The following is a 230,686-nucleotide window of genomic DNA, read 5'->3' on the forward strand; positions in this document are numbered from 1 at the left end:
GTGATGCAGGAGCCGTTCGCGGGCGTGTTCCCCATCGTGGACCTGGCGCGGCAGCTGCGGGAGCTGGCGCCGGACGTCGTCTACGTGCACCAGTTGGCGAGCTTGACGGCGCAGCGCGCGCTGCTGGAACAGCCCGCGCCGGTGGTGCGCTTCTTCCACGACCACCGGCTGTTCTGCCTGCGCGAGCACAAGTACACGGTGCTCGGGAAGGAGACGTGCACCAGGACGGTGGGCGCGGCCTGCTACCCGTGCCTCGGCTTCCTGGGGCGCTCCGAGGCCTGGCCCGGGGTGAAGCTGGCCTCGCTGCGGGGGCTGAGGGCGGAGCAGGCGCTGGCCCAACGCCATCACGCGTTCGTGGTGGGCTCGCGGTACATGGCCGAGCACGTGGTGGCGCATGGCTTCGAGCGCGAGCGGATGCACGTCCTTCCGCTGTACGCACAGAGCTCGCCCTCGCTATCGCCGCCCGTGGAGCGTGAGCCAGACCTGTTCCTCTTCGCCGGGCAACTGACGGCGGGCAAGGGCCTGGACGTGCTGCTTCAGGCCCTGGCGCGCACCACGCGGCCCTGCCGGCTGGCGGTCGTGGGGAAGGGGCGGCAGGAAGCGGAGCTGCGCGCGATGGTGGACGGGCTGGGGCTCTCGGGGCGGGTGAGCTTCCTGGGCCCGATGGCGCCCGAGGCCCTGTCCGCGCTGTATCGGCGCGCGGCGTGCGTGGTCTTCCCGAGCCGCGCCCCGGAGACGTTCGGCCTGGTGGGCGTCGAGGCGATGGCGCATGGCACGCCCGTCATCGCCAGCCTCGTGGGCGGCGTGGGCGAGTGGCTGACGGAGGAAACGGGACTGGGCGTGAGGCCCAATGATCCACGGGAACTCGCGGCGGCGATGGACTGGATGATGGCCGCTCCTGACCGGCGCGGAAGGCTCGGAGAGAACGCGCTGAGGGCCTACCAGGAGCGCTTCACCCCCGAGCGGCACGTGACACGGCTGCTGGCGCTGCTGGAGTCCGTGGCGCGCACGGGACGGAGGGCGGCATGATGAACGGACGCTTCACGTTGAGGGGCTCGGCCGAGGTGGAGGCGCGCATCGCCCGGGTGGTGGGCGAGGCCGGGAACGTCGTCGATTGGCACGTCCCGAGGAGCGCGCTGCGGACGCTGGCCCTCATGGGGGGCTACGGGCGCGGCGAGGGCGGCGTGGACCGGCGGGATGGAGCCGAGCGGCCCCACAACAACCTCGACTTCCTCCTGGTGCTGGAGCGGGCGCCACGCGCGGAGCTGAAGGCGGAGCTGGATGCCGCGCTGGAGCCGCTGCGCGAGCGGCATGGCCTGGGTCTGGACCTGGGTGTCATCACGGTGCGGGCCTTGCGGAGGTCCCCGTGCCTGGTGATGTGGTACGACATGCGGTTCGGCCACAAGACGGTGGCGGGCGATGCGTCGTTCCTGCCAGGGCTGAAGCACTTCACGCGCGACGCCATCCTCCCGGACGACGTGCGGAACCTGGCGGTGAACCGGGGGACGCTGCTCATCATCAACGAGGCGCTGCGGGACCAGGGCGCGCTGGACGGGGAGGCGCGGCGCACCATCCTCCGGCACACCGCGAAGGCCATCATCGGCTACGGCGACGCGCTGCTGTACTTCCTGGGGGCGTACGACTGGAGCTACGTGGAGAAGCGGCGGCGGATGGCGGGGCGGCACGACGTGCCGGTCGGCTTCCGCCAGCTGTACGACGCGGCGAGCGCCTTCCGCCTGGAGCCGGATGACACGCGCTTCGCCGGACGCGAGCTGGGGCCCTGGATGGACGAGGTGCGGACGCGGCTCGCGGACGTGCACCTCGTGTGCGAGGCCGCGCGGCTGTCGGTGCCAGGGCTGACGTGGGACGGGTACGTCGAGCGGACGCTGCGGCACTCCGTGGGAGAGGGCGGCTTGCGGCCAGGGGTGTGGCTGCGGCGGGCCCGGAACGCGGTGCGGTTCCGGCCAGAGGCCTCGCCGGAGCTGGGGCTCCGGGCCCGGCTGGGATTGAGGCTCGGTGGGCCGCGCGGAGTGCTGGCGGCGGCGTTTCCGTTCGTGGCGTTCGGCGTGGGAGGGGCCGAAGGCGCCGGGTTCGCCCGGACGGTCCTGGGAGCAGCGAGCGCCTCGCCAGCGGACCTGCGGCGCGCCTACCTGCGGTTCTGGAGCGAGTCCGGAGACCCCAACTTCGCGCACGTGGCGCGGAAGCTCGGCCTCGTCTTGGGAGCGGGCTCATGAAGCGCAAGGTCAGCGTCATCATGCGCTCGAAGGACTCGGCCTGGGTCATCGGACAGGCGCTCTCGGGCCTGTGCTCGCAGGCGCGCCGGGACTTCGAGCTCCTCGTGGTGGACTCGGGCTCCCGGGACGCGACGCTGGACATCGTCTCCCGCTTCCCGGCACGGCTCATCCGCATCGAGGCGAAGGCGTACTTTCCAGGCGCGGTGCTCAACAGGGCCATCCGTGAGGCCACGGGAGACCTCGTCGTCTTCCAGAACTCCGACGTGGTGCCGTTGACGCCCGAGGCGCTGGACCGGCTGCTGGCGCCCATCGAGCGCGGCGAGGCGGACGCGACGTTCGCCCGGCAACTGCCGCGGCCGGAGGCGCACACGTGGGTGCGGCGGGATTACGCGGTGGCGTTTCCGGAGAGGGGAGAGGCGCCGCCCTGGATGACGTACTCCCTGCCGTTCGCGGCGATGACGCGCGAGGCATGGCTGAAGCACCCGTTCTACGAGGACGCGTGGGGCTCCGAGGACACGGAGTGGGGGCACTGGGCGCGCAATCACGGGCTGCGGGTGCGCTACGTGCCGGACGCGTTGGTGATGCACTCGCACAACTACACGCTCAAGCAGTTGTACGGGCGCCGCTTCATCGAGGGCGAGGCGGACGCCTTCATCCTGGGGGACCGCGCGTCGTTCATGGGGCTGGCCCGCAGGGTTGGTGTGTCATGGGCTCGGGATGCCGCCGTGCACCTCCAGGCGCGTGACGCCGAGGGCCTGGTGCTCTCCCTCCCGCGGCGGCTCGTGTACCACTGGGCCTGGTGGAAGGGACACCAGTGGGGGGAGAAGCGCCTGCGGAGTGGGAACACGGACCCGAGCATCGGTCAGCAGGTGGTGCTGCGGAGGCAGTGAGCCTTCACCGCACCGTGGTGGCCGCCGCGCGCCGCAGGAGTTGTTCGAGGCAGCGGACGTAGGCATCGAGGGAGGCGTGCCGCCTCACGATGTCGAGCGCGCGTTGGACGAGCGCCTCCTGCGCCGCCTCATCCCGGTGGAGGGCCGCGAGCGTCCCGGCGAAGGCCTCGCCCGTGCAGGCCTTCACCAGCAGGGACGCATCGTGCTGTTCAAGGAAGTCGCGAGCGCCGCCGCTGGGGGAGGCCGCCACCGGCACGCCGCACGCCATCGCCTCCAGGTAGGTAAGGCCCTGTCCCTCGTGCTCCAGCTTCGAGGCGAACAGGAGCGCGTCCGCGTCCCGGTACAGCGCGGGCAACTGCTCGCGGGGCAGCTTGCCGGCCCAGGTCACACGCCCGTCCACCCGCAGCGCCCGTGCCCGCTGACGCAAGGCCGAAAGGTACGCAGGCTCGTCCGCCGCACCCGCCAGCGTGAGGGTGGCCCGCAGGCCGCGCTTCTCCAGCTCCGCCAACGTGTCGATGGCCACGTCGGGGGCCTTGCTCGGATGGAGCCGGCCGACGAAGAGCAATCGGGGCTCCGGGCGCATGGGCCGGAAGGGCCGCGCGGTGAAACACGAGAGGTCCACGCCCTGCGGCTGCACCACGCCGGAGCCCAGAGGCACGCCGGCCGCGTGCGCCGTGCGCCGGACCGCGTCCGAGAGCCACGCGACCGCGGCGGGCTCGATGCCTCTCCACGTCCGCGAAGGCACCAGGAACTCGTCGAGCAGGCCCCCCAGCCGGGCCCTGGGCCGCGCGTCCCGCCCCGTGCTGAACGCCACCGGCCAGTCGTCGTTCACCGTGACGACCGCGGGCACGCCGGCCTCCTGGAGCGCCCGCAGCGGCGCGAGCCCCAGCCTTCGTTGGCTCATGACCAGCACCGCATCCGGCCTTCCGTGGACGCGCAGGTAGCGGCGCACCGCCGCGGCGTTCAGTGCGCCGGCCACGACGTGACGAAGGCGATCTCGACCCGCGGGCCGGCCGAAGCGACGTGCCAGGCACAGCGTCCGCAGCACGCGTCCGGCCTCCGAGCCATCGCCGGTGGTGAGAACCTCCACCGCGTGGCCTCGCCGCTCCAGCGTCTCCACCACGTCCCGCGCGAGGAGCTCGTAGCCGCCGAGGACGTCAGGGGGATACAGGTTGGTGAGGACGGTGACCTTCACGCGCTGGCGCTTCCTCCGCTCGGGTGCGGGCGCCACTTTGCAGGGCGCATGCCGCCGCGCGACGTGCGCCTCCTCGCTTGAGACAACTGGCGGCAGCTCGCATGTCTCGCTTTGAGACGTCTCTGAATGGGCCCGGTTGGAGCTGAGGCCGGTGTGTCTGGTCCGCGAATTGCGTGAGGCCTGCGCCCATGATTGTCGTGGAGCGTCCGGCGCAGCGCGTGGTGCACGTCCTTCGCAAATACAATCCGAGGGAGTGGGGCGGGACGGAGACGCACGTCGTGGAGGTCACACGGCGGCTGGCGCGATGGGGCTGGGGCCCCGAGGTACACGCACCCGTTGGTCCTTCGGAGCCGGATGGCTTGCTGGGCCCCGGGGTGCCACTGGTGCGCTTCAAGGCCTTCAATCCCTTCATCGGCCCGGCCGAGAAGCGCAAGGCGCTGGTCGCCAACGCGGGCAACCTGATCACCTTCGATGAGCCCCTCCGGCTCGCGCGCGACCGGGGCCTCGCCCTGGCGCACCTGCACACGGCCGGGCGCATTGGTGGCGCCGTACGGACCGCCATGCGCCTCACGGGGCGCCCGTATGTCCTTTCGGTGCACGGCCCCCTGCTGGCGCGGAAGGAGCAGCTGGCTCAGGACACGGCACGGCGGCTCTCGGGCGGCATCGACGTGGGCCAGCCCATCGGAATGCTGCTCGGCGCCCGGCGCGTCCTCCACGACGCCGCGCGTGTCATCACCTTCAACGAGGAGGAGCGGCGCGCCCTGGCCGAGGTGGTGGGGGAGCGGGTGGTGCGGCTCGACCAGGGCGTCGATCTGGAGCGGCTGGCCTCCGGGAGGGCGGACCGCGCGCGCAAGCGTTGGCCACAATTCGCCGACGCACCCCTCGTCACGTTGTTGGGGCGCATCACCCCGCAGAAGAACCAACTGCTGGCCATCCGCGCCTTCGCCGCCGGAGCATCCGAGGACCACCACCTCGTCCTCGCGGGCGCGGTGGTGGACGCCGCCTACCAGGAGCAGTTGACGCGCGAGCTCCAGGCGCTGGGCCTCGGGTCGCGCGTGCACCTGCTGGGCAATCTGGACGCGGGAGCAGAAGTCCCGGACCTGCTGGCGATCACCCGGTTGGCGCTGATGCCGTCGGTGCATGAGGCCTTCGGGCTGGTGGTGCTGGAGGCGTGGGCGGCCGGCCGTCCGGCGATGCTCGCGGTGCATTCAGGACTGGCGGACCTCGCCAGCGCCATTGGCGATGCGGGACTGAGCGTACCGACGCTGGAGGTGCGGGACTGGGCCGCGGCGCTGCATCAGGCGCTCGCCCATCCAGAGCGGCTGGAGGTGGCGGCGCGCGCGGGCGCGGAGCTGGTGCGGCGGCGCTTCAGCTGGGATGCGGTGGCGCGAAAGCTCGAGGCCCTCTACCAGGCCGTCCTCGAAGAGGGAGGGCGGCGATGATGAACGGGACCCCGGTGCGGCGGACGCTCCGTCGCTTGCAGCGGATGGCATTGGAGCGGCGGGCCCACGCGTTCGACGCGGACGCACTCCAGCGTCCGGCGATGGTGTTCGCGCCGCACCCGGATGACGAGACGCTGGGCTGCGGGGGCACCATCCTCCAGAAGCGGCGCGTGGGGGCGGCAGTGCGCATCGTCTGTCTGACGGATGGAGCCGGTTCGCATCCGTCCCTGCTCCCGGGCGACGAGCTGAAGGCGGTGCGGGCGCGGGAGGTGAGGGGTGCGGCGCAGGTCCTGGATGTGGAGGAGAAGGACGTCTTCCTGCTGGGCTTTCCCGACCGCGAGCTGCACGCATGCCGCGAGGAGGCGGTGGCGCGGGTGGCGGAGCTGCTGTGGCGGCATCGGCCGGAGCAGCTCTTCGTCCCGTACGCCCGGGGCGAGCACCCGGACCACGTGAGCACGAACCTCATCGTGCGCGAGGCGGTGGCGAGGGTGGGGCTGCCGGTGACGTTGTTCGAGTACGCGGTGTGGGCCTGGCGGCACTGGCCCATGGTGGGCTTCGGCGGGACCCGGCGGCCGTTGTTGTCGGTGGCGGCGTCCACGCGGATGGGGCTGTGGATGGCCAGGGAGTTCCGGACGAAGGTCCTCATCCGGGACGTGCTGGCACGGAAGCGCACGGCGCTGGCGCGGCACGCCTCGCAGATGGAGCGTCGAGACGCGGAGCCGCGCTGGCACACGTTGGAGGACGTCGACGGGGGCGAATTCCTCGCGTGCTTCTTCGAGGACTACGAGCTCTACCGCCGCATCGACATCGCGGCGCGCTGATGGAGACGAAGTCCCTCATCTTCCTGAGCCTGTGCACGGTGGCGATTCCGGCGGGGATCGCCGCCGTGGGGAGGTCTCCGTGGCTGAGGCACCTCTGCGCGGGCCTGCTCATCTGGGGCACGACCCACTACTCGGCGCGGACCATCAACTTCTTCAGCCGCGAGTGGTATCGCGGCACCACCCGGGGTTTTGAGTTCTGCTGGCTCGACTTCCTGTGGATCTTCCTGCTCGCGGACGAGCTGCGGAAGCGCAAGCCGGGACAGCGGCTCGGGGTGCCCCATGCGTTCGTGAGCATGGTCGTCTTCATCGCCTACAACGCGGTGAACATCCTGCTCTCCGAGCCCCAGTTGTTCGGCCTGTTCGAGCTGTCGAAGATGGTCCGCGGCCTCATGGTGTACGTGACGGTGGCGTACTACGTGAAGAACGAGCAGGACCTGCGCCGCATCGTCACGGCGCTGGCCATCACGGTCATCTACGAGTGGTTCTGGGTCATCCACTCCCGCGTCGTGCTGGGGCACGCGCGGGCGGATGGGACGCTGTTCCACCCGAACACGCTCTCGATGTTCAACCTCATCGCCGTCCCGGTGCTGCTGGCGGTGGCGCTCTCGGATGTGGGGCCCCGCCTCCAGCGCCTGTGCGGCGTGGCCACCTTCCTGGGCTCCTTCTCGGTGCTGTGCACCGTGTCGCGAGCGGGGCTCGTCTCGCTCGGGCTGCTCCTGGTGGGGGTGGCCCTGACGTGCGGAGCGCTGAAGCCCACCCCGAAGATGCTCGCGATATCGTTCGCGCTGGTCCTCGCGGCCATCCCCGTGGGGCTCAAGCTGGCGCCGTCCTTCCAGGTCCGCTTCGAGTCAGAGGGCGGCCTGTCCAAGGAGTTCGGAGGCAGGGAGTACGAAGGGCGCGGAACGTACGTCTATCTCGCGCGGCTGATGCAAGAGGACCACTTCTTCGGCGTCGGCCTGAACAACTGGTCCTACTGGGTGTCGAACACGTACGGCAGGATGATTGGTTACGGCTATCTCCCCTACACGGGCACCGACGAGGCGCCGCCGGACGGTCCCATCCCGGCGGGTTCAAACGTGGACGCGGCGCAGGCGCCTCCGGCGCACAGCCTGTATCAGATTACGCTGGGTGAGACAGGCTGGCCCGGAGTCATCCTGTTCGCAGTGGTCTGGCTGCGCTGGTTCACGATGGGCGCCAGCTTCTTCTTCAGCCGTTCGTCCGCGTTCCGCTCACGCTTTGGGATTGGCGTCTGCTTCGGACTGCTGGGCGCCTTCGTCCAGAGCCTCTCCGAGTGGGAGTACCGGCAGACACCGCTCCTCTTCCTGCTGCACATCCTGCTCGGAGCGCTCGCGGCCGTGTACCCGGCCCGCCCGTCCGTGATGGCCAGGCGGGCCACAGCGACGTGACACCGCTAGGGAGCGGGGCAGGTGGGAGGACCAGGCGGTGTGTACGAGCAGGACTCTGTATAAGATTCGAGGTAGTCCCCAAGTGTGTCACATTCTCCTCCCCCACACACGAGTTCAGTCACACCGCACGGTTTCCAACCCCCCTCGGAACATATGTCGTAGATGAAACACATCGAGCTGCAGTGCCTGAAGGTGCCGCAGGTAATGCCCGCCGTATCGCGCGAGCAGCTCTCCTGCCGGGATCCGCTGCGCGCCGCGCGGCACGTTCCGTTGAGACATGCGTAAGACGTGTAGGAGCACGTCTGGCTACCCGTTTCACCGCAGGTGCCACTGAAGCCACCGCACGCACCGCAGCTTTCCTCGTAGTCACACTGCTGGCCGTTCGTGTCGAGCTGGCAGTCCTGCGTTTGGCTGGAGGTGGAGCCAGCACATGTCCCACTGCTGGTGCAGGTGTAGGTCGTGATCTGGCGCGACTGCTGCCCCGATTGGTCACAGACATAATCACCAGTACATGAACTCCAGTTGCCAGCGTTGGCGGGGCCGCAAGTGGTGCCAACGGATTTGTTGCTCCATTGGGACACCGAGAGGCTGGGATTGCACTCCTGGCACGCGGAGCTGGGGTGGGGCGCTCCCGCGGAGTAATACACCCCTGCAATCCAGCACGCGCTCTGGCACTGCCCTGCCGGATTGCACAGTTGCCCCGAGCCGCACGAAGTGCCCGTCGCCACCGGCGGGTGGTTGCAGCTTCCCGCTGCATTGCACACGTCCTGGGTGCACGCGTTGTTGTCGCTCGCGCACGCCGTGCCCGAGCCCTTGAAGCCGTCCGCGGGACAGCTCGCGCCCGTCCCGGTGCAGAACTCCGCCACATCGCAGGTGCCCGCGGAGGCCCGGCACTCCGTCGTGGCCGGCTTGAAGCTCCAACTGGTCGTCGACACGCTCGGGTTGCACACCTGACACGCCCCGCTCGGGTTTGTCGCGCCCGCTGCGTGGTAGGTCCCCGCGATCAAGCACCCACTCGCGCACATCCCCGTCGCGGTGCAGATCTGCCCCGGGCCGCAAGCGGTGCCAGCCGGCTTGAGCGGGTAGGTGCATGCCCCGTTGGAGTACGTGCCCGGAGAGCCATGGCACGCGTCCGGAGGCGTCGTGCACGCCACCACGCCGGCACAGCTTCCGGTGCCGCTGCACACGTCATTGATGGTTCCCGCGTTGCCATCATCACAGGCGGTGCCTGCGGCTTTGGGCGCATAGCTGCACGTCCCGCCATTACAGGTACCTGCGGCCTGGTAGCACTGGCCGGGAGGAGTGGAGCAGCTCACCGGCGTGCCCGCGCATCCGCCGGCCCCATTGCACGTCTCACCCAGGGTGCACGCATCCTCATCATCGCACTGGGCCCCAGCCGCCTTGTAGGCATAGGAGCAGGAGCCGTCGGAGCAGGAGCCCGCGCTCTGGTAGCACTGTCCGGGAGGCGCCTCGCAGGCGACGGCAGTGCCGGAGCAGGTGCCCGTGCTGCTACAGACATCATTCCCCGTGCAGGCGTTGCCGTCGTTACAGCTGACGCCCGCCGGGAGAAGCGGGTAGGTACAGGTGCCGCCATTGGAGCAAACGCCCGCCGAGGAGTGGCACTGACTCGGGGCGGTATTGCACGTGACCGTCTCGCAGGTGCCAAGCAGCTCCGCGGTGTTGATCCTCGCGGTCTGGCCCACGACAACTTGCTCTCCTCCGAGCACCAGGACCTTGGAGGTGGCGCTCAACAGGACGGCGGCGTGGAGCCGGCGGGGAGCGCGCAGCGAGACACTGGCGGACCAGGAGTTCGTCTCCGGGTGGTAGAGCTCCGTGGTGTCCAGCGGGGAGGACGTCTCACCACCCGCGACGAGCACGTCGCCGGAGGGCATCAGCGTCGCGGTGTGGAGCGTCCGGGGCGCGGCCAGTTGCGCGACGGTCCAGCTATTCGTCGCCGGGTCATAGACTTCAGACGTGTTGAGAGGGCCTGTGGCATTCCTGCCACCGGAGACAAGCACCTTGCCGGAGGGCAGCAGCGTCGCCGTGTGGTCGTAGCGAGGCGTGGCCATGGGGGCGACCGGAGTCCAGCCTGAGGTCGGGTTGTTGGGGTCGTACACCTCCGCCGTCTCGAAGATGCGCCAGCCCCGTCCGCCGACGACGAGGAGCTTTCCAGAGGAAAGCAACGTCGCCGTATGCCGCCTGCGCTCGTCGTTCATCGAGGAGGGCAGAACGGACCAGCCCCCCGCCGGGTCATACACATCCACGCGAGCAAAAGAGCCACTGTTGTCGCCGCCACCGACGACGAGCACCTTGCCGGAGGGCAGCAGCGTCGCGGTGCTATAGGCGCGGGCCATGGAGGTGGCACCTGCCTGAGTCCAGAGGCCGGTCTGCGGCGAATACAGCAGCGAGGTGGCGGTGTAGCCCGACCCCGTTTGGATCTCTCCGCCAGCGACGAGCACCTCGCCCGAGGACAGCAGGGTGGCGGTATGCCCCTCGCGTCCGAAGGGCATGGCGCCCGTGGAGAGCCACGTGCCCGGGCTCGGATCATAGACTTCCGCCGAGGCCAGGAACTCACCGTCCCAGCCGCCCACGACGAGCACCTTGCCGGAGTCGAGCACGGTGGCCGTGGGGAGCCTACGGCGCAGGCTCATGGCGCCTGTTTCCTGCCAACCCGTGACGAGGGCCGCCTGGGACTTCGCGGTGGCGGTTGGTGCAGGACTCGCGGGTTTTGAGTTGCAACTCAAAACAACCAGCGCAAGCACGCTGAGCAGGATAGCAGAAAGTCTGGCTTTGGGCATGAGCCGTCTTAGAGCCCGGAATATACCAGACAGGCAATAGGGCTCATGTCTTGACGCTCACCGCCATCGCGGCGGACCAGACAGACAGCGTCTGGTCCGCCCCTGGGTCGAAGTTGCCCGCCGCGCGCCTGGCGTTCAACTCAGCGGCGCTAACCGCACGTAATGCCTACGCAGACACACATTCCCTCATCGCAAGTCCAGTCGTTGGTCGGGGACGGGCACCGATTCCCGCAGCCACCGCAGTTGTTCCTGTCATTGCTTGTGCTGATGCACGCGCCATTGCAAATCGCCCAATTGGGAGCTGGGGCGCCAGTGCACGCCTGTGTCTGGGTGCTGCTGCTCGGAGCGCACTGGCAGGTCGTTGCGTTGGGGGTGTAGTTCGTCACGGACCTCGACTGTGTTCCTCCCTGTCCGCAGGGATTGCCACCGCTGCACGTGCTCCATGCGCCGTAGGTCGTCCCCGGGCACGTCGGCGGCACGGGGTTGTCCGGGCACGCCTGCGTCTCGGTGGTGGTGCTCCCCACGCACTGGCAGGTCGCGGTGTTGAGGCTGGAGGTCGTCACCGTCCGGGACTGCGTCCTCCCGATCCCGCAGCCATTGCCGCCACTGCATGCGCTCCACGCCCCGTAGGTTGTCCCCGAGCACGTCGGCGGGTTGGTCGTCCGCGAGCACGACTGCGTCTCCGTGCTGGTGCTCGAGGCGCACGACCCGCCTGAGCAGGAGTAGGACGTCTTGGTCCTCGACTGGGTGCCCGTGGAGTCACAGGCATTGTCGAAGCCGCCGCAGGCGCTCCAATTCGAGTAGCTGGGCGAGGGGCAGGATTGAGGCGGGCACGAGGCCGTCTCGGTATAGGAGCTGGCGACACAGCTGCCCGTGCCACAGTTGAAGCTGTAGGTGGTCACCGTGCGGGACTGGCTGGCGCTGCCACAGCTGTTGTTGCACCCGCTCCACGCCCCATAGCTCGTGGCCGGGCAGTTGGTGTTGACGGACCTGGAGCAGGACTCCGAATACGTGCTGTTGCTGCCGGAGTTGCACGCGCCCCCTGAGCAGGAGACGGAGCTCTCGGTGCAGGAGCGGGTGCCCGTGGTGTCACAGTAGTCACTGAAGCCACCACAGGAGCCACAGCTGGTGGAGGAGCTGCACTCGACGCCGTCGGTGTCGCGCAAGCACGCCTGGGTTCCAGCGCCAGAGCTCGACGCGCTACAGGCACCGCCCGCGCAGGTGTAGTTCGTCACGGTGCAGGACTGCGTGCCTCCCTCATCGCAGGTGTCGCTGAAGCCGGTGCAGGCGCCACAGTTGCTGTAGGTCGTGTTGCACGCGGTCCCCGTGGTGCCGCGGGTGCACGCCTGCGTCTCGTTCGAGTTGGTGCTGGCACACGTGCCCGTGCTGGTGCAGGCATACGAGGTGACGCTGCGCGCCTGGGTCCCCGTCTCATCGCACGTGTCGCTGAAGCCGCCACAGCTGCCCCAGTTGCCGTAGGAGGGGGAGCCACAGGAGGTGCCAGCCGGCTTGAGCGGGTAGGTGCAGGCTCCGTTGGAATAGGTCCCCGGAGAGCCATGGCACGCGTCCGGAGGCGTCGTGCACGCCACCACGCCGGCACAGCTTCCGGTGCCGTTGCACACGTCGTTGATGGTGCCCGCGTTGCCATCATCACAGGCAGTGCCCGCCGCCTTGGGTGCATAGCTGCACGTCCCGCCATTGCAGGTCCCTGCGGCCTGGTAGCACTGTCCGGGAGGAGTGGTGCAGCTCACCGGCGTGCCCGCGCATCCGCCAGCCCCGTTGCACGTCTCACCCAGGGTGCACGCGTCGCCGTCGTTACACTGGGTCCCGGCGGCCTTGTAGGCATAGGAGCAGGAGCCGTCGGAGCAGGTGCCCGCGCTCTGGTAGCACTGTCCTGGCGAGGCCTCGCAGGCGATGGCGGTGCCGGAGCAGGTGCCCGTGCTGCTACAGACGTCGTTCCCCGTGCAGGCGTTGCCGTCATTACAGCTGACGCCCGCCGGGAGAAGTGGGTAGGTACAGGTGCCGCCGTTGGAGCAGACCCCCGCCGAGGAGTGACACTGGCTCGGCGCGGTGTTGCAGACGACCGTCTCGCAGGTACCGAGGAGCTCCGCGGTGTTGAGCTTCACGGTCTGGCCCGAGACAACGCTCTCCCCGCCCAGCACGAGGACCTTGGAGGTGGCGCTCAACACGACCGCGGCGTGGAGCCGGCGGGGAGCGCGCAGCGAGACACTGGCGGACCAGGAGTTCGTCTCCGGGTCGTAAAGCTCCGTCGTGTCCAGCGGAGAAGACGTCTCGCCGCCTGCGACGAGCACCATGCCGGAGGGCATCAGCGTCGCGGTGTGGAGCGTCCGGGGCGTGGCCATCTGCGCGGTGGTCCAGGTGTTCGTCGCCGGGTCATAGATTTCGGACGTGTTGAGGGGACCCGTTTCATTCCTGCCACCGGAGACAAGCACCTTGCCGGAGGGCAGCAGCGTCGCCGTGTGGTCATAGCGGTGAGTGGCCATGGAGGCGACCGGAGTCCAGCCCGAGGTCGGATTGCTCGGGTCGTACACCTCCGCCGTTGCGAAGATGCGCCAGCCCCGTCCACCGACGACCAGGAGCTTTCCGGAGGGCAGCAGCGTCGCGGTGTGGCGCCTGCGCTCGTCGTTCAGCGAGGAGGGCAGAACGGACCAGCCTCCGGTCGGGTCATACACATCCACCCGTGCGAAAGAGCCACTGTTGTCGCCACCACCCACGACGAGCACCTTTCCGGAGGGCAGTCGTGTCGCGGTGCTGTAGGCGCGAGCCAGGGATGTAGCGCCTGCCTGCGTCCAGAGGCCTGTCTGCGGCGAATACAGCAGCGCCGACGTGGTGTAACCCGACCCGGCTTGAATCTCCCCGCCAACGACGAGCACCTCACCCGAGGGCAGCAGGGTGGCGGTGTGCCCCTCGCGTCCAAAGGGCATGGTCCCCGTGGAGAGCCACGTGCCGGAGCCCGGGTCATAGAGCTCCGCGGAGGCGTGGAATTCGTTGGACCAGCCGCCCACGACGAGCACCTTGCCGGAGTCGAGCACGGTGGCCGTCGGGAACCTGCGGGACAGGCTCATCGAGCCTGTCTCCTGCCATCCCAGGACGAGGGCCGCCTGGGATGTAGCGGTCTTGGCCGGCGCGGGACTCGCGGGCTTTGAGTTGCAACTCAAACTACCCAGCGCGAGCGCGCTGAGCAGGAGAAGGGAGAGTCTGGCTTTGTGCATGAGACGCGTCTTAGAGCCTGGAATACATCCAGTAAGCAACAAAGCTCACGTTTTGACGCATCTCGCCTCGGATCCGAGAAGACAGACACCGCTCCGCTGATGGGTCTATTTCGCCCTCGGGTCGAGTTTGCCCGCTTCTCCGATCAGCCCTCCGAAAGGGTGAGCGACCCCGGCATCTGTCCTCCGCCGTTGTTGATCTGGAAGACGCTGAGCTTGGACACGCGCTCCGCCACCACGTCGGGGACGTTGTTTGTCTCCGGCGTCAGCAGCAGGGCCATGGCCTCTTCAGGGGTCGCCGCGTTGGCGACATCCATCACCCAGGGCTCCGGCGTATTGCCCGCGTATCCGGGGCGGCCCTGCTCGATGGCCGTCAGCCAGTCCTTGGCGAGCTGCTGGACCTGCTGTGCCTCCGCGTAGGTGAAGGACACGGACGCGGTGGTGCCGCTCCCTGTCGTGGTCGGGTAGATGTCCTGGAGCCCGTTCGCGGTGCCGGAGGCCAGGTCCGGCAGCGTGGCCGCATAGGTGTACGTGGATGGATCCTCGGGGTCCTTCCACTCACCGCTGACCGTGAAGGTGACGGGCCCCTTGGTGCCCGTGTACTGGAACTCCGTCGGGCCACCGGCGTCGTAGGTCGTGGCGACGTACACGTTGCTGTCGATCACGGCCGCGCCCAGGTCGATGGCGAAGGTGACCTCCCGCGTGAGCGTGTCGGAGGCGATCTGCACCGTCGCCGCGTTCGACGTGCCGTTCGCCGGGTCGTTCTTTGGCAGCTCGCCCGTGGCGAGGAAGCGGTTGTAGGCCGCCTGTCCCGCCGGCGTGGAGATGTCGAAGTCCACCTGACGCGTGCTCAACTGCCCCTCCACGCGCCGCGTGTCCGTCGCGCCGAACGCGACACCGAACACCGCCAGCTTTCCCTCGAGCGTGCGCGACACCGCCTCCGTGGGACCGGCGGTGACCCGGACGGTCTTGTCGTCCAGCCGGGTGACGGCGAGGGACATGCCGCTGGCCTTCTCCGTGCTCATCCCCCCGATGGCGCCGAAGATGCCGGAGATGTTCTTGAACACCACCTCCATGCCCGTGCCCACGAAGGACTCGCCCGTGAGCGTCACGGTGGCGCCCACCGGCAGGTTCTGGGGCAGGGACGGGTTGAGCTGCTGGGCCGCCTGTTCCGGAGAGGTGATGCCCGCCGCGGCCGCCGTCGGCAGCGTCACCTGGTAGCTGCCACGCACCCCCGCCTGGGCGGTACCGGTGACGGTGACGTGCGTCGTGTCCGCTTCGAGCTCTCCCTTCACGCCGACCTCGGCCTCCACGCTGAAGGTCGTCATCGACGTGTCCCGGCTGAAGCTCGCCCCCACCTCGGTGTACCCGGCCACCGTCATGGAGAAGATGCCTGTCTCCAGCTTCACCCCCGCCTCGAGACTCGCGCTCCCGGAGATGCCATTGGGGCCCAGCATCACCGAGCCACTGGCGGAGAAATCCCTGCCAGCAGTCGGCTTCGAGAGAATCGGCTTGTCGGTGGGGGAGGGCGGGGCCTCCGGCACGTTCAGCGGGTTTCGCTTCGCGGCCCCCGGCGTGCTCCCGCTGAAGCTGTCGGTGAACGCGCCACCCCAGGACGACGTACCGCCCGACGGCTGCCGCGGACCGGCCGGAGCCTGCTGTGGTGCGCTCACGGCTCCGCTGCTCGACGACTTCACGGTGTTGATGAACGGCTGAAAGCTCCGAATCGGCCACTGCATGTGGACTTCCCCCTCTGAGACAGTCAGAGGGTTGTCGCTCGGACCGCCACAGCGGACGAATTAAGCCGGGTTAAATCCTCCGGGCCGTCCCGGCCGTCTTCTGGACAGCGGGAGCTGATCAGGGCAGATGTAGGTGTAGCCATGACATCCCGTTCGCCCTCTGCGCGTGTCTCCACCGTCCGGACCCAGAAGACGAAGACGAAGCAGCCCTCCGCCGGCGCCCGGCGCGCCGTGGGAAAGTCTTCCGGCTCGGGCTGGGGCCGCTGGGTGCTCGGCGGGTGGCTGCTGCTCGCCCTCTGGCTCGGCGTGGAGTTCGCGCGGATGCCCGACGTGAGCGCGCTGCGGTCGCAGAACCCGCGCACCACCGCGCTCATGGCCCAGCGAGCCGAGGAGGCGCTGGAGGCGGGCACGAAGCCTCGTGTGCGCCAGTCCTGGGTCTCGCTCGGAGCGGTGGCCCCGCATGCCGTGGACGCCGTGCTGATCTCCGAGGACGCGCGCTTCTACCGGCACGAGGGTGTGGACTGGACCGAGGTGGAGAACGCCTTCGAGCAGTCGGTGCGCGAGGCGCGCCTGGGACGCGGCGCCTCCACCCTCACGCAGCAGTTGGCGAAGAACCTCTACCTCTCCACGGACCGCAGCCTGCTGCGCAAGGGCAAGGAGCTGCTGATTGCCCGCCAGTTGGAATCCCACCTGTCCAAGCAGCGCATCCTCGCGCTGTACCTGAACGTCGTGGAGTGGGGTGAGGGCGTCTACGGCATCGACGCGGCGGCGCGCGAGCACTTCGGCGTCCCGGCCCGGGCGCTCAGCGTGGCGCAGGGCGCGATGCTCGCGGCCATGCTGCCCGCCCCCCGCCGCTGGCTGCCGGCGCAGCGGCCCGAGACCCTGCGCACCCGGACTGGCGTCATCATCGTCAGGTTGGAGCGCGAGGGGCGCATCAGCGCGGCGCAAGCCCGCGAGGCCCAGGCCGAGCTGTCACGCTTCTTCGGAGTGCCGCCCGCGCCCGCTTTGGTGGCCGAGGCCAGCTGAAGAACTTTTCGCGGGGCCGTGCGTGGAAGGTGCCACATCCTTCCCGTCGAGGTTCCCGTGCGTGCTCTCCGCCCGCTGTTCTGCTGCATTGCCTTCGTCCTGTCCGCCACTCCCGCCTTCGCGCAGTACAACAAGGCCGCGGGTGAGAACGCTCCCATGGAGAGCGTTCGCAAGGTGGTGACCCTCAAGGACGGCACCCAGGAGACGCGCGAAGAGGTGCGCCCCGCGGCACGCGACGGCTTTGGCAACGCGAAAGGCAACCAGAACGACCTCGCGGTGGATGGCGCCTTCGAAGGCCAGACGGTGGCGGTGCTCCAGTTCTACACGCAGGACTTCGACTTCTCGCTGCCCAAGGCCGCGCTGAAGGAGAAGGGCTTCTCCGTGTACCGCTGGGTCAACGCCGCGCCCAGCCCCAAGGAGCTGCGCAAGGGGCTCCAGAAGGCGTGTCAGTTGTGGATCATCTCCGACTCGACGCCGCGCCTGACGCCCGAGCACGTGAAGGTCATCAAGGAGTACTTCGACGCGGGCCACGGCGTGTACATCTGGGGCGACAACGAACCCTACTACGCGGACGCCAACGTGGTGGGCCAGGCGCTGCTGGGCACGGTCATGGAGGGCAACATCATCGGCGACCAGACGGTCGGCCTGCGCAAGGACGGGGCGGGCCCGGGGCTGCTGCGCCGGCACCTGCTCACCACCGGCCTGGAGTACCTCTACGAGGGCATCACCATCGCCACCATCCAGCCGAGCCAGAATCTCACGCCGCTGCTTCATGGCTCGGCGGGCAACCTGGTGGCGGCCTTCTATGACCACGGCGGCAAGCGGGCCATCTTCGACGGTGGCTTCACGCGCCTCTACAACAAGTGGGACACGGCGGGCACCGCGCGCTACGTGAAGAACGCAGCGGCCTGGCTGACCAACGTGGAGCGCTTCGGTGACGCCGTGGTGCGCGCGGACCTGCGCACCCCCCCGACAACGCGCGAGGCGAATGGGAACTGAGCGGCGGTTCCCGAAGCAACCCTTTCATCCTCACCGCGACAATGGAGCCGGCCCGCCGGTGGAACGCATTAGCAAGAGGCGGGATCCTGAACGGAGCCTCTGGATGCAACCGGCGATTCACAATTTGAAGAGCGTATGGAAGGTCCTGCCCATGGGGCTGCTGGCCGCGTGGATGGGCTGTGGCGGGGAGCCGCTCGAGGAGCCCCTGGCCTCGCGGCAGGATGCGCTCGTGGATGGGTACAACCTCGTCGTCACGGGCGTGAGCCCGACCACGGTGTCCCCGCTTGGCGCTGTCACCTTCAGCGCGACCATCCAGAACGCGGGGAACGTCGCGACGCCTGCGGGCATCGTCCACGGCCTCTCCTTCTGGGTGGACGGCACGCAGGTGTCGTGGTCGGACACGCACACGGGCTCCCTCGCGCCGGGAGCCAGCGTCACGCTCACCGCCAACTCTGGCCCCTCCGGAACGAAGGTCTGGACCGCGCCGGCCACGGCGGGGGCCCACACGCTCCTGGCGCATGTGGATGACATCAACCGTCTACCGGCGGAGACCAATGAGAGCGACAACAAATACAGTGTCCCGCTGAGCGTCACGCCCGCCGCGACCTGCTCGGACCGGGTGCGCAACGGCACCGAGACGGGAGTCGACTGCGGGCCGGACTGTGGCCCGTGTGAGTGGCCGTTCACCGCGGTGCCGCGCACCACGCTCCGGAGCTCGGCGAAGCGGGTGTACGCGCACTGGCACTACTACCCGGTGTCGATGGACAACACCAACCCGACGTCCAACGACTACTACGAGCGCAGCTACATCGCGGTGAACGGCGAGGGCGGAATCCACGCGGGCTACGGAGGCATGATGCGGGAGCGGCCGCTCCCGAGACTGCCCCGCACGGAGACGGACTGGCGGCTTCGCGACGCGAAGGACGAAATCGAGCTCGCGGCGAGGATTGGCATCGACGGCTTCTATCTGAACCTGTGGACCGACAGCGACGTGAACAACGGCGCGGTGTGGACGCGGGCGAAGACGATTGCCGACGCGGCCTCGCAGGCCGGCAACTTCGACATCATCCCCAACTTCGACATGACGATCCTGAGCACGGGGAGCCAGGCAGGGGACCAGGACCGGATGATTCGCATCCTGGACCAGCTGAAGGGCTACGCGGCGCTCCTGCGGCGGCCGGATGGGAAGTATGTCGTTGGCCTGTTCAACCCCGCGGCGCAGGGCCGGACGGCGGCGTTCTACGCCACCGTGAAGCAGCGCGCGTCGACGGAGCTGGGCATGAGTCTGTACCTGGTGCCCGTCTTCCTGGGCACGGGGAGCACGGCGCTCTTCGAGGAGTACAGGAACGTGGGCGATGCCTACGCGGGGTGGGGGACGGCCGTCCCGGTGACGACAACGTCAGGGTACTCCGGGAGCCTGAAGACGAAGGCGGCCGGATACGGCAAGTCGTGGATCCACCCGATGAGCAGCCAGGACTACCGGCCCAAGGACAAGGCCTTCTGGGAGGCGCGCAACTCACTGACGCTCCGCTCCATCTGGGAGAATGTGATTGCGGACGGCCTGGACGAGGTCCAGATCGTCACCTGGAACGACCAGCACGAGCACCACAACATCCGGCCGTCGACGGGCAAGCAGTGGCCCGCGTACGACATGACCGCGTATTACATCCAGTGGTTCAAGACGGGCACGCGGCCGACCATCGAGCGCGACGTGCTGTATTACAACCACCGCATCCAGAATGCGTCCCTCGTGCCCATGACCCAGACGTCCACGAACCTCGCGGTGTGCAGGGCAGGGTGCCCGGCGACGAATGACGTGGAGCTGGTGGGCTTCCTCAAGTCGGCGGGCCGGCTCGAAATCACGCAGGGCACGACGACCTACGGCGAGGACAAGACGGCGGGTGGCGTGCAGGCCATCCGGACGGCGTTGGCGGTGGGGACGCCGACCTTCCGGCTGAAGCGCTCGGGGGCCACCGTGGTGCAATTCCAGAGCATGCACCCCATCGTGGGCTCCATCGCGTACCAGGACCTGCTGTACCGCGCCGGAAGCTCATCCCGCGCGGCGCTCCCGTCCTGCGCGACCTCCTGTGCCAACGGTGAGGCCCGCTGCCGGCTGTGCCCCGGCGAGCCGATGTGGCTGAAGCGCTGAAAACCACCCTCGGAAGCGGTCAGCGGGCAGGGAAGGCGCGCAGGAACTGCGCGTCCTTCCAATCCCAGACGCGCATGGGCTCCTTGTCCACGTTCACCGGCGAGGAGTTCCAGTTGTGGACGTCATAGGAATTGGAGGCCCGCCAGTGGATGAACACGCTGAACACGGCCGTCACGACGAGCGCGCCCGCGAGGACGCGGTGCCGTGAGGGCGCCTCCAGGACCGTCTGCACGGGGAACGCGAGGAAGTAGACGAGGTACGGCAGCACGTCGGTGAAGAAGCGCGGGCCAATGGAGTGCCCGGCCCACCAGATGAAGAAGGAGGAGATGGCCGCCCAGTGCAGGACCAGGATGAGGGCGAAGGCGACCTCGTAGGGCTCCAGGCTCCGGCGGCGCCACCGCTGGACGAAGCCCACGACGCCCAGCACCAGGAACGGTGAGAAGGTGAAGAGGCCTCGCGAGGGACTGACGAGGTTGGCGGCCAGGGCCATGAAGAACGGGCCGGCGAATGGATCCACCGAGTGCCGGTAATAGGGCGAGAACACCGATCCATAGACAGACAGGTGGTACGCGCAAAAGGGAATCGCCACGACCGCCGCGCCCGCGAAGTAGGCCGGCAACTGGCGGCGGAAGCGCAGGGCCATGAACCCGGTGACCACCAGGACGCTGAGCGAGTGCGTGGGTCGGCACGCGTAGGCGGCCGCCACCCAGAAGCCCAGCGGGAACGCGGTGCGCGCGGTCTGCTCGGGCCGCGCCATCAACAGCATGACGCAGGCGATGGCGAGGAGCCCGGGCCCGTGCTGCCAGAGCACCCGGCTCGCGGTGGAGTACGCCGTGGTGCCCAATCCGAAGAGCAGGACGCTGACAAGCGCCGCCCCCGGGGACACGCGCCTGCGCAGGGTGACGAGGAGCACCGCCGCGGCGGCGCAGACATAGAACGACGCGATGAGCTGCTCGGTGCGGGCGAAGGAGCCCAGGTACTCCCGGCCGGTGTGCCGGAACAGCGTCCGCCAGGCCAGCGCGTCGGCGCCGAACGTCCCCAGGCGGGGCAGCACCGGCTCCATCAGGGAGATGAGTCCCTCGGCGGCTGCCAGGAGCGGGAGCGCGGAGACCACCACTCCCATCGGGTACACGTAGTACGTGTGGCCGCCGGCCTCGTTGCGTGCATAGGCGGTGCCTGGAAAGAACGAGTGCCGGAACTCGTCCAGGTCGGTGTTGCCCTCATGGAGGATGCTGGCCGCGGAGGGGATGGACCACAGCGAGTCCGTCTGCAGCCGTGCCTCGCTCACGGTGTAGATGCCGAACAGGGCCAGACACATCAGCCAGAGCGCGAGCGTGGAGGACGCGAAGCCACCGCGCGAGGAGAGGGATGGGGTCGGCACGGCGGGGTTTCTAGCGAATCCGGCGGAAGAACCCCAGACATCTACGGCTGAGGGCGTGACATGAACAGGCTCAGGCCGAGCCGTGGGGCCAGGAACCGCGCCACGAGCTGTCCCTTGATGCTGTTGCCCGCCGCGTCGAGCAGCGGGGCGAAGGTGCCCAGCCCGCCCTTTCCCGGCGCGACCGCGACGATGCCGCCGCCAATGCCGCTCTTGCCCGGGATCCCCACGTCGTAGAGCCAGTCCCCGGAGGTCTCATACAGCCCCGCCGTGGCCATCACCGCGAGCGTGTGATGACAGGTCTCCTCGTCGACGACTCGCTCACCGGTGAGCGGATGGACGCCGCCGTCCGCCAGCGTTGCTCCCATCACCGCGAGCTCCCGGGCGGTCACCGCCAATGAGCACTGGCGGGTGTAGAGCTCCGTCGTCACGAGCGGATCCGCCTCCAGGAGGCCCAGCCCGTGCAGCAGGAAGGCGAGCCCCTGGTTGCGTTGGTGGGTCTCCCTCGCGGAGGCATACACCTCCTCGTCGAGCACGAGCCGGTGTCCGGCGAAGCGCGACAAGCCCTCATGGATGAACCGCCACCGGGCCTCGGGGCTGCTGCCTGGAACGAGCCCCGTGGTCGCCAGGGCTCCCGGGTTCACCATGGGGTTGGTGCGTCCGTCCGGGCTCAGGTCGATGGCCATGGCTGAGTTGAACGGCAGGCCCGTGCCATTGACCCCCAGCTTGCGGCGGGCCACCTGGGGCCCCAGGGCCTGACAGACGAGGGCGAAGAGGAACGGCTTGGAGACGCTCATGATGGAGAAGGGGTGGTCCACGTCCCCGGCCCCATGGCTGCCGCCGTCGATGCCCACCACGCACGCGCCGAAGAGCCGGGGATCCACCCTTGCCAGCGCCGGGTAGACCTGCGAGCACTGCCCCTCCATGTTCCCCTGGTGGCGTTGGTAGGCCTCATCCACCCACGCGCGGACCCGCTCCTCGGCGGGGAGTTGCCCGGTGGAGATGAAAGGGGGCTCGCCTGTCGTGTCCATGATGGGTGTCAATTTGGCCCGGCATGACCTTGGATGACGGCATGTGGATGCCGGGCGCTGGAGGCCTTGGAAGGGTGCTGGCATAGTGGCCGGCCACGATGAATGAGGAGACGTCGATGCAGCCGGTGCAGGTGAAGACTCGCCAGGAGCGACTTCTGGGCGCCATCCAACTCTCGACGATGGAGGGGGTGGAGATAGGGCCGCTCGCCAACCCGATCGTCACGCGGGCCGCCGGGCGGATTCTCTACGCCGACCATGCGAGCACCGAGGTGCTCCGGCGCAAGTACGCGGGGCACGGTTGGGATACCGCGACCATCGTGGACGTCGACGTGGACCTCTCATCGAGCCCCCTGTCCGCCGCGCTGGGCGAGCGGCGGGTGGACTTCGTGATCGCGAGCCACGTCATCGAGCATGTGCCGGACCCCGTGAGCTGGCTGGAGGACCTGCGCAAGGCACTGCGTCCCGGCGGAATCATCTCGCTGGCCATCCCGGACAAGCGCTTCTGCTTCGATGCGAAGCGCCCGGTCAGCACCCCCGGGGAACTGGTGGACGGCTTCCTGTCGCGCCGCACCGCACCCACCGTGAAGCAGGTCTTCGACTTCTGGGCCTACTACTGCCAGGTGGACGCGCACGCCATGTGGAGCGGCGCCATCACCGCGGAACAACTCCCGTGCTCCGGCACGCTCCAGAACGCGCTGCAGAAGTCCCAGGAGGCGGTGGCGGCCACCGGCTACACGGACGTGCACTGTTGGGTCTTCACCCCGCATTCCTTCCTGGAGGCCGCGGCCACCCTGGCGGAGCTGGGCATGTTCCCATTCCAGATCGCGGACTTCGCGTCGACCTCGCCAGGAGAGGTGGAGTTCTTCGTCAGCCTGAGGCGCATCGAGGGCAGGGAGAGCGAGCAGGAGCGGGCCAATCGCGTGCGCTCGTTGCGCGCCGCGGCGCTCGAAGCGGCGTCAGCGCCTGGCCCCTCGCGGCCCCAGCCCCCGGAGTCGCCAGCTCCCAGTCCTCCGGAATGGGCGGAGGCCACGCTCCGGCTCGGCCGGCCGCTCTACCGCACCCTGGCGCAGGCGTTGCCTGGAGTGCGCACGCTTCGGGAGCGGCTGAGGCCCTGGCTCTAGTCCCTCCGCCTGTTTGTTTCAGGGGATGTTTCAAGGGTATGTTTCAACCGAAGCCGCCGGTTGAGACATCCCCTCCATGTACAATCTCGACGAATCACTCTGGCCCCTGGTCATTGTCCAGCGCAGCGACACCACGACGGACAGTGAAATGGAAAGCATCCTCCGGAGCCTTTCCAAGCTCATCAACAGGCGTGAGCCCTATGTCCTGGTGATTGATTTCTCGCGGTCCCGCCCGCTGACACATACCCAGCGGATGATGCTGTCGGAGCATCAAGCCGAGACAGCCGACCTGGCTCGCGAGTACTGCAAGGGGTTCTTCGTGGTGATCAACTCCACCACCGCGAGGCTGGCGAGGGCCGTCACCAGCTTCGTCCGTCCTGGTTCGGATCAACACGAAGAGGTCGCGTCGTTGGCCGAGGCGCTCGAGCGCGCCGCGCTCCGCTTCGAGCAGGCCGGAGTGCCGAGGGGCGCGTTGATCGCCCGCGCCCAGGCACGCCGGTAGAGGCGCGGCTACAGCCGTTCCTCAGCCCCTGCGCGCCGCATTGATCTTCGCGATGTCGATCTTCTTCATCTCCATCATCGCGGAGAACACCCGCTTGCGCGTGGCGGGATCCGGATCGCTCATGCCGTCCGTCAGGGCGGCAGGGGTGATCTGCCACGAGAGGCCCCACTTGTCCTTGCACCACCCGCACTGACTTTCCTGCCCGCCGTTGCCGACGATGGCATTCCAGTAGCGGTCCGTCTCCTCCTGGTCCCTCGTGCTGACCTGGAAAGAGAAGGCCTCACTGTGCTTGAAGGCGGGGCCGCCATTGAGGCCGAGGCACGGAAGGCCCAGCACGGTGAACTCCACCGTGAGGACATCTCCCTCCTTGCCATCCGGGAAGTCGCCCGGAGCACGGTGCGTGGCGCCGACGGAGCTGCCGGGGAAGGTGCGGGCGTAGAAGGCAGCCGCTTCCGCAGCATCGCGTTCGTACCAGAGACAGATGACGGTCTTGTTCACGGCGGTCGTCACGATTGCGCTCCTTGGGCTCACTCGCCCTTGCGTCCTACAACACCAAACGTGGCCCCCGCGGGGTCCGTTGCGACGACAATCCACTCGCCGCCGGGCACCTCGTGCGGGCCTTGCAGCACCTTACCGCCGTTGGCGGTGATGGCGCGCTGTGCCTCGGTGACAGAGGAAACGCCGAAGTAGAACAGCCAGGTGCCACTGGGGCCGGGGTTCGCGGCGGGCTTCTGCATGATGGCGCCAAGCCGGACGCCGTCGTGGTCGATGAAGCAGTAGTCGCCCATCGGGCCCATGGGCATCACGTCGTTGAACTGGAAGTGGAAGTGCTTCGCGTAGAACGCCTTGGCGCGCGTGAGATCGGGGCTCACCAGCTCGTTCCAGCGGATGTGCTGCGACTTCTTCGCGTCGAAGACATCGCTCTTCGCCTCGGGTTTGCCGGGCGGCGGAATCGGCGCCATCACGTAGAAGGGCGTGCCCATCGGGTCGGCGACCATCGCGATCGTACCGACGGGAAGATCCATGCGTGGCATCAGCACCCTGGCCCCATCGGCCACCATGGCCCGAAGGGACGCATCGACATCGGCCACGTGCAGGTAGCCGAGCCAGCAAGGCTGTGCCCCGTGCCGCACCATGTCCTGCGAAAGGCGCAGCACGCCGCCGGCGGAGCCACCGTCGCCGCGCATGATCATGCGGTAGTCCATTCCGCCCGGTATGGGCTCGGGCGGGGCGGCGATCTTCCATCCAACGACGGCGCCATAGAAGCTGGCGGCGGCGCTGGGATCATGGGTCATCAGCTCGTACCAGATGAAGCTTCCAGTGCTCATCGTGTCATTCCCCCCAGTGAGAGGCTGGATGTGAAGGGTCCGCACGCCCGCGTCGAGCGTGACTTTCATTCACTGCATTCTTTTCCACGGAACCGCGCCTTCTTGATGCGGCGCGGCAGGCCTGACCCCCGCTGACAGGACAGAAGAAACATTTCCTCTCGATGGGCGAGAATTAGGGAAATCATGCGAACCACTGCCCATCCCCACCGTCCCCTCCACGTTGGATCCACTGGCAACCGCGTTCAGAAGGCCGAGGAGCGCCTGAAGTCGGCCGGTTACCTCAAGGGCCCCGCGGACGACCGCTTCGACGCCAAGACAGCGAAGGCGGTGGCCGCCTACAAGCGCGACAACGGCTGGGATGGGAATCCGAAGGGGGTTGTCGGCGAGCGGATGGACCAATCGCTGAAGCGCGTCAGCGCCACCGCCACCCCTGGCACGGAAGGCACCACGACCGCCGAGGCCAGCGCGGCCGGCGGCAGCGACAGCAAGGGCAAGACGCCGTCGCAGCTCCGGGGCGCGACCTACAACGTCGAGCGCGACCGCAACCCCCAGGACGTGAAGAAGTGGCTGGGCGACTTCGCCAAGAAGAACAAGCTCGACTTCGTCCAGCTCCAGGAGATCAACGGCTATCACAAGGCCCTGGAGAACATCCCCGGCTACCACCTGGTGACCTTCCCTGGGGCCAAGGACCATGGCGAGACGGGCATCCTCGTGAAGGACAGCCTGCTCCAGGGGCAGAAGACCTCCATCCAGGGTGAGGGTGGAGGCTGGACCACCGTGCGCGGCGGCCACGCTCCGCCGCGGGCGGCCACGGCGGTCAAGCTCGCGGGCTGGCTGCAGGTGGTCTCCGCGCACCAGCCGCCGTCGGTCGACTGGAAGGGCGGCGAGCCTGTCGGGCCGAAGAACCGCGTGAGCACCTACAAGTCGCTCTCCGAGAAGCTGCTCGGCTTCGCGCAGCGGAAGATCGCGAAGAACCCTGATGAGGGCCTGCTCATCGGCGGCGACTGGAACGAGCCGGCGTCGACGAAGGGGAAGTGGTCGCCCGGCTGGATCGCGCAGCAGGCGGGCATGAAGCTCCACGGCGGCGTGGAGAGCCACGGCCACGGCAAGATCGACTATGCGATGTCCTACGGGGCCAAGGTCACGAACGTGAGGGCCGGCCCGACCGGCGGCTCGGATCACAACATCGTCATGTACACGGTGAGCCGCCCGAAGGGGAAGGGCTGATACGCGATTGTCTTGTCCCGGCCTGGGTCTGCACGTCCACCTGAAGAGGCCTGATTGTCAGACCCGGTTTGGAGTTGAGGAGCGAAAGGCTCATTTCCATCTATGCTCCTTTCAGGAGGTGACTCTCCTCCACTGGTGACCTCCAGGAAGGGCACACATGTCTCAGGCCGCGAAGCCGCTTGAGGGCCGGCGAACTCCCATCACATTGAAGGATGACGCGTACCAATTCCCCCTCTACCAGGATTGGGAGAATGTCTTCTGGTACGGCGAGTACTGGTACTTCAACTTCAAGGATCCCATCTCAGGCTGGTCGGGCATCATCGGCTTCACGGTCTTCAACCCGAAGGATGTGGGATTCCTGGGGGCCAGCGCCCTGCTGGTGACGCTCTTCGGACCCCGGGGCCAGGTCCTCTACGAGATGGACTTCCATCCCCTGGGTGAATTCTGGGCCTCCACCCGGGAAGCCAATGTCACCATCGGCCAGAACGTCGTGCGTCCCTTGGATGAAGCTCGCTACGCCGTGCAACTCGCCACCCGGGATGGTCGCGTGTCGCTAGACCTCGTCTTCGAGCGTGCGGACGAGTCCTTCTGGTTCACCCATGACATTCGCGGAGAGCAGCCCTGGGAGGTCAACTCCTGGCTGGTGTACATGCCGAGCGCCCGCGTCCAGGGTACGCTCACCGTGGACGGCCAGACCTCAACGTTTACGAACGGGCTTGGCTACCACGATCACTCTTGGGGCATCTGGAAGATCCCCTCGCGCATGTGGGCTTGGGCCATGTTCGCCAACCCCGGCAAGGAATTGAACTGCGACCTGGGCTACAAGACAGGCTTTGCCGAGAGCGAGGGCTACTTCCGCTACAAGGATCTGCGCCTCCATTTCCGCACCGAGGGCCTGACCTGGACGTGGGAGGACTGGAAGCGCTGGGAGTCCTTGTGGCAGTACCCAGGCCGTGCCCGGGCCGTCGGCATGGATGAGACCGGCCGATACCGCCTGGACGTGACGTGGACGGTGGAGAGCAACGCCGCCATCTGGAAGTCTCCCATCCTCATCTTCGAGCAGTCCTCCCGCTTCGAGGGCACGCTCTCCACCCTCGATCCCGACGGCAACGGGGACTGGACTGTGATCACCACCTTCGCGGAGCAGGGCCACAGCGAATGGGTGATCCCCTGGAACAGCGCCTTCTGATTCAGCCAAACAGCCTGCCATCCCACGGCAACCCCATCTGGAAGCGCCGCAGATCGTGCTCGCGCCAGGGAGCGAGCACCTCGGGCATTCCCATCTCGAAGATGCGGCAGGGCGTGGCCGGGTTGCCGCTGGCTTGGAGGATGGCGTTGACTGAGCGCCGGGCGGCCTCGTTGGCGGCCTCCATGCAGGCCAGGTCCGTGTTCGTCTGCACATAATCCGAGGCCAGGAACAGGTTGGGAATGGCGGTGGCGGCCTCCGGGCGCTTGTTCCAGCTGTCCGGGCGATTGATGAACAACGGCTCCAGGTTGATGTCCCGGCGAGGCATGCCCAGCGGCGGAACGACGACGTCCGTGTCGAGGAACCAGGAGTGCAGCATCTCATCGCGGAGCAGGGTCTGACCGCCCACGTTCAGGCTCTGCTTCAGCTCGCGCCAGACCTCGTCAGCGATCTCCTGCTTCGAGCATTCATTCGCCAGCTTCTTGACGAAGGTGCCATCCGCGGTCCAGTCGGAGATGTCCACGGAGAGGATGCCGCGCACGCGTCCGTCCCCGTAGCCGCCCAGGTTCACGTTCTGCCAGAATTGCGGCTGGGAGATGGAGGTGATGGCCCAGGCAGAGTCCACATAGAGCACGTGCCCATGCACCACGGGCACGTCCTCGTATAGGTAGAACTGGATGCCATTCATCCACCGGACGCTCTGCGACAGCCTCTTGAGCTCGCCGAGTTCCGGGGCCGCCTCCACCATGGACGTGGTGAGCAGCGGCGCGAAGCGCTCGATGGGGAGCGCAGCGACGTACCAGTCCGCCTCCAGTCGGGCGGTGACCTTCTCGGGTGCCGCCGCGTCCGCCACGTCCACGCCGGTGATTCGCCCGTCCTCGCAGTGGATGCGCTTCACCAGGCGCTTCTCCTGATAGCGGACGCCCTGCTGCTGCAGGTAGCTGAGCCACGGATAGATCCACATGGAATTGGTGGGGCCGCACAGCACGCGGTCCGTGCCCACACCCGGGGACACCACGTTGGACATCAGGTGCACCTGCACCTGGCCAATGGTGCGCGCGCTGGCCTCCTGCGCCTGTGCTGCCACCAGCGAGCGGGACATGCCGCTCGCCAGGAACTTCTGGTACGCCGGTGAGCGGTTCGCCGCGTCCACGAACGTCCACCAGCTCACCTGCTCCAACTCAGCCAGCCGGCGCTCCTTGCTGCTGGTCATGACCTGCCAGAGCTTGCCCATATAGAAACTCACGTCCTGGGGCGTGAGTCCGGTGTCGTTGTGCGTGAGGTCATGGAAGATCGTCTCCCAATCCCCCAGCGAGTCCGGGAAGTGGCTGGGAATGACAGTGGGCCGCGGGCCGGCCTGGGCCAGCGCCACCCGGCTGGTGGCCACCAGGTTGTCGAAGCACCCCTCGGGGTTCTCCTGATAGGGGATGCGCTTCATGGTGTCCGGCAGGTGCCGGTAGAAGCCGGGAAAGAAGCGGAAGCCATGCTCGCCCGGCAGCGCCGCCCGGCCATGGCGCCCCGAGTCCGGCACGGGCACCGAGCGCGCCTTGCCGCCAGGGATGCTCTTCAATTCGACCACCTCTACGTCAAAGCCGCGCTCCACCAACTCGTGCGCAGCGCTCAGCCCACCCACGCCGCCGCCCAACACCAGGACCCGTCGGTTCTTCATTCCTGCTCCTCCGCAGGGCGGCCGGAGCAGGAATGCCTCCGGGCGCCTCGGTGAAAGGGTTTGAATCATGACATGCTTCTGATGGCGAGCGCGCTACGATGAGTGCCAGCGCCGCAGTCCCTTGGGAAGGATTCGCGCATGGCTTCTTCGAAAAGGCAGAAGACCCACGGTGGGGCACACCGGCGAGCCGCGGTTGCGCGGGCTCCGGACACGACGCCTGGCGCGGCGTCGGACCCCACTTCGGTGCTGGAGGATGACGCCTACCACTTCCGCTTCTACCGGGGGCGGCCCCACCTCTTCTTCTATACAGAGTGGTGGTACTTCGCCTTCTCGGACCCCTCGGGCTGGGCCGGCATCAGCGCGCTGGCTGTCTTCAACCCGGAGAACCAGTGGCGCCTGGGGCGCTGCGGCATTACCACGGTCCTCTTCCCGCCCGACGGCGGCGCCCCCGTGACGCAGATGAGCTACCTGGGGGTGGACCAGTTCTCCGCCTCCAACGATCGCGCGAACGTGAACCTGGGGGAGAGCACCCTGCGGGTGGACTCGGACGGAACCTATGTCCTGCGGACGCGGGACTCGCGAGGCCAGCCGCAACTGGACCTGGCATACCGGCCCGCGGAGGCGCCTCGGATGATGGCGGACGAGGTGACGGGCTACGCGCCGTGGGAAACGGCGAGCTGGCTGGTAGCTATGCCAAGCGCCCGGGTGGAGGGCACCGTCAATACGGGGCAGCAGCAACTCCGGCTCGCCGGGGTCGCCGGATACCATGATCATGACTGGGGCTTGTGGGAGGTGACGCGGCGCACGTGGCGCTGGGCCCAGTTCTCCTCGCCCGACCGGCAGCTCACCTGTGTCATCGGCGTGGACGCGGCCTTCTGGTACTCCACTGGCTGGTTCCGGTTCGGAGCGCTCCAATTCCCGCTCCCTGGAGAGTTGCTGCGTTACGAACCGTGCGAGTGGGCCACCTGGAATCGCTTCTGGCGCTACCCGACCCGCGTGCGGGTGACGGCAGCGGACGCCTCGGGCCAATACCAGTTGGAAATGGAGTGGCAGGTCACGGCGACGGCCGCGCTCTGGAAGTCCCCGGTGCCCCTCTTCGAGCAGCGGGCCCGCTTCACGGGAGCGCTCCGCCGCAAGGATCCTGGCGCGCCCGGTGGCTGGCGTGAAGTGACGAGCTTCTGCGAGCTGGGGCTCGCCGAGTACACGGACACCTATCTGTAACCCGCGCTGGACTACTTGCGGGTGAGCCGCTCCACGCCATCCCAGTCGGCGGGCACTCCTTCGTGCAGGAAGCGCCGGCAGCGCTCCGCGAAGAGCGCCGCCGCCACATCCTCGGGGCAGAGCTCCAGGCACTGCTCCAGGAGCGCCAGCGCGCCAGCGAAGTCCCGCGCGACGTAGCGCTCCTGGGCCTGACGGAAGGTGCCCAGGGTGCGCTCCTTGGCGGCACGCGTCCCCGGTGGGTCCGCGTCGAACACCTCGTACAGTGTGACAGGCCGCTGTTTGCCCACCACGCGCACGGGCTCGATGCGCCGGATGGAGTAGCGCGAGGGCTCCTCGAGCCGTTCATACGTGAACTCGGTGATGAGCAGCACCGCGCCGTAGACCTTGGTCAACCCCTCCACGCGGCTGGCCAGATTGACGGCATCTCCGATGACGCCGCACTTGAGGCGGTTGCGGCCGCCAATGGTTCCCAGCATCACCGTGCCGGTGTTGATGCCAATCCCCGTGCGCACCGGTTTCAGCCCTTGCCGCTGGCGCTCCTCGTTGTATCGCTCCAGCGCCCGGTGCATGGCGATGGCCCCCTGGACGGCGCTGTCCGCCGAGCCGTCGAAGAGCGCCATCACCCCGTCCCCGTTGTAGCTGTCGATGAAGCCCCCCGCCTCGATGAGTGGAGGCTCGATGTAGCCGATGTACTGGTTGATGAACGCCAGCGCATCGGATGCGGGCAGGGCCTCCATGAGGGGGGTGAAGCCCCGGATGTCCGAGAAGAAGATGGAGATCTCCTTCTGCACGTAGTCCCCCAGCCTCACGTCGACGATGTTGCGCCGGTTGAGGCTGCGGAGGAACTGGTGTGGCACGAAGCGGCTGTGCGCGGTGGTGAGCTGCACCTGCGCCTCCAGCGAGTGCTCCAGATCCAGGTAGAGCATTGCGTTGCGCAGGGAGACGCCGGCCTGGCTGGCGAGCATCTGCACCGTCTCCAGGCGGTTGGGCGTAAAGGCGCCGGTGGTGAGAGGGTTCTCCAGGTAGATGATGCCCTCCGTTTTCCCCTGGTGGACGATGGGCGCGCACAGCACGGAGCGCGGTCGGGCGGAAGCCACATAGGGATCGCTGGCGAAGCGCACGTCCTGGGTGGCGTCCTTGAGCACCAGCGGCTCACCCGAGTGGAAGCAGTAGTGGATGATCATCGCGGGCAGGGGTTCGGTGCCATCCAGGGGCCGCGGCTGGCGCACGAAGGACTCCTGCCCGCCAAGGGCTGTCTCCGCCGCCAGCATGAGCACGCCCTCGCGCTCCAGGAGCAGGGCTCCCCGCCCGGCCCCCGCGCACTCCAGGATGAGGCGGATCAACTGCTGGACGAGCTCACCCAGGACGAGCTTGCCGGACAGCGCCTGGGTGGCCCGGAGGATCCACTGCAAATCCAGCGCTTCCACCGAGGTGCTGCCGGCGCTGGAGAGGATGTCCGTGTCGACGCCGCGGGCGCCCTTGGTCCCGAGCATGAGCAGGTCCGGGTGACGCTGCTGGAGCAGGGCGCAGCGGGCGGTGGCGCCCCAGCTCTCGTAGAGCCGATGCGCCTGGGTCAGATAGGTGGTCGCCGCCTCCTGCAGCCCGCGCTCGAACAGGTGCTGGGCCAGCAGTTCATGGGCAAGCGCCTCATCCTGGATGCAGCCGCCGGATTGGGCCAGGGCGATGGCCTGGATGTACTCGCGCTCCACCTCTTCAGCGGGACGCTGCCGCAGGCGCCCAAGCTCCGCGTCGAGCAGGTGGAGCTTGTGAGCGTAGTTGGCGGGCGCGTGCCGCGCCCACTTCACGAAGTGCTTGCGGATGAGCTCCACCTTGCGCAAGGCCTGGCGGCGATCCGAAGCGGGCTGCTGGAGTGCGAGCGCCAGCAGGGAGAGCGCCTGGTAGAAGGCATAGAGGGGCTGTACCGACTGGCCCACCATGGCCTCCGCGTACCGCTCGCACGCGGCCATGTGCTCGAGACAGCCCTTGGGATCCCCAGCGAAAAAGCGCCCCATCCCCTGAAAGCCGTAGGCGTAGCAGAGCGCATTGTTGTCACCCGCATGGCGCCAGCGCTTGATGATCTGCTGCTCGTCCATGTCTCCCTCGGGCGGGGCACGGCCTGCCACCGGGAGCTGGAGCGTGTCCAACAGGTGGCGCAGATGGAGCATCACTCCCTGCCCCTTTTCCTGTTTCTGCCGGTAGACGGTGGTGTACGAGCGATCCACGCGTTCACGCAGCAGGTCGAGCGGCTCGCCAGTGACCAATGCGTGGATGGACGCCCAGAAGTGGCAGTAGGAGAAATACTCGAGATCTCCCGTCTCCAATCCCATCTGGGCGGCGTTCAGCAGCTCCGGTACGGTCGGAGCCATGGCCTCCTTCCAGTGACGGATGAAGACGCTGAAGAGCATGACCAGCGTGGCCGTCTGCTCGCGGGCGCGGAAGCGCTCCAGCAGCTCCATGCCCAGCCTGCCGAAGGCATAGCCCCCGTCATAGTCGCCGAGCACCGAGCAGAGGATGAGTCCATAGAGGACGAAGGCGTAGGAGGACAGGCCGGTGTTCCCCCACCGGATGGACAGCTGCACCATGCGGAAGGTGATGAGGGGAAAGAGGTCCGGCAGGGAGAAATAGGCAGCGGAGCCGATCAGCCGGAGGATGCGCATGGCGGCCAGACGATCCTCGTCCTTCATCTCGGGCAGGGCGCGCAGGGACTCGGGGGAGTGGTCTCGCAGCATCCACTTGGTGCGCCCCAGCGCGAGCACTACATCCGCCTTGCTGGGACGGGCCGGGAGGCGCTCACCCAGCATTCGCAGCGCCTTCAGTCCCAGCTCGATGCACCGGCTCCACAGCATTTGACTGCTGCAGCGGTAGAGCTTGAGCTCGAGCACCCGCACCCGCTGGCGATCGCTCCGGGAGCGCTTGAGCAGCAGATCCGCCAGACGCTCCATCTCCTCGTAGCGGCCATCCAGATAGGCCGTCTCGGCGGCCTCCAGGTTCAGGCTGAAGGCGAGCGTGTGATGGGTCTCCCATGCGTCGCCGGGGAGCAAGGCAAGGCCCGTCTCCAGCAGCCGCGCGGCGGGGCCATGGGCGCTGGAGCGCTTCGCCTTGCGGCCCGCGCGCAGGTTCATCTCCGCCAGTTCGTAGCGCTCGGCCTCCGTGGTGATCAGCCCGAGCGCGGCGTTGAGGTGGCTGACGATGTCGAAGAGGTGCTCGTCCTCCTGCGCGCCCGCGCCGCGCAGCAGCAGCCGGCCGATGCGCTGGTGCAGGGCGGGCCGCTCCTCCTCGGGGATGGAGTGGTAGGCGGCCTGCTGCACGCGGTCATGGACGAAGCAATAGCCAATGGCCGGAACATCCGCGGTGCCATCGGCGCGCACGAACTCCGAGTACTTGTAGGCCTCATCCAACGGGAGGACGAGTTCCGCCCGGAGGGGCTCTTCCAGGCTGGCGGCCACCTCGGAGGGGGATTGTTCCGAAGCCAGAGCCAGCGTGCGCAGATCGAACCGGGCGCCAATGCAGGCAGCCAGCTGCAGCACGCGCCGGCTGCCCTCTACCAGCGTGGTCAGTCGCGCCGAGAGCAGCGCCCCGACGTTGTCAGTGATGTCCTCTCCCCGGATGGCCTCCAGATTCCAATCCCAGGCACCCTCGCGCGAGTGGAAGCTCAGCAGGCGCTTGCGGTGCAGCGTGGTGAGGAACTGTCCGATGAAGAATGGATTGCCGCCTGTCTTGGCCAGCACGATTTCCGCCAATGGATGGGCCCGCTCCGGGGACACGTGCAGGGTGTCCGCCACCAGCTCCGCCACATGCTCCAGCGCCAGCGGGCCAAGAGCGATGGAAGACATGGACGCCCCCTGGCGGCGCAGCTCGGAGAGCGTGTCCGTGAAGGGGTGTGCCGCGTCTACCTCATTGTCACGGTAGGCGCAGATGACAAGGAGGTGGGACAGGCTGGGGTCCGTCAGCAGCAGCCGCAGCAGCCTTAGCGAGGCGCTGTCGGCCCAGTGGAGATCATCCAGGAAGAGGGCCAGGGGATGCTCCGCGGTGGCCAGCACCCGGACGAACTGACGGACGACGTGGTTGAAGCGGATCTCCGACTCGTTGGGCCCCAGCTCCACGGCCGGGGGCTGCGGGCCGATCAGCAGCTCCACCTCGGGAACGACCTCGATGACCACCTGTGCATCGGGAGCCAGCGCGTTCAGCAGCCGCTCCTTCCAGGCGGCCACCCGGTCCGGGCTCTCGCTGAGCAGGCGCTGGGTGAGCTCCCGGAAGCATTGGAGGAAGGCGCTGTAGGGGAGATCCCGACGGAACTGATCGAACTTGCCAGAGACGAAGTAGCCCCGCCGGCTGGCAATGGGACGGTTGACCTCGCCGACGAGCACGGATTTGCCGATGCCCGCGTAGCCGGAGATGAGCAGGGCCTCCTTCTCCCCGGCGGCCACGCGCTCGAAGGCCTGCATCAGGGTGGTGACCTGCTCCTGACGCCCGTAGAGCCGCTGCGGGATGCGGAACTGCTGTGACACATCGCTGGCGTCCAGGGAGAAATCGGGCAGCTGCTCGCCGAGCTCGAGCGCGGCGAGGCATCGCTCCAGGTGCGCCTTCACCCCCAATGCTGTCTGGTATCGATGCTCCGCCATCTTCTCCAGCAGCTTCATGACCAGGCGGGAGAGTGCCGGGGGAATGGAGGCCTGGAGTTCGTGCGGCGGCGTGGGCTGCCGGGCGATGTGGCAGTGCACCAGCTCCAGCGGATCCTCGGCCTCGAAAGGGGTTCGCCCGGTAAGCAGTTCGTAGAAGGTGGCGCCCAGGGAGTAGAGATCGCTCCGGTGGTCGATGCTCCGGTTCATGCGGCCCGTCTGCTCGGGCGACATATACGCCAGCGTGCCCTCCAGCCATTCCGGGCCGCGGCTGCTGGTGGACTCGCGGGACAGGCGCGAAGCGATGCCGAAGCCACTGAGGCGCAGGTCCAGCGTGCCGGGCTTGATGAGGATATTGGAGGGCTTGAGATCCTTGTGCACCACGCCAGCCGCATGGACATGGGCCAGGGCCTCGGTGATGCGGATGGCCATCCGGCAGAAGCTCACCAGCTCCAATGTGTGGCGCGAGGAGTGCGCCAGGGACTGGCCCCCGAAGTCCTCCATCACCAGGGCGAGGTTGCCGGCGGACTCCTCGAGCGCGAGCACGCGGATGATGCCGGGCAGGTCCAGCAGGCTGCACATCTCGTACTCGTGCTTGAGACAGGCGATGTCCCGCAGGAGAGGGCGGGTACGGGAGGGCACCTTCAACACCACCGAGCGCTCATCCTCCAGGCGCACGGCACGAAAGGTGGCGAAGCGCTGGCCCAGATGCAGCCGCTCGTTGAGCTGATAGCCCGTCAACAGGTTCATGAGTCCATGCTCCGCCAGGTCGGCAGGGCTTGAGCATGCCTCAGGTGGTCACGTTTGGCTCCTGTGAAAGGACTCACACCGCCCCTGTGAGGCTGCTCACAGGCCAGAAATATTGCAAGGATTACAAGTCTTTCAGTTCCCCTGCACATGAGGACGCACCCGTGTCCTACTCAGAGCTGCTTGCCCGGATTCCCCTCTTCGGCAATCTCCCTCGCGAAGAACTGGAGTTGCTTTCGCCTCTGCTTCGCTCTCGGCGCTACCCCCGTGGAGAGGTCATCTTCCACCAAGGCGACGTGGGGACCGCCCTCTACATCGTCCGCAGGGGCCAGGTCGCCATCCGCCTCAGCTCATCGGATGGGAAGGAAGTCATCCTCGCGCTGCTTGACCGCGGCGACTTCTTCGGAGAGCTGGCGCTGCTGGACGGCTCTCCGCGCTCCACGGACGCGGTTGCTCGGGAGGAGGCTGACGTGCTGTGCCTCCAGCGAGAGGACTTCCAGCGCTTCCTTGCCACGCGTCCCCAGGTCTCCCTGGCTCTGCTCACCACCCTGAGCCGGCTGGTGCGCCGCGTCACCCAGCTCGTTCACGACGCCACCTTCCTCGACGCGCGCACGCGTCTGGTGCGCGTGCTGCTCGACCTGGCGCAGCACCAGGGCCGCCCCGGGAGTGATGGCGTCGTCATTGTCATTGCCCAGAAGCTCACCCAGACGGAGCTGGCCAATCTGTGTGGCCTCACCCGGGAGAGCACCAACAGATGGCTGCGCTTCCTCATGCGCGAGGGGTTGCTGTCATACGAGGGTGGACAGATCACCCTCGTCCGTCCCGAGCAGCTCCGCCGCGAGGTGGCGTGATGCTCTGCGCCCGCGGCCTCGCACGTCTGTCTTCATCCTGTGCGGCCGCGAGCGTGACGAAACCCGGAATGTGAGAGTCATCACGCCTTGGCTGTGCGTGCGCGCACAGCGACGAAGGAGTGCCCGAGGCAATCTTGCTTTCACCAGGCGGCCGAAGGCGGCCCCTGGTCAACGCAGGCACACTCACATCCGAAAGGCAGTCCCATGTTCCAGAACGACCACGTCGCCAAGGCGCAGAACCACTCCTCGCTCACCGTCGGGGCCTCCAGCTCCAAGCCACGCAACGCCTTCCAGCCGGTCACCGCCACCACGTTCAACGTCACCAACAACACCGGTGGGGCGCTCGGCAACCAGTACATCCTGGTCTTCCTCACGCCGCTGATGAACAGCGCCAACTACGTGTACGCCGCCTGGCAGCAGCTCAACCCTGGCGAGGGGGCGACCCAGCCCTTCGTCCTGAACCAGAACATCACCGCCTCGGTGACCAGCCCGAACGGGACCACCTCGGCCCAGGTGAGCATCTCGCCGGGCTACCTCTCCCAGGCCACCAATCCGCGCGGGCTGTCGCCCGTGCTGGGCGCGCCCCAGCAGTCCAGTTCCGTGACGCCGCAGCAGTCTGGCGTGCAGAACTTCACCAACCCGTTCATCCCGCTCACCTCGAACTGGTACGTCAACGGCAACCTCGTCGTCAGCTCGTCCACGCAGCTCACCGGGGGCGCCTTCTCCGCCTTCGAGCTGCAGACGACCCTCTACTGGGCGATTGGCAACACCTCGACGGGTGCCAACTACACGCTCAATCAGATCACCCCGCTGCAGTCCTACTCGCTGCCTGCGGGCACCGCCGCGGTCAACGTCAGCGTGACCTACAACTCGACCACCGGGCTGTACGGCTTCGACTTCGGGGCCCCGTAGGGCCGTCGTCTCTCCAGATCTTCAAACAAGGAACCCAGACATGCACGGCTCTTCTCTTCCTGCACGGTGCTTCGCCGCGACGGTGCCCACCTTCGCCATCCTGGCGGCCCTCACCATGCTCGCTCCCGCGTCTGTGCTCGCGCAGGGGCTGCCCTTCAGTCCCGACTGCCGCACCCACCAGCAGGTTCCGGTCAATCCGCCCAGCGATGCCCTGCTGTTGACCAAGCAGCCCGTGCCGCATCCCAACGGTACGGCGACGGTGCACGACCTGATCAACCTGATCAACTACGTCATTCCGGCCGGCGCCAACTCGTGCGTCGTGGCAGCCCCACCCGCGGATGGGGATTACTGCTTCAGCGCCCGGAATGACAACACCATCCTCAGCGTGGGGATCGCCGCGATCCGCAACCCGGGCGGTCTCACGGCCTGCCAGGTGGCCGCGGACGCGCCACCGAAGCAGAGCCCACCCAGGTCAGGTGTCTCTCCTGTGTCCCCGGCGCCTGGCAGTCCCCCGCCTGCTCCGGAGGGACCGGCGAAAGGCAAGCTCCCCGAGGGGAAGTGAGACAGCAATAGAAAGCGTGGTAGATGCCGACGATGTCGCTGAGTGAAGACCCGAGGCCCTGGAGAGGATCGCGCCGTGGCGGTGCTCCTTCTCCAGGGCCTTCGTGCGGTTCAGCGTGGAGTTTCCGGCATTGCTGCTGGTCCTGCTCGCGTGGGTCGCGGTCGTCCGCGCCAGCTCAGCGCTGAAAGAGGGGGCGGAAGAGCGTGGACTCGCGCAGGGAGGCCGCCAGCGCGGCGATGTCGTCCGACTGACCGTCCACCTCTGCTTCGTCGAAGGTCTCCTTCATGCGGGCCATCACCTCCGCGTGGCCGCGGGAATGGAGCAGCTCACGGAAGACGATGAGGGCGGACTCGTCCAGTGGCACCCCGAGCGAGTCGCGCGTCCGGCCTCCGCCTTCCGCCGGCTGCGTCAGCGCGGTGACCCACTTCATGATCAGGTCCACCGGATCCCGGTCCGGGTATCGCTGACGCACGAGCTGCTGGATGTGCTCGCCACGTTCGACGTTCAAGAGGAGCGCGAGGAAGTAGCGGTGCTCCGGGGCCTTCACCTGTCCTCGCCGGTCGATGAGCAGCGCCTGGCGCATGTACTCCTTGAACACCGGACGGAGCTCCTCCGCCAGCGCGCCATGCGTGCGCACCGCCACGTCCCAGTACGGGTCCAGCGCCTCCAGCTTCTTGTGCAGCTGGAGCAGCCGCTCGAAGACGAGGAAGCACGTCATGAGGTCCGAGCGCTCGATGAGCCCGGAGATGAGCCGCGTGCGCTCTGGTGGGTTCAGCTCCGCCAGCAGTGACAGGGACTGGAGCACCTTGTGGGTGTGCGCGTCCTCGACGCCCGGGTAGTAGGCCAGGTGGGGCTTCTTGTACGAGTACTGGTAGCCCCCTTCCGGCGAGTGCAGCGTGCGCACCACGCACGTCACCGAGGGCCGCTCCAGGTGGAAGAGGGAATGGATGTACCGGTCCCCTCCGAGGATGCGGTGGATGTCGCCCGTGCGCAGCCCCGTCACGGACAAGAGCTCCATGTCACCGAGCGCGAGGCGGCTGTTCACCTTGTGCCGCTCGTGCCAGCGGTAGTGCCCGTGGATGCTGCTGCCCTGGAGCACCTGGAAGGCACCACAGAAGCCGTGCTGGTGGATGTCGGTGGTGCCGTCCACCCAGTAGTACAGGTCGATGAGCAGGCGCGAGTCGGAGAACACCGTCAGCGCGGGCTGTCCGAAGCCCGGCCGCGTGGTGAGCTGCTTCGGAAAGTCGCGCGTCCCGTAGAGCCACTCCAGCGGCTCCAGCGTCTTGAACGCCTGGTGCGGGGCCATCTCCCGCAGCACCTCCGCCGCGATGTCGGGGAAGGCCTCCTCGCTGTGCTGGACCTTCAGCCACCGCTCCTGAAGGAGCCTCCCCATGTCCTGGAAGATGCGCATGCGATTCCCCGCTCACCGGATGGTCCACACCGCATACGGATCGAGGTGGCGATCCTGGCTCGATTTCCTTTCAAAAAAGGTCCCATCGCTTTCGGACGTCCGGAGCGTGTATAGGCTTCCGCCCGCATGACGCTCCTCACGACGAAGCTGTGTGTCATTGGCGGCGGCCCCACCGCGGTGGCCGCGCTCTTCGAGGCCCGGGCGCGTGGCATTCCCGCCCTGGCCCTGGAGGCCGGCGCCACCCCGCTGGCCTCGCTGCATGCCCATATCGAGGGCCTCGTCTACCTGTCGCCCGCCATGCATTGGGAGGTGGGCGGCCTGCCGCTGGACTGCCGCGACGCGCTGGAGTGCGGGCGCGAGGACGTGCTGCATTACTACGCACGCGTCATCCAGATGGGACGCCTGGACATCCGCTGCCGCCACCGCTGCGTGGGCCTGCGCCCCGACGCGGACGGCGTGACGGTGGAGGTGGAGACGCCCGAGGGCCGCATCGAGGTGCGCGCCGAGGAGGTGCTCGTCACCGCCTGGTACGAGCGGCGGCCCCTGCCTCCGGACGCGGTGGAGCCCGGCTCGCGCGTGGAGGTGCGGGAGGGGCTGCGCTCCGCGGCGGAGGTGGCCGGCCGGCGCGTGGCGGTGCTGGGGGGTGGCATCTCCGGCTTCGAGCAGGCCGGGGCGCTGATGATGGCGGGCCAGCCGGTGACGCTGCTGATGCGCGGCGAGTCGCGGGGCCTTCACCGGCTGCCGCACTTCGCACGGCTGGTGGAGGCCACGGGCTCGCGGCTGGTGCCGAACGCCAGCGCGGTGCGCGTGACCCGCGAAGGCGTCACGTACCACCAGGACGGCGAGGCGCGTCACCTGCCATGCGATGTGCTGGTGGCCGCATGCGGCGCGCGCCTGTCACCGCACGTGCTGGCGCTGCTCACACGCGCGGGCGTGCTGACGGAGGACGAGGTGCGTGGGCTGAGGGAGTCCGTCAGCCTGGAGGAGGCGAAGCACGAGCACCCGCATCACTCCCCGGCGGAGCAGGAGCGACTGGCAGTGGAGTCCCGGCCGGACCTGTGGCCGCTCGTCTTCGAGGGCCGCCGACGTGTGCGGCTGGCCGGAGGGCCCCTGCACGTGGGGGCCTCCAACGCGGGCGTGATGGTGTCCATCGCCACCGCCGTGTTCGCGGTGCGCGCGATGGCGGGCGCGCCGGTGCCCTCGGGCATGACGCCGCCGCTGGCGCGGACGCTGCTCAACCTGGAGTCCCTCATCCAGGTGCTGCGCAAGGACGTGCCGCCCGAGCGCGTCGAGTCGCTGCGCCCGCTGGCGGTGGGCTCCTGGAGCCGCGCGTGGGTGCACCCACATCTCCTGGAGAGTCCCACCGCTCGGAGCGTGGAGCGCGCCACGGGGCTGGATCCGACCCGCTTCCTGCTGCCCCCCGGCCTCGGCGCCAGCGACATGGAGCGGGAGCTGCTCGGGCTCGCGGACGGAACCTCCAGCATCGGGGAGATCGCCGACGCCAACGAGATGACGGATCCCGCGGAGCGCGCGAAGCTCGTCGCCACCTTCCGCAAGCTGTGGACGCGCAACGTGCTGACGTGGCTGCCTCCGCTGGACGCGGATCGCTGATAAGTGATTGGAGCAACGACCAGGAATTCGAGGGGGCTTCGTATTTCGTTTCGACCGCGCAATTCCGTGCGGCCTTACATCCAGGAACGAAACCATGAAGAAGACCACCAAGAAGCTGACGCTGTCGAAGGACACCCTGCGCGCGCTGAACGAGACCCAGCTGAAGCAGGTTGCCGGTGGCATCCCCCCCTCCGTCTACGATTGCGAGGGCACGGATCCGACCGAGGCCACCGTTTGCTACACGAACGCGGCCTGCCAGACGCAGGAAGCCTTCGGCTGCTGCTTCTGATGCGGCTCGCGCCGTGTGCTCGGAGGTGAGGTTCGCTTCCGAGGCATGGTGAGAGGCTTTGCCCCGGGCCGGTGTTCGCCGGCCCGGGGCGTTTCCCGCACCTGGTTCCCGGTTCCGAGGTCCGTCGCGATGTCCCAGCCCCGCCGCCGCGCTCCCGAGGGGCAGCGCACGCCTCCCGCCCCGTCCCTGATGGAACCGGCGGACTTCTTCGTCCTGCGCACTCCACTCCTGCCTTTCGACGCAGTGGAGCACTGGAGCTCGCGGCTCACCGCGCCGCACGCCACCGGGGAGCTCGCGAAGGCCCTGGACGCGGATCGCGCGCTGTTGCGCACTCGGCTGCGCGAATACGTGGAGCGGCCGGAGGTGCGCGAGGCCCTCTTCGTCGCGTCGCCCTCGCTGGAGGAGGGGCTGCCGCTCTGGTTCCAGTCGCCGGACAGCGAGTATGGCCTCAAGGTGGAGCGGGCCCTGGTGCGCTACTTCCTGCGCATGGCGGGGCGCTGCACGCCCTTCGGCCTCTTCGCGTCGTGCTCCGTGGGGCATCTGGGAGCGAGCACGCACCTGTCGGTGGCGGACGCGCGCGAGTGCCACCGCGACACGCGTCTGGACATGGACTACCTCACGCGGCTGGTGGGCGCGCTGGTGCGCCATCCCGCCCTGCACGAGGTGCTCCGCTACCGCCCCAATGGCAGCCTGTACCGCGCGGCCGGTCGGCTTCGCTACGTGGAGACCCGGCACACAGGAGCGGTGCGCCGGCACCACCTGTCCTCCGTGCGTCCGGATGCGTACCTGGAGGCGGTGCTGGAGTGCGCGCGCGCAGGCGCCCGGCCAGAGCAGTTGGTTCGGACATTGGTGGCGCTGGACGCGGAGGTGGATGCCCACGAGGCCGCCGAGTATGTGCGCACGCTCGTGGACAACGACCTGTTGGTGCCGGAGCTGGCCGTGCCCGTCACCGGGCCGGAGCCGCTCCCGTACCTGGTGGAGCGGCTGCGCGCGCTGGCGCAAGACGCGGGCACGGGTGAGGCCGCGCGGGTGGCGCAGGACGCGGCCACGTGCCTGGAAGACGTTGGAGGTCTCCTGTCGAGACTGGATGCGGAAGGTCCAGGTCAATCGAAGGAGGCCTACCTCGCCATCGCCACGCGGCTGGAGGCGCTCCCCGTGAAGGTGGAGCTGCCGCGCCTCTTCCAGGTGGACCTCTACCGTCCGGCGCCCGGGGCCACCCTGGGCCCGGAGGTGCTGGCGGAGGTGAATCGCGCGGTGGAGCTCGTCCAGCGCATGGGGCCTCCAATGGGCCGCTCGCCGCTGAGCACGTTCTGCGAGGCCTTCACCCGCCGCTACGAGGGCCGCGAGGTGCCGCTGCTGGAGGCGCTCGACGAGGAGTCCGGCGTGGGCTTCCAGGTGTCCAGCGCGCCCGCCGCGGATGGCGCACCGCTGTTGCGCGGACTGGCCTTCCCCGCGGCGACGGAAGCAGGCGGGACGTTCGGCCCGCGTGAGCTGCACCTGATGCGCCGGCTGACCGCGAGCGCGGGCGCACGCGTGCTGACGATGGGCGAGGAGGACCTGAAGGCGCTGTCCTCGGAGAAGGCCGCGCCGCCGCCGGACGCCCTCTCCGTGGGCTTCAGCGTGCTGGCCGACTCGGACGAGGCCTTCACGCGCGGGGACTTCTCGCTGGTGCTGCGCGGCGCGGGAGGGCCCTCCGGTGCCAACACCCTGGGCCGCTTCTGTCATGGGGATGAGGCGCTGCGCGACGCGGTGGAGCGGCACCTGCGCGCCGAGGAGGCGCTCCGCCCGGATGCCGTCTTCGCGGAGGTGGTGCACCTGCCGGAAGGGCGCATCGGCAACGTGCTGCTGCGGCCTCAACTGCGCGGGCACGAGATTCCCTTCCTGGGGGCCTCCGGCGCGCCCGACGCGCAGCGGATTCCCGTGGAGGACCTGCGGGTGTCGGTGGTGGATGGGCGCGTGGTGCTGCGCTCGAAGCGGCTGGGCCGCGAGGTGCTGCCCCGGCTCACCACCGCGCACAATTTCTCCCGGGGCCTGGGCGTCTACCGCTTCCTGTGCATGCTCCAGCACGAGGGGCGCGCGGTGGGCCTGTCGTGGAGCTGGGGCGCGCTGGAGGGGCTGGACTTCCTTCCGAGGGTGGTGTCCGGCCGGGTGGTGCTGTCCCTCGCGAGGTGGCGGCTGGGACCGGACGTGCTGAAGCCGCTGAGCGCGGCGCGCGGTGAGGAGTGCTTCCGCGCCGTGCAAGCGCTTCGCGAGCGGCTGGGCCTGCCGCGCCACGTGGCGCTGGTGAATGGCGACAACGTGCTGCCGCTGGATCTGGACAACGTCCTGTGCGTGGAGACGTTCGCGTCGCTGGTGAAGGACAGCGCCCGCGCCGTCCTGCGCGAGCAGCTCGTCGGACCGGACGCGCTGTGCGCCCAAGGCCCGGAGGGACGCTTCGTCCATGAGCTGTTCCTCCCCATGGTGCGGCGCCAGGAGCCCACGGCCTCCGTGCCTGTCCCGCGCCGTGGCTCCTCCGCCAGTGCCACACGGCACTTCGCGCCGGGTTCGGAGTGGCTCTACGCGAAGCTGTACGCGGGCACCGCTGGCGCGGATGACGTGCTGTGCGACGCGGTGGCGCCGCTGGTGGAGCGGCTCGTCCGCGAGGGCGCGGTGGACCGCTGGTTCTTCATCCGCTTCGAGGATCCGGACTGGCACGTGCGCCTGCGGCTGCACGGGGATCCGGCCCGCCTGCACCGCGACGCACTGCCCGCGCTGTCCGCCGCGGTGGCGCCGCTGGCTCGGGACGGTGTCGTGTGGAAGGTGCAGCTCGACACGTACGAGCGGGAGCTGGAGCGCTACGGCGGCCCGGAGGGCATGGCCCTGGCCGAGGAGCTGTTCCACGCGGACAGCGACGCGGTGCTGAAGCTGATGGCGCTGCTGGACGGTGACGCGGGCGCCGAGGCCCGGTGGCAGCTCACCCTGCGGGGCATGGACCTGCTGCTGAACGACCTGGGGCTGGACCTCCGCGCGAAGCTGACGGTGGCCGAGCGCTCCCGCGACTACTTCGGGCGGGAGTTCCGCATGGACACGGCCTTCACGCACCAGCTCGGTGCCCGCTACCGCCAGTCCCGCGCCGCACTGGAGGCGGCCTGGACTCCGGACGCGGAAGTAAGCCCGCTGCTCGTCGAGGGGCTCGCCGTGCTGCGCGAGCGCTCGGAGCGGCTTGTCCCCGTGCGGCGTCGCCTGGAGGAGGACTCCCGCGAGGGCCGGCTTGGCGTGGCCCTGTCCGCGCTGGCCGGTACCCACCTGCACATGCACGCCAACCGGATGCTGCGCTCGGCGGCGCGCGCGCAGGAGCTGGTGCTCTACGACTTCCTCGCCCGGACGTATCAGTCCCAGCTCGCGCGTGCCCGCGTGAAGGAGCCTCGCCCATGATGGCCCATTCCATCCGTCCTCCTCAGGAGTCTCCCCGGTGGTGGCCGCTGCTCACCGGCTCGCTGGCGGACCAGGCCGCGGAGACGGTGCGCGCCATCACCACCGAGCTGCACAAGCCCTTCATCCACAAGGGCTCGCGCATCGCGGAGCGTCTGGCGAGCCAGGCGCTGCTGCACGGCTACCTGTCGCGCGTGTGGCCCGGGGGAGATGATCCGGAGCACGCGGCGCGCTTCCTGGACGGGGCCCTGGAGGAGGTGGGCCGCCGGGGGATGCGCCCGGCGCTGCATGGTGGCTTCGTCCAGGTGTCGTGGGTGATGCACCACCTGGGCGCGCACCTTCTGCCGGATCAGTTGGGCTCGGAGGAAGACCCGCTGGAGGACGTGGAGGCGGCGCTGGAGGACCTCCTGGGCGTCGAGCGTTGGGTACAGCATTACGATCTCATCGCCGGGCTGGTGGGGCTGGGCGTCTTCGCGCTGGAGCGGCTGCCGGGGGCCCGGGCGCGCCGCTGTCTGGAGCGCGTCGTCCACCACCTGCTGGCCGTGTCGGAGCTGGGGCCTCAAGGTCGCGCGTGGCGGACCCCTCCGGAGCTCATCCCCACGACGACGCGCAAGAAGCAGCATGACGGCGGCTACAACCTGGGCGTGGCCCACGGCAACCCGGGCGCGGTGGGCCTGCTCGCGGCCGCCTGGGCGCACGGCATCGACCGGGCGCGGGTGGGGCCCGCGCTGGAGGAGGCGGTGCGGTGGTTGCTCGCGCAGCGGCAGCCCGCGAGCTCGCTGTCCGCCTTCGCCTACTACGCGGACAACGAGGTGCGGCGCTCCCAGGTGTCGCGGGGCGCTTGGTGCTACGGGGATCCAGGGGTGGCCGCGACACTGTTGATGGCCGCGCGGGCGGTGGGCAACGCGGAGTGGGAGCGGGTGGCGGTGGAGACGGGGCTGCGCGCGGTGCGCCGGCCCGAGGAAACGCGCGAGGTGATGGACGGCGGGCTGTGCCACGGCGAGGCCGGGCTGGCGCACCTGTTCCACCGCATGTACCGGCTGACAGGAGAGGAGGCCTTCGGCCGCGAGGCGCGTGAGTGCTTCGCGCGGCTCCTGGCGCGGCGCGTGCCCGGCGAGGGCGTCGGTGGCTATGTCGTGTGGTTTCCCCGCGAGACCTACCCGGACCATGTGGAGGACAACGCCAGCTTCCTGACGGGCTCGGTGGGCATCGCGCTCGCGCTGCTGGCGGCCATCAGCGACGAGGAGCCTGCGTGGGATCGGATGCTGCTCGCGTCCTTCCGCCCGCCGCTGGAGCCGGGACATGGCCGCTGAGCAGGAGGACATGCTCTTCCGGCGCGAGGCCCTGGAGCGCCATGCGCGCGGGGCCGCCGCGGCGCCGGTGCGACTGGAGCACCCGGGCTGGGTGCGCTGGCTGCCGCTGCCCTTGGGGATCGCGCTCGCGGGCCTGGGGCTCTTCGCGACGCGCGTGCCGGTGGCCCGTGTCGTGAGCGTCCCCGGTGTGGTGGAGGTGCTGTCCCAGGGCGCTCCAGCCGAGGGCGAAACGCGGACGCGGCTGTTCTTCTCAGTGCCCGACCTGGACCCGGGCGCGGTGCGTCCGGGGCTGCGCGTGCGGGCACGGATGGCACAGGGCCCGCGCGACTACGAGGTGGAGTGGGTGGACACGGGGCCACGAGGTCCGGAGGCGTTCGACGGGGTGCTCGGAAGGCTGGCGCCGGGCGTGCTCGTCCGGGCGCATGAGGTCTCGTCCGCGAGTGGCGACGCGCCGGGCACCCCGGGCACGGTCGAGGTGCAGGTGGGCACGGAGTCATTGGCGGCCGCACTGTGGGCGCAGGCGCGCGGCGGGCGGAGGTGAGCCATGGGGGCGTGGCGTGAGCTGAAGCGGCGGTGGCGCCGGGTGCCGTTCCTCCAGCAGTTCACCGCGGCGGACTGCGGCCCCACGTGCCTGGCCATGGTGCTCGCGTACCATGGCGCACCGGCGCGGCCAGCGGAGGTGCGCGGGACGGTGGGAGCGGGGCGCGGCGGCGCGCACGCGCTGGCGCTGGTGGAGGCGGCGAAGCGCTTCGGCCTGGACGCGCGCGGGGTGAGCCTGGGCATGGACGAGCTGCCCGCGCTGGACCGCGGCTCCATCCTCCACTGGGAGTTCAACCACTACGTCGTCTTCGACGGGCTGTGGCGGGGTGGGGTGGCGGTGGTGGATCCGGCGCTGGGGCGGCGGCGGCTGTCCTGGGACGAGGTCCGCGATGCCTTCACCGGCGTGGCGCTGATCTTCGAACCCACACCCGCGCTTCGGGAAGGCCAGCTGCGGCCGGCCCTGCTGCGCCGCCTGCCAGCGCTGCTGCGCGGGCACGCAGGCCACTGGACGCGCATCTTCGCGGTGTCGCTGGTGCTCCAGATGTTGTCCCTGGTGCTGCCCTTCCTCACGGGCATGGCGGTGGACCGGGTGGTGCCGCGTCAGGACACGAACCTGCTGGCGGCGCTGGGCGTGGGCGTGGGGCTGGTGCTGGTGTGCCACGTCCTGGCCACGTCGCTGCGCTCGGCCCTGCTGGTGCGGCTGCGCATGGCGCTGGATGTGGGCATGGCGGGCCAGCTGGTGCGGCACCTAGTGTCGCTGCCGTATGCCTTCCTCCAGCAGCGCTCGTCGGGCGACCTGATGATGCGCATCAACAGCCTGGCCATCATCCGCGAGGCGCTGGGCGCGGCCACGCTGGCGGTGATGCTGGACGGGCTGCTCATCGTCTCCTCGGTGGGGATGCTGGCGGGCCTGAGCCAGCCGCTGCTCCTGGCGGTAGGGGGCGTGGCGGCGGCGCAGGTGCTGGTGCTGCTGCTGACACGGCGTCAGCGCGAGGAGCTGCTGGCCAACGAGATGCACGCGCAGGCGAAGTCCCAGGACTTCACGGTGGAGATGCTGTCCGGCATGGAGGTGCTGAAGTCCTCGGGCGCGCAGGGACAGGCGGTGGGGCACTGGGAGGAGCTCTACATGCGGCAGCTCAATGCCTCCGCGCGCAAGCGCTATTACCAGGGCGTGGTGGATGCATTGGCGGCGGGGATCCAGGTGGGCGCGCCCTCCGTGTTGCTGGGCACGGGGCTGTGGCAGGTGCTTCGCGGCGAGCTGACGCTGGGGGCGATGCTGACGGCACAGGCACTGGCGCTGGGCGCGCTGGCTCCGCTGGCGTCGCTGGTCGCGGTGGGTGGGCAGTTGCAGCTCGCGGGCAGCTACCTGGAGCGCATCGACGACCTGCTGGAGACGCCCGCGGAGCAGGACGCGCGGACGGTGCGGCCCGCACCGAAGCTGGCGGGTGGCATCACCGTGGAGGGCGTCCGCTTCCGCTACGGCTCGCTGGAGTCACCGTCCCTGCACGACGTGTCGCTGAGGATCGCCCCGGGGCAGTGGGCGGCCATCGTCGGCCCCTCCGGCGGAGGCAAGTCCACGCTGGCGCGCGTGCTCTTGGGGTTGTACCGGCCGGAGTCAGGGCGGGTGCTCTTCGACGGGATGGACCTGACGGAGCTGGAGAGCGACTCGGTGCGCCAGCAGCTGGGCATCGTGGTGCAGGACACGCGGCTGTTCAACGCGTCGGTGCGCAGCAACATCGCCTTCGCGGATCCATCCATCCCGCTGGCGGCCGTGGTGGACGCGGCGACGCGCGCGGGCATCCACGAGGACATCCTCGCGCTGCCGCTGGGTTACGACACGCCGCTGGGGGACCAGGGGGCCAGCCTGTCCGGAGGCCAGCGGCAGCGGCTGGCCCTGGCGCGCGCGCTGGTGCGCCGGCCCTCGGTGCTGCTCCTGGACGAAGCGACGAGCGCGCTGGACGCCGTCACCGAGCGGCGCGTGCAGCAGGCGCTTCAATCCCTCTCATGCACCCGCGTCACCATCGCCCACCGGCTGAGCACCGTGGCCGGCGCGGACATCATCTTCGTCATGGAGAAGGGCCGCATCGTGGAGCAGGGCACGCACGCGGAGTTGCTCGCGCGAGGTGGAGCCTACGCGCGGCTCGTTCAGGCCCAGCTCGAGATGCCCTCACGTCCCAAGGCCCTCGCGAGCTGATAAACATGGCCGGGGAGAACCGATGAAAGGCGATGATGGAATGAAGATGAAGACCTCCTTCCGACGCTACGGAACGCTGTCCTTGCTGGTGGGCGGGTTGCTTCTGACGGCCTGCGAAAAGGACGAGGCGAAGCCCGAGCCCGTTCCGGATGCGGGTTCTGGAGTGCTGAATCCGGGGGACAGCGGGGAAGGGGAGCTGACGGAGGCGGAGCCGCTGAGCCGCCACGAACTGGCCACGCAGGCCGGACACTTCTACCGGCTCTCCTGCCACGCGGACACCCTGCCTGGCTGCGAGGTACGGCGGCTCGATCCGAGCACGCTGGAGCCCCTCCCGCCCGTCACCTACAAGGCCTACGCCGATTCGACCATTACCTGGCGTGCGGCAGTGGATGAGACCGTCGTCGTGGACGTGCGCGCGTCCATCAACTCGTCGGTCAAGTTCGGCCGGTACACCCTCGACTTCACCGAGACCGAGGACACCGAGGGCGACGCGCTGGAGAACGCCGTCTCCAAGGCGGTCCCGTCGGAGTTCAGCGGCGTCCTGAACGCCCCGTTCCCGGATGACGTGGATGTCTTCCGGTTCTCCCTTCCAAAGGGACACATCCTGTCGGTGCGCTGCTACGGGCCGAACTTCGGCCCCCAGTCGGAGATGGTGAGGGCGGATGGCACCGTGCTCAATACGTACTCCTATGCGGGCCCCAGGGACGGGGAGTCCGCGCTGTCCGGTGAGAACGACACCGGAGAGGATCTCTACGTGCGTGTCTTCTCCAGGGCAGGGCAGGGAGGAGGGGCGGTGGAGGGCTATCAGTGCACGGCGGCGGACAGCGGGGTGGACGATCATCCGGATGCGCCGCCAGAGGCCACGGTCGTGACGGTGCCCTCAACGACCGAGGTGGTCTTCTGGCCCGTGGGCGACGTGGACGTGCTCGCGGTGGACCTCGTGGAAGGTCACAAGTACCGGCTGTCATCGCTGGGGATCGCCCCCTTCTATGCCGCCACGACGGTGCTCGATGCCCAGGGTGCCATCGTCGCGAAGGACCTCGAGAGTGACTACCTGCCGGGCACGGAGTTCACGGCGCCTGCCACCGCGCGATATTTCCTCTCGCTTCGGCGCGTCAGGGGGGCCGGCGTCTATAAGTTCCTCTTCCCCACGTCCTTCACGTACAGCATCGCCGAGATCGCGCCGTAGCCGTTGAGCGGATGCAACACCGGCGAAGGGTCGCTTGACAGCATCACGACACGCGGGAAGGGTGAGCGCCCCCGGCGCTCCCTCCCGTCCCTGGCGCCCCTCGACTGAAAGGTCCCGCGTGTCCGCCTTCTCCGCCGCCCACCTCGCCACCCTGGGGTTGCTGTTGTTCTCCGCGCCCCCAGCCCGCGCCCAGGCGACCGAGCCCGAAAAGTCCCCGGAGCCCCCCAGCGTCCAGCTCTCCGAGGAAGGCTACGTCTTCTCCACCGCCGACAAGGCCTTCGTGCTGAAGGTCCGCGGACAGCTCCAGGGGGACGGCCGCTTCTACGTGGCGGACTCGGACCGGAGCGGCACCAACACGTTCCTCATCCGGCGCCTGCGCCCCTTCCTGGACGGGACGCTGTTCGGCTTCGTGGACTTCCGGCTGATGCCGGACTTCGGCGTCAATCAGCCGCTCATCCAGGACGCGTACATCGACCTGCGCCCCGTCGAGTGGCTCCGCCTGCGCGCGGGCCGCTTCAAGACGCCCTTCGGGCTGGAGCTGCTCCAGGCCAACACGGACGTCCCCTTTATCGAGCGCTCGCTCACCTTCGGCCTGGTCCCCATCCGTGACGCGGGCCTGCAACTGCACGGAGACATCGCCGGGGGGCGCCTCAGCTATGCGTTCGCGGTGGTGAACGGCGATCCCGACGGCGCCAGCATCGACGTCAACACGGACGACAGCTTCGACCTGGTGGCCCGCGTCTTCGCCCAGCCCTTCAAGGGCGACACGGGCTCCGCGCTCCAGGGCCTGGGTCTGGGCGTCGCCGTCACCCGGGGCCTCCAGTTCGGCACGCCCTCCGCCAACACCGCCAGCACCGGACTGGGGCCGCAGCGCAGCACCGGCCAGGAGATCATCTTCAGCTTCCTGAACAACGGGACCACCGGGCCGACCGTCATCGCGGACGGAGAGCACGTGCGTCTGTCGCCCCAGGGCCACTTCTACTGGGGCCCGGTGGGGCTCCTGGCGGAGTACGTCCTGTCGTCCCAGGAGGTGAGCGTGGGTGACCAGCGCGCGCGCCTGCGCCACCACGCGTGGCAGGCGTATGCGTCCTATGTGCTGGGCGGGGACGCGTCCTTCACGGGCCCCAAGCCGCACCGCCCCTTCGACCCCAAGACGGGCAAGGGCGGCGCGCTGGAGATCTCCGTGCGCTACCAGGGCCTGGACATGGACGACGACGCGTTCCCCGTGTTCGCGGACCCGACCCGCTCCGTGAGCCAGGCCCGGGGCTTCGGCGTCGCCACCCTCTTCGCCTTCAACCGGCGCGTGCGCGTCGCATTGAACTTCCACCACACGGACTACGTGGGCGGAGCCCTGGACGGCGACCGGGAAGCCGAGAACGTCGTGCTGTCCCGGTTCCAGGTCGCGTTCTGACAGCGGTTCACCGCGCCGCGTGCAGGTTTCGCTCCGCGGTGCGAACGAGCTGGGTGACGCGCTTGTGGAGCCACAGGCCAAAGGGCTGCACGCGCTCGCGCTTCATGGGCCTGGGGAGCTTCTCCATGCCCTCGTCGAACGGGATGATGGCCAGCTCTCCCGTGGCGGAGCCCACGCGGGGATCGAACGCGAAGGACCTGGAGGTGTGCCACCCTCCGTGGAACACCATCAGGTCCTCCAGGTCCGTGTTGCCGGTGGCTTCGACGAGGTCATCCATCGCGTAGAGGTCCTCCGCCACCTCCAGGCAGCTCCAGCCACCGCCGGTGACGTTGCCGCACAGGAACATGGGCAGCCCCTGGTCGGCACCGCTGCCGACAATCCAGGTGATGGAGCCATACACGCGCAGGAAGTAGTCCCAACTGGACTCACGCTTCTTCGGCCTGCCTGGCTTCGCCGTCCTCCAACGACCGATGCGCGCCTTGTGCATCCGCTTGAAGAAGGACACATCCTCCTCGGCCGTGGCGATGCGCTTCTTCTCTTTCGCGGCGTCGAGCTGCTCCGCGACGAAGTGTCCCGTGAGAAAGCGCGCGTGCAGGTCCTTCAGCATCGCGATGGCCACGTCGACGGCCTCGAAGGCGTCCTGGGGCTTCGGGAAGGAGGGCCCCTTGGGCAGGGGCGCACGCCTGGGCGCGCTGGGCGCTGGCTTGGGCTCCGGATTGGAGAACCTGGCATCGGTGAGCTCGATGTTTTGGAGCACGAAGCCCGCCTTCTCCTTGGCGCGAACGCGCTGCTCGGCCCGGGCAAGGGCGGCTTCACGGCTCGCGAGGGTCGTCTGCCCTGAGTAGTCCTCGAAGACATGCTCGCCGTCCACGAGGACCTCCCAGTACTTGTCCGGAGCCCGGTGGTACTGGCGGCGCGTCACGAGTTTCTTCGTCGCGTTCCACGGCGCGCCGTCCTTGAAGCCCAGCTTGCGGTAGCGCGCCAGCAGGGCTTCGACGCGGGAGGTCTCGATGCGGGAGACGAGGTGCGCGCCGTTCAGCGTCCCGCGGCGGACGAGCGACTGCGCGCCACGCACCTCGACATCGACGTGGAGCAGGGTGCTGAGCCGGTACAGGGTGTGCCGCCGCTCGACGGGCCCAAGCCCCTTGAAGACGTTCGGGTCCTCCTTGTCGAGCGTGCCCTCGCTCCAGACACGCAGGGCACCTCCCTTGTTGTAGAGCCAGACCTCGTCCTTCGTATCGAGCTGGGGATCCGAGTACCAGATGGGCTCCCCATCGTTGAGCTTCTGCAACCGCTTCCAGTCGGGCATGGAGCCTTGTCTCACGCCCGCTCGGAACGCGTAAACCCGAAGGACACCCGCCTCAGGAAGAGGATGTTCCCGGGGGCATCCTTCTCCGGACCCCGGCAGTTCGCGTTGCTGGTGATGATGATCAGGTCCTGTGCCCGCTGCGACTTCAGGTCACGGCAGAGACCCACGTACTCGTAATTGCTCCAGTCCTCCTCGTGCCACGTCCCGCTCGCGTCGTTCCAGAGCGCGAGCACCTTCACCGGCTCCTTGGACTCGGTGATGTTCTTGAACCACCCGTTGTGGAAGAGCAGGGAGCGCGTGTTCGGGTCGCTGAACGTGAAGTGCTCGTAGTGGTTGGACAGGTTCTTCAGCTCGTCGTGGAGCTCTTCCTTGTGCTCGGGCGCGCCGGCCAGGTCTCCGTTGAGCGCGTGGGGTTTCACCTTCTCCTTGAGCTGGTCCCACTTCGCGAAGGACTCCGCCTTGGTGTCGATGGGCGCCTGGTTCCAGAGCACCTTCGCGAACTCCGGCCACGTCTTCTCCAGCGCCGCCACCACGACGTTCGGGCCGTGCTTCTTGGCCAGGTATTGGAAGAACAGGTAGGCGCCGTAGTCACATCTCATTCTGGATGGCCCTGTCGATGAGGATGGCCTGATCGCGTTGGGTCGCGACGGCGTACTCGAACCAGACCTTCACCTTCGCGTAGGACGGCGAAACAGAGTGCCACTTCTCGGAGGCGGGCTTGCAGGCGGGCCGCTTCATGCTGCTCAGCCTGGCGTCGGGCAGGGGCGTGTTGAGCCAGCTGCCCGGGTCATCCGGACGCAGCATGTACATCCCGAGCGCCTCCTGCATCGGCGCGAGAGGTCGTCGAAGCGCGCGTGAAGGTCGTCGAGCGGGGTGACGTCGAAGCCCGCTTCGACCCGGGCCTTGTACTGGAGGGGCAGCCGGGGATCGCTGAACTCGGCGTACACCCGTTAGGCCAGCAGCTCTTCGTCGTTGATGAGGCCCGCCTCATGCGCGGACGCCAGGACCTCGTCGCTCGACGGGCGGGACGCGTCGTCCGGCATCACGACCACCGTCAGGGTCGTGCTCACCGACCCCACCTTGGCCGTGATGACCGAGCCACCGGGGGCCACACCCGTCACCCGGCCATCGTTCACCGTCGCGTACGAGGGCAACTGGGAGGACCAGGTCACCTGGACGTTCCTGAGAACATGGCCGCTGTCATCAACGGCCTGGGCGGCCAGGGTCAGCGATTCACCCACCAGGAGCGTCGCCCCGTTCGGTGAGAGGGTGAGCGCGGCGACCTCGTCGCTGTCGTCATCCTCTCCAGGCGTCGGGTCGGGTTCGGTGGAACCGCAGGCGAGAACGAACGTGAGCAGGCACAACGCGAGCCGGCGGGCTCCATGAAACACAGGTATTGCAAAGCCTCGAAGTGTCGGGCCGCGGGGTGCAGGCTGCGACAAACATTTATCGCCATGACTCCAGGTGGAGTTTTTCCAAAGCCAATGAATGCCTGTCGTTGGATGGGAAGCCACGGTTGCCTGACAGGCAACAACGGGCTGAGCCGCGATTGCCAGTATTCCAAGCTTGACGGGAGATGCGGTGGTCCGCTACGGAGGCGCGCTCCTTACTCCAAGGGAAAACATCATGAAGAAGCAGACACTCATCGCGGGGTTGGCGGTCGCGGCGCTGGGGCTCGGGACCACGGCCTGGGCCGGCTTCAAGTTCACTTCGACCGTGAACGTCCTCCCCACGGCCCAGATGGCGTTTGGCTCGCTCGGCAGTGCCCGCAACTCGGGCGACACCCGGCAGCTCATCGGTGTCTCGACGATGACCACGCTGGGCGGCGAGACCATGACCGCCTTCGCGGAGGACGCCTCCGGCAACTACGTCGCCTGCAACTCCAGCCGGGCCAGCTTCATCGCGGCGGCGCGCGCGGTGAAGAGTGACTCGTACGTCTACTTCATGTGGGATGCGTCCGGCGAGTGCACGCAGCTCATGGTCGACACCGCCTCGTACTTCGATCCGAAGGCGCCGTAAGGCCTTCGCGCCCATGAGGACCTCCCGCCTGTGGCCCTTCGTGGGCATCGCCATCCTCTCTGGAGGCGCCGGCTTCGGCGCCGCTGCCTGGCTGAGGCCCTCGGAGGGACACGCCGTGCGGTCCGACGCGCTGACGCGCCAGGAAGCCCGGCTGGAGGAGGCCCTGCGGAAGCTCGAGGCATGTCAGCCCGCCGCGGAGCCGCCGCACCTGCGCGCGGCGGTTTCCGTGGACACCGCCGGGTTGCGCGAGGACATCCGTCAGATCCTCAAGGAGGAGCTGCGCGCCGCCACCTCCGCGCCAACGCCCGCCACGCCAGAACCCCGGCCCCCTGAACCGACCCCGCGGAGCGTGGCTGCCTTCAGTCAGGGGCGGGAGCTGGTGGAGAACGCGGTGGCCGCCGGGCGGTGGAGCGACTCGCAGCGCCAGCAGTTGCGCGCGCTGCTGTCCCAGCTCACCCTCGAACAGCACCAGGAACTCACTCGCACGCTCATCGTCAACATCAACAGCGGCAAGGTGAAGGTCGACCTCGTCGGCGCGCCGTTCTGAGCCGACGCGAGGAGAGGCTCAACGTTCGTCGTCCGGACGCTCCGTCTCCAGCGGATGGAGCGTCACCACCTGGTGGCCGTCCTCCGGCTCGGTGCGTGCCTTCTCCAGCTCCTCGGGTTTCTGGGGCGCCCGCTCGGAGAACCCGTCGTTCTCCAGGTGCCGCTGGCGCTGCTCACTGGTCTCGCCGTAGCCCTCCAGCTTCTTGCCCGCCATGGTCGTCCTCCCATGCGAAAGGTGAACCTCAAGCCTTGGGATGACGTCCCATGGGCGCAAGCGGTGGTCTGCCCGTGCGGCCGCACGCTCCATGAGCGGGCCTCCAGCACCCGGGGCTCCAGTGGGCGCTCACTCCTCCAGCGTTCCCACGGAAGAGGCAGCGCCGTCGCGCTCGCGCTGGGCCTCCAGGTAGGCGGAGAAGCCCGCCTTGGACTGGATGCGGAACACCGGTAGCCGGGGCAGCACGTTGTCCGCGAAGGCGTATTGCTCGCAGACGAGGCTCGCGCGCAGGGCGCCTTCCGGGCCTCCGGTGAAGGGCTGGACCTCGTGCTGGAGGTTGCCCCGGAAGTGGACCAGCAGACCCGGCCGGGGCCGCACCTCGCCCTGGAGCTGGTTGTCTCGCAAGAGCCGCAGCGCGCCTCCCCGCGCGCCCCGTGGCACGCGCAGGTACAGGACGCTCACGTGTTCGGGCGTCGCGTCCGGGACGCCGCTCGGCTCCTGCAAGGTCGCGTCGATGTGCCGTCCCACCGGCGTGCCGGCGTCCAGCAAGAGCAGGTTCAGGTAGAACGCATTGGGGCGCGGGCGCGTGTCCCGGCCTCCGAACCAGCGCTGCGTCCACGGCAGGAGCCCGCGCGCGCTGTCGTCGTCGAGGATGCGGCGCAGGTAGACGGACAGGAAGGGGAAGCGGGCCTCCAGCGTCGCGCGGCCCTCGCGGGTGAAGATGAACGCGAAGCCCCGGCTCGCGCGGAACGTCCCCATCAATGGGCTGCGCGCGACGAAGCGGGAGCCGAGCAGGGCATCCCCCAGGGCCTCCAGTTCGGCGCGGGGCAGGGCGTCGCGGTGGGTGACGTACTCGGGCACGGTCAGCCGTAGGTCCAGGTCAACGCTTCCAGCTTCGCGACGAACTCCTCGCGAGTCCCCGCGGAGATGACCGGCTCCCCCGGCTTCAGGCTGGGCCACCCCATCTCGGGCATCCACATCCCCGTGCTCCGCATGGACTCCTGGTACCGGCGGGCATTGGCGGCCTCGTCGAGGACCAGCGGCTCCAACCGCCACTGTCCCTCGTTCACCGAAATGACGGCGGTCGGAGTGCCGTTCCCCAGCGTCAAGGGAAGTCGCTGCTCCGCGCCGGGAGCCCGCAGCCACTGGAGGACCATCGCGCGATTGGGGCCGAGGAAAGGTGCCAGGAAGTGCCTCCTTCCGCGCGATTCTTACACGGAAGCCTGCCTCGCGCTGAGCTTCGTCTTGCCCAGCATGTGCAGCAGCGCCTTCTCCGAGCAGTGCATGCCTTCGCCCGAATCCGCCGCCAGCTCATCCACCGACTTGAAGTAGCGGTCGACCACCTGGCCCCGCTCGAAGAGGACGAGCACGGACGGGTAGATGTATGACGCCTTCGCCACCGCGGGTGTGTTGCCCAACTGCTCGGAGGCCTCGCGCACCGCGGCCACCATGCTCTTCTTGAGCACGGTCTTCTTCACCGGGCCGCCGTCGCCGTCCTCCTTCACGCGCTCGCGGGCCCTCGCCAGCGCGCAGGCACAGATGAGCGTGCCCGCCCAGGTGCGGAAGTCCTTCGCGCTGTAGCCCGGACCCATCACCTGCTGGATGTACTCGTTGATGTGCCGGCGCCGCACGTCCACCACCGCGCCGTCGTCCAGCACGAACTTGAAGACGTCGCGCCCGGGCACCTTCAACAACTGCCGCACGAGCGTCGCCACGCGCCGGTCCTTCAGCTCGCGGTGCTGCCGCACGCCGGACTTGCCCGGGTAGTCGAACACCACCGTGTCGCCGTGCACCTTCACGTGCCGCGACCGCAGCGTGGCCAGCCCGAAGCTGCCGTGCTCCTCCGCGTAGCGCTCGCTGCCCGGGCGGATGAAGCAGGTGCCCAGGATGCGCAGCATCCCCGCGAGCACCCGATCCCGGCCCAGCCCCCGCTTGCGCAAGTCCTTGCTCACCTGGCGCCGCATCTTCGGCAGCGCCTGCGCGAAGCCCACGATGCGCTGGTACTTCGCATCCCGCTGCTTCTGCGTGTGCGCCTCGCTGTAGCGGTACTGCCAGCGGCCCGCCCCGTCCCGCCCCACGGCTTGAAGGCGCGCGGAGCCCCTGGGCGAGATGGCCACGTCCGTCCAGGCGGGCGGCAGCCGCAGTGCGTCGATCCGCTCCCGCTCCGCTGGCGACACCGCCCGGCCCCGGGCGTCCACGTAGCGGAAGCCTCGCTTCATCGTCCCCAGCCGCCGGTGGCCGTCCTGCCGCAGCCGCTCCAACTGGGTCATCCCCCGTCGGCTCGCGGGGGGGACGCGCTCGGATTCTGAGACGGTGGCATGGGAGGGCATCGCCTCCCTGTAGTGCGCAGCCCACGCCGGGGCGGCAATCCGGTTGCCCCTTGGCGGCACGGACAGCAGGCAACCGGAAAAGCCCGGGTGGCATTTTCGGATAGGGGTGCAGTCGTTTAGAGTTCGTTGCGACTCCCACCTCCAATTTTATTCCCGAGGCATGACGACCTTCCTCGCCGCCCTGCTGGCGTTCCCGACCGCGATCTTCACCATCCTCCTGGGTGTGGTGCTGGCGTACTGGCTGTGCGTGATCATCGGCGCGGCTGGCATCGACATGCTGGATGGCGACGTGGACATCGAGGGCGGCGCCAAGGCGGTGAGCGGCGCGTTCGAGGGCGGCGCCAAGGCCACCTCGGGGTTGTTGGAGGGGGGCGCGAAGGCCGTCGGAGGCCATGACGTCGGCGGCCACGCGGGGCACTCGCACCTGCACGACGCGGAGGCCGCCACCGGCCTGCTCGCGATGCTGGGCTTCGGGGGCATCCCCGTCACCGTGTCGGTGAGCCTGGTGGTGTTCCTCTCCTGGTCGCTGTCGCTGCTGGGCGGACAGGCCACGCACTCGGCGCTCTCCATGCTGCCCTCGTGGCTCGTGAGCACGGTCCTGGGCCTCGTCTGCGCGACGGTGGGCACGGTGGTGGGCGGGCTCGCGGTGCGGCCCCTGCGCCCCATCTTCATCGCCAAGAAGGCCCCGGGCCGCGAGGCGCTGATGGGCCGCGTGTGCACCATCTCCAGCGGCAGCGTGACCGCGAAGGACGGCCACGCCACCTTCGACGATGGGGCCGCGGGCCTCATCCTGAATGTCTTCTGTGACAAGCCCAATGAGCTCAAGCGCGGCCAGCCGGCGTTGATCCTCGGCTACGACGCGGAGCGGGGCGTGTACGAGGTGGAGCCGGTGGACTGGCTCCTCCCCCAGGAAATGGAGCAGCTGCGTGATCCGCTGAAGGCAGCGGCCGTCGCGCGAGCCCGCTCACAGCGATGAACATTGGCGTCCTCCGGGCTCCTCCGGACGGGCGCGACAATCGGCACCGGGTGGCTTTCGCGGGGGACCCCGAGTGCTTGGAACAAGGCCCGCCCAACGGACTTCACAGGATAGGCCATGGATCCCATCAGCCTGGCAGCAATCATCGGCGGCGGCGTCATCATCCTCTTCGGCATCTTCGTCAGCGTGGCCAAGTTCTACCGCCAGGTGGATCAGGGCAAGGTGCTCATCGTCAACACCATGAAGGTCGAGCCCACGGTCACCTTCACCGGCGCCGTGGTGCTGCCCATCGTCCACCGCGCGGAGGTGATGGACATCTCGCTGAAGACGGTTGAAATCGACCGCCGCGGCAAGGAAGGCCTCATCTGCCAGGACAACATCCGCGCGGACATCAAGGTCACCTTCTTCGTGCGCGTGAACAAGACGCGTGAGGACGTGCTCAAGGTGGCCCAGTCCATCGGCTGCGCGCGCGCCTCGGATCAGGAGACGCTGGAGAACCTCTTCGAGGCCAAGTTCTCCGAGGCCCTCAAGACGGTCGGCAAGTCCTTCAACTTCGAGCAGCTCTACACCAAGCGCGACGAGATCAAGGACAAGGTCGTCGAGACCATCGGCCGCGACCTGAACGGCTACATGCTGGAGGACTGCGCCATCGACTTCCTCGAGCAGACCCCGGTGGAGATGCTCGACAAGGACAACATCCTGGACGCCCAGGGCATCCGGAAGATCACCCAGCTCACCACCGAGCAGAACGTCTTCACCAACGAGCTGCGCCAGTCCGAGCGCATGGCTGTCACGAAGCGCAACGTGGAGGCCGACGAGGCCATCTTCGCCCTCGAGCGTCAGCGCGAGGAGGCGGCCGCCAAGCAGCGCCGCGAGATCGACAGCATCCAGGCGCGTGAGACGGCCGAGGCCGACCGCGTGAAGAGCGAGGAGTTCGCCAAGGCGCAGCTGGCGCGCATCAAGGCGGAAGAAGAGATCGCCATCAACGAGGAGAACAAGCAGCGCCAGGTGCAGGTGGCCCAGAAGAACCGCGAGCGCGTGGTGGGCGTGGAGTCCGAGCGCGTGGAGAAGGACCGCGCCCTGGAGGCCATCAACCGCGAGCGTGAGACGGAGCTGCAGCGCATCGCGAAGGAGAAGGCGCTGGAGTCGGAGAAGAAGGCCATCGCCGACGTCGTCCGCGCCCGCATCGCGGTGGAGAAGACCGTCGCCCAGGAAGAGGAGAACATCAAGGACCTGCGCGTGACCTCGGATGCCAAGCGCACCAAGGACGCGATCATCATCACCGCCCAGGCGCACGCCGAAGAGGCGTCCGTGAAGGACATCCAGGCCGCGGAAGCGAGCGCGAAGATCTCCGTGTTCCTCGCCAAGGAGAAGCTGACCCTGGCCGAGGCCGACCTGGAGGCCGCGGACAAGCAGGCCAAGGCGAAGATGCGGCTGGCCGAGGGCATCCAGGCCGAGTCCGCCGCGGCGGGCCTCGCCAACGTGCGCGTGCGTGAAGCGGACGCGGTCGCCACGGAGAAGCTGGGCATGGCGCAGGTGCGCGTGAAGGAGGCCGAGGCCTCCGTCATCGAGAAGCAGGGCCAGGCGCAGGCCTCCGCGGTGCGCGAGAAGCTGCTCGCCGAGGCCGCTGGCGCGGAGCAGAAGGGCCTGGCCCACGCCCGCGTGCAGGAGGCCGAGGCCACCGCCATCCACAAGCGCGGCGAGGCGGAGGCGTTCGCCACGCGCGAGAAGCAGCTGGCCGAGGCCGCCGCCATCCAGGAGAAGCTGATGGCCGAGGCCCGGGGCCTGTCGGAGAAGGCCGCCGCGATGAAGGCCCTGGACGGCGTGGGCCGCGAGCACGAGGAGTACCGCCTGCGCCTCCAGAAGGAGCGCGACGTGGAGCTGGCCGCCATCAACGTCCGCAAGGAGATTGCCCAGGCCCAGGCCACGGTCCTGGCCCAGGCCTTCACCAACGCGAAGTTCCAGATCGTCGGCGGCGACGGGAAGTTCTTCGAGAACTTCGTCAAGGCCGTGTCCTTCGGAAGCTCGGTGGACGGCGCGCTGGACCACGGCGAGTCGCTGAAGAAGGCGCTCGGTGGCTACCTCAACGGTGAGAAGGACCTGCCGGCGGACCTGAAGGAGATCCTCTCCAAGCCGGGCCTCAGCAACGACGCGCAGAACCTGGCCGTCGCGGCGCTGCTCAACCGGATGTCGGTGAGCCCCACGGAGACCACCGCCGCCGGCATCAAGGCGCTGGTGCAGTCGGAAGCCGCGGCCCTCGCGCAGAAGCAGCAGGGCTGAAAGCCTCCCGCCAATCGCAACTCCCTTCTCGGTGAACATCCATGGCAACTGACAGCACCAAGACCCCGGGCGCCCAGGCGCCCGGGGGCGAGGCGACGCTGGAGGGCGGCAGCTACGAGGTCATCCGTGCGCGCCTCCTCTCCCAGGCGGACGCGCTGGCGACCCAGGCGAACGACCTCAACGCCCGGCGCAAGGCGCTGTTCGGCGGCACGGAGCTCACCGTCATCGGCAATGAGCGGGTGCGCACGGAGAACAACTGCGTCCCCCGCGACATCGTCAGCGTCGGGAAGTACCTCCTCTTCGGCTACAACGTCTTCATCGGCCTGAAGAAGGAGACGAACGTCTCGGACGTCTTCTCGCTGCACCGCTTCGAGAAGACGGCCGAGGGGTTCGACCTGTCCGCCGTGCCTCCCACGGAGGCCGGCGGCTTCCTCGCGGACCCCCGGTTCGTGAAGGACTTCAGCGAGCTGTACAAGTACTACAAGGACGCGAAGCTCCTGCAGCTGCGGCGGCGGGACTCGCGCCTGCTCGCGGTGTTCCAGACGGACCAGTCCGCGCGCGACCTCAAGGTCTTCCGCTTCAACGTGGACGTGGAGGGCCGCGCCACCTACGTGGACAACCAGGGTGAGCGCGACCACGTCTACCCGCCGTCCCACGACTTCGAGTGGACGGTGGCCACGCGCGAGCAGTACGTGCTGGGCCAGCACCCGCACGTCAACGTGCTGGATCAGGTCTTCGTGGAGACGGTGAAGGGCGACCTCACCGTGAAGGTGGAGGACAACACCACCACCGGCCTGGGCATCTACAGCGAGCCGGTGGACGACCCGGACCAGTCGCTGGATGACGCGGAGTTCGCCTGGACGCAGGTGGGTGGGCTCATCCTCCTGCGCATCCTCCCGTTCCGGGAGAAGGCGCACCGCTACCTCGTCTTCAACTCGCGCACCCAGCACGTGGTGCGCATCGACGCCATCGGCCAGTCCTGCGTGCGCCTGCCGGAGGACCAGGGCATCGTCTTCCCGGGCGGCTACTACCTCCAGACGGGCGACTACAAGGTCTTCGACGGCGCGTCTGAAGGGATGGAGTTCCACCAGGCGGTGCGCTCGCCCAACGGGGAGGACGTGCTCTACGTCTTCCACCGCAGGGATGAGGGCAGCTACGTGCTCTTCCCGTACAACCTGGTGCGCAAGGAGGTGCAGACGCCGCTCGTGTCCAACGGCATGAGCCTCTTCGCGGACGGCGGGCTGGTGGTGTTCCGCGCCACGTCGCAGGAGCCCACGCGCGTCCACCCCATGCAGGTGTGGCAGACGCCGTTCGTCTCAGACGAGCACGCGGCGCAGCTGCCCCCCGCGCCGGGCTACCTGGGCAAGGTGGGCAACGCGGAGCTGGTGCGCGGCATCAGCGACGCGCTGACGCTGCCGCGCGTGGCGAAGACGGACAAGCCCACGCGCCGCACCTACGAGGACCTGGTCAACGCGGCCACGCGGGCCCTGGACGCCTACTACTGGCTGTCCCACGCGGAGGTGGGGCTCCAGGAGCCCATCGAGCTCTTGCGCCGCACCTCCGAGCTCATCATCGATGAGTTCGAGAAGGTCCTCGCGATGCGCAAGCGCGCGGAGGAGTCGCTCGCGCAGGCGCTCCAGACGCAGGAGACGCTCCTGCTCAACGCGCAGCCGGAGGGGCTCACCGACGCGGAAGGGTTCATGCGCGCCCTGGCGGACCTGCGCCGGCACCGCGGGCACCTGATTACCTTGAAGGATGTCCGCTACATGGACCTGGGGCGCGTGGACGCCCTGGAGCAGGCGGTGGTGGCCGCGTCCGACGCGGTGAGCACCGCGTGCGTGGACTTCCTCCAGAAGGGCGAAGCGCTCCAGCCCCTGGCCTCGCGGCTGGACGGGCTCCTGGAGCGGCTGGAGCCGCTGACGACGACGGCGGAGCTGGCCCCGCTGGCCGAGGACGTGGATCGCACCGCCCAGGGCCTGGAGGTGCTGGGTGAGGTGGTGGGCGGGCTCCAGGTGGGTGACCCTCTGGCCCGCGCCAGGATCCTCGAGGGCATCTCCGAGCTGTTCAGCCGCCTGAACCGCGTCCGCGCGGGGCTCCAGGCGAAGCGCAAGGAGCTGTCCGGCAAGGAGAAGCGCGCGGAGTTCGGCGCGCAGTTCAAGCTGCTGGGCCAGAGCATCGAGAACGCGCTGTCGCAGGCGGACTCGCCGGAGAAGTGCGACGAGGCGCTCTCCAAGCTCACCGTGCTGCTGGAGGAGCTGGAGGGCCGCTTCGGCGAGTTCGACGAGTTCCTGGGGCAGATCACCCAGAAGCGCGAGGAGCTGCTGGAGGCCTTCGGCGCGCGCAAGCAGGCGCTGGTGGACGAGCGTCAGCGCCGGGCCTCGGGCCTCTTCGGCGCGGCGGAGCGCATCCTCCAGGGTGTGCAGCGCCGGGCGAAGTCGTTCAAGGCGGACGACGAGCTCAACGCCTACTTCGCGTCCGACGCGATGATCCTCAAGCTGCGGCAGCTGTCCGAACAGCTGCTGGCGCTCCAGGACAGCGTGCGCGCGGACGAAGTCCTGTCGCGGGTGAAGTCCGCGAAGCAGGACGCCCTGCGCGCCCTGCGCGACAAGCAGGACCTGTTCGAGGGCGGCGAGGGCCTCATCAAGCTGGGGCCCTATCGCTTCCACGTGAACACGCAGCCGCTGGAGCTGACGCTCGTCCCGCGCGACGGCGCGCTGTACCTCCAGCTCACCGGCTCCGACTACACCCAGAAGGTGGAGGACCCGGAGCTGCTGAAGTACCGCGAGCTCTGGGATCAGCACCTGGTCTCCGAGACGCGCGACGTCTACCGCGCGGAGTACCTGGCCGCGGGCCTGCTGATGGACGCGGAGGAGGGGAAGGGCGGCCTCACGCTCGCGGCGCTGTACGAGGCCGGCGCGCAGGGGCAGCTCCTGGAGCGCGTGCGCGCGTACGCGGCGGAGCGCTTCGACGAGGGCTACGAGCGCGGCGTGCACGACGCGGACGCGACGGCGCTCCTGGAGAAGCTGCTCGCGCTGCACCAGGGCGCGGGCCTCTTGCGCTTCGCCCCGGTGCCTCGCGCCTGGGCCGCGCTGTACTGGGCGTTCGACCCGGACGACGCGCTGCGCGGCGTGTTCCACCGGCGCGCGCGCAGCCTCGCGCGGCTGCGGCAGGCGTTCGACATCGGCTCGGACCTGGTGGCGCTGGGGGATGAGCTGGGCGAGCGCGTGCTCGCGTTCCTCCAGGGCCACGGCCTCACGGCCTCGCCCGCGGAGGGCCGGCAGGCGGGCCGCTACCTCGTGGAGGAGCTGGCGGTGGACCGCCCCCGCTTCACCACCAGCCGCGAGGCCCTGGCGCTGAAGGACGCCTTCCTCGCGCACCTGGACCGCCACGGCTCGCGCACCGCGTTCGACGACGACCTGCGCGACCTGGAGAAGAACCTGCCGGAGCGCCTGCGCATCGCCCGCGCCTGGGTGGACGCGTTCCTGGCCCGTCGTGAAGGCGGCCCGGGCGAGGCGGCCCACGTCGCGCTGGAGACGGCGGTGGTGCTGCTCACCGAGCGCAAGCTGGACCGCGAGACGGCGGGCGCCCTCACCGCCACGGAGGCCACGGGCCTGCTGGGCAGCCACCCGCGCGTCCAGGACCGCAAGCTGGCCCTGCGCCTGGACGAGTTCCTGGCGCGGCTGGGCGAGTTCCGCCAGGTGCGCGTGCCCGCGTACGTGGCCTACCGCGCTTACCTGCGTGACCTGCTGGACCGCGAGCGGCGCAAGCTGCGGCTGGAGGAGCTGACGCCCAAGGTGCTCACGAGCTTCGTGCGCAACCGGCTCATCGACGAGGTGTACCTGCCGCTCATCGGCGCGAACCTGGCCAAGCAGCTGGGCGCGGCGGGCGAGGGCAAGCGCACGGACCGCATGGGCATGCTGCTGCTCATGTCGCCGCCGGGCTACGGCAAGACGACGCTGATGGAGTACGTGGCCAGCCGCCTGGGCCTCACCTTCGTGAAGGTGAACGGGCCGGCGCTGGGCCACTCCGTGAAGTCGTTGGACCCGTCGGAGGCGCCCAACGCCACCGCGCGGCAGGAGGTGGAGCGCATCAACCTGTCCTTCGAGATGGGCAACAACGTGATGCTCTACCTCGACGATATCCAGCACACGGACCCGGAGCTGCTCCAGAAGTTCATCTCCCTGTGCGACGGCCAGCGCCGCGTGGAGGGTGTCTGGAATGGCCAGACGCGCACGTATGACCTGCGCGGCAAGAAGTTCTGCGTGGTGATGGCGGGCAACCCGTACACGGAGACGGGCGAGCGCTTCCGCATCCCGGACATGCTCGCCAACCGCGCGGACACCTACAACCTGGGTGACATCCTGGACGGCAAGGAGGAGCTGTTCGCGCTCAGCTACCTGGAGAACGCGCTCACCTCCAACCCGGTGCTCGCGCCGCTGGCCACGCGCGATCCGCAGGACGTGCACCGCCTCATCCGGATGGCCAAGGGCGAGGACGTCCCCTCCGGAGAGCTGAAGCACGGCTACGCGGCGGCGGAGCTCCAGGAGATCATCGCCGTCTTCCAGCGGCTGTTCCGCGTGCAGCAGGTGCTGCTCAAGGTCAATCTCCAGTACATCGCGTCCGCCGCGCAGGACGAGCGCTTCCGCACGGAGCCGCCGTTCAAGCTGCAGGGCAGCTACCGCAACATGGGCAAGCTGGCGGAGAAGGTCGTCTCCGCGATGACGGACGACGAGCTGGAGCGCCGCATCGACGACCACTACCAGGGCGAATCCCAGACGCTCACCACCGCGGCCGAGCAGAACCTGCTCAAGCTCCAGGAGATGCGCGGGCGTCTGACGCCGGAGAAGGCGAAGCGCTGGGAGGAGATCAAGCAGGGCTTCGCCCGCGTGAAGCGCATGGGGGGCAAGGAGGACGACCCCGTGGCGCGCGTCACCGGGCAGCTGGGCGCCATCGAGGAACAGCTGGGCTCCGTGCGTGACGCGGTGGTCCAGGCCGCCGCGCAGGCGAACGTCTCCAGCGAGGACACGCCCGTGGCCCCGCACCTGGAGGCCCTGCGCGAGGCCGTGCTGGAGGTGGCCCGCGTCAGCCGCGAGGCCGCCCAGAGGCCGCCCGCCCCGGTGCAGGTGTCCCTCCCGGCGATGCCCCAGGCCGCTCCGGTGGCCCAGGCGCCGGCCACGGACCTGGCCCCGTACCTCAAGCACCTGGCGCAGCTGCTCAAGGCCCTCACCGAGCGCGTGGCCGCCCATGCGGAGGACGCGCCCACGCTGCGCAACGCCCCCATGCCCCAGGCGCCCGCGCCGGACTTCGGCCCGTACATGGCACAGCTCTCCAAGGCCATCACGGCCCTGGCGGACCGGCCCGTGTCGGTGTCCCTGCCTTCCCAGGCGGAGTCGCTCCAGCGCGCCGCGAATGGTCCGTCCCCGGCGGAGCTGAGCCGTCAGATCGAGCTGGTGGAGGGCGCGCTGCTGCCGCTGGAGCGCGCCGCCCGCCGCAACGTGCAGGGCGAAGGGGAGGGCATCAAGGCGCTCCAGGTCTGGCAGGGGGTCACGGAAGCCCTGGAGCTGCTGCGCGGCATGCTGCGGCGTTAATCCGGTTTGCATGTCTGGCATTTGCCTTTAAAGGGGTTGGCGCGGTTCCAACCCCTGGAGGTCAATGCCATGCAAATCTTCAAGCCGGCTGTTTCCCTGGGTGCGCTCGCCGTGGTCATGGCGTGTGGTGGTGGAGCGGAAGAGGCGGGGGCGCTCGTCACCCAGAAATCCGCGCTGGTGACGGGGACATCCCAGGGCTGCACCTTCAGCGTGTCGTACGTGCAGCGCGTCCAGGTTCCCCCCATCTTCGACATCAAGCTCACGCGCGAGGCGGGTGCGACCTGCCCCTGGAGCGCGAGCACCGTGACGGTCGGGTACTCCAACGCCAATCCGCCTTCCATGGTGTCGCTGGCCGCCAACGACCTGGGCGTGGCCGTGGGCTACACGTACCGGACGGGCGGCATCTCGCCCCAGGCGGTGGCCATCAAGCACGTCGCGCCGGACACGCTGGCCATCGTCCGCTCCGCGGGCCTGATGCCGACCGCGCCGGGGACGTACATCTGGGCCGCGGACCTGGGCATCGGGCCGGATGGCACGACGCTTGTCGCCACCGGCACCAAGAACGTCCCCATCTCCGGCGAGACGGGCTCCGGGGACCACTACGTGGCGGTCTTCCCGGACTTCTTCACCAGCACCCTGGCCCCCACCGTCGTCGCGTATTGAATTGCTTTTCAACCCCCAACCCTGGAGTGCAATGCCATGCTGGACATCAAGTCTGTTGTTTCACTTTGCGCGGTCGCGGGCCTCACGGCATGTGGTGCGGGCGTGGAGGGCGAGGACGGCCTCACCACGCAGGAGTCCGCGCTGGTGACGTCCCAGGGCTGCACGTTCACGGTGTCGTACGCGGCGCAGCCGGGCACGCTGCCCCCTGTCTATGACGTCATCGTCTCGCGCGCGGCGGACACGACCTGCGCGTACGGCGCGGGCAGCGTCGTGGTGGGGACCTCCACGGGCACCGCGCCCTCGCTGTCACTGGCGGCCAACGACCTGGGCGTGGCGGTGAGCTATACGTACAAGACGAGTGTCAGCGGCAGCTCGCCCCAGTCCCTGGGCATCCGGCACGTGGCGCCGGACACGCTGAGCATCGTCCGGTACGCGGGGCTGTCTGTGTACCTGGGCCGGGGCTCCATCTACTCGGGCAGCCTGTCCATCGCCTCCGACGGGACGACGCTGACCGTCTACGGCACGAAGAACGGCACCATCTACGGCCAGACGGGCACGGGCAACACCTACCTGGCCAGCTACCCGGACTTCTTCACCAGCACCACGGCCCCGTCCATCATGACGTTCTGATGCCGTGACGGACGGGGCGGCGAAGGGGCGCGCCTACTTCTGGGGCGCGAACTGCTCCGCCCCGTCCACGGTGTCGTCGTCCAGCACCTTCTCCACGGAGTCCACCAACTGCTGGCCGTCACTGGCGGTGACGCGCAGCTGGAAGCGGCCCTCGCCCACGCCGGAGTCGGTGACGAAGTAGTTGTAGCTCTCGCGCTCCAGCGTCTTCCAATCCCCGTCGCGCTTCCACTCCAGCTTCTTGATGGGCAGCCGGTGGTTGCGCACCTGGATGGCCGTCCACCAGGGATTGCTGCCGTCCTTGAAGTGGTACTTCACCGGGCCGGACACGTCGCAGGACACCGGCGTCCAGGTGATGTCCACCCGGCCGTCCTTCGCCTCCGCCACCTTGTCGAAGGCCTCGCGCGACAGGTCCAGGTGGCCCTTATCGCAGTCCGGGCACTGGTCCACGATGCGCACGCGCACGTTGCCCTTGGGCCCCACGATGTCCACGCACTGGCCGCAGGCGGCGCTGTTGTCGTACTGCTCGCGGTTCATCGCGGCCACCATCAGGTCGCCGCCCGGGTCGTAGCTGCAATTGCCGGCCCCGGTGGCGTCGTAGAAGGTCGCAATCCCTTTCTGCTCGGAGCCCAGGGCCACGCCTCCGCCCGAGGCGGAGTCCCCACATGCCCCACAGGCAAGCGAGGCCAGGGCCAACACCAACGCATTTTGCAACGAAGCGGGTCGGTTCATACCGCGCAGTATACACGCGTCGCTCTGCGTCAAGGACAGACAGGACTCCGTGTATTGGTTCCGTCAGACAGGCTTGTTAGCGTCCGGGCCTTCCCCCTCCCCAAAATCGGAAAGGAATTCCCGTGATGAACAAGCTGACGTCCGTGGTGTGTCTTGGCTCCGCCCTCATGTTGTCCGCCTGTGGTGCTCCGGAGCAGGAGGACGGCGCGGAGCTCGCGCAGCAGTCCCAGGCCTTCATCTGGCCCTCCACGGCGTCGTCGCAGGGGTGCTCCTTCACCCTCAACGCGACGCAGATCACCACCGCGCCGCCCAGCTGGAACATCACGCTGACGCGCAATGGCAACGCGTCGGGCTCCGTGTGTGTCCCTATACGGCGGGGGAGTCCGTGGTGATCGGCACCTCCTATGGGTATGAGCCCAAGCTGGAGATGCGGGGCAACGCCTCGGGCCTGGTGCCGGCGTTCGTCTTCAAGGGCACCTACAGCGGCTCGTCGCCCACCCGGCTGGGCCTCAAGCACGTGGACCCGGCGACCCTGGCGGTGGTGCGCCACGCGGACCTCCAGGCGGACTACCCCTACGGGCTGATCACCACCGGCAACCCGTCCATCTACACCGACGGCACGACGGTGAACGTGGTGGGCAACATGTCCGGCACCATCAACGGCGTGAGCGGCATCCACTACAGCGCGACGTTCTCCAACTTCTTCACCAGCACGTCGGCGCCGTACTTCTACGCGTTCAACTGAAGCGCCCGGGCCCTGAAAAAGCCCTGCCCGCCACCGGTGCATCCCCGGTGGCGGGCAGAGCCCCCCTTGCTGCGCGTTCCCCGTTGCGTCGTGCTGGGTGCTGCCTTCAGCGGCCGCTGGCGGACGCGGTCGTCAGCGCGCGCGCCTGGCCGATGAGCCGGACGAACTCGGTGCGGTCGGAGTCGCCGGCCACGGCGCCCTCCGCCAGCTTCTGCGTGGTGGCCAGGCTCCAGCCCTCCGCGGCGGGCGCGGCGCGGAGGATGTCCGCGGTGGCGACCACGGCGACGGCGAAGCGGAAGTCATTGGACGCGGCGTCCATGGACGGCTTCAGGTTGGCGCGGGTGAGCGGGAAGGACTGCTCCTTCGCCTCCGTGCCGTTGGGCGCCTTGGCGCGGATGCGCACGGTGGCCAGGTCCTGCGCCTCGCCGGTGAGCTCCACCTCGTAGAGCGCCGTCACGGTGTGGCCCGCGCCAATCTCGCCCGCGTCCACCTTGTCGTCCCGGAAGTCCTTGTCCGCGATGTCGCGGTTCTCGTAGCCCATCAGGCGGTAGCGGCTGACGGCCTTGGGGTTGAACTCCACCTGGAACTTCACGTCCTTCGCGATGACCTCCAGCGTGCCGGTCAGCTGCGTCTCGAAGACCTTGCGCGCCTCCTTCATGCTGTCCACGTAGAAGCTGTTGCCGTTGCCCTTGTCGGCCAACTGCTCCATCAGCGAGTCGTGGTAGTTGCCCATGCCGAAGCCCACCGTGGTGAGCGTGACGCCCTCGGCCACGTACTTCTCGATGCTGGCCAGCATGGCCTTGGGGGAGAGGTTGGGGCCGATGTTGGCGTCGCCGTCCGTGAGCACCACCACGCGGGACACCACGCCGCCCGCCGCCTTCTTCACCGCGTGCTTGTAGGCCGTCTCCATGCCGGAGCCCATGGCCGTGCCGCCGCCCGCGACCAGCGTGTCCAGCGCCGCGTGGATCTTCTTCACGTCCGTGGCGGGCGTGGGGGCCAGCACGTCCCGCGTGGAGCCCGCGTAGGTGACGAGCGCCACGGTGTCGTTCTCATTGAGGTTCTTCACCGCGACCTTGATGGACTCGATGGCCAGCGGCAGCTTGTCCGACGAAGCCATGGAGCCGCTGGTGTCCACCAGGAACACCAGGTGCGCGGGCTTGCGCTGCGACCTGGAGACGACCTTGCCCTGCACGCCCACGCGCACGAACTGGCGGCGCGCGTTGAAGGGCGAGGGCGCACCCTCCAGGTGCACCGTGAAGGCGCCTTCCTCCGGCGGCGTGTAGCGGTACTTGAAGTAGTTGACGAACTCCTCCACGCGCACAGCGTTGGTGGGCGGCAGCTGGCCGTTCTGCAGGTAGCGCCGGGCCATGGAGTAGGAGGCCGTGTCCACGTCCGCCGCGAAGGTGGACAGGTTGTCCTTCGCCGTCTCGGTGAAGGCGTGGGCCTTGTAGGTCTCGAAGACGTTGCCACCCTCGGCGACGCCCTTGTCGGCGTCCATCTCCAGCTTGCGCTTCTCCACGGGCTGCTGGACCGGCGCCGGGGCGCCACCCAGGGCACCCGTCGCGGCGCCCATGGGCATGGCGGCCTTCGCCGGCGGGGCGCGCCGCATCGCCGCTTCCGGCGGGGGGGCCGCCAGGGCCTCGGGCTCGCTCATCTCGACGGCCATCATGGCGTCGGCGGAGACGTCACCGCGCTTCTTGGCGGCCGGGGCCGCGGCCGGGGTGGACGGCGGCGGAGGCGCCATCCGGGCCGTGGAGTCCTCATCCTTGGGGGCACTCCGGGTGGTCGCCATGGCCTGGGGCTTGAGCTCGGCGTGCGCCGACATGTTGCCCTGCGCCGGCTCCCTGGAGGAGCACGCGCCCACGAGGCTGGCGCAGAGGAGGGCACCACTGACGAAGGACACGCGGCGCTTGGAGAAGAAAGGGGACATGGACGGCTCCGGGACGGCGGGAGGAAGTCAGCGTGCCCCTGGAAACGACCGACCTCCGGAATGGGTTTATCCGGTGAATTTTTCCCGGGTCCGGACGTGGGCCGCGCTTGCGTGGGGGGACCCCATTTGCGACGGTCCCCGGCCATGGAGACGACACGACCGTTCCGGATTCTGGGCATCCAGCAGATCGCCATCGGGGGGCTCGACAAGGGCGCCCTGCGCAAGCTGTGGGTGGACACGCTGGGCCTGACGGCCCACGGCACCTACCGCAGCGAGAAGGAGAACGTGGACGAGGACATCGTCGTGGCGGGCGCGGGCCCCTTCAAGGTGGAGGTGGACTTGATGCAGCCCGTCAATCCCGACGGCCGCCCCAAGGTCCACGACCCGGCGCTCAACCACGTGGGCCTGTGGGTGGACGACCTGGCGGTGGCCGTCAAGTGGCTGGAGGGGCAGGGCATGCGCTTCACGCCCGGCGGCATCCGCAAGGGCGCGGCGGGCTTCGACGTGTGCTTCATCCACCCGAAGGCCAGCGATCAGTTCCCGCTGAGCGGCGAGGGCGTGCTGATTGAACTGGTGCAGGCCCCGCCGGAGATCATCCGCGCCTTCGAGCAGGCCGCAGCCAGCGCGGCGCACTGAGCAGCCACTGTCCGGCGCGCGCGAAGCCCTTCTTCACCGCGCGCTCCACCGGATCCCACGCGACGCACAGCACGAACGTGCACGCGATGAGCAGCGCGAGCAGGCCCGCGTACTTCAGCCACCCGCTGGAGTCGCCCCACAGCTTCTGGAACGAGAAGACGCCGAAGACGCGGTAGTACAGCAGCATCTCGTGGAAGAAGTAGGCGGACAGTGACGCGGTGCCGAACACCTCCAGGAAGCGCCGCGCGCGGGAAGGCTTCGCGTCCGGCGCCATCCGTCCCTCCACCCACAACAGCACGAGCAGCACCGCGCAGACCCACATGAAGCGGGTGGCGGAGTTGGACGGGTTGGTGACGAAGAAGCGGTGCGGCGGGTAGAGGTTGTTGAGCACGCCCGGCATCAACGTGCCCAGGAGCCCCAGCGCGATGAGGAAGCCCAGGGCCCGCGCCAGGCCCTTGCGGCCCCACGCCCCCGCGATGCAGCCCGCGAAGGCGCCCAGCCACGCGAAGCCCACCCACGGCACCAGCGGGAAGGGGGCCCAGTTGGACTTGCGCAGGAACGACGCCCAGGGCTCGCCCGCGGAGTCGCTGAAGGGCGCCAGCGCGAACGCCACCATCGCCAGGACGAACGCGGTGCCCGCGAGCACGCGCGGACGCGGGGCCAGCAGCGCGGCCATGGGCAGGGTGAGCAGCAGGCACAGCCCCACGCAGTGGAGGATGTCCAGGCGCAAGAGCCACACGGGCTCGGAGCGGATGGGGAACCACACCCAGTTGACGAGCGCGGCGACAGCGAACACCTCCGTGATGCGGCGCAGGTTGCGGCGCACGCGCTCGTTCAGCACGCCCGAGGCGGCGCTGCGCACCATGAGCAGGGCCAGCGCGAACCCGGCGGAGAAGATGAACGCGGGGGCCACCAGCCCGTCGACCTTGAGCAGCCGTCCGGTCCACACGCTCTTGCGCAGCTCGGGGGTGAGCAGCACGAGCGCATGGGTCTGGATCATGAAGAGGACGGAGAGGCCGCGCAGCCAGTCGATGGCGCGCACGCGCTCGCGGGAGGCGGGGACGGCGGAGGGCAGGGTGCTCACGGGGGGCGCTACCCTACGTCGGTCCCGCGGGCGGATGCACGCGCCCGCGGGACCGGCGACTGCTTGGACTACCAGCTGACGGCGTCGAGGTAGACCGTGCCCTTCCACGTGCCCGTCGTCTGGAACTCCACGCCCAGCTGGTACAGCGGGGTGGTGGAGCCGGAGGGCAGCTTCACGGTGATGGCGTTCCACGCGCCGGCCATGAGGTTGCCCACGGGAATCCAGTTGCCCGTCCAGCGCCAGTTCGCGGAGGCGCCTTCCAGGGTGTAGGGCTGGACGCCGGTGATCTTGCTTCCGGTGGGCAGCCACAGCCGGAACGTCACCGTCTTGCCAGACGGCACGGCCGCGTTGGACACGGCCACCGTGGCGTTGCCGGACGTGCCGTTGAAGGGCACGGCCAGCGAACGGATGCCCGCGTAGGCCCTGGCCGTGGTGCTGCTTACGGGCGACAGCGCGGCGCCGCTGGCGGTCCAGCCCTGCGTGCTGGACTCGAAGCCATACTTCGACGGGTCGGTCGCGGTGCCCGCGTCGGAGGAACCGGTGCCGCCGTCGGTGCCGGCGTCCGGACGCGTGCCGCCGTCCACGCCGCCGTCGGTGCCACCATCGGGGCGCGTGCCGCCGTCGGAGGTGCCCGCGTCGACCGGCGGGGTGCCGGCGTCCACGGTGCCGCCATCGGTGGATCCGCCGCCGCCCGGGGGCGGAAGCGTGGTGCCGGTCGCGGGCAGGGTGAGTCCGCCCGCGTTGAGGAACGTGGCCGCGCGCTGCTTCAGGTACGGCTGGCCGTCGGTGCCCTGGTCGTTCTGGTAGGAGCTCTGGCCGCCCGCGCCCGCGCCGTACAGCAGGGCGACGACGCCCACGTTGGCGAACTTGCGCCGGTGCGCATCACCACTCGAGCCGAAGAAGTACTCGGTGCGGTTGTCCTTGTAGCCCTGGCGCGGCCCGCCGCCGTTGTTGATGTTGAGGTGGTTGGAGTTGCCCAGCGGGATCTGCCACAGCATCCAGCGCTTGCCGCTGGTCTGGTTCCAGAGGCGCAGCCACTCCGCGTAGCGGTTGTACGAGCGCGACGTGAGGGACGCGGAATCGCTCATGTCCCACGTGTGGTCCGCGCCCTGCGTGAGCCGGTAGAAGTCCGCGTCGCGGTCCAGCGGGTCGCCCACGAGCACGTCGTAGGTGGCGCCGGTGACGTTGGTGCCCAGGCCCAGCGGCTTGAGGAAGTTGACGACCTTGTCCACCTCCGGCTGGAGCGGATCCGTGAGCGAGTTGAACGCGATGTCCTTGCCGCTGGCCCACGCGGAGATGTGCAGGCCCAGCACGACGTTGTTCGCGCCCACGGCCTTGCGCAGTTGGAGGAACGCCAGGCTCCATCCGGCGACGGTGTTGGGCAGACCCGCGAGCTCCGGCATCCCCGAGGAGGCGATGGCCGCGGGGGCGTTGGGGTTGGAGGCCGTCTGGAACTGCATGAAGCCGACCGCGTCCGGTTCCACATGGAGGATGACCGGGCTTCCGAAGGCCTTAGCGCGCTGGAGGAGCAGCTTCACGTCCTCGAAGTAGCTGCGCATGGTGGAGGCGTTCTTCAGCTTCGCGAGCGTCTCCTGCTCGCCGCCGCCCGGCTCACCGAAGAGCTGGTAGTAGGTGACGACGGGGACGTAGCCCTGCGCCTTCGTCTCCGTGAAGAAGCTGGCCGCCCAGCTGCCGTCGCGGGCGCCGTAGCCCCAGTTGTCCGCCCAGCCCTTGGTGAAGTAGCGGTAGCGGGCGTCCCAGGGGACGTTGCTGTCCCGCATCCAGTTCTGGCCGGCCTCCTCGAAGAGGCCCACCATCAAGCGATTCTGGAAGGCCGGGGGCACGGGGCCCTGCACACCCGTGGCGGCCTGGGCGGACAGCGCCCCGAGACACGTCAGCGTCAGCAGCGCCGCGAAAGCGCGTCGAATGGTGTTGGTCATGGAGGCGCTAGTACGCTCCGGCGCCCTCAGTCCTTCCGGTTCGAGCCCGCGCTGCCCCCTGGCCGTCCGCTCACCGGACACGCCGCCGGGGGCTCCTCAAGCCGCTACGCCACCGAGCTTCGGGCCATGGTGTCCTCGATGCGCCGCAGGCACGCGGTCAGGTGCCTCGCCATGGTCTCGACGTTCGGCGGTTCGATCATCGTCTGGTGGTTGCCGGGCACGGGCAGGACCTCCAGCCCGTGCCGCACGAGCCCCTGCCACGGCTGTTCCGGGTGCAGCGGGTGGGGCGGCACGTGGACCTGGGCCTTCAGGTACGTGGCCGCGCCCTCGTAGGGCACTGGCTCGTAGCTGAAGAGGGCGCGCATGTGGGCCTTCCACACGTCCAGGAAGATCTCCAGGTCGCGCAGCGAATACGAGTCCGGCACGGTCGCGCCCTCGCGAGCCTGGCGCAGCACCTCCTTCATCTGCTCATGCGGAGGAAGGGAGCGCAGGCGCTGGGCCAGCGCCGGTGTGTCATCGCCGAACATGGCCGCGAGCAGCGCGGCGTCGTCCTCGAACCGCGTGGGCATCTGGCCGGGGCCCGGCGTGTCGAGGAAGACGAGCAGCGCCGGAGGAACGCCCAGCGCGAGCATGCGCTGGGCCATCTCGTAGACGATGGTGCCGCCCATGGAGAGGCCTACGAGGTAGTAGGGCCCCTGGGGCTGCCACTGGAGCATGGCGCCCAGGTGATGTGCCGCGAGCACTTCGATGCTGCCCAGCGGTGGGCACTCACCGTTCACGCCGGGAGCCTGGAAGCCATACACCGTGCGGTCGGGACCGAGCGCCCGCACGAGGTCCTGGTAGCAGAACACCGTGCCGCCCACCGGGTGCATGCACCACAGCGGCGGAAGGTCGGAGCGCCCATCCTGGAGCCGTACGATGCCTTCAGGAAGCGTGGGGCCCTGGGAGGACGCCGGTGCATCGGGCGTGAGCTTCGCCTGGATCCACTGCGCGAGCGCCGCGACCGTTGGACTCTGGAAGAGGACCTGAAGCGGGACCTTGAACGGGAAGTGCTCCGACAGCTTGGACACGAGCTGTGCCGCGAGCAGCGAATGGCCGCCCAGGTCGAAGAAGCTCGCGGTGACGCTGATGACCGTGCGGCCCAGGACCTCCGCCCAGATGCTCGCGATCTGTTGTTCCAGCGGCGTGCGAGGCAACACGCCGGCCTCGTCCGTCTCCGTGGCATCGGAAGGGCGGGGCAATGCGCGGCGGTCCACCTTGCCGTTCGAGTTGAGCGGCAGCGCGTCCATCAGCACGAACGCGGAGGGGACCATGTGGCTGGGGAGCGAACCCTGGGCATGGGCACGCAGGTCGCTGGCCGTCACCGAGTCGCGGAAGGTGACGTAGGCGACCAGCCGCTTGTCACCGGGAGAGTCCTCGCGCACGAGCACCAGCACTTCGCGCACGGCCGGGTGCTGGCGCAGGACGGCTTCGATTTCACCGGGTTCGATGCGGAAGCCGCGTACCTTGACCTGGTGGTCGCGGCGTCCCACGAAGTCGAAGGCACCGTCGTGGCGCTGACGGACCAGGTCTCCGGTGCGGTAGAGGCGGGCACCTGGAGTGTTCGCGAAGGGATGGGGGATGAACGCGGTGGCGGTGAGGTCGGGCCGCTCCCAGTAGCCCCAGGCGAGGCCGTCGCCGCCGACGAACAGCTCACCGACGATGCCCGGCGCCACCGGGTGCAGGTGCGCGTCCAGCACGTAGGCCGTGCTGTTGGAGAGGGGCTTGCCAATGGGCACCGTGCCCGTGACGGGCTCCGTGACGAGGTGCCACGTGCTGAACGTGGTGTTCTCCGTGGGTCCGTAGACGTGCACCAGCCTGCGAGGCCCACCGTGCTCAAGCAACCGGTTCACGCAGGCCGGGTCCGAGGCCTCGCCACCGAAGAGGAGCGTGGACAGGCCATTGAAGGCCGTGGGCTCCGTCCGGGTGACGTGGTTGAAGAGGGCCGTGGTGAGGAACAGGGCGGTGATGCGTTCGTCCCGCAGACCCCGGGCCAGCGTCGCGGGTTCGATGATGTCTTCCTTGGAGAACAGGACGAGCGTGGCGCCATTGAGCAGCGCGCCCCACACCTCGAAGGTCGAGGCATCGAAGGACACCGTCGCCGCCTGGGCCACGCGGTCGTCCGGACCGAAGGGGATGTAGTCCGGATCCATCACCAGCCGCATCACGGCCTGATGCGGAACGCACACGCCCTTGGGCCGGCCCGTGGAGCCGGACGTGTAGATGACGTACGCGGGCTCCAAGGGATGGAAGCGCGTCGCGTCGTAGGGAGAGCCGGGATGCGCGGGGGCCTCCAACGCATCGATGCGGATGCAACCGACGCTGTCCGAGGAGAACCGGCTCGAGGACGTCGCACTCGTGATGATCCGATGCACCTTCGCATCGGAGATCATGAGGGCCAGGCGATCCACCGGGTAGTCCGGATCCAATGGCACGTAGGCGCCGCCCGCCTTGAGCACGGCGACAAGCGCCACGATGAGCTCGATGGAGCGAGGCAGGCACACGCCCACGCGGGGCGCATCCGGTCCAATGCCCTGAGCCTTGAGCGTCCACGCGACCTGGTTGGCGCGGGCGTCCAGCTCCGCGTAGGTGAGCGCCTGCGACCCATGGCGCACGGCGATGGCCTCCGGGCGCGTGGCCACCTGGGCTTCGAAGGCCTGCGCCAGGGAGCGGTTATTCGGATAGGGCCGGCCCGTGTCGTTCCAGGCCGTGAGGACCTGTTGGCGCTCCGTGTCGGACAGCCAGGGGAGCGCATGGATGGCTGCGTCGGGCTGATGGAGCGCGCCTTCGAGGAGCCGGCGGAAGTAGTCCGCCATCCGCTCGATGGTGCGAGGTTCGAACAGCGAGGTCGCGTACTCGAACGTGCCGCCGAGGCCTTCCGGGGTTTCGGTCAGGGCCAGGGTGAGGTCGAACTTGGAGGTCGGGGTCTGAAGCTCCATCGCCTGGACCTGGAGGCCCGGAAGCTGGGGCGGCGTCCCAGGTGCGTTCTGCAAGGCGAACATCACCTGCACCAACGGCCCGTGACTCAGAGCGCGCTCAACGTGCAGCTCCTCCACGAGCTTTTCGAACGGCAACTCCTGATGCGCGTACGCACCCAGGGCCTGGTCCCGCACCTGCCGCACCACCGCGCGGAAGGAGGCATCGTCGCGCAGGTGGGCCCGCAGGGGGAGCGTGTTGACGAAGAAGCCGATGAGGCCTTCCACTTCCTCGCGCGTGCGGTTGGCGATGGGCGTGCCGACGATGAAGTCCCTCTGCCCGCTGTAGCGCGACAGCAGCATCTGGAAGCCCGCCATCAACGTCATGAACAGCGTGGCCCCTTCCTGGCGGCCCAGGCCCTCCAATGCTTCGAGCACGCTCCGCGGAAGGGTGAAGACGTGGGTGGATCCCGCGAACTGCTGCACGGCCGGCCGGGGATGATCGGTGGGCAGCTCCAGGACATGCGGCGCGTCCGCCAGCTGCTGCTTCCAGAAGCCGAGCTGCCGCTGGAGCACGTCACCCTGGAGCCACTCACGCTGCCACGCCGCGTAGTCCGCGTACTGCACGGGCAGGGGCGTCAGGTCCGAGTCCCGGCCCGCGCGACGCGCTTCGTATTCGGCGGACAGCTCACGGTAGAGCACGCCCATCGACCAGCCGTCGGACACGATGTGGTGCAGGTTGAGCAGCAGCACATGGTGCTCGGCGTCCTCACGCACCAGGAGGGCGCGGAACAGCGGACCCTCCGCGAGGTCGAAGGGTGTCTCCGCGTCCTCGCGCAGCAGGGCTTCCGCTTCGTCCCTGGACGATGCGTCGACCCGGCGGAGGGACACGGGCATCCGCGGCAGGATGCGCTGCGCGGGGATGCCTTCACCCGGGAACACCGTGCGCAGGGATTCATGCCGGTCCACCAGCGCCTGGAGGGCGTGCTCCAGCGCCTCCACGTCCAGCGCCCCATCCAGCCGCAGCGCCATGGGCATGTTGTACGCGGCCCGGTCCGAGTGGAACTGGTTGAGGAACCAGAGCCGCTCCTGCGCGAAGGACAGGGGCGGCGGTCCTCCACGGTTCCACGTCCGGAGCGCCGGAACCGACTGAGACGTGTCCCGCGAGAGTCCTTCCAGTGCGCGCGCCAGGGCTTCGATGGTGGGGAACTCGAAGAGGGTCCGCACGGGGACGGGAACGCCCAGCACCTTCGACGTCCGGGAGACGATCCGCGTGGCCAGCAGCGAGTGTCCACCCAGGTCGAAGAAGTTCGCATCGACGGGGACGTGGGCCCGCTGGAGCACCGCGCACCAGATGGCGCTTAACGTCTGCTCCAGTGCGGTCAGCGTCCGTGTGCCTGCCGTGGTCGGCATGTCACCTTCGGGCACGGGCAGTGCGCGGCGGTCCACCTTGCCGTTCGCGTTGAGCGGCAGCGCGTCCATCAGCACGAACGCCGAGGGGACCATGTGGCTGGGGAGCGAACCCTGGGCATGGGCACGCAGGTCGCTGGCCGTCACCGTGTCACGGAAGGTGACGTAGGCCACCAGCCGCTTGTCACCGGGCGAGTCCTCGCGCACGAGCACCAGCGCTTCGCGCACGGCCGGGTGCTGGCGCAGGACGGCTTCGATTTCACCGGGTTCGATGCGGAAGCCGCGCACCTTGACCTGGTGGTCGCGGCGTCCGACGAAGTCGAAGGCGCCGTCGTGGCGCTGACGGACGAGGTCGCCGGTGCGGTAGAGGCGAGCGCCCGGGGTCTTTGCGAAGGGATGGGGGATGAACGCCGTGGCGGTGAGGTCGGGCCGCTCCCAGTAGCCCCAGGCCAGGCCGTCGCCGCCGACGAACAGCTCACCGACGATTCCGGGCGCCACCGGATGCAGGTGCGCGTCCAGCACGTAGGCCGTGCTGTTGGAGACCGGGCGTCCGATGGGCACCGTCACCGCATCAGGTTCGACGTGCGTCGGAGAGAACCACGTGCTGTACACGGTGTTCTCCGTTGGGCCGTAGGCGTGAACGATGTGCTCTGGTGCGCTGTGGGAGAGGATGGCGCGGATGCAGGCCGGGTCCGCGGCCTCGCCACCGAACAGGAGCCACCGCAGGCCCTTGAGCAGCGACGGGTCCGTGCGCGCGACGTGGTTGAGGAGCGCCGTGGTCAGGAACATGACCGTGATGCCCTCTTCGCGGACCCGCCGCGCGAGCACCGAGGGCTCGATGACCTCTTCCTTCGAAAGGAGGACCAGCGTCGCGCCGTTGAGCAGTGCGCTCCACAGCTCGAACGTCGAAGCATCGAAGGCGACCGTGGACGCCTGGGCGATGCGGTCCTCGGGGCGGAGCTGGATGAAGTCCGGGGCGAGGACCAGACGGGCGACACCCCGGTGCGGGATGCACACGCCCTTGGGTCGGCCCGTGGAGCCGGACGTGTAGATGACGTGCGCCAGGTCATCGCCCGTGCACGCATCCGGAGGTGCGTGGCGCTCCAGTCCGTTCGGGAGCGAATCCAGTCGCAGGACCTTCCACGGTCCTTCCGGGACATGACTCACGAATGCCGACGCGGTGACGACCGCGACGAGCCGAGCATCCGTGGCCATGAAGGCAAGCCGGTCCGCCGGATAGTCCAGGTCCAGCGGCACGTAGGCACCGCCCGCCTTGAGGATGGCGACGAGCGACACGATGAGATCGACGGAGCGGGGCAGGCACACACCGACACGCGCATCTCGTCCGACCCCCTGGGCCTTGAGCGCCCACGCGACCTGATTGGCGCGAGCATCCAGCTCCGCGTAGGTGAGCGCATCCGGACCGTGTCGTACGGCAATGGCCTCCGGGCGCGCGGCCACCTGCGCGTTGAAGGCACGCACAAGGGAGGCGTCGCGCGGGTAGGGCCGCGCGGTGTCGTTCCAGCCGACGAGGACCTGATGCCGCTCTGTTTCGGAGAGCCAGGGCAGGGCAGCGATGGCCGAATCCGGCTGATGGAGCGCACCTTCGAGCAGGCGGTGGAAGTGGCCCGCCATCCGCTCGATGGTGTGGGACTCGAACAGCGCGCTCGCGTATTCGAGGACGCCCGAGAGTCCGTCGCCGGTCTCCTCCAGCATCAAGCTGAGATCGAACTTGGAGGTCTGGAGCGGCAGCTCCACCGCCTGGACCTGGAGGCCCGGAAGCTGGGGCAACGTGCCGGGCGCGTTCTGCAAGGCGAACATCACCTGCACCAGCGGCCCGTGGCTCAGGGCGCGCTCAACGTGCAACTCCTCCACGAGCTTTTCGAACGGAAGCTCCTGATGCGCGTACGCACCCAGGGCCCGGTCCCGTACCTGCCGCACCACCTCGCGGAAGGAGACACCGTCGCGCAGGTGGGCCCGCAGGGGCAGCGTGTTGACGAAGAAGCCGATGAGGCCTTCCATCTCCTCGCGAGTGCGATTGGCGATGGGCGTGCCGACGATGAAGTCCCGCTGCCCGCTGTAGCGCGACAGCAGCAGTTGGAAGCCCGCCATCAGCGTCATGAACAGCGTGGCCCCTTCTTCTCGGGCCAGGGCCTCCAGCGCGCGACGGAGCTCGGACGGCAACACGAACCGGAAGGTGGAGCCATCGAACCGCTGCACGGCCGGACGGGGATGGTCGGTGGGCAGCTCCAGGACATGCGGCGCGTCCGCGAGCTGTTCCTTCCAGAACGCGAGCTGCCCCTGGAGCACGTCGCCCTGGAGCCACTCGCGCTGCCACGCCGCGTAGTCCGCGTACTGCACGGGCAGCGATGACAGTCGCGCCGGCTGGCCCTGGAGTCGTGCGCCGTACTCCATGGACAGCTCACGGTAGAGCACGCCCAGCGACCAACCATCGGACACGATGTGGTGCAGGTTGAGCACCAGCACTGAGCACGTGCCCTGGAGCCGGAGCAGCAACGCCCGGAACAGCGGTCCCCGCGCGAGGTCGAAGGACCGCTCTGCCTCCTGCCGCAAGAGAGCTTGAACCTGTGAATCATCGTCGAGCTGCTGAACCTCCAGCGTGAAGACAGGCGCTTCCGCGATGTGCTGCGTGGGGCGGTCGCCCTCCGGGAACGTGGTGCGGAGGGACTCGTGGCGCAGCACGAGCGCTTCCAGGCTGGCGCGCAGCACCGGGACATCCAGTGGACCGTCCACGCGCAGCGCCATGGGCATGTTGTAGACGCCGGGGGCGTCGTGGAGCCGGCCCAGGAACCACAGCCGCTCCTGCGCGAAGGACAGCGGAAGCGGTCCGGCCCCGCGATGCATCACGGGGATGCGCGATGCCTCCCGATGCCCTTGTGCGAGCAGGCCTTCCACTGTCCGGACGAACGCCTCCAGGCGAGGTGCCTCGAAGAGCGCGCGCACGGGGAGGGACACGCCCAGCGCATCCCGCACGCGTGACACCACCTGCGTAGCCAGCAGCGAATGCCCGCCCAGGTCGAAGAAGTGGGAGTGTGCCCCCACCTCGCGTCCTCCCAGCAGCGAGGCCCAGATGCCGGCGATTCGCGCTTCGAGCGGGCTCCGGGGTGCGATGAAGCCCTCGGTGCCGGAGGCCTCGGGAACGGGCAGCGCGCGCCGGTCGATCTTCCCATTGGGCGTGAGGGGCAGCGACTCCAGCACCACGAACGCGGCGGGCACCATGTGGCCCGGGAGCCGTGCCTGGAGGAACTCACGGAACACCGTGTCCGTGACGTCCGTCGCCGCGACGTAGGCCACGAGCCGGCGGTCTCCCGGCGTGTCCTCACGCAACAGCACGAGTGCCTCCCGCGCGGCCGGGTGCTGTCGCAGGGCTGCTTCCACTTCGCCCAGCTCGATGCGGAAGCCCCGCAGCTTCACCTGATGGTCGCGGCGGCCCACGTACTCCAGCACGCCATCCGTGCGCTGCCGGACCAGGTCACCCGTGCGATAGAGCCGGGCACCGGGCACGTCGCTGAACGGATGGGGAACGAACTTCTCCGCCGTGAGTCCGGACCGGTCCCAGTACCCGAGCGCCAGTCCGTCACCCCCGACGAACAGCTCGCCTACGACGCCAGGAGGCACCAACTGGAACCGGGCATCGAGCACATACGCCGTGCTGTTGGCGATCGGCCCACCGATGGGCACGGACTCGACGCCCGCGTGCGGCACCCGGTGCCACGTGCTGAACGACGTGTTCTCCGTGGGACCGTACCCGTTGATCAACGCAGTGGGGCCGCCGTGCGAAAGCACCGCGTTGACGCTGGCGACATCCGCGGCCTCGCCGCCGAAGATCATCCAGGACAGGTGGCGGAAGGCCTCGGGCCGCGAGCGGGCGACGTGGTTCAACAACGCCGTGGCCAGCACCATGTGCGTGATGCGCTCGTCCTGGAGCCTGCGCGCCAGGACGTCCGGGTCGATGATTTCGTCCTTGGTGAACAGGACCAGTGTGGCCCCGTTGAGCAGCGCGCCCCAGATCTCCAGCGTGGACAGGTCGAACGCGATGGTCGTGGACTGCGCCATCCGGTCGCCGGGCCTCAGCTGCACGTAGTCCGGGTTGAGCACCAGCCGCACCACGCCCTGATGCGGGATGCACACGCCCTTGGGCCGGCCCGTGGAGCCGGACGTGTAGATGATGTGCGCCAGGTCCACCGGCATCGCGGGCTCGGCCGCCGGTGCCTCCATGGCTTCCCACGGCACATCCAGGCACACGGGCGTCCATGAACCCGGAGGCAATCCGGACGCCAGCGCCTCATGCGTGACGATGGCGACCAGTCGCGCATCGGTGGCCATGAAGGCGAGCCGCTCGGAAGGGTGCTCCGGATCCAGCGGGACGTAGGCGCCGCCCGCCTTGAGGATGGCCAGGAGCGACACGATGAGGTCCACCGAGCGCGGCAGGCACACGCCCACCTGCGGCGCGCGCCGACCTACTCCAAGCGACCGCAGCCGCCGGGCCAGGTGCTCCGCACGCGCATCCAGCTCCGCGTACGTGAGCGTCACTGCCCCGTGACTCACTGCGATGGCATCAGGCCGCCGCGCGACCTGGAGCGCGAAGGCGTCCACGATGGACAGCTCCGAAGGGTAGGGCCGTGCCGACGCGTTCCAGTCGCGGAGCACCCGCCGCTGTTCCACCTCCGACAGGAACACCGCGTCTCCGGTGGCCCGGTCCGGCGCTTCCACGAAGCACCGCAGCACCTGGAGGTAGTGCTCCGTCAGGCGCTCGATGGTGGCCGCATCGAACAGCGCCGTGGCGTATTCGAGCGTGCCCGCGAGCGCGTCACCGGATTCCTCCAGCGCGAGGAACAGGTCGAACTTGGACGTGCGCGTGTCCAGCGTCAGCGGGGTGACGGTGACGTCCGGGAACTGGAGCCGCGACGTGGGCGCGTTCTGGAGCGCGAAGAGCACCTGGATGAGGGGCGTCCGACTCGGCTCGCGCTCGACCTGGAGCGCTTCCACCAGCTTCTCGAATGGCAGGTGCTGATGGGCATATGCCCCCAGCGCGCGGTCGCGCACCTGTCCCAACAACTGGAGGAACGACGGTTCTCCCTCGAAGCGGGCACGGATGGGCAGCGTGTTGACGAAGAAGCCGATGAGCCCCTCCAGCTCCTTCCGCGTGCGGTTCGCGATGGGCGTGCCCACGACGAAGTCCCGCTGGCCGCTGTAGCGCGACAACAGCACCTGGAACCCGGTGAGCAGGGCCATGAACAGCGTGGCCCCTTCGCGGCGGGCCAGCTCCTCCAGCGAACGGTGGAGCTGCGCCGGGACCGTGAAGCGATGAATGGCACCCGCGAACCGCTGCACCGCGGGACGCGGACGGTCGGTGGGCAGCTCCAGCACATGCGGCACGTCCGCGAGCTGCTTCTCCCAGAAGCCCAGCTCCCGCTGGAGCACATCTCCCTGGAGCCACTGGCGCTGCCACGCCGCGTAGTCGGGATACTGGAGGGGCAGGGGCGCCAGGTCCCGAGCGCGGTACGCCGTCGACAGCTCCTGATACAGCACGCCGAAGGACCAGCCGTCGGAGACGATGTGGTGCAGGTTGAGCACCAGCACGTGCCGCTGCTCCGCTTCACGGATGAGCAGCGCACGGAACAACGGACCTCGGGCCAGGTCGAACGGCCGTTCCGCTTCACGCTGCATGCACGCGAGCGTCTCTTGCTCCGAGCCGGACTCCGCGCGCTCCAGCGTCACGGGGACGCGCGCGGCGACGTGCTGGATGGCGGTGCCTTCACCAGGAAAGGTGGTGCGCAGGGATTCATGCCGATCCACCACGGCCTGGAGCGCTTGCTCCAGCGCGGCAGTATCCAGCGGCCCTTCCAGACGGAACGCGAACGGCAGCGAATACAGCGCGGAGCCTGGCATCCACTGGTCCAGGAACCACAGCCGCTGCTGAGCGAACGACAACTGCTCCCGCGCCGCGTCCGTGCAGGGAGGAATGGGAGCCTCGGCGCGCTCCACTGTCGGCGCGGCCACCTCCAGCGCGGCGGCGAAGTCCCGCAGGAGGGGGTTCGCGAACAGCAGGCGCAGCGGCACGGGACGCTGGAGCACATCGCACAGCCGGCCCATGGCCTGCGTGGCCAGGAGGGATTGCCCACCCAGCTCGAAGAAGTCCGCCGTGGCGCTGACCGCCTCCACGCGCAGCACGTCCGCCCAGACCCGGGCGACGGTCCGTTCCAGCGCGGTCTCAGGCGCGACGAAGTCCTCTTCGGCCCCGGGGCAGTCGCGTGGGTCTGGCAGCGCCTTGCGCTCCACCTTGCCATTGGCCGTGAGCGGCATCACGTCCAGGACGACGATGGCCGACGGCAGCATGTGCGCGGGCAGGTGGCCCTTCAGGTGCGCCCGCAGCGCCGGCGCCGTCAGGGGCTCCGACGCCGTCACATACGCCACGAGCCGCCGATCTCCCGGCACGTCCTCGCGCACCATCACCACGGCCTCCTGCACGGAAGCATGCAGGCGCAGCGCCGCTTCAATCTCTCCCGGTTCGATGCGGAAGCCGCGCACCTTGACCTGGTGGTCCACGCGTCCCACGAAGTCCACCGCGCCGTCCTCGAGCCGCCGCGCGAGGTCTCCCGAGCGGTACATGCGCGCGCCCGGTTCGGTGCTGAAGGGATCCGGCAGGAACCGTTCGGCGGTGAGGTCCGGGCGCTCCCAGTAGCCCCACGCGACACCGCTGCCTCCGGTGTACAGCTCGCCCACGGCGCCCACGGGCAGCTCGCGGCCCTCCGGGTCCAGCACGTACATCCGCGTGCCGGAGATGGCATGGCCAATGGGCGCGGGCTCGGAGCCGAGCGGCGCGCACAGGAGCTGGCAGCTCGTGAAGGTGGTGTTCTCCGTGGGGCCGTAGCAGTTGAAGATGCGCGTGCGCGGCAGGGCCTCCAGCGCCCGGCGCGCGTGGGGCAGCGACATCACCTCGCCGCCCGTATAGAGCTGCCGCAGCGTCTCCGTGCCCGGCAGGCCCCGGTCCACCAGCGTGTTGAACAGGCCGGTGGTGAGGAACGCCGTCGTCACGCGCTCCTCGCGCAGGAAGTCTCCCAACTCGTCCAGCGCGGAGGCGCCTCGCGAGAACACGGCGACCCGGCCGCCGTTGAGCAGCGGACCCCAGAGCTCGAACGTGGACGCGTCGAAGGCCACCGGCGCCAACTGCAACAGCACCTCATCCGGCCCCAGGTGCACGTAGTCGGGGTCGAGCACCAGCCGCAGCACGCCCCGGTGGGGCACGCACACGCCCTTGGGACGCCCCGTGGATCCGGAGGTGAAGACGACATAGGCCAGGTCGTCCTCCACGACGTCGCGCGCGATGGGCCCGTCGCTGAAGCCCGCCAATGCGTCCGCGTCCGTGTCCAGCCGGAGCGTGTGCCAGTCCCCCGACGGCAGGTGTGACTCCAGCCCGGCATGCGTGACGATGATCCGCACGCGCGAATCCGTGGCCATGAAGGCCAGCCGCTCCGAGGGGTACTCCGGATCCAGCGGAACGTATGCACCGCCCGCCTTGAGGATGCCGACCAGCGTGACGATGAGATCCACCGAGCGCGGCAGACACACGCCCACCTGGGGCCGTTCGCGTCCTACACCCCGCGCCTTCAACCAGCCCGCGAGCCGGTTCGCCCGCGCATCCAGCTCCTCGTACGTGAGCTGCTGTCCATCACACCGGACAGCGACGGCCTGGGGACGGAGCGCGGCCTGGACCTCGAAAGCATCGGCGATGTTTCGAGGCGCCAGACCCCGAGGAGACACGGGGACGTCGACGGTGTCGGTCATGTCGACGCGCCACCCCCGACAAAGGGGGTGGTGGACTCAGGACCGCCCGGGGAAGCGCAGGCGGGTCAAACAGGGGCGGCGCGTGTCTCGGATTAAGAGACCCTGAGGCAATGCACGCAAAAATTTGGCGGTACGTTCGTGTATGCCATTTGTTCCGTGATTGCTGATACTTCAAGGAGGACAGACAAGTCCTGGTTCATTGGCGTCGATATCTTGCAACGCGAGCAGGCACGTGAGCGCGTCTGGATCCACGGAGTCCATCAGGTATGTGCGGCGCCACAGCAGCGCCGCGAAGCGCTTGGGCAGTTGCGCGTCTGGAGCAACGAGCGCGCGGCGCACGCCGTTGCTGCCCACCGCGGCCTTCGCCATCGCGGCCTCCAGCTTCGCGACGTCATCGGGGCAGCCCTCCGGGCAGTTGTAGAGGAACACCGCGTGGCCATGCTCCAGGTTGTGGATCCACGAACAGCGCGGCTGCTCCACGGTGTAGCTGCGGCATGACAGCCACGTGGCGCAGTGCAGGCCGGAGTTGGGTGGGTTCTCTCCGTTGCCGCACGCGGTGCTGCCGCACGAGCTCACGTGATTGGCCGGCGACATGTCCGACAGCGGGAACGAATACCGCTCGCAGGCCTCGCCACCGGGGTTCGGCGGATCATCGTTCGTCGAACCGCAGGCGAGACACAGCGAGAAGAGGAGGGGGAGGAGGGCGCGAGTCATCCCCTCCGTCATATCGCAACGGCCCTGAGCACCTCAGCCTGGCGCCACGCCGCGCCGCTCCACGTCCCGGTCGCTCAGCCCCCGGAACCCCAGGGCGTCCATCAGGCGCAGGAAGTCCGCGGGAGGCAGGCTGCCGCCCGTGGCCCGTGAATGGCCATGCGCGAACGAGCCTCCCATCGGAGGCAGGTCCAGCCCTCGCAGCAGCGCGAGCAGGTCCACCGGCTCGCGGCTTCGCAGCACGAAGTTCACGCGGCCGGGCAGGTAGCCCGTGTTGGCGGCGACGACGATGTGGTCCGGCAACCGCTGTATCCAGCGCATGGCCACCAGCGGATGCACCTGCGCCTCGGAGCTGAACAACAGGAGCGCCAGGTTGCCCGCGAAGCGCGGCGGCGTCTTCGCGCACCGGGCCACCTCGCGCTGCACCTCCAGGCGGCAGTCGCGCAGCGCGTCCACGCCGGGCACGCGCCCCTCCGCGATGTCCGTCGCGCTGCCCGAGCGCAGGAGCACCTGCATCGCCAGCGGCGCCGCGAACCGGCTGGAGCGGCGGGCCGCGTTGAGCAGCGCCACCGCTTCCGTGACGGACGAGCGCTTCGCCCGGCGCAGTGCGTCCTTGAGGAACGGCATCGGCGCGTCCGTGCCCAGGTCCGCCACCGTCCCCAGCACCGCCAGCCACTCCAGCGGACCCGGCACGATGAACGAGGACGTGAGCACGTAGGTGAGCAGGCTCGTGTTCGCCACGGGGGCATGGCCGTAGGCGGTGAGCACCTGCGCGTCGGGGGGGAATGCCTCCGACGCGTGGTGGTCCACCACGAGCGTGGGCACGCCGGGCAGCAGCGGTTCCGCGCGGCTGCCCATGTCCAGAACCACCAGTGCCTCCGTGGAAGAGGCTCCCAGCCGCTCCAGGAAGCCCGGGTGGTGGACGTCCTCTCCCTTGCCCGGCAGGCGCGCCGTCGGCCGTGCTCCCAGGGACTGGAGCGCGCGGAGCATCAACACTCCGGAGGTGAGCCCGTCCACGTCCGTGTGCGGGACCACGAGCACGTGCTTGTCCCGGCACGCTTCCAGGAACTCGCGCGCCTGGTCCATCGCCGCCTCTGGCGCCGGCCAGTGCGCATCCTTCGTGTGTCCTAGAAGCATGAAGGAAAGCTGTCACTGCCTGTAGCGGCACGGCAGGGCGCGCCCGTCGAGGCTGGTTGCCCTCCGGACAACCCCCCAGTCCAGTCACGCGACGCGAGCGTGGCGACCTTTGCAGGCATGGAAGGCCTTTTGACCTATCGGCTGGGCTACGTGGCCCAATCCCTGACGCTGGGCGTGAGCGCCAGCCACACCTGCCGTCTCGCCACGGCGAAGCCGCAGCGCCTGGAGGCGCTCGCCGCGCAGAATCTGGAGGAACTGGAGCAGTTGCTGCGCTTCAACGCGGAGCACGGCATCCACCTGTTCCGCATCGGTTCGTCGCTCATCCCGTTCGGTTCGCACCCGGTGAACACGCTGCCGTGGTGGAAGACCTTCGCGGGGACCTTCGCCACGCTGGCCGCCTCGCGCGCCAGTCCCAGCAGCGGCTGTCACTGCATCCCTCTCCGGCCGGCGCGTCGCTGTCCTCGCGCCATGAACGCGTGCGCGACGCCGCCATCGCGGAGCTGCGCTACAGCGCGCGCGTGTTGGACCTGTTGGAAGCGGGGCCTGAGTGCCGCGTCGTCATCCACGTGGGCGGCGCCGCCCCCAGCCGCCCGGAAGCGTTGGATGCCGCGCACCGGATGCTGGACACGATGCCGGAGGACCTGCGTCAGCGGCTCACCATCGAGCACGATGACAAGGTCTGGACCGCTCGCGAGGTGCTGCCGCTGGCCCGCGAACACGGCGTACCCATGGTGGGGGACAACCTGCACAACGCGGTGCTGCCGTCGGAGCCACCCATGTCCGTGGAGGAGCTGGTGCGCGAAGCGTCCGCCACCTGGCGCGCACTGGACCTGCGGCCCAAATTCCACCTGGCGTCACAGAAGGCGGACGGGCGGCCCGGCGCGCACTCGGATTTCATCGACACGGCGGACTTCCGCGCCATGGTGGCCGCGCTCGACGGGCCCGCGGACTTCATGCTGGAGGCGAAGGAGAAGGACCGCGCGGTTTTCGCACTGCGTCGGGAAGCCATGTCGCAACGTCCACCCAAGGGACAGGGCGCGCGGGCCCCGTGACTTCGCGGGTGCGAGGGCAGGGCACTTCCCATAGTGTCCGCGCCCATGACCCGCACTCCCCAGTCCTTGATGCGCGCGGCCCTGGCCGCCCTGTCGCTCGCGGCGCCCGCCGCCAGCGCGCAGACGACGCCCGCTCCAGCCGCGAAGGCCACGCCCGCGGAGGCGAAGCAGTTCGCCGAGAAGCTCAACGCGGACCTCAAGCAGCTCTGGACCCGCCAGGCCACCGCCGAGTGGATCAAGAGCACGTACATCACCGACGACACGGAGCGGAACGCCGCCTCCGTCAACGAAGAGGTGATGGCCTACGTCAACAACGCCATCAAGGACTCGCGCCGCTTCGACGGGCTGAAGCTGGACGCGGACACCGCGCGCATGCTGCACCTGCTGCGCGTGTCCCAGACGCTGCCCGCCCCGGCCGACCCCAAGCAGCGCGCGGAGCTGGCCGCCACCGCCGCGAAGCTGGAGGGCCTCTATGGCAAGGGCAAGTACTGCGGCAAGGACGGCAAGGGGAAGTGCCGCGACCTGGAGGAGCTGTCCGACGTCATGGCGGAGAGCCGCGACGCGAACGCGCTGCTGGACGCGTGGACCGGCTGGCACGCCATCAGCCGCCCCATGCGCCCGCTCTACACGCAGCTGGTGAACCTCTCCAACTCGGGCGCGAAGGACATCGGCTTCAACGACCTGGGCACGCTGTGGCGGTCGTCCTACGACATGACCCCGGCGGAGTTCGAGAAGGAGGCGCAGCGGCTCTGGGGCCAGGTCAAGCCCATGTACGACGAGCTGCACTGCTACGTGCGCGGCCGGCTCGCGAAGCAGTATGGCGAGGCTGCGGTGCCCGCCGGCAAGCCCATCCCCGCGCACCTCTTGGGCAACATGTGGGCGCAGGAGTGGAACAACATCTACCCGCTGGTGGAGCCGTTCCCCGGCCAGGCCAGCCTGGACGTGGACAGCGCGCTGGTGAAGCAGGGCTACGACGCGCAGAAGATGGTCAAGCTGGGTGAGAAGTTCTTCACCTCGCTGGGCCTCAAGCCGCTGCCGCAGACCTTCTGGGAGCGCTCGCAGTTCACCAAGCCGAAGGACCGCGACGTCGTCTGCCACGCGTCCGCCTGGGACGTGACGTACGACAACGACCTGCGCATCAAGATGTGCATCAAGCCCACCGAGGAGGACCTGGTCACCATCCACCACGAGCTGGGCCACGACTACTACTACACGTACTACTACAAGCTCCCCGTCCTCTTTCAGGCCGGCGCCAACGACGGCTTCCACGAGGCCATTGGCGACGCGCTCACGCTCTCCATCACCCCGGCCTACCTCCAGCAGGCGGGCCTGCTCAACGCGGTGGAGAAGAACGACAAGAACGTCATCAACCTCCAGCTGAAGGACGCGCTGGAGAAGGTGGCCTTCCTGCCCTTCGGCCTGCTGGTGGATCAGTGGCGCTGGGACGTGTTCAGCGGGAAGGTGAAGCCGGCGGACTACAACAAGAGCTGGTGGGCGATGCGCACGAAGTACCAGGGCATCGCCGCGCCGGTGGCGCGCACGGAGCAGGACTTCGACGCGGGCGCCAAGTACCACGTGCCCGCCAACGTGCCGTACACGCGCTACTTCCTCGCGCGGATCCTCCAGTTCCAGTTCCACAAGGCGCTGTGCGAGGCGGCCGGCATCAAGGGCCCCCTCAACGAGTGCTCCATCTACGGCAACAAGGCCGCGGGCGCGCGCCTGCAGGCCATGCTGGAGATGGGCGCGAGCAAGCCGTGGCCGGACGCGCTGTCGGCGATGACCGGCACGCGCCAGATGGATGCCACGCCGATGCTGGAGTACTTCGCCCCGTTGCGCCGCTGGCTCCAGGAGCAGAACAAGGGCCAGAAGTGCGGTTGGTGAGGTGAGCAGGGAGTGGACTTCCCCACGGACGGGCGCTTAGGCTGCGCCCGTCTTGTAGGGTTGAACTCTGTAGGACCGGACGGCGACTCTTCCTGTCCGCGATGAAAGAAGAACAGCAAATGGCGACTGGTACCGTGAAGTGGTTCAACGACGCGAAGGGCTTCGGCTTCATCACGCAGGATGGCGGCGGCGAGGACGTGTTCTGCCACCACACCGCCATCAACATGGACGGCTTCCGCACCCTGGCCGAGGGCCAGAAGGTGGAGTTCGAAGTCACCAAGGGCCCCAAGGGCCTGCAGGCGCAGAACGTTCGCGCCGCCTGAGCCTGACCGTTTCCTGATTCACCCAAGGAGGTCCGACTCTCTTCCGGGTCGGGCCTTCTGTATTTTCCGGAGCCCGCATGTCCGCCTTCCGCCTGCGCTTGCTTCCCCTGATGGCCGCCCTCGGGTGCGCCACGACGTCGCCCTCCACCCCCTCCACGCCGCCGGACACCGCCGCCGCGTCCGCGCCGTCAGCCCCCGTGTCGAAGGCCTCACTGGCCGCGCTCAAGCAGGAACTGGTGAAGCAGCACGGCGAGGCGCAGCGCGCCCGCATCGAGCGCGGCGTGGATCAGGTGGCCGCGCTCTGGCGCCCGGAGGACGGGGACCTGGCGGCCTTCGCGCGCGAGCAGTTCCTGCCCACGGGCCCCCAACTGGACGCGACGTTCACGCGCTTCGAAGGGCTGTTCGAACAGTTCGACGGCCACATGAACGAGCTGGGCCGCGAGCTCCAGTGGTTCACGGACCTGGACCTGGGGCCGCTGTTGCCGGTGGAGCCGCTGCTCGCGGCGTATGACCCGTCCTCCAACGTCACGTCGGACCTGTTCAGCGCGAAGCCGGGCTTCGTCGTCCTGCTCAACTTCCCGCTCACCACGCTGGCCGAGCGCGTGAAAGAGGGCCCGTCGTGGACGCGGCGCCAGTGGGCGGAGGCGAAGCTTGGGTCGCGCTTCAACCGGCGCGTGCCCGCGGCGGTGGAGCAGAAGGTGTCGCAGGCCATCGCGGACGCGAACCTCTACATCGCCGAATACAACGTCTGGATGCACCACCTGGTGGACGCGAAGGGCCAGCGGCTCTTCCCCCAGGGGCTGCGCCTCATCAGCCACTGGAACCTGCGCGACGAATTGAAGGCGGACTACACGGACCCGCGGGGCCTGGCGAAGCAGCGGATGATCGTCCAGGTGATGGAGCGCATCGTCACGCAGACCATCCCCGCCGCCGTCATCGACAACCCGCGCGTGGACTGGGATCCGTTCACCAACAAGGTCACGGTGGCGCCGCCGGAGACGGTGGAGGCGAACGCGCCCCAGCGCGCCGCGAAGGCGGACACCGCGCCGGAGCCGGACACGCGCTACGCGCGGCTGCTCGCCACGTTCAACGCATCGCGGAAGGTGGACCCGTATTCGCCGGTGGCCCCCACGCGCATCGCCCGGGCGTTCGAACTGGACCGGGGCCTGCCGGAGGAGCGCGTGCGCACGCTGCTCACCCAGCTCTTGGAGTCCCCGCTGGTGCCGCGCGTGGCGAAGCTGATTGAGACGCGCCTGGGCCGCCCGCTGGAGCCGCAGGACCTGTGGTACCCGGGCTTCCGTCCGGGTTCGAAGGTGCCGGAGGCGCAGCTGGACGCGCTGACGCGCAAGCGCTACCCCACGGCGGACGCCTTCGCGCGCGACATCCCGCGCATCCTCCAGGGGCTGGGCTTCACGCGGGAGAAGGCGGACGTGCTCGCCTCATACATCCGCGTGGACGCCTCCCGTGGCGCGGGCCATGCCCAGCAGGCGCTGCGCCGGGGCGACTTCCCCCGCCTGCGCACGCGCGTGGAGAAGGGGGGCATGGACTACAAGGGCTACAACATCGCGGTGCACGAGCTGGGGCACAACGTGGAGCAGGTCTTCAGCCTGTACCAGGTGGACCACACGCTCCTGTCCGGCGTCCCGAACAACGCCTTCACGGAGGCGCTGGCCTTCGTCTTCCAGGCTCGCGACCTGGAGCTCCTGGGCCTGGGCCAGCCGGACGCGGCCAGCGAGCGCGAGCGGGTGCTCAACGACTTCTGGCAGGCGTGGGAGATCGCCGGCGTGGCGCTGGTGGACATGGCCACGTGGCACTGGATGTACGAACACCCGGACGCCACGCCCGCCCAGCTGCGCGACGCGGTGGCCGGCCTGTCGCGCGACGTGTGGAACCGCTACTACGCGCCGGTGCTGGGCCGGAAGGACAGCCCGGTGCTGGGCATCTACAGCCACATGATCAGCTACCCGCTGTACCTGCCGGATTACCCGCTCGGGCACCTCATCGCCTTCCAGATTGAGGAGCACCTGAAGCAGCACGGCCCGCTGGGCGCTGAGTTCGAGCGCATGGCCACCTTCGGCTCCGTCACCCCGGATGAATGGATGCGCCACGCCACCGGCGCCCCCGTCAGCGCGGACGCTTTGTTGCGCGCCACCGAAGCCGCGCTGTGATAGTTCGGGCATTCCCCATTTAACTCTTCTGGAGGATTGACCTTGAATTTCATCTCTCGTGCGCTGGTGCTGGGTTCCCTGTCGACGATGGTGGGCTGTGCCACGACGAAGGGCGGCACGAAGACCCCGGACACGACCGAGCCGACCCCCGCGACCGCGTCGCTGGTGGACTTCTGCGACGACACGCAGAAGGCCATCTCCAAGGAGGCGGACGCGATGGCCAGCCCCTACGGGATTGATCAGCACATCGCCAAGAACTTCCCGGACCGCAAGGTGTCGTGGCTGATGACGGACAGCGCGTACCAGAAGTTCGTGGTGCAGACGGGCGCGAAGAACTTTGGCCGCTGCAACGACACGGCCTGCTACCTGTTCGCGGCGCCGTCGGCGGCCATCCACGGCGCGGTGGAGAAGTCGAAGACGGCGGACGGCACGCACGACCCCGCGGTGCTGGGCCAGGCGCTGGGCCTGCCGGCGAAGAACTTCGAGGGCCCGCTGCGAATGATGACGCTGGACCTGGGCGCGCAGAAGGTCTGCACGCGCCTGCCGGTGGAGGCGGACCCCGGCGTGTGGAAGTGCCAGACGCCGGAGGACACCGACTGCTTCAAGTTCGGTGGCTACACGTCCGGCGGCGCGCCGGAGGTGATGGTCATCAACGCGCCGGTGGCGGACACGCAGGTGGCGGAGATCCCGTGAGCGACGAGGAGGTCCTCCTCCAGAGCCCGCTCCTGTACCGCGTGCTGCGCGGCCGGGACGGGGCGCTGTCCATCGAGGTCGTGGTGGGCGGCTTCGTCCAGTTCGAGGTGCGCGTGCGCCTGAACGCGGAGGAGACGGAGTCCTTCCAGAGGGAGGGACGTGCCTTCGCGGACCGCCTGGCCCAGGCCATCATGGCCAACCCGCCCTTTGGCGGCCGGTCCGTGAAGGTACCCGTGCGGTGACGCCTTCGCGGGGACCCGCCGCGTGCGGGTCCCCGTCGCATGGAGGCTACGGCGTGGCGGCGGTGTTGCCGGGGATGTCCACCAGCTCCACCTCGAAGGTGAGCACGGCGTTGGGCGGGATGCGCGAACCCGTGGGCGGGCGCTCTCCGTACGCGGTGCTCGCGGGGCAGGTGAGCTTCGCCTTGCCGCCGACCTTCATCTTCTGCACGCCCTGCGTCCAGCAGGGGATGACGCCGTTGAGCGGGAACTCCACCGCCATGCCGCGCTTGTAGGAGCTGTCGAACTCCGAGCCGTCCACCAGGGTGCCCTGGTAGTGCACCTTCACGGTGTCGATGGCGCGGGGCGACTTGCCGGTGCCGGCCTTGAGCTCGCGGAAGATGACGCCGGAGGGCAGCCGCGTGGCCCCGGGCTCCTTGGACGCGCGATCCAACGTGGCGACGTTGACCTGGGCCATGCGCGCCTTGGCGAGCGTCTGGATCTTCGGGCCGTACTCCTTCGGATCCACGGCAGTCGGAGTGCCGGCGACCGCGTCCTGGATGCCGCGCTGGAGCAGCGCCAGCTCCTCGGGAGTGAGGGCGAGCGCCGTCACGCTCTGGCCCAGCGAGACGCCGAGCGAATAGATGGTCTTCTGATCATCCGTCTGGAGCTCCACGGGCGCCTGGGTGGGGGCGGCCTTCGTGGCGGCCTGGGGCGCGGCGGCCGGCTTGGAGCTCTTCGTCGGGGCCTGGGCCAGGGTGAGGCCCGGAGCACCGAGCATCAGGACCAGGGCCGCCTTCCACTGCATACGCATGCTTCCGCCTTTCACGAGCATGAGGGGGACCATAGCGCCGCTCATGCGCCGTGGGTCGGCCATCCTCGCGCACAGGCCAACGCGAAGAATCCAGCGAGCGGAAAACCACGGCGCACGCAGGCCTGCCTGGAGGTCGGGAAGGGCGCCGTTTTCTTGCGCGCATGACGTCTGAACGTACTGTGCCTTCAGGTCGCTGCACCCCCGCAGCAGCCTGTTGCACCAGCTGGAGGTCATGAGCCAATGAGCGAGAAGCGGAAGGCCAATCGGGCGCCCCTGGACATCTACCTCAACAAGTACATGGGCGGCGTGCCGTACATGACCCGGGCCGCGGACATCAGCCAGGAGGGCGTCAGCCTCTCGCGCCTCATCGAGCCCCAGCACGACGCGCGCCGCGTGGGCCTCCAGTTCCAGCTCCCCGGCTCCGAGGAGATCATCTACGCCGAGGGTGAAGTCGTACGCGAGTGGAAGGACCTGGGCCGCAAGGAGCAGTCCGGCGTGCGCTTCACGCTGCTCACCGAGCGGCACCGCAAGATGATCGACGCCTACGTCGACCGTCACACCGAAGGCAACTGACACGAGGCGTTACCCTCCGCGTGCGTCACCGCGATTTCGCGGTGCCACCGGCGGTTCGCGGTACCCCGCGCCGGGTTCATCAGGCGGATCCGACTGTCTCCGGGTCGCCTTGACTTCGCGCGAAGTGACCCCCTTGAATGACCGGAGAGGTTCCCTGTGCGCTCGCCGACGTTTCGCGGCGACAACGGGAGGAGTGCTCCGTGAGGCGTTCGCTGTGGGGATTGTTGCTGGTCGTGCCGCTGACGGCGCTGGGCCAGGGCAAGGACGCGAAGGTCGCCGCACCCGCCACGCCCGCCGCTGAACCCGCGCGCGGCGTGGGCAATCCGGGCATCAACTGGGAGGGCCAGGTCCTGCGCGCCACGGGCGCCGGAGCCCCGGACCTCAAGGCCGCGAATCCGGGTCAGGCGCGCCTGGGTGCCGAGCGTGCCGCGAAGCAGGACGCGTTCCGCAACCTGCTGGAGCAGGCCCGGAGCATCCAGGTGAACGCGGGCCGCACGGTGGGCGACGAGCTGGCGCGCGACGACGTGAAGAACCGCGTCGAGGGCGCCATCCGCGGCTACAAGGTCGTGGCCACGCGCTACTTCTCCGACAGTGGCGTGGAGATGGACGTGGAGGTGCCGCTCGCGGCGCTCAGCGCGGCGCTGACGCCCGCGCAGGATCCGGCCATCGTGCTCAACGCCGAGGGCGCGGCGAAGTACACCGGGCTCGTGGTGGACGCGCGAGGGCTGGACGTGAAGCCGGTGCTTGCCCCCCGGTTGGTGGACGGAACGGGCAAGGCGCTCTACGGCGCGACGGTGCTCACGGAAGAGGCGCGCGGCACCGCGGGTGTCGCGGCCTGGTTCAACAGCCTGGACGCGGCCCGGAAGGCCTCGCGCGTGGGTGACAAGCCGCTGGTGGTGAAGGCCGCGCAGCTCCAGGGCTCCGACCTGGTCCTGAGCGCCGAAGGCATCCGCGCGCTCACCGAGGCGAACACCCGCTTCCTGGCCGAGGGCCGGGTCGTCATCGTCACGCAGTGATGTCCGCGGGCTCCCTCCGGACGACGGCCGTGCTCGCGTGGGCGGCGATGCTGCTGGCCGGTTGCGCGGCGAAGCAGGAGCAGCCCGCGACGGTGGCCCGCGCGGAGCAGTTGATGGCGTCCAACGCCGCCAAGCGCGGCGACCTGGTGCTCCGGTGCGAGCCCTCGGACGCGCAGATCCTGCTGGACGGGGTGGAGCAGGGGACGTGCAGCGACTTCGCCGGGGTGTCCCGGAGCCTGCGGATGGGGGACTCGGGCTTCCACCAGGTGGAGGTGAAGAAGCGCGGGTTCTACCCCTACACGACCTACTACCAGCCCAATGGCGCGCGGATGACGCTGAAGGTGAAGCTCCGGCCCCTGGCGCCCGAAGGCAGCGCTCCTCCCTGAGAAGCCCACCAGGGCTGGCCCCCTGCATCGCGAGGAGGCGGGCGACCGCTCAAGGACCGCAATCAGGGGCCGAAGACGCCGTAGGATGGGCGGGGACAGGAGGCGGTCATCGGACGTCGCAAGAGAGGCAGTGAGCGCGCGGTGAAGGTGGTGCCCCAGCCCATCGCGACCCCGGAAGTGTCCCCGGTGCTGCACGTCGTGCACCCGGAGCCCGTGCCCCCGCCTGGCGATCCCTCGGCGCTGGACGAGGCGGAGGCCCGCCGGGTCGACTTCATCTGGTCCGGCGTGATGGTGGGCTCGCTGGCGCTGGTGTTCGCGCTCCTGTCCGTGTTCGGCGGGGTGGCGGTGCCGGTGCTGCTGGCGCTGACGGGCGCGTACGCGTTCAACCCGCTGGTGACGCTCCTGGAGAAGCGCGGCCTGGACCGCACCTGGGGCACGTCCATCCTCTTCTTCGCGGGCACGCTGCTGATGGTGGGCGCGGGCCTGTACCTGGTGCCGGTGTTCCGCGACGAGGCGGCGAAGCTGCCCGGCTTCTTCCAGCGCGCCAGCACCCAGGTGGTGCCGCAGGTGGAGTCTCTCCTCGGCGTGTCGCTGCCGGACCTGGTGAGCCAGCGCACCGCGGAGCTGGGAGAGAAGGCCTCCGAGCTGCTCCAGAGCGCGGGCCCCACGGCGGCGCGGCTGGTGGCGAGCTTCGCCGGGAACACCGCGCGTTTCGCGGCCACGCTGCTGGGCCTGTCGGTGGTGCCGGTGCTGGCGTTCTTCTTCCTCCAGGACTACCCGCGCCTCATGGGGCGCATCCAGGACCTGCTCCCGCGGCGCTCCGTGGCGCTGGTGACCCAGCGCTTCCGCGAGGTGGACGAGGTGCTGTCCGCCTTCGTGCAGGGCCAGCTCACCGTGGGCGCCATCCTGTCGGTGCTCTACGCGGTGGGGCTGTCCATGGCGCGCATCGACCTGGCCATCGCCATTGGCCTCATCGCCGGCTTCGGCAACATGGTGCCCTACCTGGGCACGGGCATCGGCGTGGTGCTGGCCGTGCTGGGCGTCCTGCTGTCCTGGCAGGGGCCGTGGCAGCTGGCGGTGGTGGCGGCGACCTTCATCGTCGGGCAGCTGGCCGAGGGCTTCGTCATCACCCCGCGCGTCGTGGGGGAGAAGGTGGGCCTGGCCCCCGTGGCGGTCATCATCGCCGTGCTCGCGTTCGGTGAGCTGTTCGGCTTCGTGGGCATCCTCCTGGCCGTCCCGGCGAGCGCCATCCTGAAGGTCGTCCTGAGCGTGGTCCTCCAGCGCTACCGCCGCACGCAGCTCTACAAGGGGAGCGTGCAGGCGCCGTGACGAAGCTGGAGAAGCTGCACCAGGAGATCATCGCGTGCCGGGCCTGCCCCCGGCTGGTGGCGTGGCGCGAGGAGGTGGCCCGAGTAAAGCGGCGCGCCTACCGCGACTGGGACTACTGGGGGAAGCCCGTCCCCGGCTTCGGCGACCCGAAGGCCCGGCTGATCATCGTGGGTCTGGCGCCCGCCGCGCACGGAGCCAACCGCACGGGGCGGATGTTCACCGGGGACCGCTCCGGCGACTTCCTCTACGCAGGCCTCCAGCGCGCGGGCTTCGCCAACCAGGGGCACAGCGAGCACCGGGACGACGGGCTGAAGCTGACGGACGCCTTCATCGTCGCCGCTGGCCGGTGCGCGCCGCCGGACAACAAGCCGCTGCCAGAGGAGCTGGCCCGCTGCGCGCCGTTCCTGGACCGGGAGATGGCGCTCTTGCCCGGACGGGTGCTGCTCGCCCTGGGAGCCATCGGGTGGAACGCCGCGCTGGCGTCCGCCGCCCGCACGGGCGGTCCGCTTCCCACGCCCCGTCCCGCCTTCGGCCATGGCGCCGAGTTCCGGCTGCCGGACGGCCGGTGGCTCGTGGGCAGCTACCACGTCAGCCAGCAGAACACCCAGACGGGGAGGCTCACCCCCGCCATGTTCGACGCGGTGATGAAACGCGTCCGCGCGTTGTTGGAGACGTGAGCATGGGGAAGATCAGGGCCCATGCTCATGTTCCTTGACAGGTGCGGGAGCCCGCTGTTATTCCCCGCGCCCATCCGCACGACGGGTCGTTAGCTCAGCGGTAGAGCACTACCTTGACACGGTAGGGGTCAGTGGTTCGATCCCACTACGACCCATCATCAGTAAGTGATCCATCTCGCGGGCGGCAGGCTTTCTCAAAAGCCTGCCGCCCGCGGTTTTTTCCAGAGCAGGGGTTTATCCGCCATGTCCGAATCCATCACGGTGACGCTCCCCGACGGCAGCCAGAAGCAGACCGCCCGGGGCACGACCATCGCGGACTTCGTGAAGGGCAGCATCGGCGTGGGGCTCGCGAAGGCGGCCCTGTTCGCCCGGGTCAACGGCCAGGACATGGACCTGGCCCGCACGCTCGACGAGGACGCGAAGCTGCAGATCTTCACGTCCAAGAGCCCGGAAGGCCTGGACCTCATCCGCCACGACGCCGCGCACGTGGTGGCCAGCGCCGTGCAGAAGCTGTTCCCCGGCACGCAGGTGACCATCGGTCCCGCGACGGAAGAAGGGTTCTATTACGACTTCTTCCGCGAGAAGCCCTTCACGCCGGAGGAGCTGGAGAAGATCGAAGCGGCCGCCAACGCGGAACTCAAGCAGGACGCGCCGTTCGTCCGCACCGAGATCTCCATGGAGGACGCCATCAAGCTCTTCGAGGAGAAGGGCGAGAAGTTCAAGGTGGAGATCGTCAAGGACATCGCCGCCAAGGGCGCCAAGACGCTCACGCTCTACACCCACGGCGACTGGGTGGACTTCTGCCTGGGGCCCCACGCGCCCAGCACGGGGAAGATCGGCGTCATCAAGATCCTCTCCTCCAGCGGCGCGTACTGGCGCGGCGACCACCGCAACCCCATGCTCCAGCGCGTGTACGGCACGGCCTTCTTCGACAAGAAGGCCCTGGACGCCTACCTCACGCGCATCGAAGAGGCCCGCAAGCGCGACCACCGCAAGCTGGGCAAGGAGCTGGACCTCTTCCACTTCCACCCGTACTCGCCGGGCGCCGCCTTCTGGACGCCCAAGGGCACCGCGCTCTACCAGACGCTGTCGGACTGGATGCGCTCGCTCACGGCCGGTGACGGCTACGTGGAGATCAAGACGCCCCTGATGTTCAACAAGGGCCTCTGGGAGACGAGCGGGCACTGGGGCAAGTACAAGGAGAACATGTTCCTGGTGCTCGACAGCGAGTCCGGCGAGCACGACTTCTCCCTCAAGCCGATGAACTGCCCGTCGCACCACCTGTTCTACGGCTTCAAGAAGCACAGCTACCGCGACCTGCCGCTGCGCCTGCACACCCAGGACGTGCTCCACCGCAACGAGGCGGCGGGCTCCCTGGGCGGCCTCACCCGCGTGCGCCAGTTCGCGCAGGACGACGCGCACATCTACTGCATGGAGAGCCAGATCACCGACGAGGTGCGGCGCTTCGTGCAGTTGCTGGACCGCGTCTACAAGGCGGTGGGCCTCACCTACGCGGTGAAGCTGTCCACGCGCCCCGAGCAGCGCCTGGGCGACGACTCCCTCTGGGATCGCGCGGAGGGCGGCCTCAAGGCGGCGCTGGAGTCGCTGGGCCTGGCGTACGAGCTGGCCCCCGGTGACGGCGCCTTCTACGGCCCGAAGATCGACTTCGCCGTCTCCGACAGCATCGGCCGCAAGTGGCAGTTGGGCACCATGCAGCTGGACTACCTGGCCCCGGAGCGCTTCGACCTCACCTACGTGGGCGAGGACAACGCCGAGCACCGCCCGGTGGTCCTCCACCGTGCCATCTTCGGCTCCTTCGAGCGCTTCACCGCCATCCTCATCGAGCACTTCGCCGGCGCCTTCCCGGCGTGGCTGGCTCCGGTGCAGGCCACCATCGTCACCGTGGCGGACCGTCAGCTGGACTACGCCCGCAAGGTGCGTGACGACCTGCGCGCCAAGGGCTTCCGCGTGGAGCTGGACGAGCGCGGCATGACGCTCAACGCGAAGATCCGCGAAGCCCAGATGCAGAAGGTCCCCTTCACCCTGGTGGTGGGTGACAACGAGGTCGAGGCCGGCGCCGTGGCCCCCCGCCGGTACGGCGGCGAGGACCTGAAGACGATGAAGTACGCGGACTTCGAGGCCCTGCTGGCCAAGGAAGCCACACTGCCCTGAGCTGTGTAGGGGACTTGACTCCCCGTCCGGGCTGGACTACTTGCGCGACTTCCGGGGATTGAGGCACGCCCTCATCCCCCGAGCCGTCGGAGGGTCCTCCCATCGTTCGCGATCAGAGAACCAATCGCCGTATCCGAGCCCGGGAGGTCCGCGTCGTCGGGCCCAACGCCGAGCAGCTCGGAGTCATGTCCCTCGAAGCAGCCCTGGCGCGCGCCCAGGCGGACGGTCTCGACCTCGTCGAGATCTCCCCCATGGCCAAGCCGCCGGTCTGCAAGATCATGGACTACGGCAAGTTCAAGTACGAGGAGAAGAAGAAGGCCTCGGAAACGAAGAAGAAGCAGGTCGTGGTCCACCTGAAAGAGGTGAAGCTCCGTCCCAAGACGGAGGAGCACGACTACGAGTTCAAGGTCCGCAACACGCGCCGGTTCCTGGAGGAGGGGAACAAGGCGAAGATCACCATCCAGTTCCGGGGTCGTGAAATCACCCACAAGGAGCTGGGGAGTGCGATCCTGGACGACGTGGTGAAGGACCTGAAGGAAATCGCGGTCGTGGAGCAGAACCCCCGGATGGAAGGGCGCCAGATGTTCATGATCCTGGCCCCCAACCCGAAGGTGGCTCAGCGTGCCCGCGAGCTGGCCCGTCAGCAGGTGGAGGCGGCCGGAAAGAAGCAGGAAGGCAGGCCGGCGGTTGCCGCAGCGGTCGTTTCAGCGTCGGCTGTAGGAAATCCTGCCCCCGTCGCGGCAAAAGAGTGATAGAGGCTTCCGCCCAAAGCGTCCGGGAACCGTGTGTCCCGGTCCGCCGTCAGTCACGAAGACTGCCGGCCGACAGGCAGAAGGAAGGTTTGGGATCATGCCCAAGTTGAAGACCCGCAGTGCCGCGAAGAAGCGCTTCCACGTGAAGAAGAGCGGCCAGGTGAAGTTCGGCAAGGCGTTCAGCAAGCACCTGTTCACCTTCTCCAAGACGCCCAAGCAGAAGCGCGGCAACCGTGGCACGGGCCACCTGCGCGACATGGACGCGAAGAAGGTCATCAAGGAGCTGTTCCCCTACGGCGCCTGAGTCGTCCTCGGGTTTGAACCAATCGTGAGTCCTGGCGGAGCGGCGTGAGGCCAGCGCCCCGGGGCTCCCTTCCAGAAGTCAGGAGTGTGTCATGCGCGTCAAAAAGGGATTCAAGGCTCGTCGTCGTCGTAATCGCATTCTCAAGCTTGCGAAGGGCTTCCGCGGCCGTCGCAAGAACTGCTACCGCCGTGCGAACCAGGCCGTCGAGCGCGCCCTGGACTACGCCACCCGCGACCGCGCGGTGCGCAAGCGCAACTTCCGCTCCCTGTGGATCGTCCGCATCAACGCGGCCGCTCGCACGGTGGGCCTGTCCTACTCGAAGCTGATCGCCGGCCTGGCGAAGGCGAAGATCTCCCTGGACCGCAAGGTCCTGTCGGATCTGGCCATCGCGGACCCCGCGGGCTTTGCCGCCATCGCCAACATCGCGAAGGCAGCCTGAGACACGGCCGGCGGTAACGCCGGCTCCCGAAGCTGAAACGGGCTGCCTCCACCAGGGGGCGGCCCTTTTTTTTGCCCGGCGCCACAGGCGTTCCGGGGCGTGAATGGAAGGCGGGAAGAGGACCATGCGAGACCGGTTGCAGGCGTTGGCGGACGCGGCGCGCCAGGAGATCTCCGGCGTGTCGGAGCCCTCGCAGGTGGAGGCGTTGCGCATCCGCTATCTGGGCAAGAAGGGCGAGCTGTCCGCGGTGCTGGGCGGCATGGGCAAGCTGCCCCCGGACGAGCGGCGCGCGTTGGGCGAGATCGCCAACACCGTGAAGGCGGAGCTGGAGCAGCTCCTGGCGGACGCCACGAAGCGGGCGGAAGAGGCCGCGCTGGAGGCCCAGCTGAAGGGCCCCAAGCTGGACGTGACGCTGCCCGGGCGCGCGGTGCTGCCCGGCGGACGGCACCCGGTGTCGCGCACGCTGGAGGACATCGTCCGGACGTTCGCGCGGCTCGGGTTCGAGGTGGCCGTCGGGCCGGAGATCGAGCTCGACTACTTCAACTTCGAGGCGCTGAACCTGCCCAAGGACCACCCCGCGCGGGACATGCAGGACACGTTCTACGTGGACGAGCCCAGCCTGGGCCACGCGAAGAAGGCGGATAGCCCGTCGCTGCTGCGCACGCACACGTCGCCGGTGCAGGTGCGGCACATGCTGTCGCGCAAGCCGCCCATCCGCGCGGTGATGCCGGGCCGGGTGTACCGGCGGGACTCGGACATCACGCACACGCCCATGTTCCACCAGGTGGAAGGCCTGCTCGTGGACAAGGACGTGAGCTTCGCGGAGCTGAAGGGCACGCTGGACGCGTTCGTGAAGGCGTTCTTCGGCTCGGAGACGCGCACGCGCTTCCGCCCGTCGTTCTTCCCCTTCACGGAGCCCTCCGCGGAGGTGGACGTCACCTGCGCGTCGTGCGGCGGCAAGGGCTGCCGCGTGTGCAAGCAGACCGGCTGGCTGGAGGTGCTGGGCAGCGGCATGGTGCACCCGAACGTCTTCACCGCCGCGGGCTACGACCCGAAGGAGGTGACGGGCTACGCGTTCGGCATGGGCGTGGAGCGCCTGGCCATGCTGCGCTACGGCATCGACGACCTGCGGATGATGTTCGAGAACGACGCGCGCTTCCTCGCGCAGTTCTGATTCCAGCTTCCAGCCAGAAGAAGAGGACAATCCCGTGAAGATTTCAGTGAAGTGGCTGGGTGATTACGTCGCGCTGCCGCCGTCCGTGGACGAGCTGGCGCGCAAGCTGACCGCGGCGGGCCTGGAGATTGAAGGCGTGGAGCGCCCCGGCGAGGACCTGCGCGGCGTGGTGGTGGCGCAGATCCGCGAGTCGGTGCAGCACCCCAACGCGGACAAGCTGTCCGTCACGCAGGTGGACATCGGCGGCTCCGCGCTGTTCCAGGTGGTGTGCGGCGCGAAGAACTTCAAGGTCGGCGACAAGGTGCCGCTGGCCACGGTGGGCGCGAAGCTGCCCAACGGCATGGAGATCAAGCAGGCCGCGCTGCGAGGCGTGGACAGCTTCGGCATGCTCTGCTCCGCGAAGGAGCTGGGCATCACGGAGGACTCGTCCGGCCTGCTCATCCTCCCCGCGGACACGAAGCTGGGCATCCCCATCGCGGAGGCCCTGGGGCTGGATGACTCCGTGCTGGAGGTGAACGTCACCCCGAACCGGCCGGATGCGTTGAGCCACCTGGGCATCGCGCGCGAGGTGGGCGTGGTGACGGGCGCGCAGCTGAAGCCGCCCCAGCCGAAGCCCGCCGAGTCCGGCAAGGTCGTGGCGGAGCTGGTGAAGGTGCGCATCGACGCGAAGGAGCGCTGCTCGCGCTACGCGGCGCGGGTGGTGGAAGGCATCACCGTCCAGCCGTCGCCGCAGTGGATGCAGGACCGGCTGAAGGCATGCGGCGTGCGCGCCATCAACAACGTGGTGGACGTCACCAACTATGTGCTCCTGGAGTACGGCCAGCCGCTGCACGCGTTCGACCTGGAGAAGGTGGCGGGCCAGGAGATCGTCGTCCGCACCGCGAAGCCGGGCGAGAAGCTGCGCACGCTGGATGACAAGGAGCGCACGCTGGACGCGGACGACCTGGTCATCGCGGACCGCGACCGCGCCCAGGCGCTGGCGGGCGTGATGGGCGGCGGAGACAGCGAGGTGACGCAGGGCACGAAGCGCATCGTCATCGAGTCCGCGCACTTCCACGGCTCCGGCGTGCGCCGGTCCGCGAAGCGCTACGCGCTGCACACGGAGGCGTCGCACCGCTTCGAGCGCGGGGCGGACCTGGACGCGGTGCTGCCGGCGTTGGACCGGGCCGCGCAGCTCATCGCGGAGCTGTCGGGTGGCACGGTGGCGCCGGGCCGGGTGGACGTGCAGCCGGAGCCCCTGGCGCCGCGCCGGGCGACGCTGCGCTACGCGCGGGTGGAGAAGGTGCTGGGCGTGGCGGTGCCGGAGGCGGAGGTCCGGCGCATCCTGACGGCGCTGGGCTTCAAGTCCGTGGAGGAGGCCCAGGGGCAGACGACGTACGAGGTGCCCCGGGCGCGCGTGGACGTGGAGCGCGAGGAGGACCTGATGGAGGAGGTCGCCCGCGTGTACGGCTACGACAACATCCCGGCGCGGCTGCCGCGAGGGCTGGAGACGCTGGCGCCGGAGCCGCTGTCCATGGAGGCCGAGCGCCGGTTGCGCCACGCGCTGGGCGGCGTAGGGCTGTCCGAGGTGGTGAACTACTCGTTCGTGGCACCGAAGTCGCTGGAGGTGCTGGGCGGGAAGGAAGCGCCCATCGCGCTGATGAACCCGCTGAGCGTCGAGCAGTCGGTGATGCGCACGAGCCTCTTGCCGGGCCTGCTGGAGAACCTGTCGCGCAGCGTGCGCCACCAGGTGGAGTCGGTGGGCCTGTACGAGACGGGCCGGGCGTACTTCCGGGACGCGCAGGGCGGGCAGGGCATGCGCCCGGCGGCTCGCGAGGTGCCGCGCGTGGCGGGCCTGGTGTGGGGCCTGCGGGGCGGTGGCCGGAGCTGGACGCAGAAGGACTCGCGCGTGGACTTCTACGACGCGAAGGGGGCGGTGGAGGCGCTGCTGCACGCCCTGCACGTGGAGGGCGCGGCCTTCACCCCGGCGGAGGCGCCCGCGTACCACCCGCGCAGCTGCGCGCAGGTGGCGCTGAAGGACGGGACGGTGCTGGGCCTGGTGGGTGAGGTGCACCCGCGCGTGGCGAAGGCGCTGGGCCTGCCGGAGGGCGTGTTTGTGTTCGAGCTGGACACGGATCCGCTGTACGCGGTGGCGCGGCTGGTGCCGCAGGCGGCGGCGCTGCCGAAGTACCCGGCGGTGCTGCGCGACCTGGCGGTGGTGGTGCCGCTGGAGCTGCGCAACGAGGAGGTGCGCCGGGTCATCCTGGAGGTGGGGGCCCCGCTGGTGGAGGACGCGCTGGTGTTCGACGTCTACACGGGCAAGCCCATCCCCGAGGGGAAGAAGAACCTGGCGTACGCCTTGAGGTACCGCTCGCCCGAGCGGACGCTGACCGACGCGGAGGTCACGGCGGCCCACCAGCGCATCATCACCGAGGTGAACCAGCGGCTGGGAGCGGCGCTGCGCGCCTGAATTCCTGAATGAAGTCAGGACGTTGACACGGTTCGGGGAAGGCTGACACCATGCCCCGCGTTCACCGGCCAATCACGGGTGCCAGAGGACTCGCATGACGAAAGCGGACATCATCGAGGGGGTCTACGAGAAGGTCGGCTTCTCCAAGAAGGAGTCGGCGGAGATCGTCGAGCTCGTCTTCGACACCGTGAAGGAGACGTTGGAGCGCGGGGACAAGATCAAGATCTCCGGGTTCGGAAACTTCCAGGTGCGCCAGAAGAAGGCGCGCGTGGGCCGCAACCCGCAGACGGGCAAGGAGATCGAGATCAGCGCCCGCCGGGTCCTGACCTTCCGGCCGAGCCAGGTGTTGAAGAGTGCCCTGAACGGCGAGGCACCCCCGGAAAACCACGCGGAGATCGACGCGCAGGAAGAGGCGGCGGCGGACGCGGCGGAAGCCCGGGGCGAGGACTTCGACGAGGGAATGGAAGAGGGCGACGAGTAGGTTTTTTTCACCGGTGCCCGTCACCTCGCGCTTGACCCAAGAAAGCGGCGAGGGCATAAGGCAGCACCGTTTCACGACGGCGGTTCTCGGGGCGTAGCGCAGCCTGGTAGCGCACTTGCTTGGGGTGCAAGTGGTCGCAGGTTCAAATCCTGTCGCCCCGACCAAAATGAAGGCCCTGGAGTTTCCGGTGCAAGCCGGTGACTCCAGGGCCTTCACCTTTTGGGCTCCTGGACTCCAGCAGCAAACTAGCAGCAAGCGGAGAGGGTTGGGTCTCAGCAGCATGCAGCGCCTCAGTGAGAAGCCCGGAACTGCGGGCCCGAACGCGAGCGGGTTGGGGCCCTTGCGCATGTCCTCCACGTCGAGGTGGCCGTAGATCTTCGAGGTGATGGCCGGGTCCGAGTGGCGGAGGATGCGCTGCACGGTGGCCAGCGGGACGCCCGCCTTGAGCAGCAGAGTGGCGGTCGTGTGCCGCAGGTCATGGAGGCGCAGCGGGCGAGGGAGCGCCCGGGGCCAGAGCTTCATGCCGCAGCGGGGGCAGGGGCTCAAGTGCTGCGTGACTCTTCTTCACCGCGTAGCCGCAGCCATTGCGCCGGCAGACGTGGTTGTCGCCCTCCACCAGCCCCGCGCGTCCCAGGGCCCGGCGCAGCACCTTGTGCAACGCGGAGTCCGGCGGGCGCTGTGAGCCGTCCTCGGCGGGAAAGAGCAGCTCCGAGGTGGAGGTGGTCATGGCCTCGCGCAGGAAGGGCACCAGTCCCTCGGCGATGGGAAGAAAGTCCGCGTGGCCGCCCTTCGTCGTGTCGCTCGCGTGCGACTGGGCCACCACACGGAATTGGCGGGATTGAGGCCGGTGAAGAGCCCGCGCCGCAGCGCGAGCTCGAAAATGCGGTGGAGGAGGGCGCGCAGGTGGTTGAGGGACTCGGGAGACAGCTCTCCGGTCTTCGCGTTGAGCAGCACCTCCAGGCGCGACGGCGTGACGTCCTTGAGAGGCAGAGGTCCCAGTTCATCGCGCAGGTGCTTCTCACCGAAGCCGATGATGGTGGAGCGGAGCCGACTGCCCACCTTGGTCTTCCACGCGTCCAGGGCCTCCCCGAAAGTGGCCTGCTTGCGGTGCTCGGGCAGGGGCTCCAGGCCGCGCCGCTGACGGTCGGCCTGAACCTCCAGGTCGTGCAGAAGGGACCTCGCCTCGGTCTTCGTCGTGGCCTGGGTGGCGGTGTCTCGCCACCGGCCGTGGCCGTCCTTGAAGCGGACGTACCACTTGTCATTCTTCTTGTAGATGGAGCCCATTGGGTAGTTTCTCTTACGTACAACCTGTAAGGTCCAGCTACTTATTGCTGGAGGAGAAGGGCACCACCTTCCGGTTGCTGGCGCCCTCGCCCTTGATGAACGCCCGGATGGCTGCTGGCTCGAAGCGCAGCAGTCCGCCAATCTTCACGCACGGGAGCCGGCCTGTCTGCGCCTGCAAGTACACCCAAGAGCGAGAGGCCTTGAAGAAGCGCTTCACGTCGTCGACGTCCCACATCCCTTCATTGGTCACGGGTTCCTCTTCTTTCCCTTGCTCGGAAATCTTCATGAAATCCTCCTTCCTCTTGGGGAACTACGGCTTCAGCACGAGGCCCACTCAAACCGTGCTCCCGTTGGCGCCAGCGCGGATGGCGTTGAATCCCCTCTCGCGCAGGTGGTTGTTGAAGGCCTTCATTGAGAGAGGTGGCTCACCGGCTGCTTGGCAGAACTGCCGGTATCGCTCGTAGACGGCTTGCACAGCCACTCGTCCATTCGAGACTCGCTCGCAGCAATGCATGAGGAATCCACCGAGCGGATCCATCTCCTCCCGATACGCCAGGGTTGCTTCACGTACTTCTGTTGGTTCCCCGAGCCCCTCTCGTTGCCACTGCAGACATCCCCGCACTGCCCACGCCAGGATGCCGGGCAGTTCCGCTCTCAGGCGATTTTCCAGCGTCTTGTCCCGCCTCTCTTCGGGGATGCGCTTGTTGAAGGGGATGAGCTTGACGCGCCGCCAGATGCCTTCGTCGCTGCCCTGGATTCGGGGCTTGTAGTTGGTCGCCAGGAAGATCGTGAAGTTGGGGACAAATTTTAAGTGCTCCTTGTAGAGGTAGCACACGGCCACTGCGTTTCCTCCTGTCAGCGACTTCGCCACGACCTCGGCCAGCCGTTTGTCTCCGTCTGTCTCCACGGCCATGACGAAGCGGGCTCCGCGTAGCCGGGCGATGTCATTGGTGGGGCTCTTCGCGTCTCGCACCATCAAGGTGCTCGCGGGTGCCACCATGGCGTAGTCGCCCAACATCGAGCGCAGGACGTTGAGGAAGGTGCTCTTTCCATTGGCGCCATCTCCATAGAGAAGGAAGAGCACCTGCTCCACGGTGAGCCCCGTCGGTGTGTAGCCGATGGCACGCTGGACGTAGCGGATGAGGCTCTCACTTCCCTCTAAGAGGGTGTTGTCGAACCTCGGCGCGGTGAGCACCGTGAGGAGATGGAGAAGAGCTACTCATCGGACCTCACGGACGCGCAGTGGCGGCTGGTTGAGCCGTTGCTGGAGGACTTCTACCGACGAGGCGGTCGGCCGCCTCTACACCCACGTCGGCGCATTCTCGATGCCCTCTTGTACGTCACGCGTGGAGCCATCTCCTGGAGGATGTTGCCGCACGACTTTCCGCCGTGGGACACGGTGTACAGCTGCTTCCGACGCTGGCATGACGCCGGGCTCATGGAGCGCATCCACGCGGCCTTGCGCGCGGAAACACGCCACCGGTCAGGACGCGACGCCTATCCCAGTGCTGGCGTACTGGACAGTCAGACCGTGAAGACGACGGAAAAGGGGGGCCCGTCGGGTATGACGGTGGCAAGAAGGTGAAGGGCCGTAAGCGTCACCTGTTGGTGGATACCGAAGGCCTCGTTCACGCGCTGCTCGTCCATCCAGCGAATGTCCAGGACAGGGACGGTGCGCAGTTGCTTCTGGGCGGCAAATCCAAGGAAGACTTCCCGCGTATGCGGAAGCTTTCGGTGGACTCGGGCTATGCGGGCCAAGCCAAGTGCTGGCTAGAGGAGAAGTTCGGCTGGGAGGTGGCCGTCGTCCGTCGCCCCAACGAGGGGCGGCAGCGTTGGTACGGCCTGCCTCCTGAAATTGAGCGGCCACCGCTTCCTCGTGGCCTCATGGTGGTGAGGCGCCGCTGGGTCGTGGAACGTACCTTCGGCTGGCTCAACCTCTTTCGCCGCCTCAGCAAAGACTACGAGCAGAAGACCGCCTCCAGCGAGGCCTTCATCTGGCTGGCCATGACGACGCTCCTGCTGCGCCGACTCGCTCCTGCTTGAGGGTTCGACAACACCCTCTAAACGTTGCCAGGCCAAGAGCCTACCCGACGCATTGTTTCGTACGGGTGCCCCGTGTCCTTCCCCTCGACCATCACTGCCCCTGGCGCGAAGAAGCCGAGGAGTTCAAAGAGCGGCTGACCTCGCTGGAGGGGAAGATGGCGGCGCTGGAGCGCCACGTCTTCAGCAAGAGGGCGGAGCGCCTTCCGACGATGGCAGCCGAGCTGCGCGCGGATGCGGCGGGCGCGCAGTCGAAGGCCGAGCGGGACGAGGCGGCGCTGAGGATGCGGCGCGAGCGAGCGGCCCGCAAGGCCGAGGAGTGCCAGACACGCGAGGTGTAGTACCGGGTGGCTGCCGAGGAGCCTAGTACGTCGGCACAGAGGATTTGACCGGTTGGTATAGGCCCCGCCTATCGCAGGATGGGTAGGGCCTCCGGCCGCACAAGCAGTTCAATGCTCCGAGCCTGGCCAGCGCTGCGCCGGATGAGGCCCAGGCGTTCAAGCTCCAGCACCATGCGATGCACCGTGGGCGGGCTGGTACCGAAAAAGCGCTGCATGTCGGCTTCGGCCGGCGCACGCCGGTGGATACGCGAGTAGGCGTAGATGAAGGCCAGGTATTGGCCCTGCAGTTCGGTGAAGCGTGGTGGTTCGGAGGGAATCGACACGCGGTGCCCGTGGGTAGTCCGTCTCCATTCTTTGCTGGAGCGCAAGATTCCCATGACTGTACGCCACCGGGTGACACTCACCCCCGAGGAGAAGCAGGAGCTGAAGGCATTGGTGTCTGGTGGCACCGGGCGCGTGCGCCACCTCAAGCGTGCCCAGGTGCTGCTGGCCGCACATGCCCAACGCACCGACGAGGACATCGCGAGAAGCGTCCAGGTGGGCCTCTCCACCGTCTTCCGGGTGAAGCGCCGTTTCGTGGAAGGAGGCGTCACGCACGCGCTCCACGAGAAACAGCGCGCGGGGGCGGAGCGCAAGCTGAGTGGCAAGGAGGAAGCCTTGCTGGTGGCCACCGCGTGCTCGGGGCCGCCAGCAGGACGGGCACGCTGGACGCTTCAGTTGCTCGCCGACGAGATGGTGCGGCTGACCGAGCACGAGGGCCTCTCGCGCGAGACGGTGCGCCGACGCCTGGAGGAGAATGAGCTGAAGCCCTGGCAGAAGCGCATGTGGTGCATCCCCAAGGTGGATGCTGAGTACGTGGCGCGCATGGAGGACGTGCTGGAGTTGTATGCGGCACCCGCCGACAAGGCGCACCCGGTGGTGTGCTTCGACGAGACGCCGGTCCAACTCATCGGCGAGGTGCGCACGCCGGTGCCCGCGGCCCCGGGACGGCCCCGCCGCTACGACTACGAATACCAGCGCAACGGCACGGCCAACCTCTTCGTGCACCTGGACGTGCACGCTGGCCGACGCCACGTGGACGTCACGCCCAGCCGCACCTCGAGGGATTTTGCCCGCCAGATGCGGGACCTCGTCGACGAGCACTACCCGGACGCGGAGCGGGTGCGGGTGGTGCTCGACAACCTCTCCACCCACAGCGCCGCCGCCCTCTATGAGACGTTTCCGCCCCAGGAGGCGCGCCGACTCCTGCGCAAACTGGAATTTCACTATGTGCCCAAACACGCCAGCTGGCTGAACATGGTGGAGATTGAAATCAGCATCCTCACGCGCCAGTGCTTGGGTCGGCGACTGGGCGATGTGAAGACACTCAAGCACGAGGTGGCGCGATGGCAGCGCCAGCGCAATCTCGCGCGCGCCCGCATCCGCTGGCGCTTCAGCGTCGACTCCGCCCGACAGAAGCTGGGTAAGTCCTACCCGCTGACGGCGCAGGCGGCGGCATCCAAGGCCGCCGCCTGAACCATTCAAAACCTCTGTGCCGACGTACTAGCTGCCCGGCCTGCGGCAGCGAGGACTTGAAGGCGCTGGGCAAGGAGCGCACCACCGAGGTGTACGAGTACCTCCCGGCCCGCTTCGAGCGCCAGGTGCACGTGCAGGAAGTCCTTGCGTGCAAGTGCGGTGGGGGCGTGGTGGACAAGGGCGAGTACGGCCCCGGCTTCCTGACGCACGTGGTGGTTTCCAAGTGTGCCGACGCCATGCACTTGCACCGGCTGGCCCAGCGGATGGAGAGGAGCGGCGTGCCCATGAGCCGCAGCACCTTGACGGACCTCTTCCACCTGGCCGCCTCGGTGCTGCTGCCGTTGTCCACGCACCTCTTGCAATGCATTGCGTCCGCCGAGGTGGTATGGGCAGACGAGACGCCGCTGCGGGTGCTGGACGTGAAAAAGACGCGTCTGGGTTACCTCTGGACCTTCCTCACCCAGAATGAGCGAGGCGAGTGGCTCATCGGCTACCGCTTCAGCATGGGCCGAGCCAGCAGGACGCCGAAAGAGGTGCTGGGCGGCACTCAGGGCGCGCTCGTGGTGGACGCGTACACGGGCTACAACGCGGTCACGCTGCTCTCGGGGCGAGTGCGCGTCGGATGCTGGGCGCATTGCCGGCGCCGCTTCTTCGACGCCCTGGCCACCGCGCCTGAAGCCCGCGAGGCGATGGACCTCATCCTGGCGCTCTACCGAGTGGAGGCCGGAGCGGGTGAGGCCGGCGTGGTGCGCACCGAGGCACACCGCCAGCTGCGTCAGGACCACAGTCGCCCCGTCCTTGAGCAGCTGCGTGCCTGGCTGGAGGACCAAGCGCCGCGCCACCCGCCCAAAGGGGCCACCGGGGCAGGCCATCTCCTACGCGCTGAAGCAGTGGGAAGCGCTGAGCCGTTTCCTCTCGGATGAGCGCCTGCCGCTGGACAACCGCAGCGAGGCCGCCCTGAGAAAGGCGGCCCTGGGCAGAAAGAACTTTCTCTTTGTCGGCCACGAGGCCGCGGGTGAGAACCTCGAGGGACTCTACGCACTGGTGGCCACCTGCGAGGCCAACGGCATCAATCCCGAGGAGTACCTGGCCGACGTGCTGCTACGTGTGCAGACGCACCCCAACTCGGTATCGGTGAGTTGCTTCCTCCGAGTAGAAGCGCCTGTGTGCCGCAGACTCATCCTGAGCACCGTTGCTCCGGCCGCTCTCGTCAGCTGCGCACGCCCGAGCTCGCGACCACCGCTGAGCACGGTCTCCGTCCATTTTCAAGCGGTCCGGCACGGCGTCCGCCGGACGGATACCGTGATGGCGACGCGGGGACGCAACCACCTCCACCGGAAGAAAGGCGGTCCACGGCGGACCTTTCACCTCGGAGGGCCGAGCCGAGCTGCGCTGGGGCTTCTTGTAGAGCCGATACTGGACGGCGTGCAAAGACAGGCCGTGCCGGGCCACAAACTCCTTCTGCGGCAGGCCGTTCATGAACCGGGCTGATGGACAACTCGGTGACCGCGGAGGCTGACACCGCGGTCGCGCAGAACTTGGCTCCACCCCTCCCGTGTACCGATGCGTTCGGGCGAGGCGTATAGCTCGTACCGTTCTTCTTGCGCCGTCAGCCGAGCGAATTTCTCGCGATAAGGATAATTCGCAGCAACGAATTCTTCTTTCCGGTGGAGGAGCGGGGGGTTCTTCGAATTACTGAAGTTGCGTATCTCGACGCGGAACGTCTGGAACGCTACGAACAGTGATGAGTGCAGGCGGGGATGGGGATCGGAATCGAAATCTGGATAGGCGAGGTACGAAACTCGCGGATTGTGGCGATGTAGCTTGATGATGTTTGCCCCCTCCACTGCGCCAATAAAAGCCCGTGCACACCCCTCGTAAATTCTGAGTACAGGTGGCAATCCGGAGAGAGCTGACTCATGAACGTACAGAGCAGAAGGAGTCAATTTGCCAACCTTCGACTCGTGAAAGAGTCGGTCGATGCTTGGCATGTGGCCGGCAGAAAGCAGAAGAGCATCTGCCAGTTCGCAGGCTGCTTTATACGAGGTAAAGAATGCCCGCATGTCCAATTGGAGCGAAGGAGGAAGCTCGGTGAGCCGAGGCCTGCGGCTGAACCTGGAGAGCGCTAGGTAAATGAGCAGATCCTCTGTGCGCTGCTGCTGTACGTGCTCCCAGTGCGCTCCATCGACTACAGCGCTGGCTACCCGGAATGCGCGCTGGATTGAACCGAATACGTCACACAGCGCTTTGGCCCCATCATCCAACTCCTTGGGCTGCGGTAAGCGGCCATGACGTTCAAGAAAGTCGAGTAGTGGTTGAAGGATTTCCTTGTTGCGCTCGAAGAGTTCGTCACACTTGCGAATTCGAGGTGCAGACCCAGTCCGGCGATATCGGGAGGCCAGGAAGCCCTGCCGAGTAGCCTCATCACGGAAGACGTAGAAGACGCCTGGTCCAGCGGGGACACTAGGTACACCTAGAGTGCTCTCGATCCATCGGCGAAGTTCATCCTGGTGATAAAGCTTTTGGAAGGTCCCCAAGCGGGTTACGAATCCATCTCGGTGACATCCGCTGAGATCTTGATGTGCTTCTATCTCAAGGCGGGCAGCTACAATGAGCACTCTCTGCGCCAGAGCCCAGGCTGAGCGTAGGACATCGGCGCGCTCGTCAGCATCTTCAATGACGTTTACGACATAGCCGAGATTAACGACGTCGGCTGATGCGCGAATGCCCTCAGGGCGATGGGCTGGGTCCCATCCATCACATTCAAAGCCACGCTCACGAAGCCGCTTCACGTCGCCACCACGGCCACACCCGTAGTCGAAGACGCGGCCGCTCAGCGTGATAAGTCCGTCGTTCAGCGCCAAGCGTACCGGGCGGGACAGGTCTGTCCGCGAAAGCGCCGTCTTGTGCCTGGCGAATCCTGGTGCTGCTTCATTCACGACGCAAGCCCAGGAATACGCCGATAGAGATTCTCTACCTCGCGTATCTCTTTGGCAGCGAAGAGGTAGTTGATGCCCCGATGAAGATGCAATCGGAACTGCTCCGCAAGTACCTCGTCAGAGAGTTCCAATCCCTCTTTCATGCACCTGATTTGCAGGAGCGCTTCGTATACCTCGGCGTGCGTGCCCCCAAACGTCTTCCAGGTCATCTCAACCGAACTGTCCGCCGGAATTCTCATGGCAGCGGGAGGGGTGGGCTCGGCCAATGAAGTACAGAACGCCCACCGGCAAAGGACGTTCCAGTTCATGATCCCCGTCGTGCGCTTGAGCTTGATGAGGTGCTCTTTCGCCTCCTGGGAAAGCGTGATGTGCTCCAAGAACATGTAAGCCTCCTTCCCTACCAGAAGTATCCGCGCTCTACCCGCGAGGAGCGCTCGCGCTCGTTGTATGTGATGCGGTAGATCCGCTCACTGCCTACCGCACCCTTGAGACGCTCCAATCCAGATTCGTCTATCTCTTCGTCCGTCGAGAGCAGCAGTACTTGGTGACTGGCGGCCGGGAAGTAACGATCCACAAGATTTCGACGATGTACCGAGTCCAAGCGCCCCAATGGAGTGTCAATGACCACGGGCAATGGGCGCCCAGCGGCCCTTGCCAATCCCCAGATAATGGAAACGGCCAGAAGCTGGCGCTCCCCGGCAGAGAGCCGATCCGGCGAGAGGAGCTGGCCATTCACTCCGTACAGTGACATCCGGTAGGTTGATGGATCGATGGCAAGCCGCGATACCAGGGACTCCTTGCGGAGCAGGTGCTGGAATCCCTCTAGGATGAGCTGCTCGATACGACGGATGTGTCGCTCGACCACGCGGAGGCGGAATTGTTCCAGCACGCTTCGTACTCCCTGTGCGTGGTGGACGATTCGGTCGGCCTCCTCATGACGGAAGCTCTCCTCAACGTCTTTCTCCAACAGCCGTGCGAATGCTTCCCACTTACGCGAACACTCTTGCTGGAGGCTATGCACCTCCTCCATGGCCACTTGCAAGGCCGCTTCCGCCTTGGCGAATTCCTTACGGGCCTTGTCGAGCTTACGGGCCACGCTGCTGACAGCCTCTTCGTCTGGCACCATCGAGAGTTGCCGCTCGAATTGCGTCAGCTCACCATCAAGGGCCTGCACCTCTTTCAGCAACAACGCGGCCCTGGTCTGGGCTTCAGCAAGTAGGGAAGTCCGCAGTGCCGTCACATCCTGGCTAGCCTCGATCGAGAGCCGAATACTGTCGTCTGAGGTTCTGGCCGGCTGACGGCTCTCGCGATCCTGAAGCAGAAATCGTTTCAGATGCTCCAAGGACTTTGGAGGAATGCCGGTCTGCTTGGCCACTTCCAATAGCTTCTCATCACGCTCAGATAGAACGGTGAGGAGAGTTTGCTGTAGCTGCGTGTCCAGGCGAGAGGACCGGGCAGCTAGGTCATCAACCAAGTCGCGCACCAGAAGCAGTGGCGCCGAATCTGCGGCAAGCGCCCGAAGGCTCTCACGGGTGTACGCTAATTTTTCCTCAACAGTCTTCTTCCGAGCTTCGAGTTGGGTCCGCTTTTCGAAGAGTTCGCCCCCTGCTTTACGGAACTCCTCTTCCAACTCGTGGACACGCTTGCGATGGCGATCCACCTCGTTGTTCTTGGACGCGTGCTCCTCGATTGCGCGAACTCGCTTTGCGTCGAGTCGTTCTGCCTCCTTCCTGCTCGCTTCTAGTGCTTCCTGTTCTTCCTTGGAGCGCTGCTTCTCCTTTTGACGGCGCTCGACAACCTTCAGATCTGTTTGAGCCTGGTCTACCAAGTCTAACCCGAGCAGCGATTGAAGGGCGCTGGCTAGAACTTCTGCAGATTTCTCAAGATCTGCAAGTGATTCAATCTTCTCACCATCAAAGAAGAAGAACTGTGCTAGACGCGAGGGGATGAAGTCCTCGACTAGCTCTGCCCAGTGCTCAGTAGTTACCTCATCTACTTTTCCATCGAGATAAACTTCAACTTGCTCACCAACATGTCGCCTTTTCAGAGCCCACGAACGACGGATGCGGTAGATGCGCTCTCGTCCATCTTGACGGTGACGAAACCTCAATTCAACGGCAGCCCCATCTTCTGGGGCGACGTCGCGGTGGATGCATCGGCTGAGGAAATCTTCGTAAGATAGGTCTCGACGGTTGGAGCAATCCGCAAGCTTGCCATAGAGGACAAGCTTGAGTGCATCCAGCATCGTGGTCTTTCCACTGCCATTCAAGCCGCCGAAGAGAACAATAGGCCTGTTGGGTGAGGTGGGTGTGAGCTGGATGTGCTCAGGACCTCGGTAAATGCCAAAGTTATGGAGAATAAGCTCATCGAGAATCATTGGGCGACCTGAGTCTTCTTGGACTTGGAGGGTAGCAGCGTAAGCTGGCGGGGCTCGGACTCTTTAGGGGCGGCCCTGTCCTGCGCTGGCTTCCGTTTGGCCTCTGTGGAATCTCGCAATTCCTGGAGCTTCTCTCGCGCCTCTTGCCGTGCAACGGCGTACCTTGTTGCATCGTCCTCGTCTGTGAAGAAGCCCTTTTTGATGGCGCCTTCAATTGCCTCATAGAGGCCAGAGCGTCGGGCCATGGAACGGTGGCGACGCTCGATGTCGAGGAGCTCTCGAGCCATCTCGAAACGCAGGCGATCTCCCCCGCAAGCCTCGCGTAGTAACGCCATGTCCTCAGCGCTGAAGACGAGGTTGTCGTCCAGTCGTGCTCCCGGATACTGAGAGCCTGTGGCCTCAGCGTAGATTCGCGGGAGGTTGTCCTCCAACTCATGCTTCTCGACCACCCAGATGCGTCGAATCTGCTCCAGTTCGGGAAGGGTGATCAGCTCGATGTTGCGAACATGCTCCGGACCATGGGTTCGTACCCACTGCTGGGCTTCCAGAACACTGCGCAGCCAGTTCTCGCGAGCCTCTTGCGTGTAGGGGCCGGGAATGGGCTTGTTGTGGAAGAGCTGAACGAAGCCGCCCATGCGGCGGAAGTCGCGTTTGCTCTTGTCATCCTCGTCCAGCTTGTTTCGCAGCTCGAGGAGAGGGAGCATCCACTCTTTCTCCTCATCATTCTGGATCATTGCCTGCATGGACTTGTCCTTGTCCACGAGCGTGCAGACCCAGCACCCGAACCGACTGTCGCCACAGCTAGGCGTGGATGAATCCACCACGAGAGGGCACTCGCCGTCAGCTGAGGCGCCCTGGTACATGGTCAGGAGGTCTTTGTTTTTGTAACCCCATGGGTTGGGGTACTGCATGAGGAACATCCATACGTCATCATTCGTCCAGTCCTCAACGGGGCTGTAGACGAGCGAGTTGGGCAGGCTGGCGTTGGGGCTGAGCCGGTCGCGCACGCGCCGACGCTCAAGGCGCTCCATGGAACGAGCGCGGGCTGCACTCTCCGCTTTGCGCGTGCCCAGAACGAGGATGGCCTCGCCGCTCTTACGGACTACGTTGCTGATGAACGCGTTGGAGGGCTTGATCTTCAACCGTTCGGTGCACCATCGGAACTTGGGGCGCGGAGCGGGGTACCCCTTGCCGATGAGGTTGACCCAAAAGGTGTTCTCTACCTCTGGCGTAAGGCGGTGGGGCACGATCGGCATGGACGACGCATCCGCGTGCTCCTTCATGACCTGCAGAGATCGTGTCACCCACGCCGCAACGACCGGGTTTTCTACCAGCGTGTCCGTGCTGATGACATGGACCGTTTTCGTCCTTTGTTCGACGGGCAGTTCAGCGAGTGCCATCCACACGAGCTGGAGTGAGGCTGTGGAATCCTTGCCTCCGCTGTAGCCCACCACCCAGGGAACATGGTCGGCCAGGTACAGGTCGCGGATCTCCTGCAAGAGCGCCTGAACCGTCTGCTTCATTCCGAGGGTATCGAAGGCAGAAGGGCGCTTGCTCTCAGGTCGCTGCATGCTCTCCTCGGAGGTAGGCGTCCTCAACACGCTGCTCCTCCGGTGTAAGGGGGAGGCCAAGGTGCGCCTTGATCAAGTTGGTGGTGAGAGTAACGTGTGTGGAAGCCTTGGAAACGCGACCGCCGACGAGGGCTCGCCCTTCCCAGAGCTTCGCATTGGCGCGCGACCAGTCCAGCCGGGAAATCTTCGCGAGGGTCTTGCGCCAGCTCTGAGGCTGCTCGCGTACCAGGGCATTGCCGGCGCGACCTATGGCCTGGAGCACGACTCCATGCGTGTGCAGCAGGTCGCGCCGGATTTCCGCGGCACTGACCTTCTGCGCCCAAACATTCTGCCACTCAGGGAACTGGCACGCGGTCTCCTGCCAGAAACTGGCGGCGAGTTCGTTCCGTTCGGCCAGGGTTCGGTCCTCCGTGCGCGAGAGAAGGGCGCGCGTGGCCGCGTACAAGGCACTAAGGGTGAAAAGCTTGCGCGAACGGGCGGACAAGGTGCTGCGCTCCATCTCCGTTAGATCGCGGAAGAGGGGAATCTTGAGGACGGACTGTTTGACGACCTGGGATGAATCGTCGCGGTGGTCGTACAGTACCCCGAGCGAAGTGGAGGGGCGGATGGCATGCCGGTTGAGGTCCGCGAACATCTGTTGGCATCGTTCCAGGCCTACGTCCAGAAAGAAGACGACGGCGATGGTTTCGTCCGCCAACTCGGGATTCTCTCGGATGGCGGCCTCGATGGCGGCGCGGCGATGCTGCCCGTCGTTGATGACGAAGCGGGCGTCCATGGGGACATGGAGGCTACCGAGACTACGAGCCTCTCCCTCTTCGCCGAAGGGGACGAAGCGCACGTCGCCGTCGATAGAAGCTGTGAGGGCGGAGAAGGTGTAGGAAGCCTTATTGTTTAGAATGTAGCGACTTATCTCTGGGATACGTCCCTTATTGAGGACGCGCTGTGCGCGCAGTTCTGGGACCAGCTCCTCCTCGTTGAAGAGGAAGATCCGTGGGATGAGCCGCAGCGGGCACATGGAGATATAGAACTCGTGCTGGGCTTGAACCCCCCGAATGGCCGGAAAGACGTAGCCGAAGTTCGGGGCGGCTGGTGCTGGGCTTCCTGAGCGGGAGCTCGACTTGGGTATGGAGGACTGGACCCGACGCATAAGGTAGGGCCTGAAGTAATTGGATGACGGCTGTTTGTCAAGTCGGATGCAAACAGAAGTCTAAGGGACACGCGCCCGAAGTCAACGGAGCTTGAGGAGAATGACCGCTTACCTGGACTGTAACGCTACGACGCCAATGGAGCCCGTCGTGCGGGACCTAGTCATGCACTACATGGATGAGGAGTACGGCAACGCAGGGAGCCGAACCCACGACTTCGGGGCTCGAGCGCAGCAGGCGGTACAGCGCGCGCGGGAGCAGGTGGCATCGGTGGTCGGAGTCAAGCGTGATGAGGTGGTCTTCACGAGTGGGGCGACTGAGAGCAACAACCTCGCCCTCCTAGGGCTAGCCCCTTTCGGGGAGCGCACCGGCCGGCGCCATATTGTAAGTACTGCAATTGAGCACAAGGCTGTGCTGGAGCCATTGGAGCGCTTGAAAGAGCGGGGATTCGAGGTGACGCTGGTGCCTCCGACTCATGGCGGATGGGTTGACCCAGAGGCTGTGCATGCTGCGCTGCGTCCGGACACGTTGCTTGTATCGGTGATGCAAGCGAATAATGAGACAGGCGTAATACAGCCGCTGGAAGCCATAAGTCGCCTGCTAGCAGTGCACCCGGCGTATCTGCACGTGGATGCAGCTCAGGGATTTGGTAAGGAAATAGATTCCCTGCGAAATTCCCGGATCGACCTGATGAGTATCAGCGGGCACAAGATCTATGGGCCCAAGGGGGTGGGGGCCCTCATCACTCGGCGCCGAGGCTTTGAAAAGGTTCCGCTGGCGCCGTTGATGGCAGGCGGTAGCCAGGAGAGAGGGCTGCGGCCAGGCACGTTACCAGTCCCCTTGATTGCTGGATTAGGGTTGGCGGCGGAGCTGGCACTCAGTCATCGAGAGAGTCGCAGGAAGAGAGTATTGCAGTTGCGCGAACAGGCCCTGGCAGCACTGATGCCGCTCGGTGCCCGATTGCATGGTGATCCAGCGTGCATGCTGCCCCACGTGTTAAATCTGTCTTTCCCTGGACGTGATTCGGAAGCACTTATGCTGGCGTGGAAGGGGGTGGCTGCTGTGTCCAATGGTGCAGCATGTACTTCGCAGTCATACACTCTTAGTCATGTGCTTCAGGCGATGGGGGTGCCAGATCAGCAACTGCGTGAGTCTGTGCGCATCTCATGGTGCCACCTTTCTACGAATGCGGATTGGGAGCGAATGGCAACACTGGTGCGCGGATTGATGTAGAGGCTCGATACCAGTCCCAGGGGGGCGCGCGTGCGTCGGCGCGGGGCAGGCAGAGGGGCAGTGGCCGTTCGGCACAACAGCAAGTGCTGAAGTTAGGCTCCGGGTAGTTCGGGGGCGCAGTTGGTTGCGGCGTTCCCTCCCCCCGTGGTTCTTGGCCCCGGTACATGGTGTGCTCGGAGCACAGGTAAACCCTCGTCGGGCAGCTGGGCGTAGACTTCCGCGGGCGCGGCAGCCACGAACCTGGGTTTACGCAGCACCACGAACACTCTGACCCGCTGCTCCGGGGGACAGTGACCGAGGCTGGCTTCCTCTGCGCACCGGCCCTGCTTGGACTGGGTGGCCCTGCGGTAGAGTACGGCGCGAAGGCCGGCCCAGCGCTTGGCACATCGGCGCCACGCTCAGCTCGTACGGCTTCCAGTGCCACGGCTAGCAAGGCCCCTTGTAAGGGCTAGGTAGGGGAGGAACAGCGCCCGGCGAAGGTTCGCTTGCTTGGAGCACCGGGGTGACAGCCGAGCATTCAAGGTGGTATGGAACGCGGCCTATGGAGGCTAGCCCTCGCCTTCGCGATTTGCAGCTTGACCGCTCATACACCTCGGGTGAGCGCGGCTTCGTCTCTACTTTCTTACGTCCGTGCCTTGCATGTGCGACAAGGTACTATCGAGGGGTCGCCTTCTTCTCGACCTCCTCGTGGCGATCCGTCCGTCCTGAGCTTGATGCATTTCTCCATCGGGGGGGAGATCTTCGAATGGTCGTCGCCCCTGTACTGACCCGAAGGGACTACGGGTTCCTCAAGGACGTGAGCATGGCGACACATGCGCCACCACTTGAGGTCGCGGATCCTCTACGGCACCTGCTAGCATCCGCGCTTCTGAGCAAACACTTCCGCCTGAAGTTCGCCCGTCCCGTGGAGCCACTGGGGCCGGGGCTCTATCACGAGAAGGTCGGACTCTTCTTTGACCACTCCGGGGACTTCGTGGCGTTTTCCGGCTCCCTCAACGATACCTATGCGGCACAGTATAAAAATTTCGAGCGGATTCACGTTTTCTGCAGCTGGAAGGCGGAGGACCAACAGCAAGCACTAGAGCTACATGCTCACCTAGAAGCGCTATGGGAGGGCGACGTGGCTGGCCTCGAGGTACGCGATTACGCATCCTCATTGGAGTGGTGCACAACCTTCCTGGATAATCCTCCACCGCCCGAGACCAATGATGTCGAGGAAGCCATGTCCCGAGGTGGCGACGAGTTCCCTACCGACAATCGCTCGCGTCAACCGAGCGTGCCCGAAAACTTGAAGCTGCATCGCCACCAGACTGCCGCGATTGCGGCGTGGACTTCTGCGCAATTTCGAGGCGTCCTGGAGATGGCAACGGGGAGTGGGAAGACGATTACGGCGCTTACGGCGAGTGTCCTCCTCGCACGGCGCCTGAAGCAACTCTTGGTCGTCGTTGTCTGTCCGTACACTCACCTCGTCGACCAATGGGTCCGCGAGGCGCAGGCCTTCGGTTTCCACCCCATCAAGTGCTACGGCTCTCGGCGCTCATGGCAAGGCTCCTTGGCTCGCGCCATTGGGCTGTTAAGCTCCGGCACTCAGACGGTGGTTCTGGCCATCACGACCATGGCCACTTTCTCCGAGGACTCCTTCCTCACCGCCATAGCACCCGCTGGGACGCGCATGCTGATTGGCGACGAAGTGCATGGAATGGGAGCCTCCTCCCAGCTCTCCGCTTTGCAAAGGGCGGGTGAATTCAGATACCGCCTGGGGCTCTCCGCCACTCCGGAACGTTGGTTCGATCCTCATGGCACGGAAGCAATCCTGGAGTTCTTCGGAACGGTCGTCTTCCGTTACACCCTCGGCGATGCGCTCTCGGAGGGGAGCCTCGTACCTTATGACTACTTTCCCGAACTGGTCGAACTCACCCCCAGCGAGGCGCAGCGGTACCAGGAAATTACAAGAAAGTTAGGCCCCTTCATCTCCAAAACTGGGCAATTGGGTGAGAGCAGCGATGCGGCGCTGACAGCTCTCCTGACAAGGCGGGCGCGTCTACTCGCTTCCGCGAGTAACAAGCACCGACGATTGCAAGAGCTTCTCGGCGAGAGCCTCGCCTCCGGAGCGCCCGTTAGCCGCACCCTCATTTATTGCGGCGACGGCACCGTCGAGACAGATCGAGACGACCCCAATCCAGACGAGCAGCGCCAAGTCGAAGTTGTCGCCGACCTCTTGGCTCAGCGCCTGCATATCACGTGCGGAATCTACGTTGCCGAGACGAAGCTGGAGGAACGTTTGCGCCTCCAGACTCAGCTTGTGACAGGGAGAATCCAGGCCATAGTCGCTATCCGGTGCCTTGACGAAGGAGTCGACATCCCCCCTGTGCGTACCGCCTACATTCTTGCAAGTAGCCGAAACCCACGGCAGTTCATCCAGCGGCGCGGGCGCCTGCTTCGCCGAGATGATACCTCGCAGAAAACGCATGCGACGATTTACGACTTCGTGGTGGTGCCGCCAAACGGTGGCACCGATATGGCCTGGAAGACGGAGCGGGACCTCCTCCGCGGAGAGCTCAAGAGAATTGTCGAGTTCTCAAGCCTCGCTCGCAATGAGGGGGTCTCGCTGAAAAGGCTGCGCCCGCTGCGTGAACAGTACAATTTGATCGGATTCTCAGGGGATACTTGATGGTGAAAAAACAACAGGAGGCGCTGCTCAATACCTTGTCCAGTGAAGAGCGCAAGCTTTTCGTGTGGGTCCGCGAACACGAACGTCGTGGCGACTGGCACGAACTGAAGAAGGGTGCAGGAAAGCCCTCTCCCCGGCTCCGCATCGTCGATCATGTCCGTGAACTCATCTCAGACGAAACTAGCAGGGGACAAGGCTAATGGAACTGGTCTCGATTGAGTTCAGTAACTTTCGGCAATTCGAAGCATTTGATGGCGAGCCCCAACGGATAGACTTCGCTTTGTCTGGCCCAAGGAACGTTACCGCGATTTACGGTACCAACGGAGCTGGCAAGTCTGGAGTGCTCAACGCCTTCACATGGGTGCTTTTTGGCAAGACGACGAAGGCGCTCAAGCACCCTTGGAACTTGGTGAACAAGCGAGCCCTGAAGGCATCTCAACCGGGAACACTGGTTCGTGCGACTGTCCGCCTTCAGTTCAAGGCGCGAGTCGCTGGGCAATCCGTTCTACATGTCATCGAGCGCTCTTGTGAGGAGGTGGCACCAGGCAACCCTCCCACAGATCCTGACCGCGCCCAGGCGCCAGCCGGAAAGGCGATTTTGACTTATAGCCGTCCCGGGGTTGGAACAATGATGCTCGAAGACCCGGGAGAGATTAGTGCCTACATTGAGCAAATCATCCCCGAAGACTTGTTCCAATACTTCTTCATCGACGGTGAGCGCATCGCAAATCTGACGAAGCCGGAGAACGAAGATGATGTCCGCCACGCTGTCGAAGTATTCGTCGGGCTGCAAGAGCTTCAATCCGGCGCCAAGCACCTCCGCGAAGCGGCGGATATCTTTGACCGAGAAGTGCGAGACCACGAGAAGCACAATGAGAAGCTCAAGGACCTCCTTGCCAAGAAGGAAGCCATCGAAGGCAAGATGGGAAGGTTGGGCGCCAACATCGAGGAGCAGAAACAGACTGCCGAGGAACTCGAACGAGAGATTCGCACCATCACCGAAAACCTTGAGCGCAACAAGGAGACGCGCATCGTTGAGGAGGAGCGAAAGAATCTTCAGGTTCAGATCGACGTTGCGGAGGAGAAGCTCCAACGCACCGAAGCCGAGCTGTTTCGCGAGGTCATGCAGCGTGGCTGGGGCGCGTTCGGACTCGATGCTACTCGCCTCTTCTTGGAGACTAGCATTGACCTGCGGAGGAAGGGGGAGCTGCCGTACAAGATCCGCCGCCCATTCATCCAAGAGCTGCTAGATAGACTAGAATGTATCTGCGGAAGGAGCCTTGACCTCGACACCTGTGAAGCCACCAAACGCCCAGAAATCGAGGAAGCTAAAAAGATTCTGCTAGCCGAGCTTGAAAAGCCCGATCTCTCTTCGGTTCAAACACAGCTGTTTGGCGCGACCGCTGCAGCGACTGAGGTTTCGCGGGAGCGTGTAGAGCTTCAGGCGGTGATCTCTGCAAAGAATAACGCCATCAGTGACTTCGACCTACGGTTGGATAACCTCCGGGACGCCCTGGCGAAGAAGGCACAAGTCCTCCGGGAGACGGAGGATGCAAAAGAGCTCGTTCAGAGGCGAGACGAGTTGACTGGTAAACTCACAAGTCTAAACCAGTTGATTGGCATTAATAAGGCCGAGATTGAGCGTGCGAAGGAGGAACTCACCGGAATCCTAAATGATCTTGATGGGCTGGACGTGACGAACGAGGCCGCCGCTACCGCGAAGAAGCGAGCCAGCGTCTGTCGCAAGGTCGCCGGTGTCATGGCTGATTATCTTGAACTGGAGAAGCAGGTTGTAAGGGCAGAGCTGGAAGAACGAATCCGAGAAATTTTTCAACGCTATTCCATCACGGGATACATTCCTCGAGTCAGCGATGGCTATGCTTTGTCGTTGGTAGAGCGCATCGGGCAGCACGAGATCGTAGTGTCTGATTCTACGGGCGAGGGGCAGACGCTGAGCCTGGCATTCATTACGGGCGTGGCTGAGGCAGCTACCAAGCGGCGAGAGGACGCGGTCTTCTCCATCGTGATTGATAGCCAGTTTGGCTCACTGGACCGCAACTATCACCGCAGGATCGGTAGCACCTTGCCGGCATGCGTCGGGCAAGTCGTCCTGATTCAGACCAAGACCCAGTGGAGCGAGGAGATGCGGGCGGCCCTGCGAAATCGTATCGGCGCCGAATTCGTCCTCACGCGGCGCGTAACGCGCGGGGATCTGGCGGGAGGTCTGCCTGCTGAGGAAGGGAAGGAGTTGGAGGTTGACGAGACAATCGACGTCCAAACTGGAAAGCTTCCCTACGTCGAACTTTCAAACACCGACTCCACCTTCATCAGAGTGGCCAAGTAGAGAGGACAGTCCCGATGGCCGACGTTGGAATTCGCCGCCCCCTGGAGTTTGAGCAGGTTTTTCAGAATCTTAAGAAGTTTGGTATTGCGGAGCGCTTTACCGAAGTGGTTGTGCTGGCTGCGTACGCTGGGTTCCATTCGGACCGTACTGCCGATGGTCCGTTTGAACATCCCGTTGAGTGGCAGTACTTCACACCAGACGAGAGGCATCGCCTCTATGTGCTCGCAATCGCTCATACGGTGCGTAAAGAGGGTAAGGCGATACCCGATATCATAGGGGAACAAAACCTGCCTCAGATGTTCAAGGTTTTGGAGCGGTACGTGCACGGAGGGCTGCTTGAAATGCGGGACAAGGGTGTTTTTCAGACGCCCGCTCCGGAAGGCTATGGTCACGGGTTGGCGGTATTTACGCTCGAAGCGTTGAGGGGAATCGAGAAGAGTGAGGAAATTAGAGTCGAGGACCTGCTGCGCGACCTCGAAGCCTATCGCTAATGTTACCGCGCACGCTTTTTGCTCTGCGGCGCTCAGTCAGCGTCTGGTAGCCGATACGTGGAAAGGGTGCTGACCATCGTCCGCCCCCTCAAGCAGCAGGGCTGGGACGTTCTGGACGTCCTCACCGAGGTAGTTAAAGCCCAGCTACTTGGTCTGCCTCCTCCCTCCCTGCTACCCATTCCTGTCTCGGATTCGGCCTCCCGGTTTGCCCCTAGGTGCTGAAGAGGCGGCACCATCGGGATCAGGGAATTCCAGGGGACCACTCCAAGATCACGCGCTTCGTGGAGACCATCAACATACTACTCGTCCGGCATCTCTTGGAGCACCGTCTCGATGTCCTCCGCGGCCGCCGGAGTCTCCGGCGATGTTGCGAGGCTTTCGGTTTCAACCGGCGTCGGCAACTCAGACTTGCCGCCCTTCGCCCCTTTGCTCTTCGTTACAGCGACCTCCGCGACCCTGCGGGCGTCGTCGGCTTTCAGCGCGAACCAATGGGATAGGACCTCCGAGAGATCCTTTAGGACCTTCTTGCGTGCACGGTCCGCGATCTCCTCCTTTGTGGCGTCGGTGTCCGCTCCGCGTTCGATCTTCTCTTGCTCCGAGACGAGGAACTGAGCGTAATGCGCGCGCGCCTCCTCGATCATCTCGTCCAACGACGCGAGTTCGACGTGCTTCCCGAGCTCCTCACGAGCCTCATCGAGCGACAAGAGTTGCAGCCAGAAGTATCGGAAGTAGGTGGCGAACGGGGTATCGAGTCTTGGGAGGCGGTTGAGCGGCTTCTCAATCACGGACCTGGGTGCGAGTATGAGGTGTCGTGACTCGGCCTTGGTCCGCGGCGAGACGAGCGCGGCGTTCCACGCCTGAACGAGGGCCTTCGCGACGTCAATGGACGTCGCCCCCGGCTTCCTTGCCCGATGGTACACACCTGCGAATCCAAGAATCGCCCCGAGCTGGCAGGCGTTGGTGTTGACTGTCCGGTAAAAAGTCGCGAGGTTCTTCAGCTGCGCCGAGTTCGTCTCGTCTTCGGTGTCCGGCAGCTCCTTCTTGAGCCCCAGGTACTCTTTGGCGCGGAGCCGATCGAAGGGCTTAATCTTCTCGCGGATGATCTCCCACACACGGACGATGTCCGTCTTAGGGGGTTCAGCCATCATTCTAGTGGCGCGGGCTTCGGCGCACTTTGATTCCCATGCTTGGTAGCTGTCCGAGATCGTCCAATAAAGGCCAACGCCCTCGAACAGAGCGTCGCGCGCCAAGCGCGACATCGCGTCGTCAGTGAGCCATGTATCGCGCAGAATAGTAAGGGCGCGGCTGTGTGCTGCGTATGGGCCAAGCCCGCCGAGAACTGTAAGGATAGCTTCGCCCCAGCGCTCCATGAACCGATCGACGAGAGGCTGGACCTGGGTGCTTGGAAAGACGCGGTTGCCGAGGTCATGGCGATCGATCGTGCGGTCGCTATCGTGGATAGTTTCTTGGAACAGGTCATCAGTCCCGAGCTGGGCGCGCATATACCCGTCGGCGGCCTTCTGATTAGGACGCCCTCCCACGCTCAAAGAACTTCCCATCGAGCGGACGACCTCCTCGGGGCCAAACACGCATCGCTGGACCGCATACTTGAGCAGGAAGAGATTCGAGAGCACCGTCCACTTGACCGACTTGGCGGCTTCCTTGTCGAGTTCGGGATTATCGTACTCGACAGCGTAGAGCGGTAGCGGTGGCGAGGGCTGTCGGAGCCTGTTGAGAAGGCTCCTTGTGAAGATGTTGAGGAGTTCGGTGTCACTAAGCAGCGTGAGGCGCGACTCGCTCGGAGCCCGAGCTTCCTTGTTTACGTCGACAAATAGCTTCCTAGCAGCCTTGTGGGGGTCCTTACCTGGTCCGCTCAGGTCAGGGAACCAACAGACTGTGACTGGAACCTCAATCGTGTCGAGCTTGAAATTGTCGCTTTGCTTGAGCAGATCGTTGACGCGTGCCTCGTAGAAGTGGCGGTACCTGCCTCCCCCGGACTGCTCCCAAGTCCCGTTTACGGTCCGGTCCACTGCGAGGAGCGCCATCGCGCGGTGCTGCCCGTCGATCACGACGAGTTTCGCGTGCTCCTCGTTCCAGTGGAGCCGCCCGAGTCGGATGCGATGGACCGCGCCACTCGGCTCGACGAGTCGCTGCACACGGTATGCAGTCCCGAACCGCACCTCGTGGAAGTCCACGTCAAGCTCCGGATCTTTGATTTTACCGTCAAAATCGACTGCCGGGAAGTTGTCGACTGGTGCGTTGGCAGCCCCGAACGGGAGCAACACGGCCATGATCGGAGGAAAGAACGAGGGGCCAACCTCAACCTTCTGTCGTTCGAGCAAGTAGGGGATAAGCTTTTCGACAACGCGATGATCGTCGAGGTCGCGCTGGAGGAGCTGGTTGAAGTCCAGCTTCTCCACGCTGAGGACCTCGCGGACTGGCCGAAGGTGCCCTGTGAGCCGACGCTCAAGATCTACACCCGATGTTCCGAGCCGCGCCTTCGTCTGGATAAACGACACACGTCCCATCGGAGTCCTGAACTCGCCCCACGTACCTTCAACCTGTTCGCGGTAGCCTACTGTCGTTGCTTTGAACATAAATTCAGCGCTTTCCTAGCAAAGGTTTGTGCCAGCGGTTGAGCAGCCACTCCGCGCTCTCCGCGATGGCCCGTAGGTCGTCGCGCTCAATTTCCTGGAATAGCGAGCCGAGGTTAATTGTCCAGACGACGACGGTGTCCTCGTTGAACCCCATCGCTAGCGCGCGCGAAGCGAAGGTGCTCTTGTCCGATTCGTACAGCTTTTTTCTGTTCTCGGGCTTTTTCGCGACGAGTTCAGCGAGCTTGAAGAGCTGGTCGGTGTGCTGCTTCAGACGGTCCCGCAGATTGGTGGCGACACCGATGTAGATCGGGGACGAGATGAACGGAGTGCAGAACTTGAGCGCGTTGAGCAGAGTGCCCCTGAGATCGGACCTCGCGAGCACGTATTGGAACTTGTCGAACCGCTTCTGGTCATCTTGGTGGGTGTGCCACCTAGGTTCGGAGGAGGCCACTTCGCCAGAAATGATCGCGCGTAGCTGCTCGGTCGTTGCATCTTCTAGGCTTCCCCTCCACGTAGTGGAGAAGGTGCCGCGCCCCTCAAGCTTGACTTGGGGGCTCGTGTACCGGGTCGTGTGCCGCTGGATCAGCGAGCGGCACGTCTTCTCGCCCTCGTCCACGCCAGCCGACATCTGCTGCTCCCAGTCCTTGGGACCGAAGGATAGCTGGCCATACCATGCGTAGAGGCCGACACTGTCGGGTGCGCGGTCGATCGTCTGTGGAGTCAGGATTCCGACGTGCTTAACGAAATCCTCAAGAGGATGGCGGGCGGGCAGAGACATAGCGGCGACAGTTCCGCCCATCAAATGCACGGAGCACGAAGGCGTCAAGGAAACGCAGAACCGCTGCGAGCCGCGGGCTGCCGCAGAAAGCCAATTCCTCCGTCACGTCGCGCACGGTGAGGATCCGCGGGGCCACCGGCTGCACCAAGCTCCGCACCGCCGGGGCACAACGGCCAGTCGGAGCCGTGAGAACAGTGCCAACTGGCACCGCCCTGATCCAGGAAAGTTCCAGTTGTTTCAACAGGTTGAGAGATACTGACAGAGGCTGCGAACTCTTGCCAATCGGCCCCACTCCGGCTCATAACCGATTGGTCCCTGGTTCGAATCCAGGAGGGCCCACTCCCCTTAACCCCGCCTGGCGCCTCGGGAATCTCCACTGGGACGCCGGGGCGGGGAGCTGCCTCCGCCGGGTTCCGCACCCCACCGGCGCACCATGCGGGCCGGCGATTGCCAGTGGGAGCGCCTCGGAAAGAGGCTTCTCGGCCGGTTGAAAGCTGAGTTGCTCCAGGCCCGCGCGCATGTCCTCGACGTCGAGGTGGCCGTAGACGCCTGCCGTGACGGTGGGCGAGGAATGCCCGAGGATGCGCTGCACCACCGCCAGCGGCCCCCGCGCCTTGAGCAGAAGCGTTGCCGTGGTGTGGCGCAGGTCATGGATGTGGATAGCGCGCGGCTTGGGCGAGGGCCACAGCATGAAGCCGCAGAGCCCGCCTTGTTGCAGCGGCGCACAGCGGATGAGGTCACGTGCTCGACGTGGCCGCAGCGGCGGCAGTTGTGGACCCACCCAGCTACGGGCTGAGCCCGGTTCATCGCGGACCGGAGCAGCGCGGCAAGGTCCACGTTCGGGGAGTGCATCGAGCCATTCGGGCGAGGGAACACCAGCCCCGAGGGACTCTCCCGCATCGCATGGGCCAAGTAGGGCAGCAGCTCGTGGTGGATAGGGACGACAACGGGCCCGCCCGCCCTTCGTGGTGCCCGCCCCCCAGCTCCTCGAGACGAGGATTTCCCCCCTGCTCAAGGTCTACGTCCACCTTTGGATGGAGTGCTACGAACTCACCCCGCCGCATCCCGGTATAGACGGCCGTGGCAAACAGGTACCTCCACTCGGGAGGCACCTGGGCGAGCACCGGCCCCCTCCTCGGCCTTGAGGTAAGACGAGGCGCTTGGGCACCTTGCGCCGAGGAACGGCATCCGCAGGGGACTCAAGGACTGAGCTACGGCACTTGTTGTGTCCTTGCAGGAGCGTTGCGTTCTTGCAGGAACTGCTCCAAGGCCTCTGCCCGGACCCGAACCGCATTGGAGAGGCGGATGTGGGGCAGTGTGCCCCGTTCGCACAGCCGGTACACGGCGGCCCGGCAGACCCCCAGCCGCTCCGCGACTTCCCGGACGGCCAGCAGCTGGCCAAAACCGGAGGCCCCCGACGCTACCGGGGCAGGGCCCAGCAGCAAACTAGCAGCAAAAATCTTGGGGTCCTGGGGTACTGGGTGGGACGGCTGGACAGCCCCGGCCAAAGAAACCCGAGTATTTACGATGGGTTGTGAAGGGCTGATAAGGGCTGGACGGCCCCCGGGGTTCCTTGGGGTGCAAGTGGTCGCAGGTTCAACTTGTAGGCCATGTCCAGCGCGGGTGCGTCCTCGGACACCCCCATGGCAGTGCCCACGCCGAAGGCGTCGATGGGTGCCTGATGCGCCAGCAGCCGCGCCACTGCGTCCTCGTCCAGCCCGCCGCTCGCGAGGATCCGCACGCGCTCCAGCCCCGCCGCGTCCAGCAGCGCGCGGATCTGATGCGCGAGCGACGCCAGGTCCCTCAAATCCAGCCGCACAGCTTGGACGTGGAAGTCCGGCCCGAGCTCCCTCGCGAGTGCCACCACCTTCCGCATGCCCTCGAGCGTGTCGTACATGTCCACCAGTAGCGTCGTCTCCGGGATGCGGTGGGCGTAGGCGCGGAAGGCGGCGAGCTCGTCGTCGTGCGCCTGGAGGCGGGCCCTCCCGTCGTGGCCATCATGGCCGGGTGCAACGAACGCGTCCTGTCGAACGCATGGGCAGGTGGCGAGATCGCCGCCGTCATGTGCGCCGCGGCGCTCCAAATGGAGGGGGCGCCGCCGGTGTAGGAGGGCGCCCACCTTCGGACTACCGCCGTGCTGGGCAGCATCGAGATCTTCGTGCCCCGGCATTGAGAGGTTGTCGTGCATGGCACGCCGCTGCTCGCAGGCATCGACGACAAGCGCCAACCCGAGGCCCCGGCGGAGGGCTTGCCACGCCCGAAGCTCACCATCGACGCCACGGCCGTCAGGGCTGGCATCGAGATCAAGGACGCGTGAGCTGGGAATCCCGGTCATCTCGACCGCCGGTAGGGCCTGGGCTTCCAGATGAGGCGTTCTCCTTTTCCTGGTATTTCAGAATCATCTGCAATGTTTCATTAGGTGATCATTGCGTGAAGTCCATGGTTGGCGCGAGCATGCGGTCCGCTGCTCGCCTCCTGGCGGGCGGTCGTTACCCTCAAGGAGTGTTCAGCACATGCGAATCCCCCGGACTTCCGGCCGTAGGACGCTGCTTGGAACGCTGCTGTGTACCTTTTCCCTCGTGGCCTGCGGTCCAGCCCCCGAGACCGAGTCCGCCGATAGCGCTCCCCTGGGCACGGAGCAGCAGCCCGTTGTCTACGGGACCGACAACCGCACGGACGTTTACGCGCATGCGAACGCCACGCTTCGCGCTCGCGCTCAGCAGTCCACCGTCGCGCTGATGAATCCTTCGGACTTCAACGCGACCAACCCCAACAACGTCACCTTCAACGCGTCCACGCTGCGCTCCGCGTACAACCTCTGCACCTCCGAGCGCTTCCTGGACGACCTGACCCCGGCCTTCTGCTCCGGCACGCTCATCGACGATGACCTGGTGCTCACGGCGGGCCACTGCATCACCAGCGCTTCGGCCTGCTCCAGCACGCGCTTCGTCTTCAACTTCTACCGCACCGCCGCCGGCACCATGCAGACGGTGACGACCGCGGACATCTTCTCCTGCAAGGCGATTGTCGCGCGCCAGCAGGCCACGGTGGGCGGTCGCAACCTGGACTTCGCCGTCGTCCGGTTGGATCGGCCGGCCACCCCGCGCTTCACGCCCGCTCCCATTCGCGCGGGCAATGCCGCGCTACCCGTGGGCACCAACGTGACGGTCATCGGCTCGGGCAGCGGCATTCCCTTCAAGATCGACTCGGGCGGCTCGGTGCGTGACGCGCGCGCGGGCACGCTGGATTACTTCGTGGGCACCACGGACACGTTCGGCGGCAACTCGGGCTCGGGCGTGTATGAGAACAACGGCTACACGGTGGCCGGCATCCTGGTGCGCGGCGAGGCTGACTACAAAGCCAACGGGAGCTGCAACGTCGTCAACACCTGCACGGAGACGGGCTGCCGCGGCGAGGACATCACCTACGTCCGGCCGGCCATCGACGAGTACTGCGGCGTGGCGACCAGCACGCGCCTGTGCGCGGGCTACCCGCCGCCTCCGACTCCGGTGACGTTCACTTTCACCGCCACCAACACCAACAGCGCCAACCAGAACACCGTCAACCAGAACGTCACGCTGGCCGCCGGGCAGACCCTCAAGTTCGGCACCTGCACGGTGCCGGGCGCCTCCGGCACGGGTGACACGTACCTGCGTCTGTACAACGGAACCACCCAGGTGACCTCGAACGACGACGCCTGCGGCACGCTGTCCTACGCGAGCTTCAAGGCCACGACGGCGGGTACCTACCAGATCCGCGTTGGCTGCTACTCCAGCGGGAGCTGCAGCGGCACCGTGGCGTACACCATCCAGTAGTCCCTGAAGAACCGAAGCGGGCGGTGGCGTCCGTCACCGCCCGCGCCGGCTGTTCCCGCGCCCTCACTCCCATTGCAGGAGGAGGGCCCCGTCACCTTCCAGCTCCACCCGCGTCCTGGGTGCCAGCCGGCGTCCCTCGCGGCCCAGGACTCCGCACAACCATTCGGCGTCCTGTCGCGAGGCCCGGTGCGGCCGGAGTTGGCGCAGCTGCATGGGGAGCATGCGCAGGCTGGCGAGCCGGCCGTCCGCTAGGTCCACCGACGCCAGGTACATCACGGCCAGATCAGGCCGGTAGTCCTCGTGGCCATGGATGCCCTCGTAGTCGTTCAGGAAGTCTCCGCAGCCATGGAGGATGAGGCGGCCGTGGTGGACCTCGATGCCGCGAGGGTGGTGCGAGGAATGGCCATGGACGATGTCCACGCCAGCCTCGTCGATGAGTGCATGGGCGAAGTCCCGCTGCGCCCGTGACACCGTGTAGCCCCAGTTTTCACCCCAGTGGATGGAGACGATGACGACGTCGCCTTCGCGCTTGAGGCCCGCTACCCGTTGGCCCAGGTGTCTCGCCGTAGCGGGAGACAGGTCGGGCAGCAGGTCCACGCCCGGTCTGTCACTTCTCGCCGCCCACGAGGGCGGAATGCCGCTGCTGACATCTCCGCACGAAAACACCACGACCCGCCGCCCGGCCCCTACGGCCAGGAGCGCGGGCTGCTGGGCTTCCTCCTCGTCTTCCCCCAGTCCCGCGGTGGCGATTCCCAGACGGCGGAGGGTGGACAGCGTCTGCGACAGCCCAGAGTAGCCCCAGTCCAGCACGTGGTTATTCGCCAGCGCGCAGCAGTCGATTCGGGCCGCCGTGAGACACGCGACGTTCTCCGGATGCATGCGGTAGTGGATGCCCTTGTCGGGCCACCACTGTTCGCTCGTCGTGATGCTCGTCTCCAGGTTGATGAGCCGGACGTCGGGCACGGCCTGATCCAGCGCGGCGAGCGCGTCCCCCCAGATTTCTCCGAAGCCGACGGGCTTTCGGATGGGGCCGTTGCGCTCTTCCGCCAGCGCGACGTAGGCCCGGGCATCCTTCAGGTAGGACTCATGGATGCCGGGTGGAGCAGGGTGGGGCAGTACCTGATCAATGCCCCTGCCTGTCATCACGTCGCCGCAAAGGAAGAGGGAAACCAGCCGCTTGTCTTGCTGGCCGGGCGTCATCATCGACAAAGGACGGGGTGCCCCGAGTCCTTCAGTAGGTGAGCGACTTCTTGGTCGTCACGGCATGGGCGGAGGAGATGCGCTTCTCCACCTCTTTCGCGTCGTGGCCGCGCGGGCACTTCGGTGCTCGCTCGTCGTGCTCCTTCATGGACATGAACGCGGTGAATGGCTCCTGGCACTTGCGGCAGAAGAACTCGTAGATGGGCATGGCGTGCTCCCCCTGAAGGAAGATGCGGTCCGCCACCGGCAGGTGGCAGGTCTCGAGGCGCCATCCCGCCGCCGGCGCGCCAGGTCGAGCCCGTCGTCTGGAACATTTTAGTTAATACGGAAGTGGAAACTCTGAAGCGTCGAGTCCCGACAATTCCCCGGGGCTGGTGGGAGGAATGCCACCATTCCGTTGTTTAGGATTCGTGCCCCGAGCACCTTCAACCGGAGACAGGCCCTTGATCAGCTCCCTCATCCGCCAGGTTGTCAGCACGGTCCAGACCGCGCTCACCAAGCCTCCGGTGGCTCCCCAGCCTCCGCCCACGCCCGCTCCCACCGCCGCGCCTTACTTCCAGGACGGTCTGGACGCGGCGAAGTCCAGCCCCGTGAACCTCAGCGGCTACGGGAACACGCCTTCGGCCGCGGCTGCCGCGAGTGTGGACTCGCCGCTGACGAAGGCGAGCAGCGGGGAGAAGGTCGGCCCGGAGTTCATCCACCTGGACGCCGGGTGGACTCCCCAGGGACAGGGCTACGACGCCAAGCGCGGTGAAGTGCTCACGACCTATTACAACGACGACCACCGGGTGCTCCTGTCCGTGCAGGACAAGGACTCCGGCAAGGAGACGCATCAGGCCGTGCTGGGTGGACCGCCGCCCGCGGGTCCTCCCAGCCATGGTGGCGGTGTCTCCACGGATGGTGACCATGTCTATGTCTCCGACACGGATCACATCTACGTCTACACGCGCGAGGAGATTGAGGCCGCGCAGAACGAGTGTCGCGAGGCCATGCCCTCGCAGGTCATGGATGTCCCCAAGCCTGAAGGGCTGACGGATCCGGCCACGGGCATCGGACTGGTCTCCGCTGGCAGCTACATGACCGTGAAGGATGGCTACGCGTACATTGGTGGCTACAGCAAGGACGGCGATGGCAAGGCGGGCGCCGTCTGGCGCTACGAGATCGACGAGAAGACCGGCGAGCTCATCGAGGACTCTCGCGAGGGCCCCATCCGTGCCCCGGACCGCGCGCAGGGGATGACCGTCACCGACGACGGCATCATCTTCACCACGGGCGACAAGAAGCTCATCTACCAGCCGTTCACGTCCACCGAGGACACGTTCTCGGCGGACATCGAGAAGCGGGTGGACATCGGCAACGGGCTCATCGACCCCTACGCCCAGGGCGTGAACATCATCGATGGCGAGATCTGGATCACCTACGAGAGCGGCTCGCACAAGTACCGCGACAACGTCGATGAGCCCCGTGAGCACATCCAGCGCATCCCGCTGGAGGATCTCGACCTCGCCGCGGGTTGCCTCACCGCGGAACAACTGGAGCGCTGAGCGATGACTCGGGCGGCGCGCCCCCGCACGAGTCCCGGTCAATCTGGATAGGCTTGCTTAGTGCGTGTTGTGGGATTTTATTGATTTGTCTCCCGTCCGCCGGTCAGGATGGCGGCCCTCCGGAGACGCAAAGCCATGCCGATGGATCCCCGAGCCGCAAGTTTGATGGCGCTGAAGAACTGGGCGCAGCAGCGTGAAATCGAGCCCGCGAAGATCGCGCGCCTGGTGGAGGGGTTGTCCTCGACGGAGGTTCACCGCGCGCCGCTCCAGAACCCCGTGATGATGTGCCCGGGGCTGGAGGCGAAGCCGTGGCATGACCCCCAGCGCTACGCCTTCGTCGCCGCGCTGGAGCAGGCCTTTCCCGCCATCCGCGCGGAGCTCCTGGAGCACTACGGCAGCCTGAGCACCCATCCCGAGTCGCGCATGCTCGCGGTCCGCGGCAAGTGGGACACGTTCTACTTCTTCAACACGGGCCGCCGGTTCGTGGAGAACCAGGCCTCGTGTCCCAACACCACCCGGGCGCTCGAGCACGTGCCGGGCATCGAGGTGGCGGGCATGGCCTACTACTCCGTCATGGCCCCGGGGACGCAGGTGAAACCGCACTGCGGCTTCACCAACACCCGCATCCGCTGCCACCTGGGGCTCGTCGTTCCCCCGGACTGCGAGATGCGTGTCGGCAGCGAGACGCGCGGTTGGGAAGAGGGCCGCTGCATCGTGTTCGACGACTCCTTCGAGCACGAAGTCCGCAACGACTCTGATCGGTTCCGGGCCGTCCTCCTCGTGGACACCTGGCATCCGGACCTCACCGAGGTCGAGCGTCAGGCGCTCACGTTCCTCATGGCGTCCTGGCAGGCCTTCCTCAACTGAGCAGGGCCCGGCGCCGCGCTCACGCGGTCTGGCGCAGGCCCGGCATGCGGTTGGCCACAAGGAAGAGCGGGTCGATGCTCCGCACCCGCTCCTCCTGCGGCAGGGTGCGCAGCTGCCGGGTGACCAGGTGCAGCTCCGTGCAGCCCGCGATGAAGCCGTCCACGTCGTGGGTGCGGACCAGCCGCTCACACAGCGCGGTCGCCTCGGTGGCGTCCCCGTGCTTCTTGAGCCGGTAGATGACCTCGTGGAGCTCCGCCTGCTCCTCGGGCGTGGTCCAGTGCAGGTGCGGCTCCGCCTCGCGCCAACGCTCGTTGCGCTCGAAGACGCGCGCGGTGCGCGTGCCCTGGCTGGAGAGGATGAGCCAGCGCTTGCCGGACGCGATCACCTCGTCGAGCACCATGTCCACGAGCGAGACGGTGAGCTCACGCAGCGCCGGTGAGACGTATCCCAGGAAGTGGTGCATCGTGACACATGCGATCACGATGCGCTGTGCGCCGAGAGAACGCAGGCGGCTCATGACACCTTCGAGCCACCGCACGACCGCCGTCTCCTCGCCTCGCAGAATGGCCTGCGTGCGGTCCGGCACGTTCGGGTAGGACAAAAGGATGCAAGCCGGCCCCTCCTGCTCCAACTCGAAGGGGTTCTCCTCGTAGATCGTCTTCAGGAACTCCGCGGAGGCCAGCGGCCCGAGGCCGCCGACGATGCCCAGCAGTTCCCTCGGAGCGGGGACCCCCTCAACGTCCCAGGCCGGAGTCCGGATGGGCTGAACTGGCGCGATGTCCAAGGAGTGGCTCACGGGAGATCCAAGCTGGCGTGTTTTACAATATTTCCAAGATAAAAGCACCTGATAAACAGGATTGGCCGTTCTCACGCCCGAAAGTGCTCCATGGCCACCATCGTCATCGCGCCCCTGCCCGTGCCGGGTCACGTCAATCCCAGCCTGCGAATCGCGCGGTCGCTGCAGCGCCGGGGGCACCGGGTGCACTACCTGGGCATCCTGGAGCTGGAGGAGGAGGTGCGCGCGGAGGGCTTCGAGTTCACGCCCCTGTTCGCGGACGTCTTTCCCAAGGGGAAGCTGAGCGAGCTGCGCGCGACCGCGGCGCGGCTGAAGGGGCCCCGGCTCCTGTGGTTCCTGCGCACCCAGGCCGCGCGCTTCAACCAGGCCCTGAAGCGGATGGTGGACGGGGAGGTGGATGACGCCCTGCGGGGGCTGCGTCCGGACCTGCTCATCTGCGACGAGAAGCTCCGGCACCTCTCCGTCATCGGGCATGGCCTGGGCATCCCGGTGCTCCAGATGAACGTGACCATTCCCCCGGAACTCATTCCGCGCGAGGCCGGGGCGGAGCGCGGGCCGGGCCGCGGCGGCGCGATGCCGGGCGAGTGGCTCCTGACGGCGCTCGGGTTCTTTCCCCGCCTGAAGCCCTCGCTGCTGGCGCTCGCGCGCAAGCATCGCTATCCGCTGAAGGATGTCCGGGGCATGCCCGGCCTGGACCGCGCGCTCTCTCCGGAGCTGCTGCTGTGTCCTCGCGAGTTCGCGGAGGTCCGCGTACCGACCGCGCCGGGCGAATACTGCTACATCGAGCCGTGCATCGACCGGGATCGCCGCGAGCCTGACTTCCCGTGGGAGCAGCTCAACGGAGAGCGTCCGCTGGTCTTCTTCGCGCTCGGGACGCTCGCCGCGACGTCCGCGCACAACGTGCGCATCCTCCGGGAGGCCTTCCTGGCGGCCTCGCGGCGTCCGGACCTCCAGTTCGTCATCGCGGTGGGCTCGTCGATGGAGCCGTCGATGTTCGACGTGCCTCCCGGCGTCATCGCCGTGAAGGTCGCGCCCCAGTTGGGATTGCTGCGCAAGGCCGCGGTCATGGTGAACCACGCCGGCACGAACAGCGTGAAGGAGTGCATCGCGTTCGGCGTGCCCATGGTCTCCATCCCGCTCCAGTTCGATCAGCCGGACATCGGGCGGCTGGTCGAGCTGCACGGGGTGGGCCGGACGATCGCGCCTCGCGACTTCACCGCGGAGCGGCTGCTCACCGCGCTCGATGGCGTCCTCCAGGATCCGGCCTGCAAGCAGGCCTGTGAGCAGCTGCGGGGGCACTTCGTCCAGTCCGAGCAGACGCACGAGGCTGCGGGCCCCATCGAGGCGTTCATCCTCCAGCGCTCGGGCGCGATGCCCGAGCGCCGGCTGGCCTAGTTTCCGCCTCCCGCGCGCGCCGATCCCCGCCGCGGAAGCTCGCTCAAGCGCCGGTTGGGCGTCTCGAGGATGACGTCGATCAGGGCCTGGAAGTCCTCCGCCATGGCCGCGATGCGCTCGGGGTCGAACAGGTGGGCCCTGTATTCGAACGTGCCTCCCAGGTCCGCCGCGTCCTCGACGACGTTGAGCTTCAGGTCCGTCAGGGACTGTTCGCGCTGAAGCGGCAGCACGGAGACTGTCAGGTCCGCCACGGGGGCCGGTCGGTGCTGCTCCACGGCGGTGAAGGAGAACCCGACCTGCCAGGGCGGAGGCATCCTCGCCGCCAGTTCGGCGTGGGGAAGCCCCTGGTGCTGGAACGCCTCCAGGTACGTGCTCCGGACCCGGCGCAGGACGTCCACGAAGCCGGGGTCTCCCGTCAGGTCCGTGCGGACCACCAGGTAGCCCGCGAACATGCCCGGCATCTTCTCCAGCTCCGGACGCGGGCGGTTCGCGTGCGAGAAGCCGACGCAGACGTCCTCCTGCTCCGCATCCCGCGCGAGGAGCACCTGGAAGGCGGCGAGCAGTGACACGAACGGCGTGACGCCTTCCTTCCGGCTGAGCGCGCGCAGGGACCGGGCCTGGTCGGACGTCAGCTGGAAGGGCTGCGCGGCGCTTCCTCGCGCTTCGTCACCTGTCCTCGCCGGACGGTAGGGGAGCGCGAGCGCGGGGATCGGGGCCGCGAGCTTGCGGCTCCAGTACGCGCGCAGGGACTCCAGGGCTTCGTCCTGGAGCCAAGCGTGCTCCCAGCGGGTGAAGTCCCGGTACTGCAACGTGGGCTCGGGGAGCCGTGAGGGCAGCCCCTGGCGGCGCGTGGCGTAGAGCTCCGCCAGCTCTCCCAGGAGCAGGGCCGTGGACACGTAGTCCGTGATGGCGTGGTGCTGGAGGATGAAGAGCAGGTGCGCCTGCGCATCCAGGCGGTAGAGCCGGGCGCGGAACACGGGGCCCCGCTCCACGTCGAACGGCAGGCGCAGTTCCTCGTCGATCCTTCGCAGCGCCTCGGGCTCGCGCGCGGGCGAGGGCAGCTCCTCCAGCGTGATGACCTGGAGCCGCGCGTCTCCGTGCGGGGCGATGCGCTGCATGGGGATGCCGTCGATGCGGGGGAAGGACGTCCGGAGGATCTCATGGCGCCGGATGAGCTCATCGAGCGCTTCACCCAGAGCGCCAGCGTCGAGCGGGCCTTCCAGCCGGAACACCGCCGGGGTGGAGTGCGCGAGGTCCTCGGGGCCCTTCGCGGAATCCGACCAGTACACCTGCTGCCGCGTCGACAGGGGCATCAGCTCGCACGCGGGCGTGGGCGTGACGGGTGGGAGCCGCGGCCCATTCGTGCCTCGGAGCGAATCGATGTGCGCGGCGAGGGTCGCGATGGTCGGCTTCGCGAAGAAGTCCGTCAGCGACAACTCGAGGCCGAAGATTCCGCTCATGCGCGTGGCCGCCTGGGTGGCCATGAGTGAGTGGCCTCCCAGCTCGAAGAAGTCGTCGTCCACGCCCAGGGGCGCGCCCTGGAGGATGTCGCTCCACACTCCGGCGATGAGTTCCTCGGTCGGCGTGCGAGGCGGAGTGCGCTGACGCGTCCTGCGCTCTCCGCTGACCGCTTCGGGTTCCGGGAGCGCCTTGACGTCCAGCTTGCCGTGGGGCGTGAGCGGCAGTGCCGGGAGGGGGACCCACGCGGACGGCACCATGTAGTCCGGGAGCCGGCCCTTCATGAACGCGCGCAGGGGATCGATGGCGGCCGTGCCTTCGTCCTGCGTGACGAAGTAGGCCACGAGCCGCTTGCCTCCCGACGGATCGGGACGGGCGACGACGCAGGCCTCGTCCACGCCGGGGGCCTGGGCGAGCACGGCTTCAATCTCCCTCGGTTCGACGCGGAAGCCGCGGACCTTCACCTGATCATCCGCGCGTCCCACGAACTCCAGCTCTCCGGACGCGAGCACCCGCACGAGGTCTCCCGTGCGGTACAGCCGTGCTCCGGGCGTGGTGGAGAACGGCGAGGGGACGAAGCGCTCGGCCGTGAGGTCCGGACGCTCCAGATAGCCGCGCGCCAGACCCGCGCCTCCGACGTACAGCTCACCTGTGCTGCCCCGGGGGACGGGGTGGAGGCGGGCGTCGAGCACGTACACCCGCACGTTCGGCAGCGGACGGCCGATGCTCGGCCGCTCGATGTTCACGTCAGGGCTGATGCTCGCGCACACCGTCACCTCGGTGGGCCCGTAGGCGTTGAGCAGGCGCCGTCCCGGCTTCCACCTCGCGGCGATCTCCGGCGTGCACGCATCGCCCGCGGAGATGACCACCCGCAGCGCTTCCAGTCCGGCCGGGTCCAGTTGCGCCAGCACCGGCGGCGTGAGCGTCACGGTGGTGATGCCTTCGCGCTGGATCAGGTTGCGCAGCGGCGCCCCCGGCATCAGCGCGTCGCGCGGAGCCAGGTGGATGCAGCCGCCGCCCACGAGCGTGGCGAAGACCTCGGAGACGGAGGCGTCGAAGCCGAGCGCCGCGGCCTGGAGCACCCGGCTGCCGGACGTGATGTCGAACGCGGCCGCCTGGGCCAGGGCCGTGTTGCACAGGCCCTGGTGGGTGAGCAGGACGCCCTTGGGTTTCCCCGTCGAGCCCGAGGTGAAGATGACGTAGGCCAACGCACCCGGGGCCACGGCGACGTCCGGCGGCGTGTTCGGATGGCGCGCGATGCCCGCCCACTCCGTGTCCAGGCACACCGGCAGCTCGGAGCGCAGGGGGAGCTCATCCAGCACCGCGGCCTGCGTGAGCAGGACGGAGACCGCTGACTCCTGGAGCAGCAGGGAGAGCCGTTCGGTGGGGTAGCCGGGATCGAGCGGGACGAAGCCGCCCCCGGCCTTCAGCACGCCGAGCAGTGCCACCACCAGCTCCAGCGCCCGCTCCATGCAGACGCCGACGCGCACCTCGGGACCGACGCCCAGGCCTCGCAGATGGCGCGCGAGCTGGTTGGAGCGCCGGTCGAGCTCCGCGTACGTCAACGCCTGTCCCTGGAAGGACACCGCCAGCGCGTGCGGCGTGCGGCGCGCCTGTGCTTCGAAGAGCGCGTGCACGCGCAGGTCCGCGGGCAGCTCCGCGTCCGTGGCGTTCCATTCGACGAGGAGTTGGTGGCGCTCCGCGTCCGCGAGCACGGGCAGGGTGGCCAGCCGCGTCTCCGGTGTCGCGACAGCCACTTCCAGCACGCGCTGGTAGGCCTCCGCCATGCAGGCGATGGTCGCCGCGTCGAAGAGGTCCGTGCTGTATTCCCACACGCCGACGAGGCTGCCCTGGAACTCCTCCAGCACCAGGGTGAGGTCGAACTTGGAGGAGGCGTTCTCGAACGCTACGCCCCCCAGCGTCAGGCCGGGCAGCTTCAGCTCCGTGAGCGGCTGGTTCTGGAGCGCCAGCTTCACCTGGAACAGCGGCGTGTGGCCCAGGCTTCGCTCCGGGTTGAGCGCGCGGACGAGCTCCTCGAACGGCAGGTCCTGGTGCGCGTAGGCCTCCAGCGAGGCCTCGCGCACGCGGCGGATGAGCTCGCGGAAGCCCGGGTCACCGCCCAGCCGTCCTCGGATGACGAGCTGGTTCACGAAGAAGCCGATGAGGCCCTCCATGTCCGCGTGGTTGCGGCCGGCCACGTCGGTGCCCACGGTGAGGTCCTCCTGGCCCGTGTAGCGCGCGAGCAGGGCCTGGAAGCCGGCCATGAGCGTCATGAACAGCGTGGCGCCCTCCGCGCGGCTGAGGCCCTTCAGCGCTTCGACGAGCGCGGGCGGCAGCGTGGCGCGGTGGTGGGCGCCTCGCAGGCTCTGCGTCAGCGGGCGCGGCCGGTCCGTGGGCAGCGCCAGCACCGGCGGCACGTCCGCGAGCTGCCGCCGCCAGTAGTCGAGCTGGGCCTCCAGCACCTCGCCCTTCAGCCAGCCGCGCTGCCAGCTGGCGAAGTCCGCGTACTGGAGCACCGGCGGCGGCAGGGGCGAGGGCTGATCCGCGACGAAGGCGACGTAGAGCGCCATCAGGTCCCGGACGAGGATGCCCCGCGACCAGCCGTCGGAGATGATGTGGTGCATCACGAAGACGAGCACGTGCTCTCGCGCGGACAGCCGCAGCAGTGACACGCGCAGCAGCGGTGCCCGGGCCAGATCGAAGGACCCGCCCGCTTCATCGCTGACGTAGCGGAGGACCACCGAGTCCTGTTCCGGCCGGGGGACGTCCGACAGGTCCACGCGTCCCAGCGGGACCACCAGCTCCGCGGCGATGCGCTGCACGGGTTCGCCGTCCACCAGCTCGAAGCTCGTGCGCAGGCTCTCGTGACGGCGGACGATCTCCGCGATGCTGCGCTCGAGCACGTCCGCGTCGAGCTCGCCCTGCACCCGGATGGCGCCGGAGATGTTGTAGGCCGCGTTGCCGGGCCGCATCCGGTCCACCACCCAGAGGCGCTTCTGCGCGAAGGACAGCGGCAGCGCCTGTCCACGCGGGACGGGGACGATGGCCGGCCGGTCCACGCCCGTGCCCTGGCGCTGGAGGCGCTCGTCGATGCGCTCGGCCAGGGCCTCCACGGTCGGGTGCGCGAACAGCTCACGCAAGGGCAATTCCACGCCCAGCGCCGCGCGGATGCGTGACACGGCCTGGGTCGCGAGCAGCGAGTGGCCGCCCAGGTCGAAGAAGCTGTCGTGGATGCTCACGCGCTCCGCCGATAGGAGCCGCGCGAAGAGTCCGGCGAGGATCTCCTGCGTCGGTGTCCTCGGAGCCACGACAGGCTGATCGCCGCCGGCACCTCCGCGCCGCCGGGCCGCCGTCGCCGCGGGCATGAGCGCCGCGCGATCCACCTTGCCGTTGGGCGTGCGGGGCAGGGCGTCCACGGTGATGAAGGCGGACGGGAGCATGGGCTCCGGCAGCCGGGCCGCGAGGAACGCGGTCAGGTCGTTGTCGCCGGGCGCACCCACGTCGCTGGGGACGATGCAGGCCACGAGCCTCGCACCGCCGTCCGGTTCGGGAATCGCGAGCACCACGGCCGCGCGCACGCCAGGGTGCCGGGTCAGCGTGGATTCAATCTCTCCCAGCTCCACGCGGTTGCCGCGCACCTTCACCTGGTCGTCACGCCGGCCGACGAACTCCAGCGTGCCGTCCGCGCGCCAGCGGCCGTAGTCGCCCGTGGCGTAGAGCCTCGCGCCCATCCGGTCCGGGTCCGGGTGGGGGACGAAGCGCTCCGCGGTGAGGTCCGGCCTCCCGAGGAACCCGTGCGTCACGCCCTTTCCGCCGATGTGGATGTGGCCGACGACGCCGGTGGGCACGCGCTCGCCCGACGCGTCGAGCAGCAACACCTCCGCGTTGTCGATGGGGCGGCCCGCGGGCACCACGCCCGTGACGTCCTGGGGCGTCGCCCGGTGGAACGTGCTCGTCAGCGTGCACTCGGTGGGGCCGTACTGGTTGACGATGCCCACGTCCGGGCCGAAGACCGCGCGGGCCCGCTCGACGTCCGTGGCGAGGAGCCGCTCACCGCTGCAGAGGATGACGCGCACCGTGCGCAGGTCGCGCGGGCGCGTGTCCGCCGCCGCCAGCAGCAGGCGCAGCAGGCTGGGCACCACGCTGGGCAGCAGCGTCACCCGGTGGTGCTCGATGGTGGCGAGGAGTTCTTCTGGATCGCGCCCACGCTCGCCCTCGGCGAATACGACGGGGACGCCCATCAACACCGGCGCCAGCATGTCGCGCAGCGAGGCGTCGAACGAGGCCGAGGCCAGTTGCAGGGCGACATCCCCCGGGCCCGGCCTGTACGTGCGCTCCAGATAGCCCACGTAGTTCAGGATGCCGGCGTGGTGGCAGATGATGCCCTTGGGTCTGCCGGTGGAGCCGGATGTGTAGACCAGGTGCGAGATGTCATCGCCCTGGACCGAGACCGGCTGGAAGCCTTCGAGGGACGCGCTGGCGATGTCTTCGATGCGCACCGCGTGCCGCCGCCAGGCTTCCGGAAGCTGCTCGCTCCGGGGACCGTCCGTGACGACGACCCGAGGGCTCGCATCCTCGAGCATGTACGCGATGCGCTCCGCCGGATAGCCCGGGTCGAGCGGCACGTAGGCGCCTCCCGCTTCGAACACGCCCAGCAGGGTGGAGAGCAGCTCGGGCGAGCGGGGGAGGAAGACGGCGACCGGCGTCCCGCGACGGACTCCGAGCCGCGCCAGCTCGGCGGCCATGCGCCGGGCCTCGCGCGCGAGGTCCGCGTAGCTCACGGTGCGTGCGCCCATGAGGGCGGCGGGCGATGCCGGTGCGCGCTCCACGTGGCCGTGGAAGCGCTCGAGGATGGACCGGGGCGGGGGCGGCTCGCGCACGCCTGACTCCAGGCGCTGGAGCTCGCGACGCTCGTCCGTGGACAGCAGGGGGACTCCGTCCACACGCTGGTCGGGCTTCGCGACCACGGCCTCCAGGAACACGCGCAGGTGTTCCAGCAGGCGGCGCGCGGTGGCGGCGTCGAACAGCGCCGTCGCGTAGCGCAGCGTGCCTCGCAGGCCTTCGGGGGTCTCCATGAAGGAGAGGCTCAAGTCGAAGCGGGCCGCCTCCTCCGCTCCCGCGAGCGGGCGCAACGTCAGGCCTCCGGGCAGGGCCAGCTCGGGCACCGGCGCGTTCTGGAGGATGAGCAGGACCTGGAACAGCGGCGACCGGCTGCGGTCCCGCGGCGGCGCCAGCGCTTCCACCAGCTTGTCGAAGGGAATGTCCTGGTGCGCGTACGCGGCCAGCGTCACCTCGCGCACGCGTCCCACCAGTTCGCGGAACGTGGGGTTGCCCGACAGGCGCGTGCGCAGCGCGAGCGTGTTGATGAAGAAGCCGACGGTGCCTTCGAGCTCCTTGCGGTTGCGTCCCGCGATCGGCGTTCCCACCACGATGTCGTCCTGGCCCGAGTGCCGGGCGAGGACCGCCTGGAAGCCCGCGAGCAGCACCATGAACAGCGTGGCGCCTTCACGACGGCTCAGCTCCTTCAGTCCGTCCGTGAGCTCCCGGGGCAGGTCCAGCGGCTGGCTCGCGCCGTCGTAGGACGGTGTCGCCGGACGGGGACGGTCCGTGGGCAGCTCCAGCGCCGGAGGGGCTCCGGCCAACTGGCCGCGCCAGTGTGTCAGCTCCGCCTCCAGCACTTCACCCTGGAGCCGCTCGCGCTGCCAGCGGGCGAAGTCCGCGTAGCTCCGGGTCAGCTCCGGCAGCCGGGGCCGCCGGCCCTCCGCGAAGGCCGCGTAGAACTCCGCCAGCTCTCCGATGACGAGGCCCAACGACCAGGCGTCGAACACGCTGTGATGCACGGTCAGGGTGACGATGTGCGCTCGCGCGCCCGGCTTGATGAGCGCGGCGCGGATGAGCGGCCCCTGCTCCAGGTTGAAGGGTCGGTGCCCTTCCGCCTCGGCGATGCGGCGTGCTTCCCCGGCCCGCGCGGACTCCGGCAGGCCGCGCAGGTCGATGATGGGCACCTCCAGGTCCAACCGGGGCGCGATGACCTGGAAGACCTGGTCGCCGTCCTCCACGAACGTGGTCCGGAGGGATTCGTGACGGGCCACCAGCGCCTGGAGGCTGCGCACCAGGGCGCTCACGTCCAGGTCCCCGTCGCATTGGAGGGCGGTGTGGATGGAGTAGACCGAGGTGCCCGGCTCCAGGCGCTCCCAGAACCAGAGGCGCTGCTGGGCGAAGGACAGCGGGGCCCTCGTGGGGCCGGAGGCCGCGACGGGGGCTTCGGCCGCGGCAGCGGGACTGGTGGGTTCCGCCATGCCCCGGCTCGCGGTGATGGCCTGGGCGAGCCCCGCCACCGTGGGCGTTTCGAACAGCGTCCGGATGGGCAGCTCGACGCGGTAGGTCTCTCGCAGGCGGGACAGCAGCTGCGTGCCCAGGAGCGAGTGACCGCCGAGCTCGAAGAAGCTGTCGTGGATCCCCACCGGCGTCACGCCGAGGAGCTCCTGCCACACGTCCGCGAGTTCCTTCTCCAGCGTGTCGCGCGGCGCCACGTAGCCGGTGGGCAGCTCCGGCCGCGCGTGCGAGGCCGCGCTTGTCAGCTCCCGCTTCGCCGCCGCCGGTTGGATCCACGTGGCCCTGCGCGCGGCGAGGTCTCCCGTCGACACGACCCAGCGACGGACGTCTCCCGCCAGCACGCGGCGGAACGCGGCGACGCCTTCCGCGAGCGTGAGCGCCATCCGCTCAGGCTCGAGCGCGTCCTCCTCGCTCCAGCCGTCCCAGTCCACGCTGAACCAGGGCGTGTCGTCGTGGCGTGCCTGGTGCGCGGCGAAGGCGTCCAGGAACAGGTTGGCCGCGGAATAGGCCGCGAACCCGATGCCGCCCAGCACTGCCGCCAGGGATGACTGCAACAGCACGAAGTCCAGGGGCCGGCCTCGCAGCGCCTGCTCCAGGAGCCGCGTGCCCCGCACCTTCGCCGCGAACTGCTCCGCGTGCCGCTCCTCGTTGGCTTCGAGCGTGGGCACGTGGGCGCTGGCCCCCAGGCTGCCCGCCGAGTGGATGACGCCATGGAGCGCGCCGAAGCGGGTCTCGGTTCGCGCGAGCACCCGCGCCAGGTCCTTCTCGTCGCCGACGTCCGCGCGGAGAACCAGGAGCTCGGCGCCGCGCCGCTCCAGTTCGCGCAGGCGGCGGATGCGCTGGGACGTGGTGTCTTCCTCAGCGTGGGCCTGGAGCCACGCGTCCCATTCCTCACGCGCGGGGAACGCGGACCTGCCCACGAGCACCAGCCGGGCCTGGAACGCGGTGGCGAGCTCCTCGGCCAGGGCCATGCCGATGCGCCCGAGTCCGCCCGTGAGGAGATAGACGCCCCGCTCGCGCAGCAGGCCCGTGCCGGGTTCCGGCGGGCGCGCGCGCTCGTAGGTCTCCGTCCAGCGGCGGCCCTTGCGGTACGCGATGACCGGCTCGGTGGCTTCCGCTCGCAGCTCCTGGGCCAGATGTTTCGCGAGCCGTGCGGTCCCCAGTTCCGTGGGGTCGATGTCGATGGCGCGCACGCGCAGCGCCGGGAAGTGCTCCTGCGGCAGGACGCGGCACGCGCCCACCAGGAGCGCGCTTTCAGGCCGCAGGGACTCATTGCCCGTGACGTCCTGGGCTCCCGTGGTGATGACGCTCAGCTCAATGGATTCCGTGCCACCCCGCGCGTGCAGCGCCTGCGTCAGGTGGAGCAGGTCGTGGAAGCCGCGCACTGCTTCGTCGAGGGCCGTGCTCTCAGCGCGCACGTTCCCCAGGTGGAGGATCCGTTCAGGCTTCCAGCCTTCGGCGTCCAGGTCCGCGAGCAGCCGCGCATAGGCCTCCGGCTGCCCAGGCGGGAGGGTGAAGCGCCGGGGGCCCTGGCGGCTGAAGGCGTCCGCCGTGGCGACCCGGACGACGTCCTCGCCCGCGGCCTCCAAGTGATCCGCGAGCGCAGGTCCCAGGCTGGCGTCGAGGAACACCAGCCAGCGCGCGGAGGACGTGCGCGGGACAGGCGGGGCCGTCTGCTTCCAGCCCGGGACATAGAACCAGTCGGACAGCGCGCCTTCCTTGCGCGCGAGCCCCGCGGATGCCGCGCGTGCGAGTGCCGGTGCGCTGGCGGGACGCGCGTCGATCCAGTAGCGCTCCCGTTGGAAGGGGTAGGTGGCCAGGGGGAGCCGGCGGCGGTGCTCCGCGGGCTGGAGCCCGTTCAACTCCAACGTGGCCCCGGCGATCCACAACCGGCCCACGGTCTCCAGGAAGCGCTCCCGGTCGGAGACCGTTTCGCGCGGGTGGCGCAGGGTGGACAGGAGCGTGGGCTGTGGCTGCCCCTGGGGCCGCGCCGCCTGCCGCACCAGCGCGCCGAGCGTGGTGCCCGGGCCGACCTCCAGGAACACGTTCGACGGATCCTCGAGCAGCCGCTGCACGCCGTCCGAGAAGCGCACGCCCTGGCGCAGGTGCTCCACCCAGTAGCCCGGATCCGTGGCCTCCTTCTCGGTGATCCACGTGCCGGTCAGGTTCGAGACGAACGGCCTGCGCGGCCGGGACAGCTTCACGCCGCGCACCTTCACGGCGAACGCGTCGAGGATGGGGTCCATCATCGCCGAGTGGAAGGCGTGCGACGTGTGCAGCCGGCGGAAGGCGACCTTGCGCCGGGTGAGCTGCGCCTCCAGCGCCTCCACCATCTCCGTGGGCCCCGAGGCCACGCAGAGCGAGGGTGCGTTGACCGCGGCGATGAAGAGCGCCGGGCCCAGCAGGGGCCGCAGCTCGGCCTCCGGCAGCGCGACGGACACCATCGCGCCCTCGGGGAGCGACTGCATCAGTTGACCGCGCGCCGTCACCAGCGCGAGCGCGTCCTCCAGCGACAGCACCCCCGCGAGGCACGCGGCGACGTACTCGCCCACGCTGTGACCGAGCATTCCCTGGGGCGTCACGCCCAGCGAGCCCCACAGCTTCGCCAGCGCGTATTCGATGACGAAGAGCGCGGGCTGGGTGACCTCGGTCCGGGTGAGCCGCGCCTCCGCCGCCTCGATGTCCGCTCCCTGGGGCGGGAACAGCACCTCGCGCAGGTCGAAGCCGAGCAGGGGCTTCAGGCGGTTGCAGCAGTCGTCCAGGTGCTTGCGGAAGACCGGCTCGGAGGCGTGGAGCTCCCGGCCCATGCCCACGTACTGGCTGCCCTGTCCGGGGAAGAGGAACACGACGGGGCGCGTGGAGGCCTCCTGGACCTCCGTCCTCAGGCGCTGCGCGGTCTCCGGCCCCGGTGCGCCCAGCACCGTGAGCGCGTCGTTCGTGTCGCGGCAGAGCAGCACGCGGCGGTGCTCGAACCGCTGGCGCCCCGCCTGGAGGGTGTGGGCCACCTGGGCCAGCTCCGCTTCCGGGTGCTGCTCCAGCCAGGCCCGGAGGTTCTGCGTGGCGGCCTCCAGGGCCGGAGCGGTGCGCGCGGACAGAGGCAGCAGTTGCCAGGCACGGCCGGGCGCCTTCGCCAGCTCCCGGGGAGGCGCCTCTTCGAGGATGACGTGCGCGTTCGTCCCGCCGATACCGAACGAGCTCACGCCCGCGCGCAGGGGCGCACCGTCCGACGCCCAGGGGCGCAGCGTCCCGTTGATGAAGAACGGGCTGTTGGCCAGGTCGAGCCGGGGGTTGGGCGTCTCCGTGTGGAGGCTGGGCGGCAGCTCGCGGTGCTGGAGGGCGAGCACCGTCTTGATGAGCCCGGCGATGCCGGCGGCGGCGTCCAGGTGCCCGATGTTGGTCTTCACCGAGCCAAGCGCGCACCGCGCCGTCGCACCGGGCTTGAGCCTGGAGCGGAAAGCCTTGGCGAGCGCCGTGACCTCGATGGGATCGCCCAGGGGCGTGGCCGTCCCGTGCGCCTCCACGTAGGTCACCGTCTCCGCAGGCACGTCCGCCAGGCCCAGGGCTTCGGCGATGACGGCGGATTGTCCCTCGACGCTGGGGGCGGTGTAGCCCAGCCGCGCCTCGCCGTCGTTGTTGATGGCGGAGCCCCGGATGACGGCCAGGATGGTGTCGCCGTCCGCGAGTGCGTCCGCCACGCGCTTGAGCACGACGACGCCCGCGCCCGAGCCCCGCACGGTGCCAGCGGCTCGCGCGTCGAAGGTCCGGCAGTGCCCGTCCGGCGAGACGACGCCGCCCTCCTGATAGGGGTAGCCGGTGCGCTGGGGCGTGGCGATGGAGACGCCGCCCGCCAGGGCGACGTCGGATTCACCCGTCAGCAGGCTCTGACACGCGAGGTGGACCGCGACCAGCGAGGACGAGCACGCCGTCTGCACCGCGATGCTCGCGCCGCGCAGCCCCAGCTTGTGGGAGACGCGCGGCGGCAGGAAGTCCTTGTCGTTGCTCAGCGTGACCTGGAACGTGCCCATCGCCTGGAGGACGTCCGGGCGGGACAGCAGGTTGCTGTACATGTACGAGGACGGTCCCGCGCCGCCGAAGACGGAGACGAGCCCGCGGAACGCACGCGTCGCGTAGCCCGCGCGCTCCAGCGCCTCCCAGCAGACCTCCAGGAAGACGCGGTGCTGGGGATCCAGCACCTCCGCGTCGCGCGGACTGAAGTCGAAGAAGCCCGCGTCGAAGCGGTCCACGTCGTCCAGCACGAAGCCCGCGCGCACGTAGCCGGGCTGGTGGATGCGCGCCGGGTCCGCGCCGTCGGCGATCATCTCGGCGTCGGTGAACTCCGTGCGCGCCTCGACGCCACGGCGCAGGTTGTCCCAGAACTGCTCAAGCGTCGAAGCCTGGGGGAACCGCCCGGCCATGGCGATGATCGCCACGCCTTCCGGACGGGATGCGGAGCGCTCGGAGGTGTCACTCATGGGAATCCTCGGGTTCGCCGTCCAGGTCGGACTCGGTGGGGTCGGCGCGGCCCCTTCGGCGGGCCTGTTGCCGCGAGAGCAGGGCGCGCCGCGTGTCGAAGCGCTCCTCGTCGGCGGCGGCGGTTTCCGTGGCGGGCGGCGCGGCTTCCGTGGCGCGGCGCAGGTGGGCCGCGAGCGCGGCCACGCTCTGGTGCTGGAACAGCTCCACCAGGGGGAGCTGCATGCCCAGCGCGCCCTGGAGCTTGCTGTGGATCTGCACGAGCGACAGCGAGTTGCCGCCCAGGTCGAAGAACCCGTCGTGCAGGCCGACACGCGGCACGTTGAGCACCTCCTGCCAGATGCCCGCGACGGTCCGCTCGATGTCGTTGCGCGGCGCCTCGTACGGGGTCGCCGTGCCCAGCTGTCCCGCGTCGGGGGCCGGCAGCGCCTTGCGGTCCAGCTTGCCGCTCGACGACAGCGGTAGGGACTCCAGCGCCACGAAGGTCGCGGGGACCATGTACTGCGGCAGCCGCCGCGCCAGGTGTTCGCGAAGCTGCGAGGCCTGGAGCTCCTGACCGCTGCTCACGACGTAGGCGACCAGCCGGCGTGCTCCGGCGTCGTCGCGCACCACCGCGGCGGCGTCCTTCACGGCCGGGTGCTCGCGCAGCACGGACTCCACCTCGCCCAGCTCGATGCGCAGGCCGCGCAGCTTCACCTGGGCGTCGGCGCGTCCCAGGTATTCGAGCTCACCGTTGGCGCGCCAGCGGACCACGTCGCCCGTGCGGTACAGGCGCGACCCGGGCTCCTGGCCGAACGGATCCGGGATGAACCGCTCCGCCGTCAGCTCCGGACGTCCGCCGTAGCCGCGGGCCACGCCGGGCCCACCCACGAACAGCTCGCCCGCCACGCCCACGGGGACGGGCCGCAGGCGCGCGTCCAGCACGTACACCCGCACGTTCGGGAAAGGCCGGCCGATGGTGGGCGCCTCCGGGTCCACCGCGTCGTTGATGGAGGCGCAGATGGTCACCTCCGTGGGGCCGTAGGCGTTGAGCAGCTTCCGGCCACGGCTCCAGCGGCGGGCCACCTCGGGCGGGCAGGCCTCGCCGGCGGAGATGACCGTGGTGAGGGCGGGCAGGCCCTCCGGATCCAGCTGCGCCAGCACCGACGGCGTCAGCGTCACCGCCGTGATGGCCTGGCTTGCCAGCACCGCGTGGAGCGGAGGTCCGGGCAGGATGGCCTCGCGCGGCGCCAGGACCAGCGTCGCGCCCGCCAGCAGCGTGGCGAAGACCTCGCACACCGACGCGTCGAACCCGATGGGGGCGAACTGGAGCACGCGGCTCTCCGGATGGAAGCCATGGGCCTCCACCGCCGCGAGCGCCGTGTTGCGCAGGCCGCGATGCGTGAGCAGCGTGCCCTTGGGCCGGCCCGTCGAACCCGACGTGTAGATGAGGTACGCCAGGGTGTCCGGGTGGATGGCGCTGGCGGGAGGCGTCTCCGGCATCCCCTGCGACAGGGGTGCGCCGGGCTCCAGTACGTGCACCGCCACGCCCAGCGCGGCCAGGTCCTTCGCCAGCGGCGGCTGGGTCAGCGCCAGCCGGGCTCCGCTGTCCTCGAGCATGTACGCCAGCCGCTCGCGCGGGAAGCTCGGGTCGAGCGGCACGTACGCACCGCCCGCCTTGAGCACCGCGAGGATGCCCACCACCAGCTCCACCGACCGCTCCAGGCACAGCGCGACGCGGACCTCGGGGCCCACGCCCAGCGCCATCAGCTTGTGCGCGAGCTGGTTCGACCGCCGCTCCAGCTCGCGGTAGCTCACCCGCTGGTCCTGGAACAGCAGCGCGGTCGCATCCGGAGAACGCGCCGCCCACTGCGCGAACCGCTCGTGCGCGAGGCCGTCGGGGAAGGGCACCACCGTGGTGCTCCAGCCCGTGAGCACTTCACGCCGCTCGGACTCGGAGAGCAGGTCCACGGAAGAAGGCCGCCGCCCCGGATCCGCGAGCACGCCTTCGAGCAGCGCCACCAGGTGCGCGTCCATCCGCTCGAGCGTCGCCCGGTCGAAGAGCTGGGTGTTGTACTCCATGGCCCCGGTCAGCGCGCCGTCCTCTTCCATGAGCGTGAGGCTCAGGTCGAAGCGCGCGGTGGGCAGGTCCGGCTCCAGCGGAGCCACCGCCAGCCCCGGCAGCGCGAGCGTCGGCTGCGCCGTGTTCTGGAGCGCGAACAGGACCTGGAACAGCGGCGTGCGGCTGAGGTCTCGCTCCGGGTGGAGCGCTTCGACGACCTTCTCGAACGGCACGTCCTGGTGGGCGTAGGCGCCCAGGGTGACGTCACGCACGCGTCCCAGCAGCTCACGGAAGGTGGGCTCGCCGGCGAGGCTCGTGCGCAGCACCAGCGTGTTCACGAAGAAGCCGATGAGCGGCTCGGTCTCCTCGCGCGTGCGCCCGGCGATGGGGGAACCCACGCTGACGTCGTCCTGTCCGGCGTACCGGCCGAGCAGGGACTGGAAGGCCGCGAGCAGCGTCATGAAGGGCGTGACCCCCTCCTCACGGCTCACGGTCCGCACGCGCGCGGACAGTTCCGCGGACCACCGGATGCGGTGGCTCGCGCCGTTCGAGGTGCGCACCGGGGGACGCGGACGGTCCGTGGGCAGCTCCAGCGCGCGGGGCGCCCCGGCCAGGTGGGCCTTCCACCAGGCCAGCTGCGCGTCCAGGACTCCGCCCTCCATCCACTGACGCTGCCAGAGCGCGTAGTCCGCGTACTGGATGGGCAGCGGCGCGAGCGTAGAGGGCTCCTCGCGACGGCGGGCCTCGTAGAGGGTGGCCATCTCCCGCACGAACACGCCCACGGACCAGCCGTCGGAGATGATGTGGTGCATCGTCATCATCAGGACGTGCGCGTCCTGGGCGCACTCCATCAGCACCGCCCGGATGAGGGGCCCGCGCGACAGGTCGAACGGACGGCGGACCTCCTCGGCGCACCGGCGCAGGGCGGCTGCTTCGCGCTCCTCGGGCGTGCCGTCCAGACGCACGCGTTCGAGGATGGACGGAAGGTCCCCGGCGATGACCTGGTAGGGCATGCCTTCCTGCATCGCGAAGGTGGTGCGCAGGCTCTCGTGGCGGCGCACCACCTCCGACAGGCTCCACTCCAGCGCGTCCACGTCGAGCGGTCCGTTCAGCCGCATCGCCTGGGAGAGGGTGTAGTTCGCGCTGCCGGGCTCCAGCCGGTCGAGGAACCACAGGCGCTGCTGCGCGAACGACAGCGGCAGCCGTTCCCCTCGTGGCATCAGCGTGAGCGCCGGGATGCCGGGCGCGCCCTGCTCGCGCTTCAAGGCCTCCACGCGCGTGGCCAGGTGCTCCGGCGTCGCCGCCTGGAACAGCTCCCGAAGGGGGAGCTCCACGCCGAAGGCGCCGCGCAGCCGGGACACCAGCTGCGTGGCCAGGAGCGAGTGTCCGCCCAGGTCGAAGAAGCTGTCGCGGATGCCCACGGTCTCCACGCCGAGCAGCCGCGAGAAGAGGCCCACGAGGAGCTCCTCCGTCGGGGTCCGCGGCGGGGCGGCGCCTTCGACGCTCGCGAAGGCGCGCGCGTCCGGGGCGGGCAGGGCCTTGCGTTCGACCTTGCCGCTGGTGGACACCGGCATCGCGTCCATCGCGACGAACGCCGCGGGCACCATGTAGTCCGGTAGCCTTTCGAGCATCCAGTGCCGCAGCCGCGCCGCGGATGGCACCGCTTCGCGGCCCACGACGTAGCCGATGAGCCGGCGGTCTCCCGCCACGTCCTGCACCGTGACGACCGCCTCCTTCAGCGCGGGATGCGAGCCGAGCACCGCTTCGACCTCGCCCAGCTCGATGCGGAAGCCGCGGATCTTCACCTGGCCATCGAGCCGGCCCAGGAACTCCAACCGGCCATCGGCCCGCACGCGGGCGCGGTCGCCCGAGCGGTACATGCGCGCTCCGGCGGGGCCATGCGGATCCGGCAGGAAACGCTCGGCCGTCAGGTCCGGCCGGTTCAGGTAGCCCTGGGCGATGCCGCCGCCCGCGAGGAACATCTCACCGGGCACGCCCGCCGGCACCGGCCGCAGGGACGCGTCCAGGACGTAGACGCGCGCTCCGGAGATGGCGCGGCCAATCGTGGGCAGACCTTCCTCGGTGCCCTCGGGCGCCACGACGTCGCAGGTGGCGAGGACCGTCACCTCGGTGGGGCCGTACACGTTGAGGAAGCGGTACCGGGCCCCCGCGGGGGGACGCCGGCGCAGTTGGTCGCCACCGACGCTGATGATGCGCAGGGTGTGGTGCTCCGGGAGGCGCTCCCCAAGGACGAGCTCCCCGAGCGCCGTGGTGAAGAACACCGTCTGGATGGCGGCGTCCGCGAGCCAGCGCGCGATCGCGGCGGGATCCGCGCGCACCGCCTCCGGGACGATGACCAGCGTCGCGCCAGACGCCAGCTTGGGCCAGATCTCCAGCACCGACGCATCGAAGGCCGGAGAGGCCAGCACGGCCGCGCGGTCACCAGGGCCGACGGGCATGTCCACCTGATGCCAGTCCGTCAGGTGGGCCAGCGAGCCGTGTGAGACGGTGATGCCCTTGGGGACGCCCGTCGTGCCCGACGTGAAGATGACGTAGGCGGGCGAGGACGGCGGCGGGTCCGCGGGCAGGGCCGTGGCTCCCGGCGCGGCATCGGCGCCGGGCGTCGTGCCATCCGCGAAGAGCACCCGCGGCGACGGCGGAATGCGCGCCGCGTGCGCTGGGGTGGTCACGATGGTCGTGGCCTGGGACTCCGCGAGGAGGGTATGCAGGCGCGCGTCTGGCAGCGTGGGATCGAGCGGCATGAACACGCCTCCCGCCCGGAGGATGGCCAGCTGCGCGACGATCATCGACGCCGAGCGCTCCATCAGCACCGCGATGGGACGGATGTTTCCGGAGGACGGACGCGGCAGCACGCGCGCGAGGCGCGTGGCTTCACGGTCGAGCTGCGCGTAGGTGAGGACGTGCTCTCCGTCGATGATCGCGGGCGCGGAGGGCGTGCGGTCCACCCAGCCCTGGATGCGCGGGAGCACGCCCGGGGAGTCGTGGGCGGGGAGGACGGTGGCATCGACGGCGTCGGTCGCGAGCGCACGCGTCAGCTGGGAGAGCCGATCCTCCGGCGCGGCCACGATGGCCTCCAGCAGCACGCGCAGCCGCGCCGCCATCCGGTCGATCGTGCCGGGGTCGAACAGGTCCGTGTCGTATTCGATGACGCCGTCGAAGCCGTCCGGCCCGTCGCGCAGCGACAGCGAGAGGTCGAACTTGGAGGCCTGGCTGCCGGTGGGCAGCTCACGGAAGACGAGCCCGGGGAGCGCCAGCTCGGATGTCGACGCGTCCTGGAGCGCGAACACCACCTGGAAGAGGGGCGGATGGCTCAGGCTTCGCTCGGGCCGCAGCTCCTCCACGAGCTTGTCCAGCGGCACGTCCTGGTGGGAGTACGCCGCCAGCGTCACCTCGCGCACCCGGTACAGCAGGTCCAGGAACGTGGGATCTCCCTCGGTGTTCGCCCGCAGGACGAGCGTGTTCACGAAGAAGCCGATGAGGCCTTCGACCTCCTCGCGCGTGCGTCCGGCGATCGGTGTTCCCACGCAGAAGTCGTGCTGGCCGGAGAGGCGCGACAGCAACGTCTGGAACGCCGTCAGCAGCACCATGAACGGCGTGGCCCCTTCGCTCTGGCCCAGCTCCTTCACCCGCTCGGACAGGTCCCGGGACAGGGCCAGCGGATGGATGGCGCCCCGGTACGCGCGAACGGGCGGCCTCGGGCGGTCCGTGGGCAGCTCCAGCAGCGGCGGCGCGCCCGCGAGCGTCTTGCGCCAGTAGTCGATCTCCGCGTAGAGCGCCGGCCCCTCCATCCACCGCCGCTGCCAGGCCGCGTAGTCGACGTACTGGAAGGGGAGGGGCTCGAGGGGCGAGCCGCGTCCCTGCGTGAAGGCCTCATAGAGTGCCGCCACCTCGCGGATGAGCACTCCGGTGGACCAGCCGTCGGAGATGATGTGGTGCAGCGTCACCAGCAGCAGGAACGCGCGGTCGTCCCGCTGGATCAGCGTGACGCGCAGCAGGGGCCCTCGCTGAAGGTCGAACGGCGTGCGGCCTTCTTCCGCCATCAGGCGGGCTTCCTCGGCGGCGCGCTCCGCCGGGGGGAGTCCGCGCAGGTCCACGTGGCGCAGCGGCGCCGTGGCGTCCGGGGAGATGACCTGGACCGGCTCGCCGTGCTCGGCGCGGAACGTCGTCCGCAGCGCCTCGTGGCGCTCCACCAGTGACGCGAAGGCGCGCTCGAGCGCGGCCACGTCCAGGCGGCCGTCGATGCGCACCGCCGCCGGGATGTTGTACGACGCGCTCCCCGGCTCCAACTGATCCATGAACCACAGGCGCTGCTGGGCGAACGACAGGGGCAGCACGCCATCGCGGGGGATGCGCGACATGGCGGTCCACCGGGTGTCGGCGCTGGCGTCGATGGCGCGCTCGACGTGGCCGGCGAGCGCGCTCACGGTGGGCGCCTCGAAGAGGGTCCCCACCGGCAGCTGGATGCGGAAGGCCTCGCGGATGCGCACGGCCGCCCGGGTCGCCGTCAGGGAGTGGCCGCCGAGCGCGAAGAAGTCATCCTCCCTGCCCATGCGCGGCACGCCCAGCACCCGGGCGAGGATCTCCGCGAGCCGTTCCTCCACCGGCGTCGCGGGAGGGACGTAGGCCGTGCCCGGCGTGGCCTCGTCCGCGTCCACGGTGGGCAGCGCCCGGCGGTCCACCTTGCCGTTCACGGTGAGGGGCAGCGCCGCCAGCGACAGGAACGCGGAGGGCACCATCGGGTCCGGCAGCCGCGTGAGCAACCAGCGCCTCAGCTCCAGCGGATCCGGCATCGCGTCGTGGGGCACGACGTACGCCACCAGCTTGCGGTCCCCGCCCGCGTCGCGGACGACCACGGCCGCCTCACGCACCGCCGCGTGCTCCGCCAGCACCGCTTCAATCTCTCCCAGCTCGATGCGGAAGCCGCGCACCTTCACCTGGTCGTCGACGCGGCCCTGGTACTCGAGCTGCCCGTCGGCGCGCCAGCGCACGATGTCGCCCGTGCGGTAGAGGCGCTGGCCCGGCGTGGAGGCGAAAGGATCCGGCACGAAGCGCTCGGCCGTCAGGGCCGGACGCTGGCTGTAGCCGCGCGCGACGCCCGCACCGCCGATGTACAGCTCGCCCGAGACCCCGACCGCCGTGGGAGCGCCGTGGGCGTCCAGCACGTACAGCCGCGTATTGGCGATGGGGCGGCCAATGGGGACCGCGGTGTCGAAGCGGGCGTCCGGCCTCACCTCGAAGGTGCAGCAGCCCACCACCGTCTCGGTCGGACCGTACTCGTTGATGATGCGCGTGGCCGGTGCGCGCTTCCGCCAGGACGCGAGCGTCGCGGACGTCAGGGCCTCGCCGCCCACGACGAAGCAACGCACCCGGCCCGCGACGTCCACGTCAGACAGCTGCGCCTCCAAAAGGGACAGCTGCGTGGGCGTCAGCTTGACGATGGAGTGGTCCATGCCCGAGCGCAGCACCTGCGCCAGGCCCTCGCCCGCGCGGCCCTCCGGCACCAGGACGACGCGTCCACCGGCCATCAGGGGCGTCAGGAGGCTGGTGATGGTCAGGTCGAAGCCCAGCGGCGAGTGCACGGGAGCGCCCGCGCCCGCCGCCGCGTCATAGGCGTCACGGCTCCACGCGAGGTAGTTCACCGCGCCCCCGTGCGTCACCATGACGCCCTTGGGCCGGCCGGTGCTCCCCGACGTGTAGAGGACGTACGCCAGCTGCTCCGGGGCCACCGCCACGCTCAGGTCCGAGCCTTCCTCGGAGGACAGGTCGGTCTCGTCCAGGCACAGCGTGTTCCCGGAGATGCCCGGCAGCGCGCCACGCAGCTCGGAATGGACGACCAGGACCTGGGCGCCGCTGTCCTCGAGCACGTAGGCGAGCCGGTCGTGCGGGTAGCTCGGGTCGATGGGCACGTAGGTGCCACCCGCCTTGAGCACGCCGAGCACGGCCACCACCAGGTCCGGGCTCCGCCGCAGCGCGAGCGCCACGCGGACCTCCGGCCCCACGCCGCCGCGGCGCAGGACGCGCGCGAGCTGGTTCGCCCGCGCGTTCAGCTGGCCATATGTGAGCCGCTCGGTGCCGGACTCGACGGCCACCGCGTCTGCCGTGCGGCGCGCCTGAGCCTCGAAGAGCGCCGCCACGTGGGGCGCCGGCGCGGACGCCGTGGCCGTGTCATTCCAGGTGCGCAGCAGGTGGCCGTACTCGGTCGCATCCAGGAGCTGGCTGTGCTCGTAGCGCTCCCGGGGATGCAGGGCCATCCGCTCCAGCGTGCGCAGGTAGATGCCGGCGATGCGGTCCAGCTTCGCCTCGTCCCAGTCGCGTCCGTGGCTGCGCAGCGTGAGCTTCACGTCCTGCGATTCCGGATCCACGCTGAACGTCGTGTCGAGCGGCAGGTCCAGCCAGGACGTCTCCCAGTACGGCTCCACCAGCCGCACGCCCGGGATGCCCGTCAGGCCCGCGGAGACGTGGAAGTGGACGAAGTTGAAGAGCGCGTCGAACAGGGGACGGCCGCCCATCTGTTGCTGTAGCCGCGCCATCGGGTAGCGCCGGTGGGGGAGGAGCGCCTGCTCGCGAGCGAACACGTCACGGACCAGCTCCACCCAGGTGCCGCCTCCCAGCTCCAGCGCGAAGGGCACGCTGTTGAGGAACAGGCCCAGCACGCGCTCGCCGTCCGTCACCTCCGGGCGTCCGTTCACCACGAAGCCCGACACGACGTGCGGGGACCCTTCGAGCACGCCGCGCACGCGCAGGTGCGCGGCGAGCAGCACGCTCTTGAGGGGCACCACCGCCTGGTGCGCCAGCCCGCGCAGGCCCTGGGCGACGGCGTCCGTCAGGGGGAACTCGCGGAACAGCAGCGGCCCGGGCCCCTGCGCCGGAGACCGGGGCGCGACGTTCGCCCTCGCGCGGGCCACTTCCGCCAGCTGCTCTCGCCAGTAGCGCTGAGCGGCTTCCGAGTCGAGCGCCTGGCGCTCGAGCGCCACGAACTCGCGGTACGCCGCCGCCAGCGGTGGGACGGGGGCCTCCACGCCCTGGCGCGCGGCCAGGGCGCGGGGAAGGAACTCCGCCAGCAGCGAGGCGAAGCTCCAGCCATCCAGGATGGCGTGGTGGAAGATGACGGAGAGCTGCACCGTCCGTCCGGTCCGCCGGTGGAAGCCGAAGCGGATGAGGGGCGCCTGCTCCCAGGCGAAGGGCCGGGAGCGTTCGCGCTCCAGCCACGCCACCAGGTGGCGGTCCTGCTCGGCGCGGGACAGGGCGCTCAGGTCCTCCACGTGCAGGGGCACCTCCACCTCGCGGTGCACGAACTGCAAGGGCACGTCGTAGTGCGCCAGGTCGAACGACGTCCGCAGCACCGCGTGGCGCATGGCCAGCTCTCGCAGCACGCGCCGCAGCGTCACGGGCTCCAGGTCCACCTCCAGGTGGAAGCTGAACGCGTCGTGGTAGAGCGCGGTCTCCTGGCTGTACTCGCTCTGGAAGAGCATGCCCGCCTGGAGCGTCGCCAGCGGATAGGCATCCTCCAGGTCCGGGGGCAGCCGCGTACGGTCGCCGGCGGAGATCAGCGCGAACGGCGCCTGGGCGGCCGCGTCCGCCGCGGCCCGTGTCTGGCCCTGGAGCGCTTCCGCCATCGCGCGGACGGTCTGCTTCTCCAGCAGCATCGCCACCGACAGCTCCAGCCCCCGCTCGCGGGAGCGCGCCACGTACTGGATGGCGCGGATGGAGTCGCCGCCCAGGTCGAAGAAGCTGTCGTCGATGCCCACCCGCGCCACGCCGAGCAGCTCCGCGCCCACGGCGCAGAGGATCTCCTCGGTGGGAGTCCGGGGGGCCTGGTAGTTCGTGCCCAGCTCGGGGCGCTCGCCGTCCGGCGCCGGCAGCGCGCGACGGTCCACCTTGCCGTTGGCCGTGAGCGGCAGCTCCGCGAGCGTCACCAGCGCCGCGGGCAGCATGTGCGCGGGCAGCTTGTCCGCGAGGAACGCGCGCACCGCGTCGATGGTCAGCGTCCGTCCCTCGGTGGGGACGACGTAGGCCACCAGGGACTTCTCCCCGGCGATCTCCCGCACCATCACCACGGTGTCCTGCACCGCCGGATGCCGCCGCACGGCGGTCTCGATCTCACCCGGTTCGATGCGGAAGCCGCGGACCTTCACCTGCTGGTCCACACGGCCGAGGAACTCGAGCGTGCCGTCCCGGCGCACGCGGCACCGGTCGCCCGTGCGATACAGCCGCGCGCCCGGCACGGTGCTGAACGGATCCGGGATGAACTTCTCCGCCGTCAGCTCCGGCTGGTTCAGGTAGCCATGCGCCAGACCGTCGCCCGCGGCGTACAGCTCGCCGGGCGCGCCAATGGGAACCTGCTCCATGGCGGCGTCGAGCACGTAGACGCGCGTGCCCGGGATGGACCGGCCCAGCGGCACGCCCGCGCGGAGGTCCTCGCGGGACCTGACCGGGAAGCAGCAGGTGAAGGTCGTGTTCTCCGTGGGGCCATAGCCGTTGATGACCTGGCAGCCCGGATGGGCCTCCAGCACCCGCGCCACGTGCGGGGGCGACAGCACGTCACCGCCCGCGAGCAACTGCCGCACCGGCGCGAGCGCCTCCAAGTGGGAATCGACGACCTGATGGAAGAGGCCCGCCGTGAGCCACAGCGTGGTGACGCGCTCGCGCGCGATGAGCCCGGAGAGCGCATCCAGCGACAGCGCCTGGGGCGGTGCGATGATCAGCCGGGCGCCGTTGAGCAGCGCGCCCCACACCTCGAAGGTGGACGCGTCGAAGGCGAGCGGCGCCAACTGGAGCAGCGTCTCCTCCGGCGACAGGCGCACCCAGCCGGGCTCCCGCACCAGCCGGAGCACGCCCCGGTGCGGAACCGCGACGCCCTTGGGCCGGCCCGTCGAACCGGAGGTGAAGAGGACGTAGGCCTCGGACTCCGCGCCCACGCCGTGCGAGGGGGCGTGCACCGGCGCGCGGGCAATCGCCGTCGCGTCCGTGTCCACGCACACGAAGGGGATCCACTGCGAGGTCAGGCCGTCCGCGATCTCCGACGTCGTCACGATGGCCGCGGGCCGCGTCTCCTCCAGCAGGAAGCCCAGTCGCTCCGGCGGATCGTTCACGTCCAGCGGCACGTAGGACGCACCGGCCTTGAGGATGGCCACCAGCGCCACCACCAGGTCCAGCGAGCGCTCCAGCGCGAGCGCGACCCGGGCTCCGGGTCCCACGCCCTGCGCGCGCAGGTGGTGAGCCAACTGGTTCGCGCGGCGGTCGAGCCCGCCGTAGTCCAGCGTCTGTCCCTCGAACACGAGCGCCACCGCGTCCGGGGCCTCCGCCACGCGCTGTTCGAAGCACGCGGGGATGGACAGCGCGGGAGGAACGGCGCGCACCGGGCCGCTCCAGGCCGCCAACTGCTGGAGCTCCCCGGGAGGCAGCATGGGCAGCGCGTGGATGCGCTGTCCGGGATCCGCCACGGCGGAGTGGGCCAGACGCAGGAAGTGCTCCCACATCCGCTCCATCGCCTCGCCGTCGAGGACGTCGGTGTTGTACTCGGCGACGACCTTCAGCGCGCCTTCCTCGGGGGTGAGGATGAAGAGCAGGTCCCAGCGCGCCAGGCCGTTGCTCTCACCTTCCATGAGCTCCAGGGAGAGGCCCGGTAGCCGCATCGCGGGCATGGGGGCGTTCTCCAGCACGAGCTTGGCCTGGAAGAGCGGCTGACCGGTGGTGGCTCGCTGATCGCGCAGCTCCTGCACCAGCCGCCCGAACGGCGTCTCCTGGTGCTCGTAGGCATCCAACGCCACCTGCCGCACGCGCGCGAGCAGCTCCCGGAAGGTGGGCTGCCCGGACAGTTGGGTGCGCAGGACGAGCTGGTTCGTGAAGAAGCCGATGATGCCTTCGAGCGCCTCGTGCTCGCGGCCCGCGATGTCGGTTCCGACGACGATGTCGTCCTGGCCCGTGTGCCGCTGCAACAGGACGTCGAACAGGGCGAGCAGCACCATGAACAGCGTGGCGCCCTCGGCGCGCGCGAGCGCCTCCAGCTCTCCGGTCAGCTTCGCGGGGAGGGTGAAGCGCCGGCCGTCGCCCTGGAAGCGCTCGCCGGGCGGGCGCGGGACGTCCGCGCGCAGCTGCAACGTGGGGAGCTCCTCCAACTGCTTGCGCCACCAGCCCAGGTTCTCCGCCAGAGTGCCGGACTCCAGCCAGCCGCGGTGCCACGCGGCATAGTCCGCGTACTGGAACGGCAGCTCCGTCAGCGGCGAGGGCTGCCCCTGGCTGAAGGCGCCGTAGAGCGCCGCCAGCTCGCGCAGGAACACGCCGCCCGACCAGCCGTCGGAGACGATGTGGTGCAGCGTCAGGCAGAGCACGTGCTCCTGCTCGGCGATGCGCACGATCACCGCGCGCAGGAGTGGGCCCTTCTCCAGGTCGAACGGGCGCACCGCCTCCTCTCGCGCCACCTTGCGTGCGCCGGCCTCGGCTTCGTCACGCGGGCGGTCCGACAGGTCCACCAGCGGAAGCGCCGGAGGGGAGGCGGGCAGGATGTGCTGCACCGCGCGTCCCTCGTCCTGGCGGAAGACGGTGCGCAGCGCCTCGTGACGGCGGATGAGCTCGGCCAGGCCCTGCTGCAGCGCCAGCGGGTTCAGCGTGCCGTGCATCCGCACCGCCGCGGGCACGTTGTAGAGCGGCGAGCCCGGGGAGAGCTGGTCGGCCAGCCACAGCCGCTCCTGCGCCAGCGACAGGGGCAGGGGACCGGTGCGCGGCAGCGCGGTCAGCGCGGGCACGGCCCGGCGGGGCTGGGTGTTCGCGTCGATGTGACGGGCCATCGCGGCCACCGTCGTCACGTCGTTCATGAAGGCGCTGAGGGGCAGCTCCACGCCGAAGGCCGTGCGGATGCGCGCGATCACCTGCGTGGCCATGAGGGAGTGGCCCCCCAGGTCGAAGAAGTCGTCGTGGATGCCGACGCGGTCGGTCTTCAGCACCTCCGCCCAGAGCGCGGCCACCCGGTGCTCCGTGTCCGTGGTGGGCGCGGCGAAGGTCCCGTCCCGCGCCGTGTCCGGCGCTCCCGGCGGCGGCAGGGCCTTGCGGTCCAGCTTTCCGTGCGGCGTCAGCGGGAGCACTTCCAGCGGCACGAAGGCCGACGGGACCATGTAGTCCGGCAGCTGGGACTCCAGCGCCTCGCGCAGGCCGCGCGCCACGTCAGGCGTGGCCACCACGTAGGCCACCAGCCGCGGATCTCCCGGGCTGTCCTCGCGCAGGATGACCGCCGCGTCGCGCACGCCCGGCCGGGCACGCAGCGCCGCTTCAATCTCTCCCGGCTCGATGCGGTAGCCGCGCAGCTTCACCTGGTCGTCGACGCGGCCCAGGTACTCCAGGCCTCCGTCGGGCAGCCGGCGCACGCGGTCGCCCGTGCGGTACAGCCGGGCCCCGGGAACGCGGGCGTAGGGGTTGGGCACGAACCGCGCGGCGGTCAGGTCGGGCCGGCCCAGGTAGCCGCGCGCGAGCCCCACGCCCGCGACGCACAGCTCACCAGGGACGCCCACCGGCACGGGACGCAACCCCGCGTCCAGCACGTACACCTGCACGTGGGCCAGCGGCTGGCCGAGCGTGGGCCGCTCCGGATCCACGTTCGGGTTGAACGTCGCGCAGACGGTGACCTCCGTGGGGCCATAGGCGTTGACGAAGCGGAGCCGGTCCGCCCAGCGCAGCGCGAGCTCCGGCGTGCACGCCTCGCCCGCCGTGAGCAGCGTCTGGAGCCCGGTCGCCTGCGACGGATCCAACTGCGCCAGCACGGACGGCGTCAGCGTGACGACGGTGATCTCCTGCTCGCGCAGGGTCTGCTCGAGCGGGGCGCCCGGCATCACCGCGTCCCGGGGCGCCAGCACCAGCGTCGCGCCCGACAGCAGGGGCGGGAAGATGTCCGACACCGCCGCGTCGAAGCTCAGCGCGAAGAACTGCAACAGACGGCTGCCCGCGCCCAGCCGCATCATCGCGGCCGTCTCACGGGCCGTGTTGCACAGGCCGCGGTGCTGCAAGAGCGTCCCCTTGGGACGGCCCGTCGAACCGGACGTGTAGATGACGTACGCCAGCGAGCCGCTGGTGGCGCCGCCCTCCAGGTCCTCGCCGGACTCCCGGGCGCACGCGTCCTCCACGTCCTCGATGCACAGGGCGCGGTCATCCCGTCCGCCCAGCCGTGGGAGCAGGGCGTGGCTCGTGAGCACGAGCGGCGCGCGCGTGTCCTCCAGGATGAAGCCGAGCCGCTCCGGGTGCTGAGCCGGGTCGAGCGGCACGTACGCACCGCCTGCCTTCAGGATGGCCAGCAGGCCCACGACCATGTCGAACGAACGTTCGAAGCACAGCCCGACGAGCGTCTCCAGGCCCACGCCCCGCTGCCGCAGCACGCGCGCGAGCCGGTTGGCCTTCGCGTTGAGCTCCCGGTAGGTGAGCGCCGCGTCGCCCAGACGCAGCGCGGTGGCGTCCAGAGTGCGCGCGGCCTGGGCCTCGAAGAGGCGATGCGCACAGCTCTCGTCCGCCTCACCGGCGCGGGTCTCCGCCCATTCCACGACGAGCCGGTGCCGTTCACCGGCCTCCAGCATGTCGAGGCTGTCCAGCGGGGCGTCGGGCTGGGACACCGCCGCCGCGAGCAGGCCGCCCAGGTGCGCCACCAACTGGCGCGCCGCCGCCGCGTCGAACAGGTCGGTGCTGTACTCCAGCCGGCCCCGGAGCCCCGCCGTGCTCTCGGACAGCGCCAGGCGCAGGTCGCCCTGGAGGAAGTGGCTGGGGAGCTCCAGTTGCTGGAGGGTGAGGCCCGGCAGCGGCTGCGTGGCGAGCGGATCCGGAACGATGGACAGCACGTTCTGGAACAGCGGCGAAGCGCCCGGGTGCCGCGCCGGCCGCAGCGCCTCCACCAGCTTCTCGAACGGCAGGTCCTGGTGGGCGTAGGCCCGCAGCGTCACGTCGTGCACGCGCGCGAGCAGCTCGCGGAAGGTCGTCACGCCCGTCAGCCGCGTGCGCAGCACCAGCGTGTTGACGAAGAAGCCGATGAGCTCCCGCGCCTCTGGCCTCTCGCGGCCGTGGACGGGCGTGCCCACGACGATGTCGTCCTGACCCGAATAGCGGGCCAGCAGCAACTGGTAGGCCGACAGCAGGACGACGAAGGGCGACACGCCCTGCTCACGCGCGAGCCCCTTCATCCGCTCCAGCAGTCCGGCGGAGAGGCCCACCTCCACGCTGGCGGCCTGATGCGTGGACGCGGACGGCCGGGGCTGTGCCACGGCCAGGTCCAGGACTTCGGGGGCGCCCTCCAGCTCGCGCCGCCAGAAGCCGAGAAGCTCGTCCAGATTGGTGCCCTGGAGCATCTCCCGCTGCCACGCGCCGTGGTCGGAGTAGCGCAGCGTCAGCTCCGGCAGCGCGGCCGGGCGGCCTCCGGCGTGCGCCGGATAGAGCACCGCCAGCTCCCGGACGAGCACCTCCATGGACACGCCGTCCGCGATGATGTGGTGCATGGTGAGCACCAGCACGTGCTCGTGCTCCGCGGTCCTGAGCAGGACCGCGCGCAGCAGCGGCCCCGTGCCCAGGTCGAAGCCCCGGAGCGCCTCCGCGTCGGCGCGGCGCTGGAGCTCCCGCTCGCGCGCGGGCGCGGACAACGCGCTCAGGTCCCCGGTGCCGAGCGTGAAGGACGCCTCCGGCGCGATGCGCACGACGGCCGCGCCCTCCGCGGCGTGGAAGGTGGTCCGCAGGGTTTCGTGGCGGCGCACGACGTCCTGGAAGGCGCGCTCCAGGGCGGCGGGCTCCAGGGGCCCCTGGAACCGCACGGCCGCGGTGATGTTGTACAGCGCGCTCCCGGGCTCCAACTGCTCCAGGAACCACAACCGCTCCTGTCCGGGGGACAAACGCGCCGGCGCGTCGTCGCTCCGGCGTGCGATGGGCGCGGGCTTGGCGCTCGCGGACCGGCGGCGCTCGTGGATCAGCACCGCCAGCTCGTCGAGCGTGGGCCCCCGGAGCAGCTCCTCCATGCGCACGGCGACGCCCGCGCCGGTCTCCAGCGCGTGGCCCAGCTCGATGGCGCCGAGCGAGTCGAAGCCGAAGCGGGTGATGGGCAGGTCCCCGTCGAGCGCGTCCGGCGAGAGGCGCAGGCTCCGGGCCATCGCCCCGCGCAGCCACGCCGTGGTGTCGGCGAGCGACGCGTCCGGTGCCAGCAGGGTAGGGGCGGACGGCGCCGGGGTGGCCGGAGCCACGGCCTCCTCGCGCCACGCGGTCACGACGGGCAGCTCGCCGGCGAGGAAGGCCGCCCGGGTGCCGCTTCGCTGGATCTTGCCGCTGGACGTCTTGGGGATGCTCCCGGGCTCGATCAGCACCAGGGCATGGAGGGGCACCTCGTGCAGCTCCGCCAGCCGCTGACGGACCCGCGCGGTCACCTCATCGGGATCCGTCATGCGGCGCGGATCCACTTCCTGAACGACGACGAGCCGCTCCTCGCCCTGCACGTCCACGGCGAACGCGGCGGTGCATCCCGGACGCAGCGCCGGGTGGCTCAGCTCCACCGTCTGCTCCAGGTCCTGCGGGTAGACGTTGCGTCCCCGGAGGATGATCAGGTCCTTGAGCCGGCCGGAGACGAACAGCTCCCCGTCCTGCATGAAGCCCAGGTCTCCCGTGCGCAGGTACACCGTGTCGCCGCCGCCCGCCACGCGGCCGTGGAACGCGCGGGCCGTCTCCTCCGGACGCTCCCAGTAGCCCCGGGCCACGCTCGGACCGTGGACCCAGATCTCTCCCACGCGGCCCGGCGCGCACGGCTCGCACGTCGCGGGATCCACGATGCGGATCTCCTGGTCGGGCAGGTCTCCACCCGAGCCCACCAGCATCGGACCGCCGGCATCCTCCCGCGCCTCACCCCGCGCGAGCGCGTCGGAGGCGAAGGGACGGTGGACGGGGAACACGCCCTTCTTGCCACCGGAGACGATGAGCGTCGCCTCGGCGAGGCCGTAGCAGGCGTAGAGCGACTCCGGGCGGAAGCCGGAGGGCGCGAAGGCGTCCGTGAACCTCGCGAGCGTCTCCGGACGGATGGGCTCCGCGCCGCAGAACGCGACCTCCCAACCGCGCAGATCCAGCGCCGCGCGCTCCTCCGGCGTGCTCTTTCGCACGCACAGGTCGAACGCGAAGTTCGGACCGCCGCTGATGGTGCCCTTGAACCGGGACACCGCCTCCAGCCACTTCATGGGGCGCCGGAGGAAGTCCAGCGGCGACATCAGGGCGACGGGGAACCCCGCGTACAGCGGCTGGAGGATGCCGCCGATGAGCCCCATGTCGTGGTACGGCGGCAGCCAGATGACGCCCACGGAGTCCTGGCGGCTCTCGAACGCGTGCGAGATGAGCCCCAGGTTGTGCAGCAGGTTGCCGTGGCTGAGCATCACGCCCTTGGGCGTGCCCGTGGACCCGGACGTGTACTGGAGGAACGCCAGCGCATCACTCCCCACGTCCGCGGGCCGCCAGTCCTGCCCCGTCTCCTCCGGCAGTTCGTCCGTGGCCACCCAGTGCAGCGCCTTCAACTCCGGCGCCTGCTCGAACAACATCTCCGCGAACGACGCGATGAACGACGTGGTGAGCACCACCGTCGCCCGCGCGTCCTCGATGATGGAGCGCAGCCGGGGCAGCGTCCGGCCCAGCCGCATCGGATCCGGCGGATAGGCGGGGACCGCGATCCGCTGCGCGTAGAGGCAGCCGAAGAACCCCGCGATGTACTGGAGCCCCGGCGGATACAGCAGCACCACCCGCGCCCCCGCCGGACTCACCGCCTCCAGCGCCGCGCCAATGCGCCGCGCCCAGCGGTCCATCTCCCCCCGCGTCATCGTGACTTCGGAGCCGTCCTCCTCCAGGAACGTGTAGAGCGGCGCCTCCGCGCGTGCTTCCGCCTGCTGGCGCAGGAGCGCGACGAGTGACGAGGCAGCGCCGTGATTCACGTGAAGTTTGACAGACATGTTTTTCACGATTTACTGTTATGTATGGAGATGCGGCGGAGCCTGGGACCCGGGGCGGTCCGGCGCCGTGGCGTGACGGTCCGCGCTCCCACGGGGAGGGAGGCGGACAGCCCGCGAAGGCATGGGCGAAGGTGTTCCCGGTGACCCGACGGGGACGGGTCACCGGGGTGAAGCGCTGCGGGCCAGGGGCCCTTGCTGCGTGACGCGGGACCTACTGCGCCGACACGACCTGCTGCGTGAGCGCCGGGTCGGCGGCGATGTCCGCCTCGTTGAAGAGGACCGTGCGCCACTGCTTCTGGGAGAAGCGCTGGGTCTGGTCCACGAAGTAGGGCGAGGCGGGGTCTCCGGACTGGCCGTAGGTGAGCAGGGCGCGCGCGTCCACGCCCGTGGCGGTGTACGCCAGCGCCAGGATGAAGCTGGAGCCGGTGCTGACGACGTAGCCGGTCGTGCTCAGGCCCGTCTCACCGTTGAGCACCGCCCCTCGCGGGGGGACCGGGTCGACGAGCGAGGACTGGATCGTGCCGTAGATGGAGACGTTGGCCACGCCGTCGCGGTTGTGGCCGCCGTGGATGGGGATGCGCTGGCCGGCGCGCTCCGCGAACTGCACGCTGCCCAGCGGCGCGTCCACGGCGATCTTCGCCGTGCCCAGCAGCGTCACGGCCTGCGCCAGCTTCACGAGCGCCGGGTCCTCCCCCTGCGCGGGCGCGGGCGGGAGCGTGCTGGGCGTGGTGAAGGGGGCGCTCACGTCGAAGGCCGTGTCGAAGAGGGTGCCCTTGTTGAGCAGCTGGTTCACCGGATACGTGCCGATGAACTCGCGCCAGAGCACCGCGCCCACGCTATCCGTGTCGAAGCGGCCGTTCCACGCTGCGAGCACCGCGCAGGCCTGCGTGAGGTCCACCGTCTTGCCCTGGTACGTCGCGGACGGCGTGGCCTGGCAGCGCTCCACCAGCGCCGGGCGCAGCAGCTCCGCCACCGAGCTGCGGTTGTTGAGGATGGACGCCTGGAGCTCCTCCAACGTGAACTTGCCGTCCGCGCCGGAGGCGCCGTCCGCCGACTGCTCGGTCAGCATCACCAGGTTCATGCGCGAGCGCGGCTGCTGGCTGCGGGCCCCGGGCCCGTGCATCGGGGAGTAGCCCGTCAGGGGCTGCGCCGGGTTGGTGAGCCAGTAGCTGTCGTTGGCGTTGTAGGTGAAGTCGCGCCGCTCCAGCTGCGGCACCTGGGCGAAGGGCACCAGGCCGGGGCTGCGGGCGCCGGGGGCCGCCACCCACTCATTGACGGAGGTGCTGCCATCCAGCAGCACCAGGTTGAGGTTGCGGAAGAACAGCGTCGCCACCGGATCCGCGCCGGAGATGGACTGCTGCCACGCATCCAGCGCCGCGGGGCTGAGGTTGGGCGTGGCCGCCGCGTCCGTGTACCAGGCGTTGCCGTCGCGATCCGTGGCCAGGGTGTTGACCCAGGGGATGCCCTGCACGTTGGCGAAGGCGTTCTTGAACTCCTGGAGGTTCTTCGCCCGGTTCATCGCGTGGAACTGGGCCAGCAGGACGGTGTTGTCCAGGTTCGCGTCCCGGTAGGTGAACGCCACCTGCGCCGTCCAGTCCGTCACGCCCGGGATGGCGAGCATGGGACCGAAGTGGCTGCTGTAGAGCGTGCGCGAGATGTTCGTGAGCGAGCCGTCCGGCAGCCGCACCAGGATGGTGTGCGTGCGCGCGGTCATCTCGCGCTCCTGCCCGTCGTACACGTAGTGCGTCGGCTTGCCCGGCACGAGCTTCAGCCGGTACAGCGTCATCCGCTGGCCGGCGGACACGGTGTGCGTCCACGCGACGTTGTCGTTGAAGCCGATGAGCACCCCGGGCACGCCCACCAGGGACGCGCCGTAGACGTTCATCACGTCCGGCACGGTGAGGTGGCTCTCCCACAGCCGCAGCTCGCCCTGCCAGGGGAAGTGCGGGTTGGCCACGAGCATGCCGTGACCGTTGGCGGAGCGCTCCGCGCCAATGGCCCAGCCGTTGCTGCCCAGGTCGTGATCGCGCAGCTGCTGGAAGGCCTGCGGCGGCGGCACGTCGATGTGCTGCCCGCCGGTGACCGTGGGCGGCTGGGCGTTGGTCACCGCCGCGACGAACTGGTAGCTGCTCGAAAGCAGGGCCAGGCTGATGTGGTACGCCATCAGGTCCACGTCGTCGATGGGCCTCACCCACGCGGCGTTGGCGCAGGCCGCGGGGCGGGCGGCGGGCTCCACCTGGGACAGGTAGTGGTTGTAGCCGGCGGCGTAGCCCTGGATCATCGCCCGCACGTCCTCGGGCAGCGCCGGCAGCGTGTCCTTCGCGCGCGCGTGGACGCCCAGGGAGAGGTAGCCGAAGTCACTCGCCACGTTGGCGTTGCCCGCGCCCGGGCCCAGGAACCGGGCCCGCTCGCTGCGCACCTTGAGGATCTGATCCGCCAGCGTGCAGACGTTGTCCTGGGCGAACGCGTAGCCCTGGCCAAACGCCGCGCTGCCCAGGTTCTTCGCCGTGATGTGGGGCACCCCGTTGCCCGAGCGCCGGATCGTCGCCTCGTAGCGTGGCGCCGGCTCTGGCGTGGGCGGTGCCTCCGGATCGTCATCGCACGCGGAAGCGCCCAGAAGCACGGCGAGCGCGAGCGCACGACGCTTCCAGGGACCGCGACGCGTGGAGTGGGAAGGAACGGCGGAAGAGATCCTCGGAGAGCGGGCAGGGGGCATCGCGCGCGGAGGATAGGAAAAGCTGATTCACAAGGTCAAATTGACCAGCCTTGATTTTCAGCCAACCCGTTACAGCGGTATTAATTCGTTCTTCGAGACAAAAAGGATGTGACGCGGTCGCATGTGACAGGGGCTCAAGCGACCCGTGAGGGCATGTCGTCGCCAGGCGCCGCGGGGGCTTGTCCCCAGAGCGCGGCGGGTGCCTCGCCGAAGCCGTCCGGCACGGCGTGGATGCCGTAGACGCATTCGTGGGGTGAGCCGCCCTCCAGCTCCATCAGGCGGTCGCAGCTCCCCGCGTCCAGGTCCACCACGTAGAGGGCCGCGGGCCGCTGGCTGCCCACGAGGAAGCGGTTGCCTCCGAACGGCGCGAGCCCCCGGACGAAGGGCGGATCGCCGGGGATCTCCACCTGCTTCCTCCAGCTTCCGTCACACGCTTGTTGCACGAGCCGGTTGCCGTGGGTGTCGTTGTAGACGAGCGTGTCTCCGTGTCGCAGCAGGTTGTGGTTGGGCCGCATGATGCGGTCCTGTCGGGCCACGACGCGCGCGGGCCCCTGGTCCGGCAGCAGCACGCCCACCCACGACGACGAGGTGAAGCTGGAGGCCATGAAGCGCAGCGCGAAGAGGCTGGAGGGCCGCGCCGCCTGCTCCTTCCCGCTCAGGCGCCGCTGCAGCGCGCCGGGAAGGTCGAACAGCCACTGGATGCGCCGCGACGCGCGCGAGGGGACGAAGCCGAAGGACAGGAGCAGTCCCTCGGGACATCGAGCCACGCTGTTGACGTGGACAAAGTCGAACGCGGTGGGCAGCTTGCGCGGGTCCCGGTAGTCGTCGCACGGCTCGCCGTGCAGCGCGTCCAGCAGGTTCAGCTCCCGGGCGAGCGCCTTGTCCTCCCGCCAGCTCCAGGTGCGGAGGACGGCGCCGTCCCAGCCCAGCTTCATCACCACGTCCGACGCGCTGGCCGTGACCCAGACGCCGTCCGGCTCCACCAGGATGTCGTGCACCTGCCCGAGCAGCGGGTGTGTCAGCTCCCCCACCTGCTTCCAGGCGCGGTCGAAGACATAGAGGCGGTCCGTCACCGACACCACGATGCGCTCCGCGTCCCCGCTGATGCCCCGGGCGCCGCGCAGCCCGCCGCGAGGGTTGGGATCGAAGGCGCGAAACGGCGACTCGGGGATGGGCCACTTCGCCAGCACGCGCCGCTCGTTCACGCTGACGAGCCGCACGGAGCCGCTGTGCGCGCCCGGCTCGGTGATCCGGATGATGCTGCTGACCAGGAGGCGCGTGTCGTTCATGGCGGAGGTGGGTGGACCGTCAGGCCCTGTCGAGGATGGGGCGCCCTTATAAGCGATTTCCGGGAGAGGTTTTCTTTCTTGTATTGCCTGCCTCTCGTTGACCGCGTGAGTTGCGTCATGGAACCATCCCGGCCCCTCACAGCTGAAAGGCAGGTCGCTGAGTGAATCCCGGGATTGATCTCGCATCGCAGGTGTCCACGCTCGCGGCCCGCTTCCAGGGGTTCCTGCGGATGGAGCCCGCCGCCGCGAACCCCGCCATCCTCGGGTGGATAAAGGAAGTGGAGGGCCTGAGCGGGATGCTGACGGACGGGGCGGTGGCCAGGCTGGGGCCGCACGCCGCTTCGGTGGACAACCTGAAGCTCACGGTGCGCACCGCGCTCACGCGGCTCCTGGACTTCAAGTGGGTCAGTCCGGAGGTGAAGACGGCGGTGCACGGGTACCTGGAGCGCAACCCCGCGGCGCGTCAGGTGGGCCGGTACCGCTTCTCCTCGGACTGGATGTCCAACTGCGAGGCCGAGTGGCGCGAGACGCTCGCCCCGCTGATGGGCGCCCCTGGCATCCGGGCGCTGGAGATTGGCAGCTTCGAGGGGCGCTCCTCGCTCTGGCTCCTGGAGAACGTGCTCACGCACCCGACCTCCCGGCTGACCTGCGTGGACCTGTTCCAGGGTGACGCCGCGAAGCTGTTCGACGAGAACCTGGCGGCGAGCGGCGCGGCCGAGCGCGTGGAGAAGCGCGCGGACCTGTCCGGCATCGTCCTGCGGCAGCTCCCGGCGGAGGCCGTGTACGACTACATCTACGTGGACGGCTCCCACGAGGCGTACGACACGCTGGAGGACGCGGTGCTGTGCTTCCGGCTGCTCAAGCCGGGCGGCATCATGACCTTCGACGACTACGGCATGGCCACCGCGCAGCTGGCGAACTACGAGAGCATCGACCGGCCCGACATCGGCATCGACGCGTTCGTCTCCGCCGCCGGGCGGCGCCTGCAGGTGGTGCGCAAGGGCTTCCAGCTCACCGTGCGGAAGCAGCCGGCGTAGGCGCGGCGCTCCCTGTCGCGGGCGCCTGGAGCAGTTGCTCGATGGCGTCCGCGGCCGAGGCATTGCGCTCGCTGTCGTGGAAGCGCTCCTTCAGCGGCTCCATGGCCTTGCGCCACCGGGGATCGCCCACCAGCGCGTCCAGGTGCCGCAGCATCTGCGAGGCCTCCAGCGTCTTGGGCGGGCAGTGGATGCCCAGGCCGCGCAGCTCCACCTGGCGCGCCACCGCCGGCTGATCGAACGCGAGCGGGACGACCACCATGGGCACGCCGAAGTAGATGCACTCCTTCACGGTGTTGAAGCCGCCGTGGGTGATGACCGCGGTGGCGCGCTCCAGCAGTTGGAGCAGCGGGGCGTGCTTCACCGCCACCACGTTGGAGAGCGCGTCGAAGCGCTGCGTCTCGTGGGTCGGGTTCACCGCGAAGACGAACTGCCACTGGGGCCGGTCCCGGGCGACCTCGAACATGGCGTCCAGCACCAGCGTCTCCAGGGCGCGGCTGTAGCCGCCCATGCCTCCCAGGGAGAAGAGGACCAGCGGCTTGTCCGCCGCCAGGCGCTCCCAGGGGAAGTCGGACGGAGGCCGGTCCAGGTCCACGCTCGGCCCCACGTAGAGGTACGTGGAGTCCACGCTGCCGGAAGGCTCGGCGAACTCGCGCGGGGCGAGGATGAGCTCCGGGATGCCGCGCACGAGGATGGGCTCGGGCTCCGTCGCCAGCTCCTCCACGGGATAGCCGTAGCGCAGGGCGATCCGCGCATGGCGCTTGCGCATTTTCGGCGCCACGCCCAGCAGCTCCATCAGCGACAGCAGCGTGTGCACGCCCATGGCGCGCATCCGGCGCGAGAAGGTGGTGGCGGGACGGGCGAGGAACGGGTGGACCAGCTCGCGCGGGATGGTGACGTTGAAGAAGACGGCGGGCACCTGGCGGCTGCGCGCCACCATGGCGGGGTAGGGCAGCATGGAGTCGCACACCACCACGTCCGGCCGCGTGCGCTCGAAGAGCCCGTCCAGCGCGCCGTCGCCAATGGCCTTCAGCGCGTCATCCACCCGCCGCGAGTACTGGCGCAGCTTGCGCACGTGCTCCAGGAAGCCGCGGGCCCCGAAGGCGTGGAAGCTGCCCTCGGGGAACTGCTCCTCCAGGACGGGGAGGAACTCGAACCCCGCGCGCAGCACCAGCTCCCGCGCATCCACGGGGCCCGCGTACACCACGTGGTGGCCGCGCTCGCGCAGGGCCCGGGCGGCCTTGAGCGTGGGGTTGACGTGGCCGTGACTGGGGTAGGGCGCGATGAGGACGTTCGCCATGGGCAGGAGGCCGCGTCAGTCCGGCAGGAAGGTGTTGCTCGCGATGGCTTCGTCCGCGGCGCGGGAGAGCTTCTCGAACACCGCCTTCGTCTGCTGGAACCGGGCCGCCCAGGGGGAGTTGGGCAGGAAGCCGAGCCGGCCGAAGAAGGCGTGGAAGCGGGCCTGGAACGCGGCCTTCTCCGCCTCGGGGGCGTCGTTCTGGATGACCATCAGGGCCAGGAAGTACAGGCCGAAGAACCAGAACATCGACTCGCGGTGCCGCCCGGCGTCGATCATCTCCCGCGTGCCTTCCAGGTAGGCGCTCCGCAGGTGCGCGCGGAGCTTGAAGCCATAGGGCACGTCGCTCTTCTTCACCTCGACGGCGCGGTCGAAGGCCTTCATGAAGTCCGCGAGGTAGCCCTCCACCTCCTGCCGCGACAGGTCCGCGCAGCCCAGCAGCGCCAGGCACTCCTCGTGGAGCGCCGCGTGTCCCTGCCGCTCCAGCAACTCACCCGACAGGACGTAGCACTGGCGGATGGTGATGGGCTTCAGGTGGGACAGCGCCACCAGCCCCGACAGGTACACCATGGCGGCGTGGTAGTTCAGGAGCATCCGCGGAATTGCCCCGGCGCCGGCGTCCTGCATGGCCTGCTCCAGGTGCCCCAGGACGGCGCGCCGGTGGGAGTCACAGCGGGCCTTCACCCAGGTGCGGCGGGGAAACTCCCGGGCCACCTGCTCGTGCAGCGTCTGGAAGGCGCCCGTGGGGTCCGCGAGGATGCGCCCCTCGCGCACGTTGTCCGCGTGCTCCGGATTGGAGACGACGCTCTCGAACTTCTGGAACAGCGCCGCGTCCAGGACGGAGCACTCGACGATGACGCCCTTGTGGAGCATCTCCAGGCGCGAGGCCCGGGCCTGCTCCGCGTCGCTTGTGGCGACGACGAGGTCGACGTCACGCCACGTGCTGAAGGGGGTGTCCAGCGGGAGCGACGCCATGCGCCCCGCCACGTAGGCCCCCGCGAAGCCGGGGATCCGGCTGCCTTCGGTGTCCACCCAATGCTTCGCGTGCTCGAGTGCGTCCCGGACGATCATGGTGTCTGGCTCCGAAGCCCCGGGGTTACAGGGCTTCGGCGGGACTGTCAACGCAAGTCACTGATACATGGGAGTGACGGATTATCAAGACATCCCAGCGGACATGGCCACGGTCGCATCCACGTCGGAGAGTGCGAAGTCGTCCATGGTCAGCGTGCCGACCTGGTCGATGGACAGGCCCATGCTGAGGACCTTCGCCGCGGAGGGGACCGCGGGCGTGGTCCATTCCGCGAAGGTGTAGCTGCTGCGCGGCGGCAGGAGCGGCCCCTGGGTCCAGTAGGTCCAGGCTCCCGTGCTGGTGCGGTAGTACGCCTTGAAGCGCACCTGCGTCGTCGCCTTGTACCAGGCGGTGATGCGGTAGTGATGCCCCGTCACCGGCGTGGGCGTGCAACTGCTGTCGTCCTGGCGGGTGATGAGCTTCCGGTCTCCGTCGGTGATCTGCGTGATGCGCACCTGCTGCGCCCAACTGCCGCCGTGCGCGTCCGACGTCCGGGTCCACGTGAAGGTGTTGTTCCCGAAGCCGCCGCGCTGCCAGCAGTCCGGGGTCCCGTCACCGTTGCTGTCCGCTTCGAGCGACGGGTTCTTCAAAAGCTGCGTGGGGGGCCAGCTCACCGGGGGCTTGAGCACGCCGCCGATGATGGCGTCCATGGTGGCCACGGTGGTGCCTCGCGAGGCGCGGGGGGCCAGCCAGTCGAGGAACGCCGTCAGGTTGGCGGGGGAGATGGAATACGTCTGCGGCGGGTCGCACGGCCCGCAGATGTGGTGGAAGACGATGGGCACCCAGCCGCCGCCGGACTCCTCGGCGCGCAGCACGTAGTTCTTCAGGTCCGTGAGCGTGGTGGTGGCCTGCACGGAGCCGTGGGTCCGGATGGCGTACGCGTCCGCGGGAGGCACGGGCTCGGCGGCCGGGCTGCTCCCGGTGGAGGTGGTCCTGAGGCCTCCGCTCTCCCTCGCGGAGTTGTAGTTGCAGTCGATGACGACCTGCCGCGTGGTCGCGTCCTTGTCGCCGAAGGGGTAGGCGAACGACGTGATGCGGAAGCCCGCGTTCAGCAGGGCCACCCGGTCGTTGCAGATCTCCTTGCGCTGCGCATCCGGCGAGAGCTGCGTGAGGTGCGGATGGGTCAGCGTGTGGCCCGCGATCTCATGGCCCTTGTCCCGGAGCGCGCGCACCTGGTCGAGCGTGAGCCGGCCGGACTGCCCCAGCCGGCTGCTGTTGATGAAGAACGTCCCCCGCATGCCGCGGGCCTCCAGGGCGGAGGCCGCGATGAGCTGGGAGGACAGGCAGTCGTCGAAGTTCAGCGAGACGACCACCTGGCCGGGCAGGAGGGCGGTGGCTCGGGTCGTGGGTTCCATGGTGGGTGCTCCCCCTTGTGCACGAAGGCTTCACCCACAACCTGTGCATGCGCCGCTACTCGAGCTTCGACGTGGCGTCGATGCGCAGCTCCAGCGTCGTGAGCGCCGGGTCCGCGAGGATGTCCGCCGCGTTGAAGAGCACGGGGCGGAAGTGCTTGTTGGCGAAGAGGTCCGTCTGGTCCGCGAAGTGCGGGGACTCGGGGTCGGTGGACTCCGCGTAGGAGAGGACCGCGTTCGCCTTGGGCCCTTCCGGCGTGAACTCCATCACCATGAGGAAGCTGGTCCCGAAGTCGACCAGGTAGCCTTCCGGCGTGAGCCCCGTGCCGGGGGAGAGCAGCGGGCCCTGCGGCTGGGACTGCGGCAGCAGCGTCGCGTTCGCGCCGGAATAGCCGACGACGTTGGTGACGCCCTCGAAGGCCGCGCCGCCGTGCAGCGGCACCTTGCGGTCTCCCTTCCAGGCGAACTGCACGTCGCCCAGCCGCGTTCCCACCGGGATGCCCGCCTTGCCCAGGAGCGCCACGGCCTCCGCGAGCTTCTGGTTCACCGGATCCACGCCGGACTCCGGCGCGGGCACCAGGCCCGCCGGCGTCACCGCGGCCCGGGCCGGATCGAAGGGCTGCGCGAAGAGGGCGCCCCGGTCCACGAGGTCGGAGCGGTTGAAGCCATTGAGGAACTCGCGCCAGACGATGGCGCCCGTGCGGTCCGCATCCAGCCGGCCATCCCACGCCGAAATGAGCTGGCACGCCTCCGCGATGTCCACCGGCGCGCCTTCGACGACGATGGGCTCCGCGCCCTGGCAGCGCTGCACCACGGCCGTGCGCAGCTGCTCCGCCACCCAGGTGCGGTTGCTCAGGATGGCCTGCTCGGCCTCCTCGCGCGTGAAGCGCCCGTCGCTCCCGGCCGCCGCGGTGTCACCCTGCTCGGTGATGAGGGTGAGGTTCATGTGCGAGCGCGTGCTCATGCGGCCGCGCGTCCCGAAGATCTCGTAGAGGAAGGGCAGGTCGAGCAGGGGCTGGGCGGGGTTGGTGAACGTCGCCGGATCATTCGCGTTCATCACGAAGTCCGTGCGGCGCAGCTGCGGCATGACGTCCGTGGGCACCAGGCCGTGCGACTCGCTGTCCAGGCCCACCCATTCATCGCGGGACGTGCTGCCATCCAGGAGGACGAGCCCCAGCGACGCGAACACCGGCGCGTCCGGGGTGGACTCGAGCGACTCGCGATACGCCGCGACGGTGGCGGGGCTCAGGTAGGGGACCCGGGACGCGTCCACGTAGCGCGTGTCTCCCTCCGCGCTTGTAATCAGCGTGTTCACCCAGGGCGCGCCGCGCACCGTGCGCTCCACGTCCGCGGCCTCGTTGATGCCGTGGGCCGTGTTCAGGCGCACCCAGTGCTCCGCGAAGCGCGGGTTGTCCTCGGTCGCGTCGCGCGTCGTGTACGCGGTCTCTCCCGTCCAGTCCGCGCCGGGGCCGGCCAGGATGGGGCCGTAGTGGCTGCGCCAGAAGGTGCGCGTCTCCTGCGTCATGGCGCCGTCGTCCCCACGCACGTTGACGGTGACGGTCCGCGACGTCATGCGGCGGGTGGCTCCGTCATAGACGTACGCCGTGGGATCTCCCGGCACGAGCTTGAGCCGGTACAACGTCAGGTGGCTGGACGCCGTCACCGTGTGTGTCCACGCGATGTCCCGGTTGAAGCCGATGTTGATCGCCGGCACGCCCAGCAGGGACACGCCGTACACGTCGAGCTTGCCGGGGATGAGCTGGTGGCTCTCGTGGAAGCGGAGGCTGCCCTCCCAGGGGAAGTGCGGGTTGGCCACGAGCATGCCCCGGCCGCTGGCGGTCTTCTCGCGGCCCAGCGCCCAGCCATTGCTGCCAAGCTCATCCTTGCGCGGCGACAGCGCGAGCGGCCTCGACTGGAGCCGCTCTCCTCCTGTCTCGGCACTCGGAGGCTGCGCGTTGCCCACGTAGCCCAGCAGGGGGATGAGCGTGTCGAACAGCGAGAGGTCCAGGTGGTACGCCATCAGGTCGTACGCGCTGATGGGCTTCACCCACGCGGCGCCCCGGCAGGGCTCGGGACGTTTATCCGCCGGCACGTCCGCGAGGTACTGGTTGTACCCGGCGGCATAGCCCTGCACCAGGTCGCGCAGCTCCTGCGACTGCTCGGCGAAGCCGGCCTCGGCGCGGGCCCGCAGCGCGAGCCCCAGGTAGGTGAAGTCGCTTTCGAGGAAGGCATCCTGCGGGCCCCGGCCCAGATAGCGGGCGCGCTCGCCACGGACCTTGAGGAACTGGTCCGCGAGGATGCACACCGCGTCCTGCGCCTGCGCGTAGCCGATGCCGGCGCCCAGGCTGCGATAGCCATCCGCCTGGATGTGAGGGACGCCGTAGGACGTGCGGTGGAGGGTGGCCTTGAGCGGGGTGGATGCGGGTGGGTCGTCGTTCCGGCAGCCGCCGAACGCCGTCAGGGTCAGCAACAGGGAGAGGGGGATTCGGGATGTGCGCATGGGTTGTCAGCCTCGCAAACAGGGCTGACAAGGATATCCGTTCTAAGCCCGGTATCCTCGACCACGAGGGTAGTGGCGGCCGCGTGGGACCGGTGGCATAGGCTGCGCCCCAACAAGGAGCCGACCATGTCGTACATGCTGGTGGTGATGCAGACCGGTGGCGGGAAGCCCCAGACGGTGGAAGAGAAGCGCGTCGCGGCGGACCGGATGGAGCGGATGCGGAGCTTCGGGGCGTCGCTCCAGGCGCGCGGCATCCTCCAGGCGGCGGACTCCCTGCGCTCGGACGCGGAGGGCATCCGGGTGGAGCGGCGTGACGGGAAGCTCAGCTTCAGCGACGGGCCGTTCACCGAGTCCAAGGAGATCATCGGCGGCTTCTTCCTCATCGACGTGAAGACGCGTGAGGAGGCGGTGGAATGGGCCACGCAGTGCCCGGCGGCGGAGTGGTCCACCGTCGAGGTCCGCCAGAGCGGTCCCTGCTACGACCCGTGAGCGGTGCGGCGTGGGCGGGTGCACACCGCGCCCACGCTGCTTCCACCGTGTGACATCCCGCCTGACTCCAGGGTGATTCGCACGGCGCAGTCGCCCGCCCATCCTCCGGGGCTATGGCCACGACACCGCACGATGCCCCGGAGGCGGGTCAGCCGTACCTGCCCACGCCCCAGCCGGAGGCGCAGGCCTTCGCGTGGGGCGACCTGCTGACGCCGACCCGCCAGGGGCTCCGGGAGCTCTTCTCCTGGCTGGAGGCGGCCTGCGAGGACAGAGCGGACGCGGTCAGCACCGAACACCTCTCCACCAGCCTCCTCGTCTCCGGCGCCCGGGGCTCCGGGAAGACGACCCTCCTGCTCAGCGCCGTGCAGGCGCTGCGGGACTGGAAGTCCTTCGTGGCCGGGGCGTCCGGTCCGGAGGTGGCCACGCTGTCGCGGACGCTCGAACGGCTGGAGCGGCGCATCCTCTGGCTGGAGCCGCTCGACCTGGAGCCCGTCCCGACGCAGGCGAACCTGCTGGCCACGCTGCTGGTCCGCGTGCGGGCCGCGTTGGACCAGCCCCGCCGCGCGAAGGGCGCGCGCGGCGAGTCCGCCCGGTGGTCCACCTCCATCCTGGAAGAGGGCGCGGAGGAGACGTGGGGGAAGCTGGATCACCTCATCCGCGACGCGTCCTTCATGTGGGAGGACATCCCGTCCACCACCGATGCCCGCGTGCGCGCGGAGCAGCAGATCCGCGCATCGGAGATCTACGCCAACTTCCAGCCGCGCTTCGCCGACGCCATGGAGGATGTGGCGCGCACGCTGTCCATGCCGCGCTTCGGCGCGTCCGGTGGAGATCAGGTGCTGCTGGTGCTGCCCATCGACAACGTGGACCGCAGCATCGAGCACCTCTACAACATCGTGAAGCTCACGCGCATGGTGGCCAGCCGCCACCTCTGGTTCGTCCTGGCCGCCGGCCACCAGGAGTTCCAGCGCTTCATGGAGCGCTCCTTCCAGAAGGAGCTGATCATCTCCGGGCAGGCCGGCATCGGCGCGCGCGGGCAGGAGGAGACGCTCGCCATCGCCCGGCGCCAGGCGGCCACCACGCTGCGCCGCGCGCTGCCGCCCAGCTACCGCATCGCGCTGGACCTGGTGGAGCCCCACGAGTCCTGGCGCTTCCCCGTGGATGGCCGGGGTGAGCCGCTGGGCTCGCTGCTGCGGCGCCTGCGGCTCCCGGCCGGCAAGCGGACGGAGTCGCGCGTGCTGGACACCTTCGCGGACCTCTTCGATTTGCAGGGCCGGCTCGCGCCCGACGTGGCGCGCTGCTACCGCGAAGCCCTCCGCAACGACGACGCGGAGGCCCGCGAAGCCGAAGAGCGTCCGGACGAGCCGCTCCTCCACCACGTGGGGCGGCTCGCGCTCACGCTGCCCGCGCGCACCCTGCAGGACCTGTGGCACGCCGTCCGGCGTGAGGTCCTGTCCTCTGGCGCGCCCACCCCCGGCGCCTCGCCGGAGCAGGGCGAGCCCGTGGTCCGCATCGCGTCGGAGATGCTCCGCAACGCCATTGACGAGAGCGACCTGCCGGCCTGGGCCAGCGAGCAACTGCACCACCGCATCCTCCGGATGGACGACCAGGGCCGCGTCTGCCTGGACCTGACGGGCAAGCCCATCCGCCGCTCCAAGCGCACCAGCCTCCACGGCGTCCTCCAGGCGCCGCCGCGCGATCCCGAAGGAGACGGGATCGGCGCGCACGCCCGGGTGCTGGGCACGGAGGTGCACCTGCGCCGGTTCCACGAGGTGGTGCTGATGCTGGAGGACCTGGAGGTGCCCGGTCGCGAGGCGCCGCTGCCCGCGAACGTCGCCGGCTGGTTCATGGTCCTGCATGACGTGCTGATGCTCTTCGAGCGGCCCCGCGTGCTGAGCGCGGACGTGACGGCCCTGGAGATGAGCCCGGAGATGGTCGTCACCGTGCACGAGTTCTGGTCGGGCCGCGCGCGCGGCGAGCCATTCGTCCAGGCCGCGTTCTGGTGGACGCCCCCCTCGTGGAACACCTTCATCGAGTTCGCCATCCTCACCGCGCAGTGGCGCGCGTTCCTCGTGCGGCTCTCCAGGGGATTCCTCACCGCGGGTAACGGAGAAGACGTCACGCTGCGCGCCCGCTTCATCCAGGCCGCGTGGGTGGAGAACATCTGCTCCGTGGCCGGAATGGCGCTGGGGCAGTGGCACTGGGGGGATGAACGCCAGGGCGCCCTGTCCGTGCTGAAGGCTCCGCGGCTGGCCTTCGCGCTGGAGCGCTATGAGCAGCAGGTGCGCGACACGATGGCGGAGCTCGTCTCGCGGATCCGCGAGCACAGCGCCGGATACGACCGGCTCTGGACGGCGCAGACCTGGCTTCGTGACACGCTGCCGCTCCAGGTGCTGCCGGAGTTCGCGCTCGCCTTCGATGCGCGAAGCCTGCTGCGCCAGCCGCCCGGAGCCGCCAGCCCGAATGAAGGCTGGGAGATGCTGATGAAGGACTGGCGCGCCCAGGCGCCCCGGCTGGCGGCCTTCCGGCAGCAGCGGGTGCGCGACGCGGTGAACCGCTCCAGCGCGGCGGAGTCGCTGCGTCAGGCGCTCGGCGCGGGCGGTGGGCGCGCGTCGGAGACGTACTACGGCTGGCTCGACACCCTGGTGGACGCCTGGTTCACGGTCATGGACCACGACGGGGATCCGCTGGTGGGGGTGGTGATGGGCGCGCCGCCCCGCATGGCGCCTCCGTCCACGGATGAGCACCCGTGAGCAACGAGGGCGCGCGCCCCCCTCCGGGAAACCTGGCCCCGCGCCGCGTCCCGGAGGCCTACGTGCGAGCCGAGGTCGCCAGCTTCCCGCTGACGAGCCTCGGGGCCTTCCGCTCGGCGGTGACGGAGCTGGTGCCGTCGCTGGAAGGCGCCTCCGGCGAGCCCACGCGCGCGCTCTGGCGCGAGTGCGAGAAGAGCCTGTCGGAGCACGCCAGCGGCTGGTCGTTGGACCGGATCATCGCCGTGCGCGACGCGTTCTGGTTCCCCTCGCGAGGCCACGCCAGCCACCGGCAGGCCCCGCGCACGGGCGTGTCGATGTTCCACTACCTGCGGCACCTGGCGGACACGCACCTGGAGCGCAGGCCCGGCGTCACCGTCATCTTCCAGGGCACGGGCGCGGAGGCGGTGGAGGCGCTGACGCACTACCGCTGGCTCACCTTCGCGATGCCGGAGGACCTGCTGCTCGCGGCCGTGCCGGTGGAGCCGCCTCCCACGCGCGTGGACATCGAACCGCCGCTGCTGGTGCGCCACCTGCTGGACCGGGGCGTGGCGGAGGTCCACCACCACGTCGGCGCGGGCATGGACTTCCCGCTCCTGTGGGCGTCACTGCTGTCCGCCGTGGGGGACGCGGGCCTGGATCCGCGCACCCTGACGGGGCCGGGCCTTCCCTTCGACGAAGGGGCGGTGATGCTGCGCTGGCTGCTGGCGACGGCGGCGACCCGCTGCGTCCTCGCGGAAGTCCTGCTGCGCAGCGAGACGCCTCCGCTCCTGGACTTCGTGCGCGGCCTCTCCGAGTCCAAGGCGTGGCTGCCCCAGCGGCGGCGCGTGCTCTCCCGCGCGTTGGAGGCGCTCTCACGGGGCCGCCGGGAGGTGCTCCCGGAGTTGGATGAGCTGCGCGGCCTCTATGAAGACCTCCACCCGCTGGCGGTCCGCAACGTGACCGACCCGCCCGCCACGTTGGATGAGGTGTGGCGGCGGTGTGATCCGGTCGCCTTGCGGCTGCGCCTGAGCAGCCCCAACGGAGGGGAGCGCTGGCTGGTGCGCGCGGGCCTGAACCACCTGGGGCGCATGGAGCGCGCGGGCCTCCACGACGTGCACTTCGACCGGCTCTTCTGGCAGGTCCAGCGCGTGAGGTGCCTCAGCTACCGCGCCTACGTGCAGCGGCCGCTGACCGCGGGCCTCCAGTGGTTCATCCGCTTCTATGGCCGTCCGGGCGCGATGAAGCGCCCCCTGCGCGCCGTGCGCGCGGAGGTGTCCTACGCGGTGGCGGGCGGCGACCAGCCCATCGCCGCGCTGGAGGTCCGCACGAGCCTCGCGAACGACCCCATCCTCATCGCGGAGGAACTGTCCTCCCTCATGCGCTCGTGGCGGGGCGTGCTGGGCCGCACGGGAGAGCGCGCCGTCGGAGGGCGCCCGCCGGAGTTCGGCGTGGTGATGCACCTCATCAAGTCCCGGGACCCCGGCCGGCACTGGACGCAAGGGCAGCCGCCCGCGCACGGCATGGGGACGTACGCGGAGCCGGTGCCCGAGGGACGCGTGCGGCTGGGCGGACGGTTCTCCGACTACTTCGCCGCGCAGTCGGTGCAGGTGGAGGCGCTGGTGGACCTGCTGAAGGCGGTGCCGCTGTCGCTCTGGCTGGTGCGGGGCCTGGACGTGGCGTCGGACGAGTTGAGCGTGCCCACGTGGGTGCTGGCGCCGCTGTACCGCTACGTGCGGTGGGGCGCCGCGCGCGCCGCGACGAGGCGGGAGGCCCGGGGCGCGCCGCCGCTCCGGCTGACGTCGCACGTGGGTGAGGACTACCGGCACCTCATGGAGGGCCTGCGCCGCATCTACGAGAGCCTGCACTACCTGCTGGACCGCACGGGGGGACGGCTGGGCCACGCCACCGCGCTGGGCGTGGAGCCCGGGATGTGGGCCGAGTCCGTGGGCGCGGTGATGATGCCGGCCGAGGACCGGCTGTGGGACCTGGTCTTCGAGTGGCGTCTCTACGGCGACTACCGGCTGCCACCGGCGCTGGCCGCGGAGGCACCTCCCGGGCGCCCGCAGCGCGTGGAGAACATGCTGCGCGAATTGTCCGAGTCCGTCTTCGGGGACTGCGTCGCGCCGCACGTGCTGGCCGAGGCGCACCACGTGCTGCATACCCTCTGGTTCCCGCCGCTGGCGCGGGAGGAGGGCGGCGTGGGGCTGGATGCCTTCAGCCGCACCTTCCGCCGGCTGGACTGGACCCGGGTGCTCAACGCGGAGCAGGTCCGGAGCCTCCTCATCGCCTACCGGGAGGACGAGCGCGTGTTCCAGCGCGGGCAGCAGTTGGTGGACATCCCGCTGGATGCGTCGGAGGTGGAAGCGCTCCGGGCGGTGCAGGACGCGATGCGCCGGCACGTGGGCGCGCGGGGGACCGTCGTGGAGGTGAACCCGTCCAGCAACCTGCTCATCGGCAACCTGCTGGACCTGCGCAACCACCCCATCCTGCGGCTCAATCCCCCGCGCGCGGACGACAGCGCGCCCCCGCCGGTGCCCATCGCGCTGGGCGCGGACGACCCCGTCACGTTCTCCACCTTCCTGCTGCGCGAGTACTCCCTGCTGCACGAGGCGGCGCGCAGCGCGGGCTATTCCGAGCGGGTGGTGCACGAGTGGCTGTCCAACATCCGCCAGACGAGCATGGACGCGCGCTTCACCGCGCCCTGGCGCCCCAACGCCCTGCACATGGCGGACGAGCTGCTGGCGGCGCTGGCCCGCTTCGCCCGGAGGGCCATGCCCCGTCACGAAGCCTCCGCGCCCGCTTGAGGCCTCACCGCGCCGCCGGCGCCGGCGTGCGAGGCGGAGTCGTGCCCGCGGGGCTGGACGGAGGCAGCACCTTCTCCGACTGGCCGAGGAGCCGGCCCAGCACCTTGTCCATGATGGAGCCCAGGAGCTTGTCGGCGGACCAGCCCGCGACGACCGATAGGGCCATCAGCGTGAAGAAGACGGCCTGGTTGTCGCTCACGACGATGTGGAAGAGGGCGGGGCTGGGATCCACGCCGGTGCTCCCCGTCCGCGTGTCCACCGACAGCAGCATGCGCGACTGCTCCAGGAACAGGAGCATCAGCGCCGCGAACGCGCCGATGACGGGCTTCACCATCAGGTGGTAGGCGAAGAAGCGGCCCGTCGCCCCCGTGGCGACGACGAAGCGCTCCTTCGACAGCATGTTGGAGATGATGGCCCCGGAGGTCCCCGCGAAGCCCACCAGCAACAGGCCCCGGGGAATCAGCTCCGCCGGCCAGGTCTGGATCAGCTCCCGCGAGAGCAGCAGGAAGGAGATGCTGAAGACCGCCAGCAACAGCAGCGTGCTGAAGATCTGCAGCGAGACATTGATGGAGAGCTGCCAGAACGTCTTGTCCACCTGCTGATTGACGGTGTCGAGCGCCCCGCGAAGCACGCTGCGGCAATACCGGCCCTGCTCGGCGCCGAGCGGCGGGGGCTCGTCCACGCGGGTGAGCCCCCGCACGCACCTTGGCAGGGGACCGCTCGTCCTGTCCGCGCCGAGCCAGAGCTGGGCGCGCGCGGAGTCCGTCACCCGGCGCTCGAACTGCTGTTGGATCTCCAGCGCCCGGGGCACCAGCATGGACGCGGGCATCACGAGCAGCAGCAGCCCGTCCACCTCGTGGATGAGCTCCCAGAAGGAGAAGGACCAGCGCCCGAAGGGCTTGTCCAGGCACCAGCGCGCCGCGTCCAGCTTCTCCTGGCATTGCCTCAGGAGGGTCTCGTCCTCGTCGGTGAGGTCCTTGCGGATCCGGCACAGCTCGAGGAGCGAGGCGTTGCTCTCCACCCTGTTCCAGAGCAGCTGGGTGGCCGAGCCAAACCCCCGCCGCCGCCGCCGGAAGCCCACGCGCTTCAGCAGCTCCGGCAACGGATGGTCTGGAAGCGTGTCGGTGGCCGCCATGAAGCACACATGGCCACGGCGCGAGCGGGTGACAACCCGCCGTGCCGCGCAGCGCGTCAATGTCTTGCGTCACCGCGCTTAGGCCGTGAGATTTGATTAGCTGGAACGGGTGCTGATACGCCCGGTGCACCTCCACCCCGGAAAGGTGCATCGCATGTCGCGTCGCTCCCGAATTGTCTCAAGATTTCTGTCTTCACCGCTGCTCGCGGCCACGTCGCTCGCGCTGGCCTGCGGGCCCGTCACCGACGAGCCGTCCGCGCCCGTGGAGGCGCCCGCGGAGGTGGCCCAGCCGCTCGCGGTGAGCGGCTTCGCGGAGATGCACCACCACATGTTCGCGGAAGAGGCCTTTGGCGGCGGGTGGTTCCACGGCGGCCACACCGGCACGCTGGCGAGCTGTGACGGCGGCATGCCGGAGAGCGACCACGCGCGCGTCCGCATGGACCTGCGGGACATGCTCAACCTCTGTCCCAACTCTGGCAGCGTGAACCTGGGCGGCATCCCCATCCTGTCCGACGTCTTCGGCGTGGGTGGCGCGGTGGCGTCGGAGGTCATCGGCCAGGTGGAGGGCACCGAGGGTGACACCGGCCTGCACCTGGGCCGCATGGAGACGCCCACCCAGTGGCCGCGCTGGGACACCATCGCGCATCAGCAGGCGTGGGAGGGCTGGCTGAACAAGGCCCGCCAGGGCGGCATGTCCCTGGTCATGGTGTCGCTCGTCAGCAACGAGTTCCTCTGCAAGGCGCTGCCGTACCAGAACCTCAAGCGGCCCTGTGACGAGATGATGGACGTGGACGTCCAGCTCCAGATGGCCCGCGACTTCGACGCGCGCACGGACTGGGCGGAGATCGCCCTGTCGCCCGCGGACGCGCGGCGGATCATCTCGCAGGGCAAGCTCGCCATGGTGCTCTCCATCGAGTCCAGCAAGCTCTTCGGCACCAAGGACTGGCGCGCGGAGCTGAACCGCGTCTATTCGCTGGGCGTGCGCTCGCTCCAGCCCGTGCACCAGTTGGACAACCGCTTTGGCGGCGCGGCCCCGCACAACGCCATCTTCCAGGTGGCCCAGTTCCTGGAGAACTGTCACATCGACACGGACTGCGGCCTCACCGGCAACGGCTTCACGCTGGGCTTCGACGTGGATGCCAACTGCAAGAACACCAAGGGCCTCACCGCGGACGGCAAGGCGCTGGTCCAGGAGATGATGAACAAGGGGATGCTCATCGACATGGCCCACATGTCCGAGAAGAGCGTCCAGGACGCCTATGCCCTGTCCCAGGCCCGGACGTACTACCCGCTGTACATCTCCCACGGCCACTTCCGCGAGGTGATGAACCCGGAGCTGGCGGCCAACGAGAAGACGACGCCGTCGTGGGTGGTCCGCTACGTGCGCCAGACGGGCGGCATGTTCGGCCTGCGCACCGCGCACGACGAGACGCGCAACTACAACCGCACGCCGGTGGCCAACAACTGCCAGGGCTCCACGCGCTCGCTCGCGCAGGCCTACGAGTTCGGCCGCCAGGGCCTGAAGGTCAACATGGGCTTCGGCGCGGACCTGAACGGCTTCATCCAGCAGACGCGCCCGCGCTTCGGTGACTTCGGCGCGTGCTCCGCGGGCTTCCGCGCGGAGGCGGACTCGCAGGAGGAGCAGCAGCGCGTCTCCGGCCCGCCGCCGCTGGGCACCGACTTCGACGTGTACGGCCTGGCCCACGTGGGCCTGCTGCCGGACGTGGTGAAGGACCTGAAGCAGCTGGGCGTCAACACCACGGGCCTGGAGGGCTCCTCGGAGAACTTCATCCGGATGTGGGAGCGCGCCAACGGAACGCGCACCGGCATGGCGGACGCGGCCAATGACATCGACACCGGCGGCGTCGACCCCTACGTCGCCAAGGCCACCCGCGAGGCGGCGTACCCGAAGATCTGCGGCAAGGCCTACGCCCCCAGCACCAAGCTGGTGTCGGAGACGTGCCGCTTCGACCAGGAGTGCAAGTCCAGCCTGTGCAGCGCGATGGACAGCTGCGGCGACATCCCGGGTGTCTGCACCTGCTCCACGGACTCGCACTGCGCCTCGAACCAGTTCTGCGGCTGGGGCACCAACGACGGCAAGTGCGTGAACAAGCGCCCCAAGGGCTCGCTGTGCTCCTCCGGCCGCGAGTGCCAGTCCGGCAAGTGCTCGTGGCTGATGTGCACGTGATTCGCCCGCAATGAAACGGCCCCCGGGATTCGTGGATCCCGGGGGCCGGATGTTTCAGGCGGCTTGGACGACTAGCGCAGCTGCAGGAACGAGAACGACAGGCCCTGGTGCGTCGCCACCAGGTTGCCGCTCAGGTCCGACAGCTCGCGGTAGTTCGTGGTGCCGCTGTTGTTGGTGAACTCGCTGAACACGGTGCGGCCGTTCAGCTCGTACAGGAAGGAGCTGCCCGTGCTGGCCGGCAGCGTGTCCACCAGCGTCGCGTTGGTGCCGGCGGCCGGGTCGATCTTCCACCACTTCCAGGCCACGGCGCTCGCCAGGGTGCGCGCGACCGTGTCCGCCGCGACCGGGTAGACGGTCTCATCCAGCACGCGCAGGTAGCCCGTGCCGTTGGGGACCGCGAGCAGCGAACCGGTGGCGCCGCCGTTCGTCAGCGTGCTCAGTTCCTTGAAGAAGGTCTCGTCGTACTTGTTCGTCGCCGGGTCGAACTTCAGCAGGCAGGGGGTGGGCACGCTGGGGTTGGAGCCGGACACGCGCTTCTCCGCGGCGCCGTACGCCTCCGTCGCCAGGTAGACCTTGCCGTCCGTGCCCACGATGCCGTCGCGCACGTAGCCGCAGCGCTCATCCGTCACGACCTCCGCGGTGTCGTTCGCGGTGTCCACCACGACGATGCCCGCCTTCTTGGTGACGGCGGCGCCCGCGCGCCAGCCCAGCGGCATCAGCACCTTGGTGCCCACGCGGATGGGGTTGGAGGCGAAGGTCGTCGAGCTGCCCGTGACGGTCATCGCCGGCAGCGAGATGCTGTTCGTCAGCGTCATGTCCTTCGGGTTCCAGATGATGACCTGCGAGTTGCGGCCGTCGAAGTAGTAGGCCTTGGTCTCGGAGACGAACTGGAACTGGTTCTGGTACTCGCCGATGGAGGTCACGCCCTTGCCCGCGAAGGTGACCTCACCGGCCTTCTCCAGCGTGTTGCTGGCCGTCAGGTTGTAGCGGGTGACCGTGGCGCCGGCGCTGCTGGAGACGAAGATGGAGCCCGTCTTGGAGATGCCGGAGCCCAGCGCGCGGCCGTTGATCTGCGTGGCGTTGGCCGTGGACAGCGGCGTGGCCGGATCCAGCGTCTCCGTCAGGATGACGTAGCTCGTGGAGTTGCCCTCGACGCTGACCTGCGCGACGAACGCGTACATGGGCGGCGTCGTCGTGCCACCGTCGGTGTCCGTGCCCGCGTCGGTGTTGGTGCCCGCGTCGGTCGACGTGCCGGAGTCCGGGGTGTTGTTGGTGTCGTCGTCGTCGTCGCTGCAGGCCGCCGCCGTGAAGGCGAGGGAGAGCGTCAGGAGCAGACGCGCGGAGGTGCGGAAGAAGGGCGAAGGCTTCAAAGGACTTCCCTTTCAGGTGGGGTGTGGGTGCGGCGAAAGACAGGAAGGCAATGTTCAGCGCTCCAGCGTGAACTTGGCGGCGATGAGCCGCCCGGGGCGCTGGACCCCGTAGAAGTCGTAGGTCTGGGCGTTGGTGATGTTCTGGAAGTCCAGCGTCCAGCTCAGCCGCGTCGTCATGTCGCGGATGACGTAGGTGAGCGCCAGCCCGTGCGTGAGCTGTGAGTCGATGCCCAGCTTCTCGTCGTTGCCCAGCGCCTCCCAGGAGATGAGGAAGCTCTCCACGTAGCGCGTGCGCCACGTGACGAGCAGCTCGTCCTGGAACTTGAGCAGGCCGGACACCCGGGCCTGCGCGCTGCCGTTGGCCGTCAGGTAGGGACGGTTGGGGATGCGCTGGTCCTTGAACTCGGCGTAGTTGCCCTCGCCGGAGGTGTTGCGCAGGTCCTGATACGTGGCGTTGCCATCCAGGCTCAGGTAGCGGCCCGGCGACGTCCACCCCACGGAGCCCATTCCGCCCAGCGAACGGGAGCCGTAGACGTTCTGGTACGTGAAGGAGCTGCCCTGGCCAATCAGGATGATGAGCTGATCCGTCAGCCGGGCGAAGCCGCCCACGTTGGCGCGGAAGCTGCCGGCGCGGCCTTCCGCGCCCGCGTAGCCCAGCCCCAGGTTGAAGTTGTGGCTGGTCTCCGGCTGGAGCGTCAGGTTGGCGTCGATGAGGTTCCCGTCACCAAAGAGCTCATCCGGGCGCGGCAGCCGCGTGGCCCACTCGTAGGAGGCCTTGGCGCTGAGCTCGGGGGTGATGCGGAAGCGCAGGCCGTCCCCCACGCCCAGCTCGTGCGCGGTGCGGCCCTGGTCCAGGAACTCCGCGCTGGCCAGCAGCTTCTGCGCCCGCACGTCCTGGAGGTAGTCCTTCACGAAGGCGATGTTCTGGAGCCGCCCGTCCATGGCGTCGAGCTGGTACTCCAGGCCCGTCACCAGCGACGTCACGCCTCGGGGCGCGGAGAGCGGATCCGGCTGGTTGTTCGCCTGGAGCCGGCGGTCCTCGCCGGTCCGCGCCACGAACGTGGGCGACACCGCGAGCCGCAGCGTGTGCGCGCCGCCGGGGACGGGCGTCCAGGCGGCGTTGAGCCGCGCGAACGCGGTGTGCTGATTGACGTAGCGCTCCGTGCCGCCTTCGGTGATCTCCCCCGGCTGGGGCAGGGTGAGGAAGCAGCGGCCGTACCAGTCGTAGGCGCACGAGCCGATGTCCAGGAACCGGTTGCGGCGGAACGTGTACCCGCCCACCGCGTCCACGCTCACGCCCGGGTCGTAGTTCTGCGCGTAGCGCAGCGTGGCGCCCGCGGAGCCGTCGGCGGTGGTCACCTCGCCGTAGGCGGACTCCATGTTGACGTCGTTCTGGATGTCGCGGCCGGCGGCGTTGAAGAAGCCGCGCACCAGCAGGCGCCTCGCCCAGGGCTTGTCCACGAAGCCCGCCTCGACGCTGGCCCCGCCCGCGCGGTAGCCGTCGTGGAAGCGCCGCACCTCCACGGGCACGGGCTTGCCCAGGTCGTTGGGCACCTCCACGTTGACGGGGTAGTCGTTGCGCGCGTCATCGTAGAAGCCGTGCGCGCGCACCATCAGTCCGGTGGAGTCCTGGTAGTGGCGGCCGCTCGCGGTGAAGCGGTGGGTGTTGAAGGAGGCCAGCTCATAGGAGCCCGCCACGGCCGAGCCGCGCACGTCCTGGTCGGTGACGAGCTCCACCGCGCCGCCCAGCACGTCCGCGCCGAAGCGGATGGGCACCACGCCCGTGTAGACCTCCATCTGCTGCACCAGGTTCACCGGCACGTTCGCCAGGCCCGGGCCGTAGCCCGCGAACTCCAGTGGCACGCCGTCGATGAAGAAGCGCACCTGATCATCCGACAGGCCCGCGATGGAAATGCGCGCACTGCTGCCCAGGCCGCCCGTGCGGCGCACGTCCACGCCCTCCGTGCGCGCCAGCGCGGTGCCCAGGTCGGCGGACTCCATGCTGGCCTGCTCCAGCTCGATGACGTGCACGGCCTCCGCGGACTTGCGGCGGCGCTCGGCGCGCGTCTCGCCCACGGCGGTGACCTCGACGTCCTCCTGGTACTCGGTCGTGGCCTCGTCTTCCTGGGAGGCCGTGGCCTTCGGGCCGCTGGACAACGCGGGCGGGGGCGTGGCGGCCACGGCCTTGGAGCGGCCGGGGAGCTGGAAGACGTAGGTGTACGTGACGCGCGCGGGGGCCAGGACACCGTTGCGCTTCGCGGGCGTGAAGCGGAACTGGAGCGCGGCGGTGCGCGCGGCTTCATCGAAGCCGTGGCCCACGGGCTCCATCACCTCCGCCTCCGTCACCACGCCCTGCGTGTCCACGCGCAGGCGCAGGCGGACGTTCGCCTCCAACCGGGCGCGCTCCGCCTCTTCGGGGTAGGGCGCTTCCACGGCGTGGATCAGCTTCGGCAGCTCGATGACGGGCTCCGCTGGAGCGGCCGCTGGAGCTGCCTCGGGTGTGGCCGCCGGAGCCTCCGCCTGCGTCGTGCCCGCGTGCGCCAGGCCCCCGAAGCAGACGGAAGACAGCAGGGCCACGCCCACCTGGGACCGCCACCTGCGCTGCGCCTCGATCGCGATTATGAAAATGGTTCTCATTTTCAACGGCGCGACGTTTAGCCGCACGAAGTCCGGGCTGTCAAGGCTCCATGGCAAGTCAGGCGGCGCGGTCTTGAGGGCTGCGCACCGTGGTGTGGAGGCCGTCCGCGACGCGGAACGCGAGCTGGAGGGATTGGTCCGCGTTGAGGCGCGGATCGCAGTGCGTGTGGTAGCGGTCGGACAGGTCGTCCTCGGACACGTCCAGCGGGCCGCCCAGGCACTCGGTGACGTCCTGGCCGGTCATCTCCAGGTGGAGGCCACCGGGGTGCACGCCCTCGGCGGCGGCGACCTGGAGGAAGCCCATCACCTCCGCGAGGATCCGCTCCAGCGAGCGCGTCTTGTAGCCGTTGCTGGCCTTGTGCGTGTTGCCGTGCATCGGGTCGATGGACCACACCACGGGGCTGCCGTGACGCCGGGTGGCGGCCATCAGCCGGGGCAGGCGCGCGGCGACCTGATCCGAACCGAAGCGCCCGATGAGCGTGAGCTTGCCGGGGATGCCCTGGGGGTTGAGCGTGTCGATGAGGCGGATGAGGTCGTCCGGCTCCATCGTGGGACCGCACTTGAGCCCGATGGGGTTCTGGATGCCGCGCATGAACTCCACGTGGCCGCCGTCCAGTTGGCGGGTGCGCTCGCCAATCCAGAGCATGTGCGCGGACGTGTCGTACCAGCCGCCCGTGGCCTCATCGACGCGCGTCATGGCCTGCTCGACGTTGAGGAGCAGGGCCTCGTGGCTGGTGAAGAAGTCCACCGGGCGCACGGCGCCTTCGGACTCCGGCCGGTGGCCCAGGAGGCGGGTCAGGTCCGTGTAGCCCTCGCGCGCGAAGGCCCGCACCAACTGCATCGTCTCCGCGGACTGGTGGTACGCGCGCAGCAGGCGCTGGGGATCCGGCGTGCGCTCGCGCGCGTCGAAGTCCATGCCGTTGATGATGTCGCCGCGGTAGCTGGGCAGGGTGACGCCGTTGACGGTCTCCGTGGCGTTGGAGCGCGGCTTGGCGAACTGGCCGGCGATGCGACCCACCTTCACCACCGGGCAGCCGCCCGCGAACGTGAGCACGCCCGCCATCTGGAGCAGGAGCTGGAAGGTGCCGCGCACGTTCTCGGCGGAGAACTCCTTGAAGCTCTCCGCGCAGTCGCCGCCCTGGAGCAGGAAGGCCTTGCCCTCGGCCACCTGGCCCAGGGCTTCGCGCAGACGGCGGGTCTCCTCGGCGTGCACCAGCGGCGGCAGGCGCGCCAGCTCCGCCTCCACGCGCGCGAGGGCGGACAGGTCGGGGTAGTCGTCGGGGATGTAGCGGACCGGCTTCGCCCGCCAGGAGGAGGGGGACCAGGAGGTATTCGTCACGGGAGCGCCGTCACTTTCGGGGGCAGGATTCCCTGCGCGACGCAGGAGTCGAGGTATCGGTAGAGGAGGTTCCGGTCGGTGGGAGGGCAGCGGACGCCGGTGCCCTCCAGCGCGGCCAGCAACCGTTCACAGCGGATGGGGCCCAGGCCGAAGGCCGGGGTGGAGTCCCCGCTGCGCAAGTCGAAGAACGCGAGCGTGGCGTCGTGGCCGCCGGAGCCCTTCGCGACGCGGTCGCGCCACTCCGGCACGTGGCACAGGTCGAGCGGGTAGCCGTAGTCGCGCACCCAGCCGAAGAGCTCCGACAGGCGCACCTCCGCGGCGGGCGTCACGTTGAACACCGCGCCCGGATGCGACGCGCGCGAGAGCTGGACGATGGCGCTGGCCACGAAGTCCACCGGCGTCCAGACCTCGCCCACGTCCAAGAGCGGCAGGGCGCCAACGGGCAGGCCCGCGAGCACGATGCGCCACACCAGGTCCTGTGTGTTGACGAGCGCGGTGTCCGGAGCGCCCACCACGCGGCCCAGGCGGTACACCGTCGCGGGCAGGCCGCGCTCGGAGGCCTGTTGCACCAGCCGCTCCGCGATCCACTTGCTCTGCTGGTAGCCGTCGCGCAGGCCGGGGTGCGCGGGGACGAAGGCCTCCGGCACATCCGGGGACAGGTTCGCCTGGGGCGCCACCGCCAGCGTGGACACGTAGTGGAAGGGCTTGGGGCGGACGGCGGCGGCCAGCTTGAGCAGCTCGCGTGTGCCGCGCACGTTGACGCCCTGGAGGCTGCCGTACTCGCGCACCACGCTGACGACCGCGGCGTTGTGGATGACGGCGTCGCACTCGGCGGCGAGCCCGTGGAAGCGCGTGGCGTCCAGGCCCAGCAGGGGCTGGGAGAGGTCCGCCGGAAGCGCGAGCACCCGCGACTCCAGTCCGGCCAGGGGCAGCTTCTGGCCGGTCAGCGCCGAGCGCAGCCGCTCCATCGCCTGCGCCTCGTCCTTGGCGCGCACGGGGCAGATGATGCGCGCGTCCGTCCGGGTCAGGAGCTGGTGGAGCAGGTGCGCGCCGACGAAGCCGGTGGCGCCGGTGAGGAGGACCTGACGGTAGCCGTATCCGGCGCCCGGCGGCTTGCGCGCCCAGGCCTCACCCGTGGTGGAGGGGACGATGTCCTCGCCCAGCTCCGCGTCCGCGAGCATCGCGGGCGTGAGGCCGCCAGCCTCCGCGCCGCCCGTGCTTCCGCCCTGGAGCGCCTGCGCGAGGCCGGACACGGTGGGGTGCTTGAAGACGGTGGCCACGGGGACGTCGCGCCCCACGGCGATGCCCAGCCGGTTGGCCACCTGGATGCTCTGGAGGGACTGGCCGCCCAGCTCGAAGAAGTCATCCTGGAGCGACGTGGCGGCGCGGCCCAGCACCTGCTCCCAGACCTCCAGCACCGTGCGCTCCATGGGCGTCGCGGAGGCGAGCAGCGCGGCGCTCTCGTCCGCGGGCAGCGCGTTCTGGAGGGCCTTGCGGTCGATCTTCCCGGTGCTGGTGCGCGGCAGCCGCTCCGCGAAGGCGAAGGCGCCGGGCACCATGGGCGCGGGCAGCGCCGCGAGCAGGTGCTTGCGCAGCTCCGCGGGCGACGGCTCGGGCGAGGCCACCAGGTGCGCGCACAGCCGGCGGGAGCCGCCCGGCAGCACCTGTCCGACGACGGCGGCCTCGCGGACGCCGGGATACATCAGCAACACGGTTTCGACTTCGCCCGGATCGATGCGGTGGCCGCTGATCTTGAACTCGTCGTCCACGCGGCCCACGAACACCAACTGACCGTCTTCGCGCACGCGCACCTTGTCGCCGGTGCGGTAGGCGCGGGGCGCTCCCTCCACCGCGTCCAGGCGGGTGAAGCGGGCGGCATCCAGCTCCGGGCGGCCCAGGTAGCCACGAGCGAGCGCGCCGCCCATCAGGCACAGCTCGCCCTCGTTACCGGGGGCAGCCAGCCGTCCCTGCGGCGTGACGACCGCGGCGATGACGCCGGGCAGCGGGCGGCCGATGGGGACCTCGTCACCGGAGGGCAGGGCGTCCGGCCCCGCGAGCTCCGCGACGGTGGCGACGACGGTGGCCTCGGTGGGGCCGTAGGTGTTGAGCAGGTGCACGCGGTCGCCCGCGACGTCCTTCCAGCGAGCGATGCGCTCCGGCAGCGCCGCCTCGCCGCCGATGATGACGGTGCGAAGCGCGTCGGGCAGCCGGGCGGCGCCGGTGGACAGGCTGTAGGCCAGCTCGTGCCAGAAGGCGGTGGGCAGGTCGAGCAGGGTGATGCCGGCTTCGGCGCAGGCCTCCATGAGGCGCGGCACCGACTGGAGCATCTCGTCCGTGCGCAGCACCAGCCGTCCGCCCGCGCACAGCGTGACGAAGATCTCCTCCACGCTGGCGTCGAAGTGGAGCGGAGCGAACTGGAGGACCCGGTCCTCGGGACCAACGCCGTAGCGCAGCGTCGCGCCCGCGACGAAGTGGGCCAGCGCCCCGTGCGTGATCTGCACGCCGTTGGGCTGTCCCGTGGAGCCGGACGTGTAGATGACGTAAGCGAGCCGCGCCTCGGCGCTCGATGCGGGCTCCGCATCGCGTGCGCCCATCCGCTGCGCGGAGGGTGCTAGCTCGGCGGCTGGCGCCATCGCAGTGGACGTGCTGGCGAGCCCGGGCCTATCGCTCGAAGCAGACTCCGCATTGCGTCCGTCTACCCGCTGGGCGGCGAGTTCCACCTTGGTGGCAAGTGCATTCCCGAAGGATGCGATGCGGTCAGCAGGCGTTACGCCCGGGCTGGCAAGCTCCATCGAATCTGGCGCCGAATTGTCGGCCTGCGCCAGCCGCTGCACGACGAGGACGCCCGGCGCGGTCGGATCCGTGTCGGGCGAGGGACGCTCGGACACCACCATCATGGCGGGCCGCGCGTCCTGGAGGATGGCCGCGTTGCGCGTGGCCGGCCCGGTCGGGTCGATGGGCAGGTAGCCCGCGCCCGCGAACAGGATGCCCAGGCTGGACACGATGGCGTCGATGCCCCGGGGCACCTTCACCGCCACCGCCGTGTCGGACCGCACGCCCGCTTCAATCAATCGCGAAGCCAGCGCCTGCGACGCCGTCACCAGCTCGCGGTAGGTCATCCGCCAGCGGCCGTGCTCCAGCGCGACCGCGTCCGGACGGACCTCTGCCTGGGCCTTGAGCAGCTCCAGGACCGGGCGCACCGGAGGGACCGGCCCGCCATCCAGGAGGGAACCAACCGCGCCCGACGCGGAACGCCGCACCGGCTGCTCGGGTTGGGCGAGCAACGACTCCAGCAACTGGAGAAACCCGCGCTGGTGTTCCTCGAGCGCGGCCTCCGTGTAGCAGGAGGGATTCGCGTCCAGGTCCACGCGCAGGGCCGTTCCACCCGACCGCGCATGGAAGCCGAAGGACAGGTCCTCCACCGGGCCCGCGGAGATGTTGTGCGCCGTGCCCGGCACGCCCGCGAAGTCCAGGGCGTAGTCGAACGGCATGATGTTGACGACGGGGCCGAACAGCTTGCGCTGTCCACCCACGAGGCGCAGGTCGCGCCGCAGCTGCTCGTAGCGGTAGCGCAGATGGGGACGCGCGGCCTTCATCTCCGCCGCCACGTCGCGGGCCAGCGCGTACAGCCCCGCGTCCGGCCTTACGGAGACGCGCAGCGGCACGATGTTCATCGCCATGCACGGCACGCGCAGCGACGCCGAACCCAGCCGGCCCATCACCGGCAGGCCCAGCACGGCCTCCGGCGCGCCCGTGCGCTGGTGCAGGTAGATGGCCGTCACGGCCAGCACCAGGTCGGACCAGCTCACGCCCGCCTGCTTCGCGCCCGCCTGCAGCGCCGCCATCAGCTCCGGCCGCAGGTGCTCCGACCGCCGCAGGAAGCGCGACGACATGGGCGCCGCCTCCGCGAGCAGCGGGGGCACCGGCGCGTCCTCGAAGCGCTTCACCCAGAAGTCGCGGTCCTTCTGAAGCTGGGCGCCGCCGCGGTACGCGACGTCCTCATCGAGCACGGGGCCCAGCCGGCTGAACCCCGCCGGCGCGGCCTTGCCCGTCACCTCCGCCGTGTACAGCTCCGCCACCCGCCGCGCGAGCAGCGAGAAGCCATAGCCATCCATGGCGATGTGGTGGATGCGCTGGAACCAGAAGGACCGCTCCGGCCCCACCGTGAGCAGCGCCTGCGCGAACAGCGGGCCCGCGCCCAGGTCCACCGTGCGGCCCAGGTCCTTCCACATCCACTCCTGCGCGGCGGCCCACGGATCGGTCTCGCCGCTCAGGTCCACGTGCTGGAGCGTCCAGTCCGTCCCCGCGTCGATGCGCTGGACCGGCCCCTCCGCGCCCGCGACGAAGCGCGAGTGCAGCGCGTCCGCGTCCGCCACCGCCTTGCGCAGGGCGGACTCGAAGCGCACGGGGTCCACGGCGCCGCGGAACTCGATGCACTCCCCGGCGTTGTAGACGGGGCTCTTCAGGTCGAGCTGTTGCCCCACCCAGATGCCGTGCTGGGCCGCGGTCAGCGGGCGGTTGTCCTGGGATGGGGGAAGCATGACGGGGGAACTCCGAGGGGGAAGAGGGGGCCGCCCCGAGGGCGGGTTATGAGACGCGAGCGCCAGGGGCCATCGCGGCAGGCTGCTTCGCGGCGAGCAGCGCGTACCAGTCGGTGAGCGTGGGCTTCTCCGCGAGCTCCACGAAGGACACCTCCGTGCCGCCCTGCCGCCAGCGCTCCACCAGGCTCATCAGGCGGATGGAGTCCATGCCGCGCTCGAGCAGGTTGTCGTCCTCGCCAATCGCGGAAGCGGACTCCATCAGCAGCTCCGCCACGTCCGCGCGAAGCTGCTCGCGGTCCACCGCCGCACCGGCGGCCTGCACCGGCATCGCGTCCATGAGCTGCTGCGTGGTGGTGACGAACGCCACGAGCTTCGAGGCGTACTCCAGCGCCATCTGGTGCTTCTCCAGCGAGAAGTCCGCGACGGCATCCGCGACGAGGAAGGGACGGATCTCGCTCATGGAGCCGTCGCTGGCCGTCTGGAGGCATCCGATGTGCGCGTAGATGCCGCAGATGATGAGCTGGTCGCGGCCGTGCTCGCGCATCAGGTCCATCAGGCGCGTGTTGCGGAACGCGCTGTAGCGCCACTTGGTGAGGACGGTGTCGCCCTCGGCCGGAGTGAGCTCGTCGATGATCTGCTGCTTCGGTCCGGCGCGGACGCCGGGGCCCCAGAACTCCAGCTGGAGGCCGCGCTGCTCCGGCGTCTGGTCTCCCGGCTGCGCGGAGTAGACGACGGGGATGCCCAGCTTCACGGCGTGCTCACGCAGGCGCTGGATGTTGGCCACCAGGTCCGTCACCGGGGACTGCCCCTGCGTGAAGGCGTCCACGAAGTAGCGCTGCATGTCGTGGATGAGCAGGACGCAGCGCTTGGGCTCCGGCGTCCAGGCGAGCTTGTTCCGGGGCAGGTCCGCCGCGCCGGGCATGGAGTAGGGGGCAATGGCAGGCAGTGCCATGGAGGGCTCCTGTTTCAGGGAGAGGGAGTGGAGAGGGACTGGCGCAGGCTGTCGCGCAGCGCCTTCTTGCTGACCTTGCCGACGCCCGTCTGCGGGAAGGCCGCGACGAACTCGATGCGGTCGGGGATCTTGAACGACGCCAGGCCGCGCTGGCGCAGGAAGGCGTTGAGCGCGGAGGGGGCGGGGGCCTCGCCTCGGGGGATGACGACGGCGCAGGTGCGTTCGCCCAGGAACTTGTCCGGGATGGCCACCACCGCGGCGTCGCTGACGGAAGGGTGGGCGAGCAGGTGGTTCTCCACCTCCTCCGCCGCGACCTTGTCGCCGCCCCGGTTGATCTGATCCTTCGCGCGCCCCTCCACCACGAGGTAGCCCTCGGGCGTCAGGCGCACCAGGTCGCCCGTGCGGTAGAAGCCGTCCGTCGTGAAGGCCTTCGCGTTGTGCGCGTCCGCCTTGTAGTAGCCGCGGATGGTGTACGGCCCGCGCGTGAGCAGGTGCCCCGTCTCACCCGGAGCCACTGGCACGTCATCGTCGTCCACCACGCGCAGCTCGTCCGCGTCCGACATGGGGCGGCCCTGCGTGGTGACGATGCGCGTCTCCGGGTCGTCCAGCCGCGTGTAGTTCACCAGGCCCTCGGCCATGCCGAAGACCTGCTGGAGCCCGCAGCCCAGCGTGGGGCGCACGCGCGCGGCGGCCTCGTCACTCAAGCGGGCGCCGCCCACCTGGAGGACCTTCAGGCTGGACAGGTCGTGCTTCTTCGCCAGCGTCGAGTCCAGCCACACCATGGTCAACGGCGGCACCAGCGCGGTGACCGTGACGCGCTCGCGCTCGATGAGCGGGAACGCCACGTCCGGGCTGGGGTTCAGCGCCATCACCGCCGTGCCGCCCGCGTAGAACGTGCCCAGCACGCCGGGCGAGGACATGGGGAAGTTGTGAGCCGCCGGCAGCGCGCACAGGTACACCGTCTCCGCGGTGAGCTGGCACACGTCCACGCTGGCGCGCAGGCTGTAGATGTAGTCGTCGTGCGTGCGCGGAATCAGCTTGGGCACGCCGGTGCTGCCGCCGGACAGCTGGAAGAACGCCACGTCGGACGGCGACGGACCCTCCAGTTTCACGGGCTCCGCGGGCACGGAGGCCAGCGCCGTGTGCGCGCCCGCGTCACCCAGCACCAGCACGTGCTTGAGCGTGGGCGTGGCGGCCTTCACCTGCTCCGCGAGCCCCCGGTAGTCGAAGCCACCGAAGCGGTCCGGGATGACGTACGCGACGGCTTCCGTGAAGGCGCAGAAGTAGCCGATCTCCGAGGCGCGGTGCGCCGGCAGCGCGAACACCGGCAGCGCGCCCATGCGGAACAGCGCGAAGATTACCTCGTAGAACTCCGGCACGTTGGGCAGTTGCACCACCACGCGGTCGCGAGGACGGATGCCCAGCGCGTGGAAGCCCGCGGCCATGCGGTCCACGCGCGCATCCAGCTCCGCGTACGTCCAGCGGTGCGCGCCGCCCACCAGCGCCACGCGCGACCCGAAGTCCCGGGCGCGGTCGCGCAGGAGCTGGCCGAAGGTCTCCCCACGCCAGTAACCAGCCTCGCGGTAGCGCCGGGCGAAGTCCTCCGGCCACGTGGGGCAGCCGGGCAGGTGTTCTCGCGCGGTGCTCACGGCTGCACCTCGAGGCCCAGGCCCATGGCCTGGAGCATGGTGCGGAACTTGGCCTCGGTCTCCGCGAGCTCCGCCTCCGGCGTGGAGCCCACGACGATGCCCGCGCCCGCGAAGAGGCGCAGGGTGCGCTCGTCGGCCTCCGCGCAGCGGATGGTGACGGCCCACTGACCGTCGCCGTTCGCGTCGCACCAGCCCACGGTGCCCGTGAAGTAGCCGCGGTGGAACGGCTCGATGTTCGCGATGGCCTCGTGCGCCAGCGCCGTCGGGTGGCCGCACACCGCCGGGGTGGGGTGCATGGCCAGCGCCAGCGTCAGCGAGGTGATGGACGGATCCTTCAGCTCACCCGTGATGCGGGTGGACAGGTGCCACATCGTCTGGGTGCTCACGAGCGACGGGCCCTTGGGCACATCCAGCGTCTTGCAGAAGGGCCGCAGCGCCTCCGCCACCGCGTCGATGACGACCGCGTGCTCGTGCAGGTCCTTGGGCGACGCCATCAGCCGCGTGGCCCGCGCCTGGTCCTCCACCGGATCCGCACTGCGCGCGGCGGAGCCGGCCAGCGGATTGGCCAGGACCTGGAGGCCGGAGCGCGCCACCAGCAGCTCCGGGCTCGCGCCGATGAGCGTGCGCCGGCCCGCGCCGGGAGCCGCGTCCGCGTGCTGCGGCAGGTCCACCGCGAAGGTGTATCCATGCGGGTTGCGGCGGGCCAGATTGTGCAGGAGCTGCCGCAGGTCCACGGGCGCCGCGGTGTCCACGTGCAGGGAGCGCGACAGCACCACCTTGCGCAGCGGGCCCTGCTGCATGAGCTTCAGCGCCGCCGCCACGCCGTCCTTGTACGCGGAGGGCTCCGGCACCGGCCGCAGCGTGTACTGACCGGCCAGGGGAGACCGCGCCGCAGCGGCCGTGTCGAACACCATGGGCCCCGCGCGCTGGATGGTCATGGGCACCACGAGGTGCGCCGCCACCTTGCCGTCGAAGGGCACCGCGCCGATGGCCACCGGGATGTCATGCGCCGCGTCCCGCGAGGCGTTGAGCACCGAGGCCACGCGCTCCGGCAGGCCGTCCAGTGAGTTCGCTCCGCCCGCGTCCGGCACCGTGGCGAACACGCCGCGCGCCAGCATGGTGCGCTTGGGGGACGCGAAGAAGAACGCGCCCGCGTCGTAGTCGCGCAGGAGCCGCGCCGCCAGCGCCTCCTGCTCCGGCTCCCGCGCCACGGCCGGCGCGCCCACCACGCCGTCCACCGTCCGCGCGTCCGTCTGCCGTTCAACGATTTTGGTATCAGGAATCATTCTCAACTCGGGGGCGATTTTGGGGAGGAAGTCAGGGGAGGGAAGGCGAACGCCGTGGGCGCGCTACACGCCCAGCGTGGCGCCGCCGTCGATACACAGGTCGTGCATCGTGATGTGCCGGGCCTGGTCGGACGCGAGGAACACCACGGCCTCCGCGATGTCGTCCGGCGTGGCGATGCGGCGCAGCGGGATGCCCGTGCGGTACGTGTCCAGCGAGCCCTGGATGACACGGGCGGGGCCGGACTCGTCCGTCCACATGCCCCGCTGCATGGCGGTGTCGGTGGAGCCGGGAGACACGATGTTGCAGCGGATGCCGTGCTCGGCCAGCTCCAGCCCCAGGCATTTGGTGAACATGGTGGAGGCGGCCTTGGACGCCGCGTAGGCCGCCATCTGCATGCGTGGAACGCCGGCCGCGTTGGAGCCCACCGTCACGATGGCGCCGGAGCGGCGGGGCACCATGTGCCGGGCCACCGCGCGCGAGACATGGAACACGCCGTGCGTGTTGACGGCGAAGGTGGACATCCAGTCCGCGTCGCTCTGCGTGAGCACGGAGCCCATGCGCAGGATGCCCGCCACGTTGGCCAGCACCTGGATGGGGCCCAGCTTGGAGTCGATGTGCGCGATGGCGTCCTCGATGCCGTCCTTGTCGCGCACGTCCACCGGGAACGCGGTGGCCTTCAGGCCCTGCTGGCGCAGCTCCGCCACCAGCAGCTCCAATCCAGCGGCGTTCTGGTCGAACACCGCGACGGGCATGGTGCGCGCCAGCTTGCGTGCGACCGCGGCGCCAATACCTTGCGCCGCGCCCGTCACCACCGCGTGTCCCGTCGTCGAAGACATCAGCCGCCCACCTGGATTGTTTGAATGAAAATGAGAACCATTCTCATTATTGGGGCCCGGAAGTGCCATGGCCGGAAATTCCTGTCAAGGAGGCTGATGCCTGGAGCCGCCCCATGTCTGCCTTCACGGACGGTGGTTGAGCGATTGTTTCAGTCTCAGGCGGCGCTGGCCTTCACGGAGGCCGTCTCGCGGAGCACCTCGCCGGCGGCGGCGATGGTGTGATCAATCTGCTCCACGGTGTGCACGGCGCTGATGAAGTTCAGGTCGCGGCGGAGGATGACGCCCCGGCGGGCCATGCCTGCCTGGAAGGGGATCATCTTCTCGATGTGCTCGGGGATGACCTTGCTGAAGCGGAAGAAGGGCACGGCGTCATAGCCGATGACCTCCAGGCTGGAGCCCGTCTCACGCGCGTGGGCGTTGACGCCGTCGCGCAGGCGGCGGCCCAGGCTGGCGATGTGCTCCACGTGGTTGGTGCGGCGGTATTCGTTGATGACCGCCTCACACACGGCCAGTGAGAGCATCTCTCCGCCGAACGTGGTGGAGACCTGGAGCTCGCTCAGGCGCGACAGGTACTTCTCCGGGCCCGCGATGGCGGACAGGGGCATGCCCGCGGCGATGCCCTTGGACAGGGTGACGAAGTCCGCCTGGATGTCGAAGAACTGCTGCGCGCCGCCCAAAGCCAGACGGAAGCCGGTGACGACCTCGTCCAGGACGAACATCACGCCGTGCTTCGCGCAGGTCTCCTTCACCTGGAGGAGGAACTCGCGGGTGACGGTGCGGTTGTACGGGATGGCCAGCAGCACGCAGGCCAGCTGGGCGCCGTGCTTCTCGATGTGCTCGATGAGCGCGGGCTCGTCCGGGGGCGTGAAGAGGGGCAGGCGGGTGGTGAGCTTCGCGACCGTCGGGGGCACGCCCGGCGTGTCGTACATGAAGTGGTCGTGCCAGCCGTTGTAGCCCACGGTGACGATGTGCTCGCGGCCGGTGAGGTGGCGCGACAGGCGCACGGCGGCGGAGGTGGCGTCCGCGCCCGTCTTGAAGAAGCGGGCCATCTCCGCGCCGGGAATCACCTCCACCAGCGCCTTCACGGAGGAGACCTCCACCGGCGTGGGCAGCGAGTGGATGATGCCCTCCGCCAGGTGCTTGCGGATGGTCTCCACCACGGCCGGGTGGTTGTGGCCCAGCATGTTGGCGCCCAGCGCCTGGATGAAGTCGATGTACTCCTGGCCGTCCGCGTCCTCCACCAGGGCGCCGTTGCCCCTGGCGAGGAACACGGGGAAGGCGCCGGGGGCGAAGTGGTCCGGCTTCTTCATCATCGTCTGGGTGACGCCGGGGACCCACTTGCGGGCCTCGGCGAGCAGCTGGTTGGAGCGCTCCAGCTTGAGCTCCCCCACGATGGGGCGGGGCAGTGACGGGTGACGCGGTGCTGTCTGGGACATGGAAGGGTCCTGGTGAGGGGTGGAAGGGGATTCAGGGCGCGGGCGTCGCGTCCAGCCGCACGGCGCGGCCCGCGAAGGTCCACAACAGCCCGAGCGCGAGCGCGGAGATGACCACGGCCAGCCAGCCCAACTGCGCGAAGCCGATGAGCGTGCCGTCCGGCGCGGTGGTGAGCAGCAGTCCGCCCATCCACGCGGCGAGCCCGGAGGCGCCGTCGCTGGCGGCGATGTTGACCGCGAGGTAGCGGCCCCGGATGGCCGGCGGCACCTGCGATGCGACCAGCGCCATGGTGGGGATGGCGCGGCCGGAGGTGAGCGTCATGAAGAGCACGAAGACGACGGCCACCACCGGCAGCGGAGACGGAGGCAGGTGGGTGAAGAGCAGGTGCGGCGCCATGGTGGCGACGAGCAGCAGCGCCAGCGCGCGAGCGGGTACCAGGCGGTCCGCCATCCGGCCAATCCAGCGCGAGCTGAAGAAGGTGGCCGCGCCGCCCGCCAGGTACACCCAGGGCAGGTCCGTGAGGGACAGGCCCACGTTGCCCACCATGAAGGCGCCCAGGTAGGGGATGAGCAGGAAGCTGGCGAACACCACCGTGAAGGTGAGGCCCCAGCCCAGCGCCAGCCGGGGCGTGAAGCCCGTGGTGGCGGAGGCACCGGATGCCTGGGACAGGTGTCCGTCCACGCGAGGCAGGAAGCGAAGGAGGAGCAGCCACACGACGCCCGCGAGCCCCGCGAGGACGATGAACGGCGCGCGCCAGCCCCCGAGGTTCGCGAGGCCCAGCCCCAGCGGCACGCCCGCGACGGCGGACAGCGCGTAGGCCGTCATCACGGTGCCGATGGACTGGCCCCGGCGCTCCGGAGGCACCGTGTCGCTGACGATGGCGATGACGACGGCGCCCATCAGGCCCGCGCAGCCTCCGGCGACGGTGCGGGCGATGAGCAGGCCCGTGGCCCCGGTGGCCGCGCCGCACAGGAGGGTGGCGACGATGAAGCCCGCGTAGAGCATCAGCAGCGTGCGCTTGCGCTCCAGGCGATCCAGCCAGAACACGCCCAGCACGCCCATGGCCGCGGACGCGAGCGTGTACGCGGACACCAGCGCTCCGAACCGCGTCGCCGACAGCGAGAGCCGCTGCATCAGCAACGGGCCCAGTGGCATCAGCATCATGAAGTCGACGACGTGGGTGAACTGCACCGCCGCGAGGAGCCACAGCAGCGTGCGCTCGCGGGGGGCGGGGGATGGAGCACTCAAGACAATCACCTGAATCCAGACACACGTCGGCCATGGCCTGTCCCGGCAATGCCAGGCAGGGCTCGGCCAGGCCCGGGCGCACTTCGCGCCGGACCGCCGTGTTTTGTTGCAGCTCAGCGAATGATAATGAGAATCATCCTCAGAAATCTTCCGGAGTCAATGGGAAAGCGGGTTCTGTGACGCAAACGTCTCTCCGCGGCCTCGGGGCGTACGTCCGGCTTGACGGTCTGCACTCGGGGCGGAAGGGTGGATGCCGGGCGCAGTCCGTCCTCTGTTCGTTCCATCCAAGGAGTCGAGGGTGAAGAAGCTCGTCAACGCGCCGCGCGCGGTGGTGCAGGAGATGTTGGAGGGGTTCGTGGCGCTGGCGCCGGGCCAGGCGTTGCTGGAGGGGGAGACGGTGGTGGTGCGCGCGGACGTGCCGGCGGCGTTGGGGGCGCGGAAGGTGGCGGTGTTGTCGGGTGGAGGCAGTGGCCACGAGCCGGCGCATGCGGGCTACGTGGGGACGGGGATGCTGCACGCGGCGGTGGCGGGGGACGTGTTCACGTCACCGAGCACGGACGCGGTGCTGGCGGCGATCCGGGCGGTGGCGGGGACGGCGGGGGCGCTGCTCATCGTGAAGAACTACACGGGGGACCGGCTCAACTTCGGGCTCGCGGCGGAGCTGGCGCGAGCGGAGGGGATTCCCACGGAAGTGGTGGTGGTGGCGGACGACGTGGCGCTGCGGGATACGGTGGAGCCCGAGCGGCGCCGGGGCATCGCGGGCGTGGTGCTGGTGCACAAGGTTGCGGGGGCGGCGGCGGCGGCGGGAGCATCGCTGGCGGAGGTGGCGCGCGAGGCCTCCGAAGCGGCCGCGGCGCTGGGCAGCATGGGCGTGGCGCTGGGGCCGTGCACGGTGCCGGCGGCGGGCAAGCCGGGCTTCGCGTTGGGAGAGGGAGAGGTGGAGCTGGGGCTGGGAATTCACGGCGAGCAGGGGGTGCGCCGGGTGGCGTTGCAGCCCGCGGACGTGCTGGCGGACACGATGCTGTCCACCATCGTGGAGGACCGGAAGGTGGGCCGGGGTGACCGGGTGGCGTTGATGGTGAATGGGTTGGGAGGCACGCCGCCCATGGAGCTGGCCATCGTGACGCGCCGGGCGCTGGCGTTCCTGGCGGAGCGGGGCGTGACGGTGGAGCGCGCATGGCAGGGCACGTTCCTGTCGGCGTTGGAGATGCCGGGGTGCTCGCTGACGTTGCTGAAGGTGGATGACGCGAGGCTCGCGCGGTTGGACGCGCCGACGGAGGCGCCAGCGTGGCCGGGGCGGGGGCGGGTGGTGACGCGGCGCCAGGTGGTGCCCACGCGCCCCGCGCTGCCGACGGTGGAGGGACATCCGAAGCCGCAGCCGGTGATGGCGCAGGTGCGCGCGTCGGCGCTGGCGGTGGCGGACGCCTGGGACGCGGCGGAGGCGAAGCTGACGGAGCTGGACAGCAAGGCGGGGGATGGAGACCTGGGCCTGAGCCTGGCGCGCGGCGCGGCGGCGATCCGCGCGTTGCCGGAGGGGGCGTGGGCCACGCCGTCGGGAGCGTTGACGGAGATGGGGCAGGCGTTGCGCCGGAGCATCGGCGGCAGCTCCGGACCGTTCTACGCGACGGCGTTGCTGCGGGCGGCGCGCTTCCTGGCGAACAAGCCGGCGGACGCGGCGGCCTGGGCGAAGGCGTTCGAGGTGGCGGTGGAGGCGGTGTCGGAGCTGGGCGGGGCGAAGCCGGGAGACCGGACGATGGTGGATGCGCTGCATCCGGCGGCGACGACGTTCGTGCGTGCGGTCCGGGAGGGGCGGGCGCTGGGAGACGCGTGGGCGGAGGCGACACGCGCTGCGGAACAGGGCGCGGAGGCGACCGCGAGCATGTCACCGCGACTGGGCCGGGCCAGCTACCTGGGGGAGCGCGCGAAGGGGGTTCCGGACGCGGGGGCGGTGGCGGTCGTGATCTGGATGAAGGCGCTGGGTGGGCGCGCGGGGTGACGCGGCTCAGGCTTCGTTGTCGGGCAGGAGCGTGAGGAGCAGCTCGTCGTCGGGGCCCAACGGGCGCCAGCCGGGCGGAGGCGGTGACGCGAGGAGTGTGTCTCCCGCGCGGTTCACACGCGCCTCATGGGTTTCTGGCGTGAACGCACCCAGTCGGGCAAGCAGCTTGATCACCTGGAACCGGGTCGCCTCATCCGTGATGGCTGGCCAACCCTCGGGGAACTCCCCCGCCACCTCACGCGCGAAAACATCGCGTATCAGGCGAGTCACTTGCCGACGCTGCGCTGCCTCGGAGAGCAGGCCGTGAAAGACCTGAATCGCGGCAACATCGTCCTTGCCGAGTTCCTCGGCGAGTCCAAGAAGCGGAACGGTTGGACGCGAGCTGGCGAATTCCGTGAGCGAGGCATGGCCGCGTTCGCGGACTCGCTCATACATTCGAACCTTCCAGTTTCCCTGCCACGAGCGTCCGTCGGTCATCGCCGTCTCGCAGGAACGAAGCTCACCGGAATGTCATAGATGTTCATGTACTGCGCCACGATGTCCAGGACCTCGTTTCGCGTCAACGTCCGGCCAAGACGGGTTTCCGCTTTGCGGAGTTCACTCATGATGAGTTGATTCCACTCCCTGGGCCACAGGCGCCCAAGTCTCCAGTCTCCTCCTCCGTGAATCGCTTCGTGGTGTGACTGCTCCAGCCGGACGCAGAACTGGTCGATGTCCATCTCGCCCGTGAACCCGCGCTTCTCGAACCACTCGCGATGCTCCTGCGGCAGGACGTGGTGCCTGGGGGCGCTGGACATTCCGGCTCCGGCCCTGCCGGTCTCGTGCATCGCGCGGACTTCGGGACTGTCTCCCAGTGCCTCTCGCACTCCCTTGGGCAGGTCCTGCTTCGCCTGCGACATCAGCACCTGACCCGCGTGGATGCGGACCGCAGCGCTGACGACGGGCGCGGAGATGACTCCCGCCTGTACCAGCCTGCGCATCCGCTCGACCCATTCGGCGGTGACGACGACGCGCGAGCCCATCATCACGCCTCCCGAGCCCATCACGAGCCCGACCCCCAGCGTGACGGGAGCGGCGGGTGGCGGCCTTGGCAGCGTCGCCTTCAGGGCTGAAACCAGTGTGAGCATTTCGAGGACCTGGGCCGCCGCGACGACACGACCGCCACGCTCCATCGCGACGCGCGCGCCTTCCTGGATGGATTGGAACTCCCGGGTGAACTGCCCCATCAGTGCGGGCATCGCTGTCGCCGTGGCCTGCACCTTGTCGGGGTCCATGGACGCGAGCGCTGTCATCGCGGGCTCGAGCCGCTTCTGCACGCGGTCCAGGTCCACGAACAGCCGCTCGACTCCGTAAAAGGGGCACTCCTTCTGAATGACCTCCGCGAGCCGCAGGAAGTCGAGCCAGGTGGCCAGAAGCATCGCGCCGCTCATGACCGCTTCGAGACGCGGACCTGTCAGGCGGAGGATTGCCGCTCGCATGTCCGCGTCCTCGACCGACTCCGCGGCGTCCGCGAGCGAAGCGACTCTCGCGGTCGCGCCCCGCAGCCAGGGCACCTGGATGGCGCCGTAGTCGGTGTACCGGGTGAAGACGCCGTCGGATCCTCCCAGGCCCTTCGTGTTCTCCGCGAGCCTGGGGATCGCTCGGGCAACGCCATCCACCGTGTCCTTCACCTCCCGAAGGACTTCGATGACGGCCTGATGGGTGAGGGGAGCGGACGATTGCCCGCCTATCCGGGACCGCGTGTCAGGGGAACGCCGACGCTCCGGCGAGTCATCGGGGGCGATGGCCGCCCTCTGGTGAAGCACACGCGGACCGCTACGGCGCTCAGGCGCCTTCACGCCCGCGCATCCTGAAGCAATCAAGACCGCGCACAGCGCCAAGACCCCTTCGCGCATGAGCTCCTCCCGCAGGGGCGCGACCCTTGCGACGCCTTGGCGGCCCCACCACGTTTGCGGAGGAAGACAGTTCTGGAGGCGGGATGAAAGACTCACGCAAGGATGGAATGAAGAACCCGGCACCACGCAATCCCCAGCAAAGGGGAATGTCCCGGGGAATGGGGGACGCGGGGCCCCAGGCCATGGGTGGCCCGGTTGCCTCCAGTCAGGGGAGCCGGAGGCTAGGCGCCATGGGCGGAAGCGCGACCGGGGGCATGGCCGGGGGAGCCGCGCCAGGAATGCGAGCGATGAGCCCATCCACCGGCAATGGCGCTGGCAAGGGCGGGCATGGTGGGATGGGCCGCGGAGGTCCACCGAGGCCCCAGCGCAAATGCGGCACCATGGATGTTCATCGCCGCCTCCTCAGTACGCATCCCGAGTACATCAAGGCACGCGAGCGCATCGAGAACCTGGCGCTGGCCTTTCGGCGCGGACAGCGAAAGAGCGAGCGCCAGGGCGTCGTCCGGATCCCTGTCGTGGTCCATGTCGTCTGGAATACCGCGCAGCAGAACATCTCCGACGCCCAGATACAGAGCCAGATCGACGTGCTCAACCTGGACTTCCGGCGGCAAAACCCAGACATCTCCCAGGTCCCCGCGGCATTTCAGGGGCTGACCGCCGACGCGGAGGTTGAGTTCTTCCTGGCATCGCGCGCGCCGGATGGGAGCCCCACGAATGGAATCACGCGGACCCAGACGAACACGGCGTCCTTCGCGAGTGACGACCGCGTCAAGTCGCAGGCAACGGGCGGGGCCGACCCCTGGCCCGCCGACAGGTACCTCAACGTGTGGGTCTGCGAATTGGGGGACCAGCTCCTGGGCTATGCCCAGTTCCCCGGAGGGCCCGCGGACACCGATGGCGTGGTCATCAGCCACTCCGCCTTCGGTACGACAGGGACGGCGGCGGCTCCCTTCAATCTCGGGCGCACGGCGACGCATGAGATTGGCCACTGGTTCAATCTGTTTCATATCTGGGGAGATGACGGGGCCGGCTGCACCGGGTCGGACGAGGTCCCCGACACTCCGAACCAGGGAGGCCCGAACACGGGCGTCCCGAGCTTCCCGCGCATCAGCTGCAACAACGGACCGAACGGCGACATGTTCATGAACTACATGGACTATGTCGACGACAACTGCATGGTGATGTTCTCGCTGGGGCAGGTCGACAGGGTGGATGCCTGCCTCGATGGACCACGACAGTCGTTCGTCACCCAGTCGGTTTCACGGATCACTCCCGCCGGGCCCATCGTGTCCTGGGGCGCCGATCGAATTGACATCTTCGTGCAGGGAATGGATTCAGCGCTGTACCACAAGGCCTGGGACGGCACGGCCTGGCGCCCCTCCTTGACGGATTACGAGTCGATGGGCGGCAGATGCAAGAGCCCCGCGGAGGTCGCGTCGTGGGGGCCGGACCGGCTGGACATCTTCGTGCTGGGAATGGACTCGGCGCTGTATCACAAGGCCTGGGACGGGACGGCCTGGTGGCCGTCGCCCACCGACTGGGAAGGGCTGGGCGGCCTGTGCGCGAGTCCTCCGAGGGCATGCTCCTGGGGGCCGGACCGGCTGGACGTCTTCGTGCTGGGAGCGGACTCGGCGCTGTACCACAAGGCCTGGGACGGGACGGCCTGGTGGCCATCGCCCGCCGACTGGGAGGGGCTGGGTGGCCTGTGCGGGAGTCCACCGTCGGTGGTCTCCTGGGGCCCGGACCGGATCGACGTCTTCGTGCTGGGAATGGACTCGGCGCTGTACCACAAGGCCTGGGACGGGACGGCCTGGTGGCCGTCGCCCACCGACTGGGAGGGGCTGGGCGGCCTGTGCTCGAGTCCTCCGACGGCGGTCTCCTGGGGCCCGGACCGGCTCGACATCTTCGTGCTGGGAGCGGACTCGGTGCTGTACCACAAGGCCTGGGATGGGACGGCCTGGTGGCCGTCACCCACCGACTGGGAGGGGCTGGGCGGCCTGTGCGCGAGTGCCCCGTCGGTGGTCTCCTGGGGCCCGGACCGGCTGGACATCTTCATGCTGGGAGTGGATTCGGCGGTGTATCACAAGGCCTGGGATGGCCATGCCTGGTGGCCGTCGCTCACCGACTGGGAGTCGCTGGGCGGCCTGTGCGCGAGTCCTCCGAAGGCAGTCTCCTGGGGCCCGGATCGGCTGGACATCTTCGTGCTGGGAACGGACTCGGCGCTGTACCACAAGGCCTGGGACGGGACGGCCTGGTGGCCGTCACCCACCGGCTGGGAGTCGCTGGGCGGCACGCTCTCGACCTTGCGCGAAGCCGTCATGGCGGCCCCCCTGCCGTTGCCGCAGGCGGCGCGTGACCTACGGCCCACGATCATGGGCGTTCACGGGCGCGCATGAGCTCGCTCCCCCCATCCCTCTTCCGTCGCTGGGGGCACTCCTTCGAGGAGGATGCCCCCGGGGCGGCGGTGTACAGGCCGATGGACTATGCGTTTCCGCGGGCACGTGGCCGCGGTGGCATCGAGCTCGGGGCTGATGGCTCATTCATCGAGTGGGCCATCGGCCGTGGGGACGCCGCGCAGCCCATCCGGGGACGCTGGACGGACGAAGGGAATGGTCGCCTGCGGATCCTCTTCCACGGAGACGTCCGTCCAGCCCGGGAGTTGGAGGTCCTGGAGGTCAATGACTCCATCCTGCGGTTGAAGCAACAACCTGTACAGGCGAGACCCGGCGCGCGGGACGGCGGGCCGGGAGCACGTCGATGAGCGACTGGGCCTCGTCCCAACCCACGCCAGGCAGGATGACGTGTGAACCCGCCACGTCGATTCGCACGTGCCCGATGCCGTAGCCGCGCTCCAGTGGTCCCTGTCTTGCTCGCACGGACTGGATGCGGGAGCGCTGCACCACCGTCGTGCGTCTGCGCCAGAAGCCCTGGCGCACCACCACCAGGGCTTCCGTGATGAGCCATCCCTGGAAGCGCCAGTCGAACCAGGCTCCCAGCAACTGCGCGGGCAGCAGGAGCCATGCGACCGCGCCCCAGGCTCCCCAGAACCAGGTCGCTGGCGCCGCCACCAGCACGCTCAGGCCCACCGCTCGGATGCGCGCCCTCAGGAGTGCCTTGGGATGCGCCCGCTGGAATGGCATGGCGTCGGGCAGCTCCGGCACGAACTCCCGTAGCAGCTCCGGCATCCGCGCCGTGGGCACCACCGGCACCAGCAGCTCCGCGCGGTCCGCGGCTTCCTTGCCTGTTCGGACGCCCGCCGTCTCCACCTCCACCGAACCGAAGCCCAGCGTGCGGCGCAGGAACGGTTCATCCAGCACCACCTGCTGGATGCGTGCACGCCGCACCGTCACCTGACGGCGGGTGATCAGCCCTCCCACCGCTCGCAGGTGCGTGCCCGTGTCCACCAGCCGGAAGCCGTGGAACTGCAACACGGCTCGCGCGCCACTCACCAGCCACAGGCCGAACAGCCCCGCGAGCGCCGCCACCGTCGCGGCCAGCCAGCCCATGCCTGGCGCCGCCACCGCGTCCCAGTGCGCCTCCATCCACGGCAGCAGCAGCTTGTGGAAGGTCTCGGTGATTTCATGCAGCGCGCCCATCACCACCGCGATGACGCCCAACCCCAGCGCGGTCGCGCCGTAGAGCAGCAGGCCTCCCAGGTGGGCCTCGGAGAGCACGCGCTCCTCCGGCGCGGCTTCTCCGGGCAGGAGCACCGCCGCCGTGCCTTCGCCTCGCACGGTCTGGAGCGCGTGGATCAACGCCTGCGCATCCTCCGGCGTCAGTCCTCGCAGGTGGCCGTCCGCCTTGCCTCCGGAGGCCGTCTCCACCTTCACCTCCACCAGCCCGAGCAGCTTCGACACGAAGGGCTGCAAGACCTCCGTGTTCTGCACCCGCGCGGCTTCGATGAAGCGTGAGGTTCGCGTGAAGATGCCCGAGCGGATCTCCAACTGCGCACCCACCACCCGGTAGCTCAGCGTGGCCACTTCGTAGAGCCCGGCGGCGAGCAGCAGCACCGCGATGGTCAGCACGATGCCCCAGAGGACCCCTGGCAGGCCGCGCTCACCCGCGAAGTACGTGGGCAGCAGCGCGCCCAGGAGCATTCGCCCAATCGTCGCCGACAGGGGCACCAGCGCCGCGAGCGGCGCCTTCGCACTCAGCCGCTTCCAGGGCACCTCCACCGGCGCGGCCAGCGCCACCGGCTCAGACGACATCGTCGGCCTCGCGCCGCACCAACCGCTCGCGCAGGGCGTCCGCGGTCTCCCGCGTCAGGCCCGGAATCTCTCCGTCCGCGCCGCTCCCCGCGGCCGTGTAGATCTGCAGACGCGCGAGCCCCAGGGACCGCTCGATGGGGCCCTGGTGCACGTCCACGTGCTGGATGCGCCCCGCCGGGATGGACACCACCTCGTGCAGGAGCACGCCGTGGGAGATGACCAGGTCGTGCTCGCGCAGCGCCCAGCCCCAGCGCTCGTGCGCGCGCTGCGGATACCACGCCGTCAACACGCTCAAGCCCAGCACCACCGCGCATGGCAGCAGGAAGGGCCAGTGCTCGTTGCCCGCGAAGCTCAACCCCAGCGCCACGGCGAACGTGATTCCACCGTAGATGCCCATGCGCAGGAGCGCCCGGATGCGGAACAGCGTGAGCGCTCCGCGAGGAAGGCGTTCCAGCGTCGGCAGAGGGGCGGTCATGGGGGCCTCCGGGAAAGGCCCGAATCTACTCCATCAAGCCCGTGAAGCTGAACAGGGCTTCATGTCACGGCGCCTGCCGCAGGCCGAACGCGGCCCGGTGCGAGTCCTCGCACGGGGCGACGCGTGTGCCGTCGGGCATGACGTGCGTGCCATTGGCCACGAATCCGCCCCCTTCGACGACCGCGGCGAGCGCCCGGTCCAGGTCGTCGACAGCGAAGTAGAAGAGCCAGTGCGGATGGATGTGCGGGAGGCGCGCGGTGCTACAGGCCGCCCCCACGTTTCGTCCATCCTCATGCCACGTGAACTGTTGATACGTCCCGACCGCCGGGGACAGCGGGAGGGCTTCCGTGGGGCGCCAGCCGAACAGGCCGCTGTAGAGGTCCAAGGCGCGGGCATGGTCGGACGTGTGCAACTCGTGCCACGCCACCTCGGGGTGCACCGCTCGCCCGGCCCTGGAGGTCAGCGCGATGACGGCCCCCAGCGGATCGCGCAGCACGGTGGAGGCGATGCCTTCCGTGGACCGCCTGGGCGGCCCGAGCCGCTCCGCGCCGAGCGCGACGAAGCGCTGCACGGAGGACTCCAGGTCGGGAACGGAGATGTGTCCCAGCCAGTGACTCGGAGCACCCCGGGCGGCGGCGGCTTCGGGCAGGAGCGATACGTCCCACGCGACGTCCAGTCCCAGGACGTCCTGGTAGAAGCGCAACGCCTCGCCGGGCCTGGGGGAGCGCAACTCGTACCAGCAGAAGCCGTTCTTCATCGGGCTTCTCGTAGTGGACGGGCCTGGAGGTGTAAAGCCGTGCTCAGCCGGATGAGCTTCGTCCGGGCGAGCAGCCGCATCACCTGCCACGTGGGATCCAGCTCGAAGCGCCTGGCGGCGAAGTCGGGGCTCGCCGGCCGGGCGTGGTGGTTGTTCTGGAACAGCTCGCCCATGCACAGCACGTCCACCGGCAACGTGTTGCGTGACGCATCCCGGCTCGCGAAGTTGCGGTAGCCGTACCGGTGCCCGCACCAGTTGACGATGGCGCCGTGCACTGGCCCCATCACGAAGTGCATGGGCAGCAGCGCCCAGTGCCACCGGCGCGTCGCGAACCGCCGGTAGAACAGCGCGTAGAGCGCGCCGAAGGCGATGCGCGTGGGCCAGCGGCTGAAGAGACGATCCACCGCGGGCCACTCCGGGTAGCCCCCAAGGAAGCGCTGCTCGGGAGCGATGCGCCGCGTGAGCAGACCCGCGTAGCGGCGCGCCGTGTGGAGCATCATGCTCAGGGGGTTCTTCTGGTGCGCGGGCGAGTGGGGATCCCGCTCGGTGTCCGCGTAGGCGTGGTGTTCGCGATGGAGGATCGCGTAGGCGCGCGGGTCGAGGTAGCTCGAGCCCTGCACCAGCGCCGTCGACAGGTGGAGCGCCCGCTCGGCGCGAGGTCCCATCGTGAACATGCGGTGCGCGGCGTAACGGTGCTGGAAGAGGCTCTGGAAGAGGACGCTCAGGGACCAGTGGGCGGCGAAGAAGAAGGGGACCATGAAGGAAGAATCCCCCCGCGTGTCAGCCCCCTGTCAGTGATGGACCGAATCCCGTCCGGCGTGCTCCGCTCCGTTCGGTTCCACCTGGAACGGGCGGGCGTCGCAGGGCAGCACCAGGCGGAAGGTCGTTCCGGTGTCGGCGTCGCTCGTCAGCTCGACCCTTCCACCGTGCGCCTGGGCGCACCCCCACACCAGCGTCAGTCCCAGTCCCCAGCCCTTCGACGGCCCCGTCTTCGCGGAGCGGGTCCGGATGAAGGGCTTGAAGATGGCCTCCTGGTCGGCACGCGCGATCGCTGGCCCCTGGTTGTGCACGGAGACCTGCGCTTGCGCGCCGGTCGCCGTGACGGTGAAGGTGATGGGGCTGTCGGCCGCTCCGTACTTGAGGGCGTTGGTGCCCAGGTTCCACAAGGCGCGGCGCAGCTCGTCGGCGCTCCAGATGCCCCGGACGTGCTCCTCCGCTTCGAGCACGAAGCGCTCGCCATGGAGCAGCGTCAGCTCCTCGACGACGTCCTGGGCGATTCTTCCCAGGTCGCACGTGTCGAGCCGGAGCGGCAGCCGTTGGCCCGCATGGATGCGATTGGCGTCGAGCAGGTCCCGTACCATCTGGTCCGCCCGTTCGATGTTCCGGTCGATCCGCAGCGCCAGGTCGCGTCGCGCCTCCAGCTTCTCCGGAGTCCGGAGGAGCGAGTGCGCCCCCATCTTCGCCGTCGACAAGGGGCCGCGGAGGTCATGGGCCAGGATGTTGACGAACTGCTCGCGCAGGCCGCGCTCGGTCTCGAGCGCTTCGACCTTCTCCTGGAGGTTCGCGTACAGCCGGGCGTTCTCCAGGTGGACGCTCAGGTGCTGGCCCAACGTCTGGAGCCGCTGCTTCTCCCGGGCCGTGAACTCACGGGTCTCGGTGAGCCCGACGTAGAGCACGCCTATCAGGGCCTGGTGGGCAGGCAGCCGGACCCCGAGCAGGGAGTGGATCCCTTGCTGGCGGAGCGATTCGCTCACCTCGAGCGTCGTGGTCGTGACGTCCCGGAGGGAGTACGTCTCCTCGCCCGCCGCCACGATGCTCCCGGGCAGGGTCTTGGGATCCAGCGAGGTCGCGTAACGCTTCAGTTGCTCGTCGCCGACTCCCGCGGAGGCCGCGGTGACCAGGCTCGCGTCCTCTGGCACGTACAGCAACAAGGCGCAGCTCCGGGCGCCCATGGCCTCCAGGATGATCTTGAGCAGCTCCTTCAATTGCTTCTGGCTGCTCGGTTCGTCCAGCCTCAGGGCTTCGCTGGCCACCTTCTGGAGGAGCCGCAGGTAGCGCTTCTCTGTCTGTTCTTCCTCCAGCAGGTGCTTGCCGAAGAGGTCCGTCACGGTCTCCATGGCGACATGCAGCTCGGTGTAGAGCCGCTCGACGTCACGTCCGTCGGGCCGCTCGTTTGGAGGCGCGGTGGCCCAGGTCTGGGTGATGCACCGCCCCAGGATGGCGAACTCCTCGACGACCTCCGCCACGTGGAAGCCCTGACGAAGCCGTGCGGACACATGGCTTTCAACATTCCGCCGCTGCTGGTTGTCGCCACTTCCTCCCGACGCGCGCGCTTCCGCGAGGGACGCAAGATAGGCGGGCATGATGTTCCTGAACTCAGGCTGGTCCAGGCCGCGAGCGGATGCAGCCCGGGTCGCCTTGTCCATCCAACACTGGATGATCTCCGAGTGATGGTTCCGGATGACCTCCGCGATGCTCGGCATGGTCCTTCCCCCCGTCATCAGAATCCCTTGGGGCCGTACAACAAGGTGGCCGTCGCGGGCCGCTGATGCAATGGAGGGACCGTTTGGAGAGGCGCTCGCCTCAGGGCGGCGGACCGTCGTGAGGGGGGCCTGGCTGCCTAGACGTCGATGCCGTCCCGGCGCAGTTCGTCCGCCTGGGCGAGCTGTGCCAGCGTCCCCTTGGGCGGCGTGTACCAACCCGGATCTCCATCGCCGTCCAGCCGGTCGCGCACCTTGAGGAGGGTGAACATGCCTCCCATGGTGATCTCGTCGTAGGGGCCCTTGCCGCCGACCATGGGGATGGAGTTCGCGGGCATGGGCATGTGGTGCATGCCCGCCATGTCGCCCATGCCCGTCTGTCCCATCGTCATGTAGCCGGGGAGCAGGGGGCGCACCTTCGTGTCCAGGTCTCCAGGCTTTACGCCGATCATGTTCGGGATGTCGTGGCCCATCTGGTTCATCACGTGGTGGGTCATGTGGCAGTGCATGGCCCAGTCACCGGGCTCGTCCGCCACGAACTCGATGGTGCGCGTGCTCCCCGTGGGCACCAGCACCGTCGTCTCCGGCCACTGCGCGCTCTCCGGGATGCGGCCTCCGTCCGTCTCCGTGATGCGGAACTGGAAGCCGTGCAGGTGGATGGGGTGGTGATCCATCGCGCTCAGGTTGCCGAAGCGGATCCGCACCCGCTCGCCCTTGCGCACCACCAGCGGCTCCGTGCCGGGGAACGCCTTCGCGTTCATCGTCAGGATGTTGAAGTCCGTCATCTCGTTGGGGTCCGGACGCATGGTCCCCGGGTCGATGCGCCACTCGTGCAGCATGATGGCGAAGTCGCGGTCGATGCGCGGGCCCACCGGTTTTCGCGGGTGGATGATGAACAGGCCCACCATGCCCAGCGCCATCTGCGTCATCTCGTCGTGGTGCGAGTGATACATGCACGTCCCCGACTGACGCACCGTGAACTCGTAGCGGTATGTCTCTCCTGGCGCGATGGCCTTCTGGTTCAGCCCGCCCACGCCGTCCATGCCGCTGGGGGTGAGGACTCCGTGCCAGTGCACCGTGGTGGACGCGGGCAGCCGGTTCGTGACGTAGAAGCGCACGCGGTCGCCCTCCACCACCTCGATGGTGGGCCCGTGCACGTGGCCGTTGTAGCCCCAGCACGTGGCCTTGAGGCCGGGCGCGAACTCGTGCTCCACCTCCTGGGCCACCAGATGGAACACCTTCACGCCACCCACGAGCTTCCACGGCAGCTTCGCCCCGTTGGGCACCACGACGGGACGGTAGCCTTGACCCGCCGGGGCCGCTTCGCGCGGGGCCTTCGCGACAGGCACGCTGGATTGCGCCTGGGCGGGGCGGCCGTGCATCAGCAGGGCGCCCGTCGCCAGCGTCGCGCCCGTGCGCGCGAGCAGTCCCCGGCGGGTGAGCCCGGGGGAGTTGTCGGAGGCCTCGGAGTGAGCCTGGGTTTCGTCAGTGGGCTTCATGGTGCTCATGGGTGGGCTCGGGAGAAGGAGTGGGAGTAGGGGCGGGGGCGGGCTCGGCGGTGGACGGCAGGCGTCCTCCCACGAGCCGCTCCAGGTCGGCCCGCGCCATCCAGTAGTCGCGGACCGCTTCCAGGTACGCCCTCCAGGCCTCCACCTGCTCGCGTCGCGCGAGGAGGAGGGCGGGGAGGCCGATCTGCATCGCGTTGTACTGGCGCTGTGATTCCTCGACGATGGTCGTGCGCAGCGGGAGCACGACCTTCTGGTAGCGCTCCGCCATGTTCCGCAGCGTCACCAGCTTCGCCCTCGCCGCGCGCACCTCCGAGCGGGCGTTGACGGCCAGCTCCATCAGCCGGCTCTCTCCCTGGCGGTGCTGCGCCTCCAGCTTCGCGATGAGCGCCTGGCGTTGATCGAAGATGGGCAGCTCCAGCGACAGCGTGGGGCCCAGCAGCCGCGGCCCGTTCGCGTCCTGGTGCGTGTGCACGCCCACCTCCACCCGGCCGAAGAAGCGCGTGCTGCGCGCCAGCTCCAGCGCGTTCCACAGCAGCGACGTCTGCTTGCGGGCCGCGTCGATGTCCAGCCGCTGCCGCATGGCCAGCGTCTCCAGGTGCTCCAGCGAGGACTCGGCGGTGGGGACCTCCGGCAGCTTCCGCGCCACCGTCCACTGGACCCTCGCGCCGTACAGACCCATCAGGCGGGTGAGGTGCTCGCGCGCTTCGACCAGCGCCAGCTCGTCCTGCGCCAGCTCCAACCGCGCCTGCTCCAGCGCGGCCTGTTCCGTGGCCAGGGCCAGCACCGTGATGTTGCCTGCGGCGCGCTGCCGGTTGGACAGGTCCGCCGCCGCGTCCGCGGCCTGGAACACCTCGCGGCGCAGCGCGACCAATTGCTGCCGGGCCTGTACCTCCGTGAATGCCTGGCGGACCTCCGCCGCGGTGGCCAGCGCCTCGTGCGCGACGCGCAGCGTGTCCGCCAGGAACTGCTCGCTCGCCACGCGCTTGCGCAGGGGCAGCGTGAAGAGGTCCACGAAGCTCTGGACGATGGAGAACTCGTGTTCGGTCACGCCATCCGAGGACAGGGGGAAGCCGATGCTCCCGTCGAAGGACGGGTTGGTGAGCAGCCCGGCCTGCACCATGTCCGCCTGGGAGACGCCCAGGTCTTCATACGTCGACTGGAGCGCGGGGTTGTTGAGCAGCGCCACCTCCACCGCGCGATCCGACGTGAGGTCGCCGGCCAGCAGGGCATCCAGGTGTTGCTGGACCTGCGCGTCCTCTGGCGTTCCCTGGTTCCAACGCGTCTTCAAGCCCGTTCGCTCCTCCACGAGCGCCGCTACGTCCTGGTGACCGCGCTCCTTCTGGATGGACGCGCAGCCACCGAGCAGCAGAACCGCGAGGAGCCAGGGGGATTTCCAATGCACTCGAGACCTCGAAAAGGGATGTGCCTGTACGGCAGCCAGGACACCGGCGCCTGTCGAGCAAGGGCCGGGCCACGGCGTCAGGTATCGCAACCCCACGGAATGACGGCGTCCGGAGGAACACGCTCGCATGGGCGCTTCGTGCGAGGTGTGACCGCCTACGTCACACTGTGATGCGCGACGCGGTGTCCACGCCGGGCGCTTCGAGCCGCCCCACGCCGGGGATGAAGCGGCCCACGCGCGCCGCGTAGCGCTGGTAGGCGCCGCCGTGCAGGCGCAGCAGGTGGTCCTCCTCCAGCCGCACCTGGAGCGACACCAGCAGCACGTAGTCGAGCCAGCCCATCACGGTCCACGCGCTCGGGGTCGCGAGCGCCATGCCCGTCACCACGACGAGCATCCCGCTGAAGATGGGGTTGCGCACGACGCCGAAGAGGCCTCCCGTCACCAGCTCCGTCCGGTCCGAGTCGATGCCGATGCGCCACGACGCGCCCATCTCCACCTGGGCCCGCACGGTGACGACGAAGCCCACGGCCACCAGGGCCCAGCCCGTCCACCGGAGCGCGTCCGGCACGTGCCACACGTCCAGCGCCTGCTCACCGAAGGCGAGGTGCGCCGCGCTCCAGAGCACGATGGCGCCCATGAACAGCGCCATGCCCACGCCGATGACCCGCTGGAGCGGCGGGCCGGAGCGGTGAAGCACCAGTGCCGGGCGGCCCGTGCGGCGGCGCAGGCGCACCGACGGCAGCACCATGGCGAAGAGGAGGAAGGCGAGGGTGGCGGCGGGCAGGGCCGGCCGGGTGAAGGTGGCGACGTCCATGGGGTGACCTCCAACTGCGTTCACCCCTGCTGACGCCCGGCCCCGCGCGCTCTTACACCTGATTTTTCACGCGGTCGCGCAGTCGCAGTCCACGCAGCCCTGCGCGCAGCAATGGCCACACAGCTCCACCAACTGCTCGCCCAGGGCCTTCCGTGCGCGGTGCAGGCGCACGGCGGCGTTGTTGGCGGAGATGCCCGCCTCCCGCGCGTACGCGGCCACGGTGAGCCCCTCCAGGTCCACCCGGCGCACGGCCTCCGCGTACTCGGGCTTGAGCGTCCCCGCGAGCCCCGCCACGCAGCCGCACACCGTCGCCTCCAGACCGCTGGCGTCCTCGGTGGACAGCGGCTGCTCGTGGGCCAGGGACTCCAGCGTGGTGACCTCCCGCTGGCCCCTGCGGTGGCGGTCCACCAGGGCGTTGCGCAGGAGCCGGTAGAACCAGGCCACCGCGCTCTGCTCCTCGCGCAGGGAGCCGCCCTGTTCCATGCCCTTCACGAACGCGGATTGCAGCACCTCGCGCGCTGCCTCCTGGCTCCCCACGCGCGGCGTGAGGAACGCCAGGAACGCATGGTGATGGCGCAGCAGCGCGTCCATCGCTTCCGGTGACAGGTTCATGCCGGGAGCTTTCTAGCAGCCCTGCGGGCCGCGAGGCGCTCCTGGAAGCCGTGCACCAGCGCGTAGAACGTGGGCAGGGCCAGCAGCGTGAAGAGGGTGGACGTGACGAGCCCGCCCACCATCACCACCGCCAGCGGACGCTCAATCTCCGTCCCATGCAGCGGCAACACCAGCAGCGGCAGGAGCCCGAGGATGGCCGTCCCCGCGGTCATCAGCTTGGGCCTCACACGGCCCAGGCTCGCCTCACGCACGGCCTCCGCGAAGGGCTTGCCCCGGCCCATCAGGTCCTTCGTCTGCGCCACCAGCACCAGGCCGTTCTGCACCGCGATGCCGAACAGGCCGATGAGGCCCACCAGGCTGGAGACGTTCCAGGTCTCGCCCGCGAGGAGCAGCGCGAGGATGCCGCCCACGAACGCGTCCGGCAGCGTGGCCAGGATGACCAGCGCCTCCGCCACGGAGTCCAGCGCGAGGTACAGCAGGACGAACACCGCGAGGAGCGCCAGCGCGATGGCCCCCGTCAGCGCCTGCGCCGCGCGCTCCTGGCTCTCCACCTTGCCGCCCACGTCCACGAAGTAGCCCGTGGGCAGCTTCAGCTGCGTGGCCAGCACCTCGCGCACCTCCGCCGCCGTGCTGCCCAGGTCCCGGCCGGACACGCCCGCCTCCACCGCGATGCGCCGGCTGCCGGCCTCGCGGCGCACGCTGCCCGCGCCGGAGGTCTCCTCGATGGTGGCCAGCTGGCTCAGCGGGATGCGCGTGCCGTCGTGCCCGTCCACCAGCAGGTTGCGGATGGCGTTCACGTCGCCCCGGCGGTGGTCCGCCAGCCGGAGCACCAGGTCGTAGCGGCGCTGGCCCCGCAATATCTGCGAGGACTCCTCACCGACGAGCCCCACGCGGACGGCCCGGATGACGTCCCCGGGCGTCAGCCCCACGCGCGCCACCGCCGCGCGGTTCACCGTGATGCGCAGCTGCGGCAGGCCGCTCAGCCGCTCCACCCGCAGGTCCTCCACACCGTCCACTCGCGACATCAATGCGCGCGTGCGCTCCGCGAGCTCCGAGAGCGTGTCCAGGTCCGGCCCGAAGACGCGCACGGAGAGGTCCGCGGGGCTGCCACCCAGCCCCTCGTCGATGCGCATCCCCAGCGGCGTGGTGAAGAGCACCGACACGCCGGGCACCTTCTCCAGCGCCTCGCGCATCCGAGACTCCAGGGCCTCGCGGCCTCCGACGGAGTCCTTCTTGAGGACCACCAGCACGTCGGACAGGGTGTGGGGCATCGGGTCCTCGGTGCGCTCGGCGCGGCCGGTGCGGCGCACCACATCCTCCACCTCCGGGAACTCGCGCAGCACGTCCTCCACGCGGTGGTTGAGGCGATCCACCTCGTCCAGTGATGCCTCCGGCGGAAGCACCGTCTGGAGCAGGAACGCGCCTTCATCCAGCCGGGGCATGAAGTCGCTGCCCACCATGAAGGCCAGGCCCAGCGCGGGCACGGTGATGGCCAGCGCCACCACGCGCACCAGGCCCGCGTGGCGCATGCACCGGTCCAGCAGCGGCGCGTACGCGGCCTTCACCTTGCGGATGATCCACACGTCCTCTGGAGCGTCCTCCTTCGGCGCGCGCAGGAGGAGGCCCGACACCACCGGCACCAGCGTGAGCGCCAGCGCGAGCGACGCGGCCAGGCACGCCACCACCGCCGCCGCGAGCGGCTGATACATGCGGCCCTCGATGCCCGTCATCGCGAAGAGCGGGATGAACACCGAGACGACGATGAGCGTGGCGAAGGCGATGGGACGGCCCACCTCCATCGCCGCAGCCAGCGCCTCGTCGCGCACCGAGCGGCGGCCCTTGCCCTCGCGCAGGTCGTGGATGACGTTCTCCACGACGATGATGGCCGCGTCCACCAGCAGGCCCACCGCGATGGCCAGCCCGCCCAGCGTCATCGTGTTCAACCCGATGCCCGCTGCCTTCAGCAGCAGCCCCGCCAGCGCAAGTGAAAGGGGCAGGGTGAGCGTGACGATGAGCGCCGCGCGCCAGTCCCCCAAGAGCAGGAAGAGCACGCCCACCACCAGGAACGCGCCCAGCAGGATGGCCCGGCCCACGCCTCCCAGCGCGGAGCCCACCAGCTCCGACTGGTCGTAGACGACGCGCAGCTGCACGCCCGGCGGCAGCGAGCGCCGCAGCTCGTCGATGGCTGCGCGCACGCCCTCGGCCACCTTCACGGTGTCCGCGCCGAACTGCTTGCTCACGCGGCAGCTCACCACCTCGCCCTCCAGCCGGTGCGCCATGCCCCGGCGTGGCGCGGGGGCCTCGCGCACGTCCGCCACGTCTCCCAGCAGCACGGGCGTCCCGTCCCGCAGCGCGACCACGGTGTTGTTCAGGTCCTCCACCGTCTCCGCCCGGCCCACCGCGCGCACGGCCCACTCCATGGGGCCCTGCGTGACGAAGCCTCCAGAGGCGTTGACGCTGGCGCCCTCCAGGCCGTGCTGGACCTCGTCCAGGGTGATGCCTCGCGCCACCAGTTGATCCGGATCCAGCAGCACCTGGAACTGGCGCAGGTAGCCGCCCAGCCGCTCCACGCCCGCGACGCCGGGCACCGCGAGCAGCCGGTTCTTGATGTCGAACTCCGCCAGGTCGCGCAGCGCCATCAGGTCCGCGCTGCCGGGCTCCGCCTCCAGCGTGAACTCGAAGACCTCGTTGAGCCGGCCGGTGAGGCTGGACACCAGCGGCGTGTCGGTGCCGGGCGGCAGCTCGCCCGCCGCCTGCGCCACGCGCTCCGCCACGTACTGGCGGCTGCGGAAGTAGTCCGCGTCCGGTTCGAACTCCACCGTCACCTGCGTGACGCCCAGCTGCGAGGTGGAGCGGATGCGGCGCACCTCGGGCAGGCCCGCGAGCGCCACCTCCATGGGGATGGCCACCATCGTCTCCAGCTCCTCGGCGCCCATGGCCGGGTTCTGCACGATGACGTTGAAGATGGGCGCGGAGAGGTCCGGGAACACGTCCTGGCGCAGGTTGCGCAGGGCCATCGCGCCAAAGGCCGCCAGCGCCAGGACGACGAGCACCGTCAACCCGGGCCGGGAGAAGGACGCGCGGAGGATGCGCCCCGGCAGCGTCGTGCGCGGATCAGTGTCCATGCTCGTCACCTCCGCCCTGGGACTTCTCCACCTCGGCCTTGAGCAGGAACGCGCCCTCCACCACCACCTCGTCGCCCACGGTGAGCCCCTTCAGGACCTCCACCTGGGTGCCCAGGCTGCGGCCCCGGCCCACCTCGCGCTGCTCGAAGACACCGGCCTCCGGCGTGGGCAGGAACACCACCCAGCCGTTCTCCAGACGCTGGAGCGCGGCCGAGGGCACGGCCGTGAGCGTGGCGCCCGGATCCCCCAGCGGGATGGACGCCGACGCGGACATGCCCGGCCGGAGGAGCCCCTTGCTGTTGTCCAGCTCCAGCCGCACGGGGATGGTGCGGCTGTGGGGATCCACCCGCTGCCCCACGTGGCCCACCTTCGCGGCGAACTCCTGGCCCGGGAACGCGGCGAAGGTGACGCGCGCTTCCGCGCCGGGCTTCAGACGCACGGCGTCCCGTTCGAACGCGTGGACGATGAGCCACAGCGACGACAGGTCACCGATGCGGAAGAGCGCCTGCGAGGGGTCCGCCATCTGCCCCAGCCGCGCGGTGCGCTCCACGACGGTGCCGTCGATGGGCGCCTTGAGCACGAAGCCGGATGTGCCTTCACCTCCGTTGCCCGCGCCCAACGCCGTGAGCGCGGCCTTCGCGGCGGCGACCTCCGCCTCCGCGGCGGCGGCGTCCGCGTCAGCGGCCTGCGCGTCCTTGCGCGCGACGATGCGCTCCTCGGCCAGCGTGCGCTTGCGGTCCGCGGCCTGCCGGGCGGCGGTGGCGCGGGCCTGGGTGGCCTGGAGGTCCGCGCGGGCTCGGCCCAGCTCCGGACTCTGGAGCTCCGCCAGCCGCTGGCCCTGCTTCACCGCCTGGCCCGTCGTCACGGCGACGGAGGCCACGCGCGCGGAGACGGGCGAGGACACCTCCGCGTAGGCGTCCTCACTGAAGGTCAGCTCGCCCAGCGCGGTGACGCTCTCTCCGCCCGGGCGGGTCTCCACCTTCGCGGTGGTGACGCGCAGGTCCCGGAGCATCTCCTGGGGGACGTGCACGTGGATGACGTCTCCGGACTCGACGTGGAGCTTCTCCTCGGAGGCCTCGTCGTGGCCGTGTTCGTGCGCGTCGTCGTGCTCCGGCTTGGAGGACTTGCAGGCGGTGAGGCCCACGAGGACGGACAGCAGCATCAGCGTGGGCTTCATGGCTGGACTCCCGTTTCCACTTCCAACTGCACACGAGCAAGGGCCAATCGCAGCAGGCCTTCGAGCCACGCGGCCCGCGCCTCCAGCGTGTCGCGACGGACGAGGAGGAAGGCCGCGAGGTCCATCTCCCCGGCGTCATAGGAGCGCTGCGCGAGCGCCTCGTTGTCATCCAGGAGCGGCAGCACCTCCTCCAGGGACCCGAGGGCGCCGAGGCTCGCGCGGTAGCGGAGCTTCGCGGCCTGGACCTGCGCGGGCACGACGGTGCGCGCGGCGGCCAGCTCCTGCTCGGCGCGGCTCGCCTCCGCTTCACCCACGAGGCGCGCCTCCTGGCCGCGAGCGAAGAGGGGCAGGGGCACGCTGAGCGTCCCCAGGAACACCGTCTCGTCCGCTTCCTTCTGGTAGCGCGCGCCCACCGTCACATCCGGCAGCACCTGGCGCCGGCCCAGCGTCGCGGCGGCCTTCGCCTGGACCTGCTCCTGCTCCAGGGCCACCAGGTCCGCGCGTGCTCCCTTGCCGTCCGGCACCTCGCGGACAGGCGCCCGCGCGAGCGACCGAAGATCATCGTCGTAGGTGACCAGGGGCCGCGCGCGGTAGCCCGTGCGTGCCTCCAGCTCCTCTCGCAGCGCGTGGATCTCGCCGGCCGCGACCTGGGCCTCCGCGCGGGCCCGGGCGTGCGCCACCTTCGCCACGTTCACGTCCACGGCGGGGACGTCACCGGCCGCGTAGCGCTTCTCCGTGGCCTGGACGGTGCGCGCCGCCGATTCCATCGCGGCGTCCACCAGCTTCTTCCGCTCCCGGGCCTGCAAGAGGCGCAGGTACGCCGCGGCCACGTCCCCCAGCAGGAGCCGCTCCGCGTCGCGCAGGCGGGCCTCCTCCATGGACAGGCCCGCGCGCGCCGCCTCGCGCCTCAGGCCCTGTTTGCCGCCCAGCTCCAAGGGCTGC

151 protein-coding genes, 2 tRNA genes and 2 pseudogenes (2 of these 155 running past the window's edge) are annotated in these 230,686 nt (G+C 68.9%); 76 read left to right on the forward strand and 79 right to left on the reverse strand.

Annotated features, from left to right (window positions below):
- The 3 genes in view from ACX114_RS18435 to ACX114_RS18445 are tightly spaced (each overlapping or abutting the next) and all read left to right on the forward strand, a layout consistent with a single transcriptional unit that may run on beyond the window.
- Nucleotides 1-1,029 carry the 3' portion of a glycosyltransferase family 4 protein gene (locus tag ACX114_RS18435; protein WP_459299507.1) on the forward strand. The gene continues 156 nt to the left of window position 1, outside the view, so only the last 1,029 of its 1,185 coding nucleotides appear in the window; its start codon lies beyond the left edge, outside the window; it ends in the stop codon at nucleotides 1,027-1,029.
- Nucleotides 1,026-2,234: a hypothetical protein gene (locus ACX114_RS18440; protein WP_459299509.1), complete on the forward strand. Its 1,209-nt coding sequence runs from the start codon at nucleotides 1,026-1,028 to the stop codon at nucleotides 2,232-2,234. The genes ACX114_RS18435 and ACX114_RS18440 overlap by 4 nt, the downstream gene beginning before the upstream one ends.
- Nucleotides 2,231-3,124 (forward strand): glycosyltransferase family 2 protein, encoded by an 894-nt coding sequence (locus tag ACX114_RS18445; protein WP_459299511.1) that lies wholly within the window; start codon nucleotides 2,231-2,233, stop codon nucleotides 3,122-3,124. Before ACX114_RS18440 ends, ACX114_RS18445 begins: the two co-directional genes overlap by 4 nt.
- Before the next feature lie 4 nt (nucleotides 3,125-3,128).
- Here the strand turns inward: ACX114_RS18445 and ACX114_RS18450 are convergent, their stop codons facing one another.
- Nucleotides 3,129-4,319 carry a glycosyltransferase family 4 protein gene (locus tag ACX114_RS18450; protein ID WP_459299513.1) on the reverse strand — a complete coding sequence of 397 codons (1,191 nt, stop codon included), beginning with the start codon at nucleotides 4,317-4,319 and terminating at the stop codon, nucleotides 3,129-3,131.
- Nucleotides 4,320-4,507: 188 nt separating this feature from the next.
- On the opposite strand from ACX114_RS18450, the gene ACX114_RS18455 reads away from it, so the two are divergent.
- The 3 genes from ACX114_RS18455 to ACX114_RS18465 are packed head-to-tail and all read left to right on the forward strand — an operon-like array spanning nucleotide 4,508 to nucleotide 7,988.
- Complete coding sequence (locus ACX114_RS18455) at nucleotides 4,508-5,761, forward strand: glycosyltransferase family 4 protein (RefSeq protein WP_459299515.1); 1,254 nt, start codon at nucleotides 4,508-4,510, stop codon at nucleotides 5,759-5,761.
- Nucleotides 5,758-6,582: a PIG-L deacetylase family protein gene (locus tag ACX114_RS18460; protein WP_459299517.1), complete on the forward strand. Its 825-nt coding sequence runs from the start codon at nucleotides 5,758-5,760 to the stop codon at nucleotides 6,580-6,582. The genes ACX114_RS18455 and ACX114_RS18460 overlap by 4 nt, the downstream gene beginning before the upstream one ends.
- Nucleotides 6,582-7,988: an O-antigen ligase family protein gene (locus tag ACX114_RS18465; RefSeq protein ID WP_459299519.1), complete on the forward strand. Its 1,407-nt coding sequence runs from the start codon at nucleotides 6,582-6,584 to the stop codon at nucleotides 7,986-7,988. The genes ACX114_RS18460 and ACX114_RS18465 overlap by 1 nt, the downstream gene beginning before the upstream one ends.
- A gap of 5 nt (nucleotides 7,989-7,993) precedes the next feature.
- On the opposite strand, the gene ACX114_RS18470 is transcribed toward ACX114_RS18465, so the two are convergent.
- From ACX114_RS18470 to ACX114_RS18480, 3 genes are all read right to left on the reverse strand, one after another.
- A complete protein-coding gene (locus ACX114_RS18470; RefSeq protein WP_459299521.1) occupies nucleotides 7,994-10,639 on the reverse strand; it encodes a kelch repeat-containing protein in 2,646 nt (881 codons plus the stop codon).
- A gap of 296 nt (nucleotides 10,640-10,935) precedes the next feature.
- Entirely contained in the window at nucleotides 10,936-13,872 is a 2,937-nt protein-coding gene (locus ACX114_RS18475) for a Kelch repeat-containing protein (RefSeq protein WP_459299523.1), read from the reverse strand.
- Between the two features lie 290 nt (nucleotides 13,873-14,162).
- Complete coding sequence (locus ACX114_RS18480) at nucleotides 14,163-15,755, reverse strand: hypothetical protein (protein ID WP_459299525.1); 1,593 nt, start codon at nucleotides 15,753-15,755, stop codon at nucleotides 14,163-14,165.
- A gap of 141 nt (nucleotides 15,756-15,896) precedes the next feature.
- Here ACX114_RS18480 and mtgA point away from each other — a divergent pair, with 141 nt between their 5' ends.
- From mtgA to ACX114_RS18495, 3 genes are all read left to right on the forward strand, one after another.
- Entirely contained in the window at nucleotides 15,897-16,781 is an 885-nt protein-coding gene (mtgA, locus tag ACX114_RS18485) for a monofunctional biosynthetic peptidoglycan transglycosylase (protein WP_459299527.1), read from the forward strand.
- A 57-nt stretch (nucleotides 16,782-16,838) separates the two neighbouring features.
- A complete protein-coding gene (locus ACX114_RS18490; RefSeq protein WP_459299529.1) occupies nucleotides 16,839-17,780 on the forward strand; it encodes a hypothetical protein in 942 nt (313 codons plus the stop codon).
- 151 nt (nucleotides 17,781-17,931) lie between these two features.
- Entirely contained in the window at nucleotides 17,932-19,929 is a 1,998-nt protein-coding gene (locus ACX114_RS18495; protein ID WP_459299531.1) for a glycoside hydrolase family 71 protein, read from the forward strand.
- A gap of 19 nt (nucleotides 19,930-19,948) precedes the next feature.
- Here ACX114_RS18495 and ACX114_RS18500 read toward each other — a convergent pair whose 3' ends face one another.
- Both ACX114_RS18500 and glsA read right to left on the reverse strand, forming a co-directional pair.
- Nucleotides 19,949-21,310 (reverse strand): hypothetical protein, encoded by a 1,362-nt coding sequence (locus ACX114_RS18500; RefSeq protein ID WP_459299533.1) that lies wholly within the window; start codon nucleotides 21,308-21,310, stop codon nucleotides 19,949-19,951.
- 41 nt (nucleotides 21,311-21,351) lie between these two features.
- A complete protein-coding gene (gene glsA, locus ACX114_RS18505; RefSeq protein ID WP_459299535.1) occupies nucleotides 21,352-22,338 on the reverse strand; it encodes a glutaminase A in 987 nt (328 codons plus the stop codon).
- A gap of 98 nt (nucleotides 22,339-22,436) precedes the next feature.
- Here glsA and ACX114_RS18510 point away from each other — a divergent pair, with 98 nt between their 5' ends.
- Nucleotides 22,437-23,459, forward strand: a complete 1,023-nt coding sequence (locus ACX114_RS18510; RefSeq protein WP_459299537.1) for a methyltransferase domain-containing protein — start codon at nucleotides 22,437-22,439, stop codon at nucleotides 23,457-23,459.
- 76 nt (nucleotides 23,460-23,535) lie between these two features.
- Nucleotides 23,536-23,961 carry a hypothetical protein gene (locus ACX114_RS18515; protein WP_459299539.1) on the forward strand — a complete coding sequence of 142 codons (426 nt, stop codon included), beginning with the start codon at nucleotides 23,536-23,538 and terminating at the stop codon, nucleotides 23,959-23,961.
- A gap of 21 nt (nucleotides 23,962-23,982) precedes the next feature.
- Here ACX114_RS18515 and ACX114_RS18520 read toward each other — a convergent pair whose 3' ends face one another.
- Nucleotides 23,983-24,471, reverse strand: coding sequence for a VOC family protein (locus ACX114_RS18520; RefSeq protein WP_459299541.1), 489 nt, complete (start codon nucleotides 24,469-24,471; stop codon nucleotides 23,983-23,985).
- Nucleotides 24,472-24,488: 17 nt separating this feature from the next.
- Nucleotides 24,489-25,358, reverse strand: a complete 870-nt coding sequence (locus ACX114_RS18525) for a VOC family protein (RefSeq protein WP_459299543.1) — start codon at nucleotides 25,356-25,358, stop codon at nucleotides 24,489-24,491.
- 114 nt (nucleotides 25,359-25,472) lie between these two features.
- On the opposite strand from ACX114_RS18525, the gene ACX114_RS18530 reads away from it, so the two are divergent.
- Together ACX114_RS18530 and ACX114_RS18535 are read left to right on the forward strand one after the other, a co-directional pair.
- Nucleotides 25,473-26,516, forward strand: coding sequence for a peptidoglycan-binding domain-containing protein (locus tag ACX114_RS18530; protein WP_459299545.1), 1,044 nt, complete (start codon nucleotides 25,473-25,475; stop codon nucleotides 26,514-26,516).
- A gap of 157 nt (nucleotides 26,517-26,673) precedes the next feature.
- Nucleotides 26,674-27,705 (forward strand): hypothetical protein, encoded by a 1,032-nt coding sequence (locus ACX114_RS18535; protein WP_459299547.1) that lies wholly within the window; start codon nucleotides 26,674-26,676, stop codon nucleotides 27,703-27,705.
- Between the two features lies 1 nt (nucleotide 27,706).
- Here ACX114_RS18535 and ACX114_RS18540 read toward each other — a convergent pair whose 3' ends face one another.
- Nucleotides 27,707-29,371 (reverse strand): hydroxysqualene dehydroxylase, encoded by a 1,665-nt coding sequence (locus ACX114_RS18540; protein ID WP_459299549.1) that lies wholly within the window; start codon nucleotides 29,369-29,371, stop codon nucleotides 27,707-27,709.
- A 138-nt stretch (nucleotides 29,372-29,509) separates the two neighbouring features.
- On the opposite strand from ACX114_RS18540, the gene ACX114_RS18545 reads away from it, so the two are divergent.
- On the forward strand, nucleotides 29,510-30,592 hold the full coding sequence (locus ACX114_RS18545; RefSeq protein ID WP_459299551.1) for a hypothetical protein: 1,083 nt from the start codon (nucleotides 29,510-29,512) through the stop codon (nucleotides 30,590-30,592).
- An 11-nt stretch (nucleotides 30,593-30,603) separates the two neighbouring features.
- Here ACX114_RS18545 and ACX114_RS18550 read toward each other — a convergent pair whose 3' ends face one another.
- Nucleotides 30,604-35,961, reverse strand: a complete 5,358-nt coding sequence (locus tag ACX114_RS18550; protein WP_459299553.1) for an AAA family ATPase — start codon at nucleotides 35,959-35,961, stop codon at nucleotides 30,604-30,606.
- A 161-nt stretch (nucleotides 35,962-36,122) separates the two neighbouring features.
- Between ACX114_RS18550 and ACX114_RS18555 the strand changes: the two genes are divergently transcribed.
- From ACX114_RS18555 to ACX114_RS18565, 3 genes are all read left to right on the forward strand, one after another.
- Nucleotides 36,123-36,809, forward strand: a complete 687-nt coding sequence (locus tag ACX114_RS18555) for a Crp/Fnr family transcriptional regulator (RefSeq protein ID WP_459299555.1) — start codon at nucleotides 36,123-36,125, stop codon at nucleotides 36,807-36,809.
- Nucleotides 36,810-37,013: 204 nt separating this feature from the next.
- Nucleotides 37,014-37,721 (forward strand): hypothetical protein, encoded by a 708-nt coding sequence (locus ACX114_RS18560; protein ID WP_459299557.1) that lies wholly within the window; start codon nucleotides 37,014-37,016, stop codon nucleotides 37,719-37,721.
- A gap of 40 nt (nucleotides 37,722-37,761) precedes the next feature.
- Entirely contained in the window at nucleotides 37,762-38,283 is a 522-nt protein-coding gene (locus ACX114_RS18565; RefSeq protein WP_459299559.1) for a hypothetical protein, read from the forward strand.
- Between the two features lie 175 nt (nucleotides 38,284-38,458).
- Here the strand turns inward: ACX114_RS18565 and ACX114_RS18570 are convergent, their stop codons facing one another.
- Entirely contained in the window at nucleotides 38,459-39,694 is a 1,236-nt protein-coding gene (locus ACX114_RS18570; protein WP_459299561.1) for a hypothetical protein, read from the reverse strand.
- 126 nt (nucleotides 39,695-39,820) lie between these two features.
- Between ACX114_RS18570 and ACX114_RS18575 the strand changes: the two genes are divergently transcribed.
- From ACX114_RS18575 to ACX114_RS18610, 8 genes are all read left to right on the forward strand, one after another.
- Nucleotides 39,821-41,305 (forward strand): NAD(P)-binding domain-containing protein, encoded by a 1,485-nt coding sequence (locus ACX114_RS18575; protein ID WP_459299563.1) that lies wholly within the window; start codon nucleotides 39,821-39,823, stop codon nucleotides 41,303-41,305.
- A 94-nt stretch (nucleotides 41,306-41,399) separates the two neighbouring features.
- A complete protein-coding gene (locus ACX114_RS18580; protein WP_459299565.1) occupies nucleotides 41,400-41,594 on the forward strand; it encodes a class I lanthipeptide in 195 nt (64 codons plus the stop codon).
- A 129-nt stretch (nucleotides 41,595-41,723) separates the two neighbouring features.
- Entirely contained in the window at nucleotides 41,724-45,008 is a 3,285-nt protein-coding gene (locus tag ACX114_RS18585) for a lantibiotic dehydratase (protein WP_459299567.1), read from the forward strand.
- Nucleotides 45,005-46,318 carry a lanthionine synthetase C family protein gene (locus ACX114_RS18590; RefSeq protein ID WP_459299569.1) on the forward strand — a complete coding sequence of 438 codons (1,314 nt, stop codon included), beginning with the start codon at nucleotides 45,005-45,007 and terminating at the stop codon, nucleotides 46,316-46,318. Before ACX114_RS18585 ends, ACX114_RS18590 begins: the two co-directional genes overlap by 4 nt.
- Nucleotides 46,308-46,859, forward strand: coding sequence for a hypothetical protein (locus ACX114_RS18595; RefSeq protein WP_459299571.1), 552 nt, complete (start codon nucleotides 46,308-46,310; stop codon nucleotides 46,857-46,859). The genes ACX114_RS18590 and ACX114_RS18595 overlap by 11 nt, the downstream gene beginning before the upstream one ends.
- 3 nt (nucleotides 46,860-46,862) lie before the next feature.
- Nucleotides 46,863-49,052 (forward strand): peptidase domain-containing ABC transporter, encoded by a 2,190-nt coding sequence (locus tag ACX114_RS18600; RefSeq protein WP_459299573.1) that lies wholly within the window; start codon nucleotides 46,863-46,865, stop codon nucleotides 49,050-49,052.
- Nucleotides 49,053-49,098: 46 nt separating this feature from the next.
- Entirely contained in the window at nucleotides 49,099-50,241 is a 1,143-nt protein-coding gene (locus tag ACX114_RS18605) for a hypothetical protein (RefSeq protein ID WP_459299575.1), read from the forward strand.
- Nucleotides 50,242-50,359: 118 nt separating this feature from the next.
- Nucleotides 50,360-51,652, forward strand: a complete 1,293-nt coding sequence (locus tag ACX114_RS18610; protein WP_459299577.1) for an OprO/OprP family phosphate-selective porin — start codon at nucleotides 50,360-50,362, stop codon at nucleotides 51,650-51,652.
- Between the two features lie 7 nt (nucleotides 51,653-51,659).
- Here ACX114_RS18610 and ACX114_RS18615 read toward each other — a convergent pair whose 3' ends face one another.
- The 4 genes from ACX114_RS18615 to ACX114_RS18630 form a co-directional block, all read right to left on the reverse strand.
- Complete coding sequence (locus ACX114_RS18615; RefSeq protein WP_459299579.1) at nucleotides 51,660-52,961, reverse strand: hypothetical protein; 1,302 nt, start codon at nucleotides 52,959-52,961, stop codon at nucleotides 51,660-51,662.
- An 11-nt stretch (nucleotides 52,962-52,972) separates the two neighbouring features.
- Complete coding sequence (locus ACX114_RS18620) at nucleotides 52,973-53,560, reverse strand: hypothetical protein (RefSeq protein WP_459299581.1); 588 nt, start codon at nucleotides 53,558-53,560, stop codon at nucleotides 52,973-52,975.
- Nucleotides 53,550-53,771 (reverse strand): hypothetical protein, encoded by a 222-nt coding sequence (locus ACX114_RS18625; protein ID WP_459299583.1) that lies wholly within the window; start codon nucleotides 53,769-53,771, stop codon nucleotides 53,550-53,552. The genes ACX114_RS18620 and ACX114_RS18625 overlap by 11 nt, the downstream gene beginning before the upstream one ends.
- 140 nt (nucleotides 53,772-53,911) lie before the next feature.
- On the reverse strand, nucleotides 53,912-54,352 hold the full coding sequence (locus ACX114_RS18630) for an Ig-like domain-containing protein (protein ID WP_459299585.1): 441 nt from the start codon (nucleotides 54,350-54,352) through the stop codon (nucleotides 53,912-53,914).
- Between the two features lie 235 nt (nucleotides 54,353-54,587).
- On the opposite strand from ACX114_RS18630, the gene ACX114_RS18635 reads away from it, so the two are divergent.
- Entirely contained in the window at nucleotides 54,588-54,980 is a 393-nt protein-coding gene (locus ACX114_RS18635; protein ID WP_459299587.1) for a hypothetical protein, read from the forward strand.
- A 13-nt stretch (nucleotides 54,981-54,993) separates the two neighbouring features.
- Nucleotides 54,994-55,527, forward strand: a complete 534-nt coding sequence (locus ACX114_RS18640; RefSeq protein WP_459299589.1) for a hypothetical protein — start codon at nucleotides 54,994-54,996, stop codon at nucleotides 55,525-55,527.
- A gap of 18 nt (nucleotides 55,528-55,545) precedes the next feature.
- On the opposite strand, the gene ACX114_RS18645 is transcribed toward ACX114_RS18640, so the two are convergent.
- From ACX114_RS18645 to ACX114_RS18660, 4 genes are all read right to left on the reverse strand, one after another.
- Nucleotides 55,546-55,740 carry a hypothetical protein gene (locus tag ACX114_RS18645; protein ID WP_459299591.1) on the reverse strand — a complete coding sequence of 65 codons (195 nt, stop codon included), beginning with the start codon at nucleotides 55,738-55,740 and terminating at the stop codon, nucleotides 55,546-55,548.
- Nucleotides 55,741-55,869: 129 nt separating this feature from the next.
- Entirely contained in the window at nucleotides 55,870-56,601 is a 732-nt protein-coding gene (locus ACX114_RS18650) for a 2OG-Fe(II) oxygenase (RefSeq protein WP_459299593.1), read from the reverse strand.
- 2 nt (nucleotides 56,602-56,603) lie between these two features.
- Nucleotides 56,604-56,849 carry a hypothetical protein gene (locus ACX114_RS18655; RefSeq protein WP_459299595.1) on the reverse strand — a complete coding sequence of 82 codons (246 nt, stop codon included), beginning with the start codon at nucleotides 56,847-56,849 and terminating at the stop codon, nucleotides 56,604-56,606.
- A 102-nt stretch (nucleotides 56,850-56,951) separates the two neighbouring features.
- Nucleotides 56,952-58,010 (reverse strand): DNA topoisomerase IB, encoded by a 1,059-nt coding sequence (locus ACX114_RS18660; RefSeq protein WP_459299597.1) that lies wholly within the window; start codon nucleotides 58,008-58,010, stop codon nucleotides 56,952-56,954.
- Nucleotides 58,011-58,230: 220 nt separating this feature from the next.
- Between ACX114_RS18660 and ACX114_RS18665 the strand changes: the two genes are divergently transcribed.
- The 5 genes from ACX114_RS18665 to ACX114_RS18685 all read left to right on the forward strand — a co-directional run bounded on the left by ACX114_RS18665 (nucleotide 58,231) and on the right by ACX114_RS18685 (nucleotide 68,207).
- Nucleotides 58,231-59,046 carry a hypothetical protein gene (locus tag ACX114_RS18665; protein ID WP_459299599.1) on the forward strand — a complete coding sequence of 272 codons (816 nt, stop codon included), beginning with the start codon at nucleotides 58,231-58,233 and terminating at the stop codon, nucleotides 59,044-59,046.
- 117 nt (nucleotides 59,047-59,163) lie between these two features.
- Nucleotides 59,164-61,326: a flotillin family protein gene (locus tag ACX114_RS18670; protein WP_459299601.1), complete on the forward strand. Its 2,163-nt coding sequence runs from the start codon at nucleotides 59,164-59,166 to the stop codon at nucleotides 61,324-61,326.
- A 41-nt stretch (nucleotides 61,327-61,367) separates the two neighbouring features.
- Nucleotides 61,368-66,914: a DNA repair ATPase gene (locus ACX114_RS18675; protein WP_459299603.1), complete on the forward strand. Its 5,547-nt coding sequence runs from the start codon at nucleotides 61,368-61,370 to the stop codon at nucleotides 66,912-66,914.
- A 69-nt stretch (nucleotides 66,915-66,983) separates the two neighbouring features.
- Nucleotides 66,984-67,577, forward strand: a complete 594-nt coding sequence (locus tag ACX114_RS18680; RefSeq protein WP_459299605.1) for a hypothetical protein — start codon at nucleotides 66,984-66,986, stop codon at nucleotides 67,575-67,577.
- A gap of 36 nt (nucleotides 67,578-67,613) precedes the next feature.
- Nucleotides 67,614-68,207 (forward strand): hypothetical protein, encoded by a 594-nt coding sequence (locus tag ACX114_RS18685; protein WP_459299607.1) that lies wholly within the window; start codon nucleotides 67,614-67,616, stop codon nucleotides 68,205-68,207.
- A gap of 33 nt (nucleotides 68,208-68,240) precedes the next feature.
- Here the strand turns inward: ACX114_RS18685 and ACX114_RS18690 are convergent, their stop codons facing one another.
- Entirely contained in the window at nucleotides 68,241-68,843 is a 603-nt protein-coding gene (locus ACX114_RS18690; protein WP_459299609.1) for an expansin EXLX1 family cellulose-binding protein, read from the reverse strand.
- Between the two features lie 218 nt (nucleotides 68,844-69,061).
- Between ACX114_RS18690 and ACX114_RS18695 the strand changes: the two genes are divergently transcribed.
- Nucleotides 69,062-69,328, forward strand: a complete 267-nt coding sequence (locus tag ACX114_RS18695) for a hypothetical protein (protein WP_459299610.1) — start codon at nucleotides 69,062-69,064, stop codon at nucleotides 69,326-69,328.
- Complete coding sequence (locus ACX114_RS18700) at nucleotides 69,325-69,681, forward strand: hypothetical protein (protein ID WP_459299612.1); 357 nt, start codon at nucleotides 69,325-69,327, stop codon at nucleotides 69,679-69,681. The genes ACX114_RS18695 and ACX114_RS18700 overlap by 4 nt, the downstream gene beginning before the upstream one ends.
- A 106-nt stretch (nucleotides 69,682-69,787) precedes the next feature.
- On the opposite strand, the gene ACX114_RS18705 is transcribed toward ACX114_RS18700, so the two are convergent.
- On the reverse strand, nucleotides 69,788-71,611 hold the full coding sequence (locus ACX114_RS18705) for a vWA domain-containing protein (RefSeq protein WP_459299614.1): 1,824 nt from the start codon (nucleotides 71,609-71,611) through the stop codon (nucleotides 69,788-69,790).
- A 144-nt stretch (nucleotides 71,612-71,755) separates the two neighbouring features.
- Between ACX114_RS18705 and ACX114_RS18710 the strand changes: the two genes are divergently transcribed.
- Nucleotides 71,756-72,247, forward strand: coding sequence for a VOC family protein (locus tag ACX114_RS18710; RefSeq protein WP_014397268.1), 492 nt, complete (start codon nucleotides 71,756-71,758; stop codon nucleotides 72,245-72,247).
- On the opposite strand, the gene ACX114_RS18715 is transcribed toward ACX114_RS18710, so the two are convergent.
- The 5 genes from ACX114_RS18715 to ACX114_RS18735 all read right to left on the reverse strand — a co-directional run bounded on the left by ACX114_RS18715 (nucleotide 72,204) and on the right by ACX114_RS18735 (nucleotide 89,241).
- Complete coding sequence (locus tag ACX114_RS18715; protein WP_459299616.1) at nucleotides 72,204-73,331, reverse strand: heparan-alpha-glucosaminide N-acetyltransferase domain-containing protein; 1,128 nt, start codon at nucleotides 73,329-73,331, stop codon at nucleotides 72,204-72,206. The genes ACX114_RS18710 and ACX114_RS18715 overlap by 44 nt on opposite strands.
- A gap of 68 nt (nucleotides 73,332-73,399) precedes the next feature.
- A complete protein-coding gene (locus tag ACX114_RS18720) occupies nucleotides 73,400-75,271 on the reverse strand; it encodes a hypothetical protein (protein WP_459299618.1) in 1,872 nt (623 codons plus the stop codon).
- A 104-nt stretch (nucleotides 75,272-75,375) separates the two neighbouring features.
- On the reverse strand, nucleotides 75,376-87,444 hold the full coding sequence (locus ACX114_RS18725) for a non-ribosomal peptide synthetase (RefSeq protein ID WP_459299620.1): 12,069 nt from the start codon (nucleotides 87,442-87,444) through the stop codon (nucleotides 75,376-75,378).
- A 171-nt stretch (nucleotides 87,445-87,615) separates the two neighbouring features.
- On the reverse strand, nucleotides 87,616-88,158 hold the full coding sequence (locus tag ACX114_RS18730) for a DUF3105 domain-containing protein (RefSeq protein WP_459299622.1): 543 nt from the start codon (nucleotides 88,156-88,158) through the stop codon (nucleotides 87,616-87,618).
- A 33-nt stretch (nucleotides 88,159-88,191) separates the two neighbouring features.
- Complete coding sequence (locus ACX114_RS18735) at nucleotides 88,192-89,241, reverse strand: DHH family phosphoesterase (protein WP_459299624.1); 1,050 nt, start codon at nucleotides 89,239-89,241, stop codon at nucleotides 88,192-88,194.
- A 168-nt stretch (nucleotides 89,242-89,409) separates the two neighbouring features.
- Between ACX114_RS18735 and uvsE the strand changes: the two are divergent.
- The 6 genes and pseudogenes from uvsE (at nucleotide 89,410) to ACX114_RS18765 (ending at nucleotide 95,651) form a co-directional block, all read left to right on the forward strand.
- A pseudogene (gene uvsE / locus ACX114_RS18740) lies at nucleotides 89,410-90,344 on the forward strand (UV DNA damage repair endonuclease UvsE).
- Nucleotides 90,345-90,389: 45 nt separating this feature from the next.
- Complete coding sequence (locus tag ACX114_RS18745; protein ID WP_459299626.1) at nucleotides 90,390-92,225, forward strand: M2 family metallopeptidase; 1,836 nt, start codon at nucleotides 90,390-90,392, stop codon at nucleotides 92,223-92,225.
- A 119-nt stretch (nucleotides 92,226-92,344) separates the two neighbouring features.
- Nucleotides 92,345-92,548, forward strand: coding sequence for a cold-shock protein (locus ACX114_RS18750; RefSeq protein WP_014397260.1), 204 nt, complete (start codon nucleotides 92,345-92,347; stop codon nucleotides 92,546-92,548).
- Between the two features lie 77 nt (nucleotides 92,549-92,625).
- Entirely contained in the window at nucleotides 92,626-94,716 is a 2,091-nt protein-coding gene (locus ACX114_RS18755) for a hypothetical protein (protein ID WP_459299628.1), read from the forward strand.
- A 42-nt stretch (nucleotides 94,717-94,758) separates the two neighbouring features.
- A complete protein-coding gene (locus tag ACX114_RS18760; protein WP_459299630.1) occupies nucleotides 94,759-95,409 on the forward strand; it encodes a hypothetical protein in 651 nt (216 codons plus the stop codon).
- Nucleotides 95,406-95,651 (forward strand): hypothetical protein, encoded by a 246-nt coding sequence (locus tag ACX114_RS18765; RefSeq protein WP_459299632.1) that lies wholly within the window; start codon nucleotides 95,406-95,408, stop codon nucleotides 95,649-95,651. The genes ACX114_RS18760 and ACX114_RS18765 overlap by 4 nt, the downstream gene beginning before the upstream one ends.
- A gap of 46 nt (nucleotides 95,652-95,697) precedes the next feature.
- Here the strand turns inward: ACX114_RS18765 and ACX114_RS18770 are convergent, their stop codons facing one another.
- Nucleotides 95,698-96,441, reverse strand: coding sequence for an FKBP-type peptidyl-prolyl cis-trans isomerase (locus ACX114_RS18770; protein ID WP_459299634.1), 744 nt, complete (start codon nucleotides 96,439-96,441; stop codon nucleotides 95,698-95,700).
- Nucleotides 96,442-96,681: 240 nt separating this feature from the next.
- Here ACX114_RS18770 and ACX114_RS18775 point away from each other — a divergent pair, with 240 nt between their 5' ends.
- The 14 genes from ACX114_RS18775 (at nucleotide 96,682) to ACX114_RS18840 (ending at nucleotide 108,357) form a co-directional block, all read left to right on the forward strand.
- On the forward strand, nucleotides 96,682-97,014 hold the full coding sequence (locus ACX114_RS18775; RefSeq protein WP_014397255.1) for a PilZ domain-containing protein: 333 nt from the start codon (nucleotides 96,682-96,684) through the stop codon (nucleotides 97,012-97,014).
- 200 nt (nucleotides 97,015-97,214) lie between these two features.
- A complete protein-coding gene (locus ACX114_RS18780; RefSeq protein ID WP_459299636.1) occupies nucleotides 97,215-98,030 on the forward strand; it encodes an LPP20 family lipoprotein in 816 nt (271 codons plus the stop codon).
- The gene (locus ACX114_RS18785) at nucleotides 98,030-98,416 is read left to right on the forward strand and encodes a hypothetical protein (protein ID WP_459299638.1); all 387 of its coding nucleotides are present in this window, start codon (nucleotides 98,030-98,032) and stop codon (nucleotides 98,414-98,416) included. The genes ACX114_RS18780 and ACX114_RS18785 overlap by 1 nt, the downstream gene beginning before the upstream one ends.
- A gap of 186 nt (nucleotides 98,417-98,602) precedes the next feature.
- Nucleotides 98,603-99,745, forward strand: coding sequence for an AI-2E family transporter (locus ACX114_RS18790; protein WP_459300199.1), 1,143 nt, complete (start codon nucleotides 98,603-98,605; stop codon nucleotides 99,743-99,745).
- Entirely contained in the window at nucleotides 99,742-100,422 is a 681-nt protein-coding gene (locus tag ACX114_RS18795; RefSeq protein ID WP_120586341.1) for a uracil-DNA glycosylase, read from the forward strand. Before ACX114_RS18790 ends, ACX114_RS18795 begins: the two co-directional genes overlap by 4 nt.
- Before the next feature lie 83 nt (nucleotides 100,423-100,505).
- Nucleotides 100,506-100,577, forward strand: a tRNA-Val gene (locus ACX114_RS18800).
- A gap of 88 nt (nucleotides 100,578-100,665) precedes the next feature.
- Complete coding sequence (gene thrS, locus ACX114_RS18805; RefSeq protein ID WP_459299641.1) at nucleotides 100,666-102,594, forward strand: threonine--tRNA ligase; 1,929 nt, start codon at nucleotides 100,666-100,668, stop codon at nucleotides 102,592-102,594.
- Between the two features lie 101 nt (nucleotides 102,595-102,695).
- Nucleotides 102,696-103,346, forward strand: a complete 651-nt coding sequence (infC, locus tag ACX114_RS18810; protein ID WP_459300201.1) for a translation initiation factor IF-3 — start codon at nucleotides 102,696-102,698, stop codon at nucleotides 103,344-103,346.
- Between the two features lie 97 nt (nucleotides 103,347-103,443).
- Nucleotides 103,444-103,650 carry a 50S ribosomal protein L35 gene (gene rpmI, locus ACX114_RS18815; RefSeq protein WP_014397248.1) on the forward strand — a complete coding sequence of 69 codons (207 nt, stop codon included), beginning with the start codon at nucleotides 103,444-103,446 and terminating at the stop codon, nucleotides 103,648-103,650.
- Between the two features lie 91 nt (nucleotides 103,651-103,741).
- Nucleotides 103,742-104,089, forward strand: coding sequence for a 50S ribosomal protein L20 (gene rplT, locus ACX114_RS18820; RefSeq protein WP_014397247.1), 348 nt, complete (start codon nucleotides 103,742-103,744; stop codon nucleotides 104,087-104,089).
- 124 nt (nucleotides 104,090-104,213) lie between these two features.
- Complete coding sequence (pheS, locus tag ACX114_RS18825; protein WP_014397246.1) at nucleotides 104,214-105,263, forward strand: phenylalanine--tRNA ligase subunit alpha; 1,050 nt, start codon at nucleotides 104,214-104,216, stop codon at nucleotides 105,261-105,263.
- A 34-nt stretch (nucleotides 105,264-105,297) separates the two neighbouring features.
- Entirely contained in the window at nucleotides 105,298-107,712 is a 2,415-nt protein-coding gene (gene pheT / locus ACX114_RS18830) for a phenylalanine--tRNA ligase subunit beta (RefSeq protein WP_459299644.1), read from the forward strand.
- A 94-nt stretch (nucleotides 107,713-107,806) separates the two neighbouring features.
- Nucleotides 107,807-108,193 carry an integration host factor subunit alpha gene (locus ACX114_RS18835; RefSeq protein WP_014397244.1) on the forward strand — a complete coding sequence of 129 codons (387 nt, stop codon included), beginning with the start codon at nucleotides 107,807-107,809 and terminating at the stop codon, nucleotides 108,191-108,193.
- An 87-nt stretch (nucleotides 108,194-108,280) separates the two neighbouring features.
- Nucleotides 108,281-108,357 (forward strand) — tRNA-Pro (locus ACX114_RS18840).
- Nucleotides 108,358-108,607: 250 nt separating this feature from the next.
- Here the strand turns inward: ACX114_RS18840 and ACX114_RS18845 are convergent.
- The 5 genes and pseudogenes from ACX114_RS18845 to ACX114_RS18865 all read right to left on the reverse strand — a co-directional run.
- Nucleotides 108,608-108,715: pseudogene (locus ACX114_RS18845) on the reverse strand (hypothetical protein); the annotation flags it as partial.
- On the reverse strand, nucleotides 108,669-108,920 hold the full coding sequence (locus ACX114_RS18850; RefSeq protein ID WP_459299646.1) for a hypothetical protein: 252 nt from the start codon (nucleotides 108,918-108,920) through the stop codon (nucleotides 108,669-108,671). The pseudogene ACX114_RS18845 and the gene ACX114_RS18850, both read right to left, overlap by 47 nt.
- Nucleotides 108,917-109,477 carry a hypothetical protein gene (locus ACX114_RS18855; RefSeq protein WP_459299648.1) on the reverse strand — a complete coding sequence of 187 codons (561 nt, stop codon included), beginning with the start codon at nucleotides 109,475-109,477 and terminating at the stop codon, nucleotides 108,917-108,919. Before ACX114_RS18855 ends, ACX114_RS18850 begins: the two co-directional genes overlap by 4 nt.
- Before the next feature lie 37 nt (nucleotides 109,478-109,514).
- Nucleotides 109,515-109,763, reverse strand: a complete 249-nt coding sequence (locus tag ACX114_RS18860; protein WP_459299650.1) for a helix-turn-helix domain-containing protein — start codon at nucleotides 109,761-109,763, stop codon at nucleotides 109,515-109,517.
- A gap of 48 nt (nucleotides 109,764-109,811) precedes the next feature.
- Nucleotides 109,812-110,672: a DNA primase family protein gene (locus tag ACX114_RS18865; protein ID WP_459299652.1), complete on the reverse strand. Its 861-nt coding sequence runs from the start codon at nucleotides 110,670-110,672 to the stop codon at nucleotides 109,812-109,814.
- Between the two features lie 9 nt (nucleotides 110,673-110,681).
- Here ACX114_RS18865 and ACX114_RS18870 point away from each other — a divergent pair.
- A protein-coding gene (locus ACX114_RS18870; protein ID WP_459299654.1) for an IS5 family transposase occupies nucleotides 110,682-111,520 on the forward strand; the annotation gives its coding sequence in 2 pieces (ribosomal slippage) (nucleotides 110,682-111,036 and nucleotides 111,036-111,520; 840 coding nt in all).
- Between the two features lie 65 nt (nucleotides 111,521-111,585).
- Nucleotides 111,586-111,858 carry a hypothetical protein gene (locus tag ACX114_RS18875; protein ID WP_459299656.1) on the forward strand — a complete coding sequence of 91 codons (273 nt, stop codon included), beginning with the start codon at nucleotides 111,586-111,588 and terminating at the stop codon, nucleotides 111,856-111,858.
- Nucleotides 111,859-111,926: 68 nt separating this feature from the next.
- On the opposite strand, the gene ACX114_RS18880 is transcribed toward ACX114_RS18875, so the two are convergent.
- Complete coding sequence (locus ACX114_RS18880; protein WP_459287847.1) at nucleotides 111,927-112,181, reverse strand: LexA family protein; 255 nt, start codon at nucleotides 112,179-112,181, stop codon at nucleotides 111,927-111,929.
- 52 nt (nucleotides 112,182-112,233) lie between these two features.
- Here ACX114_RS18880 and ACX114_RS18885 point away from each other — a divergent pair, with 52 nt between their 5' ends.
- Genes ACX114_RS18885 through ACX114_RS18895 form a run of 3 tightly spaced genes read left to right on the forward strand, consistent with a single transcriptional unit; the run spans nucleotide 112,234 to nucleotide 114,864 of the window.
- Nucleotides 112,234-113,373 (forward strand): IS630 family transposase, encoded by a 1,140-nt coding sequence (locus tag ACX114_RS18885; RefSeq protein WP_459299658.1) that lies wholly within the window; start codon nucleotides 112,234-112,236, stop codon nucleotides 113,371-113,373.
- A 56-nt stretch (nucleotides 113,374-113,429) separates the two neighbouring features.
- Nucleotides 113,430-114,296 (forward strand): IS66 family transposase, encoded by an 867-nt coding sequence (tnpC, locus tag ACX114_RS18890; RefSeq protein ID WP_459299660.1) that lies wholly within the window; start codon nucleotides 113,430-113,432, stop codon nucleotides 114,294-114,296.
- Nucleotides 114,184-114,864 carry an IS66 family transposase gene (locus tag ACX114_RS18895; protein WP_459299662.1) on the forward strand — a complete coding sequence of 227 codons (681 nt, stop codon included), beginning with the start codon at nucleotides 114,184-114,186 and terminating at the stop codon, nucleotides 114,862-114,864. The genes tnpC and ACX114_RS18895 overlap by 113 nt, the downstream gene beginning before the upstream one ends.
- Here ACX114_RS18895 and ACX114_RS18900 read toward each other — a convergent pair.
- The 5 genes from ACX114_RS18900 to dndB are packed head-to-tail and all read right to left on the reverse strand — an operon-like array spanning nucleotide 114,849 to nucleotide 121,407.
- Nucleotides 114,849-116,312: a DNA phosphorothioation-associated putative methyltransferase gene (locus ACX114_RS18900; RefSeq protein ID WP_459299664.1), complete on the reverse strand. Its 1,464-nt coding sequence runs from the start codon at nucleotides 116,310-116,312 to the stop codon at nucleotides 114,849-114,851. The genes ACX114_RS18895 and ACX114_RS18900 overlap by 16 nt on opposite strands.
- Entirely contained in the window at nucleotides 116,309-116,695 is a 387-nt protein-coding gene (gene dndE / locus ACX114_RS18905) for a DNA sulfur modification protein DndE (protein ID WP_459299666.1), read from the reverse strand. Before dndE ends, ACX114_RS18900 begins: the two co-directional genes overlap by 4 nt.
- 14 nt (nucleotides 116,696-116,709) lie before the next feature.
- Nucleotides 116,710-118,689 (reverse strand): DNA sulfur modification protein DndD, encoded by a 1,980-nt coding sequence (gene dndD / locus ACX114_RS18910; RefSeq protein WP_459299668.1) that lies wholly within the window; start codon nucleotides 118,687-118,689, stop codon nucleotides 116,710-116,712.
- Nucleotides 118,686-120,260: a DNA phosphorothioation system sulfurtransferase DndC gene (gene dndC, locus ACX114_RS18915; protein ID WP_459299670.1), complete on the reverse strand. Its 1,575-nt coding sequence runs from the start codon at nucleotides 120,258-120,260 to the stop codon at nucleotides 118,686-118,688. The genes dndD and dndC overlap by 4 nt, the downstream gene beginning before the upstream one ends.
- A complete protein-coding gene (dndB, locus tag ACX114_RS18920) occupies nucleotides 120,247-121,407 on the reverse strand; it encodes a DNA sulfur modification protein DndB (RefSeq protein ID WP_459299672.1) in 1,161 nt (386 codons plus the stop codon). Before dndB ends, dndC begins: the two co-directional genes overlap by 14 nt.
- A 100-nt stretch (nucleotides 121,408-121,507) precedes the next feature.
- Here dndB and dndA point away from each other — a divergent pair, with 100 nt between their 5' ends.
- The 4 genes from dndA to ACX114_RS18940 all read left to right on the forward strand — a co-directional run bounded on the left by dndA (nucleotide 121,508) and on the right by ACX114_RS18940 (nucleotide 128,144).
- Nucleotides 121,508-122,638 carry a cysteine desulfurase DndA gene (gene dndA, locus ACX114_RS18925; protein ID WP_459299674.1) on the forward strand — a complete coding sequence of 377 codons (1,131 nt, stop codon included), beginning with the start codon at nucleotides 121,508-121,510 and terminating at the stop codon, nucleotides 122,636-122,638.
- 745 nt (nucleotides 122,639-123,383) lie between these two features.
- On the forward strand, nucleotides 123,384-125,309 hold the full coding sequence (locus ACX114_RS18930; RefSeq protein ID WP_459299676.1) for a DEAD/DEAH box helicase family protein: 1,926 nt from the start codon (nucleotides 123,384-123,386) through the stop codon (nucleotides 125,307-125,309).
- A gap of 199 nt (nucleotides 125,310-125,508) precedes the next feature.
- The gene (locus ACX114_RS18935; protein WP_459299678.1) at nucleotides 125,509-127,653 is read left to right on the forward strand and encodes an AAA family ATPase; all 2,145 of its coding nucleotides are present in this window, start codon (nucleotides 125,509-125,511) and stop codon (nucleotides 127,651-127,653) included.
- Nucleotides 127,654-127,667: 14 nt separating this feature from the next.
- Nucleotides 127,668-128,144 (forward strand): hypothetical protein, encoded by a 477-nt coding sequence (locus ACX114_RS18940; protein ID WP_459299680.1) that lies wholly within the window; start codon nucleotides 127,668-127,670, stop codon nucleotides 128,142-128,144.
- A 299-nt stretch (nucleotides 128,145-128,443) separates the two neighbouring features.
- Here ACX114_RS18940 and ACX114_RS18945 read toward each other — a convergent pair whose 3' ends face one another.
- From ACX114_RS18945 to ACX114_RS18965, 5 genes are all read right to left on the reverse strand, one after another.
- Entirely contained in the window at nucleotides 128,444-130,741 is a 2,298-nt protein-coding gene (locus ACX114_RS18945; protein ID WP_459299682.1) for a ParB N-terminal domain-containing protein, read from the reverse strand.
- A 4-nt stretch (nucleotides 130,742-130,745) separates the two neighbouring features.
- Nucleotides 130,746-131,519 (reverse strand): hypothetical protein, encoded by a 774-nt coding sequence (locus tag ACX114_RS18950; RefSeq protein WP_459299684.1) that lies wholly within the window; start codon nucleotides 131,517-131,519, stop codon nucleotides 130,746-130,748.
- A gap of 298 nt (nucleotides 131,520-131,817) precedes the next feature.
- Complete coding sequence (locus ACX114_RS18955; RefSeq protein WP_459299686.1) at nucleotides 131,818-132,210, reverse strand: tyrosine-type recombinase/integrase; 393 nt, start codon at nucleotides 132,208-132,210, stop codon at nucleotides 131,818-131,820.
- Between the two features lie 520 nt (nucleotides 132,211-132,730).
- Nucleotides 132,731-133,027 (reverse strand): helix-turn-helix domain-containing protein, encoded by a 297-nt coding sequence (locus ACX114_RS18960; protein ID WP_459299688.1) that lies wholly within the window; start codon nucleotides 133,025-133,027, stop codon nucleotides 132,731-132,733.
- Between the two features lie 14 nt (nucleotides 133,028-133,041).
- On the reverse strand, nucleotides 133,042-133,707 hold the full coding sequence (locus ACX114_RS18965; RefSeq protein ID WP_459299690.1) for a hypothetical protein: 666 nt from the start codon (nucleotides 133,705-133,707) through the stop codon (nucleotides 133,042-133,044).
- On the opposite strand from ACX114_RS18965, the gene ACX114_RS18970 reads away from it, so the two are divergent.
- On the forward strand, nucleotides 133,702-133,836 hold the full coding sequence (locus ACX114_RS18970; protein ID WP_459299692.1) for a hypothetical protein: 135 nt from the start codon (nucleotides 133,702-133,704) through the stop codon (nucleotides 133,834-133,836). The two genes, ACX114_RS18965 and ACX114_RS18970, sit on opposite strands and share 6 nt — an antisense overlap.
- Before the next feature lie 196 nt (nucleotides 133,837-134,032).
- Entirely contained in the window at nucleotides 134,033-135,334 is a 1,302-nt protein-coding gene (locus ACX114_RS18975) for a trypsin-like peptidase domain-containing protein (RefSeq protein ID WP_459299694.1), read from the forward strand.
- Between the two features lie 63 nt (nucleotides 135,335-135,397).
- On the opposite strand, the gene ACX114_RS18980 is transcribed toward ACX114_RS18975, so the two are convergent.
- Both ACX114_RS18980 and ACX114_RS18985 read right to left on the reverse strand, forming a co-directional pair.
- Nucleotides 135,398-136,537, reverse strand: coding sequence for a CapA family protein (locus ACX114_RS18980; protein WP_459299696.1), 1,140 nt, complete (start codon nucleotides 136,535-136,537; stop codon nucleotides 135,398-135,400).
- 28 nt (nucleotides 136,538-136,565) lie between these two features.
- Nucleotides 136,566-136,742 (reverse strand): FmdB family zinc ribbon protein, encoded by a 177-nt coding sequence (locus tag ACX114_RS18985; protein ID WP_014397215.1) that lies wholly within the window; start codon nucleotides 136,740-136,742, stop codon nucleotides 136,566-136,568.
- A gap of 235 nt (nucleotides 136,743-136,977) precedes the next feature.
- Here ACX114_RS18985 and ACX114_RS18990 point away from each other — a divergent pair, with 235 nt between their 5' ends.
- On the forward strand, nucleotides 136,978-138,078 hold the full coding sequence (locus ACX114_RS18990) for a hypothetical protein (protein ID WP_459299699.1): 1,101 nt from the start codon (nucleotides 136,978-136,980) through the stop codon (nucleotides 138,076-138,078).
- 135 nt (nucleotides 138,079-138,213) lie between these two features.
- The gene (locus tag ACX114_RS18995) at nucleotides 138,214-138,945 is read left to right on the forward strand and encodes an aspartyl/asparaginyl beta-hydroxylase domain-containing protein (protein WP_459299701.1); all 732 of its coding nucleotides are present in this window, start codon (nucleotides 138,214-138,216) and stop codon (nucleotides 138,943-138,945) included.
- Between the two features lie 19 nt (nucleotides 138,946-138,964).
- Here ACX114_RS18995 and ACX114_RS19000 read toward each other — a convergent pair whose 3' ends face one another.
- Complete coding sequence (locus tag ACX114_RS19000) at nucleotides 138,965-139,741, reverse strand: aspartate/glutamate racemase family protein (RefSeq protein ID WP_459299703.1); 777 nt, start codon at nucleotides 139,739-139,741, stop codon at nucleotides 138,965-138,967.
- 90 nt (nucleotides 139,742-139,831) lie between these two features.
- On the opposite strand from ACX114_RS19000, the gene ACX114_RS19005 reads away from it, so the two are divergent.
- Complete coding sequence (locus ACX114_RS19005) at nucleotides 139,832-141,136, forward strand: nucleotide disphospho-sugar-binding domain-containing protein (protein WP_459299705.1); 1,305 nt, start codon at nucleotides 139,832-139,834, stop codon at nucleotides 141,134-141,136.
- Here the strand turns inward: ACX114_RS19005 and ACX114_RS19010 are convergent.
- The 4 genes from ACX114_RS19010 to ACX114_RS19025 form a co-directional block, all read right to left on the reverse strand.
- Nucleotides 141,133-153,402 carry an amino acid adenylation domain-containing protein gene (locus ACX114_RS19010; RefSeq protein WP_459299707.1) on the reverse strand — a complete coding sequence of 4,090 codons (12,270 nt, stop codon included), beginning with the start codon at nucleotides 153,400-153,402 and terminating at the stop codon, nucleotides 141,133-141,135. The two genes, ACX114_RS19005 and ACX114_RS19010, sit on opposite strands and share 4 nt — an antisense overlap.
- Nucleotides 153,395-171,397 carry a non-ribosomal peptide synthase/polyketide synthase gene (locus tag ACX114_RS19015; protein WP_459299709.1) on the reverse strand — a complete coding sequence of 6,001 codons (18,003 nt, stop codon included), beginning with the start codon at nucleotides 171,395-171,397 and terminating at the stop codon, nucleotides 153,395-153,397. Before ACX114_RS19015 ends, ACX114_RS19010 begins: the two co-directional genes overlap by 8 nt.
- Nucleotides 171,398-171,608: 211 nt before the next feature.
- A complete protein-coding gene (locus ACX114_RS19020; RefSeq protein WP_459299711.1) occupies nucleotides 171,609-174,020 on the reverse strand; it encodes an acylase in 2,412 nt (803 codons plus the stop codon).
- A 227-nt stretch (nucleotides 174,021-174,247) separates the two neighbouring features.
- The gene (locus ACX114_RS19025) at nucleotides 174,248-175,402 is read right to left on the reverse strand and encodes a hypothetical protein (protein WP_459299713.1); all 1,155 of its coding nucleotides are present in this window, start codon (nucleotides 175,400-175,402) and stop codon (nucleotides 174,248-174,250) included.
- Between the two features lie 161 nt (nucleotides 175,403-175,563).
- On the opposite strand from ACX114_RS19025, the gene ACX114_RS19030 reads away from it, so the two are divergent.
- Complete coding sequence (locus ACX114_RS19030) at nucleotides 175,564-176,439, forward strand: class I SAM-dependent methyltransferase (RefSeq protein WP_459299715.1); 876 nt, start codon at nucleotides 175,564-175,566, stop codon at nucleotides 176,437-176,439.
- Here ACX114_RS19030 and ACX114_RS19035 read toward each other — a convergent pair.
- The 4 genes from ACX114_RS19035 to ACX114_RS19050 form a co-directional block, all read right to left on the reverse strand.
- The gene (locus ACX114_RS19035) at nucleotides 176,414-177,736 is read right to left on the reverse strand and encodes a nucleotide disphospho-sugar-binding domain-containing protein (protein ID WP_459299717.1); all 1,323 of its coding nucleotides are present in this window, start codon (nucleotides 177,734-177,736) and stop codon (nucleotides 176,414-176,416) included. The genes ACX114_RS19030 and ACX114_RS19035 overlap by 26 nt on opposite strands.
- Before the next feature lie 15 nt (nucleotides 177,737-177,751).
- The gene (locus ACX114_RS19040; protein ID WP_459299719.1) at nucleotides 177,752-178,804 is read right to left on the reverse strand and encodes a hypothetical protein; all 1,053 of its coding nucleotides are present in this window, start codon (nucleotides 178,802-178,804) and stop codon (nucleotides 177,752-177,754) included.
- An 84-nt stretch (nucleotides 178,805-178,888) separates the two neighbouring features.
- Nucleotides 178,889-180,157 carry a polysaccharide deacetylase family protein gene (locus tag ACX114_RS19045; RefSeq protein ID WP_459299721.1) on the reverse strand — a complete coding sequence of 423 codons (1,269 nt, stop codon included), beginning with the start codon at nucleotides 180,155-180,157 and terminating at the stop codon, nucleotides 178,889-178,891.
- Between the two features lie 55 nt (nucleotides 180,158-180,212).
- Nucleotides 180,213-182,654 carry a penicillin acylase family protein gene (locus ACX114_RS19050; protein ID WP_459299723.1) on the reverse strand — a complete coding sequence of 814 codons (2,442 nt, stop codon included), beginning with the start codon at nucleotides 182,652-182,654 and terminating at the stop codon, nucleotides 180,213-180,215.
- Nucleotides 182,655-182,780: 126 nt separating this feature from the next.
- Here ACX114_RS19050 and ACX114_RS19055 point away from each other — a divergent pair, with 126 nt between their 5' ends.
- The 3 genes from ACX114_RS19055 to ACX114_RS19065 all read left to right on the forward strand — a co-directional run bounded on the left by ACX114_RS19055 (nucleotide 182,781) and on the right by ACX114_RS19065 (nucleotide 188,679).
- Nucleotides 182,781-183,143, forward strand: coding sequence for a YciI family protein (locus ACX114_RS19055; protein WP_459299724.1), 363 nt, complete (start codon nucleotides 182,781-182,783; stop codon nucleotides 183,141-183,143).
- Nucleotides 183,144-183,256: 113 nt separating this feature from the next.
- Nucleotides 183,257-185,896: a hypothetical protein gene (locus tag ACX114_RS19060; RefSeq protein ID WP_459299726.1), complete on the forward strand. Its 2,640-nt coding sequence runs from the start codon at nucleotides 183,257-183,259 to the stop codon at nucleotides 185,894-185,896.
- Complete coding sequence (locus tag ACX114_RS19065) at nucleotides 185,893-188,679, forward strand: hypothetical protein (RefSeq protein WP_459299728.1); 2,787 nt, start codon at nucleotides 185,893-185,895, stop codon at nucleotides 188,677-188,679. Before ACX114_RS19060 ends, ACX114_RS19065 begins: the two co-directional genes overlap by 4 nt.
- A gap of 4 nt (nucleotides 188,680-188,683) precedes the next feature.
- Here ACX114_RS19065 and ACX114_RS19070 read toward each other — a convergent pair whose 3' ends face one another.
- Complete coding sequence (locus tag ACX114_RS19070) at nucleotides 188,684-189,814, reverse strand: hypothetical protein (protein WP_459299730.1); 1,131 nt, start codon at nucleotides 189,812-189,814, stop codon at nucleotides 188,684-188,686.
- A gap of 154 nt (nucleotides 189,815-189,968) precedes the next feature.
- Here ACX114_RS19070 and ACX114_RS19075 point away from each other — a divergent pair, with 154 nt between their 5' ends.
- Nucleotides 189,969-192,002 carry a membrane dipeptidase gene (locus ACX114_RS19075; protein WP_459299732.1) on the forward strand — a complete coding sequence of 678 codons (2,034 nt, stop codon included), beginning with the start codon at nucleotides 189,969-189,971 and terminating at the stop codon, nucleotides 192,000-192,002.
- A 71-nt stretch (nucleotides 192,003-192,073) separates the two neighbouring features.
- Here the strand turns inward: ACX114_RS19075 and ACX114_RS19080 are convergent, their stop codons facing one another.
- From ACX114_RS19080 to mxcK, 10 genes are all read right to left on the reverse strand, one after another.
- Complete coding sequence (locus tag ACX114_RS19080) at nucleotides 192,074-193,372, reverse strand: hypothetical protein (RefSeq protein ID WP_459299734.1); 1,299 nt, start codon at nucleotides 193,370-193,372, stop codon at nucleotides 192,074-192,076.
- 54 nt (nucleotides 193,373-193,426) lie between these two features.
- Nucleotides 193,427-195,949 carry a TonB-dependent siderophore myxochelin receptor MxcH gene (mxcH, locus tag ACX114_RS19085; RefSeq protein ID WP_459299736.1) on the reverse strand — a complete coding sequence of 841 codons (2,523 nt, stop codon included), beginning with the start codon at nucleotides 195,947-195,949 and terminating at the stop codon, nucleotides 193,427-193,429.
- Nucleotides 195,950-196,067: 118 nt separating this feature from the next.
- On the reverse strand, nucleotides 196,068-197,348 hold the full coding sequence (locus ACX114_RS19090) for a 3-deoxy-7-phosphoheptulonate synthase class II (protein WP_459299738.1): 1,281 nt from the start codon (nucleotides 197,346-197,348) through the stop codon (nucleotides 196,068-196,070).
- A complete protein-coding gene (locus tag ACX114_RS19095) occupies nucleotides 197,345-201,889 on the reverse strand; it encodes an amino acid adenylation domain-containing protein (protein WP_459299740.1) in 4,545 nt (1,514 codons plus the stop codon). The genes ACX114_RS19090 and ACX114_RS19095 overlap by 4 nt, the downstream gene beginning before the upstream one ends.
- Before the next feature lie 46 nt (nucleotides 201,890-201,935).
- Nucleotides 201,936-202,841, reverse strand: coding sequence for an isochorismatase family protein (locus ACX114_RS19100; RefSeq protein WP_459299742.1), 906 nt, complete (start codon nucleotides 202,839-202,841; stop codon nucleotides 201,936-201,938).
- 14 nt (nucleotides 202,842-202,855) lie between these two features.
- Nucleotides 202,856-204,490 carry a (2,3-dihydroxybenzoyl)adenylate synthase gene (locus ACX114_RS19105; RefSeq protein ID WP_459299744.1) on the reverse strand — a complete coding sequence of 545 codons (1,635 nt, stop codon included), beginning with the start codon at nucleotides 204,488-204,490 and terminating at the stop codon, nucleotides 202,856-202,858.
- Nucleotides 204,487-205,776 carry an isochorismate synthase DhbC gene (gene dhbC, locus ACX114_RS19110; protein ID WP_459299746.1) on the reverse strand — a complete coding sequence of 430 codons (1,290 nt, stop codon included), beginning with the start codon at nucleotides 205,774-205,776 and terminating at the stop codon, nucleotides 204,487-204,489. Before dhbC ends, ACX114_RS19105 begins: the two co-directional genes overlap by 4 nt.
- A 63-nt stretch (nucleotides 205,777-205,839) precedes the next feature.
- Nucleotides 205,840-206,613, reverse strand: coding sequence for a 2,3-dihydro-2,3-dihydroxybenzoate dehydrogenase (locus ACX114_RS19115; protein WP_459299748.1), 774 nt, complete (start codon nucleotides 206,611-206,613; stop codon nucleotides 205,840-205,842).
- A gap of 155 nt (nucleotides 206,614-206,768) precedes the next feature.
- The gene (gene mxcL, locus ACX114_RS19120) at nucleotides 206,769-208,049 is read right to left on the reverse strand and encodes a myxochelin B biosynthesis transaminase MxcL (protein ID WP_459299750.1); all 1,281 of its coding nucleotides are present in this window, start codon (nucleotides 208,047-208,049) and stop codon (nucleotides 206,769-206,771) included.
- Between the two features lie 31 nt (nucleotides 208,050-208,080).
- Complete coding sequence (gene mxcK, locus ACX114_RS19125; RefSeq protein WP_459299752.1) at nucleotides 208,081-209,304, reverse strand: myxochelin export MFS transporter MxcK; 1,224 nt, start codon at nucleotides 209,302-209,304, stop codon at nucleotides 208,081-208,083.
- A 289-nt stretch (nucleotides 209,305-209,593) separates the two neighbouring features.
- On the opposite strand from mxcK, the gene dhaL reads away from it, so the two are divergent.
- A complete protein-coding gene (gene dhaL / locus ACX114_RS19130) occupies nucleotides 209,594-211,291 on the forward strand; it encodes a dihydroxyacetone kinase subunit DhaL (RefSeq protein WP_459299754.1) in 1,698 nt (565 codons plus the stop codon).
- Between the two features lie 6 nt (nucleotides 211,292-211,297).
- On the opposite strand, the gene ACX114_RS19135 is transcribed toward dhaL, so the two are convergent.
- Both ACX114_RS19135 and ACX114_RS19140 read right to left on the reverse strand, forming a co-directional pair.
- A complete protein-coding gene (locus tag ACX114_RS19135) occupies nucleotides 211,298-211,768 on the reverse strand; it encodes an NUDIX hydrolase (RefSeq protein ID WP_459299756.1) in 471 nt (156 codons plus the stop codon).
- A complete protein-coding gene (locus ACX114_RS19140) occupies nucleotides 211,765-213,186 on the reverse strand; it encodes a DUF2380 domain-containing protein (RefSeq protein ID WP_459299758.1) in 1,422 nt (473 codons plus the stop codon). The genes ACX114_RS19135 and ACX114_RS19140 overlap by 4 nt, the downstream gene beginning before the upstream one ends.
- A gap of 380 nt (nucleotides 213,187-213,566) precedes the next feature.
- On the opposite strand from ACX114_RS19140, the gene ACX114_RS19145 reads away from it, so the two are divergent.
- Nucleotides 213,567-215,582: a M43 family zinc metalloprotease gene (locus ACX114_RS19145; RefSeq protein WP_459299760.1), complete on the forward strand. Its 2,016-nt coding sequence runs from the start codon at nucleotides 213,567-213,569 to the stop codon at nucleotides 215,580-215,582.
- Between the two features lie 279 nt (nucleotides 215,583-215,861).
- Here ACX114_RS19145 and ACX114_RS19150 read toward each other — a convergent pair whose 3' ends face one another.
- The 12 genes from ACX114_RS19150 to ACX114_RS19205 form a co-directional block, all read right to left on the reverse strand.
- Entirely contained in the window at nucleotides 215,862-217,394 is a 1,533-nt protein-coding gene (locus ACX114_RS19150) for a PH domain-containing protein (protein ID WP_459299762.1), read from the reverse strand.
- Nucleotides 217,384-217,869 (reverse strand): PH domain-containing protein, encoded by a 486-nt coding sequence (locus tag ACX114_RS19155; RefSeq protein ID WP_459299764.1) that lies wholly within the window; start codon nucleotides 217,867-217,869, stop codon nucleotides 217,384-217,386. Before ACX114_RS19155 ends, ACX114_RS19150 begins: the two co-directional genes overlap by 11 nt.
- 64 nt (nucleotides 217,870-217,933) lie before the next feature.
- Entirely contained in the window at nucleotides 217,934-218,626 is a 693-nt protein-coding gene (locus ACX114_RS19160) for a VOC family protein (protein ID WP_459299766.1), read from the reverse strand.
- Nucleotides 218,623-219,384, reverse strand: coding sequence for an acyl-CoA desaturase (locus ACX114_RS19165; protein ID WP_459299768.1), 762 nt, complete (start codon nucleotides 219,382-219,384; stop codon nucleotides 218,623-218,625). The genes ACX114_RS19160 and ACX114_RS19165 overlap by 4 nt, the downstream gene beginning before the upstream one ends.
- Nucleotides 219,385-219,417: 33 nt before the next feature.
- Complete coding sequence (locus tag ACX114_RS19170; RefSeq protein ID WP_459299770.1) at nucleotides 219,418-221,109, reverse strand: sensor histidine kinase; 1,692 nt, start codon at nucleotides 221,107-221,109, stop codon at nucleotides 219,418-219,420.
- Between the two features lie 137 nt (nucleotides 221,110-221,246).
- The gene (locus tag ACX114_RS19175; RefSeq protein WP_459299772.1) at nucleotides 221,247-222,614 is read right to left on the reverse strand and encodes a multicopper oxidase family protein; all 1,368 of its coding nucleotides are present in this window, start codon (nucleotides 222,612-222,614) and stop codon (nucleotides 221,247-221,249) included.
- Nucleotides 222,592-224,016: a TolC family protein gene (locus tag ACX114_RS19180; protein ID WP_459299774.1), complete on the reverse strand. Its 1,425-nt coding sequence runs from the start codon at nucleotides 224,014-224,016 to the stop codon at nucleotides 222,592-222,594. Before ACX114_RS19180 ends, ACX114_RS19175 begins: the two co-directional genes overlap by 23 nt.
- Nucleotides 224,017-224,176: 160 nt before the next feature.
- Nucleotides 224,177-224,830 carry a methyltransferase family protein gene (locus ACX114_RS19185; RefSeq protein ID WP_459299776.1) on the reverse strand — a complete coding sequence of 218 codons (654 nt, stop codon included), beginning with the start codon at nucleotides 224,828-224,830 and terminating at the stop codon, nucleotides 224,177-224,179.
- Between the two features lie 66 nt (nucleotides 224,831-224,896).
- Nucleotides 224,897-225,442 carry an RNA polymerase sigma factor gene (locus ACX114_RS19190; RefSeq protein ID WP_459299778.1) on the reverse strand — a complete coding sequence of 182 codons (546 nt, stop codon included), beginning with the start codon at nucleotides 225,440-225,442 and terminating at the stop codon, nucleotides 224,897-224,899.
- Entirely contained in the window at nucleotides 225,439-228,567 is a 3,129-nt protein-coding gene (locus ACX114_RS19195; protein WP_459299780.1) for an efflux RND transporter permease subunit, read from the reverse strand. Before ACX114_RS19195 ends, ACX114_RS19190 begins: the two co-directional genes overlap by 4 nt.
- Nucleotides 228,557-229,744 carry an efflux RND transporter periplasmic adaptor subunit gene (locus ACX114_RS19200; RefSeq protein WP_459299782.1) on the reverse strand — a complete coding sequence of 396 codons (1,188 nt, stop codon included), beginning with the start codon at nucleotides 229,742-229,744 and terminating at the stop codon, nucleotides 228,557-228,559. The genes ACX114_RS19195 and ACX114_RS19200 overlap by 11 nt, the downstream gene beginning before the upstream one ends.
- Nucleotides 229,741-230,686: the 3' portion of a TolC family protein gene (locus tag ACX114_RS19205; protein ID WP_459299784.1), read on the reverse strand. 284 nt of this gene lie beyond the right edge of the window; only the last 946 of its 1,230 coding nucleotides appear in the window; the start codon falls outside the window, past its right edge; the stop codon is at nucleotides 229,741-229,743. The genes ACX114_RS19200 and ACX114_RS19205 overlap by 4 nt, the downstream gene beginning before the upstream one ends.

The organism is Corallococcus sp. M7 (genome assembly GCF_054512695.1).

What these genes read in the sequence shown, in the direction of transcription:
- ACX114_RS18440 (WP_459299509.1), top strand. Translation starts at nt 1,026, where the DNA reads ATGATGAACGGACGCTTCACGTTGAGGGGCTCGGCCGAGGTGGAGGCG.
- ACX114_RS18445 (WP_459299511.1), top strand. Translation starts at nt 2,231, where the DNA reads ATGAAGCGCAAGGTCAGCGTCATCATGCGCTCGAAGGACTCGGCCTGG.
- ACX114_RS18455 (WP_459299515.1), top strand. Translation starts at nt 4,508, where the DNA reads ATGATTGTCGTGGAGCGTCCGGCGCAGCGCGTGGTGCACGTCCTTCGC.
- ACX114_RS18460 (WP_459299517.1), top strand. Translation starts at nt 5,758, where the DNA reads ATGATGAACGGGACCCCGGTGCGGCGGACGCTCCGTCGCTTGCAGCGG.
- ACX114_RS18465 (WP_459299519.1), top strand. Translation starts at nt 6,582, where the DNA reads ATGGAGACGAAGTCCCTCATCTTCCTGAGCCTGTGCACGGTGGCGATT.
- ACX114_RS18470 (WP_459299521.1), bottom strand. Translation starts at nt 10,639, where the DNA reads ATGAGCCTGCGCCGTAGGCTCCCCACGGCCACCGTGCTCGACTCCGGC.
- ACX114_RS18475 (WP_459299523.1), bottom strand. Translation starts at nt 13,872, where the DNA reads ATGAGCCTGTCCCGCAGGTTCCCGACGGCCACCGTGCTCGACTCCGGC.
- ACX114_RS18480 (WP_459299525.1), bottom strand. Translation starts at nt 15,755, where the DNA reads ATGCAGTGGCCGATTCGGAGCTTTCAGCCGTTCATCAACACCGTGAAG.
- mtgA (WP_459299527.1), top strand. Translation starts at nt 15,897, where the DNA reads ATGACATCCCGTTCGCCCTCTGCGCGTGTCTCCACCGTCCGGACCCAG.
- ACX114_RS18495 (WP_459299531.1), top strand. Translation starts at nt 17,932, where the DNA reads ATGGGGCTGCTGGCCGCGTGGATGGGCTGTGGCGGGGAGCCGCTCGAG.
- glsA (WP_459299535.1), bottom strand. Translation starts at nt 22,338, where the DNA reads ATGGACACGACAGGCGAGCCCCCTTTCATCTCCACCGGGCAACTCCCC.
- ACX114_RS18510 (WP_459299537.1), top strand. Translation starts at nt 22,437, where the DNA reads ATGAATGAGGAGACGTCGATGCAGCCGGTGCAGGTGAAGACTCGCCAG.
- ACX114_RS18515 (WP_459299539.1), top strand. Translation starts at nt 23,536, where the DNA reads ATGTACAATCTCGACGAATCACTCTGGCCCCTGGTCATTGTCCAGCGC.
- ACX114_RS18525 (WP_459299543.1), bottom strand. Translation starts at nt 25,358, where the DNA reads ATGAAAGTCACGCTCGACGCGGGCGTGCGGACCCTTCACATCCAGCCT.
- ACX114_RS18530 (WP_459299545.1), top strand. Translation starts at nt 25,473, where the DNA reads ATGCGAACCACTGCCCATCCCCACCGTCCCCTCCACGTTGGATCCACT.
- ACX114_RS18535 (WP_459299547.1), top strand. Translation starts at nt 26,674, where the DNA reads ATGTCTCAGGCCGCGAAGCCGCTTGAGGGCCGGCGAACTCCCATCACA.
- ACX114_RS18540 (WP_459299549.1), bottom strand. Translation starts at nt 29,371, where the DNA reads ATGAAGAACCGACGGGTCCTGGTGTTGGGCGGCGGCGTGGGTGGGCTG.
- ACX114_RS18545 (WP_459299551.1), top strand. Translation starts at nt 29,510, where the DNA reads ATGGCTTCTTCGAAAAGGCAGAAGACCCACGGTGGGGCACACCGGCGA.
- ACX114_RS18550 (WP_459299553.1), bottom strand. Translation starts at nt 35,961, where the DNA reads ATGAACCTGTTGACGGGCTATCAGCTCAACGAGCGGCTGCATCTGGGC.
- ACX114_RS18560 (WP_459299557.1), top strand. Translation starts at nt 37,014, where the DNA reads ATGTTCCAGAACGACCACGTCGCCAAGGCGCAGAACCACTCCTCGCTC.
- ACX114_RS18565 (WP_459299559.1), top strand. Translation starts at nt 37,762, where the DNA reads ATGCACGGCTCTTCTCTTCCTGCACGGTGCTTCGCCGCGACGGTGCCC.
- ACX114_RS18570 (WP_459299561.1), bottom strand. Translation starts at nt 39,694, where the DNA reads ATGCGCATCTTCCAGGACATGGGGAGGCTCCTTCAGGAGCGGTGGCTG.
- ACX114_RS18575 (WP_459299563.1), top strand. Translation starts at nt 39,821, where the DNA reads ATGACGCTCCTCACGACGAAGCTGTGTGTCATTGGCGGCGGCCCCACC.
- ACX114_RS18580 (WP_459299565.1), top strand. Translation starts at nt 41,400, where the DNA reads ATGAAGAAGACCACCAAGAAGCTGACGCTGTCGAAGGACACCCTGCGC.
- ACX114_RS18585 (WP_459299567.1), top strand. Translation starts at nt 41,724, where the DNA reads ATGTCCCAGCCCCGCCGCCGCGCTCCCGAGGGGCAGCGCACGCCTCCC.
- ACX114_RS18590 (WP_459299569.1), top strand. Translation starts at nt 45,005, where the DNA reads ATGATGGCCCATTCCATCCGTCCTCCTCAGGAGTCTCCCCGGTGGTGG.
- ACX114_RS18595 (WP_459299571.1), top strand. Translation starts at nt 46,308, where the DNA reads ATGGCCGCTGAGCAGGAGGACATGCTCTTCCGGCGCGAGGCCCTGGAG.
- ACX114_RS18600 (WP_459299573.1), top strand. Translation starts at nt 46,863, where the DNA reads ATGGGGGCGTGGCGTGAGCTGAAGCGGCGGTGGCGCCGGGTGCCGTTC.
- ACX114_RS18605 (WP_459299575.1), top strand. Translation starts at nt 49,099, where the DNA reads ATGAAGACCTCCTTCCGACGCTACGGAACGCTGTCCTTGCTGGTGGGC.
- ACX114_RS18615 (WP_459299579.1), bottom strand. Translation starts at nt 52,961, where the DNA reads ATGCCCGACTGGAAGCGGTTGCAGAAGCTCAACGATGGGGAGCCCATC.
- ACX114_RS18620 (WP_459299581.1), bottom strand. Translation starts at nt 53,560, where the DNA reads ATGAGATGTGACTACGGCGCCTACCTGTTCTTCCAATACCTGGCCAAG.
- ACX114_RS18625 (WP_459299583.1), bottom strand. Translation starts at nt 53,771, where the DNA reads ATGTACATGCTGCGTCCGGATGACCCGGGCAGCTGGCTCAACACGCCC.
- ACX114_RS18635 (WP_459299587.1), top strand. Translation starts at nt 54,588, where the DNA reads ATGAAGAAGCAGACACTCATCGCGGGGTTGGCGGTCGCGGCGCTGGGG.
- ACX114_RS18640 (WP_459299589.1), top strand. Translation starts at nt 54,994, where the DNA reads ATGAGGACCTCCCGCCTGTGGCCCTTCGTGGGCATCGCCATCCTCTCT.
- ACX114_RS18645 (WP_459299591.1), bottom strand. Translation starts at nt 55,740, where the DNA reads ATGGCGGGCAAGAAGCTGGAGGGCTACGGCGAGACCAGTGAGCAGCGC.
- ACX114_RS18660 (WP_459299597.1), bottom strand. Translation starts at nt 58,010, where the DNA reads ATGACCCAGTTGGAGCGGCTGCGGCAGGACGGCCACCGGCGGCTGGGG.
- ACX114_RS18665 (WP_459299599.1), top strand. Translation starts at nt 58,231, where the DNA reads ATGACGACCTTCCTCGCCGCCCTGCTGGCGTTCCCGACCGCGATCTTC.
- ACX114_RS18670 (WP_459299601.1), top strand. Translation starts at nt 59,164, where the DNA reads ATGGATCCCATCAGCCTGGCAGCAATCATCGGCGGCGGCGTCATCATC.
- ACX114_RS18675 (WP_459299603.1), top strand. Translation starts at nt 61,368, where the DNA reads ATGGCAACTGACAGCACCAAGACCCCGGGCGCCCAGGCGCCCGGGGGC.
- ACX114_RS18680 (WP_459299605.1), top strand. Translation starts at nt 66,984, where the DNA reads ATGCAAATCTTCAAGCCGGCTGTTTCCCTGGGTGCGCTCGCCGTGGTC.
- ACX114_RS18685 (WP_459299607.1), top strand. Translation starts at nt 67,614, where the DNA reads ATGCTGGACATCAAGTCTGTTGTTTCACTTTGCGCGGTCGCGGGCCTC.
- ACX114_RS18695 (WP_459299610.1), top strand. Translation starts at nt 69,062, where the DNA reads ATGAACAAGCTGACGTCCGTGGTGTGTCTTGGCTCCGCCCTCATGTTG.
- ACX114_RS18705 (WP_459299614.1), bottom strand. Translation starts at nt 71,611, where the DNA reads ATGTCCCCTTTCTTCTCCAAGCGCCGCGTGTCCTTCGTCAGTGGTGCC.
- ACX114_RS18710 (WP_014397268.1), top strand. Translation starts at nt 71,756, where the DNA reads ATGGAGACGACACGACCGTTCCGGATTCTGGGCATCCAGCAGATCGCC.
- ACX114_RS18720 (WP_459299618.1), bottom strand. Translation starts at nt 75,271, where the DNA reads ATGACCAACACCATTCGACGCGCTTTCGCGGCGCTGCTGACGCTGACG.
- ACX114_RS18725 (WP_459299620.1), bottom strand. Translation starts at nt 87,444, where the DNA reads ATGACCGACACCGTCGACGTCCCCGTGTCTCCTCGGGGTCTGGCGCCT.
- ACX114_RS18730 (WP_459299622.1), bottom strand. Translation starts at nt 88,158, where the DNA reads ATGACTCGCGCCCTCCTCCCCCTCCTCTTCTCGCTGTGTCTCGCCTGC.
- ACX114_RS18735 (WP_459299624.1), bottom strand. Translation starts at nt 89,241, where the DNA reads ATGGACCAGGCGCGCGAGTTCCTGGAAGCGTGCCGGGACAAGCACGTG.
- ACX114_RS18745 (WP_459299626.1), top strand. Translation starts at nt 90,390, where the DNA reads ATGACCCGCACTCCCCAGTCCTTGATGCGCGCGGCCCTGGCCGCCCTG.
- ACX114_RS18750 (WP_014397260.1), top strand. Translation starts at nt 92,345, where the DNA reads ATGGCGACTGGTACCGTGAAGTGGTTCAACGACGCGAAGGGCTTCGGC.
- ACX114_RS18755 (WP_459299628.1), top strand. Translation starts at nt 92,626, where the DNA reads ATGTCCGCCTTCCGCCTGCGCTTGCTTCCCCTGATGGCCGCCCTCGGG.
- ACX114_RS18770 (WP_459299634.1), bottom strand. Translation starts at nt 96,441, where the DNA reads ATGCGTATGCAGTGGAAGGCGGCCCTGGTCCTGATGCTCGGTGCTCCG.
- ACX114_RS18775 (WP_014397255.1), top strand. Translation starts at nt 96,682, where the DNA reads ATGAGCGAGAAGCGGAAGGCCAATCGGGCGCCCCTGGACATCTACCTC.
- ACX114_RS18785 (WP_459299638.1), top strand. Translation starts at nt 98,030, where the DNA reads ATGTCCGCGGGCTCCCTCCGGACGACGGCCGTGCTCGCGTGGGCGGCG.
- thrS (WP_459299641.1), top strand. Translation starts at nt 100,666, where the DNA reads ATGTCCGAATCCATCACGGTGACGCTCCCCGACGGCAGCCAGAAGCAG.
- rpmI (WP_014397248.1), top strand. Translation starts at nt 103,444, where the DNA reads ATGCCCAAGTTGAAGACCCGCAGTGCCGCGAAGAAGCGCTTCCACGTG.
- rplT (WP_014397247.1), top strand. Translation starts at nt 103,742, where the DNA reads ATGCGCGTCAAAAAGGGATTCAAGGCTCGTCGTCGTCGTAATCGCATT.
- pheS (WP_014397246.1), top strand. Translation starts at nt 104,214, where the DNA reads ATGCGAGACCGGTTGCAGGCGTTGGCGGACGCGGCGCGCCAGGAGATC.
- ACX114_RS18835 (WP_014397244.1), top strand. Translation starts at nt 107,807, where the DNA reads ATGACGAAAGCGGACATCATCGAGGGGGTCTACGAGAAGGTCGGCTTC.
- ACX114_RS18850 (WP_459299646.1), bottom strand. Translation starts at nt 108,920, where the DNA reads ATGACCACCTCCACCTCGGAGCTGCTCTTTCCCGCCGAGGACGGCTCA.
- ACX114_RS18855 (WP_459299648.1), bottom strand. Translation starts at nt 109,477, where the DNA reads ATGGGCTCCATCTACAAGAAGAATGACAAGTGGTACGTCCGCTTCAAG.
- ACX114_RS18860 (WP_459299650.1), bottom strand. Translation starts at nt 109,763, where the DNA reads ATGAAGATTTCCGAGCAAGGGAAAGAAGAGGAACCCGTGACCAATGAA.
- ACX114_RS18885 (WP_459299658.1), top strand. Translation starts at nt 112,234, where the DNA reads ATGACTGTACGCCACCGGGTGACACTCACCCCCGAGGAGAAGCAGGAG.
- dndE (WP_459299666.1), bottom strand. Translation starts at nt 116,695, where the DNA reads ATGTTCTTGGAGCACATCACGCTTTCCCAGGAGGCGAAAGAGCACCTC.
- dndD (WP_459299668.1), bottom strand. Translation starts at nt 118,689, where the DNA reads ATGATTCTCGATGAGCTTATTCTCCATAACTTTGGCATTTACCGAGGT.
- dndC (WP_459299670.1), bottom strand. Translation starts at nt 120,260, where the DNA reads ATGCAGCGACCTGAGAGCAAGCGCCCTTCTGCCTTCGATACCCTCGGA.
- dndB (WP_459299672.1), bottom strand. Translation starts at nt 121,407, where the DNA reads ATGCGTCGGGTCCAGTCCTCCATACCCAAGTCGAGCTCCCGCTCAGGA.
- dndA (WP_459299674.1), top strand. Translation starts at nt 121,508, where the DNA reads ATGACCGCTTACCTGGACTGTAACGCTACGACGCCAATGGAGCCCGTC.
- ACX114_RS18930 (WP_459299676.1), top strand. Translation starts at nt 123,384, where the DNA reads ATGGTCGTCGCCCCTGTACTGACCCGAAGGGACTACGGGTTCCTCAAG.
- ACX114_RS18935 (WP_459299678.1), top strand. Translation starts at nt 125,509, where the DNA reads ATGGAACTGGTCTCGATTGAGTTCAGTAACTTTCGGCAATTCGAAGCA.
- ACX114_RS18940 (WP_459299680.1), top strand. Translation starts at nt 127,668, where the DNA reads ATGGCCGACGTTGGAATTCGCCGCCCCCTGGAGTTTGAGCAGGTTTTT.
- ACX114_RS18945 (WP_459299682.1), bottom strand. Translation starts at nt 130,741, where the DNA reads ATGTTCAAAGCAACGACAGTAGGCTACCGCGAACAGGTTGAAGGTACG.
- ACX114_RS18950 (WP_459299684.1), bottom strand. Translation starts at nt 131,519, where the DNA reads ATGTCTCTGCCCGCCCGCCATCCTCTTGAGGATTTCGTTAAGCACGTC.
- ACX114_RS18955 (WP_459299686.1), bottom strand. Translation starts at nt 132,210, where the DNA reads ATGCTGTGGCCCTCGCCCAAGCCGCGCGCTATCCACATCCATGACCTG.
- ACX114_RS18965 (WP_459299690.1), bottom strand. Translation starts at nt 133,707, where the DNA reads ATGCACGACAACCTCTCAATGCCGGGGCACGAAGATCTCGATGCTGCC.
- ACX114_RS18975 (WP_459299694.1), top strand. Translation starts at nt 134,033, where the DNA reads ATGCGAATCCCCCGGACTTCCGGCCGTAGGACGCTGCTTGGAACGCTG.
- ACX114_RS18980 (WP_459299696.1), bottom strand. Translation starts at nt 136,537, where the DNA reads ATGATGACGCCCGGCCAGCAAGACAAGCGGCTGGTTTCCCTCTTCCTT.
- ACX114_RS18985 (WP_014397215.1), bottom strand. Translation starts at nt 136,742, where the DNA reads ATGCCCATCTACGAGTTCTTCTGCCGCAAGTGCCAGGAGCCATTCACC.
- ACX114_RS18995 (WP_459299701.1), top strand. Translation starts at nt 138,214, where the DNA reads ATGCCGATGGATCCCCGAGCCGCAAGTTTGATGGCGCTGAAGAACTGG.
- ACX114_RS19005 (WP_459299705.1), top strand. Translation starts at nt 139,832, where the DNA reads ATGGCCACCATCGTCATCGCGCCCCTGCCCGTGCCGGGTCACGTCAAT.
- ACX114_RS19010 (WP_459299707.1), bottom strand. Translation starts at nt 153,402, where the DNA reads ATGAGTGACACCTCCGAGCGCTCCGCATCCCGTCCGGAAGGCGTGGCG.
- ACX114_RS19015 (WP_459299709.1), bottom strand. Translation starts at nt 171,397, where the DNA reads ATGTCTGTCAAACTTCACGTGAATCACGGCGCTGCCTCGTCACTCGTC.
- ACX114_RS19025 (WP_459299713.1), bottom strand. Translation starts at nt 175,402, where the DNA reads ATGAACGACACGCGCCTCCTGGTCAGCAGCATCATCCGGATCACCGAG.
- ACX114_RS19035 (WP_459299717.1), bottom strand. Translation starts at nt 177,736, where the DNA reads ATGGCGAACGTCCTCATCGCGCCCTACCCCAGTCACGGCCACGTCAAC.
- ACX114_RS19040 (WP_459299719.1), bottom strand. Translation starts at nt 178,804, where the DNA reads ATGATCGTCCGGGACGCACTCGAGCACGCGAAGCATTGGGTGGACACC.
- ACX114_RS19045 (WP_459299721.1), bottom strand. Translation starts at nt 180,157, where the DNA reads ATGGAACCCACGACCCGAGCCACCGCCCTCCTGCCCGGCCAGGTGGTC.
- ACX114_RS19050 (WP_459299723.1), bottom strand. Translation starts at nt 182,654, where the DNA reads ATGCGCACATCCCGAATCCCCCTCTCCCTGTTGCTGACCCTGACGGCG.
- ACX114_RS19055 (WP_459299724.1), top strand. Translation starts at nt 182,781, where the DNA reads ATGTCGTACATGCTGGTGGTGATGCAGACCGGTGGCGGGAAGCCCCAG.
- ACX114_RS19060 (WP_459299726.1), top strand. Translation starts at nt 183,257, where the DNA reads ATGGCCACGACACCGCACGATGCCCCGGAGGCGGGTCAGCCGTACCTG.
- ACX114_RS19070 (WP_459299730.1), bottom strand. Translation starts at nt 189,814, where the DNA reads ATGGCGGCCACCGACACGCTTCCAGACCATCCGTTGCCGGAGCTGCTG.
- ACX114_RS19075 (WP_459299732.1), top strand. Translation starts at nt 189,969, where the DNA reads ATGTCGCGTCGCTCCCGAATTGTCTCAAGATTTCTGTCTTCACCGCTG.
- ACX114_RS19095 (WP_459299740.1), bottom strand. Translation starts at nt 201,889, where the DNA reads ATGCTTCCCCCATCCCAGGACAACCGCCCGCTGACCGCGGCCCAGCAC.
- ACX114_RS19100 (WP_459299742.1), bottom strand. Translation starts at nt 202,841, where the DNA reads ATGGCACTGCCTGCCATTGCCCCCTACTCCATGCCCGGCGCGGCGGAC.
- dhbC (WP_459299746.1), bottom strand. Translation starts at nt 205,776, where the DNA reads ATGATTCCTGATACCAAAATCGTTGAACGGCAGACGGACGCGCGGACG.
- ACX114_RS19115 (WP_459299748.1), bottom strand. Translation starts at nt 206,613, where the DNA reads ATGTCTTCGACGACGGGACACGCGGTGGTGACGGGCGCGGCGCAAGGT.
- mxcL (WP_459299750.1), bottom strand. Translation starts at nt 208,049, where the DNA reads ATGTCCCAGACAGCACCGCGTCACCCGTCACTGCCCCGCCCCATCGTG.
- ACX114_RS19135 (WP_459299756.1), bottom strand. Translation starts at nt 211,768, where the DNA reads ATGACCGACGGACGCTCGTGGCAGGGAAACTGGAAGGTTCGAATGTAT.
- ACX114_RS19140 (WP_459299758.1), bottom strand. Translation starts at nt 213,186, where the DNA reads ATGCGCGAAGGGGTCTTGGCGCTGTGCGCGGTCTTGATTGCTTCAGGA.
- ACX114_RS19145 (WP_459299760.1), top strand. Translation starts at nt 213,567, where the DNA reads ATGGATGTTCATCGCCGCCTCCTCAGTACGCATCCCGAGTACATCAAG.
- ACX114_RS19150 (WP_459299762.1), bottom strand. Translation starts at nt 217,394, where the DNA reads ATGTCGTCTGAGCCGGTGGCGCTGGCCGCGCCGGTGGAGGTGCCCTGG.
- ACX114_RS19155 (WP_459299764.1), bottom strand. Translation starts at nt 217,869, where the DNA reads ATGACCGCCCCTCTGCCGACGCTGGAACGCCTTCCTCGCGGAGCGCTC.
- ACX114_RS19160 (WP_459299766.1), bottom strand. Translation starts at nt 218,626, where the DNA reads ATGAAGAACGGCTTCTGCTGGTACGAGTTGCGCTCCCCCAGGCCCGGC.
- ACX114_RS19165 (WP_459299768.1), bottom strand. Translation starts at nt 219,384, where the DNA reads ATGGTCCCCTTCTTCTTCGCCGCCCACTGGTCCCTGAGCGTCCTCTTC.
- ACX114_RS19170 (WP_459299770.1), bottom strand. Translation starts at nt 221,109, where the DNA reads ATGCCGAGCATCGCGGAGGTCATCCGGAACCATCACTCGGAGATCATC.
- ACX114_RS19175 (WP_459299772.1), bottom strand. Translation starts at nt 222,614, where the DNA reads ATGAGCACCATGAAGCCCACTGACGAAACCCAGGCTCACTCCGAGGCC.
- ACX114_RS19185 (WP_459299776.1), bottom strand. Translation starts at nt 224,830, where the DNA reads ATGGACGTCGCCACCTTCACCCGGCCGGCCCTGCCCGCCGCCACCCTC.
- ACX114_RS19190 (WP_459299778.1), bottom strand. Translation starts at nt 225,442, where the DNA reads ATGAACCTGTCACCGGAAGCGATGGACGCGCTGCTGCGCCATCACCAT.
- ACX114_RS19195 (WP_459299780.1), bottom strand. Translation starts at nt 228,567, where the DNA reads ATGGACACTGATCCGCGCACGACGCTGCCGGGGCGCATCCTCCGCGCG.
- ACX114_RS19200 (WP_459299782.1), bottom strand. Translation starts at nt 229,744, where the DNA reads ATGAAGCCCACGCTGATGCTGCTGTCCGTCCTCGTGGGCCTCACCGCC.